Source organism: Amycolatopsis sp. CA-161197, from assembly GCF_050942255.1.
In the GTDB taxonomy this organism is placed as follows: domain Bacteria; phylum Actinomycetota; class Actinomycetes; order Mycobacteriales; family Pseudonocardiaceae; genus Amycolatopsis.
In genome coordinates this window covers 4,320,005-4,549,301 of record NZ_CP192059.1, presented here as the reverse complement: position 1 = coordinate 4,549,301, position 229,297 = coordinate 4,320,005, and the positions used below count along the sequence as shown (strand labels likewise).

Genomic DNA, 229,297 nt, shown 5'->3' with positions numbered 1-229,297 from the left:
GCCTTGCGCGTTGTATTGATACTTCGTTGCGTCCGTGGGAGCAGCCGAGCATCCGGCAGTGCTGGTTCCGCCGGGCAGCGCCCAGCAGATCTGCCCAGTCGCGTCGAAGGCTTGGCTCGACCCGGCCGTGGTAGTCGGGTGGGCAGCCGCGTCGTAGCCGTAGGCCGCAGTCGTCGATCCTGTCGTGGACGATTTCAGCTGCTCGCGCGCGGTGTAGGCGTAGACCTGGGCGCCCCCCGGCAACCCAATGGGCGCCACGGTCAGCGGTTGCCCTGCACCGTCGCGGGTATAGGTCATCGACGCCAGCATCGTCGCCCCGGAAGCCACCTTTAGCGCCGACAGGTCACCGGCTGGGTCGAAGGTGCTCGTTACGACATCGCCGTTGGGGTAGGTCGTCGACGTGAGCTGGTTGGCTGCGTCGTACCCGAAGCCGGTCGACTGGTTGTTCCAGTCGGTGACCGACGTGGGCCGGTCGGACTTGTCGAACGTCTGGGTGACGTTCTTCGCCGTGCTGCCTGGGTAACCGATGCTGATCCGGTTGCCGTTGTCGTCATAGCTGTATGTGATCGTCGCGCCGGCGCCCTGCTGGTGGCTGGTCACCTCGCCGAAGGCGTCGTAGGTCCACGACGACGTGCCGGTGCCGTCCGTCATTGTCGTCTTGCGGCCGTCGGCGTCGTAGGTGTAACGCACCGCCGGGGTAACGCCGTCCGAATAGGACACTGAGGTCGGCTGGCCCGCCGCGTCGTAGCCGAGCGTTGTGGTTCGGCCGCTCGCGTCGGTCGTGCCGACCAGGCGTCCAGTGGGGTCGTAGTGCGACCCGCTGGGGCGGTGGTCGGCGTCGGTGCGGCCATTCTGTCTGCCCTGGCTGTCGTACCCGAAGGTGGTGCGGTTGTTCAGGCCGTCGACGTTCGCCGCGACCGTGCCGTCCGGGTTGTACTCCACGCGCTCCACGGTGTTGTCGGGCAGGGTCGTGGACACGGCCCGGTCGTCTGCGTCGTAGGTCGTCAGCGTCGTGTTGTTGTTTCCGTCGGTGGCCGAGACCGGGTTCCCGTCCGCGTCGAACGACGCCTTCATCTGGTGCCCCATGGGGTCCGTCGTGGACACGACGTGGCCCCAGGCGTCGTAACCGAAGATGGTGCAGCCGGTTGCGGGCGGAGTGCAGCCCGGCGCTACACCCGCCGCCGCGCCATTGGCGTCCACAGTGGACGTCACGCGGCCGGTATTGGTGTCGTAGGCATTGAACGTGCGCCCGTTCATCCGGTCGGTGACTGACAGGACGTCGCCGAACCCGTCGTATACCGTGGTGGTGGTGCCGTTCCTCGGGTCCGTCACCCGGGTGCGGTCACCCGGGTGTGCCGCGTCGTCGTAGTAGGAATTGACCGTGCGCACCGGCGCCGGGCCGAAGTTGCCGGTGGTCGACTCGACGACGTTGTTGGCCCTGGTCGCCGTACTGGAGGTGAGCACACGCTCGCCGGCCGCGCCGACCGGGATGTGCCCATCCTGGTCGTACTGGTTCACCACGGCAACCCCGGCCGGGTCGATGGTCTCGATCAGGTTGCCCGCGTCGTCGTAGGCGTAGTCGGTGGTCAGGCCGAGAGGGTTCGACGCCGACGTGCGGTTGCCGTGGTCGTCGTAGGTAAACGTCCACAGCCCGCCGTCGGGGTCGGTTTGGCCGGTGACGCCGAGGGTCACCGGATCGTAGGTGTAGCTCGACGTGCCAGCGTCGGGCGTGCCGTAGCCCTTCGTCTCCGAGACCAGCAGCCGGTTCTGGTACGTGTCGAGCGTCTGATGCCCGGACGGGTCGGTGCTCAGCGTCTGCCCGGCGGACAACCCACCGTCCGGGCCGTGGACGAACGTCGTCGCGCCGCCATCGGGGTCGGTCTGCTTCGTGACCCGCTCGGCGGAATCGTAGGTCATCGCAGTGACCGCGGCCGCGGGGCCGCCGAAGTCCTTCGGCGTGCGCATGGATGTCATCAGGTGCGTGCCCGGCGCGTAGGTGTACTGCGCGTGGTCGTCGTCCTTGACGGCCGGCGTGCGCGTGGTGCCGACGCCGAGCACGTCCGTGAGGTTGCCCTCGGCGTCGTATCCGTACGTGGCTTGGCGGCCTGCGATGTCCGACAGTCCGGTGATGTGGTTCCCGGTCCACGTCAGGGTGTAGGCCCGGTTCGCGGGGTCGGTGACCTTCGCCAGGTGCCCGGCCCCGTCGTAGGTCAGCGTCGTGCGGTACGTCGGGAACGCCTTGCTACCGGCCAGGTCCGACTCCGTGGTCAGCCGCCCGGTTGCGGCGTCGAAGGTGTAGATACTTGGCCCGCGCCGGGTGTAGACATAGTCGCCGCCGCTCTTCACCAGCGCGGCGTCGAATCGCGGCACGGCCGGCGCGTAGGCGCCGTTCGTGTCCGTGAACTCGACCTGCGAGCCGTCCTCCTGGTGCACGGTTACGTTCCCGTTGGCCGGGTCGGTGGTCGCGCTGAGGTCATAGGAGAAGTCCCAGCCCCAGCCGAACGGGCCGTCCGCCGCCGCCGCGCCGTTGGGTCCGTGCGGATCGGCGATGCTCTCAGCGTAGCTGCGGCTGAACTCCAGCACCTTGCCCCGGCCCGGCGTGGCCAGGTCCGTGAAGGTGTCCCCGAAGTAGCCGGTCGACGTGTCCACGGGGTCACCGGCGGTGCGCGCGCCGCAGCCGCAGTTCACCCATGCCGGGTTGGAGCCCTTGGGCGCGTCTTGGATACCCGGCGGGCCACCGATCGGCTGGCCCGGGGTGCCGCCCTGGGGGACGAACGCGACCGCGTCGAACGCCACGTCGAAGTCGGAGAAGCCAAAGCCGCCCTGGTCGACCGAGCTGCCGTTGTTGGTCAGGGTGACGTTGCCGCCGTTCTCCATGGCGAACGTACCGATCGTGACCCACTGCTCGGAGTTCCATGCCTGGTTCACCCGGATCTTCCACGGTGCGACGCCGCCACCCGGGTTGATGTTGTACACCACGTTCGTGGCTTCCGCGCCGAGACCGGGCAGGTGCAGCTTGACCTTGTAGTACTGCAGCGACGGCAGGTTCGGCGTCCACACCCCGGTATTGATCAGCGCTGGATTCGAGCCGTCCTCGGTGTGGGTGAACAGGACCCGGCCGCCGAGGCCTGTGCCGAGTTGGTGGGTGTCGATCGCGCCGATCGGGTCACCCGCGGAGTTCGTGCCGTAGGAGTAGGTGAACGTGCCGTTGCTCGACCAGTTCGCTGCTCCACAGCCCTGCAGGTTCAACCGCGACGGTTCGTCGTCGACGATGATCGACCCGCTCGGCACCTTAGACGTGTCCTGGCTGCAGGTCGGTGGGTTCTGCGTCGGGTTCGCCGGTTCCGACCCGCCGGAGACCGCGTACGGACTGGTCGCACACGTCGTGGCACAGTTCGGGATCCACGTCACGGGGTTGTGCCACCAGCACTCGAAGTCGTCGAGCATGCAATGGCTCGCACCCGGATTGGAGGAGTTGGTGGCATTGGGATCGCACTGGTTGCCCGTGAGCGAGCACATCGCGGTGAACGGCGCCGGCTGCACCCAGTTCTGCCCACCGTTGTAGGTCGGCTTCGCATACGCCTGACTGCCATAGCGAATCAGCGGGCTCGCGGTCCAGCCCAGCACGCGTTCCTGGTAGGGCCAGCTTGCCGGGTGCGCCGCGTCGGCGTAGGTGTCCTGCAGGTACGGGTCGCGGTTGGGCGGGTAGTCCAGGTTCGCCGGGTTGTTGGTCCAACCCAGACCCCACGTGCCGTGCGGGCTGGTGCAGGACGGGCCGGGGGTGCAACCGGTGGTATTGCCGTTGGCCGCGTTCGGCTGGATGCCCGAGTTGTATGCCCAGGCCGCGAAGTACCAGTTCTCCAGGTAACGCGGGTCGGCGTTGTTGGCGGTAATCCCGGCGGAGTAGAGCTGGTTCCAGGTGCTCTCGAGGATCTGCAGGCCAGCGGCGATGTTCTCCTGGTAGTCGACCGCGACCTTCCACTGGCCGTGCTCGGACAGCGAGTGGTCACCGATATGCATCCCATCGGTGACCTGACTGATCCCGTAGCCGCAGTCGGAAGCGGCATAGTTGATCGAGACGATGTCGCCACCCGCGCCGTAGTAGCTGGCGATCAACGGATCGCCCGCGGTGCCGGCGGGCGCATGCCAGGAAGCCTGCGACCAGTTCGACTCCTGCGCCATGATGCCCTCTGATGCGCCCCGAGTTCTGTGCAGGCTCTGGTCTGCCCCGGGTCTCGTGGAGTCCGGTTGCTGGATTTCATGCCACGACGGTTGCGTTCTCGAACTCTATCGGAGTCAGCCATCCCAGTTGGCTGTGGCGGCGTTGGCGGTTGTGCCAGATCTCGAGGTACTCGAAGATCGCGTTGGCCAGCTCGACCCGGGTGCGCCATCGGTGACGGTCGAGTAGTTCGACTTGCATGCGCGACCAGAAGGACTCCATCATCGCGTTGTCGTAACAGTCGCCGACGCTGCCCATCGATGGCGCGAGCCCGGAGTCCTTCGCGCGCTTGGTGAAGGCCCACGATCCATATTGGACTCCCTGGTCGGAATGGATGATCGTGCCGGACTTCGGTGCCCGGTTGTCGATGGCCATGCCGAGCGCGTTCGTCACCAGGGCCGCGGTCGGTGAGGAATCGATCGACCAGCCCACCACCCGGCGGGAGTAGACATCGAGCACGACCGCGCAGTAGACCTTGCCCTCGTGGGTGCGATGCTCAGTGATGTCTGTGAGCCACTTGCGGTTCGGGCCCGAGGCGGTGAAATCGCGCTTCACCAGATCCTTGGCGATCTCGTCGGGCTGGGCGCGCTTCCACCGCGGCCGTCCCATGGCGCCGGCCAGACGAGCGCGGCGCATCAGCATCTCTACTGCCCCGTGACCGACCAGGATCCCACGCCCCAGCCTCAGCTCGGCGTGCACGCGGCGGGCACCGTAGCGCCCCTGGGAGTTCTGGTGGATCTCGGTGATCAGATCGGTCAGCCAGGCGTGCCGGATCGAGCGGGCTGACGGTGACCGGGATCGCCAGGCGTAGAACCCCGACTCCGACACCCCCAGCACCCGGCACCCGGCACGCGAGCTGGGCCGGCAAACCCTCCTCAGTCATCGCCGCGATCGCGGCGTAGCGGGCTTTTGGGGGCACCGCCTCCTTCTTCAGCAGCTCGGTCGCACGCCGATGCACCGCCAGCTCGGCCTCCAACTCGGCAATCCTCTTCTTCGCGGCGGTCAGCTCGGCCTTCTCCGCGCTGGTCAACCCGGACTCCAGACCCCGGTCGATCCGATCCTGCCGCCGCCAGGCATAGATCGTCTGATCGCTGATCCCCAGATCATCCGCCACATCGGCGACCCTGCGACCAGCCTCGATCAGGTCCAGCACCTTCCGCCGGAACTCCGGCGGATACCCACGACGTCCCATACCACCCTCTCAAGATCAAGTGGCATAAGAATCCAACAATCACACTCTGTCAAACCCGGGGCAGACCACTCTGATCTCAGGGAGGATGCAGAGCATGCCGGCACCGAAGAAGTACAGCGACGAGCTGCGTGAGCGGGCGACGCGGATGGCGTTGGACGCGATCGCGTCCGAAGGGCAGCGGATGCCGGCGATCCGCCGGGTCGCGGGTCAGTTGGACGTTCACCCGGAGGCGTTGCGGACGTGGGTCAAGCGCGCCGAGATCGACGCCGGCACGGCGCCCGGTCGCACCAGCGATGATGCCGCGCGGATCGCTGAGCTGGAGCGCGAGGTGCGTGAGTTGCGGCGGGCGAACGAGATCCTGAAGACGGCCTCGGCGTTTTTCGCCGCCGCGGAGCTCGACCTCAAAATCAAGTAGCGCCTGACGATTCCACGCCTCGGCGGGAGGTTCCGCTCGCGGTGGTTGTCGACTATATCGACGACTACCGCGAGCGAGTTGTCGAGGGGAAGAAGCTCGGGGTCGAGTCGATCTGCGCAGTCTTGAATGCTACGGATGTGCGGATCGCCCCGAGAACGTATTGGGCAGCCAAGAAGCGCACACCGTCGAAACGCTCCGTGCGAGATGGGGAACTGTTCACTGAGATCGAGCGCGTGTTCCGCGAGAATTACGGTGTCTACGGGGCGCGGAAGGTCCATGCCCAACTCAACCTGGAGGGAATCCGGGTGGCTCGCTGCACGGTCGAGCGGCTGATGCGCCAGAAGGGCCTGCAGGGACTACGGCGAGGCAGGCGGCCCAGGACCACCATCGCTGCTGCCTCGCCTTCGCCGGCGGACATGGTCGACCGGCGCTTCACTGCCGACCAGCCGAACCAGCTCTGGGTAGCGGACATCACCTATAGCCGGACGTTTTCGGGGTGGGTGTACGCCGCGTTCGTCATCGATGTGTTCTCAAGAATGGTCGTGGGGTGGCAGGTGTCAACCTCGTTGCACACGAATCTCGCCCTCGACGCACTGGAGATGGGGATCTGGGCCAGAAAACGAGCCGAACAGGACGTGACCGGACTCGTCCATCATTCCGACCGCGGAGCTCAATACCGAGCCATTCGCTATACCGAGCGCTTGGCGGAAGCAGAAGTGGTCGCCTCGGTCGGTTCGCGCGGAGATTCCTACGATAACGCGATGGCCGAGGCATTCAATTCGCTGTTCAAGGGAGAATTGATCCATAACCCTGCTGTCCGTGGCCGCGGTTGGCAATCAGTTCGTGATGTCGAGATCGCCGTCGCCGAATACGTCGACTGGTACAACCATCGCCGTGTCCACGGCGAGCTCGGCCAGCGCACTCCAGCCCAGACCGAAGCCGGCCACCAAGCGTCACGCTATGATCAACCCTTCGAGCCTGCCCGGGCTCGGTGACAGACAACGCTGCACCAGACCCGGGGCGCATCAACCCATCGGCTGCGCGGCGATGTGCCCGGCCGTGATGGATGGCGTGGTGGGGGTGGTCAGCGGCGTCGCGCTGGCGGTGCCCCCTGTTGTAAAGGCGACCACGCCCGTGACGATCGCGCCGAGCAGAACAGCGGCGGCACCCGTGCGGGCCTGGGAGATACGAGACTTCATGATCGGTCCCTTCAGAGATGGCCTCTGAGCTCCGCCCAAGGGCCCCTGTCGCTTTCGGGGACAGCGAAGCAGTCGAGCACCGCCAAGACCGCAAACCTGAACGGAACGGTACCCGTTCCTACTACGGAACGGTCCCCTTCGTACAACGGCGTTGGAGGAACATCGGAGCTGTGATTCTTTGACCGGTGATCCGGCTGGGTCGGGTTGCTGCCAGGCTGACGCTGGCATCGGGGCATGACCCGCATGGGAACTGGCGCCTGCTGGCTGCCTTGTTTTCGAGATGTCTGCTCGGGTGCCGGTGTCGGCCTGGCCCACCCCGTTGGCCTGATTAGCAGCTCGTCCGCCGCGCGTGCGCGGCGTGACTCATCACAGTTCTGCCACGCGGTGACTCCACCCAGGCCGACACCGACCACACGGTCGTCTTCGTCGGAAAGGGAAGAACAACCGCATGACCATGCTGGCAGAACAGGTCGACGGCGTCATCGGCGTCGACACGCGGAATATCCAACGGAATAGCTCGTGACCAGCGCGAATCTGGTTCAGGGCCTGTGCGTTCGCGCCGGCGGCGAGCGGCGCGGATTTCGTCGTCGGCGTGAGCCCGATGTTCGCGAGAAGGAAAAACTCATGGTCCGTCCGAGTGAATCCAGTTCAGTCGTCATAATCTCAATTAAGGGAGAATGTCCGCTTTGCACTAGGTCGAACGGTGCATGGCAGCGTGGCAAACCACGAAAGGGAGCTTGCTAATCGCCGTAGCGGTCCGCGCGATTACGGTGATCCCGGTCATAGTTGCCAGGTGGGTGTGTTCCGGGTGAAATTCTCTGCCGGTGGCTCCGCTGGGGGGTTGCCCGTGGGCGGAGGGCTGGACGATGGCTGCTTCGCGACGCTGGGCACGACGGGACAGCCGGGGCTGGCCGATCGCAAGGCGGAGGCTCGCCGGCCGGGTGATGGCGGTGGAGGTCGCGATCACGCTGGTCGCGTCCACTGGTGGCCAGACGGCTTATGGATCTAGCCTGTCGTCGCTGGCGACGCCGCAGCAGCGTTCATCTCCGGCTGAGGAAGTTGTCCCGCTTCGTATCCCCGGTCACTGCACCCGAGAAAACAGAGGGCATCATGCGGAAAATCTTGATCGTCGGCGGTGGCTACGCGGGCTTTTACGCGGCGTGGAAACTCGAAAAGAAGCTGCGTCGGGGCGAGGCCGAAGTGACGGTGGTGGACCCGCGGCCGTACATGACCTATCAGCCGTTCTTGCCCGAGGTGATGGCCGGGTCGATCGAGGCCCGGCACGCCGCGGTGTCGCTGCGCCGCCACCTCCACCGCACACGCGTCATCACCGGGATGGTCGACGCGATCGACCACAAACGCCGTTCGGTCACGGTCCGGCCCGCCGGCGGTGACACGTTCGAGCTGGGCTACGACCTCGTCGTGGTCACCGCGGGGGCGGTCACCCGCAAGTTCCCGGTGCCGGGCATCGCCGAACAGGCCATCGGTCTCAAGCACGTGGAGGAAGCGGTAGCGATCCGCGACCGGCTGCTGACGTCGTTCGACCGAGCGGCCGTGCTGCCGCCGGGGCCGCGCCGGCAGAAGCTGCTCACCGCCACTTTCGTCGGGGGCGGGTTCTCCGGAGTCGAGGGCTTCGCCGAGCTGCTGTCGCTGGCGGCCGCTTTGCTGAAGCGCTATCCCGAACTGCACCGCGACGAGCTCCGGTTCCACCTCATCGAGGCGTCAGGCCGGATCCTGCCCGAGGTCACCGACTCGCCCGGCCGCTGGGTCGTGCGCTTCCTCCAGCGGCGTGGTGGGCGGGTGCACCTGGACACGCAGATCAAGTCGATGACCGGTGGGCACGTCGTGCTTTCGACCGGCGAGGAGTTCGACTCGGAGCTCATCGTGTGGACGGCCGGCAACGCGGCGAACCCCGTTGTGGACAAGCACACCGACCTGCCGGTGGACGAGCGTGGATTCGTCGTCGCCCGGCCGGACCTGCGGGTCGGTACCGACGCCGAACCGGTGCCCGACGCGTGGGCCGCCGGCGACGACGCCGCGATCGAAGACCTCACCTCGCCGATCCCGGGCACCCGCACGGTGCCCAACGCCCAGCACGCCGTGCGCCAGGGCAAGCTGCTCGCCCGCAACATCGTCGCAACCCTTCGCGGCGGAAAGCCGAAGAACTACCGGCACCACAGCCTCGGCTCCATCGCGGAGCTCGGCATCGGTCACGGGATCTTCCAGTACCGGCGACTCGTGATCAAGGGGCCGCTCGCCTGGCTGATGCACCGTGGCTATCACGTGCTGGCCGTGCCCAGCTGGGAACGCAAGGTCCGAGTACTCGTGATCTGGCTGACCGCCGGGTTGTTCGGCCGGGACATCCTCTCGCTGGCGTCAGTGCAGCACCCTCGCGACGCCTTCGTCGACGGCGGTGAACCCGCCGTTCTGACTCAACCGGACCTCTCCTGAACCACCACCGGAGCTGTCGACACCCAAAACGTGCCCGACAACTCGCCCGGCTCGATGGACTACGGCTGGCTCGGCGAACACCAGCGCTCCTATGAACACACCGGTGGACTGTCCCTGGTCCAGATGGGCGCCCGCCCATACAGCCCCCTGCTCGGCCGTTTCCTCTCCGTCGACCCCGAGGAAGGCGGCTCCGCCAACGACTACGACTACGTCGCCGGCGACCCTGTCAACGGCCTCGACCTCGACGGGCACGGCTGGTTCAGCTCGATCGTCAAGGCCGTCACCCGCGTCGCGGAAGTCGTGTCCTGGGTGCCCGGTCCGATCGGGGCAATCGCCAGTGGTGTCGCCGCTGCCGGCAACGCGATCCAGGAAAACTGGGGACGCGCGGCGATGTACGCGGCCGGAGCGATCACGATGGGGGCGGCCCAGTACATCGGCGCCGCCGTGCGGGTGGCCAAGTATGTGCGCAGGGCGACGTCGGTGGCCAAGAGAAGTGCGTCCAGGGTCACGAAGGGGGTGGCGAAGTTCTTCCGCAACGGCGACAACTACGTGCGGATTGGCAGCCAAACGCCCTTTCCAGGTGGCGCGTTTCCCTCGGTCCGGCTCCTAAAGCACTACAAGAAGCTCGGCAAGCTCGGACGGGCCCTGAACCCGATACACATCCATCTGGAATGGCGCAAGTTTGGCATAGACTTCAATTGGCGTCACAAATCTCATTACAAGAAGTGGTGATTTAATGACATCCGGAGCTGGTCGCCTGCTCCTCGAGTTCCTAAGAGAGCTCCAGGCGACCACCAGGTGGGCAGTGACGGTGGTGAATCCAGATGAGACCGGCGCCCTGTCGAGGTGGCAGCTGAGCGGTTTGAATTGGAAAGCCATTGTGACTGTCGAGCCGCAGCGCTGGCTAGGATTGGAATTCGAGACGCGTAATCCGGTCACAGGAAAGCGCGCCACCTATGACATCGACACCGACTTATACGATATATCGAAGGACGAGAACCGGGAATTCTCGGAGGGGATTGAACGCGATATTATTGAATTTCTTGACAACTTGAGAAAAAGAGTCGTCCTGCGTGGAAATGACGGGAAGAAGTTCGTTCTCGTCTTTCCACTGGAAGGTTCCTACGTCCGCGTCGTCCAGGGTCGATTCGCTACCAGCACATCCACGCACGCTGATCTCGCCGCCGCGCAGCTCGGGGAAGGTGACTACGTTCCGGTGGAATAACGAGGAGGCCTGCTAGTCCGCCGGTGGTTTCGGCCGGATCGGCTACAGGGAGACGTATTCGCGGATCTTGCCGCGGATGTGGGGGCGGTGGTCGCCGATGGCGATGCCCAGGGTCGGGAGCCGCGTGGCGATCTGCAGCTCGGACAGCGGCTTGGTGACCGGCACGTCGGCGTAGCCGCGGTCGTCGGTGTCCCACTTCGCCAGGTCCGCCTCGACGCCGCGGATGCGGGCGACGACGCCGTCGACGACGTAGACGATCGCCTTGAGCCGTGGCCAGCGGGCCGGGGAGATCGGGAACCACTTGCGGTCGGCCTCCAGCTGCACCTTCTCGCCGGCGCCGGTCTCGCCGTAGCGGCGACTGGTGTCAGCATCGATCTTGCGCGTGCGGGTGTCCGCGGAGCTTGTCCAGCATCAGGTCCAGCTCCGGGCGCGAGGACAGCTTCCCGGAGACCTTCTCGACGAACACGTTCCCCCCGGCCACCCCGGCCGCGGCGAGCGCGTCGATCTGGTGATTAGTGCTCTGAGCGCGGGTGGACACCCGGGCGTACCCGAACCGCATGCGATGAGTCTCCAAACTCCCCGATGGCCGTTAGGCGCACGTTGATTTCGATACACAAGATTGCGGCTCGTGCTACCTGGCGACTCCCCCGTCGGGTCAATGAGTGCCGAAAACGATCGTTTTAGAGACCCATGGGCGCAGCTGCTGGATGAGGTTTCCACTCTCGGGAGCAGTCGAGGCGCAAGATGGGGACTTGTCCGCGTGGAGCTGGTGATCGAGATGCCGCGACTGATGTAGGCGGCGACGGTGCCGGGCAGCACGTTTGTGGCGACCAGGCGGTAGGACACATGCCGGAGGGTGGGGTTGGTGGGGCTGGATGCCCCCGCTCCCGCCGCGGCAGCGGGAGTCCGGCGGCAGGAGCAGGAGGCACATGAGCCCGCCCCGCGCTGCCGTGGAGAGGGGGCGCAGCGAGGCGGGGTGGCTTGAGGCCGGCGCGGGGGTCGCCTCTCGGCGAGTGGCGCGACCCGGGGCCGACGACTCGGCGGTCCGGAAGCAGTGGCGGGAGCCCGGGGACACCACCGCACCCACAATGACTTACAACGCTGCCCGGCCCCGGATATTCCACAGTGGACGGGGGAGATGCGCCCGGTGATAGTCATCAGCGGGACGGTGTTATCCGCGCCCCAGATGTAACCCCTCGTGCGCGTTCCGGCTAGGCGGCACGCCGCGGCCCGGCAACCGCTTCCGCGTACACCCGGTCGAGCTGGTGCAGGCGGATGTGCCGGAGCGCTTCGCCGAACGTGCTGGCGTTGTACCAGAACCAGCCACACCCGTCGCACTGGCAGTGCCAGCGGTCGGATTGGCCGCAGTACTTGTTGCTGGCGTGGTGGTGGTTGCTCATGACGTCGCTTCTTCCGGGCTGAACGGGACCCATTCAGTCTGGCGGGCGGACAGTTCCGCGTCGTCACGGCGAGCGGGCATTTCCCGGGCCCGGGTGCCAGGAGCCCGCTCTACCGGCTGGCCGGTATCAGGCGCTGGTGGTCTGCTCCGCGAACGGGAGGGCCGCCTCGATCCTCGTGCCGTCGCGGGCGGGCTGGTCAGGGGCTATTCCGTCGGATATTTCGCGAGATGTCGGGGAACTCGTGGGAGATGCTCGAGCAGTCGGGGCAGACGAACGGCGGGGACGCTGACCTGGGCGGCAAGCGACAGTGACTAGAAGCCCGGCAGTTGGTGCTCGAGGGGGTCGAGCCAGCGGTCGACGGTCACGTCGTAGCGGCCAAGGGTAAGTGAGTGGCGCAGCCGGCGGCACGACGTTCCACGCGCGGCCGTGACGGTCGCGCTGATCAGCCGGCGAGGCCCCGACTCTGCCCGCTGAGCACGGGTGACCAGCCGGAAGATTCAGCGGCGCGGGCGGGTGCTGGTCCGCCGGTACTGGGCCCACGCGTCGATCCCGATCAGCACAGGCTGGCTCACCGCGAGGTTCGCGCGGTGCACCCGCTGCCGCGGCGTCAGGCCGCCGGCGGGCCTCAAGGTCGCGTCGTCCACGAACAGCAATCTACGGGTCGCGCAGGGCAGCGGGCGTCATCGCGTGGCGGGATCCGCACCTTGGTGGGGGCAGCATCCAGCAGACCTGTCCTCAACGGTCGGCTTGGCCCAGTGATTGGCAGTCACGCTCCGCCCTGGCATGTGCAGGCAGTACAGGTTCGCGGCTGCGTCGCTGGTCAGTGGGGTGACGATGGACATGTGCCCGTGCCGTCCCTGCCGTTGCGGCTCGCTGTCGCCGAGCCGGCCGCCGTGCTGCCCGAGGCCGGCCACGGGTACGAACCCAAGCTCGACGGCTGGCGCTGCCTCATCCACGTGCCTGCCGGGGCGGTGCAGTCCCGCACCGGCAGCAGCCTGGTCGACCGGTTCCCCGGGATCCTCGAGGCGGCGGCCACGCTGGGCCGAGTGGTACTCGACGGCGAGATCGTCGCCTACCGCGACGGCCGGCTGGACTTCGCGGCGCTGGGCTACGGGCCGGTGCGGCGCCGCGCCGAGGGCGTCACGGTGGTCTGCGTGGCGTTCGACCTGCTCGGCTGGCGCGGCCGCGACCTCCGACCGTGGCCGTACTCGCGCCGACGGGAACGGCTCGAAGCGGTCTAAGGCACACACGGAAGGTCGTGACGGGTTCAGCGTTTGCCGTGCCCGCTCCGATCAGCAGGCCGCCGAACACTACTGCGGCGCCGATCAGCGCGCGCGTTCTCGCGAATGCTCCCACCACCGAGGGCGCGCACCGCGCCTGACACCGGGTGGACCCGTGTCGCCATCCGGGCACATCACCGCGGCGACACGGGTCGCTCGGTTGGCTGGGTTGAGAGCCCTCAGGCGTTCTCCAGCCTGAAGTCGGGCGGTCGGGTTGAAGTCGCGCAGGAGCTGATTGGCGATCCGTAACCCCGGCGCGATGACCAGCACACGGCGAACTTTGAGTGCGAACGGCGCGAGCGTGATGAGCCCTGACTTGCCGCAGCCAACCGGCAGCACGATGCCCGCTTCGCGATGATTATCGATGTCGTCGAAGTGCTCGACGACGGCGTCGTACGCCTCGGTCTGCGGTTCACGCAAGCGAGCATTACCGTCGATCTTCGGGCTGAGGCGCTGAAAAGCAGGTTCGTCACGCAAATCAGGTTTCTCCTTGGACAGAACAGAGATATGAACGGTTGCTAAATGATTCAATTTTACGAAGACAGCGCCTTCAATTTGGACCGAACTGTCCGTTTCCCGACTGGTGCACCCCGCTTAACTATTCTGGCTCGTACGGCTACGTCGCGCATCGCCTCCTCGGCGTTACGACGCGGTGCCACGACAGCCAGCCTTTGGGCGCCCCTGTGCGCCTACCTCCTGTCCGCCCCGGCACTCGACCTGGAAACCGGCGACATCCCCGTGTCCCAGCAGCCCGCACCCCGACCGGCGAACCCGTCCGCACCATCACCACCACCGGCCACCAATCGCTCGTCGGATGGCCCACCAGCCGCGCCGCGGTCGAGCAGTGCACCTTCTGCATGCTCACCCCGCACGAGATCGCCGCCGGCATGGGCTTCGCCGCCGGGGCCGGCAGACCGCAGATAGCGGCCGCGGGCCGGGCTGCAGAGGACGTCCCAGGCCGCGTCGCCGACCACGTCCTGAACCTGCGAGGCACCCTGCTGTCGCCGGGCAAACCGTGCGCCAGACGAGGTGGCTCTCGACGTTCATCGATGTCCCGCAGTGTCGCAGTTTTCACGTCGCGCCGCGAAGCTTGGCAGGTCACAGCGTGCGCGGCGCTCGCGCGGAGTCGACGCTCGTACTGCGGCCCATGATGAAGCCAACTTCGTTTACCTCACGTTCACGCGAGCGTCGTGTAATGACGGTCTACGCCGACACGGGCTGGAGGCGACAGTGCACGACCACACGATGGAGATAGAGGCGCACCGGGACCCGGGTCCAGAGTGCCCGTCGTGGCCGCGCTGGTGGCGGGACTTCTGGGCCGTATATGCCCTACACGCCTGCTGCGTAGCGTTGTTATCCAGCGGTCATAGCCCTATCCGGCGTGGCAGGTCGCGCCGAGAACAATTCACTGTATTGGAGGAGGAGATGGCTGCATCAGACGCGCTGGCGACCATGTCTGCCAAGGCCAAAGAGGTTGAAGACGAAGCCAAGGAGATTGAAGACAAGATCCACAGCGCAACGACCACTCAACGGGCCACTGCGGAGGAAGACGTCGCCCGGGCCCGGACCTCAGCTGCGGAGCGCAGTCAGGAACTGCGGGAGAAGATCGAGCAGACGAAGACCGACGCCGCTTCACGGTGGCGTGACGTCCAGGAGTCATGGGACAGGCACGTTCAGCAGATCCGCTCCAGCATCGGCGAAAAGCGCCACGAGATGGACGTCAAGCAAGCTGCGAAGCAGGCCGACTTGGCCGAGTCCGATGCCGAGTTCGCGGTTGCCCATGCCATGGCCGCCATCGAGGAGGCGGAGTACACGGTGCTTGAGGCGGTCCTCGCTCGCGACGCCGCCGACAAGCTCAAGGCCGGCGGGTGATGACGACGCGTTGCCCGGTTCGTTCCAGCAGGAAAGCCGCGCACGTCGACCACGGTGCAACAGAAGGCCAAGCTGACGGTGACTCTCGCGAGGCGGCGGGCGAGGCCGGCTCGGTCCCACTCCACGTCGACCGCGCGTAACCATCGTCACCACCGCAGCAAGGCGTAGGCGTAGGCGGACCGACCCCGTGCTGTTGTCCTGCGCAACGAAGTCGAGCGAGAACAGCCGAGTCGGCTCGACCGGTGTGCCGTCGTCGGCAATCACCAGCCACGGCACCACACCCTCGCCAGCAACTACCCGCCCCACTGCGGCAGCTGGAGTGCGTCGACCTCCCGGCGAGCTCTATGACCTGCGACCACGAGCGACCTTCCTCGACGACGTCGCGGAAGGACTACCGCCCAGGATCAGTCTCCGGACGTTGTCGCTGCGGTGTGTTGCACCGTTGTCCGGTCAACAGAGAACGTCACCGGCCGGCCGTGCAAGTGTGGCAGCAAGACCGGGGCGACGCGGGTGTAGTAGTGCACGATTATCTGGACTTAAATCTGACTCGCGGAGGTGTTCGCCTCAAGCCAGGGGACGATCGCGGCAACGAAGCCGTCGGGGTTGGTCATGGGGCGGCCGTTCATGGTGGCGACCAGGTGGCCGACGCCGAACAGGGCGTCCCAGATGCGGGCGCGGCGGTATGTGCTGTCGGGCACGGCGCGGCGGACGTTGTCCCAGCCGTGCCAGGCCATCAGGGCGGACGACGCCGTTCGTCCTTCTGCTCGGGTGAGTCCTCATACGAGGATCTCCATCGGAGGTCGGGTCCACTTCCATGCTGCGTCGCACATCACCGGCTCGACGCCTCGTCGGTGGTGCACGACGCGACCGTCGATCCAGACGATGAGTGCGACCAGGTCGTCGCGCGCAGGGGTCAGACCGATTCGAACGTGCCGGCCGTCGAGGGTGGACTCGTGGTCGGCGGTCACCCACTGGTGGGTGGTCGGGCTCCAAGCCACGTCCCAGGCCGGGTCGCGTTCAAGATCGGCGATCGACCGCGGCGCGCAGACGTTGCCACTCTGACCGGACACCTCCCCATGATCCCTCACGGTCACGGAAATCACGGTTAAGGTCGCCAACCGTCTTTCAGCACCTCACCACGCCGGCCACGGCGAAACCGCTGCGAACCCAGCGACGAAGACCGGCATTACCCCGTGCGGACCTGCTGGTGCCACGCGCGTACAGATTCCGCCGACGGGCAAGATCACCGGCGAGGAGCACCCTGTCCCTCGTGCTGATTGCTCAGGCTCCGACAAGTCGGGCGTGCAGGTGCGCGGCGAGTCGGATCCGCAGCCCCCGCACATCTGCGAGAGCGATCGTGAACGTGTTGACCGGCCGGTACCCGACGAGATCCGATGCGTCCCCGCACGGCCCGCTCACGTAGACGAACCCGTCCTCGGGATCGGTGTGCGGCTCGGCCCACGTCCGCGCAGCACCTCGGCCGGCTCCGCGGTAGGACCGCCAGAACAACGGCGTTTTCATGATCTCCCCGAGGGCCGCGGTGAACCCCGCGACGTCGCGCTCGGGCAAACCGAGCCCGCGCCCGTCCCAGACCCTGGGCAGCGCCTGCACCGGCGCGTGATCCTCGCTCGGAGCCGTGCACACGAACACTGCGACGTGCCCCTCCAACCGGAGGCTCCCCTTCATCCCCGACTCCGGCCCGACCGTTCGTGAGCAATTCTGCGGGAGACAACGGGGCGGCGACAGAGACGAAGGTACTCACCCACAAGCCCGTGGGCTCGTGTCCGCGCGAAATCCACGGCAGGCGGCCGTAGAGGCGAATTGCCGACCGCGAAAACTCGGCGCTTGGTGTCGAGTGAAGTTCTTTAGGACAGTTGGAGGAACGAGGCGCGGACGGTTGAGCAGAAGATCGCGATGCTGCGAGAGCTGTTCGCCGACGCGCCGGAGGTGGGCAGGACGGCGCTGGAGAACGTGCTCAGCAGGCCGGCGTCGGACGCGTCTCGGAAGCCGCCAGGTCCCGCACCACTGAGGGAGCGCGGTGTGCTAGCTGTATTGCCTCGAGAGGTTGCGAACGGTCCGACACGTAGTCGGATGATCTAGTAATCGGGGTCGGTGCTGGTGAACACCAGCACCTGGACCGTGTCGTCGGCCTCGGTTTCCTGGATGAGGGACACCAGATCGCGAACCAGGTCGGGCCCGAGGAGGTTCATGGGCGGGGCCGCGATCCCGGCGAACAGAACGGCGTTTTCCTGGCGGACGGTGAGGGTCTCGAGAATCACCGGGCTTCCTCGGCTGGGGCGGCCCGGCCTCCCGCGCGTCGCGCATCAGGGCCCCGCGGTGACCAGTGACCAGCTCGATCAGCCGCCGCGACGCCGCCGGCGCCTGCACCGGCGTGACCTTCGCGGTGCCGGCCAGTTCCCGCTCCCCCAGCCTGCGCCCGGGATTGTCCGGCTCGGCCCCGGCCACGAGGACCGCGTGCGCCCGCCGGTGGAAGTACGTCTCGCGCAGCACCATCAGCTCCCGCTCGTCCCCCTTCTGCACGATCGCGTCCACGTCGTGTCCAGCGGTCAGGTGCCCGGCCGCCGTCCGCTCGATGTCCATCCGTCAAGCCTGACGCTCACACGCTTGGCCACAAAATTGGACTCCACCGCCACCTTCAAAGACCACCGCGACGACCGGGAAGGGCGAGGCGCGCGCGGCGATCGCCCCGCTCCCCGCGCAGCGGTGGGAGGGACAGCGGGCCCAGTACAGCGCCCTGGTGGGCGTCTCGCCCTCGGCGGGCGAGGCGCTGGAGAGCAGCTGCACGCCGCGCTCGGCGAGCTGGAACCGCTGCTCGCCTCCGGTGACGGGCCGGTCCGGATGACCGACAAAGGCGGGAATCGTCGTCTCCCAAGCTCTCGGCGATGGCCGTGCCCGACGCCGTTGAGCGGCTGCACCTGCAGCTGGTGGACCTGCTGCCACGGCCGCAGCTGACCGAGCTGCTCATCGAGGCCGACCGACGGGCCGCGTGGTCGGCGCGGTCGAAGGGAGAGACACCGAGTCCGACGAGACCGGCCGCCCATTACCGGTGGTGGTCGCGTACTGGACGTCCACCGCCGTTCACGCGGGGTGGACGTCTGGGTCGGCTTGGCGGGATTGGTGGAAATCTCCAGGGCGGCTCGAGGACGATGTCGGGCGGGTACTGGCGGGAAACCATCGAGTCCCCAGCGGCCGAATGGTCGAGGTGCCGGTCGAGCTGCGTCATGCCGGGGAAGGCTGAGCACCGCGCGGGTTTCCGGCCACTGCCTTCGCGTCTGGAAGGTCGAGGCGAGGCGGAGGAAGGCCCCCGGCCGACGGGATCGGACGGGGGCCTTCCGGTAATCGATCAGCTATCAGCCGTCGTTGTCGGCCGAGGGGAGGTAGGAACCCGGGACATCGTTGGGTGCGTAGACCTTCTTCTCACCCGGGTAGGGCTGCTCCCACCCGTGTGCTTCGTACCAGTCGAAGTGGTTCATCTGGGCCGGGTTGGCGGAGTCCGGCACGGCGTTCGGGCCGGTGAGGTGCTGCTGGGACTTCCAGGTGTCCCACTGGGCCGCGACCTGCTGCTTGTCCGCGGGCACCACGGTCGACGGCACGGGCGCGGCCGCCGGGTTCGCGGGCGCCGGCACGTCGGCGCCGCATGAGGGCAGCGTCTTCACACCGGCGGTCAGCGAGGTCCGGTTGGGGACCGCGGTGAACGGCGTGAAGTCGGGCTTCGGGGTGAAGGCCTGACGCATCGGCGACGCTGCGCTGTCCTTCTGGTTCATCGGCTGGATCCCGAGGATCTGCTCGATGGTCCGGATCATCGTGATCTGCGAGTAATAGTGGTTGTCCACCACGGCGTGCTGCGCATACGGGCTGATGATCTGGATCGGCGCGCGGTGGCCGTCGACGTGGTCCGAGCCGGCCTGGGAGTCGTCCTCGACCACGAAGATCGCGGAGTCCTTCCAGTACGGGCTGTGCGAGATCGTGTCGACGATCCTGCCCACGGCGAGGTCGTTGTCGGCGACCTGCGCCGGGCCGCTGGCCGGGCCACCGGTGTGGTCGTTGGAGAGCCAGAACATGTTCAGGTTCGCGGGACCGTTCTTCTGGAAGTCCTGCTGCCAGACCTGCTCCTTGTAGACGTCGGGCACGCTGGTGTCGAACTTCGGGAAGCCGGGCACCGACACCTGGTTCAGCGACGGGATCGCCGAGCCGACCTTGATCGGGTAGGCGCTGGGCTCACCGGTCGCGGCCATGTTCTTGGCGTCGCAGTAGTAGTTCTGCCACGTCCCGCCGGCCGGCTTGGTTTCCAGCGACTGGAACTCGCCGTAGTCCTTGACGGACTGGCCGGCGGCCTGCGCGCCGGTCCAGATGAAGCCGGACTTCTGGTGGCCGAGCACGTCGTCCTCGGTGTCGTAGCTGCGCTCGTACTCACCGGCTGAGGACTCGGTGTACTCGGGGTTGTCGGCCTGCATGAGCCAGTTGTGGCCCTCGGCGGAGTTGGTGCCGATGTCGTAGGTGTTGTCATACAGCCCGAACTGCTCGGCCAGCGCGTGCTGGTTCGGCGTCACGTTCTGGCCGTAGGTGGTGAAGGAGGGGTCGCCATTGCCCTGGGGCAGGTCGCCGTAGACCTGGTCGTAGGTCCGGTTCTCCTTGACGATCAGGAAGACGTGCTTGATCGACGAGGGGTCGCCGAGCTTGACCGGGACCGGCATCGGGGGTGTGTTGCCGGTGCCGTTAGCCGTGGCGACCGAGTTGCCGCGCCAGCCGTTCTGGGTGAACACCGTGCCGGTCTCACCCTTGATCACGTCGTCGCCGGGCAGCGTGAAGTGCGTGAGGCTGGACGTGGTGTCGTGGGTGCCGTGCGCCGGGCCGGCGGAGCGGCGGGCGTCGACGCCGCGGGTGTTGGACACCACGACCTGGTCGCCGACGGTGGTGATCTCGGCCGGGAAGTAGTCCGTCGGCAGCAGGCCGACGTAGCTGACCGGCTCCTGCGCGCTCGTGTACTTGTAGACCGCGACGGCGTTCGCGCGGCCCAGCGTCACCAGCAGGTGACCGTCGCCGGTCAGGGTGACCGCGTCCGGCTCGTAGCCCACCGAGGCCTCGGGCCACGGCTGCGTGGCGATGGTCTGCACGACCTTGTCCTTGGCCGAGTCGATCACCGACACGTCGTCGCTCGCCGTGTTCGTGACGAACACGGCGCCGTTCTTGGCGTACACCGCGCTCGGGTGCAGCCCGACGTCGATGCTCCCCGGCGCCGCGGCCGCGTTCGCGAGGTCGATGACGCTGACCGTGCCACTCGTGGAGGCACCGGTGTCCGGGTTGGCCGGCACCTGGGTGCCGTAGGAGTTGATCGTGATGTCACCGGGCTGCGCCAGTCGCCCGCCCTCATTGCTCACATAGAGCTTCGAGCCGACCTGCACCATGCCACGGGGCGCGATGCCCACGTTCCAGGTCTGCTTGATCGTCCCGGTCGCCGTGTCGATCGCGGCCACCCGGTTCTGGCCGTTGACTGCGACGTAGGCCGTGGTCCCGTCCGCGGAGAAGACCAGGCCCGAGGGCAGCGCCTTCTTCGACCCGTTCGCGGCGATCGCGATGAAGCTCGGCGCGCCGACGGTGCCGTCGGCGTTCACCGGGAAGCGGTCGATGCCGTTGAGCTGCGGCATCCACAGCGACGTGCCGTCCGGGCTGTAGAACGGCCCTTCCTGCCCGACGTTGTTGTTGTTGATCACCAGGTTGGCAGACTTGTCCGTGCCGATCGTCTGCTGCACTGTCCAGCTCTTCAGATCCACGATCGTCAGCGCGATGCCGCCGTCCGTGGTCAGCGCCGCGAGGTGGGCACCGTCCGGGCTGGTAGTGGACGACATGATCTTGCCCTTGGGCACGAGCATCCGGTCGCCGTAGGGGGCCAGGTACTGGTCAGCGGACACGACCTGACCGTTGTCGGTTGTCTCGCCCACCTGGTCGGTGCCGAACAGCTCGGTCTGGGCGAAACCGATCCCCGTTCCGGTGGCGACGAGGCCGATCGCGGACAGTCCGGCCGTGGCCATGCTGACCCATCGGCCGCCGCGGCGGCCGAGAAGCGCAGGCTTCTCGGCACGTCGTCTGAGGCGCGTTACCTGCATTGTCTGGTCGTCCCTTTCGTGGCGGGGAGTGTTCACAAAGGACAAACGCCGAAGACGCCCGGGCGGAAGAACACCCGGATGCGGTCAACACACGCGCTTGCCCTCTCCTTTGCTCGGAGGTGAAGGAGACGCACAGACGCTAATTTCCGCCGGCCGACAACGCCGATACCGGGGATGGCCATCCCGTGAACGCATGGTTTCCACAGGCGCGATTCCGCCGGACGTCGCCAGATTTCTCCCGAATAACCCGAAAAGCGCAAAGTAATCCGACGGCAAACGGACAGTTCACTCGCGCTAACCTGAATTGTGCCACACCCAACATGGCATCGCCGTAAATTCACACCCGCTCGCCGACACGGCCGCCGACGACAAGATCCACACCTCCCACCAATAACACGAGCGATGTTGCGGAGACTCTTCCCCTTGCTTCTACGCAAAGACAGTTCCTGTGGACGAACACCCTGCGCCCCGAGGACGTGCCCGCGGAGTCCGGCTTCGTGGTGTTCGCAAGTTCGGTGCGGCGGCATCGTGATCAGAGACCACCCCCAGCGGTGCGGTGCTGCGCAGCGAGAACGTCGCCGCAACCGACCTCGGATGGGACCAGGCCAAGAACACCACTGTGGCCTGGGGCCAGGCCGTGCGCAGAATGTGGCTGCTGATCACCCAGCCCGGCGTCACCGCCGTCGACGAGCATCCGCTGCCGCGCACCATCCGCCGGCGGGCCGAACGCGAGGGCTATAACCCCCACGCCGTGCGAGTCGTACGGTTCCGCGACCGCGCCGACGCCCCGCAGCGCGGGCACCACACCGAACGCGGCTACCGGGTGCGACCACCAGTCGAGCCCCGAGCACGTCACAACCTGGAAGGAGCACGTTTTCGCGATGCCCTGGCCGCCGTTCGCCGCGAGCACCGCCTTGCCGACACGGGGCAGATCGGCATTGACCGCCGAAGCGGTCACGACTGCTGTGGAGTAGTACTGGAACACTAGTACGGCGTGCTCTGCCAGCAGTTGGGATTGGTCCTGGGTGCGTGTCGCGTCCGGAGCCGTCGCGTCTGTTCGCCATATACACCGAACGCCGAAGGCCCGCGCGTGCACAACGGCCCGGGGCGATCCCGCTGGGCGAGCCACCCGGACGACGCGCCCGAGGCGTAGCGGTCCAAGGTCAAGAAGCAGCGTGAGCGCAGCGAGGGCGAGCGTGCCGGGGTGGCGTACGTGGGCTACGACGAGGACAGGACGACATCGAGGATGGCTGAGAGCGCGGCCAAGTCGGTGATGACACCGCAGGGCAACATCGGTTCCGGTGTCCCTTCTGGATGGTCCTTAGTGGAGCAGAATGCCGAGCGCTCCGGCGGCGGCGACGATGTAGGGTTCGCCGATTTTGAAGCGCCACAACAGTCCGAGGGTGACGAGGGCGATGGCGGCGGTGGGCCAGTCGGTGACGGCTTGGCGGGTGAGGACGACGACGGCACCGGAGAGGGCGCCGGCCGCGGCGGCGGTGGCCCCCGATACGAACGCTTTGACCTGGTTGTTGTCGCGGTGGCGCAGGAACCAGGGGCCAGGGACGATGACGCCGAGGTAGATCGGGATGAAGATCGCGACGGTGGCGATGATCGCGCCGGGCAGGCCGGCAACGATGTAGCCGATGAACCCGGCGGTGATCACGACCGGGCCGGGGGTGATCAGGCCCATCGCGACCGCGTCGAGGAACTGGCCTTGGGTGAGCCAGTGGTGCTGGTCGACGACTCCCTCGCGCAGGAGCGGGACGATGGCCAGCCCGGAACCGAACACGATCGCCCCGGTCTTGAGGAAGAACAGGCCCAGTGACAGCAATGTCCCACCGCCGAGCGCGGCGCCCAGCGCGCCGGAGGGCAGCGCGAACGGGATGAACCGCGACGGGCGTTCATCACTCGCGGGCGGCGGTACGCCGTCGTCGCCCCGTCGTCGGCGCGGCCGGTGCAGGCGGGGGCGGGCGTCGAGCAGGATCATCAGCAGCCCGGCGCCGATGATGACCAGAATCGGTTCGGAGCCGGTGATCGCGGTGAGCGCGAAGACGGCGACGCTGATGGCCCACAGGCGCCAGTCGCGGCGGTCGGTGAGGCGCACGAGTTTGACCGCGGCGATGGTGATGATGGCCATAACCGCGGGTGCGATGCCGTAGAACAGCGCCTGCACCACGGGTGGGCCCCGAGTAGTGGGAGTACAGCGCGCCGACGGCGACTACGAGCACGAAAGAGGGGGCGATGAAGGCCAGTGCGACGGCGAGCGCGCCGAGGCTGCCGCGGCGCAGGTAGCCGACCCACATGGCGACCTGGGCGGCCAGCGGGCCGGGCATGGTCTTGGCCGAGCGCGACGCCGTCGAGGAAGTCCTGGCGGTCGATCCAGGCGCGGCGTTCGACGAGGTCGCGTTGCATGTAGCCGACGGTGGCGATCGGGCCGCCGAACCCGATGGTGCCCAGTCGCAGGAAATACCCCCAGCACGCGCCGCAGGCGCACCGGGTCCGTCTGGCCGTCTGCGGGTGTCGGCGTCGCATCGCTCATCTGCCGACTGTAACCATGGTTGCACTTGTAGGGCGAGGGTGGTGTCGCTGGTTTCAGATGGTGATCACGTTGACGGCCAGGGAGGCGAGAACGGCCAGCGCGCGGGCCTGGCCGTAGCGGCGGACATCGGCGGGTGGGCGCAGGTCGGCGTAGACGGTGAGGAACAGGTAGGTCGCGACGGGGGCGAGCCAGTCGTTGGCGGAAAACCCGGGCAGTCCGTCGCTGTTGAGTGCGGGCATGTTCGCGGAGATCCGCCAGAGGAACACGGATCCTGCGGCGAGCACGCCGACGGCCGCCACGTCGAGCCAGGCCGGGCGGGGCAGCCGCCACGCTGCTGCGGCGTAGGCGAGGACGCCGGTGATCGCCGCGGTGAGGGCGATGTGGGCGGCGCTGAAGATTTCTGCTGTCATGCGGGCCTCACGGTGTTGGGGGGAGCGGGACGAGGCGGTGGGCGTGGTCGAACAGGGCGTGTTCGGCCAGTCGGGCGACGGCCAGGGCGGCGAGCGCGGTGGCGGCGAGCAGCATGTACATCACGACGATCTGGTAGCGGATCGCGGTGAGGGGGTCGACTCCGGCCAGGATCAGCCCGGTCATGGCGCCGGGCAGGGTGATCAGTCCGACCACCTTGGTGGAGTCGATCGCCGGCAGCAGTGCGGTGCGCAGCGCTGAGCGCTGGTGGGGCAGGAAGGCCTCGCGGGCGGGCAGCCCGAGGCAGAGCCGGGCCTCGATCGCCGGCCGGGCCGCGTGGGCGTCTTCGCGCAGCCGGCGCAGGGTAACGCCGGCGGCTTGCATGGCGCCGGAGACGATCATGCCGCCGACCGGGACCACGACGCGGGCCTCGGTGGAGATCACGCCGAGCGCGAGCAGCGCGCCGAGGGTGACCACGCTGCCGGCGGCGACTCCGGCGGTGGCCGCCGTGCGGGCGCGGGGCAGGCCGGCGCCGCGGTGCCCGGCGACCTGCCCGGCGACCAGGATCATGATCGTGACCCAGGCGAACGCGCCGGGCAGCCCGGTGCGGGCGAAGATCACCAGCAGCAGCGCGCCGACCGCGACCAGCTGCACTCCGGCGCGCAGCGAGGCGATGACCAGCTCGCGGGTCAGGTGCAGCCGTTGCCGGTAGGCCACCGCGGCGGCGAGGGCGACCAGCAGCAGCGAGGCGACCACGCCCGTCCAGCTCGGTACGGAGACCCCGGTCATCACCCGGCCTCCAGATACTCGATCTCCTCAGGGCGGCCGTGGGCGACCAGGCGCCCGTGGTCGAGGACCAGCACAGTCTCGGCGATACCGCGCACCACGGCGAGGTCGTGGCTGACCAGCACCACCGTCCCACCCGCGGCGATGTGGCCGCGGGCGGCCTCGACGATCACGCCGCTGCTCACCCCGTCCAGTGCCGAGGTCGGCTCGTCGAGCAGCAGCACCTCGGGCTCGACGGCCAACGCCCGCGCCAGGCACACCCGCTGTGCTTCGCCGCCGGAGAGCGCGCTCGTGCGGCGCTGCGCGAAGCCGGCGGGCAACCCGACCTGCGCCAGCAGGTCCCGAATGGCGTTGTCACTGAGCTCGGGGCGGCCGACGCGCAGGTCGTCGGCGACGAGGTCGGTGAGCAGCACCGGCCGTTGGGCGACCAGCCCGACCCGGCGCCGCAGCGCGAGCACATCGAGCTCGGTGAGCGCGACACCCTCGAGCAGGATCTGGCCGGTGCTGGGGTCCTCCAGCCGGTTGAGCAGCCGCAGCAGGGTGGATTTGCCGGCCCCGCTGGCGCCGACCACGGCCGTGCACGCTCCTGCGGGGAGTCGGGCGTTGATCGTGTCGAGGAGCCGGGCCCGGCCGCGGATCACGGTGACCTGGTCGAGGAGAAAGCCGCGGGGCGTACTCATCCGGATACCGTGATCGGGGAGAGCGCGGCGGGCAAGGTGAGAGTCACGCTGCCGCCGCCGTCGGGATGGTTGGCGGCTGTGGCGTGGCCGCCGTTACGGCGGGCCAGGGCGGCGACGATGGCCAGGCCCAGGCCGGTGCCGCCGCTGGTGCGGGCGTCATCGGCGCGGGTGAACCGGTCGAAGGCGTGGGGCAGGAAGGCGGGGTCGAAGCCGCGGCCGTGGTCACCGACCTCGACGGTCACCGCGTCCTCCGGTCGGCTGGTGGAGGCGGGCTGGACCGTGATCGTGATCGGTGCGCGGCCGTGCTGTGCGGCGTTGTCGATCAGGTTGGCGACCGCGCGGTCGAGGTCATCGGGGTCAGCGCGGACCGCGAGCCCCTGCGCACAGTTCACGATCACCACGTCCTCGCCGAGGGTCGCGCGGTAGCGGGCGAGCAGCGATTCCAGCACCGGGCGCACCTCGTGGGCTTCGGCGTGCCGGCGCGGGGTGCCGGTGTGCTCGGTGCGGGCCAGCAGCAGGAGGTCCTGGGCCAGACGGGACAGGCGCCCGGTTTCCTCCAAGGCCGAGCCCAGCGCGGCGGTCAGCTCCCGCGTGCTGCGGGGTCGGCGCAGCGCGAGTTCGAGTTCGGTGGTCAGCAGGCTCAGCGGGGTCCGCAGCTCGTGGCTGGCGTCGGCGACGAACTGCCGCTCGCGGCGCAGGGCCGTGTGCAGCCGGTCGAGCAGGTCGTTGAACGTGGTCCCCAGGCGGGAGATCTCGTCCCGGGTGGCCGGCACGGGCAGACGCGGCTCCGCGGCGTCGGCGGTGATCGTGGCGGCGCGGGCCCGCATCCGCTCCACTGGACGCAACGCGGCGGCTGCCAGCAGATACGCCCCGGCCGCGGCGGCCAGCAGCACGAGCGGGAACCCGATCAGCAGTTCCTGGCGCAGATCCGCGACCGCGGCGTCCCGGTCGGACAGGGTCACCGCGACCACGGCGATCCGGCTGCCGTCACTGGTCGGGGCGGCGCCGATACGCACCGGCGCGTCCAGCGTCCCGGCCACGACGTGATCCACCAGCAATGGGCCGTTCCGGGCCGACGTCAGCTCCGTCGCGGTGAGCAGCGGCCGGTCCGGGACCTCTGGGGAGGCGGCGACGAGGTGGCCGGTCGGGTCGAGGACCTGTTCGCCGGTGTCGCGGCTGACTCCGGACAGCACCGGCCTTGCGGTGGCGGCGGTCGGCTGCAGGTCGTGCAGCCGGTAGGTCAGCGCCTCGGTGATCGAGGCGTCCAGCGAGGATCGGGTGTGGGCCACGGTCGCGAACCCGACACTGAGCAGCACCAGCGCCATCAGCACGGTGAACGCCGCGGTCAGCCGGATCCGCGCCGGCCAGCGCCGTGGGTTCATGGTCGTGGGTCCGCTCGTCCGCCATCGGTGCGCAGCCGATAGCCCGCTCCGCGCACGGTCTCCAGCGACACCACCCCGAAGGCGCGGTCGATCTTCTCCCGCAACCCGCGCAGGTGGACCTCGACGACGTTGGACCGCGACTCGTAGGCGAGGTCCCAGCACCGCTCCAGCAGCACCTCCCGGGTGAGCACCGTGCCGGGGTGGCGCAGGAACGCTTCCAGGAGCGCGAATTCCTTGGCCGTCACCCGGACCTCGGTATCGCCGCGGAAGCAGCGACGCCCGGCCAGGTCGACCCGCAGGTCCCCCACGGCCAGCTCCGGCGGCCGCAGCGCCGGGCCGCGGCGCCCGAGCGCGCGCAGCCGGGCGAACAACTCGGCCAGGTGAAACGGTTTGGCCAGGTAGTCGTCCGCGCCGCCGTCGAGGCCGTGAATCCGATCGGCCACCGCGGCGCGCGCGGTGAGCATCAGCACCGGCACCCACACCGCGTCGCGGCGCAACCGCCGGCAAACCTCGAATCCCGAGTATCCGGGCAGCATCACATCCAGCACCACCACGTCGTACTGGCGCCCGGCCGCAGCCGCGAACCCGCCGGGCCCGTCGGCCGCCACGTCGACCATGTAGCCCTCCTCGGCCAGGCCCCGGCGCAACAGCCCGGCCATCTTCGGCTCGTCCTCCACTACCAGCACCCGCATCCGCCCATCACCTCCGCTTCGGCGCCCCTCCCGGGCAGGGTCGCACCCCCGGCGGGTGACCACCGCGTCGTCTTCATCGCGGCTTCATCTGCACCCACTACGCATGACCTATGCAACCACGGTTGCACACGATCGAAGAAGGGGTAGAGCGATGAATCGCAGGACGAAGATCGGGATCGGTGTCGCCGCCGGAGTGCTCGTGCTCAGTGGTGGCGCGGTCGGTATCGCCTCCGCGGTCGGCGGCGACGAGGTCACCGGTACAGCGGCCGACCAGGCCCAGGCCGCCGCGGTCCGAACGGTCCCGGGTGGCACGGCCGGTGCGGTTGAGGCACAGAACGAGGGGGGCCACGCCGCCTACGGCGTGCTCGTCACCAAACCCGACCACAGCACTGTCGAGGTCTTCCTCGACCAGGGCTTCCACGTCCTGGGCACGGGATTCCCCGACCGCGACGGTGACGGCGACGAGGGCTGACCCGCGCCCCGCCAACGGACACCACCTGAGGAGGACAACGACATGCCGTTCATCACCGCTGGTGCGGCCCGCCGCGCGGTCGCGCCGCTGACAGCGATGCTGCTGCTCGCGCTCGCTGCCTGCGGCAGCGCCACGACAGCCACTACGGCAGCTGCTCCCGACGCCGAGATCGACAGCGACGCTAGCCACGGGCATAACCAGCCGATTCCCACCACCGAGGCGGACTGGAAACCCGTCACCGACACCCTGGGCCGGACCGGGACGTTCGGCGACAACAACACCGTCTACCGGATTCCGCTGCCGCGCACCGATCTGCACGTCACCTCCTACGGCGTCGCGATCAAACCCGGCCTGTCCCTCGGTGGCTATGCCGCGTTCGCCAAATACCGCGACGGCGTCGTGCTCATGGGCGACCTGGTCGTCACCGAGACGGAGCTGCCGAAGGTCACCGATGCCCTGCAGGCGCACGGGATCGAGCAGACCGCACTGCATAAACACCTGCTGCAGCAGGACCCGCCGGTCTGGTGGACCCACGTCGATGCCATCAGCGGCAATCCCACTGTGCTCGCCCAAGGCATCAAGGCCGCGCTGGACGCCACCGCGATCCCGCCGGCCGCCGCACCCTCCGGTCCGCAGCCGCCGGTCCATCTGGACACGGCCGGTATCGACAAGGCGTTGGGGCGCAAGGGAACCGCGGACGGCGGGATCGACAAGTTCACCATCGCCCGCGCCGAGACCCTCACCGACGACGGCCACGTCCTGCCGCCGACGTTCGGCGTGACCACCGGCATCAACTTCCAACCCGTCGGCGGCGGCAAGGCCGCGATCAACGGCGACTTCGTGATGACCGCACCCGAGGTGCAGAAGGTGATCCAGGCGCTGCGCAAGGGCGGCATCGACCTGGTCGAGGTGCACAACCACAGCTTCACCGAGCAACCCCGGCCGTTCTACATGCACTTCTGGGCCGTCGACGACGGCGTCACCCTTGCCAAGGCACTCCGCCCAGCGCTGGACGCCACCAACCTGCGCCCGGCTACCTGACCGAAGTGGACGGTCGATCCCGCGCTACCCGACGGGCGCTTGCTCCAGGAGCGCGGGACGGCCGTCCGCCCCGGCGGGCACCGGGTAGAAGCTGTGATGTGTGGCCGGGTCGACCGCGACCACGTGCGCGCCATCGGCTAGATGACCCGCCCCGGCCACGTCCAATGTCCGGCCGTGCAGGTCCAGGACGGTGACCGGGCCGCTCTCCGCGGCCACGTACAGCCGACGGGCGGCCTGGTCGTAGGCCAGCACATCCGGATCCTCGCCCACCGGCGCGGTTCCGGTCACCTGCCAGCCGGTCAGGTCCACCGTCAGCAGGGTCGCGTTGCCGTCGCACGCCACGAACCCCAGCCGGTCCGTGGTGTCCAGGGCGAGGCCGTGGTCGTGGTCGCAGCCCGGCAGCGGCACTCGCTTCTCGACGGCGAGGCTCGCCGGGTCGATCACGGCGAGGTCGTCGCGGCCCTGCACGTCCACCAGCATGCGGTCGTTCGCCGGGTCGTAGACGACGTTGCCGACCTCGCCGCCCAACATCACCGTGCCGCGCACCGCCCCGCTCGCGGCGTCGATCACCGTCTCCGACCCACCGGACTCGTTCGTCGTCCAGATCGCACCCCGCCGCGGGTCATACGCCAGCCCGTCGGGATACTCACCCGTCGCCGCCTGAGCCACCACGGCGCCGGTGTCCTCGTCCAGGGCGACCATCCGGTTCGCGCCGGTCGCGGTCGCGAACACCCGGTGCAGCGCGGGCACCACCAGCACCCCATGCACCTGGGACAGGTTCGGAATCGTGCGCACCACCCGGTGGGCGTGGATGTCGACTTCGATGACCTCGCCGGCGCCCAGATGCGCCACGAACAGCAGACCGCGCTCGGCGTCCAGGCTCGCGTAGTCAAACCGCGAGTCGTCGCCCGGTAACGCCACCTCGCCGGCCGCCCGCAACGGCAGCGGCGCCGACGAGGGCAGCCCACCGCCGCCGCGCAGGACCACCACGAGCACCACGACCAGCGCCACCACCACGGCACCCGCAGCCACCAGCAGCCACCGAGACCGCGCGGCCAGCCTCATCGCACTCGCCTCTCCCGCCTAACGTCACCAGATCCGACGCAACCAAGGTTACAGTGCATAGGATGGTGCCCTCGTATGCGGCGAAAAGGGGTGGTCGGGGTGGCCCGAGCGTCTGGACCGGGTATGCCCGGTGAGTGGGTGCTGCTGTCCTACCGGATCCCGCGCGAACCCTCCACACCCCGCATCACGATCTGGCGCAAGCTCAAACGGCTCGGCGTCGCCCAGATCTCCGACGGCCTCATCGCCCTCCCCGCCGACGCCCGCACCCGCGAACACCTGGACTGGATCGCCGACGAAATCCTCGACGCCGGCGGCAGCGCCTCCATCTGGATCGCCCACCCCGGCACCACCACCACCGAACGCGACTTGGCCACCGCCATGGCCACCGCCCGCGCCGCCGAATACGCGAAAGTCACCGCCGAAGCCACCGCCGCGGCCGCGTGTGACGAGCCCGCCCGGCTGTCATTGACCCGCCGGTTGCGCGCGGAATTGCGCCGCATCCACCGCCGCGACTACTTCCCACCCGTCGAACGCGACCAGGCCACCGCCGCCGTCGACGCCCTCGCCCAGCCCATCACCGAGCCGGAGGAGCAACCCTCGTGAAGTGGGCCACCCGCGCCAACATCCACATCGACCGCGCCGCCTGCGCCTGGCTCATCCGCCGCCACATCGACGCGGAAGCCGAGTTCGTCTTCGTCAGCGACCCAGCCGACGTGCCCGCCGACGCCACCCCGTTCGACATGCGCGGCGTCGAACTTGGCCACCACCAAGGCGACTGCAGTTTCGAAACCATCCTGCGCCACTACCACCTCGACGATCCTGTCCTCTGGCGCGTCGCCCAGATCATTCACGAAGCCGACCTCGACGACGAACGCTACGACGCACCCGAAGCCCCCGGCCTCGACGTCGTCCTGCGCGGGCTGTCCATGATCCGCACCGACGACGCGACCTCGCCATCACGGGCCCGGTGTTCGACGGCCTCTACGAATTCCACCGCCGCGCCACCCTCCTCGGCCGCGAACCCGCCTGACGGGCCCGGAACTGACGTGCCGGGAGCCTGGTCCGCGCGGCTACAACTCGCGGGGTTGTTCGACGTGCCGGTCATGACGTGGCGAGGTCGAGGGCGAATCGAACGCCGTTCCCCACGTCGAGGGCCGCTCAATCATGGGAAGCTGCGCCCGGTGGGCAGCGCGGAGGCGCCACCAGCTACTGCCTTCCACCCACTGCTCGGCACTCAGTTTGTCTGCCGGTTGGAGCGCCTCGTCGAAGAACTCGCGAGCGCGGTCGTACTCCTCACCCGTGGCCGTCAAGTGGGGCTGCAACTCGTCGGTAGTGAGCGGGGTAGACAGCTCGACGGCTCGTTCCAGATCGGCCATCTCCCTGATCCCGTCCCGGATCAGGGCCTGGACGTCGCGATTGTCGAGAAACACGCCGACCTCGAATGAGGTCCACGCCCACCGCGCTTCCCTCGCGCGCTCACGCACGGTGGCCAGTCGTTCCTCGGCCTGCTCGAATAGCCCCTCCGCGCCCTGCTGTTCGCTGTCGAGCCCGACGAAACGGTTAACCAGCAAACCGCCGACGATCGCAACCAGGCCAGCGCCGGCGCCAGTGATCGTGGACAGGACCACGGTGGGATCAGACACGCAATCCCGCCTCGAGTCGGTCCGTCTCTCGTGGACGCCGAGCCCGGCGAACGGTTCACGGCTTCGTGGTGCCGTCCTGGCACGCCGCGGCCGCTGCGCTCGCTCACGCGGTCCTTGCGGGTGGCAACGCTCGTCAAAAACGAACTCCGGCGTCACCTCGCCAATCACGGCGTCGCCGCCCGCGTACGTGCACCGTCGATGATGGTCCGGCCATGCGGTGATCGGGTCATGCGGTGATCGGGTGCCTGCCCCACGCGGCGCCGCAGCACGTCGTAGCGGTGGTGAAACCAGGCGCATCGTCCGAGATAGAGCACTCGCGATAGGGCACGAGGATGGTCGACGACGCCGAGATGTGCCAGCGTTCCGGGGACTGACTACCTCGTGGTGCCCGTAGCGTCGCTGCTGCACGCGCTGCAAGCGGCGATGGCCCACGAGGAGGAGGCCAACCGGCGCCTGCACCGCGACACCGGCGAGTAACGAGCGCGTGGTGGGCGGCGACCACCTGGTGTGAGTTCCCAGAGCCCGGTTCCGGACCGGCTGACGCGGCTGCTGGCCGCGTGGCGCCGCGACGTCGAGGCCGAGCCGCTCGCCCCGTCGCTGGCGATCGCGGTGATGCGCCGCCGCGCCACCGCCGGCCCGGCGGTGACCTGCACTGTTCCCGGTCGCCGCTACGGCGTTCGGGTTACGGTCGCCTCCAGCGCTGGGGGCGCACACGGGTCCGCGGAGTGCGGGGAGACCACGATGGCGGACAGTGGGCGAATCGTCCGGGACTACGGCGCAGCCTGGTGACGTTCACGCTCCGACGAGGTGGTCGTGCAGGTGAGCGGCCAGCCGGATCCGTAGTCCCCGCAGGTCCGCCAGGTCCAGCGTGAAGCTCGATACCGGCCGGTACCCGACAACCTCGGAGGGGAGCCCGCAGGGCCCGGTGACGTACACGAATCCGTCGTCGGGGTCGGTGTGGGGTTCGGACCACACCTGCGCCGCGCCACGCCCGGCGCTGCGGTAGGCCTGCCAGAACGCGGGCGTCTTCATGATCTCTTTGAGCGCGGAATTGAGCACGGGGACGTCGTGCGCGGGCACACCGAGGCCATGACCGTCCCAGGCGCGCGGCACGGTGTTGGCCGCCGTGTGGCCCACCTGCAGGGGCGTCCAGGTGAACCTCGCATCGGTTTCACCGACCTCGACCGTCCACCGCCGCAGCTCCCCGGTCACCACCACATGAAACATCCGCCCGCCGCCGTCCTTACCCGGAGAATCCGTCAATCGTAGCCGCGCTGCCATCGGAATCCGACCTTCAACAGCATCTGGGACGGGGCCGAGTCACGACTGCGTGTCCGCGTTTGCGTCGTCGCCACGACCGTAGGCCGCCCCCCGGCGTCACGGTGCTCGACATGCGCCGCGCGGTGTGGCGTTCACGGCATCTGCGCTGCTCGACGCCGTCGTCACGCGGGCTTTCACGCAGGGAGGCTGGGGCAGGCCTGCGGCGTGGGCCGCAGGCCTGTGACGCTGACGGGAGCGATGACCCTGCGGTGCGGGCTCAGCCGATGCCGGTGACCTGCAGGGCGGTGGTCCAGTTGTTCTTGATCGCCGTGCGGGCGGCGGACAGGGTGATGGTGCCGGCGCAGACGGCGTTCTTCAGCTTGGTTTCGGTGCCGTCCTTGGTGTGTGCGGTCTGGGTGCCGGCGTAGGGCTCGGGCCAGAGGTTGCCTGGGTCCTTGGGCGAGCCGCCGAGCTCGAGCGGGATCATGTGGTCTTCTTCGTAGTCGGCGAGGTTGGTGTCGCTGTAGCCGTAGTCGGCGATGCCCTGCACCTTGAGCGCGTTGGTGTAGGACGTGGACGGGCGCACGGTGGCGGTCCAGCCGGACACGCAGATGGTGCTGTGGATGGTGGACTGGGTGACCGCCGAGTAGTAGACGCCCGGGGTGCAGCCGGGGTCGGGCAGCGGCAGGTACGAGCGGGAGCAGGTCGCGGCCTCGGCCACGCCGCCGGTGATGATGATGCCGCCGCCGACGAGCGCGACAGCGGCCCAGACCGCGGTGACCGAGCGAACGAGGACACGCATGCGAAGCCTCCGAAAACGCCGTCCCCGGACCGGGTCGCCGGGGGCGTTGCCATCGCACCCCACCAGCGGGGATCGGAAAAGAACCACCGGCGTGAACACCGTGTGGCAGCACCCGGTCACCGGCACAAACTCCGTCGCTGTCAACAGCCGGACGGCGCACAACGACCGGCGCGAAACTCCCAGCGTGCGCAAACCGGGCCCCCGCGCGCAAGGCGGACTCACCCCGGGCGGGCACGGGTTCGGCGGTCGCGGGCCACGCCTTCGGGTTGAAGCCTCAGCCGCTCAAGGCCCACATTCACGCCGGCCCTCGCGGGCGGCTGGCCACGGTAGGGGTGGGCTGCCGGCAACTCGACGCCACCGCAGAGCGGGCGCCGATGCCCTCCGCGGAGGCTGCTCCTTCGCGGCACCGCAAGCAGCCTGACAAGATCGGTTACCCTGCGCAGCTTGCTTGCTGTACCTCGGCCAGCTTGCCCAGGTAACGCTGCAGGGGCGGTCCGAAGAAGCGGCGGGCGTGGCTCTCCTCGGGCATGTCTTCGACGTAGGCGTGCGCGCCGGCCAGGTTGCTGCGGATGTAGCGGATCATCTCGGTCCCGTGCCAGCCGTTCGGCCAGTAGTCCGCGCCGCGGGTGAGGTCTTCGTCGTGGTCGAGGTAGATGTTGCCCGCCTGGAGCGCCCTGCCGTAGTGCAGTCCGTTGGTGCGGTCGGTGTCGGTTCCGTCGTACCAGGACCAGAAGTCGCTGTAGAGCATCACGACGGTGCCGGACACGGCGTAGGTGTAGCGGTCGAGGTCCTGCTCGGTCCGGATGGTCACTCCCGGACGGCACCAGGCGGACATGCGGGCGGCCATGACGGCGACGGTCTCCAGCGCCCGGGCTTCGATGCCGTCCGGGATCACCGCCGCCCACTCGGCCAGGCGCAGGGTGACCTCGGGCAGGCTTTCGCGGTGCGGGGCGAACACGCGGTCCAGCCGGGGGTCGGTGATCGAGGACTCCAGGGCGCGGGCAACTCCTTGCAGCAGGGCGCTGCGATCCTCCGCGCCGAGTTCGGGGTGGTCCTCGATCTCGTCGATCGCGCGCAGGCACAGGTAGGCCCCCGTGATCGCCTCGTCCAACCCCGCCGGCATGGCCAGGGTCGGTTCGTACCAGGTGGTGGAGTAGCGGCGCAGCATCCGGTGCGCCTCGGTCAGCGTCGGCGCGGTCATGCCGCGTCCCGCACGGGGAGGTGGTCCCACCACCAGGCGATCGCCGCGATGTCCGGTGGTGTCTCGACACCGTCGGGGGCGGTGTCGGTGGTGGTCAGGGGGTCGTCGGCCAGCACGTCCGAGTATCGCGAGGAGTAAAGCTGCCATGGGATGAACGCGCCCTCCATGCGGATCATGGACCGCACGTACGCGCACAGCGCCGGCCCGCCCTCACGCATCAGTTCTCGGGACAACATGTCCATCGCATAGAAGACGCTGCTGATCACTGCGATTGCTTCATTGACGGCGTCCTTGACGCCACAGCCGGCTCGATGGGCCAGCACGGTGACGAGGTTGTGGTGGCCGTCCCGGAAGTCCTTGGCGATGGTGGCGACGTCGTTGCCCCAGCTCGTAGCGAGATGAACGGTCTGAAGGAACGCCTGGACCGATCGACTGTGGAATTCGTGCTCGGGAATTTCCATCCCGGTGGCGAACTCCACTACCGCCGACATTGCGGGCATAATGGACGCGGCTTCGCGCACTGCGGTGTACACCTCCACCGACGGCGGTTGTGTCGCGGCCTCGAGCAGGTGCTCCGAGACGATCGCGGCGAAGTACCTCTGATGGGCCGACCTCAACCGTTGCCGCTGTACGGGTGTTGCCAGTGCCAGTAGTTCCCGGGCGTTCTGCCGGACCATGGCGGTAATCGGGGTGTCGGGCGCAGACGCGTCCGGGTCGTCCCATATGCGCTGACCGCAGGCGGCCATGATCGCGGCCTCCTCGGTGGACGCCGCTTCGAGGATGTCGTCGACAAGGAAGTACACCGGGCCCCACACCACGGTCGGCTTGAGACGCTCCGCGCTCGCCGGAGCCGCCAGGAACGCCATCACCGCAGCCGTGCGTGACCGCACGATCGCATCCACCTGCTCCTGCGGTAGGTCGCTGTATCGGGATAACCACTTCGCGGCTTCCCGGTCGTAATCCTCGTGCCCGATCTCGGAGTGGACGGGAAACGGGAAGTACAACTCCGCCACAGTCACCACCTGCCCACGGAAGACGGGACGCGGACGTCGCACATGATCAGCCTCCTACAGCGCGGACTTCGGCGGGCCTCGACAATGGACAGCAACCGCATTCCCCGGCGAAGTGCCGGCCACCTGAACAAGTGTGGTGCCCGGTCTGACCGGCACGGGACCGCCGAGCAGGTTCATCGGCCCTCCCTGTTCGTGTGACGAAGTGATCACGCCAGAACCAGAGAACCCACCGATCGAGATCCCTGGGGCCGCCGAGGTCACCGGATCGGATGCCGTTGCGGCGAAAAGGCGGTCACGCGGGAAATGCCGCACCGGATCCGCGAGACAATCGCCGGAATCCGTCCAGGACAACTGTGGCCGACTGGAACGCCCTCGCTGAGCCACTCCGCCGCGCCGAAGCCGAACACGGCGTGCTTCAACGCCACCACACCGACTGGGGACCACGCAAACGGCACTGCGCCTCGCTCATCGTCGCCGCGACGATCACCCAAAGCGACTACACCGCGCTGCCGCTATTCAGGAACCGCACGCGCATCCACCCCACCGACGAACCATTCCGCAACCTCGTCTACAAGCTGATCATGTACAGGCCCCGGTGTCCACCACGGCCGCGGGGCGGGATCACCTTCCTCAACCTCGAAGACGAAACCGGCATGGCGAACGTGATCGTCTCGGTCGGGCTGTGGCGAAAATGCCGGAACATGTGGCTCAACAACTCGGCATTGCTCGTGCGCGGGATCGCTCAGGTCGGGCAGGGCACCGTGTCGCTGGTCGCCGACCAGGTCACGCCAGTAGACCTCAAAAGCCTCGCCAGCGGCTCGCGGGATTTCCGGTGACGACGCCGACCCGGCGACGTGTCCAAGGGGCGCGTCGCCCGTGGCGGGGGGTGAAGCCGGCGGCGCGCGATGCGGCTGAGCATTCGGTGATGTGTGCGACCGTGCGCTGATGCATTTGGCCTACGTCAGGCGTTGGGACTAGCCGGGCATACAGGTCGTATCGAGTGGTTGCTGTCACGAAGCAACATTCGGTGGCGATGGATCCCTCGCCGCGTGGCCGGAGTTCCGGGGTGGTCGTTGGCCTGGGGAGATCGGCGGGTTCGGGGGCGCGGTTGAGGCTGCACTCACGTCGTTCGAGGGGAAGAATGATGAGGCATAGATCTGCGTTAGCCGTTACCGCTGTGACGTTGGGGGCGCTGGTGGTCGCTGTACCGCAGGTGGCGTCCGCCGAGGCGCGCACGGTGGCTCCGCCGTCGACGGTGTGGACCCCGCCGGCCACGGTGAACCACACACCCACGGGTGGTCAGCCGCCGACCGCGGCCTGGCTTCCGGGCTACAAGCCGGGTTTCGCCGCGGCGGCGGTGTCGTCGTGCGGGGCGAACGAGACCGGGCTGCTGCCGCAGTACCCGCTGGAGCGGTTCCAGATCTCCGACCGGATGGAAGCGCTGGTCAACACCCACGACGGGAACCTGACCATCACCCAGCGCCAGCTCACGATCAAAGGCACCGGCGAGAACCTGTCGCTGTCGCAGGTCTACAACAACCAGCGCGCCGGTAATGGCAGCTTCGGCACCGGGTGGACACTGAGCCACGGACAGGACATCGGGCTCACCTTCAACGGCAGCGACGTGGTCCTGCACGGCGACTCCGGCTACTGCGCCACCTTCGCCCACCAAGCTGACGGCACCTACACCGAAGCGCCCGGGGTACACGCGGAGCTGTCGAAGGCATCGGACGGCAAGTACAGCCTGATCTTCGACAGCTCCAACGAGCGCTGGACGTTCAGCCCGGCCGGCTGGCTATTGTCGCAGGCCGACCGCAGCGGCAACACCGTCACGCCCCGCTACAACATCGACGGCACCACCGCCTCGATCACCGATTCGCAGGGACGGGTGACGAGCTTCGGCTACACCAACGGGCTGGTCTCGGCGATCACGGACCCGACCGGCACGGCCGCGGCGACCTACACCTACAACACCACCGGTCAGCTGACCGACTTCACCGACCGCTCCGGCGCCTCGATGCACCTGACCTGGTGGCCCTCCGGTGACCTGAACACGATCCAGGACCCGAACGGCAAGACCTACACCTTCACCTACGACACCTCCCACCGCGTGAGCAAGGTCAGCATTCCCCGGCAGGCCGGGGCGGCGGACACCACCTTCGGCTACGGCAGCGGGCAAACCACCGAAACCGACCCGAACTCCCACTCGGTGACGTATCACTACGACACCCAGGGGCGGCAGACCTCGGCGGTCGACGCGCTCGGGCACGAGCAGAAGACCGAGTGGACCACGAACAGTGACGTTCAGACCACGGTCGACGGGCTGAACAACTCGACCACGAACACCTACGATCCGCTCAACAACCTGATCGGCACTCAGCTGCCGACCGGGGCGAAGACGAGCGTGGGTTACACCGACACGACTCACCCGCACCTGCCCACGACGGTGACCGGCCCGGCCCGGGGACAAGATCTCCTGCACCTACGACGAGGCCGGCAACGTCAAGACCATCCACTCCGACGGGCTCAACGCCGATCTGCAGTCCCTGACGTACTTCCAGCCCTCGGGCCTGGTCGACACCAGCACCGACGGCAACGGGCACGTCACCAGCTACGACTACGACAACGTCGGCAACCTCAAAACCGTCACTCCGCCCACGCCGCTGGGCACCACCAGCTACACCTACGACTCGCTCTCGCGGGTCGCGTCGGTCACTGATGGGCGCGGGATCCGCTTGGACTACGGCTACGACAAGCTCGACCGTGTGGTCTCGGTGACCAAGCACAGCAGCAGCGTGGTGCTCGAGGCCGACACCTACGACAACAATGGCAGCCTCACCCGCCGCGAGACCGCGACCGCCGTGCACACGTTCACCTACGACACCGGTGGCCTGCTGCGCACCGACACCCGCAGCGACGGCACCACCCCGACCGAGGTGCTGAGCTACACCTACGACCCGGCGACCAACCTCAAGACCATGACCGACCCGGGCGGCACCACCACGTACGGCTACGACGCCGCGAACCGGCTCACCTCGCTGCTGGATCCGTTCGGGCAGACCACCACGTTCGGCTACGACAACGCCGACCACCGCACCAGCATCACCTGGCCCGGCGCCGGCAGCCAGACCAACGGCTACGACAACTCCGGCCGCCAGACCAGCCTCACGGTCAAAAACAGCGCCGGCACCCAACTGCTGCAGACCACCTACAACTACACCAAGACCGGCGGCGTCGACTCCGACCAGATGCAATCCAAGACCGACGCGTCCGGCACCACGAACTACACCTACGACACCCTGCAGCGGTTGAAGACCGCCGCCGGAAGCAACTACGCCTACGACAACGCCGGCAACATCACCACGCTCGGCTCGGCGACCTTCACCTACAACGCCGCCGACGAACTCGTCAACGACGGCCGCACCCGCAGCTACGACACCGCGGGCAACCTGACCGGTGCGACCAGCCCGACCGAGACCTACAACTACAACGACACCGGCCAGTACACCTCCTCCACCGACGCCGCGGGCAGCAGCTTCACCGCCACCTACGACACCCTCGACCAGACCCAGCCCCGCAGCTTGACGTTCCACACCGCCGGGGCCGGCACCACGGTCGACCAATTCACCACCACCGCCCTCGGGTTGACCCAGGCCGTGCACAACGGGGCCCGCACCAGCATCACCCGCGACCCCCAGGGCACCGTCGTCACCGAGAAAACCCCGACCAGTCGCTACAACCTGGTCACCGACTACCAAGGCAGCGTCGTCGCCCTCGTCTCCACCACCGGCGCCCTCGCGGCCAGCTACCGCTACGACCCCTACGGCGGCAACACCAGCACCGGCACCTCCGCCGGCGACAACCCCTTCCACTATCTCGGCCAGTACCAGTACGGCAGCGACATGCTGCTGGGCTACCGCTGGTACTTCCCCGGCTGGGGCCGCTTCCTCACCCCCGACCCCACCGGCCAAGAAACCAACCACTACGCCTACGCCCACAACGACCCCATCAACGCAAGCGACCCCACCGGTGCATTCAGCTTTGATAATCTCGTGAAGGGGGTGGGCGCCGGAGTCGGGCTAGGAACCGCTCTCGGCGTCGTCGGAGGCGCCATCGTCGGCGGGATTGCCGCAGGGCCTGCTGGAATTCTTGTCGGCGCTGAGCTCGGAGGAAAGGTTGGCGCCATTGTCGGCAGTGGCAGCGGTCTAATCGGAGGTACTATTTACGGTTCGTTAACCTAAGCTGCAGGCGTGTAACTTTCCGCAGCTGGTGACATCGATCCATGTCACCAGCTGCGGAACCGCCAGTTTCGAGGGCAGCTATGAAGAGGTTCCTGGTTCGCCATCCCCTTTTATCCACGGCGATTGACTCACCAGTGCTTTATGTGATATTTTTTTTGATTCTCATGACATTTGCTAGAATCCCGCAAAGCCTAATTTTCTCTGGAGTTGCAACCTTTGTGGTTGTGTTTTTAGTATTTATTGTGAGCGGCGCTTTCACGCAAATCGTAAGAGCTCGAAACAGGTAAGGACGAATCTGCTTTGTAGGATCGAATCGGCGGCGCCAACTCGCCGAGAACAAGCGGGGTCTGGCAAGCCGTCGGACTGCGGGTCTGCCGGGCGGGAACCGCGCTGTGGACCGTGACGAAGCTGAGGAGTTGACCGGCCGGTGGGGCCGTTCGCGGAGGACGGCCCCACCTTCGCTGGCTTGGTGCCAGATGAGCTGGAGCTGTTGGCGGACTATGGGTCTGCCCAGACTTCGGTTGACACCGGAGTTGGCTGTTTCTCAGGCCGCTGCTGCGGTGGTGTAGATGGTCTCAAACTCGACTGGGGTGAGCTTGCCCAGGGCGCGTTGGCGGCGTTTGCGGTGGTACTTTGTCTCGATCCAGGACACGATCGCCAACCGGAGCTCCTCACGCGTGCGCCACCTCCGGGTGTCGAGAACATTCTTTTGCAGCAACGAAAAGAACGATTCCATCGCAGCGTTGTCACCGCAGGCGCCGACCCGCCCCATCGACCCGGTCAGCCCATGCGCGTGCAGGAGGCGCTGGTAGGGCACCGATCGGAATTGGGCGCCGCGGTCGGAGTGGACGACGACATCGCGTGGGTTTCGGAGCGCGATGGCGTTGCGCAGCGCACTGACGGCGAGTGAGGCCCGCATGTGCGAGGCGATGGAGTATCCGACGATCTTGTTGGAGTAGCAGTCCTTGACCGCACACAGATACAGCTTGCCCTCGCCGGTGGGGTGCTCGGTGATATCGGTCAGCCACTTGGTATTCGGTGCGGTGGCGGTGAAGTCCCGGCGGACCAGGTCGTCGTGCACCGGCGGACCCGCCTTGCGGGAACGTCCTTTCTTCTTGGCGTGCAGCGAGAAGATCTGCTGCATCGAGCAGATCCGCCACACCCGGTTCTCCGAGGCGGTGAATCCGCGCCGGGCGAGTTCGTCGGCGATGAACCGGTAGCCGTCGGCCGGGTCATCGGAGTGGATCTCGAGCGCGGCGTTGATCAAATGCGCGTCGTCCCAGTCCCGCTGCGAGACCGGGGACGAACACCACTGGTAGTAGGCCTGCCGGGAGATCCCCAGCACCCTGCACGTCACCGCGACCGGCACCCGCATAGGGGCGCCGGCCGCAGCCAGGTCACGGACGAGCGGGAAGACTATTTTCCCGGCAGATTGCCCTGCGCCAGGTAAGCCGCCGCCTTGCGCAGGACCTCGTTCTCCTGCTCCAGCAACCGGTTCCGCTTCCGCAGTTCCCGCAGCTCAGCGGACTCATCCCGGGTCACGCCGGGCCGGGTGCCGTCCTCGACATCGGCCGCGCGCAGCCAGTTGGCCAGACACGACTCGGAGATCCCGAAATCCTTGGCGACCTGCTTCAACGGGACCTCGCCGCGGCGGGCCACAGCGATCACGTCGTCACGGAACTCACGGGGGTAGGGCTTGGGCACGGTGACATCCTTCCATGCGAGGCCGAAGCCTCACAGGTGAGGTGTCAACCAGACCCTGGGCAGACCCTCAGGCGTCAACCAAACCGTGGGCAGACCCGGGGTTCGCTCTCCAGGTCTGTACTGTCCGCTACGTCGGCCTGTCGGAGTCTTCGGTGGCGGCGGCGTCACTTGATGGCTGCATAACGGGACCGGTCGATGGTCAATGCGACGGCCAGGATCACGACGATTCCCTTCACGATCTCCTGGGTGAAGGAGTCGATACCCATCAGGTCCATTCCGTTGGACAGGATCGCGATCACCACGACACCCAGGAGTGTCCGGTGCGGTCCGCCGAGGCCGCCTGAGAGGGCCGTACCGCCCATGACGACGGCGGCGATCGAATCGAGAAGCATCGCGTCGCCGGCGCCCGGCGAACCGGCCTGGACCTGGCCGGTGATCAGCACGCCGCCGAGGCCGCACAAGGCGCCGGCCAGCACGAAGGCCGCGATCTTGTAGCCACGGACGTTCAGCCCGGACAATGCCGCGACCGGTTCGCCACCACCAATCGCGAACAGGTAGCGCCCGAACGACGTCCGGAAAGCGGTGAACGTCAACACCCCCGTCACGACGAGAACGATGAGGACGATATTGGGGATACCCAGCACCGGACCGGCGTTCACAAGGCCGGTGAGCCCCGTCTCCGAGAAGAGCACGGCGCTGCCTTTCGACAGATGGTCAGCGATACCACCGCAGATCGACAGGCTGCCCAGGGTCACCAGAAAGGACGGAACCCGGAACACCGTGTAGACCGAACCATTGAACAGCCCGATGACGGCACCGACCGCGATCCCAGCCAGGAGGCCACCGGCGACTCCGAGCTTGTCGAGCGTCAACGCCGTGACCAGACCGCTCAGCGTCACGTTCGCCCCCACCGACAGATCGATCGACCCGATCAGGATCACGACCGTCCCCGCGAGCGACACCAGCAGAAGCACCGAGGCCTGGCGCCCGATGTTGCTGAAGTTGTCCAGGGTCAGGAAGTTCGGGCTGGCGATGGTGAACACGACGACGAGCGCTACCACGCTCAGCAGCGGATACAGGAGCGTGGTCGAGCGCAGCTGCGGCAGCCACGCCCGGTTCTCGCTCACGGACGTTGCGGGCACTGTCACACCATCTCCCTGACGATTTCTTCTTCTGACGGTTTGTCCTCGGCGGGCGCGAAGACCGTGGCGCGAACCAGGCCGTCCTTCATCACGAGGACCTTGTTCGACAGGCCGATCACCTCGGCCAGCGTGTCGGAAACCAGCAGGACAGCTCCGCCACGGCCGGTGAAATCCCGGATGAGTGCGTAGAGATCCGCCTTCGCTCCGACATCGAGTCCGCGGCCCGGATCGTCGAGAACGAGCAGCCGCGGCCCCATGGCCAGGCAGCGGGCGAAGACGATCTTCTGCTGGTTCCCGCCCGACAGCTGCCCGATGCGTGCCCGCGGACCGGTCGCCTTCACCCCGAGCCGTTTGATCCACTGGGAGGTGGAGTCCCGGATCTTGCGGACGTTGAGCACCGGCAGCTTGCCGTAGGTGAAGGTTTTCAGCAGCGGCAGGCTGAAATTGGATTCAAGCGTGTGCGCACCGATCACGGCCTGGGTGCTGCGTTCAGCGGGCACGTAGGCGACGCCGGCCCGCATCGCCGAGGACACCGATCCCGGAGGCATCGGCTGCCCTTCGATGGCGATCTCGCCTGCGTCGGTCTTGAGAGCACCCGCGACCGCGCGCGCCAGTTCCGAACGGCCCGAGCCCAGCACACCGGCCAGCCCCACGACTTCTCCTGCGCCGACCTCGAACGTCACGTCCTGGAACGCGCCTTGCTTGCTCAGCCCACGGACGGAGAGGACGGACGTACCGACTTCACGTGACTGCTCGCTTTCCTGGTAGTACTCGGCATCACGCTCCCGGCCGACCATGAGGCGGTGCAAGTTCGCCTCGTCGCTGTCAGCGATCGGCAGCTCGGCGACCTTCTCCCCGTCGCGCAGGACGACGATGTCATCGCAGAGCGCCTGGAGGTCAGAAATCCGGTGCGACACCAGGATGAACGCGCCGCGTGATCGCCAGCCCCTGACGTTGTCGAACAGCAGCTCGGTCTCGACGGCCGAAAGCGCGCTCGTCGGTTCGTCCAGGAGGATGATCGGCGCCGCGTGGTGCGCCGCGGTCGTCGCGAAAGCCTTGGAGATCTCGACCAGCTGGCGCTCCCCGAAGGTCAGCTGTTCGGTGACGACACGCGGATTCACGGACACGCCGAGGTCTTCCAGCACCGCCGCGGCGGCCCGAATCATCCTGGCGCGCTGCCGGACCCCGCCCCACGTGAACCGGTCCTCGGTGCCGAGGAAGACGTTCTCGTACACGGGCAGCGACGGGATGAGCCCCTGCTCTTGGAACACGGTGGCGACCCCGTGCTTCGCGGCTTCCTTGGGATGGCCGAACGCGACCTCGTCGCCTGCGATGACGATGCGGCCCGAGTCGGGCGTCGTCGTTCCGTTGATCACCGACAGGATCGTCGACTTGCCGGCACCGTTTTCGCCGACGAGACCCAGCACCGAGTTCTTCTTAAGCGAGAAGCTGACGTCCCGCAACGCGCGGACGCCGGGGTAGCTCTTGCTGACCTCGTGCAGTTCCAGCGCGAAATCGCCGGTGTGTGCAGCCGGCGCGACCAGGCCGTTCTGGGCATCTGCGCGAGTCATTTCTTGAAAGGTCCGCTCTTGTAATGGCTCGCGTACAGCGCCTTGACTTCTTCGAACTGCCGCTTGAAGTCGGCGCCGGCGTAGACCGTGTTCAGTTCCCGTCCGTTCTTCTCGCGGCCCGCCCACAGCTCATTCGGGTCGATGGGGTTCATCTCTTCCTGGGGATCCCAGTCGTCCGGGTGGATGGTCCGGCTCATCTTGACGACGTCGTACGGGAACTTGCTGCCGTATACCTTGTCGTAGGCCTCCTGGGCGTTTTCCCGCGTGACCAAGGTCGAGCCCTGGAACATCATGCGTTCGGGAAGCGCGGGCTTCCAGCCGTTCATGGCGTCGAACACCGTGACCGCGGAATAGCACGCGAGGTAAGGGGGCACGGCGAGATGGGTCACGACCAGGTTGGACCCCTGAGCGATCTTCTGCAGCGCCTCGGCGTTACCGTCCACACCCGACACCTTGACGTCTTTCATGCCGCGTTCTTCCAGCACGCTCAACACCCCGTTGGCCTCGGCGTCACTCTGGGCGAACACCGCCTTCATCCCCGGGTATTTGCCGGCCAGGTTCAGCATCACGGCGCGGGACTTTTCGCGGTCGAACCCGCCGTCGAGACCGCCGACGATCTCGATTCCCGGCGTTTCTGCGGCGGCCCGCGTGAGGCCTGCGGTGCGCTGGTAGTCCGCCGACGCGCCCTTGAGGCCCGCGATGTGGACGACCTGGCCCTCGTTGCCGATCTGCCGGAACAGTTCCTTCGCGACCTCGTAGGCCGCACGTTCCGACGGCGGGACGACATAGCCGACGACATAATCACCCACGTCGACGGGAGTCAGCCACGGCGCCGACTCCCAGGCGTGCAGCCAATGGATCTTGGCCGCTTGGCACCGTTTGCCCATCGCCGGGATGATCGCCTCACTGACAGGGGCGCCGATCAGCATCTTCCCGCCGGTCGAGGCCACGGTTTCGATCTGGCTCAGCTGCTTGGTGGGATCGCTGCCGTTGACGTAGGAGTTGGCGCTGCATTTCAGCGCATTGACGGCGACCTCATAGCCCCGGTTCCAGCTGTTCCAGTAATCGTTCGTCAGTGGCGGCGTCTGTTGGGTGAGCGTTCCTGAAGTCAGCTTCGCGCCACGAACGGACTCGATCGCCCCGCCAGTCGCGCCGTCGCGGTTGCACGCAGCGAGCAGCGGGGCCGCGGCGATCCCGGCGCCGGCGGCCGTCGCGAGCTTCAGGAAGAACCGGCGCCGCACGGGGCCCATGTGCGCAGCGGTGTCGATCAGCCGCTGCTCGTCGGAAACGTACGCCATCGTCAGCCGCCGATCCTGGTGTAGATGCCGTGGTTGAACTCCGCGACTCGGGTGGTCATGTCTTCGTACGGTTCGTCGTACGGCGACTTCAGACCCCAGCCACGGCTGAGGTTTTCCAGGTAACCGCACCAGTGCCAGCCGACGAACCACGGTTCGCCGAGCACGGTCGCGAGCGAATCGACGTAGTTCTCGCCGCGGGCGCGCTGGTCGGCCAGGCCGTTGTACCGGTGCGGGTTCAGGTCGGTCGGCGCCATGTTGCCAATGTCGGCGATGAGCACCGGTTTGCCGGCCTGCGCCGACCAGGCGGCGAGATCGTCGCGCATCTGGTCGAACGACGCCTGGTCGGTGCCGCAGAAGTACTGGATCGACAACACGTCGACGTGGTCGGCGGCGGCGTGCAGCACGGCGGGCGGGATGCCCTTGTTGCCGTTGTAGCGGTCGCCGAGGACGAGGTGGTTCGGGTCGTAGCGCCGGATCGCTTCGACCACGGTTTTGTAGTACTGGTCCGCGATCTTGTAGAGCAGGTCCTCGTGGGCGGCAGAGCCGGGCACGTCGTCGAGTTCGCCGAAGTGCTTTCCGGTCGAGTGCCGCAACCACGCCGGGATGTCGGTCAGGAAGTACCCGATGAGATTCGGATCTTGCGCCGCGCCGAAGCAGTACTGCCGCGCGAGGTAGTCGCAATGTTCGGCGAACTTGTCGGAGAACACGTCGGGGAAGACCGGGTTGCCGTTCCAGTCCTCGATCGGCGCCACCCGCAGCTGCTGCACGTACGGCATCCCCGCCCCGCGGACTTCGCCACCACTCCAGCCGAGGGAGTGACCGAGGTCGATGGGCACATCCCAGTCGACCCGGCCTTCGGCCCGGCCGGTGACCCACTGCTGCGTCCAGCCCAAGGTGTTGAAGCCCCACTCGCGAAGATCCGGCAGGGCCGCCTCGGCGAGCCACTTCTCCCGCGTGCCGTACCGCTCGCGGTAGACCTCAGCGTTGTGCGGGTACTGCAAATCGGTCTCTTCGAGGTGGTTGAGCCCGACGGAGATGAACCCGTGTCCGCCGGGGGTGATCAGCCACCACCGATCGCCCACCTGTTGGGCCCGGAAGAAGCCGGTCGCTTTCGCTTTGACGTCGGCGGTGGCGCCGGGCGGGGTTGAAGCTGTCATGGTTTCTGACTCCACTCTTGCTGGCTGGAGGGCTGTGACGGGGACCTCGTTGCCGGGCAACCTTGCCCCGCGATGTAGTTCCTGTCAATAGTTTGTTAAGACATATGTAAGTCTAGAGGTGAGCCGACCGGATTCGCCGGACCTGCTCTGACCAGTTTGACCTGTTGTCAGGACAATATATTGACACTCCCGCAACGCTCGGGGACAGTCCACGGGTATTCGTCAGCGACTCATCGTCCGAACAGGAGCACTCCTATGAAGATCATCCAGGTCGGCCTGGGCGCGTGGGGCCAGTCCTGGCTCGACGTCGTCTCCGGTCACGACCGGTGGTCCCTCGCGGCCGTTGTCGACAGCGACCAGGCGGCGCGAGAGCGGGCATCCGCCCGGCACGGCATCCCGGCCCACGAGCGGCTCTTCGAAGCCCTGCGCGCGCACCCGGACGCGGGTGCGGTGCTCGTGCTGGTCCCGCCGGAGGCACACGCGGCCGTCTCGATCGAGGCCATGGCGGCAGGCCGCGACGTCCTGATCGAGAAGCCGCTCGCCGCGTCACTGCCGGACGCCCGCGCGATAGTCGAGACTGCGAACAAGCACTCCCGCATCGCCATGGTGTCGCAGAACTACCGGTTCAAGCGCGCGGCCCGGACGGTCAACCGGCTGATCACGCAGGGCGTGATCGGCGACGTCCAGCAGATCACCATCACCTACCGGAAGAACCCACCCTTCGAGGGGTTCCGGCTCGAGATGCCCGAGCCACTCCTGATCGATCTGGCCATTCACCACTTCGACCTGCTGCGCGGGGTGACCGGTCTGAACTGCCACGAGGTCCGCGCGCGCACCTGGAATCCCAGCTGGTCGCAGTTCAAGGGGAATTCGTCGGCCCTCGTCGAGTTCGACCTCGACAACGGGGCTCGCGCCGTCTACACGGGATTCTGGTCCTCCTACGGCCGGCACACCAGCTGGGACGGCGACTGGACCATCGAGGGTTCCGCGGGCAGCATCACCTGGGCGGACAACGAGGTGACCGTCCGGTTCGCGAACATCTTCGACACGACGTTCCTCCCGGGAGCACTCGAACGCGGCGGCGTGATGCACGTCGACCTCGACCGGCTCGGCGCCGAGGAGCGACCGGCCGTGCTGGACGCGTTCGCAGACGCTGTCACGCACCGCACCACGCCCGAGACCTCGGCCGACGACAACATCCGGAGTCTCGAACTCGTGCTGGCAGCGGTGTCCTCGGCCGGCGACAACGGCGTTCCGATCGACCCGCGGCGGCTCGCGGAGCAGGTGTCGTGAACCGCATCCGCTACGCCTTCAGCCTCGTCGCGTACGGCGACGAACCGGTGGAGACCGGTCTCGAGCGCATCGCCCGCTACGGCTACGACGCCGTCGAGCTCATCGGTGAGTCGGAGAAGTACGACCTCGCCGGCGTGCGGCTCCGATGCGCCGACCTCGGCCTCGACGTCAGTGCGATCTGCAGCATGTGGATCGGCAACGGCCGCGACCTGAGCAGCGCCGACCCGGCCGAACGCCGCTCGGCTGTGGCATACGGTCACGCCGTCACCGACATGGCGGCGACCGTCGGAGCGCCCACCGTCGTGGTGTGCCCGGCCCGCTTGTGGCGCGTGACGCCCTCGGGTCCGACTCACGACGAGCGGGCCTGGGCCGTCGACGGCATCCGTCAGGTCGCGGAGTACGCCGGCGAGCGCGGCGTGCAGGTCACGATCGAACCGTGGAACCGCTACGAAACGCACCTCGTCAACACGGTCGCCGACGCGGCCGGTTTCGCCCGCGAGGTGGGACTGTCCAATGTGGGCGTGCTGCCGGACACCTTCCACATGAACATTGAAGAGACGGGGCAGCTCTCCGAGCGGATCGAGGAGCACTCGTCGTTCGTCAACCACGTCCACTTCTCCGATAGCAACCGGGGCGCGCCCGGCACGGGCCACATCGACTTCGCACCGATCGTGCGGACCTTGCTCGAGATCGGCTACGACGGGTACGTGACCTTCGAGCTGCTGCCTCCCGCGGCCGACCCGTCGCAGTTCGCCACGAAGGACCCGCACCGGCGGTTCCGCGACCCCTACACCCGGACTTCGATCGCCTACCTCAAGGACATCGTCGATGACCTCACCCAGTAACCGATTCGGGATCAGCAGCCTGGCCCTGACGTACCCGTTCTCGATGCGCGACCTCGATCACCTGAAGTGGGCCGCCGACACCGGTTTCGGGGTCTTCGAAGTCTGCGTGTCCGATCCCGGCGCGATCGAGCCGGATGCACTAGAGACGGTCGCACGACAGACCGGCGTCCGGCTCACGGTCTCGGGCGATTTCGGCCCGAGCCGAGACACCGGCCACCCGGACGGGCACGTGCGGGACAACGCCGTTGCCTACATGCGCGAGTGCATCGACATCGCAGTGGCGCTGGGTTCGCCGATCTTCGCCGGGCCGCTGTACTCGGCAGTGGGCAAGGCACGTTGGCTGTCCACCGAGGAGCGCGCCGCCGAGCGCAGCCGATCGGTCGAATCATTGCGCAAGGTCGCCGAGTACGCCGCCGAACAGAACGTGCGGCTCGCGCTCGAGCCGCTGAACCGTTTCGAGACAGACATGGTCAACACCGTGCGCGGCGCGCTGGACTTGCTCGACGCGATCGACGTCCCGGGAACCGGTCTCATGCTGGACACCTTCCACATGAACATCGAGGAGAAGGACCAGGCCGACGCCATCCGGACCGCGGGTGACGCGATCGCCCACTTCCAGGCGTCGGAAAACGACCGCGGAACGCCGGGGACCGGTGCTGTCCCCTGGCACTCGGTGCGCGACGCGCTGTCCGACACCGGTTACGGCGGCGACATCGTCATCGAATCATTCGTCCCCGTGCCCGCCCTCGCCGACGGGGCCTCGATCTGGCGCGATCCGGCGGACAGCATGCGCAGGCTCGCCTCTGAGGGACTGACCTACCTGACCGGTCTGTTCAGCTGACCTGCGCGCTCGTGCGGGCTGGGCGCCGAGTTCACTTCGCGTCCTGCCCGGGCGAGCGCGCCGGCACAATCAGGATGCGTGGGTCCCGCGCGACGAACGGGCCCCTTCCCCGATGTCGGGGATGCTCGCGTCGACGAACGCGTGCCACGACTCGAGGAACACCTCGCCGGCGTCGTCGGAGTGGTCGAGATCGGCCGCAACCGCGGCGCCCGTGCGCAGCATCAGCAACGCCTCGGCGAACCTCCGCGGCCGCGGGTGGCCCAAGGCCGCGAGCGCTTCCGCGGCCAAGTCGACCAGCCAGGCTCGCTGCCCTGCCGCGACGGCACGGGCGGGGTGCGCGACGTCGGGATATTCGGCCGCCGCGTTCACGAACTCGCAGCCACGGAACCCCAGAATCGCGCCGTCTTCCACCAGTGTCTGCGCGATCGCGTCGAGCACCGCCCGCGAGTTGCCGGGCTCGGACTCCGCGGCCGCCTCGATGCGATCACGCGCGCGGTTGGCGCGCCCGCTCAGGTACTCGTGGATGAGCTCGTCCTTCGACGCGAAGTGCCGGTAGAACGTCACGCGCGTGACCGAGGCCTCGGCGACGATGCGCTCCACCCCCACCGCGCGCAGCCCCTCCGCGTAGAACAACCGGTCTGCAGTCTCGACGATCCGCTGCCGGGCGGCGGACCTGCGAGCCGGCTTCGGCGCCGGTCGCGGACCTGCGGGAACTGCATCGATCCGTTCGAAGATCTTCGACATCCCTCTTGCCCTCCGTGTCGTCCTGAGTTAGCGTAGCCGAAACCAGGTAGAACGGTCACCCTACCTCCTACGTTCTACTTCTTTTCTTCATCGGCCGTCCGGCGCGAGCGCCGTGGACGCGAAGAACCACGCCGGGCCGATCCCCCTTGTTCGTCGTGCTTGTAGAGAGGCTTGCCATGATCGACGTGACTGACCACAAAGGACACCCGGTGACCCGCGGCCGGGTCGATGTCAACGGAACCCGGCTCCACTACGTGACCGCCGGTGAGGGCGAGCCGCTCGTGCTGCTGCACGGCGTGCCGAAGAGCTGGTACTACTGGCACCGCGTGATCCCGCTGCTCACCGAGCACTTCACGGTGATCGCGCCGGACATCCGCGGGTTCGGTGACTCGTTCCGGCCGGCCGAGGGCTACGACATGGAGACGATCGCCGACGACATCGCCGAGCTCGTCGAGCACCTCGGCCACCGGCAGTTCGCCGTCGCGGGTGAGGACTGGGGTGCGTGTTTCGCCTACGCGCTGGCGGCGAAGTACCCCGATCGCGTCACGAAGCTCTCGTTCGGCGACTCGCTGCTTCCCGGCCACGGCCTCGAGGACTGGTCGCACCTGACCGCTGAGAACATGCGGGCAGGGCACTTCCTGTGGCACGTCAGCTTTTTCCACGTCCGCGACATTCCCGAAATGCTGATCCAGGGCCGAGAAGAACTGTTCTGGTCGACCTGGATGAAGAACGAGACCTACGATCCCGGTGCCATCACCGACGACTGTGTCCGGGAGTGGACGAGGACTTCGTCGGCGCCCGGCGCGCTGCGCGCGATGTTCGAGGTCTACCGCTCGACCTTCCGGAACATCGAGCTCATGGACCAGTGGTCCGCGCAGCCGCTGACGATTCCGGTGCTGACCGTCGGCGCCCGGTACTTCATCGGGCAGGAAGTCGCCCGGCGCATGGATCCCCTCGCGAAGGACGTCAGCTACGCCGAACTGCACTGCGGCCACAGCATGGCGCTCGAAAAGCCGGCTGAGCTCGCCCGCACGCTCACGACGTTCTTCCTGAACTGACCCGCCCACTTCACCCGCACACGTCAAAGGCGACTGTCGTGATCAGACACCAACATGCCCGCGCGATCTTCGGCGGGCTCGGCGCCGTGCTCCTGCTCGCCGCCTGTTCCCCCGGCCTGCCCCAGTCCACCGCCACCGCGTCGGGCGGCGGCACCTCGATCGAAACCCTGCTCGCACCCGCCGACTCGGTCCGGGTCGACGCCAAGCCGGGACCGCCCGTGGTGGGCCCCATCAACCACACCGCGTTCAGCCTCCCGTACGCGGGTTTCCTGCCGCTGCCCGACGGGCCGGTCGGCGACCCGAACCGCCAGTACACGATCTGCTTCTCCCAGGCGGACTCGGTCGGCAGCTGGGCCGTGGCCCAGCGCGAGAGCGCGATGGTCGAGCAGGCCCGCCACCCGAACCTGAAGGTGCTGTACTACAACACCAACAACGATCCCCTCAAGCAGGTCGCCGACGTCGACAGCTGCCTGGCCCAGCATGTCGACGCGGTGGTGATCTGGCCGCACTCGGTCGAGCCGCTCACGCCCGAGATCGAGAAGGTCGCCCAGTCCGGCACGGTGCTCGTCGGGATGGAGCGCACTGTCGCCACCTCCGACTACAGCTCGTGGATCTACCTCGACAACGTCGCGGCGACGAAGGACCTCGCGCTCGCCGTCGGCAAGAGCATGGGCGGCAAGGGCACGGTCGTCGAGACCGACGGCGCCATCGGCTCGTCGCCCCAGATCCTGCGCCGCGACGGATTCGTCAAGGCGCTGAACGAGGCGTACCCGGAGATCACCGTCGACTTCACCGCGCCCACCGACTACAGCCGGAACCAGGGCTACAAGGTCGCGCTCGACTACCTGCAGGCGCACCCGGGCAAGAAGATCGGCGCCTGGTACTCGCAGTTCTCCGAGATCGGTTACGGCGTGCACCAGGCGCTCGCCGACTACAATCAGGCGTCGTCGGTGCCGCAGTACACAATCGTCGACGGGCGCACAGCCGACCAGGCGGTCGCGGGCGGGACATTCCAGGCGCTCGCGCCCTGGAACCCACTGCACGGCGACCTCGCGATCCGCGCCGCGATCTACCACCTCACGGGCAAGCAGGTGCCGAAGAACCTGCTGCTGCAGCAGCCTCCTCTGGTCACGCGCCAGAACGCGGCAGAGCAGCTCGCCGCGACCTGGGTCGGGTGAAGCGCGTGGAACCACTGCTGTCGCTGCGCGGCATCAGCAAGAGCTACCCGGGTGTGCAGGCGCTGAGCGGCTTCGACCTCGACCTGCACGCCGGCCGCGGCACGTGCCTCGTCGGCGAGAACGGCGCCGGCAAGTCCACCCTCATCAAGGTCATCGCCGGGCTCGTGCACCCCGACGAGGGTGAGCTGCGGTTGCGCGGCGAAGTCGTCCGCCCGCGCACCCCGGCGGAGGCGCAGCGCCTCCGCATCAGCCTCGTACCACAGGAGATCTCGCTCGCCGACGACCGCAGCGTCGCCGAGAACGTGTTCCTCGGCCGGCTGCCGCGCCGGGGCGGGTTCGTGGCGCAACGCCGGCTCGTCCGCGACGCGGGGGCGCTGCTGGAGCGGCTCGGGCTGCCCGCCGTCGACGTGCGGCGGCCGCTCGGTGGCTTCCCGCCCGCGGTCAAGCAGATGGCGATGATCGCGCGTGGTCTCGCGTCGGACGGCGAGATCTTCATCCTCGACGAACCGACGGCGACGCTCACGACCCCCGAGTGCGAGCGCCTGTTCGCCGTCATCGACGAGCTCAAGACCCAGGGTTGTGCCGTGCTCTACGTGAGCCACCGCCTGCCCGAGCTCGCCCGCGTCGCCGAGGACATGACCGTGTTGCGCGACGGGCGCGTGGTCGCCGAGCTGCGCACCGCCGAGGCCACCGAGGCTCAGGTGGTGCAGGCGATGGTGGGCCGGCCGATCGAGCGGTTTTTCGACACCCGCGCCGAACACCGGACCAAGGGCCGGCCGGTGCTGGAGGTCGACGGCCTGTCTCGCCACGGCGCGTTCGAGGACATCGGGTTCACGGTCGCGGCGGGTGAAATCGTCGGCCTCGCCGGGCTCGTCGGCGCCGGCCGCAGTGAGGTCGCGCGGGCCATCGCCGGCGTCGACCGCCACGACACCGGAACCGTCACCGTCGACGGCGCGCCGACCCGGATTCGCACCGCCCGGCAGGCCATCAAGGCCGGGCTGGCCCTGGTGCCCGAAGAACGCAAGACGCAGGCCCTCGTGCTGACGTCGTCGATCTCGCGCAACATCGTGCTCCCCCACCTGCGGGAGCTCGGCCGGTTCGGCTGGTTCCGCGAAAAGCGGCTCACCGCCTACAGCAGCCGCATCGCCAAGGAAGTCAACGTCAAGGCGCCGAGCGTGCACACCCCCGTGGGCGCGCTCAGCGGCGGGAACCAGCAAAAGGTCGTGCTGGGCCGGTGGTTCGCGAGCAACCCCAAGGTGTACCTGCTCGACGAGCCCACGCGCGGCATCGACGTCGGCGCGAAAACCGAGATCTACCACCACATCGGCCGCTTCGCCGAGAACGGCGCCGGAGTCCTGGTGATCTCGTCCGAGCTGCCGGAGCTGCTCGGCATCTGCGACCGGATCCTCGTGATGCGCCACGGCCGGCTCGTCGGCGACGTGCCGTCGGCCGAAGCCACCGAAGAATCTCTCCTCGACCTCGCCCTCGGAGGATCGTCATGACCTCACGCACCACCCTCGCGAAGCCGCCCCCGCTGACCACAGTGGACCCACCGCAGCGCGCTCGGTTGACCCGGCTGCTGGCCGCCAGCGGCATGCTGCCGGCCCTGGTCTTGCTCATCATCGTGGGCTCGGCGCTGTCGCCGAGTTTCCTCACGGCGACCAACTTGTCGAACGTGCTGCGTCTGGGCGCGGTGATCGGGCTGCTCGCCCTCGGGCAGACGCTGGTCATCCTCTCCGGGGGCGGGGGCATCGACCTGTCCATCGCGTCCGTGGCCTCGGCCGCGGCCATCGTCGGCGCGTACTACCAGAGCTACGGGCTCGTGGCGGTGATCGTCGCGTCGCTGGCGGCGGGGGCGTTCTTCGGCCTGCTCAACGGCCTCGGCATCGCGCTGGCCGGGCTGCAGCCGTTCATCGTGACACTCGCGACGATGACGATCGCGCGCGGCATCGCGTTCGACCTCACCAACGCCCAGCCGGTCTACCTGCAGACGCCCGGACTGTCGACGCTGTCGCGCGGCGCGGTGCTCGGGATCCCGGTGCCGATCCTGCTGCTGGCCGTGGTGATCATCGCCGGCCAGGCGGTGCTCAGCCGCACAGTGTACGGGCGCAACCTGTACGCCGTCGGCGGCAACGAGGAAGCCGCGCACGGCGCCGGGATCAACGTGCGCCGCTACCGCATCGGCGTGTACGTGATCAGCGGCCTGCTGTCCGGGCTCGCCGGGCTCATCGGCATGGCCCAGCTCAACACCGCGGACCCCAACTTCGCCAACGGCTACGAGCTCACCGCCATCGCCGCGGTCGTCGTCGGCGGCGCGCTGCTCGCCGGCGGCCGGGGCACGATCCTGGGCACCCTTGTCGGTGTGCTCATCACGGCGCTGGTGTCGAACCTGCTCAACCTGCTCAACGTCAATCCGTGGAGCAACCTCATGGTCACCGGCGTGATCATCCTGGTCGTGGTCGGCCTCAACCGCAGCAAGGATCAACCCGACCGGCTGCGCGCGCTGCTCAAGGCCGCGCCGCTCGTCGCCATGCTCGCCTTCGGCACGTTCTTCCTCTACGGCGTGCTCAAGTGACCGGAGAAACCCGATGAAACTCGGCCTGATGACCGACAGCGTCAGCCACCTCTCGCTCGACGCGACCCTCGACCTGGCCGCCCAACTCGGCCTGGACTACGTCGAGTTCGCGACCGGCAACTGGTCCAGCAGCCCGCACGTGAACCTCGACGTGTTGCTCGAAGACGCCGCCGCCCGCCGCGACCTGCAGCTGAAGCTCGCCGACCGGAAACTGCGGATCAGCGCGCTCACCTGCTCGGGCAACCCCTTGCACCCCGGGCCCGCCGGCGTCGAGCAAGACGCGGTGACGCGCAAGACCATCGAGCTGGCCGCTCTGCTCGACGTCGACCGCGTGGTGCTGATGTCCGGGCTGCCCGGTGGTCCCGGTGACCAGAACCCCAACTGGATCGCCGTGTCCTGGCCACCGGAGGCTACGAAAGTCTTGGCGTGGCAATGGGATTCGGTCGTGCTTCCCTATTGGACGGACCTGGCCGGGTTCGCCGAGCAGCGCGGCATCCACAAGCTCTGCGTGGAGCTGCACGGGCAGCAGGTGGTGTACAACGCACCGACGCTGCTGCGGCTGCGCGAAGCGGTCGGCCCGGTCGTCGGGGCGAACCTCGACCCGAGCCACCTGATGTGGATGGGCGGCGACCCGCTGGCCGCCGTCGAAGCGCTCGGCGACGCGATCTACCACGTGCACGCCAAGGACACGCGCGTCGAACCGACCGCGGCCGTGCGCACGATGCTCGAAACAGTGTCGCTGCTGACCGACGACCCCGGCAGCCGCGCGTGGAACTACGTCACCCTCGGCACCGGGCGCGGTGAGCCGTTCTGGGCCGACTTCGTCGCCGCCCTCGCGAAGACCGGCTACGACGATGTGCTCAGCATCGAGCACGAGGACACCGCCGTCGAGCCCGTGGCCGGGGTGCGCGCGAGCGTCGACCTGTTGCGCCGCGTTACCCGGTCGTGAAAGGAGAATCCGCATGAACCCCCTCGCTCCGCCGAGCCCCGCCCACCCCGTGCCGGACGACAGCTGGCGCGCGACGCCCGGCCTGCGACACGGCCTCGTCCCCGTCGCCGACGGCGTGCGGCTGCACTACGTCACCGCAGGCGAGGGCGAGCCCGTGGTGCTCATCCCCGGCTGGCCCCAGAGCTGGTACGCGTGGCGGCACATGATCCCTCTGCTCGCGCGCGGCGGGCGACGCGTGTACGCGCTGGACCCGCGAGGCTTCGGCGACAGCGACCTGCCCGCCGAAGGCTACGACCTCGACACGGCCGGCCACGACATCCACCTGTTCCTCCAGCAGCTCGGCCTGACCGGCGGCGTGGACATCGTCGGGCACGACGTCGGCTCGTGGATCGCGCACGCCCACGCCGCCAACCATCCGGCCGACGTCCACCGGCTCGTGGTGGCCGACGCCCACATCCCCGGTGTCTCCCCCGCCCCGCCCGCCGACTGGCCGCTCGAGCTCGAGACGGTGCACCGGATCTGGCACTTCTACTTCAACCGGCTGGAAGGCCTGCCGGAGGCGCTGATCCACGGCCGGGAACGGGAGTTCCTGAAGTGGTGGTTCGGGCCGAACAAACTGGCCCGCACGTGGGCCATCGACGCCGAATCCTTCGAGGAGTACCTGCGTGTGTTCACCAAACCCGGCGCCGCCCGGGCGGGACTCATGTACTACCGCGAGGTGTTCAGCCCCCGCGGACGCGCGGCCAGTGCGGTGCGGCGGGAGAAGAAGCTCGACATGCCCATCCTGACGCTGGGTGGCGGCTTCGCCGACCGCGACAACCTGCTGCAGACGATGCGGCAGTTCGCGGGCGACGTGCGCGGGCACGTCTTCGAAGGTGTGGGACACCACCTGCCCGAGGAATGCCCCGAAGAGATGACCGAGAAGATCTTCGAATTCTGGCGCGAACAGCGATAGCAGAAGGACTGCAATGGTGCTCAACATCGGTGTCATCGGCGCCGGCCTCATCGGCCGTGACCACATCCGCCGGGTGACCGACGACCTGCCCGGCGCGCGGGTGTCCGCGGTGGCGGACGTCGACCTCGACCGGGCGAAATCCGTAGCCGCCGGTCTGCCGGCCGCGAAGCCGCTCCCGACCGGGCTCGACGTCATCGCCGACGACGACGTCGACGCGGTGCTCGTGACCTCGTGGGGACCCACCCACGAGGAGTACGTGCTCGCCGCCATCGCCGAAGGCAAGCAAGTCTTCTGCGAGAAACCCCTCGCCACCACCCGCGAGGCGTGCGAGCGGATCATCGACGCCGAGGTGGCCGCCGGGAAGCGGCTGGTGATGGTCGGGTACATGCGCCGGTACGACCCTGCGTACCGGGCGCTGAAAGCCGCGGTGACGGCCGGCGAGATCGGCGCCCCGCTCATGTTCCACTCCGTGCACCGCAATCCCGCGGTGCCACCGCACTACAGCAGCAACATGATCATTAACGACACGTGCGCGCACGACGTCGACATCACCCGGTTCCTGCTGGAATCCGAGGTCGCCGCGGTCCGGGTGCTGACGCCGGCTCGGCGCAACAGGCGGGATCCGGAGCACCTGACCGAAGCGATGCTGGTGCTCGAAATGGCGAACGGGGTCCTCGTCGACGTCGAAGCGTCGATCAACATCGCCTACGGCTACGACATCCGTGGTGAAATCGTCGGCGAAACGGGCACCGTCTCGCTCGGCGAAGCCACCCCGACCGTGCTCAGGCGCGACGGCGGGTACCGCGGCCAGGTCCCCGCGAATTGGCAGGACCGGTTCCGGTCCGCCTACGACGCGGAGTTCCGCGCCTGGATCGCCGCTGCGAGCCGCGGCGAATCCACCGGCCCGAGCACGTGGGACGGCTATGCGACGACGGTGGTCTGCGAAACCGGGCTGGCTGCCTGGCGGACCGGCGACCGCGTCGAAGCGTCCCTCCGCGACAAACCGGGCCTGTACGGCGACCCGGTGACACCCGCGTCTCACGAGTGACCACGACACCCCGCACCCGCGCCGCTGACCACCCGCGGCGCGGGTGCGGGTCACCACTGCCCGGCTGAAAGTCAAGTACTCGAAATGTCCTTACTTACTGACAAAGGGACCGGCTCCTCCTAGACTGCCCCCATGCCGATCGACCTCGACATCACCCTCGACCGCTCCAGCCCGATCCCCCTGTACTTCCAAGTCGCCGAGCAACTCGAATCTGCTGTCACCAGCGGAAAGCTCGCCCCCGGCACGAAGATCAGCGACGAGGTCACGCTGTCGACGGCACTGGGCGTCTCACGCCCGACGATGCGCCAGGCGATCCAGCTGCTCGTGGACAAGGGCATGCTCGTGCGCAAGCGGGGCGTCGGCACCCAGGTCGTGCAAGGCAAGATCAACCGGTCGGTCGAGCTCACCAGCCTCCACGACGACCTCTCGGCCGCCGGAAAACAGCACACCACCACAGTGCTGGACGTGAGCCTCCAGCCGGCCCCCGACCTCGTCGCCGAACACCTCGATCTCAAGCCCGACGCCCAGGTCTGGCACCTGCACCGGCTGCGCTTCGTCGACGACGAGCCGCTCGCCCTCATGCAGAACTACCTTCCCGAGAGCACCGTCGACCTCTCCGCGTTCGACCTCTCCACAACGGGTCTCTACCAGGCTCTGCGCCGCTCGGGCATTCACCTTCGCGTGGCCCGCCAGCACATCGGTGCCCGCCCCGCCACCACGGAAGAAGCACGGCTGCTCAACACCCGCAAGAACGCCGCGATGCTCACCATGTCCCGCACCGCCTACAGCGACGCGGGCACCGCCATCGAATACGGTAGCCACCTGTACCGCGCCGACCTCTACACGTTCGAAATCACACTGGTGGAACGCTGACGACCTCATATGTCCTTATGTCCTGACATGTGATGGTTGACATGCCACTGGTTCTCATCGACCTGCTCGAAGGCCGCACTCCCACCCAGCTGGAGACCCTCGCGGACACGGTCCAGGAGGTGATGGAGCGGGATTTCGCCGCCCCGCCTGGCGACCGCTACCAGATCATCACCCAGCACCGCCCCGGTGAGCTGCGGATCGGAGCCAGCGGCCTGCCTCTGCGCCGCTCCGACGACGTCGTGCTACTCCGCATCGTGCAGCAGGGCCGGTCCGAAGAACAAAAGACGCGCACGTACCGGGCGCTCGCGGAGCGTCTCCAGGACCGGTGCGGGATCGATCCGCAAGACCTTGTGATCACGGTCGTCCAGAACACGAGGGCGGACTGGTCGTTCGGCAACGGCTCCGCCCAGTTCCTCACCGGCGAACTCGCTTGAGAGACGCTGCGGGGGCCGCGGACGGTATCCGCGGCCCCCGCAACGTCTCCGCCTGCGGTCAGGTCGCGTTCGGGAAGTTCAACGCGGCCAGGGACTCTTCGTTCACGTGGGGCCAGCGCTGCGTCACGACCTTCGCCCGCGTGTAAAACCGCACCCCTTCCGGGCCGTGGATGTGGTGATCGCCGAACAGCGAGTCCTTCCAGCCACCGAACGAGTGGAACGCCATCGGCACCGGGATGGGCACGTTGACCCCGATCATGCCCACGGGCACGCGGCGCTGGAACGTCCTGGCCACTTCACCCGAGGACGTGAAGACAGCGGTTCCGTTGCCGTAGGGGTTCGCGGCGATCAAGTCGATGGCCTCGTCGAGGGTCGCCACACGCAGGACCGACAGCACCGGCCCGAAGATCTCGTCGGTGTAGACCTTCATGGCGGGGTGGACGTGGTCGAGCAACGTCGGTCCGACGTAGAAGCCCTCCGGCTTGCCGGCGACGCTGGTGTCGCGGCCGTCGACCACCACCTCAGCGCCCGCGGCGCGGCCTTCGTCGACATAGGACAGAATGCGCTCGCGCGCGGCGGCCGAGATGACCGGGCCCATTTCCGATGCGGGGTCGTCGCCGGGACCGATGCGCACCTGCCGCGTCTTGTCCCGGAGCTTGGCGACCAGTGCGTCGGCGACCGGGCCGACGGCGACGACCGCCGAGATCGCCATGCACCGCTGCCCGGCCGACCCGTAACCGGCGGCAACCAGGTGGTCGGTCACGTAGTCCAGGTCGGCGTCGGGCATCACGACGGCGTGGTTCTTCGCTCCGCCGAGGGCTTGGACGCGTTTGCCGTGGGCGGTGGCGGTTTCGTGGACGTACTTCGCGATCGGGGTGGAACCCACAAACGAAACCGCCGCGACGTCGGGTGACCGGAGCAACGCGTCCACGGCGACCTTGTCACCGTGGACGACGTTGAAGACGCCGTCGGGCAGGCCAGCCTCGCGGTAGAGGCGAGCGACCAGGTCCGACGCGCCTGGCACGCGTTCGCTGGGCTTGAGGACGAACGTGTTTCCACACGCGATCGCGATCGGGTGCATCCACAGAGGCACCATGATCGGGAAGTTGAACGGGGTGATCCCGGCGACGACGCCCAGCGGCTGGCGGAAGGAGAACGAGTCGACGCCACCGGAAACCTGATCATTGAAATCACCCTTGAGGAGCTGGGGGATACCGCACGCGAACTCCACGACCTCCCGCCCGCGGACGACTTCACCACGGGCGTCGTCGATCGTCTTGCCGTGCTCGCGGGAGATCACGCCGGCGAGCTCGAGCTCGTGCTCGACGAGCAACTGCCGGAAAGCGAACATGATCCGCGCCCGGGCGGTGACGGAAGTCTCGCTCCAGCTCTCGAACGCGGTCTTCGCCGCGTGCACCGCTGCCGCGACGTCGGTCTCGTCCGCCAGCCTGACCTGGCGCTCCTGCTCACCCGTCGCCGGGTTGTAGACCGGGCCCAGCCGGTTGCTGTTCGCGGGGCGGGCGGCACCCGCGATCCAGTGCTCGTAGATGTCCATCACTTGCTCCGTTCAGTGGCGGGCGCCAGGTACTGGCGCTGCCGGTGCTTACTGGTCTCGTAGGCGGCTCGTGCGTCCTTTGTGGTCTCCAGCCCGGAGACTTCCGAGACGGGCACGTCCCACCACGCGGCCGACGCGGGCGCTCGGAAGCTCGGGTCGGTCTCGACGTGGACGACGGCCACTCCCCCGCGCTCCTTCGCGTCGCTCACCTGCCGCCGGAATTCCTCGGTGCTGTTCGCCCGCGTCACCCGAGCGCCGAGACTGGCCGCGTTGGCGGCAAGGTCCACGGGCAGCAGGTCACCGTCGAGTCCGGTCGCGGTCCTGGCGCGGTAGCGGGTGCCGAACCGTTGCGAGCCGACGCTTTCCGACAACGCGCCGATGGAGGCGAAGCCGTGGTTCTGCACGATGACGATGATCAGATCCCGGTGTTCCTGGACCGCAGTCACGATCTCCGTGTTCATCATGAGGTAGGAACCGTCACCGACCAGGACGACGACATCGCGGTCCTCGCCGAGATCGTCGACCGCCATAGCGACCCCGAGCCCGCCGGCAATCTCGTATCCCATGCACGAGAACCCGTACTCGACGTGGTAGCCCTTGTGATCGCGCGTACGCCACAGCTTGTGCAGATCGCCGGGCAGCGAACCCGCGGCGCACACAACGACATCGCGCGGCGCCAGCGTTTCGTTCAAAAGTCCGAGCACCCGCGTCTGCGCCAGCGCCGCTCCGGAATCGACTGAGTACGCCTCGTCCACGGTCTGTTCCCACGCCGCCGCCAGCGCTTCGGCGCGGTCCCGCTCGGACTGGGACACCGCCCAGCCACCCACCTCTTCGATGAGGGCTTCGAGCGTTACGCGGGCGTCGCCCACGAGCGCCAGGCCGGACAGCTTCACCGCGTCCACAGTGGCCACGTTGACATTCAGGAACCGCACTCCGGGATCGCTGAACACGGTTCGCGAGGCCGTGGTGAAGTCGCTGAACCGAGTCCCGACCCCGATCACCAGGTCGGCGCCCCCGGCGAGCGCGTTGGCCGCGGTGGTTCCGGTTGCCCCGATCGCGCCGACGGACCTCGGGTGGTCGTACGGCAGCGCCCCTTTACCGGCCTGAGTTTCCGCCACCGGCACCCCGGTAGCTTCGGCGAAGGCGGCGAGTGCCTCGCCGGCACGCGAGTAGATCACGCCGCCACCGGCCACGATCAACGGCCGCCGCGACCGGCGGATCAGTTCCGCCGCCTCGGAAATCCGCGCCTGCTCCGGCAGCGGCCTCGCGACGTGCCACACCCGCCGGGCGAACAGTTCCTCAGGCCAGTCATAGGCCTCCGCCTGCACGTCCTGCGGCAACGCGAGAGTGACCGCGCCCGTCTCCGCGGGATCGGTCAGCACTCGCATCGCGTGCAACAGCGCGGCGGGTAGCTGCTCCGGCCGGTGGATCCGGTCGAAGTACTTCGAGACGGGCCGCAGGCTATCGTTGACCGAGAAATCGCCGTTGGCGGGATCTTCGAGTTCCTGCAGCACGGGATTGGCCACGCGAGTCGCGAACACATCACCTGGCAGCAGCAGCACGGGCAACCGGTTGATCGTCGCCAGCGCGGCACCAGTAACGAGGTTCGTCGAGCCCGGTCCGACGGACGCGGTAACCGCGAACGCGGCCAGCCGATCGCGGTGCCGGGCGTAGGCGACCGCGGCGTGGACCATGGCCTGTTCGTTGCGCCCCTGGTAGTACCGCAGGATGTGCTCGTCGGTGCCGGCGTTCGCCGCGATCTCTCGTTCCAGGAGCGCTTCGCCGATACCGGCGACGTTGCCGTGCCCGAAGATCCCCCAGCACCCCGCGAAGAACGCCGTGGTTTCGCCGTCGCGCTCGACGTACTGCGCCTCCAGAAAGGCGACGACCGCCTGCGCGACGGTCAGCTTGATCGTCCTGGTCATACGGCTCGGTCCCTTCCGAACGGGAGGCGGGGATCGACGGCCTGCCCCGGCCAGGTGGACCGCACCCAGCCGTGGCACGGGTCGTCCTGGACGCGCCAGTCGCGCTCGCCCGGGCCGGCCATCACGTTCAGGTAGTAGAGGTCGTAGCCGGGCGCTGCCATCGAAGGCCCGTGCCAGCCTCGCGGGATGACCACCGTGTCACCACTGCGGACTTCTTCCAGCAGGTCGTCTTCACCGTCGTGCCCGTACACGCGCTGGTACGCGAATCCCGGGCCGCCGGGCCCTGAACCCACCTCGAAGAAGTAGATCTCTTCGAGCTCCGACTCGGTGGCGCTCTCTTCGTCGTGCTTGTGCGGCGGGTAGGACGACCAGTTTCCCGCGGGCGTGAGCACCTCACAGGCGATCAGCCGGTGCGCGTCCAGCACTCCGGGCGTCGCGAAGTTGTGGACCTGCCTGCTCGCCGAACCGGCTCCCCGCAGCTCGACCGGGATATCGGCGGCCGGCACGTAACGCACCGGGAAGATCTCCTCGCAGCGAGCCGTGGCCACCGCGAACCGGCCGCCCCTTTCGCTGCGGACCCGTACCGTCGACCCGAGCGGCGCGTACACGCAATCGCTCGGCCCGTCGAAGACACTCGCGCGTCCCCGGAGCTCGAAACGCTCGTCCGCGACCGTGATCTCCGCGGAACCGGTGAGGGGCAGGACAACCGCTTCACCGCCATCGAGCCGGAATTCGACGTCGTCACCCGCCGCCAGGCTGAGGACTCGCAATCCGGCGAACCGGCACCCGACGTCTTCGGGTTCGAGGTGAATTCCGTCATCGCCCTCGTGGTGAGGAAGGTAGGTGGACATCACATCATCTCCACGATCGCGTCGACTGCGCGCTCGACGTTCCCGCCAGGCGGGTACAACAGAGAACGGCCGATGGCCATCCCGCGAACCTGCGGTGATTTCAGCGCCCGCGACCAGGCCGCAAACTGGCGGCCCTGATCGGCGGACACTTCGCCGCCGAGGAGCACCACCGGCAGTGACGTGGCCGCCAGCACCGGATCCATGTCGTCGATGACCGGCAACTTCAGCCAGGTGTAGGCCGACGTCGACGCGAGTCCCGCAGAAACGGTCGCGGCTCGGACGATCGCCTCGGGGGTCAGCACGTTGACGACCCGGCCGTTCTCGTCGCGACGGGAGATGAAGGGCTCGATCATCGCCATCAGGCCGCGCGCGGCGAGCTCCTCCGTGGCCTGCGCGCAGGCCTGCATCGTCGCGACCGAGCCGGGGTCGGACGGATCGATGCGAAACAGCATCTTCCCGCCTTGGTAACCGCAGCGCGCGATGGCCTCCGCCGTGAACCCGGTGAACCGGTCGTCCATCTCGAACGCGGTGCCGGCCAATCCTCCGCGGTTCATCGAGCCGATCACCACTTTCCCCTCGAGGGCACCCAGCAGCAGCAGGTCCTCGACGACGTCGGCGGTACCCAGAAATCCGTCCACTCCCGGCCGTGCAAGGGCGCGCACGATGCGGTCGAGCAAATCGGCGCGATCCGCCATCGCCAACGGGTCCTGCCCGGCCCGGAGGGCACCCCGTGCCGGGTGGTCGGCGGCGACGATCAGCAACCGTCCCGTCTGGCCGGTCAGGTCCCGCGGCTTCCCGCGGGACTGAGCGAGTTCCGCGATGCGCCCGGGTGAGCCCACTCGGGCCGTGAGGATGACGTCCAGATCGACCGTCATGCGTTTTCCCTTCTGGTCGAGGCCCACAGCGAGTCCACCGTCGACGTGTCCGGCATCGCGTCCGCCGCGGGCAGCTGCGTGGCGACGTAGGCTCCGGCCGCGTTGGCGAAGCTGAGCAGCTTCGGCAGGTCCCAGCCTTCAAGCAACCCGTGGCACAGCGCGCCGCCGAACGCGTCGCCGGCGCCGAGCCCGTTGACCACCTCGACCGGGATCGCCGGCGACACGTGCGACTCCGCACCCCGGACCCCCAGCACTCCTGCCGGCCCCTGCTTGACGATCGCGAGCCCGACCCCCTCGGCTCGCAACGCGGCCGCCGCCTTGCCGGGTTCGGTCTCGCCGACGGCGATCCGGCACTCGTCCCGATTGCCGACCGCCACCGACACGTACCCGAGCGCCGCCCGGATATGGGTGGTCGCGTCCACCGGTGACTTCCAGAAACTCGGCCGGTAATCGAGATCGAGCACCGTGAGCTGATCCGGACGCCGCGCCTGGATCGCCGCCATCGTCGCCGACCGGCTGGGCTCCCGCGCAAGACCGGTGGCGGTGATCCACAAGATGCTCGCCGAGCGGACCGCGTCGAGGTCGAGGTCGTCGGGCGAGAGGCGGAGATCCGGTGCCGGGTCCCGGCCGTAGAAGTAGATCGGAAAGTCATCCGGCGGGAAGATCTCACAAAACGTCACAGGTGTGGCGTAGTGGTCGTCGTCGGTGACGAAGTCATCGCTGACCCCGAACCGGGTCAGCGCACGCCGGGCGAACCGGCCGAACGGATCGCATCCGACCCGGGTGATCACCGCCGTCCGCCGGCCGTGGCGAGCCGCGGCGACCGCGACGTTCGTCGGCGACCCGCCGAGGAACTTCCCGAACGTGGTCACCTCTTCGAGGCCGACACCCACCTGCAGCGGATAGACGTCAACGCCGATGCGACCCATCGTGATCACGTCGAAAGCGGGCTGCGTCACGATGCCGCCCGCGCCGGATCGACGGACCCCGCACGAGCGTGCGCCCGGGCCGTCCCGAATCCGGGTCCGGCCGGCCGGGCAGCCCGCAGTCGTGCATCCCGTCCTGAACCTGTGCCGGCGCCACGGGCGTGTAACACCGCGGCGCTGCGATCGGCCGCCATGCAGTACCTCCGATGGATAGTGAACCGATGTGTGTCGAGTCTCGGGTGCGTGACTCCGCCTGTCAATAGTTTGTCATGACATATTGACTAAGCACGCAGCCGCCCACGTCGAGCATCGGCAGACCACGGGTTCGACGTGGCGAGCACCACGCGGCGCCCGCCGCCTAATTTGGTACCATTCGGTTTAGAAACCAATCGGTACCAAATCGGAGGAGCGAGGATGCCGCTGACAGCGGAACTCACCCAGCAGCTCATCACCGCCGCGCGGGATGAAGCCGCCCGCCGCGAGCTGCCGCCGGTCAACATCTGCGTGGTCGACCGCGCGGCGCACCTGGCGGGCTTCCTGAGGATGGACGGCGCGATCCTCGGGACCATCGACGTCGCGCACCGCAAGGCGCGCACCGCCGCCCTTTTCGAGGCCGACAGCTCGGCGCTGTCGAACGTCGCGCACCCGTCCGGCGCCAGCTACACCGTCGAGCACACCAACGGCGGCCTGGTCACCTTCGGCGGCGGGGTCGTCGTGCGGGACGAGCACCGCCGCGTGATCGGCGCCATCGGCGTGTCCGGTGCGTCGGTCGAAGAGGACGAGCTCATCGCCCAGGCCGCCGTGGCCCGGGCCGCGAAGGGAGGTGATTGACGTGCCTCGTGCCCTCTACGCACTGGCCGCCTCCACGTTCGCGATCGGCACCACCGAGTTCGTGATCGTCGGCCTGATCCCGGGGATGGCGCGCGACCTGCACGTCGGCCTCACTACCGCCGGCCTGCTCGTGAGCGTGTACGCGCTGGCCATCACCCTCGGAGCGCCGCTGTTCACGGCGCTGACCGGGCACTTCGACCGGCGTCGGCTGATCATGGCGCTCATGGCCGTGTTCCTGCTCGGGAACGTGACTGCCGCGTTCGCGCCCAACTTCGAGATCCTGCTCGCCGCGCGGGTCGTGACCGCGGTCGCCCACGGCGTGTTCTTCGGCGCCGGGGCCGCGGTCGCGTCGACGCTCGTGCCGCGCAGCAAGTCGTCCCAGGCCGTCGCGGTCATGATGGGCGGCCTCACCATCGCGATGGTGCTCGGCGTGCCGCTCGGATCGTGGCTCGGCGAAAGCCTGGGCTGGCGCGCGCCGTTCCTCGTCGTCGCGGGGCTCGCACTCGTCGCCCTCGCGGCGCTGCGCGCACTGCTGCCGGCCGAGATCAGTCATACCCCACCGGAGAGCCTGCTCGCGCAGGCACGCCTGCTCACCAACCCGCGGCTGCTGACCATGTACCTGCTGACCGCGATCGGGTGGGGCGCGACGTTCGTCGTGTTCACCTACATCTCGCCGCTGCTGACCGGGATCACGGGCATCAGCACGAGCATGGTGAACGTGGCGCTCGTGGTGTTCGGCATCGCGACCGTGGCAGGCAACATCACCGGCGGCAAGCTCGCCGACCGGCTCGGGACGAAGCCGACGCTGACCTTCGTGCTGATCGGCACGGCGATCGTGCTCGCCGGCCTGGCGTTCACCGCGCACTCGACAGTGGCGGTGTTCGTGAACATCGCGGTGTGGGGCTTCTTCGCCTTCGCCATCAACCCGGTGCTGCAGGCGGGCGTGGTGCAGATCGCCGAGGACGAGGCCCCCGACGCGGTGGGTACCGCCTCCGGCTTCAACATCGCCGCGTTCAACCTCGGCATCTCCGGCGGGTCGTTCCTCGGCGGCGTGCTCGTCCAATCGGCCGGCGTGCTCTCGACGCCGTGGGGCGGGGTCACCATGGCCGTGGTCGCGCTCGGCATCGCCACCGTCGCACTCAAGCGGCGGGCGCACACGAACGCCTTGGCACAGGTCTGACCGGACCCGAATCGGGCCGAGGGCGAATGTCCTCGGCCCGATCAGTCTTCGGAGCCCCACAAGGTGAGCACACTGCGGACCACTCCGCGCAACCACTCCGTCGAGCGGCCGTCGACCGCCTGCACGGCCATGCCCTGGATGATGGTGACGACGAGAGCGACGGTCTCCGCCACGCCCAGACCCGGTGGCAGCGGGCCATCATCCGCCACCTCCGCGAGCCGCTTCTCCAGGGCAGCAGAGATGAGCTCCCGATTCGTGATGAGCTGCTTCTGCACGAGCGCGTTGTCCGGGCCACAGGTCAGCGCACCCGTCGTCTCGAGACAGCCCGGCGGGGTCGCGTCGTCGCCGTGCAGCTCGGCCAGCCCGAGCAGCAACTGCTCGACGATGCGGCGCGGCGTCCGCTCCTGCAGCGCCCGCTCGCGGAACGCGAGGAACTCCTCGTGGTACAGGTCCACCGCGCGGCGGAACAACGTTTCCTTGTTACCGAACGTGCGATACAGGCTCGTCTTCCCCAGCCCGGTCGCGTCCATGAGCACGGCCATCGACGCGCCTTCGTAGCCATAACGCCAGAAAGCGAACATCGCAGCCCGCAACGCCGTGCGCTCGTCGAACAACCGAGGCCGAGCCATGGCTCCTCCCGCACCTATTTGCTACCAAATGGTACCATATTTGTCCAAGGAACACCCCGAATCAACTCTCCTCACGCCACCCGGTCGAGTGACCGGGTGCCGGTGGGGGGCCGGGCTGCGCCGCACCACCCCACCGGCCGACGAGCTCGCTCGCGCAGGAACGTCAGCAGCTCGGCGTTGAACGTTGCGGCGTGGGTGACATTGAGGCCGTGCGGTGCGTCGGCAACAAACACCAGGCGGGCGTCCTTCACCGTCTCCGCCGTGCGCTTGCCGCTGATCTCGAACGGCACGATCGCGCCGGAGTCACCGTGGATCACCAGCGTCGGGATCGTCAAGGCCGTGAGGTCCTCGCGGAAGTCCGTGTTGGTGAACGCGGCAGTGCAGTCCAGCGTGCCCTTTAGGGGGCGCGAACGCGGCGATCGCGGTGTTGTACGCGTGCACCAACGGGCTGACCAGGTCGGTGCGGCCCTCATCGCGAAGAAGTTCGTGACGAACCCTCGACGAACGCCGGGCGGTCGGCGCCGATCCCGTCGTGGAACGACGTGAGCAGTGCGTCGCCAAAGCCACCCTCGGGGTTGCCGTCTTCCTAGTGCAGGAACGGCAGCACGGCCCGGCGAACACGGCCTGGGCGATGCGAGTGGTGCCGTAGCAGCCGACGTAGCGGGCCACCTCGCCGCCGCCCATCGAGAACCCGACGAGCGTGACCTCGGTCAGGTCGAGCGCGGCGAGCAGCTTGTTCAGGTCGTCGGCGAAGGTGTCGTAGTCATAGCCCTCCCACGGCTGCGACGACTGCCCGAAAACGCGGCGGTCGTAGGTGATCACGAGGTAGCCGTCCTCGACGAGCGCGCGCACGTGCGCCTCCCGTGAACGGCCGGCCGGCCGTGGATCAGCACGACCGGGCGCCGTTCCCTTCTCGCACAGGGACGGGGAAGACGAAGGAAACCGGCGGCACCCCCTGCCGCGCCTCGTCCGAGCGAAAGCTGCGACATGCACGGCCTGGCGTTTGGGCACGGACCAGGCTTCAGCTTCGATGATCCCGTCCGGATCGTCGCAGCGACCGCAGGGAGATGATCGCGGTGACCGCAGGAAGCTCCACACCGGCGACTGCCGCGGTGACAGCGCTCGTCACCGACCTGGCCCGGCGGCTGGCGAGCGAAGGCCTGCCCGAGCACGCGGCCGACCTGCGCAACGCGCACCCGACCGCGCCGGTCACGCCGGCAGCACCGAGCGCCGCCCTGCCCGCCCTGCGCCACCTGCCGAAGGCCCTCCGCATCGCGCGGGCGAACGACGTGACCGGACTGGTGCAGGCGCTGACGTCCGCGCGGTGGACGCAGACCAGCACCTACGTGAGCAATCCACCCCACGAACACTTCCTGCCCGGCTACGCGCACTGCACCCTGCTGGGTTCCGCAGCCGCGCTACCCGTCGCCGTAGACCCCGCCGGCCTGCTCACGCTCGGCGTCCTGCTGCTCGGCCCCCACCTGCACTACCCGCCTCACTGGCATCCAGCCGACGAGGTCTACGTACCGCTCACCAGGGCCCGCTGGTCCACCGACGAATCCCCCTACGTCGCACGCGAACCCGGCACAGTCCTGCACCACACCCCCACCCGACCGCACGCCATCCACACCGACGCCATCCCCCTCCTGGCGCTCTACCTCTGGCGCGGCGACCTCCACACACCGGCCCGCCTCATCAACCCACCCGGCTGAACCCGGGTCTGCCCAGACTTCGGTTGACACCGGAGTTGGCTGTTTCTCAGGCCGCTGCTGCGGTGGTGTAGATGGTCTCAAACTCGACTGGGGTGAGCTTGCCCAGGGCGCGTTGGCGGCGTTTGCGGTGGTACTTTGTCTCGATCCAGGACACGATCGCCAACCGGAGCTCCTCACGCGTGCGCCACCTCCGGGTGTCGAGAACATTCTTTTGCAGCAACGAAAAGAACGATTCCATCGCAGCGTTGTCACCGCAGGCGCCGACCCGCCCCATCGACCCGGTCAGCCCATGCGCGTGCAGGAGGCGCTGGTAGGGCACCGATCGGAATTGGGCGCCGCGGTCGGAGTGGACGACGACATCGCGTGGGTTTCGGAGCGCGATGGCGTTGCGCAGCGCACTGACGGCGAGTGAGGCCCGCATGTGCGAGGCGATGGAGTATCCGACGATCTTGTTGGAGTAGCAGTCCTTGACCGCACACAGATACAGCTTGCCCTCGCCGGTGGGGTGCTCGGTGATATCGGTCAGCCACTTGGTATTCGGTGCGGTGGCGGTGAAGTCCCGGCGGACCAGGTCGTCGTGCACCGGCGGACCCGCCTTGCGGGAACGTCCTTTCTTCTTGGCGTGCAGCGAGAAGATCTGCTGCATCGAGCAGATCCGCCACACCCGGTTCTCCGAGGCGGTGAATCCGCGCCGGGCGAGTTCGTCGGCGATGAACCGGTAGCCGTCGGCCGGGTCATCGGAGTGGATCTCGAGCGCGGCGTTGATCAAATGCGCGTCGTCCCAGTCCCGCTGCGAGACCGGGGACGAACACCACTGGTAGTAGGCCTGCCGGGAGATCCCCAGCACCCTGCACGTCACCGCGACCGGCACCCGCATAGGGGCGCCGGCCGCAGCCAGGTCACGGACGAGCGGGAAGACTATTTTCCCGGCAGATTGCCCTGCGCCAGGTAAGCCGCCGCCTTGCGCAGGACCTCGTTCTCCTGCTCCAGCAACCGGTTCCGCTTCCGCAGTTCCCGCAGCTCAGCGGACTCATCCCGGGTCACGCCGGGCCGGGTGCCGTCCTCGACATCGGCCGCGCGCAGCCAGTTGGCCAGACACGACTCGGAGATCCCGAAATCCTTGGCGACCTGCTTCAACGGGACCTCGCCGCGGCGGGCCACAGCGATCACGTCGTCACGGAACTCACGGGGGTAGGGCTTGGGCACGGTGACATCCTTCCATGCGAGGCCGAAGCCTCACAGGTGAGGTGTCAACCAGACCCTGGGCAGACCCGTGAGCCACACGTTCGAACTTCCTGACGCGCGGGCAGCCTTGAAGTTTCAGTCGGATACCCAAGGTAGTTGGGGAGACTATAACGGACTGAGCAACAGTTGTCTTACGTACTGCACCTCTGTACTGTGTGCCGGCGGTACCTGGGCGCCTGAGGGAAAGGCTGCGATACCCTGGGTAAGGAGAACTATGACCGGTGGTCAGTGATCTTTGGCCATGGACTCCGGTGTGTACACGACGCTCCGGTCATCGACAGACGCTTTTGGAGAGAGCTGATGTTTGTACGGAACTCGGAGGCACTCGATGTATTGCTCCGGATGGCTGCTGATTCGAGGGTGTCCTGGCGAGCTGTAGGGATGGTTGGCAGAGCAATATCCGCTGAGGCTGCGTTCACGCAATGGACTGTCGAGACGGGCAAGCCATCGCTTAACGGCGAAGAGTTGGCTGACACTCTGATAGGTTTCGGCGAAGTTGTGGACGAATTGGTGAAGTTGTGGAGTTCCTTGCAGTGTGGCGATGTTTCTCGGGAGAAATTTGAGAGCGACCTGCAGCTGCTGGTGTCGCGGATGGAACAATTTACCTCGAAGTGAACCGGAGAAACGCTGGGGTAGATCACTCTGGGGTAGATCACTCTGGCCGCGGAGCCGATAACTGTGCCGAAATCCGGGCCTGCAATGCTCTGATCGCCGAACATGGAGCCGATTTCGAGGATCAAGTCGGACGCTCGCTGCGGTTAAGTGACATCGAATTTCTGACCGTTCGCACCCGGAACCCGCTTGTCTATCCTGTCAGAGTGTTCTTGTTCGGCGTGGAGTGACGGACCTATCGAGGTGAGAAGGATGCGCGAATCGGAGCTGGAGGAATTTCTTAGCTCGTTTGGCTGGGAGGCGGGTGGAGCACGCCGTGAGGCGGATGCTAGCGTGGCAGACCTGGAGCGTGTCGGCTTCGCCTGTCACGAGGAGGCGAAGAACTTCCTGAGTGAATACTTCGGCCTCAAGATCGACCACCCCCCAGCCCTCTTTATCGTGCGGGAGTGGATCACAAGTTGGACGCGTTTCGATCCGTCTGCCGTGTGTACCACTGGTGATGCGGACGTGGCTCGCCGATGCGAAGGGGTGGCTGGCACCGTTCTGTGCCCGATTGGAGTGGATAGCTTCCATGTGACCGTATACTCGGGAAGCGACGGAGTATTTTATGCCGGGTTCGATTCATCGGTCTATCAATATGGGGAAGATCGCAATGCGATGTTCTCGATGATGAAAGATGGAATTCGACCAATCCCGTTGGGTGAGTGGACGCTTGAGTGAGAAGGACTTGCCAGACGCCTTGAGGAAGTTGCTCGTCAGTTGGAAGGGTGCACTGCGCACCGTCTGCCGCGATGGGATCCAGCACCTTCCGTCGGAACTCCGGCGGATACCCACGACGTCCCATACCACCCTCTCAAGATCAAGTGGCATAAGAATCCAACAAACACACTCTGTCAAACCCGGGGCAGACCATCTCGTTGTCTGTCACCGAGCCCGGGCAGGCTCGAAGGGTTGATCGTAGCGTGACGCTTGGTGGCCGGCTTCGGTCTGGGCTGGAGTGCGCTGGCCGAGCTCGCCGTGGACACGGCGATGGTTGTACCAGTCGACGTATTCGGCGACGGCGATCTCGACATCACGAACTGATTGCCAACCGCGGCCACGGACAGCAGGGTTATGGATCAATTCTCCCTTGAACTGCGAATTGAATGCCTCGGCTATTTGGGTCAAGGGTTCCCAGTCTTCATTGTTGTGGATCGATTACCGGAAGGAGCTTGACTTCGTACCAGATTCGCCGGCTTTCATTGAAAGAGCGCACTTGCGTGGCCTAAATGAAGCGTTATCTGACTTGGGTTTTCGCGTTGTTGAAGTCTTGTTCGATAACGACGCACCTAATGGGGAGCGGCGCCTCCTAGTGGATCTGACGAGCGCACTCGGGGTGACAATGGCTCACGCGGGGAGTTGGCCAGTGTTCAACGATCGCTTGTGGGACGTGTTGACAAGTGAAGACAAAGTGCCGCTTGCAGTAGTCATAACCGGCCTAGATTCAATGACAAAGAAAAACTTACATGGATTTGTAAAAATAGTTCACAACCTTCTTTCGTTAACTGAAGGCGTAGGCCTTCAAAGCGGAGAAGCAAACAGGCAAGTCGAATACTTTTTCGTCGGAGATTGGGGCTAAGTGATGTCTCGTAACTGATGCTGTTGTTGGTGTTGCTGGGTGTTGCGATCAGCCAGCGAGGAGGATGTTGTGCAAGTGTGCGATTCCGGACACCGTGTCGCCCAGCGTGATGGCGGCGCGCCGGTAGTCCCGCAGGATCTTCCAGCACTTCATCCGCGCCAGCGCGTGCTCGACACGGGCCCGGACCTTGCGATGCCCGGCGTTGAGTTCTTCCTTCCATTCCGGAAGATCGGTGCCGTCGCGGGGCTTGCGGTACGGCATGTTCACGTTCGAGTTGCCCTGGTAGCCACCATCGGCCATCACCGGCCGGTCGCTGATTTTCTCCTCGATCCCGCAATCGCGGTAGACGGTGCAGTCGTTGCGGTTGCCAGGCCAGGGATCACCGGTCGCGATGACCAGCCTGGTGTCGGCATCGATGGCGACCTGCACGTTCGCCGAGTACCGGTAGTTCTTCGACGGTGCCGCCAGCCGGTGATCCCGGGTCGGAACCAGGGTGCCGTCCACGATCGCGACAGCATCTACCCGGCGTTTACGCACCGGAGCCAGTGCGAGCAGCGGGCCGATCGTGTCGATCACCCGATGGGCGGCGGAGTGCGAGACCCCGAACAGCGGGCCGATCTGCCGCATGGTCAGGTTTGTCCGCCAGTAGGTCGCGACCAGCAGGACCCGATCGGCCAGGTCCAGCCGCCACTGCCGGCCAGGCCGCCCGTCGGCGATCTCCCCACCACCCCGTTGCGCCACCAGCCGCACCAGCTTCCTGAACTGACCTGGTTCCAGCCCCGTGAACGGGACGATCCATTCCGAACGCGATGCCGAGATCACCTGCACAACTACATGATCAACGATCACTGTGGCCGGGCTTAAACCGGGTTACGAGACATCACTTAGGGGTGTAGTTGAGCATCGAGACGAGGATGCGGCCGGTGCTGGTGCGCATGTCGGCTTCGGTGACGTGGTCCCAGCTGTCGAAGTTGTCGTCGGGGGCGGTCGTGCGGACGTCGAGGATGACGGGGACGGTGGTGCGTCGGGCGGTGCCGATGCCGATGACGCCGTTGCCTCCGGAGATGAGGTCGTTGATGAGGGGCGTGGTCCAGAAGTCCGCCCTCTCGAGGCCGGTGTCGGTGAAGTCGTTGCGAAGATCGTCGCTGGTAAGGCCCAGAAGGCGGTGCCTGCCCAGGATGCGCGCGCCCCCCTCGCGCACACCATTCACGACCTACCCGACGAAACCCAGGTCCACCACATGCCCGAGCAGCCACCCACCAGCACTGACCCCGACAACGGCACCCGGATCGCCTACGCCGAACTCGACGTCTTCGCCGACTACAACAGCTTCTTCGTCCAGGACGAAACCGCCCGGTTCGCCCCCGACGGCTTTATAGAACCAGGACTCCGACACGGTCAGAGCCCGGCAGGCGACCGCGTGCGGCACCTGGTGGGTGGTCCTCTGGTCGGCGATGAACGCGGCCAGGCTCACCGCGTCGCCTCCTTCACCCACCCGACCACGGATCGCTTGAGACCTCCGATGTCGCCAACTTGTCAAGCGGCTAGGGGCTCAACGTGTGTCGGGCGGTGCGGGAAGGCTTTCACGGGGTCATAGGTCTGGCCGGTCTGCAGGCAGTGGTGGAGCTGGCCGAGCATGCGGTTGAACAAGTGCCGCAGCGCGGCGGGGTGCCCATCACCGCGCTCACGGCGACGCAGGTAATGCTCGCGGGCCGGGGACGGTCGCGCGGCTGCGGTGAACGCCCACGAGAATCCCACCGCGGCGAGCCGGTTGTTCTTGGTCCGTCGTCGCACGACACTGCGGGACTTGCCCGAGGCGCGGGTGACCGGCGCCGAGCCGGCGAACGCCTGCAACGCCCGGTCGTCGGCAAACCGGGCACGGTCATCACCGACTTCCGCGAGCACGATCGCGCCGCTGATGTCGGCCAGGCCGGGAAAACTGGTGATGATCGTGTAGTCCGGGTGCTGGCGGAATGCCTCGGTGACCGCGGCAGCGAGTTGCTCGATCGACTGGCACACGGCGTTCAACACGTCCAGCAGCGCCAGGGCTTCGACGCGCAACGCCTGCTCGACCAGCCGGTCGTGGCGCAACTGCGGGACACGCAACGCCGCCACGATCGCGGCGGCTCGGGCCGGGATATTGCGCTGTCGGCCGCCGCGGCGCAGCGCCGTCTCGACTCGCTCGGTCGACGCGCGCTGCGCCTCGGCCGGGCTGGGCGCGAGCGCGAGCACGGCCCGGGCGTCGTTGCTGGCCAGCTGGGTGGTGGACATCCCCGATCCCGCGCCTGAGCCCGGCCCGAACGCGGCCAGAAACCCGGGGTGGTACTCGCGCAGCCGGGCCCGCAGTTCCTGCACCAGCTTGGTGCGTCGCCACACCGCGTCCTGGTGCGCCCGCGCGAGCACGCTGATCGACCGGGCCAGGTCGGTGTCGTCGGGCAGCTGGCGGTGCAGATGCGCGTCGGTGCGCAGGATGTTGGCCAGGGCCATCGCATCGTGGTGGTCGCTCTTCTTTCCTGACATCGAGGTGCGCTCCCGATATCGGGCCACCGCCAGCGGGTTGATCGGATAGACCGCCCTCCCGGCGGCGCGTAACGCGGCTACCAGCAGGCCGCGCGGGGTCTCGATCGCGACCGGGATCGGCTGCTCCGCGCAGTCGCCGGCCTCGGCCAGCATCGCGGTGAACTCCGCGAACCCCTCCGGCGTCTCGTTGATCCGCCGCTTCGCAACCAGCCTGCCCTCCCCGTCCACCAGCGCAACATCGTGATGACCTTCGGCCCAGTCCACGCCGCAGAACACCGACACCGAATCTCCTTACACAGCAAGGGAAATCACCGTCCGGTCCGAGCACCGGTGAGAACGTGCGGCGACCTAATAGCAAGGCTCGAGGGCCTGACCTCCGATAGAGCCGTTCACGATCCCAGCACCCCGCAGGGACGTCGTCGTTCTCAGCAGAGGGCTCACCGGCCCAGCACATCAAGGACGTCACCCTGCAAGCGGCTCGAACCATGACCGAACCCTTGATCACCACACTGCCGAGGACGGGCCAGACACGCCGATACGCGCCGGTCTCAAGCAAAGCCTCAACGGGCTAAGACATCACCAGGCGGCCCGTCCACCGACAAGACCTATTAGGACATCGCGCTCCATCCGCAGCTCGGCGTTCTCCGCCCGAAGCCGGGCCAGTTCAGCCCGCTCGTCGCCGCTCAGGCCTTCACTCTCGCCACGGTTGATCTTGCCCTGCTCGACCCAGTTCGCCAGAGTTCCGGCATGAATCCCCAGGTCAGCAGCTACTTGGGCGATCGGTTTGTTCGTCTCGCGGACAATCCGGACAGCTCCTTCACAGAACTCCCGATCGAACTTCCGCCTCTTCTCGGGCATGACACATGATCCTCATAGGCCATGCCTCCACGATCTTGGGGGAAGCTCATAGCCCGTTGCGGCGTGGGTCTTGCTGCCGTAGTGCAGCGCCCAAATCGGCTCCGCGAAGCCGCGCCTCGGCCAACATGGGCAGGATCAGGGTGGTGCCGATTCCTCCCTCCATGAAACCGTACCGGGCCGCGTCGTGGGGAGGGCAAGGTGTCGAGAGGGGCGAGACGCGCAGGGCGTCGTGCACCTTCACCTGTCGCGCAGGTAGATCGACCCTGCGAACGGCCACCGGCCCACCAGTGCTATCCACGTCGAGCATTTCAGGTCTGCCGAATTCGACACCGATACCGAGCGGATTTTCGACGTCCGCCTGCACCGCAGCGATGAGACGCACAAAGCGCCCCGCAGTCGCGCTGTCCTGGACGTATCGGCCGAAGCCAACGCCACCGTCGGATCCTCCGACTCAGTTCTGACACCGCAGGAAAGAGGGAAATTAATGATGCTGGGCGTCTACCGAGCCGTCGTCCTGGATCTGTGGTCACCGCGTCGCAAGCTCCGCACACGCTGGATCGGCTACAGCCTCTACGCCGAGCTTGCGGTCCGAGTCGACCACACTCCCACCGTCGATCAAAGCCCACCGGCTCACCACGATCGTCGTAGGCTGAAGTGAACGGTGCGCACTACGCCGATTGAGGCGCGGTCGGTCGCTCTGCGCTGGGGCGGCGGTAAAGCAGGGACAACTGCAACGGAGGGCAGCCGATGCATTTCGAGCAGGACATCAAGCCACTGTTTCGCGAGCAGGACCGCGATGCGATGAACTTCGCCTTCGACCTCTGGTCCCTCGACGACGTTTCGGGGCACGCTGACGACATCCTCGGCCGGCTCCAAGCGGGCACAATGCCCTGCGACGGAGCATGGCCCGACGAGCGTATCGCCGTCTTCCGCCACTGGATCGACGCCGGCAAACCCGCGTAGGCACTCCCCAAGCCGGCCCTGTTACCCAACTTCGTGCGCATCCGTGCAACGCGGTGGAACGACGTTGGAGGCCAAGGCCTGGCTGGCGTCGCCGGAGGAACTCTTGACGTTCCGGCGCCTATGACAACGGAGCCGACCCGCCGGCCGTGCACTACAGGGCGGAAGTACCGCGCCGACCTCCTGGCGCGGCCGGCACGCCGGCAAGTTCGAGGTGAAGTGGGCCGACCATGCGGCCGTTGAGGAACGAGTCGAGTGAAGCCTGCTGGCGGACGAGCGCGTCCCTGCGAGCAGAATTTCTAACCGGTGCTAACGACTGGCCGGGTCAAGAGCCGAATACGGTCATGGTGCGGTGCGCGAAGAACCACTCGCCGTCCACGCGCACGACCCGGTCGTCGAACCGGGCAAGTGCGGCGACGCGAGGTGTCTTCTGCCTCGGCGGCTCGACCGACGTCACGACGAGGTAGCTCCAGACGCTCGCGGTGTCGAAGTCGATCTTGGTGATGAGGTGGTTCGCGGTGTAGTGCCGGTTGCCGAGCCGCGCGGGCTCGAAGTCATTCAGCCATTGGGCAAGCGTCTCACGGCCTTTGCCGACGCCCGTGAAATTCTCGAGCTCACCGTCGGGGGTGAAAGTATCGGCGAAGCCCTGCAGGTCGCCAGTGTCGACCGTTTGCCAGTAGCGAGCGGCCAGTTCGAGGATGGCAAGCCGATCTTCGGCGCTCACCTGTCGGCCATCGGGCACACCTCCCAGCGTCGGGCGCCATTGTGGCGGCCGAAACGCCGCGTGGCAAAGCGGTCCCGTTCGCGCCGCTGGTGGAGGCTGGATCGCTGTGCGATGAGTGCGCTGGCCGGTCGACCTGCCCACCGCGACGGCGGGGCCCGCGCCCGTTCACCGGGCGAGTGATCAGTGGGCGATGCCGTCGATGAGTGCGCGGCCGCCCTCGCGGAGCAGGCCGGGGTCCGACGAAGAACCCCAGGGCTCGTGGGCGCCAAGGCTCGTCGTCAGGGGCACCGGCGGCGGCCGGCCGCAACACTTAACCGTCGAGGACTACATGGGCCCGCGCGCAACCACCGCCCGGGCGAACCAGCAGGTCAGCGTACAAAAGCCCGGCCTGCGCCATGGGCAAACCGGGCCTTTTCGCGGTAGCGGGGACAGGATTTGAACCTGCGACCTCTGGGTTATGAGCCCAGCGAGCTACCGAGCTGCTCCACCCCGCGTCGTAGGTCGAGAGGCTACACGGGGTGCGTGCTGGCGGCGGACCCAGTCGTCCAGGTCGGCCACGGATCTCCGGATCCGGCTACATTCGGGCGGAAGGTCCGGGTCGTGGCACGACCGAGCATGGCGTGACGATGGGAAACCGCGCGCCGCTGTTCGACGTCAGGCCATCGTCGCGGTGGCCCTCGCTATCGATCCGCGCGAGCTCGCGGGAAGCTGCTCGCGTCAGGAAGTTGGAGTGCTGACCGTCCACAGCACCTCGAAGAGGTTCGCCTGGGTGCGGGCGTACTCGCGGCTCTCGATCATCATTGCGAAGTTCTCGGTGCGCGAGGACATGATCGCCACCGCTTCTTCACCGATGTAGGTGGTCAGGGTGAAGATGTGCTCGGGTGGGGCGAAGCGGACGTTGCGGATGTCGGCGCCACTGCTGGGCCAGTCCTGGTCGGTTTCGCGTTCCGGTGAGCGCACGACCCGCAGCGGTGTCCCGCGGCGACGGCGGTTGGCGATGTATTCGTCCATCACGGCGGGGCCCGGCACAGCCATCAGGTCGTGCATCGAGAGGATGCCGAGCAACGGGCAGTCCCATTCCAGCGTCTCGAACAGGGCTGCCCGCATGCCGGATTCGCCCTCCAGGTACCGCACCCTGGGGCGGCTGCCCTGGGTGTCGCGCATGGCCCGTAGCTCGGGCACGAGCCCGTCAAGCAGCTGCTTCCGGGTGGCGAGCTCATCGAGCAGCACACCGGGGTCGGCCGCGGTGAGCACGCTGCGGCCGCGGCCGGCGGGCCGTCCGGTCGGGCCGACTTCGGTCATGGTCACCAGTCCGCGGTGAAGAAGGCGCTTCGCGATGTCGTAGCCGTTGGTGCGGCTGAACCCCGCGCGTTCGGCAGCTTCCGCGACGGTCGGGCGGGCCAGCTCGAGCACCGCGAGGTAGAACTGCGCCTCCTTGGGGTCGAGCCCCGCCGACACCAGCTGCTGCCACATATCGCCTCCTCAGTTGTCGAATTTTGACGACATATTATGTCACCTCGCATCTTTTTCGTCGTCTTGACCACGCATATCTGCCCCTCTAGCTTGGAATAAGACCTCCTGTCGCCTTGGGCCTATGATGTCAAACCATCTCGACAGAGTGTCGTCGGAGAAGCCGTGAGTGAGGAAGTCATGCCGGAGTTCCATGTCCAGTACGAGCGCAGTCTGCCGATGCGCAGGCCGGAGGGCTTCTGGCCGCGCGTGCCGCGCTACTCGGTGCGGTGGGGGCACCCCGTGCCGGCGCTGGTCGCGGAGTACTTCGGTTTGCAGGGCGCCGCCCTGCGCGGTGTGCAGGCGCGCGAGTTCACCCGGCTCATGCGGGAGTTCCTGTCGGTGCCCGTCGGTCCCGGTGCGGTCGAGGTCATGGACACCGAGTCCGACGAGACCGGCCGCCCATTGACGGTGGTGGTCGCGTACTGGACGTCGACCGCCGTTCACGCGCGGTGGACGTTCGGGTCGGCGTGGCGGAAGTGGTGGGAATCGCGGGCGCGGCTCGAGGACGGTGTCGGGTACTGGCGGGAAACCGTCATGTCCCCGTACGACCGGCACGAGACCGTCTACTCGCGACCGAACTACCGCGCCGGGTTCGGCCGCACGCCCGGCGCGCAGCTCGTGGAAATCACCACCAACGGCTACTTCGGTGCCGCGCGGGACCGCATCCCTCTTTCCGCGATCGACGACCTCACGTCCCCGGAGGGGCCGAAGGTGCGCCGCGAAGACCACGGTGATCCGCAGGGCCGCCGGGTGGCCACCGTGGTGCCGCACAACTTCGCGATCATGCGTTCCGGCCAGTTCTGGCACGATTCGGAGCCGGCTCAGGCGCAGGACTACGAAGAGTCGCTTCGCCCCAAGCTGGACACCGGCATGGCGTATCTCGCTGATCACGACGATCTCGGGTGCGTTTACCTGAGGCAGCTGACGAACCTCGACGACGACTTCCGGTCGCGTCGTGAGACTTCGGTGCTGTGCGGGTTCCAGGAGTATTCGGGACTGGAGCAGTGGGCGGAGGGGCATCCCACCCACGCGGCGATCTTCGAGCACGCGATCCGGAAGGGCGTGGAGTACGGGTCCAGGCGTGATGTCGTGACCTGGCACGAGTTCTTCATCGTGCCGGGCGGAAACCTCTTTGAGTACGTCAACTGCGCCCGGGGCACGGGCCTGACATCCGTCGAACCGTTCTGGGTGCGGGGGTGACCCCGTTCGCGGGCCAAGGAAGGAACTGGATGAGCAGGGTGAAAGTAGCGGTCGTGCAGGCCGGGACCACGGTGTTCGACTCCGCGGGAGCGGTGACACTGGTCGACCAATGGGCGGAACGGGCCACTGCCGAAGGCGCGCGCCTCTCGGTGTTCCCCGAGGCGTTCGTCGGCGGGTACCCGAAGGGCACCGCCTTCGGTGCGGTGGTGGGAAATCGCACCCCCGAAGGGCGTGACGAGTACCGGCGGTACTTCGAGGCGTCCGTCGAAGTACCGGGGCCGGTCACCGAGCAGCTCGGCAACATCGCGCGGCGGCACGGCATCCATCTGGTGATCGGCGTTATCGAGCGCGGGGGCAACACCCTGTACTGCACCGCTGTGTACTTCGACGAGGTCGGCACTCTGCTCGGGAAGCGCCGCAAGCTGATGCCGACCGCCGCGGAGCGCCTCGTGTGGGGATTCGGCGATGGATCCACGATGGAGGTCTACGACACGGCGATCGGCAAGGTCGGTGCGGTGCTGTGCTGGGAGAACCTGATGCCCGCCGCGCGGATGGCGATGTACCAGCAGGGTGTGCAGCTCTACTGCGCGCCGACGGCCAACGGAACCCCCGCCCACCACGCGACCATGCGTCACATCGCGCAGGAGGGCCGGTGCTTCGTGCTGGTGGCCAACCAGGTCATGCGCGTCAAGGACTTCCCGAACGACCATCCGCGCGTCTTCGGTGACGACCCGGAAACCGTGATCTCCAACGGCGGAAGCGCCATCATCGGGCCGCTCGGCGACGTCTTGGCCGGCCCGTTCTACGACAAGGAGGCTCTACTTGTCGCCGAGGTCGACCTCGACGACATCATCCGTGCGAAGTACGACTTCGACGTGACCGGCCACTACTCACGGCCGGATGTCTTCCAGCTGCGCGTCGATCGCACTCCACGGTCAGCTGTCGCGTTCGGGCACTCTGAATAGCTCCTCGATCGCGCCCTGAAACCCCATATTCCCTTCAAACCAGGAAAGTCGGACATGACCAAGATTGCGATCATCCTCGGCAGCACCCGTCCGGGCCGCAACGGCGAAGCCGTGGCGAAGTGGGCCCTCGACATCGCGAAGCAGCGTGGCACCGCGGAGTACGAGCTCCTCGACCTCCTCGACTACGAGCTCCCGCACCTCGACGAGCCGCTGCCGCCGGCCATGGGCCAGTACGCGCAGGAGCACACCAAGCGCTGGGCCGAGAAGATCGCCGAGTTCGACGGCTACGTCTTCGTGACCGCGGAGTACAACCACGCCATCCCGGGCCCGCTGAAGAACGCCATCGACTTCCTGGGCGCCGAGTGGAACAACAAGGCCGCCGGCTTCGTCGGCTACGGCTCCGTCGGCGCCGTCCGCGCGGTGGAGCAGCTGCGCCTCGTGCTGAGCAACCTGCAGGTCGCCCACGTGACGAGCCAGGTCGCGCTGTCGCTGTTCACCGACTTCGAGAACATGTCGACCTTCAAGCCGGCCGAGATGCACACCGGCTACCTCAACGCCACGCTCGACCAGATCGAGGCGTGGAGCAACGCACTCGCCGGCCTTCGCAACGTATGATCCACCGAGGACGGTTTGCCTTTCACGTTCCGCCTCGCGCCCGCCTCGTAGCCGGTGACGGCGAAAGGAAGCGACGCGATGAACGACAAGGTCGAGAACAACACCCGAGGAGTTCAAGGGCTGAGTCAAGGAAGCCGTCGGCAACGTCACTGACAACGAGCAGTGGCAGGACGAAAGAACAGCCCACCAGGGCGAGAGCAACCTGAAGAGGCCGCTGACAAGGTCAACGACAACGTCTAGACGTGAAGGATTGAGCACAGATCTGGGGATGCTCGGGGCCACATGTGGCCCTGGCTTTCTCTTGTTCGCCGAACTTGGAGGGTGAACAACTACTTTTCCGGCACGGCTGTAACTGATTTCGCCGATCCCGATCCTGCGGAAGCCGGCCAGTCGATCCACTCGCGCGTCGATGCCGGCTCGGGCTCGGGTAATGATCGAGCGGACGGTGGGCCAGGCGATCCGCATGAGCTGCCCGACCGCGGACCTCGATGTCACGGTCGCCAGCCAGGCGACGGTGTCATCGAACACGCGCGTAGGCCCAGCACCATGCCGAGCCCAGGGCACCGCGCTGACCGCGACCCCGTGCTGGCGACTCCGCACCCGGGACGCGTCCGCTTCGACGAACGCCCGCACCGCCCCACATCCGGCGCACGCCACCGCCGCCGGCTCTGCCCGGGTCATAGCGCGGGCAGCGTCGCGAGCACACTCCGCACGGTCACGATCCCGCCGCCCGGACGCGCACCGCGGCCACCAGCACCTGCTCGGTCTCATCGAACTCGACTCGCTCTACGACCGCCGTGCCCACACCCAGCAGCCGACCCCATACCTTGGTCGAGGGCGCGCCGTTCTCCGTCTATCTGATTTCTGTTCCTCGACTGCTCAGAAACCCAGACCCAACAACGACGCGCCCCTCCGCTACCAGGGAAACCACCCACACATCACGACGAGGAGCCATTTTTGAGCCGCCGCGGACTCTGCCTGGAGTCTCGCACCGGACTTTGCGCGCAGCGTCGGGCTCGATGGAATCGCAGTCGATGACCCGAGCGGCTCGGCGACGCCTGGGCCCCGGCGCTGGATGCTGACGCACCGACCGTACTCGTCGTACGCTGCGACCCGGGGGTCCTGCCGATTCCCCCGCACGCGACGTTCCAGCAGCTCAAGTCCATGACCGAGGCAGTGCTAAAGGGCCGGCGCGTGGCACCTCATCGCCCAGCGACTCGAGACGACGGCCCAGGAGCTGCTGCCGTCGAGAACTGAGAGGAGTCCCCTGTGGACACCACTGGCCTGCGCCCGCTGACCACCACAACCGGGCCGTTTGCGTCCGTGCACTTCGACGAATCGCACGACAGCGCGGACGCCGCGAAGCAGCTTCGGCTGCGGCTCAGGGAGATCGAGGCCGCGCTGACCGAGCAGGGCGCCGACGCACCGAGTGTGGCGGCGATCCTTCGCATTGTCGAGGCCGGCGCACCCCCGGTCGGCCGGGCCGGGCGGAGCGTGATCGCCGCGCACGGTGAGGTCGTCGCCGACCGCCGGCTCGCGGCCCCGCCCGCCACCCAGGAGGCCAGGTACTCGGATCTGCCGTACTTCCTGCCCGTGATCACGCACAGCGCGGACGCCCCCGAACACCTCGTGGTACTCGTGGACCGCCTCGGCGCGAACGTCGAGGTGCACCACGCCGACGGCACCACGCGAGAGGAAACGGTTCAGGGCCGTGACGACGAGGTGCACAAGGCGCGCACGGGCGGCGTGGATCACCGGGATCTGCAGAACCGCATCGAGGAGACTGTGCGGCACAACCTCGAGGACGTCGCCGCGCACATCACCAAGACCGTCGAACGCACCGGCGCCCGGCTGGTCGTGCTGGCCGGCGAGGTCCAGTCGCGGACCGAGCTGCGAGACCTGCTGCCGGAAGGGGTCCGCAGGATCACCACCGAGACCGAAGCCGGCGGTCGCGCGCAGGGCGCCGACCGGGCCGAACTCGACGAGCGGATCCACGAGCTGATCGCCGGCTGGCACCTCGTCCAACTGGACGACCTCGCCGCGCGCGTCCGGGCCGAACTCGGTCGTGGGTCCGGCCTCGCCGTCGGCGGGCTGGAGGCCGTCACTGGCGCGCTGGCCGAGGCGAACGTGGCGACCCTGCTGGTCGGCGACCCGGGTAACGCCGAGGTGCTGACCGGCCCCGAACCCGCGCAGGTCGGGGTGACCGAGTCCCGGCTGGCCGCGCTCGGTGTCCCGGACCCCACCCGGCACCGGGCCGACGAGGCCCTGCCGTTCGCCGCGGTGGCCGTGGGGGCCGACGTGGTGGTGATGGACGAGCGGATCGACCTCCCCGACGGGTTCGCCGCTCTGCTGCGCCACCCGTGAGAACCGGGTGGGGCGGGCACTAGTCAATGAGCGACGCCTGCCCGCAGGTGCGCTCGCCGTCAGCAGCAAACCCCTCGACGGCGCGCTGGTTGACGCCCGGGAAGTTCCTGCAGGGGCTGATGCTGGCCGCGCGGGGACGGGCAAGCCTCCCGCGCGAAGACGGTGTGGGTGTGCTCGCTCGCCGACTGAATCCTTTCGGGCGCCCTCGACCTCGATCGCCTCGGCGAACTGCCCGACAACAACGTGATCGCGAAGCTCGACGTGGCGAAGGGCATCGGCGTCTGGGCCGCGGACATGTTCCTGATGTTCCACCTGCACCGCCCCGACGTGCTACCCGTGGGTGGCCTGGAGCCCGCCGCATCGTGGCCACGGCCTGCCGGCGGCGCCCACTCCCGCCGAATTGACGCCACTCGCCGAACCGTGGCGCCCGCCGCGGTCACCGCGTCAAAACACGATGACCTCGGCAGTGACAGCAAACCGCACACCGAGCCGCTGGCCCGCCGCCTTTCCCGAAGACTCGAGGTACTCCCGGGGATCGGTCATCGGCCCCGGCTGGAGCCCGCGCAGGTATTCCACATGAGCTTCAAGAGAGGCGACGCCGTGGTCGAGAAAGTCCGTCGTGTCGATGCCGTGGGTCGCTTCAGGGCTGTTGATGACAACGATCTGGCGCACCTGCCACGGCTGAAGCCCTTCACCGAGCAGTTCACGGAACACCCATCGATTGCCCGCATCGCGCACGCCGTCCAGGACCGCCCGGCCCAGCGCAATGTGGTCGGCCTGATTCGGGGCGCCGGGACCCCAGCGATCGTGGTAGTTGCCGGTCACGACCACGTCGGGTCGATGCCTGCGCACGTTCCGAGCAATGTCGCGACGCAGCGCGAGTCCATATTCCAAGACACCGTCCGTGTGACCAAGGAATTCCACGGTGTCGACGCCGACGACGGCCGCACCCGCGCGCTCTTCAGCCTCACGCAGCGGTCCGACAACATCCGGTTCGATGGCGTCAATGCCCGCTTCGCCGCTCGTCGCCAGGCAGTAGACGACTCGCTTTCCCTGCGACGTCCAACGGGCGACCGCTGAGGCCGTACCGTACTCGAGATCGTCCGGATGCGCGGCGATCGCAAGCGCGGTCGACCACGATTCATCCAGCGGCACAAGCAGTTCGGCCATCCTCGGGTCACCTTTCCCCGTGTCGCCGACAGGCTAGAAACCGGCCCCATTGCCGGTCACGTCTCGCGACAGCCCTCAATGTAAACCTAGTGACGGCGGACCAAAACCCCGCCACCCGCAACTGAAGCGCGAACTGGGTCGCCGAATCCGGACTGTCCCGTGATCGGTGTTTCCGGCGGGTCGCTCAGTAGGTTTCGGCTCCCGGCCAGCGGTCACTGAACGTGATGGCGGAGGCGTTGATCATGGGGTTTCCAGCGCATCGTCCATCGCGCGCGGCCTGCCGCGGGTGGGGTCCCGGATGCGAGTCACAAGATGCAGACACATCACACGCGCGTGTTCACCACGTACAGCCGCTCGAGCCGTGAATCACCAATCACGCGCTCGAAATGCTCGTCAAACCGCTCGAATATCGCCCTGACGCACTCAGTCATTCATTCACCCCAGTCGGCCAACTCCGTGCTGGAGCATACGGCGGAAACGGCCGTGTGCTCAGGGGTTACCGCGCACTCGAGGCGAGTGTCCACAGCGGACATCCCCGTCCGGGGAAGCTCTCCGCCTGCAGAGGCAGTGCGCTCAGGCGAACCGAGATCCGGCACCTCCCGGAGCCCGCCGAGCAGTCGGTCACCGAAACGCACTGCGAAGCGACCACCGTGCCGTCCGTGCGCTGATACTCCTCCAGCGAGATCGCGTCCCGCGCGGTCGGGACGCGATCCAGGCGCAGGCCGTCGGCGGCGGGTTTGAAGGGCACCAATGCTGCTGCATTGTGGTCGAGGACCAGCTCGGGTACGCCATCCGCGAGGCCGGGCCCACTGATGTGCTTGATCGCGCCGCGGTACTCGTCGCCGTCGAGGTAGGGGAAGTCCGAGCCGAGTACCAGTCGATCCGCGCCGAACGCGTCGACCGCGGCACGCAGGGCGGCCGGGTAGTCGTGGCCGACGGTGTCGCACCACATGCGACGTGCGATAGTGCTCGGCGCTTTGAGCCCTCCACCTGGAAGTAGCGGACAGAACTGTCCAGGCGCTGCAACAACATCGGCAACGCGCCGTCCAGGTGTGCGACGATGATCTTCATGTTCGGATAGTGCGCCGGCACGACATGTCGGATTAGTTCGGTGACCACCACGGTGTCCTCGATCGGCGCCCCAATCACCCACGTGAGTCCCGCATCTTCGATCAACGTCGATCCGACGCGGGTGCCAGGTAGCTGCGACGCTGAGCCACCCTGTCGCCACCGCGGCTGAGCGCGCAAGAGATCCGCCAGCCGCCACTTGCTGCCGGCGACCTCAGCAGCAGGTGTCAGGCCTGCGTACCACGGAGGTAAACCGCCGAACCGGCTGACGGTAAAGTGTTCCTCCGGGCGGCGCGTCCGAAAGGGAATGGTGACGCAACCGTGAGCTGTTCAGTGACCGACACAGGGGAGTGCGATGCCTGACCGTCCGATTCTGGTGTTGACCGCCACCGGCGGGCAGGGACGTGCCGTCACCGCTGCGCTTCTGGACCGCGGTGCCGAGGTGCGGGCACTGGTGCGTGATCCCGGCAGCCCAGGCGCGCAGGCTCTGCGCGGGCGTGGCGTCGAGGTGGTCTCCGGGTTGCTGGAGGACGCCGATTCGTTGACCGGCGCCATGCGCGGCGTGATGGGTGTGTTCGCGTTGACCACCCCGTTCGAGTCAGGGCCGGCGGCCGAGGTGGCCCAAGGACGGGCGATTCTCGCCGCCGTGCGCGACGCCGACGTGCCGCACCTCGTGTTCAGTTCGGTCGCCGGTGCCGGTCAGCGGACCGGGGTGCCGCATTTCGACAGCAAGGCGATCGTCGAGTCCGAGGTTCGCACGAGCAGGGTCCCCTACACGATCCTGGGACCCACGTACTTCTTCGACAACGCTCTCGGCGATCAGGAACGGATTCTCGCGGGCTCACTCGACCTCCCGTTGCCGAGTGACCGGCCGCTGCAGCAGCTCGCGCGCTCCGATCACGGCGCGTTCGCCGCCGAGGTGCTCGTGCACCCCGAAAAGTACGTGGGCCGGCGGATCGAGCTGGCCAGCGACGCACCGACACCGATGGAGATGGCGCGCTCGCTGAGCGACGCCGTCGGTCTCGAGGTCCGCCACAACCGGTTTCCCCTCGAGACCATCAGCAACCCGGACATGCACGCGATGTGGGAGTTCCTCAACGGACCGGGCTACCAGGTGGACATCACCGCCCTGCACGCCGGTCACCCGGAGATCGGGTGGACCTCCTTTGCCGCGTGGACTCAGCAGGTTTTCGGGTATGCAGCGTGACCGTCGAGGTGCCTCTCCGATCGTCGACACCGCATCCGCGCTGCGGAATCCGGGCAGCGGAGCCTCGGGTACGCACCGCGGATACGGCGTCGGATCAGGCTTGCTCCGTCGGCTGAGGCGATAGGTCGTACAGGGCCGGCTTGCCGGCGTCGCGGCACCTCGACGCGGTCACCGGTCCCCATGGATTCCAGACCCGCTTGGCAGACGACGTTCTTCCAGGTTGAGCAGGAAGCGTTTGCGGTCGACACTGCCCGCGTATCCGGTGAGGCCGCCGCTCGCGCCGACCACGCGGTGGCACGGCACGACGATGCTGATCGGGTTCCAGCCGTTGGCGTTGCCGACCGCCTGCGCGGCGCCGGGGTCGCCCAGCTCGGCGGCGAGCTCGCCGTACGTGCGCTTCTCGCCGTACGGGATCTTCGTGAGCAGGCCTCACACCTTGCGCTCGAAGCCGGACCCGCGTGGCGCCAGCTCGAGGTCGAACTCCCGGCGTTCGCCCGCGAAGTACTCCCCCAGCTGCCGGATCGCCTCGGCGAAGCCCTCGTCCGAGCGCGGCCCCAGGCTCGCCAGGCGCGGTTCGCGCTTGTGGCCCTCGAAGTAGAGCCCGACGAGCGCCGTGCCGTCCGCGACCAGCGTGGGGTCGCCGACCGGCGACGCCGCGACCGCGTATCGAACGCCCATGCCCTCGTTCCCTTGTCCTTGCGTCGCACCGGGTAGGGGCGCAGGCTCGCCGAAGTGTTAGTTCAGCCCTGCGATTGTTCCCCACCAGCCAGTTGCTGTTAGCGCAGATCGCACTTGCGCCAGGCACTGCGCTGGCCCACGCCGCCTGAGTGCTCACCCTCACCGAGCGGTACCTCGAAGCCACCGCCGTGTTCGACCGTGTGCACGGCTGGGCCGCCATGCGGCAGGCGCGAACTTCGTCGCAGGTGACAGGCGTCGAGACGGTCGGGTGCTCACGCCCGCGTCTTGGCCATCACGGAGGGACGGCATCAGGGGTCTCGCGGGCCAGTCGATGTGCGAGCCGTTTCGCGTAAACGGGGCAGGCTGACGGGTTGCCGGTGGTGACGGCGGCGTAGAGCTGACTTGTTGACCGGACCAAGCGGCGACGCGCCGAGGAGGTCAACACGCCGTGCCGCTGATGCCGTTGTGCGTGCCGGCCGTCGTGACAGCCGCGGGCGCGGCGGCCGCGCTGACCGGCTGGACCCCACGCGACACCGATCGGTCCGCCGCGGTTCGCACCTGGATTCGAGCACGGCGTTTTCCTTGCACCACAACGGCCTTCAGCCCAGCAGTACCCAATCTGATGATCACCTCGAGCCGGCTGACCCCGATCAGGGGCGTTTCCGGGACAGGAGTGATCATCTCGTCACCCGGACAGGGAAGGAGGACGCACCTACTCGGCGGTCCCGGCACGACCGGGCCGGGCGGCACACTTTTCTTGGCCGACGCGGGAACGAGGTCGGCGTCTGTGATCGAGATCCGGGAAAGTTCCGAGCCGCAGGAGGCTGACCATGCACAGTGGTCCGAACCAGTGAGCTCGGCGATCCGGGCCAGTTCTGTCCGCACTCGCCCGGTACGCGCCCGCGGACGTCGGGGTCATCCTCATTTCCGGGACGGCCTTGCCGCTGGACACCGGGTCGACCGGAAAGTGTCCCCTCGCCGGCACAGGTGCGCAACGTGCGATTTCGCCTGGACTAACAGGCCTGCGTCCCCTCACATGAGGTGCACGAAGGCCATCTCGATGTCCCTCCTTGAGCAGTGCCGGACCGGCACCTCGTCACGGCTTGGCCACATCCGGCGGAACGCTCCGGCTCGCTCCGCATCTTCCTCGGGCCGCAGGACATCGCGGCTCTTCGTGCAGCGCTACCGAACGGGGTCGACGAGTCGTCGCATTGCGGAGGGGAGGGTTGAGTCCTCGGGCATCGCGTCCATCAGCGTCTCGTTCGCGTCATCGCACCCCGTTCCGCGTTGATGCCGGGGGGGTCTGCCCAGGGTCTGGTTGACACCTCACCTGTGAGGCTTCGGCCTCGCATGGAAGGATGTCACCGTGCCCAAGCCCTACCCCCGTGAGTTCCGTGACGACGTGATCGCTGTGGCCCGCCGCGGCGAGGTCCCGTTGAAGCAGGTCGCCAAGGATTTCGGGATCTCCGAGTCGTGTCTGGCCAACTGGCTGCGCGCGGCCGATGTCGAGGACGGCACCCGGCCCGGCGTGACCCGGGATGAGTCCGCTGAGCTGCGGGAACTGCGGAAGCGGAACCGGTTGCTGGAGCAGGAGAACGAGGTCCTGCGCAAGGCGGCGGCTTACCTGGCGCAGGGCAATCTGCCGGGAAAATAGTCTTCCCGCTCGTCCGTGACCTGGCTGCGGCCGGCGCCCCTATGCGGGTGCCGGTCGCGGTGACGTGCAGGGTGCTGGGGATCTCCCGGCAGGCCTACTACCAGTGGTGTTCGTCCCCGGTCTCGCAGCGGGACTGGGACGACGCGCATTTGATCAACGCCGCGCCCGAGATCCACTCCGATGACCCGGCCGACGGCTACCGGTTCATCGCCGACGAACTCGCCCGGCGCGGATTCACCGCCTCGGAGAACCGGGTGTGGCGGATCTGCTCGATGCAGCAGATCTTCTCGCTGCACGCCAAGAAGAAAGGACGTTCCCGCAAGGCGGGTCCGCCGGTGCACGACGACCTGGTCCGCCGGGACTTCACCGCCACCGCACCGAATACCAAGTGGCTGACCGATATCACCGAGCACCCCACCGGCGAGGGCAAGCTGTATCTGTGTGCGGTCAAGGACTGCTACTCCAACAAGATCGTCGGATACTCCATCGCCTCGCACATGCGGGCCTCACTCGCCGTCAGTGCGCTGCGCAACGCCATCGCGCTCCGAAACCCACGCGATGTCGTCGTCCACTCCGACCGCGGCGCCCAATTCCGATCGGTGCCCTACCAGCGCCTCCTGCACGCGCATGGGCTGACCGGGTCGATGGGGCGGGTCGGCGCCTGCGGTGACAACGCTGCGATGGAATCGTTCTTTTCGTTGCTGCAAAAGAATGTTCTCGACACCCGGAGGTGGCGCACGCGTGAGGAGCTCCGGTTGGCGATCGTGTCCTGGATCGAGACAAAGTACCACCGCAAACGCCGCCAACGCGCCCTGGGCAAGCTCACCCCAGTCGAGTTTGAGACCATCTACACCACCGCAGCAGCGGCCTGAGAAACAGCCAACTCCGGTGTCAACCGAAGTCTGGGCAGACCCCTGCTACACAGCTCCTACTGTGTAGCAGCATGCTGCTACACGCCAGAACACTAGCGCATAGTGCCGCGCAGTGCCGCAGGGGGCCGGAGAAAATGACACTACTTTTGTCAATACTGGCGGGGCACCAAACGGCTGCGTTCTAAGGGATGTCTCGTAACTGGTGTTGTGGTTGGTGGGGCTGGTGTTGCGGGTCAGTGTGCGAGGTGGATGTTGTGGAGGTGGGCGATGCCGGAGACGGTGTCGTTGAGTGTGCTGGCTGCGCGGTGGTAGTCACGCAGGATCTTCCAGCACTTCATCCGCGCCAGCGCGTGCTCGACACGGGCCCGGATCTTGCGATGGCCGGCGTTGAGGTCGTCCTGCCAATCCGGGAGATCGCTGCCGTCACGCGGTTTACGGTAGGGCATGATCACGACCGGGTTGCCTTGGTAGCCGCCGTCGGCCATCACCGGCCGACCTGCCAGTTCCTGCTCGATCCCGGAGTCGCGGTAGACCGTGCAGTCGTTGCGGTTGCCCGGATGCGGATCGCCGGTCGCGATCACCAACCGGGTGTCCGCGTCGATCGCGACCTGCACGTTCGCCGAATACCGGTAGTTCTTCGACGGCGCCGCCAGCCGATGATCCCGCGTCGGCACCAAGGTGCCGTCAACGATCGCGACCGCGTCGATCCGCCGCTTGCGGACCGGAGCCAGCGCCAGCAGCGGGCCGATCGTGTCGATCACACGGTGCGCCGCGGAATGCGACACCCCGAACAGCGGCCCGATCTGGCGCATCGTCAGGTTCGTCCGCCAGTACGTCGCGACCAGCAACACACGATCAGCCAGATCCCGGCGCCACTGACGACCAGGTCGACCATCGGCGATCTCGTCACCACCACGGTTCGCCACGACCCGCACCAACTTGCGGAACTGACCCGGCTCCAACCCCGTGAACGGGGCAATCCACTCCGACCGCGACGCCGAGATCACCTGCACCACACCATGATCAACCAACACCCCCCACCGACCCACACCGGGTTACGAGACATCCCTTAGGCTCGAACCCTTCACTTCGGCCCTTCCGACGTGTGCCGATCCCTTTTGGGCAGGGCACCAGCTGCCTTGTGGATGTCGGTCAGGCAGTGCGCGTGCGTCCACTCCGACGCGAGACGCTCGGCGAACGCGGGGCGCCAGCGGTCGTGCCAGGTTTGGGCGTCGCGGGGGTTCGAGTGGCGGCCCAGGTGGGCAGCGCGCCAGGTGTAGGTGAGGGTTGCGATCTCCGAGAGCAGACCGGGGTGGTCAAGCCAGCAGTCGGGGATCGCCACAGCGCGGCTTCCGGGCCGGCCGACGTACACCTCGTTGTAGTAGTGGACGAAGTGCGCGAGGGTGAACAACGGGGTCTCGCCATCGTTGGCTGAGTCCTCCGCCGCCGGCGGTGGCGGGAAGGCGAGCCATCGCGCGAGGCGCCCCGTGTCGGCGCCCTCCTGTTTCTCGAGCTTGGAGACGCGCTCGTGGAGGTGTTCGAGAAGGCCGCGATGAGCCTGTGCGGCCGACCACAACCGTTCGATCATCGCGTCGAGCTCAGCGCGAGATCGACGAACACCACTGTCGTCGGAATCCGGCTGGGCCAGTTCAGGGATCTCCTCGTCGTCGCCGTTCATTCCCGCGCCTCGCCAGAACGGGTTGCCGCCAGCGCGTCGGCTCCACGGCCGCCCCGGATGGCAGACACATCGGCTTCCAGCTGTGGCCAATCACGGCGTTTGGTGACGTCGATGGCCCTGCCGAGAACCGGCTTGAGATTGCTGTGAAGGATCAGCACTCGCCGGCGAGCCAACGTCCGAATGTCGCCCGGCCGGTACGTCGGCACGGTCTCGAAGCCGACTGACCCTCGTCCGGCGCCGAGCAAGCCATCGCTGTGGTGCTGGTAGGTGGGGCGCCGGTGGTCGGCTGAGATCGTCGACAGCCACTCGAGCGTCCGGTCGTCCTTCAGTCCTGGGAAAATCGAGAGGGTGAGCGTGTTGTCGATCAGCGTCTGGCGCCCGTTTTCGCCGTAGAGCTCGTCGAGTTGGGCGCGAGACTGCGCGGACCAGTGGATCACCACGCCGCGGCCTGCGGAGTCGGAGATGAACCCGGGCAGGCGCGGAATCGGTGTGCCTTCGTAGATTTCGTCGAGGATGGCAGTCATCGGTGGTACCAGGCGTCGGTGTTCGGTGTTGAGCGCACGTTCCTGCGCCGTGGTGATGATCTGCTCGGCGAACGCGGTCAGCACTGGCCGCGCCTGCGGCGCTTGGTGCTGGCCTGCGATCACGAAGACGCTTCCGTGGGATTCGAGCAAGGAATCGACGTCAAAGGCTTCGTCCGCCGACGGCGTGCAGAGCCAGCGGATGTCGGGGTTCATGAAGGGCTCGATCGCTCGGCGAACGCTCATCCAGACCGCGTCGGACGTCTCGGCAACCATCCCGATCTCCGAGCGCAGGTTGAACGCCAGCTGTGGGTACTTCCGGTGAAGCAGCTGCACCGGTTCTTGGTCCGGTGGTTTGGTGATCGCCCAGTTGACCAGGTCGTCGACTGTGCGTCCGTGAAGTGCGGCGGCGAGCAGGTAGGCCTGGAGCACGATGATCGCGCGGCCGCGGAAGACCTTGTCGTTGCCTCCGACGCCTTCGAGGCCCAGGGCGGAGGTCTCGATCAGGGTCTCGGCCCGGCGCAATGCCACGACGGGCGACCCGCAGCCGGCCACAGGATTCCAGCGGACGTGCCGTGGCCAGGACACGGTCCCGGTCATGTCGAGCAACCACGCTGTGCCACCAATCGGCCGGCGCGAACGTGCGAGAAGTCCCCACTCGGCGAGGTCGTCCTTCGTCGTCGACGCGAGCAGCGCGCCCGGCGCGGCGAGCATCTTGTGGACCAGATCAGTGCGGCTCTTACCCGATCGCGTCGGGGCGATGACTCCGGTGGGATTCTCGAGCGAGGTGAGCAGCCGTTCTCGGTGTGGACCGCGGTGCAGCGGGACGCCGATCGATTCGGCCGGCATGCGCCGGCGGTCCCGTGCGACGAGATCCGGTCGTGTCCAAGAAGCGGTCTTGCGCGCTGCCGACTCCGACAGGTTCGTCCGGATGTCCCGACGGCTGGCGTGACCTGCCTCGGATGGACCGAGCCGCCGCCACGCCGGCACTGATACCCCGGCGGTGAGGCTGACGAGAACCAAGAACAGGGTCGAGAAGTACAGGTAGTAGGCGGCCTCGTGACCGGTGATTCCCTCCGACCACGGGGTAGGCAGGTCTCGGCCCGGCGCCGCCGGATCAGTGACCAGTCGAGCGGCGAACTCAGGCCAACGGCTCAGGGGCGGCCAAGCCCAGCTTCCGGTGCTCAGGCCGGTGGTCAACGCTGCTGCGACGACGAAAGTCGCCGCGAGCACGAGCAGGACTACGACGGCACCGACCACCAGGGCAACGAGCACGACATCGCGGTCGAGACCGGCTGCGGCGGTGTGGGTTCGGGTCACGGAGCGCGGCTCCTCCCAGGCACGGAGGGCGCGGCCCGCGCGGCCGGCGAACGGTCATGCGGGTCAGCTCCCTCCTGGTGTCGGGGAGGGCGTGGTGGGGTCGACGACCCTGCGGATCGCGACGATCCGGCCGGTCCAGGAGGTCAGGGGGCTGAGAATGACGCCGTGTTGCTCGTCGTAGGCGTCGACGACGAGGCCGTGTCCGATGAAGATGCCGACGTGACGGGGAACCGCAGCAGTCCCGAGCGCGCCGGGGATGAAGAGCAGATCGCCTGGCAGTACGTCTCCGCCGTCGGCAATAGCGTGCCCTGCTCGGACTTGGCTGAGGGTGCCCGCCGGGACCGCGACACCGGCCGCGGCCCAGGCGGCCAGAACGAGGCCCGAGCAGTCGTAGGAATCGGGGCCTTTCCCACCCCACTCGTACGGCTTGCCGAGTTGCGCGACGGTGAACGAGACAGCAGCGGCTTCGCGGGCGTCGGCCGGCAGCGTGAACCCCGGTGGGACCGTCTGCGCCCTTTTCCCGGGCGGGAGCGGCAGATCTGAGCTGCCGTGGTCGGGGCAGCCCGGTGTAGCGGCGACCGGTTCCGTGGCGCCGGGCGCCGGGACGGGGTTGTCCGGTCCGGTCCAGAATTTCGCAACGATGTCCGTTGCCTGTTGTTCGCGTGGGGCGTAGCGCTCGGGAAACCCGCTGTTCTGGACGGCTTGCTCGGCTTTCCCGGGCGGCATCGTGGCCCACCCCGGGACGGCGACGAGGTGATCGAGGAAGGCGTTGGTCGCGTAGACGGGGTCGAGGATCTGCGCGCGGGTGCCCCAGCCTTGCGACGGACGCTGCTGGAACACGCCGAGCGAGTCGCGGTCGCCATGGTCGAGGTTGCGCAGTCCGGACTCGACCAACGCGGTCGCGAGGGCGAGTACCGCCGCACGGCGCGGAAGCTGTCGTTGGCGTACAACGTCGACGATCGTGCGGGCGATGTCCATCGAGTCGGCATCCAGCACCTGCCGATCGATCTCTTGTCCCCCTCCGCCCGGCCCACCGTCGATGCATCCCGTGAGGGCGACCGTCGCGCTTGTGCTCTCCGGTGCGAGCACGGTGACGGCGACCGCTGCCGCCGGGAGCCCCACGACAACAACGGCTGACAGCACGACAGCGGCGATACCGTTGAGCCCGGCCATGGGTCAGAGGCCCAATCCCGCGTGCGAACCTTCGTCCTCAGCCGGCGGCTCCTCGAACCAGGACTCACGCAGCTCTTCGTCAGCCCGACGGTGCTCCTCCGACGACATCTCCTCGTCGTCGCTGAGGTGCTGGTCGAAGGTGTCGGCCGGCATGTCCGAGAGTGTCGTGTCGTCGTTCTGCTCGGCCAGAGCGCCGTTCAGAAGACCCTCGAAGATCGGCACAGAGTTGACACCAAAGGAGTAGCCGTCGACGGTGAACGGGCTCACCATCCGTTCGTTGTGGGGCGCAGAGTCCGGCCAGTCCCACTGCAGCGTCAGCTCGTGACCTCCGCTGCTATAGGTCTCGCGCTGGCCCGTTCTGCTCGCCTCGGTCTCGACGAGATCCCACTCTTGAGCGGCCAGCACCGGGTTGATGTCTTCTCGGCTCAAGCCTGTGACGACCCCGGCCGGTCGATAGGACGCACTGATCACGCTTGTGGAGTTCTGCTCACGGCCCGGCCCTCCGGGCAACTCGCGAAGATCGGTGTCAATGACTGAGCCGGATACCCTCGTGTTGTTGAGCATGTCTCCGAGCCCATCGGGAACGTCGGCGTACCCGCGGACTGCGGCGACGATCCGTTCAGGGTCGGTCACGTCCCCGATGTCGCCTCCGAGATCGAGGAGCCGCCGTTCCTCCCCATTGGCGTCGTTGCCGTCGATGACGTGGGCGTAGTAGGTCTGGAGGACGTTGTCCCATCCGACATAGATCTCTCGCTCGATCCCTGCGAACGCGCGGGGTTGCAGCCGGATTCGGCTATCCGCCACGGTGGGCCTCCCGGTTCCGAATCGGACGGGGAGGACGCCGCAGCTGGGCGTTGGTGTCGAACAGACGTTTCTCGAAGCTGGACAGGACCGTCTGGACCAGGTGTGCCGGGTGGTTCTCGATCTTCCAGAGGGCACGCCCGCGACGTTCGTTGACCGGACCGACCAGTCGCTGCCGCTCGGGTGGCGTCAAGCTGATTGCGGCGGCGAGCTCGTCGGCGACGTGAGTGGACTGTCCGAACAGGACACGGGTCGAACAGAGGGCAATGAGGTCCTTGGCGATCGCGACGGCTTGTGAGCCGGACGCGCCAACGGATAACAGGTCCGACAGCTTGTGCAACACCAGGATCTGGATGGTCTGCTCGAGGCGCGAGAGCCGGAGCTCGGCGTCGATTGCGGCCACCGCGCGCGGCCCGAGCCGCAGCTGACGCCAGCTTTCATCACGGACGACGATGCGGAGCTGCCCGTCCGAACGAAGATCGGTCGCAAGTGACGACCAGGCACCCAAACAGGTGAGCGCGATCGCGACGACCCTGTCGCCCCGGGACCGCAACTGCGAGAGATCCATGCTCTGCACCGGCGCGTTCCAGTCGAGCACGATGTTCGTGGGCGCGTCGAAGAGCCCGGCGAGCGGACCGGAGACGAGGTTCCCGAGCGCATCGGTGATCGACCGCAGCTCGTCGAGGAAGTGTCGTCGATCGGCGAACCGGAGATCGCGCCAGAGCTGCGCGTCGGGATCGGCGAGTTCACGGTGGACGTCCGGGACGGTGACGGGACGCAGGCGCGTAGACCCGGCGCTGGCGCCGACGAGCCGGTGCAGGACGACCGCGAGTGCGGCTTCGTCGGTGACGGTGGGTGAGTAACCCTGCGATTCGGCCAATGCGGCCAGCAACTGGCCCCAGCGGGCGAGGACGCCGTCGAGTTCGCTGCGTTGCCTGCTCGCAGGCCAGGAGTCCCAGTGCGCGGCGAGTGGTCCCAGGTCGAGGGCGTTGATCCGCGCCGTGCTGGAGCCGCCGAGCGCGATGGGCGTCGCACCGAGCGCCTTGACCACCGGGGTGTACTCGCCTTTGACGTCGCCGCTGATCAGAGTTCTGACGCCGAAATTGAGCATTCTGAGGATGAAGGCGACGACGGTCGACGACTTCCCTCGCCCCGGTTCCCCGAACAGGGCGACGTTCGGATTGGTGGCGTAGGCGCCGCGGAGCACCCACTCGACCGGATGGCAGTAGAACGCCCCGCCGGAGAGGACGTCGTACCCGATGCGCGCGCCCACCGCCGGAAGCGGGCTCGCGGCGAGCAGCGGGAAGAGGCCCCCGATCTCGTGGGTGCTGGCTTGGTACACCGGGAGCGGAGCCAGGACGGGTGACCAACCACGGCCAAGACGCGCGTGGCCACGACTCGGCGCCGCCGCGCCGTTGATCCTCTCCCGACGACCGGGCTCGGGCGGTGTCCACGGCACGTGGAGTTGGGGGGCGACGCCGAACATGCCGAGCAACTCGGTCGCGCTGCGCTCGTGCGCGCGGCGCGTCACAGCCCGCTCCCGCGAAGTTTCGGCAAACCGATGCCGACGGGAAGAACCGCGGTCACGAATCCGGAGTCCTGAGCGAGGTCCATCCGCAACAGCTCGAACCGGCCGGCGATGTCGTTCTCCATGCGCGCGGCGTGATCCTCGACGTTCCACTCCTCGGGCACCGACACCGCGGCAGCGACCGCGAAACGCACGAGGCCGTGGCCGGCAGCGACCGCGCGCTCTTGCGCGCGGGCTCCGGAGGCAGCGCGGGTGTCGGTCGCGGTCGTGGTGAAGCCTTTGGACCGCTTCCAGTCGGTCATCACGCCGGCACGGAACCTCCCGGCCCGTACCGCGCCACGGGCGCGGCGCGGAGACAGCGCTTCATAGTGGAGGGCCAGCGACCGGCGCTCCCCCGCAGTTCGTACGGCCAGCAAACCGCCCAGCGACCCGAAAACCGTTCCCGTCTCCGGCATCAACACCGCATACGACACCGTCGCGAAGCCGTCGTGGCGGTACACCCGTGCGGTCGGCGACGGTGCGCGTCCCGGCCCCGCAACCGCCCAGGGAACGCCGGCGCGCGCTCCGTGCCCGCGTGCGGCCAGCACCGCGGCCGAGGCCGGGCTGAACCCGGTGCGGATGGCTTCGGCCAGTCCCCCGCCGGACAGCCAGGTCACTCGCTGGGCTCCGAGGCCTCGAAGCTTGTCCTCGAGCCCGTCGAGCACGCGGTAGAGGACCATCGCCCGGCCGTCGACGCCGCCGCCGGCCGCTGCCGCAGGCCGACGGAGCGCGTGTTCCGGCCCCGTGAACGTGACGAACACCTCGTGCCGCACCGAGCCTGCACCCACCGTGCGATCCAGCTCCCGCGCCGCTCGGCGCGCGACGGTCGGCACATCACGAACCTCGTGCGACGCGCACCACGCCGCGTACTCCGCGCCGGTGTCCGGGACCGTGCGAACCAGCAGCGACATCCGGTCGATGAGTTCCCGGTTCGCCAGCGTGCCCAGCAGGCCGCCGAGCCGGTCGGCCAGCCGTTGGCATTGCGCGTCCGACAGCATCCCGACCCCGGTGTGCGAGAGCTTCGCTGTCGCGCCCCACCGGCCGTCGGCCGTGTCGTGGATCAGGCAGATGCGTCCGAGGTCGCGCATCGGCGGCCCGTCGGGAAACCTCAGGCGGGCCAAGGTCCCCGGCAGGTCGGGTTCGGATGGATCGACCGCGTGCCCCGCTGCGGCACGAGATTGCCAACGAGACCATCCGAAGGCGACGCCGACCTGGAACAGGAGAACGTGCGCCAGCCACTGAACGGCGGGTCGCCCCCGCACCGGGATGATCACCAACGCGATCGCTGGGCCGCACCACAGTACCGCCAGCAACGCACTGGCCAAGTCCCCGTTGGACAGAGCCACGACGACCGGGAGGCCGAGACCGACCGTGGCGACCGCCTGGCCCGGTCGAAGGCCCAGAAGCCACCCAGCCCGCTCACGCCGAGCAAGTCCTGTGTAGACACGGGTGCTCACAGCATCTCCTCCGGTCCTGCAGCCGGCCCGGAATCTCCGTCGTCCTCGTGGGAACTGGGCTCCGCTGCCTCGCCGAGGTCGGAGACCTCAGGAGGTTCAGGGAGGTCGACGTTGTCGGCTACTTCGTCAGGCAGAGGTGGTTCGGCGAGCTCCTCACCGTCGTCGACCAACTCCGATGCCTCCGCGTCAAGCGGATCGTCGTCGCCGGACCTCGGCTCATCGTCTTCGGGGATCGGCTCGTCGTCCTCCGAAGCGCTGTCGGCGCCTTGCTCGAACCGATCTACGTTGGCCTGCTCCTGGGTGTTGTTCGCGTCGTCCTCGTCGCCTTCGTCGTCGTTGCCGCGTTGTCTCAGCCAGTCCTTCAGGTTGTCGAGCACATTCGAACCGACTTGGCTCGGCAAGCTGTCCGGTCCGTAGGGATGCGCACCGGCGTCGGCCGCGGCATCGCGGATCGCGTCGCCGGCCTCGGTGTTCGGGTCCACAAAGGCGAACAGCCTGAACAGGACGAACGGTGTCCACAGAGAGATCAGCAGGACCATCGTCCCCGCCACCAACCCGACGAATCCCTGCGCGCCGCCCTCCACCGCAACACCTACCGCGATGACCAGAGCGATCGCGGGCTTCAAGAAGATGAGGGCCAACAGGACCCGGCAGCCCTTCCAAAACCACTTCGAGGTGGCTCGAGCGACCAGACCCGCGGCCAGGAGCGGGATCGTGATCACGACGATGTAGATCGAGGCCTCACGCAGCACCATCTCGAAGCCGAGGCCGAAAGCCGCGGGGAACGTGCCGGCCAACCCGAACAACCCGAGAACCGCGGCTTTCAGGGTGTCCGACGCCGGGTCGGGCAGATTCAGCCCGTGAAGCGCATCGGCGAACTTGTCCGAATGCAGCCCGAACTGCAGGATTGCGGTCGTCAGTTCATCGGCCACGGCAAGGAACGCGGCCACCACGCCCACCGAAACCGCGAGCGTCACTCCGTACTGGATCGGCCCCGAAACAAGCCGCACGAAGCCACGGCCGCCACGCAGCACGGTCACGATGAGCTGCCAGAAGAACAACCCCATCGCCAGAGCCCCGCTCACCCACAGCATGAACGGCCACAGGATCGACACGGGCCCGTCCGTCTTCGAAACAGTGAAGACCGTGAGCTTGTCGATGAACTCCAACACGTTGCGCAGAACGAAAAGCGCACTCGACCAGATCTGCTGCATGATCCAGTCGAAGGCATTGCCGGCGGCAACCGCCAAGCCTCGGCTCGCCGCGTCGCCCGCGGCTTCACCGAGATTCCCCAGCCCCCGCAGCCAGTCGAGCGGATTCATCGGCCGACCCCAGCGAGCAGGCGATAACCGGCGCCAGCGGCCTCAGCGGTGCCCGGCCACGCCGACGCCGCATACGCTGCCCGCGGCCCGTCACTGATCCGCCATCCCGACCCGGCCCACAGCATCGCCTGGCAATCGCCGACGCCCAGCCGCGCCCCGTAGCCGTGAACGTCAGTCGACAGCTCTCCCAGCACGCAGGCGACGACGTACCGTCCTCCGTCTGCTGTGCCCTTGATCAGCCCCTCGGTCACCTCGTAGCGCACCGCCAGCTCGGTACGTACTTCGCCCGCGCTCAGCCCCGCGGCCTGGCGGAATCGGGCGAGCACCGTGTACAGACCAGACTCGGCCACCGGTGGCGCCCCGGACACAGCCAGCTCCGCATACGCACGGGCGTAGGTATCCGGGTCACCACCGTTCACACCGGCCTCGTCGAGAGCAACGAGCTGCGCGAGCGCGCCCTCGGGCGACAGAGGGAACGCTGCAGGAATCCACGGCCCGCCAGTGGCGGACGTCGGCACAATGATCGGCGCGCCTGGGGATTCCGCCAGTGCATGCGGTTGCGCAGCGGACGCAGGTAGCCACACCATCAAGCGCGTTGCCAGCGCTTGCTCGGCTGCGGCGTCCCGGCCGACGCCCGAGGGCGCGATCATCACCGGCGTCGGAGCAGCTGTTGGAGAAGCTGTGCGGTAGTGGTCGACGACCAGCGAGGCGACGATCGCCACGACGGCGATAAACGCCATGGCCGCGACAATCAGACGGGTTCGTGCACGCCGCGCCGCCCGGCCGTCCGCTCCGGCGGTCATTGCGGAGCCTCGGCAAATCCGTTGATGATGGTCCAGCCCAGGCCGTAGAGGAGCGCGCCGCTGATGGCGCACAGCATCATGACCAGGCCGACCTTGCCCGCGCGGTGATGGTCCACCCACCTTCCGCCGGCCCACACGATCAGTCCGACGAAGAATCCGATGAGCAGCGCGATCGCCGCGCCCCACTTGGCGTTTCCGACCAAGTCCAGGATGCGGTCCGCTCCCGGTGGCGGCTTCGGACCCGGGTTGGGAATCTGAGCCAGCCAGAAAGCCACTAGATTCACGAGCATCGCGTCTCCCCGTGCCGTGTCTGGCACGAGCCAGACGGCGAAGCGGGGAGGGCTTCGGACGTGTCGGTGGTGGAGCAGGTCTTCCTTGATCAGCGGGACAGCGGCCGAGCGTTCACCTGAAGCCAACAGTCGATCAGGGGTTGCATGGGCCTGCGTAGTCGATCCGGTGTAACCGCGGCCGTGACTCCGTCAACGGCCGCGCCCGAATCCGAAGGCACGAAGACGGCGGCGGGCATTAGCGCCTGCATTCGTGGGCCGGCGCTCGCGAGGACCCGTCCGGGCCACTTGCGCACGCCGATCACGACGAGTTGTTGAGGCAGCACCACCTGGCCGTGCCGACTCCACTGTTCGAACCGAGCCAGCACCTGCTCCGCATGGACCACGCCGGGAACGCTGGCGCGCACCACCAGCACCGGATGCGTCCCGCTGGGGAACGGCGCCAGCCAAGCACCTGGCCCAAGCGCCGGGTTCACAGCCAAGCGCCACGCGTCCCAGGCGACATCCACAACCGTCAAGCCGACTCGATGCCCCGCCGGCAACCAGAAGGACGGCGACGGAACACCGCTCACTTCCAGTGCGGGCGCCGCAGTCTCGGCTCGAGCGACGAGCGCTTGAGCACGCCAGGAGAACCGCATTCGAGTGGTCGCGCGAGGGCCGGGTTGCGCCGAACCGTCGGACCGTGTTGCTCGAGCCAGGCCGGAACGCGCGGGATCGGCGGTGTCGGCAAGCAGGACGGCGTGGCCCTTGAGCTGCGCCAAGTCCGACAACGCCGCTGCTACCGTCGTCGCGCCCGCTCCCGGCGAAGCGGCAAGGACGGGAACGACGACCCCGAAATCACCCGGCGCTCGAGCCGATCGGGCCCGCATGGGCACTTGACCTGCGAGAATAGGACTCGCCGATGAAGTCACCTCGCTCATCTCCCCACATGCCCGACGCTGTCCGGACTCGCGGTGCGAGCTCGGAGAGCGATCAAACCTTGCCGAGGAGGGCAGTCAATGCGAAAGTTGTATCATCGCGTTGACATCTTCAGGTGAGCGTAGACGCCACACAGAGATTGTCAACCAACCGGCCCGGCGAGGCAAGGAGCACCACTTCGATGGCAGGAAAGCCGGCAACGCCTGCCCAGGTCGACGGCGACACCCCCGTCCCCGAACGCTACGGGCGAGTCCAGGCCGCGCTCGTCGAGTCGCTGCTGGCCCTGCCGACGTTCGCCGAACGCCTTTCCTACCTGCTTGACAGGCAGTCCGACATCTACACGCGCGACGGCACCGTCGTGATCGACCCAGCCGTGATCGAGAGGGACGCCGACCAGCTGGCACGCCACACCCCGTCGAACGCCTTCATCGCCGAATGGGTGCAGTTCCACAGCGGCACCACGTTCTCCCGCAGCGCTATGTCGCAGCTGCGCACCGGCCGCCGACCCACACCTCGCACGGCAATCGCGAACGCACTCGCCGACTTCTGGCGCATCGACCCGCGACTCCTCGACCCCACCGTCCCAGCCGAGCGCTTCGCCGAAGCGACGGCTGCTGACGACACTGACATCACACCGAACGACCTCGACAGCGTCGACAGTCGGACCTGGGAGCTGATGAACGAGATCGGCTTCCAAGGCGTGCGTCCCCGCGAAGTCTCGACCGTGTTCAGCGCGACCACGGAAGAGCAGAAGCTGGCATTCCTCGATGTCCTGGAGGGAATCGCCAAGCACCAGCGCGAGACCAAACCCACGGCTGACTGACGGTCCCGAACAAGGTCACCTCCTAACCAGACGTGCCGCTGTCGACACCAAAGCTCATGCGACGGTCGGTGTTCGAACGAAGCTGAGTAGTCGATCGTGTCGCGACCGTACCCGCCAAGATGGCGCAGACTTCATGCCGAAATGACGCCGCTGCGGGAGATGTTTGTGTCACCTGAACCACTCGCAACAACTCCCGACGCCCGGCTCGGGAGCGCCATGACGGCACTCGCCGTTCGGCATGATCCAGAGCTCCAGCACCACCCGCTCCAATGGGTACGGCGCAACGGCATCATCGTCGGCCACCCAACTCGCTCGATGGCCCCTGCGGAGCGGGCAACCTGGGTCCGTCGTTGGGCCAAAGCGATCGGCCTGCGCCCGTCGCGGGAGCGGGCCTCGCAGGCGCATCCTTTGCGGTTTCGGGGAACCGTGGAGACCCTCAAGGTGGAACTTCACCACGACACGGCTTCAGCTCCCCCTTCGTGGGGCGTGCACGAAGTTCATTCGCGAAGGATTCCTCCGCCTTTCGACAACCTGGTCGAGCAGACCAAGGTGTATCCGGCGCCAGTTCACCGTCCTGAACAGCGCGAACACCGAACCAGGTTCTCCCTCGGCACCCAAAGCGTTCCCCCGTCACACGGGGAGCGGCGCACCACCGATTTCCCACCGCAGCGGGGTCGCTTCTGCGGCGAACTGAAGCTGCCCCCAGGCCACGAGCATTGACTGCTCAGCCAGCGAACCAGGCTGAGCCTGCGCGCCCGTGACGAACTGAAACGTTGAGCTCGAGGTGGGCGTGTTTGCCTTCCACCGAAGCCCGTCCACACTCAGCTCAAGCTAGCTGCTCACAGCCGATGGGCCACGTAATCCTTCGCCGCAGAGCTGAGCCGGTCGGCTCCGGGAAAGGCATCCGTGACGCACCGATAGCTCCACAGACCCGCGACGTAGCAGGCGAAAGCCGATAGGGCCTCGCTCGTTGCGTTCGCCCAGCTCCGGGCACCTTCCGCCCATCGTTCAGCGTCGGCAGGTGCGTGACCTGCAGCAATCAGGCGAATGACCAGGAATGCGACATCCACCCACGCCGCACCGGTGGCAGGCCGACCCCAATCGATCACCCGGGCCGACTCCGCCGAGCCAGAGATCACGAACTGGTGCTCGTGCAGATCAGTGTGCAACAGCGCATCGCCCCGCACGAAGCCCGCGGCGGCTTCGGACCGCTCGGTCATCTCGTCGAGATTCCAGCCCCTGAGGTGTTCGGGCTCGACCTCGGCCAGTTTGACCCACCAATCCGCTGTCGACCACCGATCACTCAGGGCCGGTGCGCTGCGGCCGTCCAGCTCGCCGATACGGGCAACGGTCGCCGCGACCAGGTCCAGGTCGGCGGAACCAGGCGAGAGGTCAGCCGCACGCCCAGCCACGAACTCCGACCCGACGATGAACCAGTCCGGCTCGACGTCCACGGAGAAGCGTGTCGCCGGCGCCAAACCTGCGGTTAGGCCGCCGAAACTTGCTTCGTTGCGAAGCCATCTCATCCGGAGGCTGACACCCTTGACACCCTTGAGAAACACTCTCTCGTGGTCGCTGTCGACCACAAGCGCAAGGTCGCAGTTCATCCCCTGTTCGATATCCCGAACGACGGTGACATCGCCGAGGTGCGCCCGCACTGCGTCCTGGGCCGCGGCGGGCAAAGCATCCCACCCGTATCGTTCGATCACGCGGAGACCGTATCCGGTCGGACCGGGTGATGGTGGCACCCGGTGTTGCCACCGGAGTGTGTGCACCCCTGCTTGCACTGAGAGCACTTCGCAGACACGTCCCAAAGGTCGAGGTCGACTGCGAACCCGGCCTCACGAATAGCCTGCACCGAGCGGTTCACATTCTCCTGGGGCTGCAGATCATTCGGTGTGACGCTCATAGGCGTCGGATCGTGGTGCAGGAAGTAGCCGGCGATCCGCCGACAGAACGCGTCGTACTCCTTGGTGTAGAGGATGAACGCATGCCACCCAATGTCGACCGTGCTGCTCGGGGAGAGGGGCTCGGTCGACCTGGCACACGCTGCCAGGAACGCCAGGGCTTGATCCACGATGCGCGTGGCGTACTCGGCCGTCACGGCTCGCTCACGCACGATTCGGTGCACCAACTGGTCGAACAGTTCTTCGGACACAAGGCCTTGTCCTGTGAAGTCGTCCACGGAGATCGTCATTGCATAGTCCTTCCGTTGTCGATTGTCGAGCTTCAAGGCGAGCCAACCGCTTGACGAGGTGCACTAGGTGCGAACCAGCTCGCTGGCGCGGTGGCGCGCCAGCGCGCTCGCGAACAACTTCCAGGCCGCTAGGTCAAACATCGTGTAGGCGTAGCCATTACGACGGTCGCTGCTCCGCACCCGAGTGATCCACACCGGGTGACCGCTCTCTTCGGTGGTCCTGCCGTAGTCCCCATTCAGGCCCACCGGGCCTGAGAACTCGAACCACTCGTGCACCGTGCTTGCAAGTTCGGCGCGCGTGCACCGTTCCTTCTGCTGCATGACTTCCCCCCTCTGTCCCTCCAATTTCGACACCTGGTGAACGCGCCAGCGTCACCACACCCACGGCTTTCCGGCACGGCTAGGTTCTCTTCACACCCTCATGTCGACGGATGCTCGTCACCGGTCCAAGGCCCCACGGCGGGTGCGTCAGGATCGTTCTCAGGCCATAACCACAAAACCTCGGTCCATGCCTGGCTGGCGATCCAGTCATGGAGCGGACGTGGACGAGGCGTGGCCCACTGCTCGTCGTCCGCGGAATCAGCCTTTGGCTTCGGTGTGGGATTCTTCCGCCAAAAGGCTGAACCGTTCATCTGCTCCGGATTCAGACGAGGCGTTGCCGCCGAACTTGCGCGACAGGTCGAATACCGTGATCATGCCCCTTGGATTTCCGCCAGAGTCGAAGCGTCTCACCTAGCGCCACCTGCACCTTTGCTTGCTCGCCTGCTTGGTAGTTGAGGTAAGACGGTTCACGCACCCACGTCGTCGTACCGCCCGGGAGGCGAGCAGGCGGCAAGGGCACAACCCGGCCGGCCGGAAGCAGCTCGACGCCGACCAGGTCCTTCAGTTCGTCTGCAAGCTCTCGACAGCGCGAGACTACAATCCGGGTTCCGAAGGAGCCCCTGATGACCGGGCTGTCAAGTATGGACCGGATCCGATGCTCGAACGCATACGACAGGCATTCGGACGCCACGTGGATCAGATCGAAGTCTTCACCAGTCCGCGTCAGAATGCTGTACGGCGCAACCGTCCACCACGATCGAACTGCCGGAACGTCTCGGTAGGATCGTCTCGCACGCGAAACTGGCTCCAGGCCAGGCACTTTCTGCGCGTTGTGTCCTACCGTGAACGAGTGTCCATTCCAAACGGAGCCGGGGATCACACTCCAGCCATGCGAGGCGTACTCGATGGCCTGTTCCCTCAGCCGGTTGTGCCGTGGGTCAATGATCGGTCGAGGCATTCCGGTTCAGTGTCCTTGTCCTTCGATCAGACGGGAAGCTGGAACGCGATGAGGCCGGGGGACATGCCGGGGATCATCACCTCGGCCCCATCGCGAGACATTGAGTGACAAACGCCAGGGGCCCAAAGAGCGAGCCCGCCCAGACCTCGTGCGCGATCGACGGGACCCAGTGCGCCGTTCGAAGCTGCGCAAACTCAGCCGGGCAACCAAAACCAGTCGACATCCCGGACAGAGAGGTTTCGGCGAGTCAGTCATCGCAGCGGCAGGGAATTCCGCGGAACACAAACCTCGGTAGATTCCAGTGTGAGACCGCAGGCCTTCGGCCATGGCATCGTCGTCGACCAGGTGATCTTCGGGTCCGCCCGCTGCGGTCACCCGTATCGGCAACGCGAGTGCTGGACTAGTCATCGAGACAACTCCCCTGGGGTGCCGGGGCTGTTGACAGAACTTCGTTAACGACCATCGCCACCTCGCCGTCCACCTGCCAAAACGGCCGCGGCGAATTGCCCGACAGAGCACTTTCGGCCCACCGAGCGCCGCTTGATCGAGTCATCGACTCGACTTTGATCGTTTCGACATGGCCTGCGCCTACCCGCTCGAAGAACAGGAACGAAACCTCCTGCAGCGGCACACGCACGAATCCAGCCTCGACCGCGCGCTGCAGCGCCTCGAGATGCGGTTGTTCCTCGGACGTCGTCGCCGTCTTCTCGTTCACAGGTGATCCACCCCTTCCGCCCGTCGCCCAGCTGGTGAACGGCAACACGGCTCGAGCCTTCAGTCCGGACCAAGTTGACGGTGTCCACCAGGAGGCGGATCGCCTTGGCACAGGACCGCGAACTCGCCGACCCGTCTAAACCATCCACCAAGTTGCCTGCAACAACGAAACCGCAGGTCAGGGGAACAAACCACCCGAGCAAACAGTGATCTTGACGGCAGAACATCCCTGTTCAACCGGGAGAGATTGCACAATACTGGGATCGGCGTATGGTCCGCGCATCCCCGGCAAAGGAGGACGGCCATGTCATCGGCGACGCGCAGCGTTCGCGGCGAGCAGCGGCAATTGTCCGCGCAACTGCGGTCGCAGTCAAAGACATGGGCCGAGGTGGCCCACGCCTTTGCCGAGCGCTACCACACCAACATGCGCACCGCTCTGCGGTTAGCCCACGGGTGGAGCCAGCGCGAAGTGGCTGAGCGCTGGAACGCGCGCTGGCCGGCGGACCCCAAGACGTTCAAGGCGATTTCCTACTGGGAGGTGTGGCCGGCGCCGACTGGGCATGCACCTTCTCTCGACGTACTCAGCCGACTGTCCGAACTGTACGAGTGCCGCGCAGCTGACCTCTTGGCTGACGTCGCAGACTTCCGACCGTCTGACCCCGTCCACGAACAACAACAGCAGCTGGCCGCTTTGCAACGGCCCGCCGACTCGCCTTTGCACGAATTCGTCGAGCAACTCGAATCTGTCGACGTCCATGAGCTCGCCCGCATGGCCACAGCGTGGGTTCACGGGAGCGGCAGCGGGGTCAGCCGTCGCGCCTTGCTCCTCAAGGTCAGTGCGGCGCTGTCGCTCGCATCGGCAGCCTCCGCGGTGACAGACGAACCAGCGACCGAACACTCACCTCAGCTCTCGGCTGCCGGTGATGATTTCGCCGGGATCTGGCACAGCCGCTACGTCTACCCGAGCTCAGGCCGCGGCAAGAACTTCACCGGCGAGCACTACGTGATGCTGCGCCACCAAGGATCGCGGCTCATCGGGCAGAGCGTGCCCCACTCCACCGGTTCTCGGCTGCGGCTCGACCTCGCCATCGACAAGGCCGTGGTCACGGGCACCTGGCGGGAACTGACTTCGCCTACCGGCTACTACCAGGGCGCGGCTTACCACGGCACGCTGCAAATGGTGATCGACCCGGCCGGTCGGCAGATGAAGGGGATGTGGCTCGGCTTCGGCCGCGACTTCTCCATCAACAGCGGGGAGTGGCACCTGACCTGGCGTGACGCCGCCGCGACCAAGCAGACGCAACGGGCGTACTACGACAAGGCGTGAACCAGCATGGCTGCACACCCACACCGCGACTACCTTACGCCAGCCGCCTAGCTCAGAACGGCGACGGCGGTCGTGCCCTGCGCGAACTCCCCGGCGGCTATCCGCTGAAAGAGCCCATACATCATCTTCGCCTCGTACACCCAGTCGAGTAGCACGCCGTGCCGATCCGCAAAGTCAGCGATGAAGGTGTCGAGCTCCGGCTTGCGCTTGGCGTAGCCGCCGAAATGGAAGTCGCAGTCAATCGCCCAGTTTCGTGTCTCGACCCCGAAGGCTTCGAACTGCAACCGGCGGACCTCACCCTCGAGAAACCCGCCGCCCTTCAGCACCGCGAATCCGATAGCCCGGCGGCGGGGGGCGAGAGCCGAGGCGATACCCGCGAGCGTGGCGCCGGTGCCGGCGGCGCAACAGATGACGTCGAAGTCAGTAGTGATCTCGGCCGGCAACTCGGCGCAGCCTCGAACAGCCAGAGCGTTGCTGCCGCCCTCCGGCAAGAGGTAGAAGGGGCCGAACTGCTCACGGAGGTCGGCCAGGACGTCCGGCTCCGCCTTGCGTCGATACGTCGTGCGGTCGAGGTAGCTCAGCACCATCCCTTGATCCCTCGCGTACGCCAAGGATTCATTGAGCGGGCGGTGTTCCTCGCCGCGAACGACGCCGACGGTGCCGAAACCAAAGCGCCTACCGGCCGCCGCAGTGGCACGGAGGTGGTTCGAGTACGCGCCGCCGAACGTCAGCAGCCGACCGTGACCTTCCTCGCGCGCCGCGGCCACGTTGTACTTCAACTTGCGCCACTTGTTGCCCGGGAAGTCAGGGTGAATGAGGTCATCGCGCTTGAGCAGCAAGCGGACGCCGTACGAACCCAGCCGCTCGTCACGCAGCTCAACGAGCGGGGACGGGAGCTTCACCGCGAGCTGATCCGCATCACCACGACTGGTATCCACCCGCCCGAGCATACGAGCCGCCCGCGACGCCACGAGGACTGCTTCACCTATTTCTCGAGGTCCGGCGGCAGTGGCACTCCGGACATGATGGCCTCGGGAGATCAAAAAGGTGCCTTATTTGTCCAGTTTGCACGCATGTCGAGCCCCGAAGCGGTCGAGCAGACCGGTGGCGAAGCAAAACTGGAACCTCGGCTTCGCGCGTCACGATCCGCCGCCAACTCCACCTCCCTGGAGCCGTCGCGAACCCACTCCCCCAGACCCGACCAGGCGCACGACATCAACCGGAGGAACATCTCCGAGAGGCGACGGAGCTCGTTCTCCCAGCAACCCCAGCTAAGTGATGTCTCGTAACCCGGTTTAAGCCCGGCCACAGTGATCGTTGATCATGTAGTTGTGCAGGTGATCTCGGCATCGCGTTCGGAATGGATCGTCCCGTTCACGGGGCTGGAACCAGGTCAGTTCAGGAAGCTGGTGCGGCTGGTGGCGCAACGGGGTGGTGGGGAGATCGCCGACGGGCGGCCTGGCCGGCAGTGGCGGCTGGACCTGGCCGATCGGGTCCTGCTGGTCGCGACCTACTGGCGGACAAACCTGACCATGCGGCAGATCGGCCCGCTGTTCGGGGTCTCGCACTCCGCCGCCCATCGGGTGATCGACACGATCGGCCCGCTGCTCGCACTGGCTCCGGTGCGTAAACGCCGGGTAGATGCTGTCGCGATCGTGGACGGCACCCTGGTTCCGACCCGGGATCACCGGCTGGCGGCACCGTCGAAGAACTACCGGTACTCGGCGAACGTGCAGGTCGCCATCGATGCCGACACCAGGCTGGTCATCGCGACCGGTGATCCCTGGCCTGGCAACCGCAACGACTGCACCGTCTACCGCGATTGCGGGATCGAGGAGAAAATCAGCGACCGGCCGGTGATGGCCGATGGTGGCTACCAGGGCAACTCGAACGTGAACATGCCGTACCGCAAGCCCCGCGACGGCACCGATCTTCCGGAATGGAAGGAAGAACTCAACGCCGGGCATCGCAAGGTCCGGGCCCGTGTCGAGCACGCGCTGGCGCGGATGAAGTGCTGGAAGATCCTGCGGGACTACCGGCGCGCCGCCATCACGCTGGGCGACACGGTGTCCGGAATCGCACACTTGCACAACATCCTCCTCGCTGGCTGATCGCAACACCCAGCAACACCAACAACAGCATCAGTTACGAGACATCACTTAGTACTGCAACGACACTTCGTGATGGCCGCGTCGTCGGTAGTGGCTGGTGCGCGCTCGGGCTTGGCTGGCTCGTCGCCATCGTGACCAGTGCATCGCATGCTGGATTGTGTGCCGGATCGGCGTGGTGACGCGGTTGAGTAGTTTGCGAATCTCGTTGGAGCTGAGAGAAATCAGGCCGGGTGTGGATCCCCTTTTTTCGCGGCGTCTCGAGTGATGACGAGGAATGCCGCCGCTGCCATGGATAGGGTGATATGCCGATACCATGCTTCGTATCGTCGGACCTGGTAGTGATCGAGCCCTGTTTCGTTCTTCGCGGTTTGGAAACTTTCTTCGATCGCCCAGCGACTTCCGGCGACGCGCACCAGTTCGCGGAGGTCGGTGTCGGCGGGACCGAAGCAAATGTAGTAGGCGATCTCGATGGGGTCGCTGACGGAGCGGCGGGCCAGCAGCCAGTGGCCGACTTCTGGTCGGCGCAGGGGGCGGATGTCGACAACGGCCCAGTCGTAGATCCGCTGCCCGTGGGCGCCATCGCCGCAGGACAGACGCTGCCAGGCGGCCGGGTCGACGTCCGCGATGACTGCGCGGGCGCGCCGCTGCCGCAGATCCATGGAAATCACCATCTGGGACTTGGGTACGGCGAGCACATGCGCGATGTCGTGTTCTTCCAGCCAGAGCCGCAGTCGCCCGACCTGCCCGTAGGCCTCGTCGGCGGTGAACCATGCAAACGGGATTCTTGCGGCGAGCGCGCGTTCCACCATCAGTTGTGCCAGTTCGGGTTTGGTCGCGAATCCGACGTCGTCGGGAATGCCGGCTGCGGCGCACCGGTCCCGATCCTCGATCCACTCTTTCGGCAGATACAACTCCCGATCGATCAAAGCCCGTCCCCGATCCGAGGCGTATGCCAAGAACACGCCGATCTGCGAATTCTCGATTCGTCCGGCCGTGCCCGAATACTGGCGTGCCACGCCGGCGGATTTCGTGCCCTTCTTCACGAATCCGGTCTCGTCCGCGATCAACACGCCGCGTTCGGCGTCCGCCAGCACCTCAACCACCGCATTACGCACATCATCACGCATGCCATCGGCGTCCCAGGCGTAGAAGTTCAGCAGCCGCTGCATGCCCTGCGGACCCGTCGCACCGGCCATCTCCGCCAGGGTCCAGCCGTTCTTCCGCTCGACTTCGGCCAGCAGTCCCCGCAGGTAGAACACCATCTGCCGCCGCGGCTCCACCCGGGAAAACCGCGTCGCGAACCGCCCCGCGAACGCAGTGAAACGCGCCGACCAGCCCGTCACCATCTCCAACACGCAAGATCAACTACACGACCGCCGAACCAAAGCCTAACCGACACGCCGGTCAACTCCTAACGAAGTGTCGTTGCAGTATTAGAGCGTATCTCACTTGGCGAGTTTCTTGTAGCAGGTGATGGCTGCGCCGAGGGTGAGGAAGGCGAGGTAGTGGCTGGGTTTGCGTTCGTAGCGGATGGTCAGGCGTCGGTAGCCGGTGAGCCAGGCCATCGTGCGTTCGATCACCCACCGGTGTTTGCCGAGTTTTTCGGCGGATTCGATGCCCTTGCGGGCGATTCGCGGGGTGATCCCGCGGTGGCGGAGCCAGTGGCGCAGGGCGGGGATGTCGTAGGCCTTGTCCGCGTGCAGCTTGGCCGGTTTCCGGCGCCGTGGTCCCCGGCGGGACCGGATTGTCGGCAGCGCGTTGACCAACGGCTTGAGCGCGTGGCTGTCGTGGGTGTTGGCTGCGGAGATCCCGACGGTCAGAGGCAGGCCGGCACGGTCGGACAGCGCGTGGATTTTCGAGCCGGGTTTGCCGCGGTCGACCGGGCTCGGGCCGGTCAGACCGCCCCCCTTTTGGCCCTGACGGATGCTCCGTCCAGGACCGCACGCGACCAGTCGATCATGCCTTTGGCGCCCAGTTCGTCCAGCACCGCCTGGTGCAGTTGCCGCCACAGCCCTGCCTCGGTCCACTCTGTGAACCGGCGATGCGCCGTCGGCACGGTGACCCCGAAGCTGGGCGGCAGATACCGCCAGGCACATCCGCTGGTCAGCACGAACACGATCGCGGTGAACACCGCCCGATCGTCCACGCGCGAAATGCCGCCGCCCTGCGGGCGCGTCTTTCCCGGCGGGATGAGCGGTTCCACCAGTGCCCACAACTCGTCGGGCACCAGCCGCCGCGACAACTCGTCCATCACAGCTGACGATCATGCCCGCACCTCAACCGACAACCAAGTGAGACACGCTGTTAGCCATCCGCCAGCCGCCGCGCCACAGCACTTCGAATGTTGTGTCATGGTGTTGACATCTTTTGGATTCTCGCTACGGTGAGGACACCTGGTCTTCTGGTGTAGTCGCGTCAGGGAGGGCGCGGCTTGCGAGCCAAGAGACCACTGAATCCGGGAGATCACGTGGTGCACCCAAAGCCCACCATCGTCCGTTCGGCCTCGGCGGACAATCGATCGACTTAGCACGCGGCACAGACTTTTCGCTGCTATGTAATACAAAGTTGGTCAGCAACGCCCATCGCAGCGCTCTCGCTGCGATCACATCATCCTAATCTCTTTGCCACGCCGCGTTCCGGCTCGTCCCTGCGCGCTACCGGACTGTCATGACGGTCCGCTTCGTGCGCACAGGTGCGATCGGCGTCCCCGCAACCATCGCAGGCGAGACCTTCTCTCGTCACAAGTCGTTGCGGTGGCATCCGAAGCACAACGGAATCGTTGTTCGCGGGTAGCCGCGGCGTTCTTCGCCCATCGCGTCGCCCGGTCGACGCTGCTCAATTTTTCCCATGTACAGAAGGGACAGTCATGCCTTTGTCGTCTTCCACCACTGCTGTGGTGTCGGCGCTGGTGTTGGCCGCGGCCTCAGCACCAGCCCTACTCGGAACCCACCACGGATCGGACACGGACCGCGCTGTCGTCGCCGGCAGTACTCCTGGCTGGGCCGCCGCCGCTGCCAAGGTCGGTGGCACGGATTCCGGCGCTGTTCGGCACGTTCAGGTCGCACTATCCTTGCGCGACCAGGCTGGCGCCGAGAAGCTCGCAACTTCGCTCGCGACTCCAGAAAGCGCTTCCCAAGGAAGGTTCCTGAGTGCAGAGCAGTTCACCGACCGTTTCGCACCAACGCAGGCGACGGTATCGACAGTGACGGATTGGCTGACACGGGAGGGCCTCACCGTCACCCAGGTCAGCAGCAACAGGCACCTGATCGACGTGCAAGGGACGACTGGTGCGCTTGAGCACGCGTTCGGGACTTCGTTGTCCACGTTCCGTTCCCGGATCGGCGACCGCGTCGAGAACCTCGTCGCACCAGACTCGCCCGTCACCGTGCCGAAGGATCTGAGCTCGACGGTCACGGCGGTTCTCGGCTTGGACGATGGCGCCAAGGCCATCCAGCCCCAGCACGCGACGCCCGCCGCAGCCGACGAGCAACACTGCTCCCGTTGGTGGGGCGACCAGAACAACGCGGATGTTCCTCAGAAGTACCCGGCCGGCGCGCAGTCGAACTCTCTGTGCGGCTACACGGGAACTTCGGCCCGAGCGATGTACGGGCTCGACACCGGCAACAACGGTGCTGGCACGACGATCGGGATCGTCGGCGCGTACAACTCCGACACCGTGGTCCAGGACACCGACCAGGCCGCACCTCAGCTGGGCGTGCCCGCCCTCACGGACGGCCAGTACTCGGCTGTGCTGCCTCAGGGCGACTTCACCGACCAGGACCAGTGCAACACCGCTAGCTGGACCAGCGAGCAGACCCTCGACGTGTCGGCATCTCACACGATGGCCCCGAACGCGAAGATCCGCTACTACGCCGCACCGAGCTGTCTGGGAGGGCTCTACGACGCGGTCAACCAGGCAGTGACCGACAACGTCGCGGATGTGATCAGCCTGTCCTGGGGCAATGCCGACGGCGAACGCAGCCTCTCCCCCGCAGCACTCGACCAGTTCAACTCCGTCGCGCTCCAGGCGGCGATCCAGGGTCAGTCGATCACCGTGTCGAGCGGTGACGCGGGCACCAACGAGACCGTGGCCGGTCAGCCGACAGCCAGCTTCCCCGCCAGCTCGCCGTGGGTCACGGCGGTGGGTGGCACAAGCGTCGGTCTCGACAGCTCGAACAAGCCAGTGGTCCTTGCCGGTTGGGAAGACAGCGGCAACACGCTCTCAGGCGGCCAGTGGGCACCGCAGGCCGACGCCGATGGCCCCTTCGCCGGCGGTGCAGGCGGTGGCACCTCGACTCTGTACGACACGCCTGACTGGCAGAGCGGGGGGGTTCCTTCCGCAGCAGCGAAGGGGCATCGCGCCGTCCCCGACATCGCAGCTCTCGCCGATCCCTACACCGGTTTGCTGGTCGGCCTGACCGAGAACGGCCAGTTCGGACTGTTCTCGTTCGGTGGCACCTCGGTCGCGTCGCCGCTGGTCGCGGGGCTCGCTGCTGACGCTCAGCAGCTGCGGGGTGGCCGCGGTGGGCTGCTCACTCCCGCGCTCTACGCAATGCGTGACGGCATCGCGGACGTCACTGCGCAGCAAGCCGGCGTCTGGACGCCGCAGATGCGCAGCCTGGGCGGTGTCACCGTCCCCAGCGAGCAGGGCAGCTACCTCGTCGACTTCGACGCGCGGCCGCAAGCTCTGCAGAGCGCCCAAGGCTGGGACGACGTGACGGGTGTGGGTACGCCGACTGTCGGCTTCGTCGCCACGCTCGCGCACGAATGAATGCCCGGTGCGGGCCCGCTCGGGGGCGGGCCCGCACCTCCCGCTCGAGTTGGAGGCGCAGTGCTGTCTTTCCTGACGACGACAAAGGCCAGAGCGCTGGTCTGTCTGGCATCCGCTGTTCTGTTCATCGGATCGTTCACGGTCGTGTTCGTCTACTTCGAGCACCATCCAGTGCCGATCAGCGCTGCGGCACCGCAGGCAACCGCCCAGGCGCCGGTGGCCGCGGCGCAAGCTGTCCCTGACCTCGATGCGCTGCCTGACTCGACCACCTACGCCAAGATTCCCGCTGCACCGCCGGACGGGAACCAGCAGGCACAGCCCAGCGGTCTCGTTGCCCATCCGCGCTCGCGGATTCCGGTCTTCGCCGCGCCGGGCGGCCCGGCGATTGCAGCTCTGCCCACCCACGAAGTATCCTCGGACACCTGGGTTCCCGTGGTAGGGCAACAAGCCGGCTGGCTCCAGGTCCTCCTGCCGAGCCGGCCGAACGGTTCGACCGGATGGCTGTCCACACAGGACTCACAAGTCGACACCGCGACCTCACCGTTTCTCATCGAGGTCGACCGTTCCACCTTCCGACTGAACCTCTACGACAACGGCCATCAGACCGCCTCGTGGACCGTCGGCGTGGGCAAACCGTCGGCTCCGACTCCGTCCGGGCGCACGTTCGTCCTGGCCTCCATCCAGGACAGCAAGCAGACCTACAGCCCCGTGATCCTCCCGCTCGGCATCCACTCCACGAGCCACGAGACCTTCGGCGGCGGACCGGGGACAACCGGAATTCACACCTGGCCGACTGCCAACGTGTTCGGCACCGGCTCGAGCGACGGTTGCATCCGCGTCCCGACCGACGCGCTGAAGAAGCTCGCGGCCTCGGTCCCGCTCGGCACCCCGGTTCTCATCCACTGAACAACCAAGGGAGATGACCCATGTCGGCACCTCGACCTCGCGCCAAGCGGACGTTGGCCACCAGCGTCAGCCTCAGCGCTCTCGCCGTCGGCGCGATCAGCGCCGCCGTTCTCGCCCACGCGTTGCCGGTCAACCGAGCGTCGCTGCGGCCGCAACCAGCACATCCACGGCCGGCGGCATCAAGGTCGATGGCGGTGAGCATTTCGGCCCCGCACCCTCGATCGCAAGCAGCGGCACCATTCGCTCCGGAGGCGGGTCTGCCTCGTCACCGTCGGGCGCGGTCGTCGCCAGCGGCATCACCCTGCGCGCGGGCGCCGGGCTGGCTGAAGCGACCGTCGCGAGTGTCCGGGTGGGTGGGACGAGTGTCGGTCCCTTCTCGGCGAAATGCCACAACGGCGTCACCACCATCAGCGCCGCCGCGCGCAGCGCCGGCAACCTCACCGTGTCGCCCGGCGCGTCCGGCGGACCGAGCGGGACGGCCGCGACGATCACCGTGACGACACCAGGCTCGAAGAAGGCGGTCACCGTGCACGTCGCGACCGTGTCCTGCGGCCCCGACTCGCCGCCCACCAACCCGCCGACCACCAGCCGGCCGACGTCGCCATCGACGGGTCGGCCCACCCCGACCAGCCACCGTCCAGCACCCACGGCGGCCCCCGGCCTTCCGGCAGACCACGGTCACCGCCCTGCTCCCCCGGCGACACCGAAGCCCGGCCACCTGCCCGTCACCGGCTGACCGAGCTCAACCCACAGCCACTGCGCACGATCGTGGTCCGTCCCCGCACACCGGGGGCGGGCCACGGCACCGACCTTCGTCCCGGCGATCCCTCCCCGTCGCCAAGCCGACCACGCCTCACCACCAGGGGAGACCATGACCGCAACCACCACCCACCGCGCCGAACCATCCACCGACACTCGCAAGCCGGAACGCGCCGTCCACTTCGTCGGTTCGCTGCCCGAAGAACTCCACCCCGACGACCGCTCCGCGATGCAATGGGTGATCGACCAAGCAAACGGTGCACCTCTCACAGCTCTGCCGTGCGACCGAGAGGCCAACTGGGTCGTGAGCTGGCTCTACAACCTCGCCACGTGCGACGCCTTGGAGCCGTTCCGTGGAGGCGAGGCCACCGGTTACGACGACTACCCGCGTTACCGGGTAGCCCCGGGGAAGCGCCTGGCGCCCGAAGATGTGTCACTGCGCCGCGCGAGTGACACCCGCGCCGCCATGGCGGCGCGGCGAACCGTCCAGTTGGAAGCCGAGCTACCTCCGCTTCAGGTCTCCGTGCCCAACCCGCTGGATCTCGCCTTCTTCTGCTTCGGCCCCTCGGCCTCCTTGCTGATGCACCTGGACACATTCCGCCGGGCGCTCGTGGACGACGTCGACTCGATCCACCAGCAGCACGGCGACGAAGTCGTCTTCCAGCTCGAAACCCCGGCGTCGCTGATCGCCCTCGACAAGACGCCGGAGGTGTTCTCCGGATTGGTCATCCGGTTTCTCGTCGAGCAGATCACCCGGCTGATCACCGAAACCCCGCGCGACGCCCGCTGGATCCTGCACCTCTGCCACGGGGACCTCAACCACGAACCCGCGGTCACACCGCACGACCTCACACCCGCAGTCCGCTTCATCCGCGCGCTCCACCACCGACTCACCCGGCTCGGCGAGAGCATGCCGCAGGTGCACATCCCCATGTGCACCGGAACCAGCGGACCGCCGCCGCACACCGCCTTCTACCGTGCGCTGAGCCGCCTGCCCGCCGACGTACGGCTCATCGCCGGCCTGGTCGACGAGCTCAACCCCCGCGACTCGCGACGGGCCCTCCAGCTCGTCGAGAACGCGCTCGGCCACCCGGTCACCGCCGTCGCCGCCGCCTGCGGACACGGCCGCCGCGACGTCACGCACGCCACGGCGAACGCCGCGCTCGCTCGTGAGCTCGCCCAGTCGTCCCATCGGCAATTCGCGAGCCACCGTCGGCACGAAGGCGACGACCGATGACCGATCCACTTCCCCTGGCGGTCCACTGTCGTCCCAGCGGCGCCGACACCCGGACGGTCCCCGGCGGTGCCCTGGTGACCACCGTGCTGTACGCCCCCACGGTGCCCACGCAGCAACTCGCAGCAGGCCGGATCCTCATCTCGGGCGGCCGGCTCCTCCCGGCCAGGCGCGACCCGATCGCCGAATCGGCACTGATACTGCTGAGCGGCTACGCGGCCGTCCTGTCCGGGCAATCGTTGCGCCCACTGCTACCAGCCCCGGGCGACCTCATCTACGTCCGGCGCGACCTCCCGTACGCGGTGGTCAACCTCAGTTGCAACGCGGCCGTACTGATGCTCGTCGTGACCACGGACCGCCGCTTCGACTCGGCCGCGCAGCCGGAACCTGTGCTCGACGCCGCCGTCGCGGCGCGCGCTGCCCAACTGCGTTCAGAACACCTGGAGCGAATCGCGGAACGTCGCACGACGTCGACGAGGAGAACACGGTGAACAAACGTTCCAGTCGTTCGCCGAGCTTCCGCGCGTTGGCCAGACACAAGCCAGGCCGACGGGTCCTCGCCGCAACACGACGTCGCCGCGTCCCACCTCGCGCCCACCACACGAAAGCCGCCATGCGCAGACACATTCTCACCGCCGCACGCGACCTCCTTCCGGCCATAGGAAGCCCGACGGTCACGCTCGACGAAATCGCTGCATCGGCCGGAATCACCCTCCGCCAGTTGCACACCTACTACACCTCGATCACCGCGATCCAGCACGACCTGCACACCGACGATAAGGAAGCGTGACATGCGGTGGAACGACCTGCACGTCCGCGGTTTCGGCGCCGCCCTCGGCGAGCTGGTCCCCGTCCCCCACACCGCGGACCTCGACCGCCGCAGTGGCCAGAGATCTGTGTCCGTGTCGAGCGGCACCACGGGCATGGACTTCGCGATCCGCGCCGGACGCCAGGCACTCGGCACCCTCGCGCTCGTGGTCGGCGGGCCACTTCCCGTGCCGGAAGCACACTTGCATGCAGCCATTTGGCGCGGCAGCCGCGGCATCGACTTCTGGTCCCGCGCCAGCTACGTCCGGGCGCGCCTCGGCCTGTCCGCTGGGCCCGGAATCTCCACCGAGATCAACGCGATGAGCAACAGCCTCGTCGGCGGGATCGACCTCTCCGCAAGGATCCTGGCCGGCAGCTCCGACATCGACCACGTCCTGCTCACCGGCGGCGAAACGTTCGGCTCGCCGGCGTTCGACCATCTCAGCGCCGACCACGGCATCGCCTACGGTGACGGCGGTTCCGCCCTCATCCTCAGCCGCCACGGCGGATTCGCCCGTGTGCTGGCCACCGCGTCCTACATCGACCCCACGCTTGAACAGCTGCACCGCGGATCCAGCCGCTTCCTCCCCGCTGGCACGACCGAGGTCGGCATCGAGCACATCCGCGAACGCAAAACCCAGTACCTGCAAGCCGTCGGGAGAAGATCCGTCCACACGCGGAACTCCCGCGGCATCCGTGACGTGATGAATCGCGTCCTGGCCGAAACCGGACTGGCCCCGGTCGATCTTGCGTGGGTGCTGCTGCCCCACTACGGCCACCACCAGCTCGAGACCCAATGCCTGCACCCCCTCGGCATCTCGGACACCATCACTCTCAAGCGCGCCGGCGACCAATGGGGTCACATCGGGCCCAACGACCAGGTCATCGGCCTGACCCACCTGTTGGCCAGAAGAGCCGTTTCACCAGGCGACCACATCGCTCTCATCGGCATTGGGATCGGCATGACGTGGACCGCGGCCATCCTGCGCATCGAACGGACACCGAACCAGCTCCAGAGTCTCGCTCCGCCCCTGCTATTTCCGTGGACGCCCGGGAGCGTTGGCCAGCGCGTGTGAGTCCAGCCGAGGCGCTGTTCCACAAGTCAGCCGTGCAACCGAGTTCAGACCGTAGGATCGTCATGCCCGACGTAACCACGCGCCCGATCGTGGAGCAGCATCGCGAACCACCAGCGCTGTTCCCCGAACCGCCCCAGACAGCCACTGCGCCCGTCAGAGAGCAACTCGCTGTTGACCGCCTGTTGTTCGAGCCCCCGTTCATACTCATCGGCGGTGACAACGACGCGCGATACGTGACCGCAAGCCTTTCCCAGGCGCTGACTCTGCTGATCCGCACACGAGACTTCGTCTCCGTGGTGGGCACGCTGAGACGGCCGTGGACCGCAGTCGACATCGACCCTGCCGACACGGGGCAGGAAGCAGAAGCCGGCGTCGCGATCGCTGACGACCTCACTTCGTGGGCAGACCGTATGGGCCTCCCCTGGCTTCAACGTGCGTCCGGGCGCCCGGGCCACTTCCACGTGATCATCAAGACGCCGAACGGCTCCGAACAATTCCTGAGAGAAGTCGCAACGCGCGTCTCGCACCACCACGGCGTATCGGTCACCGTTCGGCGCACGCTTCGGCTCACCTGCGCACCGCACCGCCACGGATTGCCCAGCCCGGTCCTCGCCAAAACCCTCATCCCCACAGACCTTCCAGCTCCTCGCCGAGACCTGAATCGCCGCGGCGGCGCCAGAACGTTTCGCCAGAAGCGTGCAAACGCCGGAAGCCGGTCCGAACGCGAATTCGGTGACGCCCTCGCCCTTGCTCGTGCAGGCGTTACCACCGCCGCCGCGTGGGTGTGCGCCGACCGGAACGGCTCCAAGGCTCGCCAGATCGGCCAACGCGCCTGGCGCCGATGGTTCTGGGCTCCGGCAACGACGATCGTCGCCGCCGAGCAAGGCGTGAGCGAGAGCATTGCGTGGCGGACGTTCACCGACGCCTCCCCCGCGCAGGCACGTCACCTCGGGCTGGACTCCTGGCGCCGCCTGCGATGGCGTCCTGCACTGGACGCAGCCGTTCAGGACCGGCCTCGACGCCGACGTGTGTCGAGAGCACCCGCGCGAGAGGCCAGTGAGTGCAGCGGGGTGCCCAGCGCTGGATTCGACGCCGTTCGCCTAGCCCTCGAACGCGCGCTCACCCGCTTGGAAACAGCGACACTCGGAGTTCGGCCACACAGTATGCGCGCGGCACTCGAAACCTTGGCCGAAGCCATCGCCTACCGCCACGGATCAATCTCGGTCCGAGCCTGGGCAGAACGCTCACATCTTGACCCGAAGACGGTGCGCCGCTCCCGCGACGCCGCCGAACGACTCGGTCTGATCCGCCGCAAACACAGCTACCGCGGCGGCCCCTCGGACTGCGACGCGTGGGATCTCGGCGAACAACTCCGTACGACCATGAGGTATCCGCAGGCAAGTTCCTCCACTCCGTACACCCCCACACGCGGACGAGCCAATCGACGGCGGCTCCAACTGTGCCACGCCCGCGAGCGCAGTACCTGGAACGCGCACCTCGCGCGACAACGGGCCACACGCCAAGCAACCCGGATCACTGCGCAACCCACGACGACTGAACGACCTCTGGTTCGGACACCACGGCGACCTTCCCACCATTGCTACTTGCACCGCGGGAAGAATTTCGGGAACCTGGGATCAGGTTCCGTCGCTGGCTGGGGCCGCCCTCCCACGGTGGTAGGCCCGGTGTTGGATATGACCTCTTCGCGCGCTCCGCAAGCCCAGCGTTCTGGTGACAAGATCGTGGCGTCGCTACTTCTGCCCGTTCGGGCTTCTGCCAGACCCGAAGCCGCCCCGTTACCGGTAATCGATCTGGCCGAGGCAGTGGAGGCCAGTTCGGTGAAGCTGAGTCTGGTTCGTGTCGACAGCGGTGGTGTGGTGGCGGCTCGGACCGCTCTAGGCCAGCTTGGCTGGTGTGGCGGGCAGTCGGTGAACTTCGCGGTCTCGTCGGGTTTGATCGTCGCGAGCCGCCAGGTGCGGACGGCCGGGATCCGTCTCTCGTCGAGGTTGAGCCTCTTTTTGCCGGCGCGGATGCGGCAGCGCTGCCGCATCCGCGCCGGCGAACAGGTTCTTCTCGGCACATTGATCGATCACGACCTGTTGGTCGTCTACCCGCAGCACGTCATGCACGAGATGCTGGCGGGCTACCACGCGTCGATGTCGGACAGTCCGAAACGCTGATCAGAGCAGTGATCGAACGGGCGCAGCGCTAGTTGCGCCCGCTCGATCAGTTCACCCAGTCTCGGTGGCGAGGGGATGTGGTTCGCCGGTGAGGGCGGCCAGGGCCGCGGCGACTTCGGTGATGTCGGCTTTGACGTAGGTGGTTGTGGTGAGGTCGCTGCCGGTGTCGGCGTGGCCGGCGAACGCGCGCGCAACGCCCATGCCGAAGTTGCGTTCCACCCAGGTCAGCGTGGTGTGCCGAAGCCAATGTGCGCTGACCTGCAGAGCGTGCGCCCAGGTCAGCTCCTTCTGCACGCGGCCGAAGATGTAGTCGTAGCGGCGGCAGGTGATGGGCTTTCCGTTGGCGTAGCGCAGCAATCGCCCGTTCGGGTCGCCTGAACCCCGTTCCTCGTCGTGGGCGATCAGGTGGCGCATCAACGTCGGCGAGACAGGCTGCCAACGTTCGGTTTCGCCCTTCTCCCGCAGCAGCACCGTGCACTGGTCGCGGTCCAGATCACGCGGGCGCAGCCCGACCGCACCGCCGCGACGGCACGCGGTCTCCTCGTGCAGGCGGCAAATCAGCGAGTCGAGCTCCGGATCATCGCCCGTGCTCGCGACCACGTCGTTGAGCTCGGCCAGTTGCTTGTGGGCCAGGGCTCGGCGGGTGGAGGCGTTGCGGCGTGGCTTGGTGACCCGGCGGGCCGGGTTGCGATGCTGATCGAGGCGCCCGTCGTTCTCCAGGTGCCGGTAGAGACAGCGCACCGCCGCGACGAAGTTCTCGGCAGCGTTGCGTCCGCCGCGCGAGTTCCTCCGCACGAGCGCGGTGCTGCGCGCCACCTCCGACAGTGCTTTGATCTCGCTGGCGGTGATCGTGTCCATGGCCCGATCACCCCACGCGGCCTCGGCCTTGTTCCAGTACGACCCGTACGACGCCGCCGTACTCGGCGAGACCAAGCCGGCCACCACCGGGATCCACTCGCGGATCGTCGGCATCGGGCGCTCGTCCTTCCCCACGGTCGCCGAGCCCGGCTCTTGCCGGCCGGCGCTGATGAGGTCGGCGGGGTCGACGCCGAGGCGGGACAGCAGCAGCCGGGCCGCTTCCAGGTCCTGCGGTGTCGCGGGGGTGGTCATGATGCCTCCTCGGCGGTGGCGAGGGTGGTGTGGAAGGTGCGGAGCATCGTTTGCACGGCGGTTTCCGGATGGACGACGAGGACGTCCTGGACGGGGTCAGCGACCAGCAGCAGACGGCTGCCCGCCAGAGCTCCGCAGCCACGTCGGACGGCAGCCGGGAGCGTGACGTAAGGCTTGCGGGGCATGACGAACACCCCATCCGCGCGGCGGCGGATCACGACCGAGGTCCCGACGAGCGTGATCAGCAGACGGTCGCCCGCGCTCCAGCCCAGCACGGCGACGGCGCCGCGATCCTGAAGCCGACCGCCACCATCCATGAGTGCGATCGACAACCGCGGACCATCCGCAGCGCCGAGATCACGTAACGGGGGAAGCGCCATCGGGACAGGAAGTACCGCCGCTGCAGCGGACGGCGCGGCGACCCGGCCTGGCAAGGCGAGAGACGACACGAGGCCGGTCATGACACACCTCCCCGACGGCGAGCACGAGGGGAGGGCGCGTTCGCGATCAGAGTAGCCGAAGCCACCTGACGCGGAACGCGAGAAAGACCCGCCGTAGCGGGCCTGTTACTCTGTGGTCTGGGAGATCTCCCATGAATATGTGTCCGAGGACGATCTTGCTCGCTAACCACAACGCTCATGCTGCGCTGATCAAGCGCGTTCCTGCGGGCAAACCACATCATGTCTAACGCGACCGCGAGCATGTTCATCTTCGGTCATCTCATCGGGATGGCGTAGTCATGGCTGCACAGCCGCTGAACTTCCGCGCCCAGCACCTGACTCTGAGCACCGGCTGGCCTGGTGGCGCGCCCGCCAACCCAGCGAGCAACGCCGCTACAACTCGCGCCCGGCCAGGTCGCTTCAAGACGGGGCGGCAACCTCCAGCCCGGGCCCCGGCGTGCCCAGCCGCCACGGCGAGTGACTGTCCTCCAGCCACCGCCGGCCCCTGACGGTCTCACCACTGCGTCCCACTACCGTCATCGAGCCCTCCGCTCGACGGTAAGATCACCGCTCGTACACCGGGAGGCGTGATCGCCGGAGCGTCTGCCGAGGGCCGAGGGGAGGCACGATGCCCGAGGGGTACGGATCGCTCAGCCCGTCATTCGAGCGGATGCTTAAGATGGCGTTCGCGCAACTGGCGCCCGGCCCCGTGACGGTGCTGACCACCAGCTCGGAAGAAGGCCAGCTCTCCTTCGAACTGTGCTCGGAGTGGAGGTCGGTTCTGGAACCGGCCTGGCAGGACCCCAGCTCGGGCGTTGCACGCCTCCTGAAGCAGGGCCCGCTTCTCCTCATACCGCCATGGCAACGCCGCACCGGCGCCCGGACGTCGCGTCGGGATGTATCCCTTTACGTGTACGACGATGTTCTTCGTGCATGCCGTCCCGCTGACGCCACCAGCGGCATGGCGGTCCTGACCCCCGCCGAACTTTGGGTCTCGGAATCGCCGCGTGCAACAAAGCTGCGCAGCACGCTGGCCGAGCACTGGGACATCCTGGCCGTCATCTATGGCACGGGTGTGATTCCTCAGATCCATCAGGCTTTCGTCGTGGCTGCCTGCTTCCTGAAGGCAAAGCAAGAACACCGGCCTCCGATGAAGATCTTCCGGATGCCGCGCGGGGACCACGCGTCTGCCGAGAAGGACTTCCAGACCCTGCTCAAGCGCGGAGGAGGCAGTACCCAGCACGGCTACGTCATCCGTGACGTCCCGCCTGCTACAGAGAGCCTCGACTTTGACCGTCACCATCCGGACGTCGTATCGCAGCAATCCGACCTGGCGTGCTTCGGCAGCCTCACCACGCTGGATGAGCTGTACGAGACCGTCCCTCGCATCCACATGGCGGAACACTCGCACTGGATCAGCTCTGAGGAGCAGCCCGGCGCCGTCCGGCTCCTAGGAGGCCGTGATGTACGGCGCGACGGCTCCATCGCGCTGCCCGCCGACGACAGCTACTGGGTCAAGGCTCCGCCGGAATACCTCCTGCGACCAGGAGACCTCCTCCTCCGCGAGATCCACGGACCGCATGATCCGCCAGGCCTGATCGTTGCCGAGATAGACAAGCAGGACCTCCCCGCCGCGCCCTCCCACACGACAATCGCCCTACGCCCTCGTGCCGCCACCACGCCGCAGCAGATCAGACTGACCGTCCAGTTCCTGCGCACACCGCTGGCCGACCGACTGGTCGGCAGATCCAGCCTTCACATCACGGCAAAGCGGCTACAAGAATTACCCGTACCGCAGCCGGACGGAGTCCTGACTACTGCGCTCGACGATCTTGATGCCGCCCGGCACCGCCTTGAGACCTGGGCCAAAGAAGCAGAAACACTTCTGGAGTCCGCGTTCACATACAAAACAGCGGTTCAGGCCCGGGAAAGGATCATCGACCAGGGCCGTGGGTTGCGTTTGCGTGTGGAGGCCGCAACACTGCTCGACAACCTGGGGCACACCGTGCGCACGCGCTTCCCCCTCCCCATCGCCTACCGATGGCGTGAAACCGAAGCTCGCATGAGCGCCGGCGATCAACGGGCGGCCTACAACGCCGTGCTGGACACCGCCGAAATTTTGCTCTGCTACCTGGCGCTGCTCACCTTGGCGCTCACCTGGGAAGCCGGGATCCCGCTGGGCTCCACCGCGGCGATTAAGGAGAAACTCACCAGTGGGCGCAGCGGCCCGGGCCTCGGTGACTGGGCCGCCGTGATGCAGGAGGCAGCCACAAGCCGCAAACTCCGCGAACTGCCACACCAGCACCCCATCCACAGCATCCGTTCCCTGCTGGCTGACCAAGACGCCGCCGACGCACGCCAGCGATTGAGCGACCGTCGCAACGACGATGCCCACCTCCGTCGTCTCGATCCCATCGATCTCCCGCCCGCTGTTACAGAGGCCTTCGCTGACCTGACCCTGCTCGTTGAACGATCCCGGTTTCTTACCGACTTCCCGCTGTGGCACGTCACCGAGACCCGCTGGGACAGCCTCGCCAGAACGGCCGACGTCCGCTACCGCGAGCTGACGGGGGACCATCCTGTTGTGCCGACCAAGGCTGCCACTTCGTTGAGACACGACCTGGAACCCGGCAGCCTCTACCTGCGGGACTCCACACATGAGCTGCACCTGCTGCGCCCGTTCCTGACGGGCGAGGTTTGCCCGGTTTGCCGCGCATGGTCGACCTACCACGCCGATCTCGTCCCCAAGGGCGGTGTGCAGTTGAAGAGCCTTGAACACGGGCATGTGCTACACCAGCCCGAAGACATGTCAACGGCGTTGGCCGTCGTCGGTCTGCTCTGACGTGCGGCTGTCGCCTTCAGCCGCAATTTGAATGATTACCCCCGGTCTGCGCCAGCCCGGCATCGCGCACCACGCCGCCCCGCCTTGCTTTCTGCAGGCTCATTCGGCGGACACCCACTCGTCGTCGGAGCGGCCGCCTGCTCGACGCCGAATGTCTGACCGTCGCCTGCCACGACGACAATGTCACGGCTCGAGCCGAGCTGTTGGCTCTTTGATTTGCCGGCGTTGTCGGCGTACTCCCGTCGCGACGGCGCCGTGCGTTCGCCGTTCTACCTGGCCCCCATCATGCAAATGCCAGCGTGCACAGCACACACCTCTGAATGAGCGTTGACCCCGATGTCTACGCCGCGACCGAATCCCTGTTGTCGGCGTGGGCCCAGCCCAGGTTCTGCGCACGTTCGACATCGGCATCTCACCGAGGTCGACACGTCACCGACACCGTCGCTCAGGCCCGCGCGTGGATTCGCGACCAACCAGCAGGTCGTGAATCACGATACGCCCGCCTGACGTCTGGTGCGGGGATCACAGCGTCGATCACGGCGCGCGACGACGGCTACGGTTCACTGGCGTGCAGGCCGCCGACCTTCCGTGGGTTCGGACCTGTGAGGCCCTGGCTCAGACGGCCTTGCCGCCCGTCTGCGGGCGCTGCCCGCACCCACAGTTCAGTGGATCGACGAGCCGCAGGCCCAGCTCGCCCGGCCCGTCCCCCTTCCCCGGCCGCGCCGACTCGACGCTGCTGTCGGACACCTCGACCAGGACGTCTTCGTCCCGCACGTCCAGCGCGAGGCTCCGCCCCGGCCCGCCATGCATCAGCGCGTTCGAGGTGAGCTCGTCGAGCACGAGCGCCGAGTCTGCGAGCCAATCCGGGTCGCACTCGGCCACCGAGCAGACCTACGCGGACCAGGTCCAGGGCATCCGGGGCCCGGTCAGCGCCAGTTCGCACCGCACGGCGGGTTCGACCACCCCAACGGCACGGAAGCGTCGTAGGACTGGACGCGGGGCCCCTTTCGCCAGCTCTCGCTCGGCTCTCACAGGTGGGCACCGCATGCGCGCCAGCGGCACGGCTCCCGGAAGGCTCAAGCACACCTTCTGGTTGAACTTGGCGGATGCGTAGCCAGCTGCGCTGGCGTCCCAGAGTAGGCCCGGTCGCGGGGGCGCCTGAGTTGGCCGGACCTTAATTGGCGGGTCGCGTAGTTCGCCGACTTGATGGGCTTGCCGACCTCCCGCGCCTGCGCACCGAGGCCGGCTGGCACGCACACGCACGCCAACTGTGGCTTCGGCGCCTCCACGGTGACCTTCCGCATCCGCGGAACGCTCGCAGCCACGGGCACGACCGTCTTGGCTGACGCCATTTACAGCTGCAAAGTCCAGTCCTCGCTCCCCGGCCGGGCGTGCCGACTTGGCGGCGAAGCGCCCGGCCCTGCGCTCGAGGCGGTGGACTCAGGTTGGGCTCGGAGGCGGCGACAAGCGCCGCGCCATCTCACGGAGGAACTCTGAAGGTCCTTCATCTCGCCAGTAGCCGTTCCTGGTCTGATACCCCGGACCGGTGATCAGGTGTAGCCCCGCTTCAGCGCGAGTCAAGGCTACATAGAAGGTTCTCCGCTGCTCGTCCAGTTCCTTCGCGTTGGGGCTTCGCCAGCCGCCCGCGCTGCGCACGCTGTGCGGAATGATCCCCTGAAGCAGTCCCGGCAGGATCACCGTGTCGAACTCGCGCCCCTTGGCAGAGTGGTACGTGGTGAGGAGGATCTTGCCAATCACCTGCACACCCTGTGCAAGGTCCTGCAGTAGAAGATTCTTCGACTGACATAGGTCCACGAGATCGCCGAGACTCGTGCCGTTGTCTTGCTCAGGATGAGTTCCGGCGACTTCATCGAGGGCCAAATCGCTCCGCAACCGCTGCACCCACTCAGAGGCCGGCGCGTCAGCCGGGTACGCCGGCTGCGGATCGAGGCACGCCTGCAGCGACCTCGGCAGGAGCAGCCGAGACGTGCTGCGAGGGACGTTTGCCTCGGTACGCAGCGTGGTAAGCGCACGAGCGAGGGTAGCGATCGACGGCGCGTCCGTCCGGCGCAACATGTCCCGGCGTTGCGCGGCGTCGGCCGCGGCGTGGATCTGATAGTTCGCGACGGCGCGGCTGGCACAGCGCTGGATGAAGCGTGACAGGCTCCCCGGCGGCAGCTTGTCGTCACGTTCATGCAGGAAGGTCATCTGGCGGCGGGTCAGTTCGTCTTGCAGAGCTTCCAGCAGAGGGCCACGCTGGGGATAGAGAACAGCGATCCGTTCGGGGGCGACCTGCCTCTGCACTGCCTGCTGGGCGTAGTCGCAAGCCAGACTCGCGTGATCGTCGAGCCCTCCTGTGACCTGGTCGAGTTTGACGATTCCGGGAGGTGCCCCCTCGCGAGCGCGTCGTCTCCGAGGCGTGCTGAGGGCAGCTTCGGCGACGGTGATGATCTGCTGTCCGCTGCGATAGTTGACTTCGAGTTCGATGTCGTCGAAGTCGTCCCGAGCGGCCAAGGCAGTCAGGTACTTTGCATCGGCGCCGGCGAAGGCATACACGGACTGGTCCGTGTCTCCGACGGCGAAGACGGTGATGCCCGCCAGGTCACGCAACGCCAGGACCAGTTTGTGAAGGACTCCGCCGAGATCCTGGTATTCATCCACGATGAGGTGAGGGAAGCGAGCGCGCAACAGATCCCGGACAGGTTCGTTCTCTCGGACGGTGGCCAGGGCTCGCGTCACCATAGCTTCGAAGTCGATCTGTCCCCGGACCACGAGCTGCGCCTCGTAGAGGCGAGCTGCCTGTACCTCTCGCGAGTCGAACGAGGTCAATGGTTCGCCGCAGGCGAGCGCGCGGCGAACCAGAGTGTTCTCGTTCATCCGTTCTCGGGCGGGCATTTCAGTGATGCCGACCTGATCGAAGCAGTCCTGAAGGAGCAGCCTGGTTGCTGTGCCATTGAGGACTTGTCCTGCCTGAGGCGCCGGTTGTCCGGTGAGCAGCGGGAAGGCGCGCAGAATCTCATTCAGGCAGAAACCGTGAACGGTGGAGCACCTGATCCGTCCCTCGGCGTGCACGCCGCTGCGCAGAACGCGATGGCGAATTTCATCGGCCGCTACGTTGGTGTAGGTAATACAGGCGACGCCGCGGAAGGCGGAGATCTGTGTCTGCAGCACGTAGGCGATACGTGCAACGAGCGTGCGGGTCTTCCCGCTGCCCGGCCCAGCTCGCAGAACAACGTTGCCGGGGCTCAGGACGGCAGCACGCTGTTTGGGGTGCAGATGGTCAAGCTCCGCAAGCAAAGGGTCGCTGATCAACATGATCAGCCGCCGACGTTGTCGGAAACACGCGATCCGGTGGCGTACAGTCCCGTTTCGCGAACCACACCGGAGATGTGGTCCAGCGCCAACAGCAGGTAGGCAGCAGCGCCCGAGGCGCGCAAGGCATTGGCGTCTATCGGTCTGGCATCACCGGCGGTGCCTGCCGCGGCACGAATCCGGGCGGCGACATCGATACGCTCGATGTGCGCGGCGAGCCTCTGCGCGAAACGTCCCTTGCCCAGTTCGGAGATGCGCTTCAGCATGGCCTTCCGTGCCTCGGCATCAGCTGTCGCCTTCCGTGCGTCGCGGACACCACGACGCACGTCCTCGAGGGCGGCAGCGTTGGTGCTCAGCTCCTGAAAGGCCTTCACGATCTCATCACCGAACAGCGGGCACAGATCGGCTTCGAGCGTCTGACCGCCGACGTACACACCAACACCCGCCAGCTCGGTTGTGAGGAGACCGCGAGACTGCTGGTAGTCGGCCGCCTCAGCCTGAGGCAAGCTTCCAATCTGGCTCAACAGCGCCGTCGTCTTCGCCTGATCGGAGTGGAGGTTCGCACCCCGTTTGAGGCCCGCTTCCCGGTGGCCCCGCTTGTCGGGGGCGGCGTCACCGTCTGTGACGATCACATGCGGAGTCTCGATCCCCTTCGACCCGAGGAGAGCGCGGTAAGGCTTGAAGTCGGTCCCGTGGACGCTCGCGACGACAACTCCGTACGCGTCAAGGTCGAAGCCCGCCGCTGCGGCCAGGGCAGGCAAGATGTACAGCTCGGCTAGTCCTTCGACCAGAATGACAGCGGAGCCGAAGAGAATTTCCGCCCGGCTCACGTCGAGGTAGCGCTCCAGGTCGGCCGCATCGTCATCAGTGACGGGTAGCGCCGCCGTCGTGGATCCGACAGTGCCGTTTTTCGAATCACGCAGAACGATAAAGGACCGAACTGGGGTCACCGCAGCGATATGCGGGCTGTGCGTAGTGAGGATGAGGGAGGGGCCGGTCCGCAGCAGATAGCCGAAGAGGTGACGTTGGAGGCTGACGTGAAGATGTGCCTCAGGTTCTTCGACCGCCACCAACGTGGCGACGAACTGCTCGTCCACGCGCTGCTGACTGAGGACTTCCAGCAGCAGACCGAGGTAGATGACGTTGGCGCTGCCCAGGCTGACATCAGAGATACTCCTGCGACGCGCGGCGTCGAAATACAGGCGGACGGCGCGGATCAACTCATCTGGCTTGGACGAAGCGAAGCCGAGTGTGGGTTGCACCGCCAATCGGGGCCCGAACATCGCGCCGAGGCGGTCCACGAGGTGGTTCTCGAGCTTGGCGACGTTCTTGTCCTGAGTAAGTTGGTTGACCGCGGTGGCTATCGCTGTTGCCGTGGCCTCCAGGTTGGCCTGGTCCAAGGGCAAGCGCTCAAGCAGGTCCCGTAACGGGCTACGCCGCCAGCTCCGCAGGTCGCCCTCGGCGTCGCGCAGCGCCGGCAAGACACGCAGAGCTACTTCGCGCCGGATTCTTCGCACATCGCTGGCCTCATTGTCGCCTGCGAACACGACGAACTCATAATCTTGAGCGGTCAGCGGTCGGCCGGTGGACCGTAGGGCGGAGTTGGACATCGTGGCGTCCGCGCGCGGAGCGAAACGGTAGGTGAGCCGCGCAGTGTAAGGGCTGTAGTCCACGGCGGCGCCGGACAGGACACTCTTGGCGTCGTCATCGGCGTCGTAGCCCTGCAACTCCAATTTGATTGTCACTTGTGCGCCGCCGGCAAGGCCCTTCGGGTGTCCCTCCCAGATGTCCTCGTCGCGGAGCATGCGACGCGAGTCCGGCAAGGAGGGGTCGATCACCAGACGGATCGCTTCGAGCAGGTTTGACTTTCCCACCCCGTTCTCTCCCACGATCACAGCGTGAGAAGGAAAGTCGGCGAGAACGAGGTGCCGGAAGTTGCGGAAGTTGCGGATCTCGATCCGCGAAATATGCAAACCCATACTCCCTCTCTCCGCTCCCCTAGCACCGCTGTGCCTCGGAGGCGTTCCTGATCACTGCGACGGACGGAAGATCGCGCGTGGCTAGCTGCTCGCTACGCCGCGGTCACGATCGTGACCGCACCGCAATCGATTGGGATGCCTATGACGTGACGCGAAGGTACAAGGTGCAGCATCGGACGGTCAGAACGCGAGCCGAATAGCTCGCGGATCCTGTGCGGCGACCACGCCAGATCAGCAGCTAGCTGTTGCGGGTCGCGCCTCCATCGGCGGGCACACGATACCGTTGCTTCGAACGTATGCTCGAAGCCGTAAGAGTGGTGCGCTCGAACTCAAGGGGCCGTGACGCCGCGCAACGCCGTGATCTCAGCACCGAGCAGGTCATCGTCGCTACCCTCGATCAGCGATCGGAAGCCGCACGACGCGAAGAACTTCACGCGTCCCTCCCACGGCGTCGACTGGTCGACCATCAGCGCAACGTGTGTGCATCCCCTCGACAACATGCCAGCCGCGAACTCTCGGACGAGCAGGCGGCCAACCCCGCGACCCTGCGCATCAGGCACGACCGCAACCTTGTCCAACATGGCCTGTGGAACCGGCAGCAACTCGAACGGGCCGAAACGCTCGTTGAAGCCGTGCCTGACCATGTGGCCCTGCGCGACTCCCACAACCGCGTCGCAGTCGAAGGCGAAGACGATCGGATCTTTTGCCACGTACCGCCGGTACATCGGGTCGATCTGCATCTCGGCCGCCTCCAGGATGTGTTGGAAGTCGTCTTGCCACGCGACGGACCCGTCGCTCGGGTCGACCCACCGGGTTGTCAGCACTGAGGTGACTTCCTCAATACTCGGCCGCTCGGTTGGCGGCGGTCCGGTTGAATCTACTGCCTGACCTGAGGGTAGGGGCGCCGAAATAACCACGGCGTGGGCCCCCAAAACTGCGCGGGTGGCGTTCCGCGAAAACCCACGTTTCGCCAACTCAGTGCAGACGGCCAGACAGCTGTGCGCCGCGACCGACGACCAGTCGACCCGTACGGCCTCCGCGGAGGCAGCTGCCACCGTACCCTAGGGGACGTCTCGTAACTGATGTTGTGGTTGGTGGGGCGGGTGTTGCGGGGCAGTCAGTGAGGAGGATGTTGTGGAGATGGGCGATGCCGGAGACGGTGTCGTTGAGGGTGCTGGCGGCGCGGCGGTAGTCGCGCAGGATCTTCCAGCACTTCATCCGCACCAGCGTTTGTTCGACGCGGGCACGGATCTTGCGGTGGCCGGCGTTGAGGTATTCCTGCCAGTCCGGCAGATCGCTGCCGTCACGGGTTTGCGGTAGGGCATGATCACCTCGGAGTTGCATGATCGACCAACACCCCCAACCGACCCACACCGGGTTACGAGACATCGCTTAGGCAGTTCTCCGCCAGTTGGTCGGCCGCCGGCGCGGCTGGCGCTTGCTAGCGAGGCCGGCGCGTGGGTGCGGCGCTTGTACAGGCCTCAAGCAAGGCGCGTGGCCTCGGCGAAGTTTCAGGAACCGCTCAACTTGTGGAACATCTGCTGTGTTTCCGGGTCGGTGGAGTACAGGATCGTGCCGACCATGCCGCGGGTGAGCAGGACTTTGTACGTGTGCTTGATCAGCTGTTCGAACTCGCCGGGCTTCGCGCGCGCGACGACGCTGTCCTTGCTCGCGGCGGGGTCGGCGACCCAGCGGTCGGTGCGCCAGACCAGGTCGGGGCCGAAGATGACGCCGTTCCAGTCGTATTCGAAGCCCTGTGCGGTGTAGATGCAGCCGACCTGGCCGAACCCGGCCGGATCGGTGGCCCACAACTGCGAGGGGGGCGCACCGTCGGCTCCGCGGTCGCCCTTGACGTTCCAGGGGCGTTGCCAATCCCCGATGACGACATCGTCGACCAGGCTGGCGCCGGTGCGGGCGTCGCTCCACTTCCAGCAGAAGCCGGCGGTCATGCGTGCGCCGAAGCCGTCGGCGAGCTTCGCGGCGAGCTGAGTTTCGAGATCGGCAGGGCTGCCGGCCACGCTGACCTGGAACCGATCGTCACCTGGCCACCGAGCCGGTGCTGCCGCATCGTCGGCCAGGCCGAGCAGGTTCACGACCCATTGCTCGTACGCGCGGCTGCCCCCGCAGCGGAATTGGCCGTTGAGGTCGATCGAGCGAACGAGCAGGCCCTTCTCTTCGGCCTTCGCGGCGATTTCCGCATAGGAGCCCAGTTCCCCAGGGCGGACGACCTGGTGTTCGTCCAGAAGGAATACCGGTACGCGGGCAGCGTCGAGGAGCTCCTCGACCTGCGGTTTCGTGCTGCGCTTCGCGGCCGGGGTGTAGCGGTTGTTGGATGTTTCGCGGATGCGGTGGGCTTCGTCGCAGATGAGGACGTCGAGTCCGTTGCGGTCGGCTTGAGCGAAGCTGTTGAAGTACTGGAAGAGCTTCTGGACCCGGGTGGCGCCCTTGCCGGCGGTTTTACGCAGGGTGGTGGTAAACGACTTCGACCCGGTCGCGTGGATCGCGCTGTGCCCGTTTCGGTAGAGCTCGCCCAACAACTCGAGCGCGATGACGCTCTTGCCCGAGCCGGGTCCGCCGTTGATGACGATCACTTCTTTGGCATCGGCTTCGCGGGCATTTCGGACTGCGCGCAGGACCATCAGGTACGCGACTCGCTGTTCGTCCAAGAGGACGAAGTTTCGCTGGTGCTTGATCTCATCAGCGGCAACGGCCATCAGCTGCCGGCTCGGCGCGACCCGGCTGCCGGCCAGGTCTTCGGCGGCCTGGACACCGGATTTGGCGGCCAGCCGGGTGCTCAAGAGGGCCCGCATCGCAGAGCAGTTCGAACCAGTGAACAGGTGCCCGTACTGGCGGGGTGGAAGTTCCAGCAGCGAGGCGACTCCGGCGTCGTCCGCGTTGTGCAGGTAGGCGACCCCGACGAGATCGTCGGTGCGATCGTGCAGGACTCGCGTGAAATCGGCGAGGTATTCGCAGTATTGCTCGACCTGGGACACCGGATGCAACAACGGGCGCTTGACACTCGGCACGGTGCACAGTCGCGGCTCGTCCGGGTCGGCCGCCGCGGTGCTCCACTGCTTGAGTTCCACGACCACGTACGAGGACCGGCCGCTCTCCGGATGGACTCCGGCGAGGACCACGTCGGCGCGCAGGCTGGACAACGGCAACTGGTACTCAATGAGCATCTCGACGTCGCCGAGGCCGCATTCGACCAGCTCTTGCGCGAGCACAGGCAGGCTCATCCGCCAGGACCGCTGCTCCGACTCGGAGGGCCGGAACCCGTACTTGATCGCGAACTGGGTAGTCAGCTGGTCGGCCAGAGTTCCGCCGACGGCGAGCTGCTGGATGCTCTGCGCGGACCGGGAGAGCAGGAACGAAGACAGAGAAACACTCCTATACATGGGTGGCGTGTCCGCGGGCAAGCCCGTGGAAGCCAGTCGACTGTATGCGGATCATGCTATCGGATGTCAAACGCCGTGTTGCCGCCGACGCGCCGGAGGTCGGCTAGACGAGGGTGCGGAAGGAGCCCTCGGCTTCGTAGATCACTTTCACCTGGTGCGAGTGCAGCACGTCAACGATGCTCGGTGCCGGACACGCCGGGAGCAGGCACGCCAGCGTGGCGTCGGGCGCGAGATGATGGCGGTAGTCGAGGAGCTGGCCGAGTGCCATGCGGACGCTTTCTCGCGTGTTGGATGCCTTCGCTTCGATAAGGGTGTTCGTCTCGGAATCGAACAAGTCGCACACGAGCCGTTCGCCGGTGGGCAACAGCGCGCTGAGACAGTACAGGGCCCGACCGACGAATTCCGTGTACCGCTTCACGAGCTTCGCTTCGGGGAAGTCGACCACGCGAGTCCCGGAGTGGTCGGCCGCGGTCGTTTTCTCCGGGATGCTCCCTACCGGGCGTGACGTCACCACGGTTTCGGTTGGTGCGGCGATACTGCTGCGGCCCCGGCGGTCCGCTGGCGGTTCGACCACTGCCCACTCGGCGGGCTCGAGCAGAGTCGGATTCGCCGCGTGGGTCATGCGAATGATCCGTGCGTTGGCGAAGGCCGGGTCCGAGGTCAGTTCTTGCTTCGTGAGCGGGTGATCGAACAGGAAGCGGTCGAAGCGCACGTCGACAACGTGGCGCAGGGCCGGCCGCTGGGCCCAGTATTCGTCGAAGTCCTCAGTTTGGTAAGGCTCTGATGTGACAGTGCCGAGGGCATGGACTCCCGCGTGCGCGCCGGAGATCCACAGGGCGAATCGGTCCCCGGTGCGTAGGTCGTTGAGGTGCTGGGCGACAGACCAGGTGGTCACGCGCTCCTCCCGGTTTTCCCACCAGGACCACACATCCCACTTCTTCGGGTTGCACTGCAAGACCCAGTGCCTTGGCTGGCGGGTCTCGCGAGTTGTGACCAGGTCGTCGGCCAGAGCATGCCTCTCGGCGGAAACCAGCGTGATGCCGCGCAACGGTGCTCTCATGCCCAGCGGTTTCAGCACCTGGTCAGCAGGAATCGGCCGTTCGAACTCGCGGACTTCGCCGAGCGCCATGACGTGTTCCCACGTGGCACCCTCGTCGTCGGTGCCCCACACCGACTCCGCCAGCGCGCGATTGCGGAAGAGGCCGACAATGGTGGCCTCAGCGAAGAACGCCATGTCCGCGTAGAACAGCACTCGGTCGCCGACCGCGCGGTCGCGCAGCGCGACCGCCTTGGCGTTACCGGTCCAGTTCGTCGGGGTGGAGCCCCAGAGCTTGGCCACGCCGTCCGGGTACAGCGCCTCGAGCGCTCCTCGGCTAGCGCCAAGGGCATCGGCGTGATCAGCGATGCGCACGCCGCGCCGCACGGAGCGCTCGAAGTTGACTGGGCCGTTGACCTGGGCGGTGCCGCGGGGCTGCAGCACCAACTGCCTCTCACTCATGAGAGGCACGATAGTGAGAGGCACCGACAAAGAAGGGCGTGATCAGGAAGCGGAGACGGCCCGAATCACTTGGCTCGCCATGAGCACATGGCACAGCCGACAGCCGCGTTGAAGTTGGCCCAGAACAGCGGGATCCGTTCACCTGCGGGTTCAGCCCCGTCGTTCGCTGAGCCAGGCGATGTGCCCACCTGGCGGAGTGAAAACCAGGCACCGTCCGGTTTATGCTGGTCAGTCAGCTGAGGGAGGTCCGTACGTGTCGACGCTCGTTCGGTACGCACCACACTGTGGCGAAGAACGACTTCTTGATCTCGCGAAACTAAACGCCGCGGATTTCGTACTGATCTCCTCATTGCACGGGCAAATCGACCGTAAAGATCGGATTCTGCTGTGCCAGCAGGCCTTGGATCGAGAGAGGCGAAACGGTACCGGCGACGACGGTGCTGCGATGTACATCAAGAAGATCCGCGATCGCTACTGGGCCGTGCACTTCCCCGGAAGTGACTGCGTCGCCGAGCACGCGGTCGAACATGAGTCCGACGAGCACCGCTACCAGAAGGACTATTGGCAACGCGCCGCAGAGGATGCGGGCTTCAACGTCACGCAGGAGCGCAGCACCGGGCATGGCACGATCCTCGACGTCGCCATCGAAGGCCCCCGCCCTACCGGCATCGAGGTTCAGCGCTCGTCGATTCAAACCAGGTCGGTGAAGACCCGAACGACGAAGTCGTTCCGCGCGGGGTGGCTGCCGGTGTGGTTCCTTGATTCCGACCGCCGGTCGCCGTGGTTCTTCGAGGTTCCGACAGTCGGCAGCAACCCGCGCCCGTGGAGTTCGATGCCGCCGCGGCGTGCCGCCACCGCGATCGGCCCTCGTCGATTGGTCGCGATGCGCTGCACGATCGCCAACATGGACACATGCCCTGCCGCTGCCGGAAAGAAGCCGAAACGACCATGCGAGCAGTTCCATCCCATCGCGGAGCCCTGGGGAGGGCTGACTGTCGACGACGTCGCCGGCATGGTCCCTGCCCGGGAGATCGTCCCGATCCGCGATCTGAGGGGCGACGTCCGTCTCATCCCACACGCCGATCTTGAGCTGTTCCGTGAACTCACCGGGACGCTCGGCGAGTACGAACCCGATACCCGGGCCCGGCGAGGCAGCCGCGCGCCGCGTACGACCGCGTGCGCCAATCCGCACACCTCGCCGGCTCCGGCCGCCGAGGCGAAGGTGTGCTCGAAATGCAGTCGTTCGCAAGCCGGTCCGGGCGGAGTTCTGTGCGCGCGGTGCTACGACGCGATCGCCGGTCTGCCAGCGCGAGTGTCGTACGACCTTGCCAAACCACTTCGGAAGTGATCCCGGAACGCCATCGCGGTCCCGTCGATGAAGCACCGCTTTTCGGGCCCATGAGCCGAACTCACGCGACTACAGCTCATAGTCGGCTGCAGGCGTCTTTGGTTGGCGCGTCGTACCACTCTGGTAGATATGGATCATGCTCTACGGGGGACGGGTCGAGGCGATCCATGCCGAACTGACGGCTTCGACAGCCGAATTCGTAACACGAATCGCTGACGAGTTCGAGAAGGTGTCTGGAGCACCGCCCTCGCCGTCGGAAAAGCGGAGCTGGGAACGCAGCTGGCTGCCGTTGCTTGAGGCCCTCGTCGCGGCTGGGCTCGGCGGTTTGTGGATGTCGTTGGAGTTCGGGCTGCCGCGCACCGGCGAGCGGGTGGATGCTCTACTGCTCGGCATGCGGCCAGACGGCGTGCTGGTGACGGTCGTCGTGGAGCTTAAGCAGTGGACGAAAGCCGATGTCGTGGTCGGCGACGGGCTGTGGGTCCATGCGGGCGACCGGGTCGTCGCGCATCCTTCCTGGCAGGTCGCAGGGTACGAGCACTACCTCCGGGAATGGATGGACCCGGGGCCGCGCGAGTTCGAGGTTCGCGGGGCGGTGGTGCTGCACGACGCGCCCACGGGGCTGGTCGCCGAGCTCGTGCAAGCCGTTGCGGGCATGGCGAGCTGTAGGACAGTGTCGCTGCTCGGGCAGGACGACCTTCGGAGAACGAAAGACGAGCTGGCGAAGCGCCTTAGCTGCGCGGATCTCGCTCCGCCTACGGAGGCCGAGATCAAGTGGTTCCTGGCGCTGCCGCACCGTCCGTCCGCCTCGCTGTTCGACGAACTGCAGCGCGTGCTCGCTGTCGACTCTCGCTTCCGGCTCATCGGACGCCAACAGGACGCGTATGCCGCACTGCTGGAGGCGATCAGTGACGCCGCCCGCCGGGGCACCCGTCGCGTGGTCACCGTGCGGGGCGGCCCCGGCACCGGGAAGACGGTGATCGCGGCGCGGCTACTCGCCGAGATACCTGGCTACGTGCGCCCGAGCGGCATCGACTGCACCACGCAGTTCCTGACGCCGACCAAGACTCTGCGCAGCCAGCTCATTCGCGCCGCGGCGGGGCACACCGGGAAGGGACTGTTCAGCTTCGTCGAATCCTGGAAACCACGTGCTGGGGGCATGGAAGTAGTCATCGTCGACGAAGCCCAACGGATCAACATGGCTCGGCACAACTTGAAGAGAGTCATGCAGAAAGCCGCGGTGACGGTGGTGTTCTTCGACGAGCGGCAGGTAATCCGTCCGACGGAGGGCTTCACCGTCGCCGAGTTGCGCAGCTTCGCCGACTCCGCTGGCGTCACGCCGGCACCGGTCGAGGTCGACCTCCAGGCGCAGTTCCGATGCGGCGGGTCACAGCGTTACCAAAACTGGCTGGGATCGGTGTTGAGCCAGAGCAACGCTGAGGTGCGCTGGCCGATCGACGCTGACTACGACTTCGGGGTAGCGGAAGACCCAGAGGCCCTGCAGGCCTGGCTCGACAAGCACAATGCCAGCGGTCACCGCGCGCGAATGACCGCCGGGTTCTGCTGGGAGTGGACCAAGACGACATCGTCGCAACCGCTGGTGGACGACGTGAAGATCACCTGGACGGACGAGCGGGGCGTAAACCGCGAGTGGAGGCGGCCCTGGAACGCCGCGACGCAGGTCCTCGACTCCAGACGTCGGCCGATCGCGCCCGAAAGCGTCTACTGGGCCACCGACGACGGTGGCGAAGGCCAGGTCGGCTGCATCTACACCGCGCAAGCCATGGAATACGAGTACGGCGGAGTCATCATGGGTCGCGACCTGGTCTGGCGCGACGGCGGCTGGGCGGCTATTCCGGACAAGAACGTAGACCCGGCGTTCAAGAAAGCCGGCCTCACTCCGGAGCAGTACCTGCCGCTGGCGCTGAACATCTACTGGGTGCTGATGACGAGGGCCAGCCGTGGCTGCCGGGTCTACTCGGTGGACGAGCAGACTCAACAGCATCTTCGGACCCTGATTCCCGCGCGGGCCAGCTGAACGACGATGTTGCTCCTGGACTGGGCAGTACGTACCGGAAAATGTGGTGTCCCCTCAATGTCGACGTGAAGCTCTCCGCCAGCGGGCTCGCGCAGAAAGTTGCGCGGCATGCGCACGTCGGCCGGATGCCGTCGGTAGTCGCGGCGTCAACGCCCGACAGCGCAGTTGACCACCCAGCGCATCCGCGGACGATCTTGCACACTCTCTACACGCCTGCAACTCTCCGGTTGACCTGCAGGTTCTCACTAGTTGGAACACGAAGCCCCATCACGGCCATGGGGCAATTGAGTGTCCGAATCCACACGCTTTCAACCAGATTCGTCCGGAACGTTCGGTGGCTTATTGGAGCGCTGGGCCTCTCTGAATTAGCGGAAACGGCATCGGTTCGGGGTATGGTCTTGTCCATGTCGACGACCCACAGCTGCGCGGCCTGCCCGAGGGCACTGGGCCTGTGGTCTCGTTACTGCCCGTGTGACCTCATCGACGCCTGCTACGTCTCAGCCGGCGGCCTCCCGAAGCAACCCTCGCGGGGAGCCTGAGCTAGACCGGACGGCTCCCCGCCTGACTTCGGGAGCTGTTGATGCCTGCTCTTGTCTCATGCCTGCTGCTGGAGACCAGCAACGCTGCGTCTTGGACTGCAGTGTTTGTTGCCTGCCTCATCGGCCTGTTCGCCTGCTGCCTCGCAATCGCGATGTGCGTCGCATTGTTCCACCGTCGGAAGGCGAACCGGGACGCAGCGTACGACGTGTTCTGCGCGCTGCTCAACGTGTTCACCCGGCGGCGGCGATGAAGGGCCGCCGCGGGCGTCCGAGGCTGTGCCCCGATCACGTCTTGGCCCGCGTCATTCAGTTGCGTAGTCGCGGTGCCAGGTATATCGACATCTGCGCGTCCCTCAACGCTGAAGGCATACCCACCCCCGGTGGAGGTGCGCAATGGTACCCATCGCACCTCAGCAGACTCCTACGCACCCGCCATGCACGTGAGTTCAAAATCTCGGCTACTACCGCGCCTACTCATTGACCGCTTCAAGACCATCGAACCACGAACCCAGATCGCGGTCACGGCAAAGATCTCACCCGCGACCGCGCGGATGATCATCAGAGCGCAGCGTCACGAATGTCCAGACGCATGCCCGGTGCCCACGGAAGCGCGTTCGCGGCAGCATGACCAGCCACCAGAGGACCGATCAGGGGAGCCCTCCGCGAATGAGATCAACACACAAATCCGACAAGGACCGCCTACGGAAGACGCGACCCGGCCATTAACCGGGGCTGTCGATCGCGACTGCGGTTCGTGTCCCCAGGGACTTGAACCCCCACTGTGCCCGAGGACGATCTTGCATCGCTAACCACACGCCTCCACCTGGCGACGTGAGCCGTCGTGTTGTCGCGGTGATGTCTAAGCCGCGTTCGGCTGACCATCCCGGGCGGCTCTCAACCGTCAGGCTGGTGACCTGCACTTTCCCGCCACTATTGGTCCATAAGAGTTCCACTCGAGGTCAGGTGTCGCCAGGTGGGAACCCCCCGGGAACGTTAAGGGCCGCTCACTCGCGCGATAGCGGCTTGACGACCTACTTCGGCTGCGAGAGGGTCAGCCGTTTGGCGAGCCAGCGCGTTAATCTGCCCGTATTGTTCTCAGCGGCAATAAGCTCACCAGTCGGGAGCATCGCGCACATGCAGTCGCGAGCAATTAGATGCAACTGCTTATTCCGAGTCGCCACCAATCCAGTATTCAGAAGACCTTCAAGAAAGTCATCCGGGTCAGCACCGTGCCCTTGGAGCCAATCCAGGAGCTTCGGGTCGTCCATTCGTACAATAGCTCCACTACAAAGGCGCTGAAGAATGACAAATTCTTGCATGTTGACGAATGCAGGACTCCAATATTTCGTCACAGGCACAGAATTTAGATCTTTCGTGGAGGATTTGAGAAATCTAACATTCCAGCCATGCCGACTCCCCTTGGCGAACAGCAAACCGCGTGCCACTTCCAATTCGAGGTCCTCGCCCCACAACCCTGGAATATCAAATATCTCATCAAGGCGAGTCCAGATGAACTCAAGTAGAATGAGTAACGGGTTTACGGGCGTCGAGAGATAGAAAGGCCACTCGCCGTTGACAACGCCAGCGGAGTACGGTCGCCCATTGGCTTTAAATAGCGCGTAAGCGCCAGAAATTATCAGCTGAGGGAGACTGCCTGGACCAAATCCCTTAACCCCCAAATTATCCTTGAGGATCTTCACGAGCGCTTCACGGAAAGCGGTCTCGCTCTTGAATCCGTGGAACCCGAGCACGATTCGAATAATAGATATCTGCTCCATGACCAGAGTGTGAAATATCATCTGGTCTTCGACCGAGAGACCGTCAATATCCTCATGACCAGACGCAGCATGACGAGTTGTCTCAGCGAACGCCGTGAGGGCTGGACTAATGTCCACACGCCCGTTCGAGGAATCTTCGGGAGATCCATATTCGAGTTTCTTCACCAACCTAAGCTGGTCAAGAGCATCAGTCATCTCGGCACGATGCAAAGTCTTCTTAACCTCGATAACCGCGATTATGTCATTTACGTTCCACACGAAAGAATCTGTGTAGGGAATTTGCTCACCATCACCTCTCACGAGCATACAATCCAACTGACCCGAAAGGTTACCAACTCCGTCCGTTGCGAATCCGGTGACAATCTTAATGCCTAAGCCATCTGGTATCGCGCGCCCAAGGAGATCAGACGAAAGTCCCTCATACATATCACCGATGGTGGGTGCATGGCTAATATCGCTCGCATCGAGCTCCGGGAGTACCTGCTGCATGATGCCCGACAGCAGCTCGGCAACAGTGCGAATCACGGCCTGGATCCCTTCCCACTCGATCGATTGATTCCAGGATAGCTGACGGCTGGGCCGTTACTCGGTAGAAGAGGACACTCCCGATCCGGCCGAAACTGATCGGCGACGACATCATCGAAGGGGGCGCCGATGCCATGGGCAAGCGCAGACAGCAGCGTGGTGCGACGTTCGCGGACGTCGCCACTGTCTTGAGCAATGACGCCACCGAAGCTGCCAACCGCGACGTTGCCTGCCCGGCTAGAGGAACCCTGACATGACACTTATTTGTCGATGGAAGAACTGTTCAGGTGGGGCAGCTTGAGCTGTACTATGCCAACCCGAGCGCTTCCTTCGCCATCAGTGTCAGAACATGGCTCCCTGTGCCAAGCGGTAGTGCAACAGCTTCGTGAGCGAGAGCCACTGGGATCACTGCGTTCGGGTACATGCGCGTCTGCACGCGATCAAGCGCCTCCAACGTCGCGCGCAAAGTCGGGTATTGCACGGGGTTGGCGTGCCAGTCCGGTGGCGTGGCTACGCTCTTGCTGTCGTTATGCGGGGTGCCGCCTGGAATGCGCGGGACAGTGACGACGAGCATTCGTCCAGTCGAAGTCCTGTAGAAGAAGCGCCTTCCGTAGAATTCATCCTGGCCGTACCACTTTTCGGGATCTTTGGCCCGAATGCGGGTCTGGATGTACTGGTTGTCCAAACCCATAAGGTGGCGTTCAGGAATCACGTCCGCTATAGCATTCGCATGCTCAACAAAGGTGCCACTTTTTTCGACACCGACTACGAGTGGCGGGAGGTGTCCCTGCTGATTGAGGTTCGCGTTCAGCTTTTCCCAGTAGGCGAGCCAGTCGCGTTTGAGTGGGGCTGTGGTGCCGTGAAGGGCAAGGGGGCCATCCTGGATGAACAGTGTGGTGGCCAGCGCACCCGGGGCGTTGACATAGAGCCAGTCGAGGTATCCGAGCGACAGGAATCGTTCGGCCGCGTTCATGACACGGGTGAATGGAACCATATTTGATCCGGTTTCCGCGAACTCGTCATGCGTCCGGAGAACATCCGTGATGTACAACTCGGTGGAACAACTCGGGCATTTCGAACCATCGCGGGCCACAGTAAGATTCTTGGCCACGCAGCCCGGGCAGCGGCCTATCGTGATCGCTGCCGCGGGCGTACCTGGCGCCCCGCGCATGGTCAGCAGCGCGTCGTGCAATGAATAGATTTGACCCGACTCATTAAATCCGTTCGCGCGGAACATCGAATCGAGTTCGAGCCGCCACGTGTCTACCCCGGTCAGGCCCGGCCTGGTGACCATGCTGCCGGGAAGTACAGACACGATCGACCGAGCGTCCATCGCCTGTCGCAACTTTCTAGGATCGACCAGGCCGTCGTCGTCGCAGCTGAAGAACTTCTCGAGGTCCACCAGTGCGCCACCGACTTTCAAATAGCCGACGGTGACAGAGGGGTATTCTTCCCGTGCCGCGACCTCCACGTCTGAACCATCGAAGGCGAAGGCGAACTTCGGCTCGGGACGCCCGGCCTCTTCTGTGAGATCTTCAAGCGGGATGATTCGCTTCTCGATCTCGCTGGCGTCTGCCGTGAGCGCGGGGATGGTCCAGCGGCTGAGGGCCTGCTGGACAGCGGGATCCGATGCCGACGCGACGTGCCCGAGCCGTGGCGAGAACTGCTGCTCGTACGGCATCAGGGAGTCACCAGCCGACCTTGGTCATCAACTTCTGGGAGGCCGGCCGCCATCCGCGCCCGATTGATCATCGCGTGGTCGAATTTGGCAATCTGTGTGGGAACGATGTACTTACCAGAAAAGGTCTTCATCCGCACGTAGCCTCGGTCTTCGGCTGAACGGATGTCCTGCGCGAAGATGGCGTAGTCGTAGTAGTGGCTCAGTTCGCGCGTCTCGACGTCAGAGTTGAGATGAGCAACAATCCAGTTCGACGTGTTCGAGAGAATTCGCTGATCTACGCTGCTAACCTCCTGTGTCGCGTAGATCAACCCGATTTCGTATTTGGCGGCCTCTTTCGCCAGTCGGACCCAGGGGTCGTCGCGGACAGTGCTTTTGCCAGCCTTTTGGCGGTCGAACAGATTATGTGCTTCTTCGACCATGATCTGAATAGGGATCGGTTGCTGGTTTTTACGGAATCGGTCGTTTGCTTTGTCGAGCAGCCGGAACACCAGACGTTCCGACATCGCGGTCGAGACGTCTTGACTACCCACCGACAAATCGACAATCACAAGGCGGCCTGCCGTCAGGTCAGACCATACAAGATCGGCGAGGTCGCCGGTGGCCGTCGGATCGTGGAAATCTGCGAGCTGGCGTATCTTGTTGATTACAACTTTGCCCACTGACTCATCGAAGACTGTGCGAATAGCCGTGAATGGCGCGCAGTTCCGCCACGACTTGAGGTCAATTCCCTTGTAGCGCGCCTGATCGAGGGTTCCCTCGTCTTCTTCCTTGGTGCGGTCAGCGATCCATTTGACAATGTGCCTGGCGCGGTCCGGCGTGTCAGTCTTGCAGGTGCCAGTCCTGGCATCTGTCACCGTGAGAGCGTCTGGCACGTCGGCTAGCAGCATCTCGCGAAGCGGCTTAGCCATCCTGAAGGTGACAGAGAACCCGTGCGCCACGCCGCTGCGGAAATTGGCTTTGGAGAGCGTGCCGTAAAAAGCTAGACGGCCGCGCTGCGCATCGCCGACAGCTTCCCAGTACTCCTTTTCTCCCGCTTGACCGGAGGGAAAGTCGTCCCGGTCGGGATCGAGAATCTTGGCCGTCTTGAATGCGTTGGCGTATCCCGTGTTGTACTCTGCCAAGGCGTCGACCACTGATCCCCAGGCCATGTCGAGGAGCCTGGTATTGTAGAAGTTGATCGCTAGGGGATGTTCCTGGGGATCGTTCAGATTGGGGCTCATGGTGTAGATCTTCACCAGGTCGGTTCCCAAGCCGAGCAGTCGCAGCCCCGTTTTGTCTTGCTGGTTGATGCTAGCGTATTCGCCTTGCGGGTCAAATATGAGTTGGCCGATTCGTTGCTGTGTTTTGGCGGCATGCTCGAACACTGCCGTGGCGATAGTCTTGTTCGTGTTTGACTTTCCAGCTCTGGTCATGCCGAATACGGCGGTTTTGCGAGAGATAAAGTCGGTGACCCGAACGTTGACCGGGCACTTGTCGTAGCCCTGCTCGGTGGCGCGACGGCGAGTGGCTGAGTATCGGACGTCCCCTAGTGGAATGAGGTCTGGCCGCTTGTTATCAGCGACCTCGTCGGCGCTGCGCTGAGGGTAGGAGGCGATGTACGAGAGCGCAGCGGGGCTAGGTGCGTAGACGAAGTACCGGCTGGCAGAGTACACCGTGTCGATGTCCGCTCCCCATTGGACAAAGGGCCTGCCTGACACCGTGTCTGGATAGAAGGTGCCGAGAACGTCGCAGCGGAATGCGGAGTACTGCATGTTCTTCTGTGTGAGCCGGTCGGAAATCGCTTCGGAGGCCGGCGGCTCACCCTTTTCGTAGGCGTCGCGCATCGCTTCCATGCGGATGGCGACCAAGTCAAGCTGGTTGGGCAAGTCGGCGACGCTGCGGACACGAAGCAGGATGACCTCGTCCTCGTCAAGCGGCATCGCTATCGGCTCCATGGGCCGCTGCGGTCCGGCGGCCAGTAAAAAGCAGTTCTTCGGTATGCCCCCAGCCCGGCGTTTGTCTATGTCGTTGGTTACGACGATGGCACTGTCGTAGTCCAGGTTGTAGATCCCGCCGACTAGCACTGCGTCTGTGAGCAGTGGAGTGAGAGGGCTACTGCTGGCTGCGATCTTGGACGCCAGTCCGACCTGTCCTGCCACCGTCATCGTCCGCTCTCCTTGTCCGTGCGTTTGCGTTGCCGGCTTGGCGTCAGTGGAGCCTCGAGCTGGTGGGGCACATCTGGGTAGTTGGTCACCAGCAGCTCCGTTTTTGATTGGCGCGTTGCGGAGCCTGCAGCGGTGTAGCGGTAGTCGACTGTGCGGAGCGCGTAGCCGGGCTGACCCGAGTACAAGGAGCGGATCACGGGACTGTCGTCGTAGGACAGCAGCCACCGGAACCCGTCCATTGCGGTGAGCGCTTCGGCCAGGGCCTCGTGTTCATTGCTTTCGAATGACCATTCGTACAGCTCAGGAGCCTTCTCCACGTACGGCGGGTCGAGGTACGCGACGATCTCGTTGGGCGTGAGTCCGCCGAAGCGCGCCGCTCGCGCGAGACTAGTTCGCCAGTCGCAGTGCCACACGTCCACTAGTCGGCCGGAGTTCGCGAGGTCACCTACGGCGCGGATACGGCGCTCGAGTCCCTCGACTCCGTAGCGGCAGTCGATCTTGTACGCCGAGGTTTGGGCGCGGCCGCCGATCGGGCCGGCTTTGCCGTGCAGGATGCCCGAGAACGTTGTGCGATTGAGGAACAGGCACTTCAGCGCTCGCTCGCGCCGGCTAGCAGGGTTCGCCATCCGCCACCAGTCCCAGCGCTTGAGCGTGACCTCTTCCTCCTTCATGGAGTTGATCAGCCATGTCGTGTCGAATGCGGCGACGTACCAGAAGGCGGCGACCAATGGGTCGGCATCAGCCAAGATGATGTGATCGACAACCCCGGTGCCCGCGAGCCGCAGCGCGGAGGTTGCGCCCCCGCAGAACGGTTCGACCAGCAGCCGGGGTGGTGGAACGTTCGTGTTGATGATGGTTCGAAGGGCGTGGAACAGTTGCCGCTTTGCCCCTGGATACCGCAACGGGCTTACGACCGATTGAGCGAACAGCTGCGCGTCGTCCAGCTCATATTTGGGCTTGTCGAGGACAGTTTCGGCTGGCCACGGCCTATGCCGCACAGTCTTTCGCTCACCAGCCAGCGGTCTCACCCTCCCGAAGTTCCCCCGACCCACATCGGCCGCTCGTATGGATCAGTTACAGACCGTACCGCTCTTGGTGTCGATGCAACGCCGAGCCTGAAGATTACACGGACGAGCTGCTTGCTCAGGGTCGCAGCGCCGCATCGTGTCGCGCCTTGTCGCATCGCACTTCGTGGCTGCAGCTGGCGCGGACGGTCAGGGGTGGACGCCTGCGGCACGGGCCTTCACCTCGCGGCGGGGAAAGCTCCCGTCGGCCGGCTGCGGTCGGTAGGGTGATCACTCGGTTCAACGACGATAGGAACGTGTGGTGCCACTGCGTGATGAGAACCCGGACGGGCATAACTGGGGTCGCGAGATTGATCGGACGATCTTGCACGGCCTGGCCGCGGGGATGCGGGGCGACTCCACTCCACCCGCGCTGGCGTGGGAGACTGTCGTGCAGCGATTGTGGGAGGACCCGTTCCGGTGTGCGAACTTGGAGTGCTGCGAAGCGCTCGGTCGTGATCATGTCACGTTGATCACCACGGCCCACGTGCGGAGATTTTGCTCTGTGGAGTGCATCGCGCCTGGTCAGCGAGCACACCACGCCGCACTTAGCGAGCACGCGCGCATGCGTAGCCACCTGATGCTCGAGGCGGCGGAGCATGGCGAGGAACCGACGGAAGAGCATTTCCGGTCCCTTGACGAGCAGGCCACCGTGTGGCAACGCGCCCTGTCGCTTCATCGCCACCGCTGTGCCCCTGAGCCGGTCCCTTCCGAGCAGGAGCGTGCGCGTGACGAAGACGGGTTGAGCGATGCTGCTCGACGCTGCGATCGGTGTATGGACGATGCTCGCCAGGGCAGAGGCTTCAGCATTCAGTAGTTGAGTCGCGGGTGAGTCGTCAACCTGCGTTCCACGCTTCACTGGCGAACACCGAGCTGCACGCGATGGCTGGAAGTGGGGCCGCGTCTCGAAACCTGGCATGGACGGGTCGGCGGGGTTCGAGTGCGCGTGCCGTCGACGAGCTGGCGACTAAGGTGGCTGACCGCGTGTTCACAAGGCGCGGTCTGCTCATTCGTGACCGCATGGGGACGTCACCGGTGCGTGAAGGAACCCGTCCACGCCTTGACGCGCGTCATCACTGCTGCCGGATCGGGCGCGGTGGCGTAGACGACGAACTCGCGGTAGCGGGCGTCTTCGATGTGCAGCGGCGGCAAGGGGTGTTCGCGAAGGCGGACTACGAGGTAGCCGGCGGCGAGCAGGTCAAGCGACTTGGCGGTGTCGATGTCGGCCTTGTCGGCGTGCCAGTAGGAGCCGTCGTACTCGATGGCGATCACCCGGCCGTCGCCCAGGTCAGCGGTGATGTCGACGAGCCAGCGGGCGCGCCGGACGAAGGCATCGCTGGTAACGGGCTGGCCGGAGGCAGCGTTGCCGAACACCGCCTGGGCTTCGGTGTGGTGTTGTATTTCGATCTGCGACTTGCCTGTTTCCCTGCACTGCGGGCAGGCCGAGCCCGACGCGCGTGACGCGAGCGTTGCTTGCCATGTGTGCCCCGGGTTGGTCGAGCAGATCCACGTCGGCGTGAAGGATGTTTGCCCGCTGGGACGGACTTGCCAGGCCGTAAGGGGGTTTCCTGGTGCCCATTCGGCGGCAATCTCGGGATAGTGGAACGCAAGCGAGTCGAGGATGGTCCGGCACCGCGGGCACCGCAGCCGCTGGCCAGCGTCCCGGACGGCGGGAGTTTCCTGCCACTCGTAGCCGCAGTCCGGGTCACGCCACCACAGGTTCCTGCGCGAGTTCGGGGACACCGTGGCCAGGCCGATTTTCCCGTTCTTCTCGGGATGCCACTGCGCGGCGAGCTCGCGGTTGATCCGGTACGCGGCTGGATCGGCTTGCGCTTCGTCTCGCTGCTGCTGCCGAGTCTGGTTCCCCCGGCACACGGGACATCCGGAGGCCAGATAGGTCAGTGGGCTGACTCTCGGGTGGTGGCCGTGAGGGCAACGGAACTTGCGCAGTCGCCCACTGCCTGCGACGGTGACGGTGACGGGGTCGTCTTCGTCGTCCCACGCATCCAGCAGTTCTGGAACTTCCGTGATCGGAGTGTTCTGGTAGCGGGCGTACTGCGCTTTCCATTCGGCGCTGCGCTTGGCTTCGCAGTCCGGGCAGCGCGCTCCGGTGACCATGTCCCGGATCCGGCTGGTGAACTTCAGCTGGCAGTCGGTGCAGCGCCAGTGCGCGGTGCGGGTCGCGCGGAGAGTGGCGGTGTCCCACACGGACTGGTCGTTGCGGTCGTGGTCCCACCACGCGAGCACCGGCAGCCCAGAGTCTTTGAGTAGGTCCTTGGTCCTGGGCCCGGACACGTTGCGCGTCTGCCGCTCTCGCCGGGGATTGCGTTGACAAGAGCAGCCAAACCCGATGTCGCCCAGGCGCTCGGCTGAGATCCGCTCGCAGTAGACGCACTGCACCCGGTGCGGATCACCCGACAGCGAAGGGCTGGTGAGCGGCTCGAGATAGCGGTAGCCGTGGTCGTGCGCGTGCTGGCGCGCGTTGTCGTACCCGCCGGGTTCCGGCAGACCGCCCATGCCTTGCAAAGCACGGGACGAATCGGCCCAGCCGCGCCAGAAGCACGCCCGGCAGGTTGCTTCACCGTTTCGGTTTTTCTCGAGGATGTATTCGAGCCGGTAATGGGCCACGCATCCGCAGGTGAGGCACCGGGTGAGTCGCCACGCAGTGGGCGCGGTGAAGGGCTCGAGCGGCTCCAGGCCGCCGCGGCGCAGGATCTCGGTGATGTGCGGGTCGCACCACGCGGGCTTAGACCGTGTCGTAAATGCGGCTGCCCGCGAGCAGTCTACTGCTGAGCACACCTGAGATGCCACTGTCACGAGACGATCGTGCCATAAGGCTGCCTGCCTGTCAGGGGCCCCTGGATCGGGTGCAAGGCTGTGACCAGAGAAGACATGCGTCGTGGAGAGCTTCGGCCGAAACCCGTGTACGCAGACCGGTGAGCGAATGGCCCGGCGGGCCCGATCCCCCTCTTCGACAAAAGCAGCCGGGCCGCATCGAGTTCGCCCGCTCAGCAGGCATCGACGACACCGCCAACAGAGTTTTGGTCGTCGAGGACCAAACGCTCCAGCGACTGCAGGGAATTCTCACTGGCTCGCCCCGACGCCACCCCGCACGCGATGAGGTAATTTGAGTCTCCGAGACGATCTTGCTTGTTAATCAGACGCCTTCAGCTGCCGGGCAAGTAGTCAGCGGCGCGAACCTCTAGTCGAATAATTCGCTGGAGGGAATCTCTGTCTTCTTCGCATGAGTTAGCGTGTCCTGCGCATGGACAATCTGGACGAGCTCGCGCAGCAGCTTCAGCAGCAGCAACGCGCCATGAATCAGGAATGCCAACCCCAGTTCAAAGAACCACGGCGCGACTTGCTTGCCGGAAGTTACCTGGATCATCGCCGCTAGGACACCGAGCATCGTCGCGGCGAACGGCTCGGCTACCACGGCCATCCATGCGAATTGCAGGGTTTCGCCTGACTTGAACCGGAACCGTTGAATACGGTCGACCTCGGACCCGATGGTGAACACGATCACAACCCCGGCGAAGCCAGCCACGATCGCCGCTGCTGCCGCCGCCCCAAGATAGAGAGTGACGGCCGTTCCCGTGTTGGCGTCAATCGCCAAGCTCTTGTACGGGTTCAGCGAACCCCAGAAGACGGTCGACACGGCGTGTGCGGCGACGACGACCGTGAGCCCGAATGCGACGAGCGCCGAATGGTCCACCAAGGCATCGATCACTGCCCGCCGCTTCTTGGCGAGCCACGACGGGTTATCGAATAACGTTGACGCAGGCGAGCCCACAAATGCCTCCCAGAGTGCTAGCGCTCGACTGCGCCACGCGCACCCGTGCTACCTCAGTTACTGAACTCCTTGCGAAACGACTCGACCGCCAGGTTCATACCCGTCATCACCGCAAACTCGGACGGTCGTTCGCTGCGGTGAATGTCGAACTTCTCTATTGCGGTAAACTGCTCTTTGAGCAGGTCGTACTTCTTCCGCTTAAAGCTGTCTCCGTCAGGCAGCACGAGATTTACCTCAGCCTTACTCACGAAGTCTTCGCGGACCCACCGCGCCCCGTTAAGCAACACCGACTTGGTATCGTCGCGTCCGGTGCGGTGACTGAGCGTCCACCCCAACTCGATGTCAGTTTCGGACGACACCGCTTTGGCCGCCCGCGCGGCCTCACCGATATGGCCGCCACCTACTTCGGGGATCTCCGAACCTTGTGAGACGGTCACCCGAAGTACCGTGGCTCCCTCCGCTTCGGCAAGCCGCTGAGACACCGTTGAGTTGATCACCGGCGCGAGCATGTAGGTGATTGATGGGCTATCCGGCTTGTGCACCGCGGTGAACCACGACTCCAGCGCTGTCACCCGCGGCGACGCCGCCGACATGGTCAACACCGCGACCTGGTTCGATCCGCCGAACGGCACGATGTACGTCGGATCAATCAAAACCATGTTCTGGTCCTGCGGTTTCAGGTCTCCGACAACACCGGTGTCACTCAGCCCGTCGGGCCACTCGGCGCGCTCCCGCACGCCTGCGACGTAGAAATAGCGTTGTGCCGGCCGCTGAGCTCGCCGACTCTCGCCGTGCACGTAACGTCCCCTGATCTGAACCTGACGCTGGCGCGGCGTCAGGTTCTCAACATGGTCGGCCATCTTCTGCCAGAAGTCGTTACTCACCGTTAAAACCTCGTCATTGCTGCCGCTCGACCTCACCACACGGAGTTCGTAAAAACGCACGGTCTTCCTCATCATCGCGACGCCAGACCCTCCCACGCTGCCGATAGTGAACGGGGCAGGCTACCAGCGCACCTCCACTACCGAGGGTCACCCGCCAGTGCGGCCTGCCCCGACACCCAGTGCTATCGAGACGGCATGGCGGACGTGAAACCCCGCCGACACTGAACCTAGACATGATCAACATCTTCCCACGATTCGAACATACGATCGATTCATGACAAGACCATAGCGGCCAGGACTGACAAGAACCGCCTCCCGCGGACGACTTCAACCCAACGGCGGCGCGAACCCCTGCCGGGCGCGTTCGCCTCAAACATCGGCTTGTCCCAGCAAGCGCGGCAGCCGCACCGTTTATCCGGTTGCGTTAGCAAAAGCGCGGGTCCGACGCGGCCTGGTCATGCGCACGACCAGGCCGGCGCGCCAGGCCTCACCCCGTCGCGGCTTCCGACTCCCAGGCTGGGGCCGACAGGCAGCACGCGTCGCACAGTTTGAGCACTCCGCCGTGAGTGATCGGTTACTGTGACAGACGGAGTTGCCATCGGATGGGCGGTTCCGACGTGTGTCAAACGAGGGGTGCATCATGGCGCAAGAGGCGCCTGCGCCAGGCAGCTGGCTGGCAGGGCTGGACTTCAATATCACCGACGTTTTCGGCGCAGGGGCCGCCGCAGGGTCCGCGATGGGCGGTGCAGCAGGCGCCAGCGGGGCCGGCACGTTGAGTGGGCAAGGGTTCACGCTCAACCACGACGAAGCGATGACCATGCTGAACACGGCGCGTGAGATTCGGGACGACCTGTGGAACCTGATTCCCAAGGCTGAGCGCCTCACCTCGCTGAAGCCCCCAGCCGACGAGCCTGCCAGCAAGGGCTACAACGCGCTCCTCGCCAGCAACGCGGGAAAGCCTGGAGCGTTCGACTACGGGCTGGGGCACATCAAGCTCGAACACCAGTATGTCGTCGAGTTGATCGGCCGGCTTGAAGTGCCTTGCACCTGACGCGCTCGAGCGATCAGAGCGCCACTGGTGACGTTAAGACGGCCGCAGGTAACGGAGGAGTTCTGGGATGACGGCGCGATCAGCTCTTGCGATCTTCGGCGTCGCGCTGGCAGCTGGGCTCACCGCCTGCAGCTCCGGAAACTCCCCATCCGCACCGAGCTCGTCAGCGAGTGCCCCGTCGAGCACTTCGCAGGCGTTGCCACATAGCGGCGCGCCCAAGGTGCCGAACCCAGTCGCGTCGTCGGTCCTCGACAACCAGCCGTGCCAGAGTGGCCTGACCGCGGCACAGCTGACCGACCTTCTGGGTGAGGCCCCGCAGGGCTCACCCGACACGACCGCCGGACTTGGGCCGAGTTGCAACTGGACCAACAGCGAAAAGGGCTCGCACGTCGACGTGGCGTACGACTCTGAATCACACGAGGGCTTGAGTGGCTGGTACGAAAACACGAAGCCGAAGGCTGTGGTGTGGCGCGAACTACCTACTATTCAGGAGTTCCCCGCGGTCGCGCACGTCACCTCAGCCGGTGACCCCAGCACTTTCTGCCAGATCAGTATCGGCATCAACGATGAGACGACCGTCGACGTGTCGGTCGGTCTCGGCCCTGCGAAAAAGGGCACCGATCCGTGTCAGGCGGCCACGATCGCGGCAGGCATGGTCGTCACGAACCTGAAGCAGAAGGCCGGCTCGTAATGGGCTTCTTCGATTGGGTCGGCGACACCGCCCAGGCGGTCGGGCACGGCCTGGAGGATGCAGCCGACTGGACGGGTGACCGGTTCAGCGACGTTGGCAACTGGTTCGGCGACCTGTACCACGGGAGCCTCGGCGATCAGACCGTGCCAGCGTCGGACCTGGTCCAGAAGGTCATGGCCAGCAAAGGTGCGCCTGACTGGCACAACGGCAGTTCTGATGCAGCTGACCTCGCCTCGGAGCACGGCCAGATCAGTGGACGCGTGCAGCAGCTGAGTTCCAATCTGGAGTCGGTGTGGACCGGCGGCGGAGCGGATGCGGCGCAGGCTCGGATCAGACCGCTCGCGGACGTATCTCAATCGGCGTCGGAGACGTTCACGTCCAATTCGCAGAACGTCAGCGACCTGGCGCACGGGTTCGACGAGATGAAGCAGTCGCTGCAGCCGATGCCGCCGACTCCGCCGCACAAGAACTTTTTCGACGAGGCGGCCTGGTGGCAGACCGACACCGAGAAACAGATCCAGGACTACAACAACGTCGGGCAGCAGAACCTCCAGAAGTACCAGGGGTATGCGACGCATGCGCAGGCCAGCGGTCAGGGGCTGAAGATCGATTACGGCCAGCTTGCCGCGTTCGACGGCGGCAAGGTCACGATCGGCTCGGGCCAGTCTGCCACCAGCAAGCAGGCCGATGTTGGCGGCCGCAGCAGGACTGGCAGTGGGCCGGGCAACGGCGGGTCGTCGCCGACATTCACACCGGGACCAGGTTCGACGGTCCCGGTAACCAACGGGCCTGGCGCGACCACGCCCGTTGGTTTCCAGCCCGGCAGCGGGCCGGGTGACGGGACGACGACCTCGGGGTGGACTCCGCCGTCCACGAATCCGACCGGCCCGAGCTGGAGTCCGTCGTCGTTGCCGCCTGGTGGCGGCAGCAGCGGCGGCAACTCGTGGTCACCGGGTGGCGTCAGTGGGTTCGGCCCGACCAGCGGGTTTGGTGGTGGCGGTTTCGGTGGTGAATCGGGCGGCGTGAGCGGTGGTGGCCGCGCGGGCGGCTCTGCCGGCCGGCTGGGCGCCGGTCCGGGAGCCGGTGCAGGTGCTGAGGAATCGGTGGGGCGTGGAGGAGCCGGTGCAGGCGCGCGCGGTGTCGCCGGCGCTCGGGGTTCGTCCGGGATGGGCGGCATAGGTGGTGCCGGTAAGGGCGGCAAAGGCGACGAGGACAAGGAGCACCAGCGCAAATACGTGCTGGAGGACGACTCCGCATTCGACATCGTCGACGACGAGGACGGCCGGCTGCGTGACCCGTGGTCCGGGCTCCCGCCGACTCCGCCGACAATCGGCGGTTGAGACACGACGATGACGATCATCGACAAGCCGGTCCGGATGCCGCGATCGGCGTTCTTTGTCGCGTGGAAGCTGGCCGAGCTGGGCGATCTCCCAGCTGTGGTCGACCCGGACGACAGTTACTCGACAGCTGAGTTCGCCAAGGAACTCACCAGGCGCTCGTTGTCCCGGTTCACCGCACTGCGCCTGGCCACAGATGACGGTCGGCTCACCCCGGAGTTCCGCGCAACGCTCAGACTATTGGCCGTGCCGAAGCGGGAGTTCTACTCGTGGACCGCGTTCGGAACCCACCCGGATGACAATGGCGCCGTCTTCGTGGCCACGGCCGGCCCGGACGCGGTGCGGCTGATCACCGACAACCGGTCGATCCAGCTCGACCCGATCCGGCCGCGTGGCATGGCGGCCAGCCTGGTGGACACCTTGCCGGGGTGCGCGCCCGCCCGCATCGAGCAGCTGAGGGTGCCGACCGCCTACCTCGAAGGCACGGACGCTGATCCGATGTCGGAACTGTCCGGAGTGGCCGACGAGATGCGGTACCTGATGCGCGCCGAGCGCGTAGCGGTGCACAAGCTCTACGCGGCGATCCGCGACGGGGACGGCGACCGAGCCCGCAGCACCCCGTTGACCGTGTACGACCTGGCCCACAAGGGCCGAGTCCTGGCTTTCACCAGCGACACGAACGACGGTGAGTTGGAGGCCAACATGTGCGCGGGCAGCCGTACCAACCTGATCGACGCGCTCAACCTCACCTACGACGGCCTCGCCGTAGCCCGGTAAAGCCGGTATCCGGCCGGCGCAGTCAACCTGCGCCGGCCGGACCGGCTCGGCCGTCCCGCTCGGATGGTCGCGAGGGGAGCGACGCCGGAACAGCCAAGACTTAACGCCCGTCACCGGGCCGTAGTGGTGGTCGTCCCTCCCTGGCCATCCGGTCCGCGTCAGGCGTCACGGCCGTCACACGGCCTGTGACAGCAACGAATGCCAGTTGACCTGCGAGAACGCCTGCGTGACGGCTGTGACAGCTCGGTTGGGGTCCCGTCACAACCGTCACCAGCAGCCGTCTTCGGACGATTCAGCGCATCGGGCCACACCCGTCACAGCACACCGAATCGGCGGAGCGCGCCGGGCAGAAACGAGTTCGGCGGCTGCGTTCGCGACTGACCGGAGTGCCGTCACGTGCTCGGTCAGCCGATCGAGTCCGAGCGGCGTCAAACGGAGCACCAGGCTAGCTCTCTCGAACCGGGTCTCCACGTATCCGGCGGCGCGCAGGGTCACCACGTGTGGCGCGAGGCTCCGGCCGCCCACGCCCAGAGCCGTCCCGATCACGCCAGCCCTGCGCCAGCGCATATCGACCAGCTGGCACAGTACGAACAGACGGACCGGCAGGAGCAGCAGCGGGTCCAGCTCGCGCTGAAACGCCTGCGCGATCGGCGGGCTCCACGTCATCGCTCGATCGCCTGCCGGTCGGCGTCGCCCGGGGTGGGTGCGAGGCGGAGGCAGGTCACGCACGGCATCCCGACCGGACGTTCCAACAACTCAAGCTCGCTCCGGCCGAACATCGCGCCGCAATACGCGGTCAGCCGTTCAGGCGCCAGGCCCTTTGCCGGGAGCGGGAAGACGTGCACGACGCGGCGGGATTCGCCGACCGTGCCGGGCATCGGGCGCGCTATGAAGACCGTCATCGGGTCGACCGCCGGTAATGGTGGTCGGCGGGAACGGGCGCGCTCGGGGTACTGCCCGTTCCCGCCGACGTGGTGTTCCGGCTGTCCTGCTCGGGAATGAGCCGCACGCGTTGAGGCGGGCGCGGCGGCAGGACGGCCGGAGTCTGGAGAAGACCGAAGACGCGACGCCAGCACGACGGCTTGCGATGGGACGCGGGTTCGGGCGACGGCGTGACCGTGCGGAGCCAGACCAGCGACTTGCAGGTAGCGCACGGCCGGCCAGGAGGCGTCAGGCAGGAGTGAAAGAGCACATTGCGGCCGCAGAGCGTGTGGTAGCGGCCTTCCTGACGCGCGATGCCATCGGCCAGAGCGTCGTCGGTGACGGCGTGGTCCAGGTTGTCGGCCACGCAGCGGTGCCAGGTCACGTACAAGCGCGAGCTGTGTTCGTCGCTGGTCACATCCGCCCCCTGGTCTTTGGATCTGTTGAAATCATCCAATCCTGCGAGGCGGGCATGGCCCAGAGCGGAAACGTTGATGTTTCGCAGCGGGGATGTGGCACTCGAAGTCATTACCTGCGATAACGCCTGCTAGTCTGTGATCGGCGTCAACCGGGGTGAGGTAGTCGAATGGTCAGTGTTCGTCGGCGCAAGGAGCTTGTTTCAGCGCGCAAAGCGGCCGGGCTGACTCAGGAGAACCTTGCCGAGGTGATGTGCGTCGACCGCTCAACGGTCATCCGGTGGGAAGCCGGCGATTACGCGCCCCTGCCGTACCAGTGGCCGAAGCTGGCCAAGGTTCTCGGCCGAAGCGCGGACGAGCTGCGTGAGCTGATCGGCCCGTGTCCGCTGAATGGGACGGCGGAGCTTGGCTCGGCGCTTGAGCCTGCGTTCGGCTGGCTGGACCGGCACGCCGGCTGGTCTCCCGGCACTGCACGCGGACGCGTGGCAACCGCCGCGTCGGTGAAGCCGCATTTCGACGCGCCGGCTGGTCGGACTCGTGTTGCTGCCGCCTTGGCGAACTACTACAGCGACTCCGTTCCCGGGCATGTGCTGTATGCCGCGCGCTGCGGACAGGTTGAGGTCGCGACCAGTGTCCTGACCCGGCCGGACTGGCTGGATCTTGCTTGCCCGTTGACGGCCGAGAACGACCGGATTGTGCTGTCTGTCAACGAGAATGCCGCGCGTGAGCTGGTCGACGAAAACGTTGCGGTTCAGCGGCTGGCCGAAGCTGCGGCTGACGACGTGCGCATCGCGGACGTGCCGCTGTATCGGCTCACGGACGTGCAAATCCGACCGGGAATGGTCGGCGGCGACGTCCAGGTGGCGCCGTTCGTCGAGTACGCCCTGAGCGTGGATCTTCTCGAACGGGAGCTATACGACCGCCGGGCGGTGCAGCGGCGTCGGATGCCGCTCCGGGATCGGTACTTGCCGGATCTTCCGGCGGTGCTCGACCTTCCGGGACGGCTTTGCGCTGGTGGCGTGCTCGCGTTGACGGCGATCGCACGGCCCGCCGATCCGTTCCGCGGTGAAGCGGACTACCTCCTGTTGGTGCAGGAGCGCTCGCGGCACGTGGTGAACGCGGCTCGCAGGCTGGCCGTCATCCCGAAGAGCTTTCACGGGCCGCTCGCCGATCAACGCGCTGACGCGCGGATCGGCGCGACGCTGCGCCGCGAGCTGGAAGAAGAGCTGTTCGGCAGGGGCGACGTCGACCGGACAACCGGCGTCCAGCGGGCCGCCGATCCCATGCACCCGGCCCGGCTCTCGGCGCCGATGCGGTGGTTGACCGACCAGCCCGGCCGGTTGCGGATGGAGTGCACCGGGTTCGGGTTCAACCTGGTCAGCGGGAACTACGAGTTCGCCGGCCTGGTCGTGATCGAAGATGAGGAGTTCTGGCCGCGGTTCGGCGGTGACGTCGAAGCGAACTGGGAGGCCGCCGGGCTGCGGCAGTACTCGACGCTCGACGGAGACCTGATCACCGAACTGATCGGTGACGAAACCTGGAGTAATGAGGGATTGTTCGCATTTCTCCAGGGCCTGCGTCGACTCTCCGAGATCGGCGGTGAGCGGGTGAGGATTCCCGCAGTCGAATTAGGTCGCTGACGGCCAGCGGACCGTCAAGACAACGGAATCTGCCAACGCTTCCCAGGAATGGTCGATTCCCGGGCCCCACATGAGGTAATCGCCCGGCCGGTTCATAACTTTGCTACCGCCGGTGACTTCCACTCGAAACTCGCCTGAGACAAGCATCACCAGCGTGGTTCGCTGGTCGTCGGACGTCCACTCGGGACGCTTGTCGCCCGCAGGATGGTTGGCCCACTTGACTTCCACGTCCTCGGACGCTCGGACGCCCTGCGACGGATCGATGAAGTGGCCGACCAGCCAGCCGCGTGTGTCCGCCGCGTCTTCGTTGGCGTTGCCGGCGGTCCAACCGTCAGTCACTGGCTGATCTCCCATTCGATCGCGGGTAGTTTCACGCGCTCTCCGCCGATTTCCGCAAGGCGCCTGAGCCCTTGCGACATGGCGAACAATCCTTCGTTGCTCCACGCTACATCACCCAGCAACTCGGTGACGAGCTCGTCGTCGGTAGTCGAATACTGACGAAGAGTCGCGGATTCCCAGTTTGCTTCGACCACTCCCCCGTACCGTGCCCAAAACTCTTCGTCGTCGATGACGATCAGGCTGGCGAACTCGTAGTTTCCGCTGACGAGGTTCAGGCCGAACCCTGTGCACTCCATCCGCAGCCGGCCGGGCTGCGCCATGAGCCAGCTCATCGGCTCGGTGAGCTTGGTTGGGTGCAGTGGGTCGGCCGCCAGCATGTCGCCCAGGGTGTTGTCGATGTCGGGCCGGCCGAACAGCTCTTCCTCCATCTCACGGCGGAGTGTCATGCCCACCTGCGCGTCGCGGCGGACGTCGGTCAGCGGCTGGTGGAAGCCCTTCGGTATCACTGCGAGCCGGCGCGCCGCGTTCAGCACGTTGCCGGACCGCTCTTGGACCAGCAGCAAGTAGTCCGATTCTCCGCGGTACGGGTCGGCGGGCCGGGCGATCGCCGTCAGCGCGAGGACGCCGCCCGCGCAAAGCCGTTCGCCGACGTCGAGCACCGAGCGGAGGTCCGGCAGGTAACGGTCCCTGAGTGGCATGGCTGTCGAGCCCGCGGCCACCGCGTCGACCAGTTCACCTTCGAGAAGGTCGGCCGTCAGCGCGTAGTGCACGAACTGGGAAACGCCGAACGTGCCGCGAAGCTGGTGTTCACGGATGTCCGTGCTCGTGAGCCGGTAGATCGGGCTGTCCGTGAGCCGGGTGTTCATGGACAGCGTCTCGGCGAGTCTCTGAACAGCGCGGTCGGCGGCGCGGTCGTCCAGGCCGAGGTCGGCTTCCGGCTGTGCGCTCGGCACCCGGAGCCGGTCATACGGCGGACGAAGCTCGCAATCCAGGTCAAGCCAGCCTGCGCAGGTCAGAACGCTGGTGTTCATGGCGAGATCACCACATTGCGCCGTGTACAGGCCGTGGTCGTCGAGCCGGCTGCCGTAGTAAGTGGTCAGCGCGGCGGCGACGTCACGTTGGCTGACCCAACCACGCCGAGTCCCGCGGTCTTGAAGCTCTTGGACGGCGATGCGGGCGAGGCGATCGGCGACGGCGCGACGCGCCGTGCCCGGCGTCCAGTGCGCGTGACGGTCGAGCCACTCCAGTGCGGCGCCGATGTGAGGGTCGGCGTCCAGGCGTTCATCAGCCTCGCTCGACGCGGCCGGCGAGGCGCTGGCCGCTGCGTCGCCGGTCAGCTCGCCGAACCGGTCGCGCTCGGCGTCCGACGCCTGCGCCAACGCCGTGTCCAAGACCTGTTGCATGTCGGACTGCGGTCGAAGATCCGGTTTCTTGTGCCACGATCCGACCGTGCGCGCGCTGATTCCCAGGCGTTCGGCGAAGCGCTCTTGACTCAGCCGTAATGCCGCCTGCAATGCCGTCGCCGTCCGTCCCGTCCATCCCCCGGCCGGATTCATTGCGCTCCCGAATGTCGGTGATCTGCGGTGGTTGTGCGGTGATGCTGCGGTGCTTGTGCATGGGTTGCGAGGCCGTTCCAGCCTTGAATTGAAGGCATGGAAAAGACCTCGCTAACGCTTCGGCCGGATGTGCTCGACCACGGTCGCCAGGCTTGTTTGAACGTCTTCGAGCCGGTCTGTGATCTCGGCCAGCCGCTGTTCAAGCGCGTCCAATCGGGACGCGAGCTCGTTGCCGTCGTCGGCCGGCTCGTCCGGGTGCGGCGGCGTGCGGTTCTGCAGCACGGCCAGCAGATGCCGCGGATGCCAGCCCAACGTCGTCGACAGCGCTTCGAGCGTCCGGGCGCTGCGGCGCCGCTCGACAACGTGGTGCTGAAGCTCGCGCACCGTCGCTTGCGACACGTGCGACCGCTCGGCCAGCTCGCGTTGCCGCCAGCCCAGTTCCCGCACGCGCATGTCGATCGCCTTCGCGACCGCCGCCCAGTCCTCCGTCACGTATTCCTCCGCGCTCCGCCTCAGCGCCGAGATTAGCGGCTTTTCAACAGTTCATTAGCGCCGCGGGTGCGTGTTGCCGCGGCGCGCGGACAAACACGTCCGCATGACAGCTGAAATAAACAACATAGTATTGAAATCAACGGAATGGTTCTCTCATGAACACCAAAACGACCTTTCACACCATTCCCGAGTCCGCGTGGATTCTCGGCGTCTCCCGCAACACGGTCAGTCGGGCGATCCGGACCGGCGCCCTACGCGCCACCCGATGCCGGACCGGCCTGCGCGTCTCCTCCGCCGAGCTGGCCAGGGCGCTTCAGGACGGAGGTGCGGCATGGACGACCTGCAGCTGATCGGCATCGCGTGGCGGCTGGATCGCTTGCGATGGGTGCCCACCGATGTCCTGACCAACATCGTGACCAGCGATGGAGCCTGCATGACCCCGGCGGCGGGCGGGCCGCCGGACGCTCGTGACGATCGGGAGTTCGCCAAGCGCTTGTGCGGTGGCTGCCCGGTCCAGGACGAGTGTCTTGAACTGGAGCTCCGGACGGCCGGCGCCGAGACGGTCGGCGTCTGGGGCGCGATGACCGACGATGACCGGCGCGCGCTGCACCCGCACTGGCTGCGGCGCGGCGAGCGGATCGATCGGGGTGCGCGATGAACGGACTGACCGTGACACCCACGCAGATCCTCGCCGGAGTCGGCGTGCTGCTCGTGCTGTTCTGGGTCTGGCGGGCCGGCGCCCGCCGGGCGAAGGCTGCCACTGAAGCCGCTCGGAGCGGGGCGCGGCTCGTGTCGCTGGTCGGGCGGGTGCTGTTCAACGGCGGCTTGATCGTCGCCGTCCAGTGGGTGGTGATCGCGCACCCGGGTAGCCGGTGGCTGCTGGTCGCCGTGCTCGGCCTGCCGGCACTGTTTGCGTCGTACGCGCTGACTCGCGCCATGACCGTGACCACCGTCGACACGCGGAAGCGGAGTGGTCGGCGATGAACCGTGCTCAACGGCTCGCGCAGGACGCGGCCGAAGCCGCAGAGGTGCGCGCCTACCAGACCGATCCGGACGTCGTTGCGCTGCGGATCGAGCGGGTCCGGCGGCAGGTCGACTGGATGTGCTGGACCGGGATCGTGCTCGGACTGGCGTTCACGATGACCAACGTCCAGGGCTTCGCGTCTGCCGGAACACGGCCGGGCACGCTGCCGTGGCTGGCGGCGTGGGTACTGGACCCGACCGTCTCACTGGTCCTGCTCGCGATCCTGCGCGCGGAGCAAGTGACCGCGCGATACCAGGTCCGGACGGGTCCGTGGGTGCGGCGGGCGAAGTGGTTCACGCTCGCCGCCACGTATGTCATGAACACCTGGACATCGTTCGCGGCCGGGGAGCCCGCGTCGATCGTCCTGCACTCGGTGCCGCCGCTGGTCGTGTTCGTCGCGGTCGAAGCGATCACCGATCTGCGGGACAAGCTCACGGACGCCGTGCTCGTGGCTGCTGAACGGCGTCCTGTTCACGAGGAACCCGTGAACGCTGGTAGGCGCGTCCTGTTCGGCGACTACCTCGCGATCGCTCGGGAGAGCTGGACTCCGGACGTCGAGATCACGCCGGCGTGGGTGCGGCGGGCGACCGGCTGTTCGCGCGGGCTATCGCCGCGGCTGGCGCGGGCGCTGCGCACGGAGGTGGCCCATGGCTGACTCATTGCCGGTCAAAGCCGATCCCGTGCTCGACGGCGAGCTGGTCGACGACACGTTGCCGCAGCCACGTCGGCGTGAGCGACGTCGGAACCGACTCGTGCTGTGGTGGTCGCACTCGCCACGGGTGCCGTTGTGGCTCAAGAACAAGCCGCAGGCGGTCCAGGCGTTCAAGGATGCGGTGGTGTGACTGGTGCTGTCGCCGTTGCGGTTCCTCGGTGCGGTTGTGCGCGGCGTCGTCGTCGGTGCGCGGTGGTGGCGCAGGTGGGTAACCGTGCGGGATTACCGGACGGCCGCCGAGGAGTCGGAGAAGCTGGCGGACAAGTTCATCGAAATCCGGGCGCTGACGTTGTTCCGGTGGAAGGTTAGCGGCGCCATCACGGTCGTTGTCGCCATTGCGGTGGCCGTCGTCGATCTGGTGTATGGGGACGATCCACTGTGGATCGCCGGGGCGGCAGCGTCGGTAGCGCTCGCGGTTCTCGGACGCAGGAAGGACGGCAGTCCCGGGCGTAAGCCGGCGCTCGCCGGGCCACGGACGCTCACGTGGACGATGGACCCACAGGTCCTGGTGGACGCGTTCCGGGACGCGAAGCTGATCGGCAAGGACGAGATGTTGCGGCTCGTCGAGCGCGCGACGCGCGTCGGTGACGGCTGGGCAGTCACCGTCGACCTTCCTGCCACGCGCAAGGCGGCCGACGTAGTGAAGAACCGGGACGCACTCGCGTCGGCGCTCGCGGTCGATGAAGTCCAGCTGATCGTCGAGCGGGTGCGCGGCAACGGCGGGCACGCCGGTCGCGTGGCGATGTGGGTGGCTGATGAAGACCCGTACGCATCACCGCCGTTGCGGACGCCGCTGCTCGGCGTGACGCAGTGGGACGCATGGCGGCCGATTCCATTCGGACGAGATGCGCGGGATCGGCGGATCGACCTTCCGCTGGTGTGGACGTCACTGCTCGTCGGCGCGATTCCGCGGCAGGGCAAGACGTTTTCCGCCCGGCTCGCCGCGGCCGGGCTCATTCTGGACGCGTGGGTCCGGCTGTACGTGGCGGACTTCAAAGCCGGGAAGGACTGGGACGCGGCCGGTTTGGTAGCTCACCGGTTCATGTCGGGCGACGAACCCGAACACGTGCTGGCCTTGGTGGATTGGCTGATCGAACTGATCGGCGAGGTTCAGACGCGGTTCCGGCGGATGCGCGACCTGGACGACCTCACGTGTCCGGAGTCGAAGGTCACGCCGGAGATGTCCCGGGACAAGGCGTTGGACATGCCGATCACGGCGATCTTCATCGATGAGGTTCAGGTTCCCTTGGAGGACCGCACACCCGTTGACGTGCAAGGAAAGAAGCTTCCCGTGGGTGAGTACGTCGGCGAGCTGCTGACATGGCTGGCGAAGAAGGGACCGGCCGCGGGGATCGTGCTCGTCCTCGCGACGCAGCGGCCGGACTCGAAGACGATCCCGTCCGGGCTGCGCGCGGTGCTCGGCTCCCGGTTCGCCTTGCGGGTGATGGACTGGCGCGACTCGAACATCGTGCTCGGCGAACAGATGAACACGCGAGGGTTCGACTCCTCGCGTCTGCTGCCCTCGCACAAGGGCGTCGGCATCCTGCGGCCGGACGGCGACACCGCGGCCGGCGCCGACGTGCTGGCCATGACGGTCCGGACCTACTACATGCCGAACGAGGACTGGCGGACCATCTGCGAGCAAGGCCGTGCGCTGCGCGAAGCGGCCGGGACCCTGACCGGACACGCAGCAGGGCAGGACACCATGCCAGTGCTCGACCACGCCGCGGCAGTGAAGGCAATCAGTGCAGGTCAGCCCGTTGACGCGGTTGAGCTGCCCTCGCTGCTCTCGTCGATCGTCGACTACCTGGGCGACGATCTCAGCGAGGACGGCCGGGACTTCGTACCGACGGCCGAACTGCTCGACGCGCTGGAGATGGACCGGCGGACGTTCGCCCAGGAGATGACTGACCTGGGATGCCGGCCGACCCGGGACCGGGTGATTGGCGACGACGGCGAGGTTAGGCAGGTGCGCGGATACCTGACGGCTGAAATCAGGAGTGCCATCAGCCGCGCGGCCACTGGCGACGAGCCGGACGTGGAGGAAGATCAGCCATGAGTGCCGATCACTCCGAGGACCGACCGATCCGAGTTATCCTACCTGCGGGATTGCCAAGCCTAACGCCTGCTGTCGCGCGCGGCTTGCTGGCCATCCTGATCGAGCTTACCGAGGTGCCGGTGCTGGATGGACCGGCGGAGGAGGTGGACCGTGACTGCTGAAATCAGCAGTGACCCGTGGTCGACGCTTGACGACATCCTTGGCCTGGAAGCCGCCGACCCCGTCGACGACGGGATCGGCGAGCTGGCGGTCTACGGCCGGTGCTCGACCGAGGACAACCAAGACCCGGAGACTTCCCGCGGCTGGCAGTTCGGGAACGCGCGAAAGTTCGTCGAGCCGCTCGGCGGCCGGATCGTCGCCGAGTTCTTCGACATCGGGCAGTCACGTTCGGTGCCCTGGGACCGGCGGACCGAAGCCGCGCGGCTGCTCGCCGAGCTGAAGAACCCGCGACGGACGTGGAATGCCGTAGTGGTCGGCGAGGGAACCCGGTGTTGGTTCGGCAACCAGTTCTCGCTGATCGCGCCACGGTTCGCTGCGTACGGGGCGGACTTGTGGGTGCCGGAACTCGGCGGGAAGTTCGACGCGCGGAACCCGTCGCACAAGATGCTCATGAGCGTGCTTGGCGGGATGAGCGAATCGGAGCGCCAGCACGTCCAAGCGCGCGTTCGCGCAGCGATGGACGCTCAGGTCGTGAACGAGGGTCGTCACCAGGGCGGCCGGGCGCCGTACGGGTACGTCGTGGTCGATGGCGGGCCGCACCCGAACCCGCGGAAGGCCGCAGAGGGGTTCCGGCTACGCGTGTTGGCGATCGACGATGAGGCGGCCGGCGTCGTCCGGCGGATCTTTGCCGAGTACCTGGAAGGTGTGGGCGACCGCGCGATCGCGAAGGGCTTAAATCAAGACGGAGTGCCGTGCCCTTCGGAACGTCGGCGTGACCAGAACCGCCACCGGCTCGCCGATGGCTGGCAAGGAAGCACCGTTCGATCCATTTTGGAGAATCCGCGCTACACCGGGTACGCGATCTTCGGGCGCTGGACCAAGCACGAAACCTTGCTGAACCCGGACGATGTGAGCGCGGGCCACGTCGTGCGGTTCCGCCGCGCGGAGCCAGAACGCGTCGTTCGATCGCGCCGGCCCGCACATCCAGAAATTGTCTCGGTGGAGACGTTCACGCAGGCACAGCTGGTACGCCGATCACGCGCGGCCGGCGGAATGCGCGGCATCGCGAAGCTCGATCGAGAACGCGGCGCCACCAAGCACACCTATCTACTGAAAGGGTTGGTGCGCTGCGAGATCTGCACAAGGAAGATGCAGGGCGCGGTGATTCGGAAAGGCGTCTACTACCGGTGCATCGCGCGGACGCTGGCTCCGGGGTCGGCGGCGCTCGCCGACCACCCGAAGACGGTGAACCTTCGCGAGGACGTCGTGACTCCGCCGATCAACGCTTGGCTGTGTCAGGTGTTCGATCCAGCCAACCGGGACGAGACCGTGGCCGCATTGGCCGGCACACAGGACAGCCAGCCGAGTACAGGCCGGGAGGCCGTCGAGAAGCGGCTAAAGGACGCGGAAGCGCGGTTGCGCAGGCATCAGGCCGCGATCGAGGCCGGGGTGGACCCGGCGGCACTGGTCGACGCGATGAACATCGCTCAGGCCGAGCGACAAGCCGCGAAGGAAGAGCTTCAGCACCTGCCAGAAGCGCAGACGCTCGACGTGGCTGAGGTGTACGCCATGCTCGACTCGCTCGGCGACGTTGCCCGACACCTGAATTCGCGGAACCCGGACCGGATCATCCAGGTCTACCGTGACCTGGGCCTGCAAGTCGTCTACGACAACAAAAAAGAGGCGGTCGCGGTGACCGCCTCTCCCCGTGTGGTTAACGTGTGTGTCCGAGGGGGGACTTGAACCCCCACGCCCGTTAAGGGCACTAGCACCTCAAGCTAGCGCGTCTGCCATTCCGCCACTCGGACTTGCTGATGAAGAGAGTATACGACCCCTGGAGGGCTGTTTTCAGGGGGGTGTCACCTGATGTTCAAGGGGCGGATGGGATGATCATGTGTTTTGCCCACGACGGTGGCGGTTTAGCGTATTGCCAGGTCAGTGCACCTTTTAGAGAGCCTGTGGGCGACTCAGCCGGCTCGTGCACCGCGTGATGCTGACGTCCCGAGCGGGTTTCTAAGACGATCTACTCGGCGCTGGGGTCTTCCCGAAGACACATTCGGTTTGAGACCTCCCGGCGAGGGCTCCCGGGTGAGGGCAGCGTGCCGGGTGGAGATTCGATCCCGGTGTGGGCGTCAAAGGTCTCCACTAACCGGGAGTAGCCGTTGTTGCAAGGGAAGGGGAACGGCCTGCCAGGGTCGCGTCGACTCGGTTGGCGCCCTTCTAGCTGCACCCGCGGTCTTTCAGCGTCGACCTCCATCGCAACGTTTGAGCAGGTCAGACCAGGGGTCATCAACTGCTGGGACCTCCCCGGCAGCTGCCTGACTCTGCCGGAAAGTTCCCGCTTCCCTGTGTCACTCAGCGTCGCGGGCGGCGAGCGCCTGAGTGACGTCGTCACCACGGATGACCATCAAGCCGTGCGACTTGGCACAGCGGACGCTGTGCTCGGCCAGGGTGCCGGCGAGCCGGCTGGGGTCCACCGTCGTATTCGGCGGCGTTGTGGTCGGCGGGCCGCCGGGGCACCTTCGGCGTACGCACCCGCGGCTCGCCACGCGGGACTGGGCGACGTCGGCAAGGTGATCGATCGAGGCTGCTCGGCAGCGGCGATCTCTTTGCGGTCTTCGGCTGCCGGCTCCGCCGCGTGCATGACGACTGGTGATACCTGGTCGATCCCATCTTCGAACGGTGTTTTGAAGGTGCGGATCAGCTCGAGCGCGGCGTCCGTGACACCGACGGCGACGCAGGTTCCGCGGTTGACGTCCGGGCGCAGTTCCGTGGCGTGGATGCCGGCCCGGTGCTTCCCGGAGCCGAGCGACCCGTCGTTGGCGATCTGGTCGGCGTGGCTGGCCTACCGAACTCGCCGCCTTCGAGACTGCGGGGCGGATAGCCCAGGCAGGTAAGAGGTTCCGGGCTTCTCGTTCGGAAGTCGCGGGAACCAGAGTGCTCCTAACTGGTCTCAGGCTGAGGCCAGGAGCAGGTTCACGTCTTCGCGGTCGTCGGGTCTCGGAGCAGTCCGGCGCGGTCGCGGATCGTTTCGAGGGCTGTTGCGGCGTGGGACGAGAACGGGTCTGCAGGGTCGCTGGTGTTGATCCATTCGCGGAGGCCGGCACTGAAGGCCAGGATCAGCATCTCGGCGGCGAGGCGTGCGGTCAGCTCGTCGACGCCGCGGTCTGCGAGCGCGTCGGCTGCCGCGGTCGTGGTCCGTGCGATCTTCAGCAACCCGCGCTCTTGCACGTCCATGTTCGCGTCGGCAATCCGGCGCCGCGCGATGGCCCTGGGGCGCTGGTCGGCTGTCATCCTCGCGTCCGCTGCGTGCAAGGCGGCCAGGAGACAGGTGGGCACGTCGGCTTCCGCGGGTGCGGAGCGGATCGCGTCGGAGAACAGGATGGCGAGCTCGTCCTCTCGACCGAAGAGGATCTCGCGCTTGTCGGCGAAGTGCCGGAAGAACGTCGCGCGATTCAGGCCCGCGCGCTCGGCGATCTGCGCCACCGTCGTGTTCTCGTATCCCTGAGCCGAGAACAGCTCGAGCGCGGCATCCTCCAGTCGCTCACGCGCATCCGGCGCCCATCGGCTCATGCTCACACGATAGACGATGCGACAGCATCGCATCACGCCATTGACGCGACTGTGTCGCATCAACTAGCTTCGATGCGACACAGTCGCATCACTTGCAGGGAGCATCACATGCGCATCTTCGTCACCGGCGCCTCCGGCTGGATCGGATCCTCAGTCGTCCCCGAACTCATCGGCGCCGGCCACGAGGTCGTCGGCCTCGCCCGTTCCGACACCGCCGCTGCCGCGATCGAGCAGTTGGGCGCCGAAGCCCGCCGTGGCGGCCTCGACGACCTGGGCATCCTCCGAGATGCGGCGGAAGAGAGTGACGGCGTCATCCACCTCGCCTACGCCCACGAACTCGGGCAGATCGGCGGCGCCCCGGCCGATGCCGCCGCCATCGACACGTTCACGAGCGCGCTCGAGGGCACCGACAAGCCGCTGCTCGTCACCGGCGCGACCATCACCGTGCCGGGTCGAGCCGCCACCGAGCACGACGAACTGGTGCCAGAGGGGCCCATCGCCGCGCGCATCAAGAACATGCGGGCCGCGCTCGCCGCCGCCGATCGCGGAGTCCGCGTGAGCCTTGTGATGATCCCGCGATCCGCACATGGCAAGGGCGAGCAACACGGCTTCATCCCCCAGCTCACCGCCCGGGCGAGGACAACCGGCTTCTCGGCGTATGTGGGCGACGGGATGAACCGCTGGCCCGCCGTGCACGTCAGGGACGCAGCGACGCTGTACCGGCTCGCGATCGAGAAGGCGCCCGCAGGATCGGTCCTGCACGCCGTGGGCGACGAGGGAGTCGCCTTCCGCGACATCGCCGAAGCGATCGCGCGCGGAGTCGGCGTGCCCGCGCAGTCCCGCCCCGCAGAGGAGTTCGGCATGCCCCTCGGAGCACTCCTGGGCACCGACATGCCCGCCTCGAGCACGATCACCCGGCAACTGCTCGGATGGACACCGACGCACCCCGGCCTCATCGACGACATCGAAGAGGGGCATTACTTCGCCTGACGACCCGCAACCGGAGGAGCCGAGGGGCTGGCGCCCCTCCGCACCAGCGCCACGACTTGCCCCTCAGGTGTGCCAGGAAAGCACTGCTGGAACTCCGTCACCGCCAACTGCTGTCCCATGTCCGGCGACCTTCCCGGCTGGGTCCGCACGCTGCTGGGCATGACGATCGTTGTCACGGTAGCTGCAGGTCAACGGGGAATTGCAGGTGTGTAGACAGCGTGCAAGATCGTCCTCGGACAATCACCGTAACTCCATAAGCGCGGATCGAGCTCGGTCTCGATCCGCGCTTGTCGTTTTCCGGCGTAGTCGCCGAGTCGACGGTCGCTCGTGCTTGCGCTGCATCCGGCGGCCGCAGACTCCACGGTGCAAGAGGCCGCTGAGTGGGTCGCGCCAGTAGACAAGTTTCATGGCGGGTCAGACCAGCGGGATCCTCGAAGGAATCGGGGCCGGACCGATTCCTTTCCAGACCCGGCCGAGTCCAACCACCCATGACGACGCACTCTTCGCGGCGCCTGGTGCTCAGCACCCTGGTGTCGCTCAACGGCGTGATCAGCGAACCCTTGGCGTGGGCCGGGCCCTACTTCGGCCCGGGCAGCGCGGCGGCTTCGCTGGCGGCGCTGCGCGGCTGCTCGGCGATGCTGATGGGCCGGCGGACCTACGACATCTTCTCCCGCCAGTGGCCGGACACCCCCGGCGACTACGCCGCCCACCTCAACGCCATGCCGAAGTACGTGTTCTCCTCGACCCTGCGAGACCCACACTGGACCAACACCACCGTGCTCGACACCGAGGTCGCCCGCACCGTCGCCGCGATGAAGCGGGAGCCGGGCGGGGATTTGATCGTCTACGGCCACGGCCGGTTCGGTCATACGCTCACCGCGGCCGGGCTGGTCGACGAGCTGGCGGTGACCGTCGTGCCCGTGACCGTCCCCGGCGGCGCCTCGTTTTCCCACCCCGGCGACGCGCCGAGCAGCTGGGAGGTGCTCAGCGCGGGCCCGGGCGCCGATCCGGAGCTGGTCTCCTTGCGCTACCGGCCACGACGAGGATGACGGACATGCCGGAGACATGGGACGGTCTCGAGGAGTACCGGCCGGAGCTGGTCGCGTTGTGCTACCGGATGACGGGTTCGGTGCACGAGGCCGAGGACCTGGCGCAGGAGACCTACCTGCGAGCGTGGCGCAACCGGGCCTCCTTCGAAGAACGCGCGTCAGTGCGCACCTGGCTGTACCGGATCGCCACGAATGTGTGCCTCACGGCGTTGCAAGGGCGGGGCCGCCGGGTGCTGCCGGCCGGGCTCGGCTCCCCGGGTGAAGATCCGGACGTCCCGCTGGTCGCGGCCGAGGTCCTCTGGGTCACGCCGTGGCTCGGCGACCCGGCCCACGTGGCCGAACGACGCAGGATGCTGCGGCTCGCCCTGGTCGCCAGCGCGCAGTATCTGCCGCCGCGGCAACGCGCGGCGTTCCTGTTGCGCGAAGTACTGGCCATGCCGGCCACCGAGATCGCCCAGGTGCTCGACACGAGCGTGCCCGCGGTCAAGAGTGCCCTCCAACGTGCACGCGCCCGGCTCGACGAACTGACGCCGGCGCCGGAGAACTTCGCCGAGCCGGGCTCCCCCGCGGCGCGCGACGTCCTGAACTCCTACATCGCCGCCTTCGAAACCGCCGACGTCGCGGCTCTGACCCGCCTGCTGCGCGACGACGCGACCCTAGAGGTGATCCCGTCCGGGTTGTCCCTGTCCGGGAAACGCTCATGCGTTCCGTTCCTGGCCGAGCACGTGCTCACGGCGCCCGGGCTGTACCGGATGTTCCCGACCGTCGCGAACGACCAGCCGGCCGCCGTGGCCTACCACCGGGAGCGGGCCGACGCGCCATTCCGGCCCTTCGGGCTGGCCGTGCTGACCACGGACACTACGCACCTGGCGTCGATCACGACCTTCCTCGACCCGGACCTGGTCGGCGCGGCGGGCTTTCCCGACGACCCCGACCGGGTGCACTTACCGCGCGAAGACAGTTGCGCCGCACGGGACAGCAGTCATCCGGCGGCGTCGGCGCGGTAACCGCCGGGCGTGGTCGCGTGCTCCCGCCGGAAGGCCTTGGCGAAGGCGAACGGAGAGCTGTATCCGGTGGCGGCCGCGACTTGCGCCAGCGTCTTGTCGGTGGTGCGCAACAGCCGAGCTGCGGTGGCCATCCGCCAGCGCGTGAGGTACGTCAACGGCGGTTCGCCCACCACGGAGGCGAACCGCCGGGCGAACGCCGCGCGCGAAAGCCCGGCGACCCCGGCGAGCTGCTCCACCGTCCACGCTCGGCCGGGCTCGGCGTGCATGGCCGCCAGCACCCGGGACGTCACCTCGTCGGTCAACGCGGCCGACCAGCTCGTTGCGGTGTCTTCGGAGCCGGACATCCACGCGCGGAGCAGATACACCAGCAGAGCGTCCACAAGCGACGGTGCCACGGCCGCGGCCCCGGGCGGCGCCTCGTGCAGCTCGGCGCCGAGCAGGTCCACCATCGCCCGCAGACCCGGATCACGTCCGGGCGCGGCGGGCAGGTGGACAACCTCCGGCAGATCCCGCAGCAGCGGATGAGGACGGCGGCGCACCAGCTTGTACGCGCCGCACACGATCGTCGACCGAGCCCCGGACCCGGGCAGCGCGAACCGCCCGAACGATCCGCCCGGCGTGTCACGGACCGGCGCGAACGGAGTGAGGTCCACACCCGGTGTGGAGACGATCGCGTGCGGAGTACCCCGGCCGAGCAGCACCACATCACCGGGCCCCAGCTGAACCTCGGCGAACGCGGCCCCGTCCAGCGGAACCAGCTGACAACTGCCTTGCAGCACAACGTGGAACGCGGCACCGAGGACCTGGTCGAAGCGCAGTCCCCACGGCGCGTGGACCTCGGTGAGAGCGGCGACCGGCCGGCCCGCTCGCATCGCCGTCAGGATGTCGGCCAGCACGTCCATGCCGAGCAGTCTACGTGTCCACGTCCGCGAGACGCTGAGACAAACAATGGCGACGATCAACCATTTTCCGTCTCTTTGACCCGCCATAGCCTGGCGCCAGAGTTCATTGACCGCGAACTGGAGATGACCATGAAGACGGTATGGGTAGAAGGTGCCACGGGTAAGGCGGGCAAGCGTGTGACAGCTGCGCTCGCCGCAGCGGGCGTTTCGGTGCGAGCAGCGACCCGGCATCCGGACGCACCCACAGAGAACGTCACCCCGGTCCTGTTCGACTGGGCCGACGAGTCCACGTGGGCGGATTCGGTCGCCGGCGCCGACGCCCTGTTCCTCAAAGGACTCGACGTGCTCGACGACGCGGCCTCGTTGTTCGCACGGCTCATCGCCGCCGCCCCGCAGGCGGACCACGTGGTCCTCATGTCCGCTTTCGGGGTCGACAAAGCACCCGCGGCCGCTCCGCGGGCGCGAGTCGAACAGGTGGTGCGGGAGTCGGGCCGGAACTGGACCATCCTGCGCCCCAACTGGCTCATGCAGAATTTCGACGAGGACGACGCGGTGTACGCCAGGGCGATCCGCGACGACAACGAGCTCTACGCCGGAAGCGGAAGCCACCGCGCCGGCTTCGTCGACACCCGCGACGTCGCCGACGCGGCCGTCGCGGCCCTGACGACCGACGGCCACCACGGCCACAGCTACGACCTCACCGGCCCCGAAACCCTGACGTTCGCGAAGGTGGCCGACACGCTGTCCAGCGCGTCGGGGCGGACCATCCGCCACATCGACGCCGACCTCGAGACGCACCGGGCGCATTTCGCCCGCTCGGGACGTCCGAACGCGTGGGTCGACCACATGATGGATCTGTTCGTCTTCGTGCGCGCCGACTTGTTCGACGCCGTCACCGACGATGTGCAGCGGCTGACCGGCCACGCTCCGCGCTCTCTGGATGAGTACGCGCGGGAGATCTTCACGTCGACGTCTCCTGCGCCCTCGACGTCCATCGCCTGACCGGCACAGGTGTGCCCGGCAGGCGCGCGATCAACGCGGGCTTGCCGGGCGTGTCGTGGCAGGAGAAATTCGCTGTGGTGTGTTGCCGACGATGTGCGAACGCGTCGCCCCCGTCCCGCGGCCACCGCTACACCTTTAATGATTCTTTACTTTCTCGAACGGCGAAGCCATACTGACCGTGAGGGGAGTACTTCCGCAGGGGCTGCCCGGTCAATACGGACATCCCGGTGATGTCCTCGGGAGCCCGCCCAGGTCGGTGACACGGGGTGTCGGCGGCACTGGGTGAAGGAGACCTCGAACCCGCGCCGGCGTGCGCTCGTTCGAGGAGGTCCTGTGCCCGCGGAAGTTGTTGTGGCGGCTCCGACAGAGTCCGTCGGGTCGCTTTGGCTGTGGTTGATCAGCATCGCGGTCCTGGTTGTGCTTCTGGTCGCCGACTTCATGGTGACGCGGCGTCCGCACGAGGTGTCGATGCGCGAGGCCGTCGGCTGGTCGGTGTTCTACCTGGCGCTGCCGGTGGTGTTCGGGGGCTGGCTGTGGGTCGCGTACGGGAGCGGCCAGGCGGTGGAGTTCCTGACCGGCTTCGTCGTCGAGAAGTCCCTGTCGGTGGACAATCTGTTCGTGTTCATGCTGCTGCTGGCCGCGTTCGCGGTTCCGCCGGCGTTGCAGCAGCGGGTGTTGCTCTACGGCATCGTCGGCGCACTCGTGCTGCGCGGGGCGTTCATCGCGGCCGGCGCCGCACTGCTGGCGGCGGGAACCTGGGCGTTCCTCGTGTTCGGGCTGGTCCTGTTCCTCTCGGCGGTGAAGATCCTGCACCAGGCACTCACCGACGCCGATGCCGAGCCGGACCCCGCACGGATGCGGTCGGTGCGGCTACTGCGCAGGTTCATCCCGATCACCGACGACTACCAGGGAGCCAGGTTGACCGTGCGCGAGCACGGGAAACGGGTGTTCACCCCGCTGGTGGTCGTGGTGGTGGCGGTGTTCACCACCGACGTCGTGTTCGCGATCGACTCGGTGCCCGCGGTCTACGGCATCACCGAAGACCCCTACCTGGTCTTCGCCACCAACGCCTTCGCGCTACTCGGCTTGCGCGCCCTGTACTTCGTGCTGCACACCGCGCTGGCGAAACTCCGCCACCTCAACGACGGCCTGGCCGTCATCCTCGCGTTCATCGGGGTGAAACTCGTGCTGCACTGGGCCCACGGTGTCTGGCCCGCCGTGCCGCAGATCCCCACCCCGATCTCGCTGGGGGTCATCGTGCTCGTCCTGGCCACCGTCACCACCACCAGCCTCCTGCCCCGCCGCACACCTGAGCCCGCTGACCACCGACGGGACTGAGCCATGGCAACCGAACTGCTCGTCAACGCCCTGCTCGAACTCTTCCTCACCCTGCTCGTCCTCGCCGCACTGGTGATCACCTGTGCGGCATTGACCCCACCACGCGGCCCAGGCTCCTGAACCCGGCGATCCACGCGGCGAAGCTGCGGGCAGCGGGCGTGCCGACGGTGCGCTGTAGCGGCATCACGCCGTCGAAGGACCCAGTCGAGGTCAAACTCGCGTCAGGCTGGCGACGTCCCCTCGTCTGGCAGCGGGACCGTGGAGCCTCATGAATATGCCGCCCACTTCGCGAATGTCTTCGTCGGGGCTGATCAGTGCGCGGTCGACTAACATGCGGAGCGGTTCCCATGTTTGTACGTGTGCGAGCATCTCCGCATAACAGCGGTAGAGATCGTACGGGGCGATGTCGGTGTCTGCTTCGTCCAGCAGCCGAGGCAGGAGCGCTTCAAGCCGGGGTGACAATTGTTTTCGAGAGATCCACATCAGTGAGTCTCTGACCTCGTGCGCGAGACCGAGGTCGGTTGCCAACCACATGATCTCCGGGAGCAATTCGAGAGCGTCGTCGGGAACGTAGCGCAGATAGGCCAATGCAGTTCCGCGATCACTGCCGCGGAGTTCACGTTGCAGCACGCGTAGCCGTTCTTGGCCGGGCCGCGCGCCTCAAATGATCTTGGGCGCGTGACTGCGCCACGCCGGCGGTGGCCAGTTCCGTCCAGAGAGTTTCGATGTCAGGTTCCATCTGACGTCACCTGATCTTCCCCCATTGCTCCCATCCCAGGTAGGCAAACTGCTCGGCAAACGCGTCGAAGGGTACATCGCAGGTCGGGTAGCGTTTCGGCCGTTACTCACCCGGAAGTAGCAGTCACTCGCCGAGCCAGCCGGGACGGACCAGTCCGGTCTCGTAGGCGAGCACGACAAGTCCCGCGCGGTCGCGGACCGAGAGTTTGCCCATGATGCGGGAGACGTGGGTTTTCGCGGTCAGCGGGCTGACGAGCAGGCGGGCGGCGATGTCCGCATTGGACAGTCCCGCGCCGGCGAGGGTGAGGACTTGGCGTTCCCGCTCGGTCAGGGCGGCGATGGCCGCCGCGGCTGCCGGAGCCGGCTTCGTGCGCGCGGCGTATTCGGCGATCAGCCGGCGGGTGACGCCGGGGGCGAGCAGGGCGTCCCCGGCCGCGGCGGCGCGGACGCCCCGCGCGAGCTCGTCGGGTTCGCTGTTCTTTACCAGGAATCCGGCCGCACCCCGGCGCAGCGCTTCGAACACGTACTCGTCGAGGTCGAACGTGGTGAGCATGACGACGCGGGTCGCGCCGCACGCCGGGTCGGCGGCGATCCGCGCGGTCGCGGCCAGTCCGTCGAGGCCGGGCATGCGGATGTCCATCAGGACGACGTCGGGCCGCAGCGCCCGCACGAGGGCGAGGGCGGTTTCGCCGTCGCCGGCTTCGCCCACCACGACGAGGTCCGGGCGGGTCTCCAGAAGCACTCGGATACCGGCGCGCACCAGTGCCTGGTCGTCGGCGAGGACGACCCGGATCGGGCCGGGAGCGGTCACGAGGCGCCGCCGATCGGCAGGACGGCGGCCACCCGGTAACCGCCGCCGGGTACCGGCCCGGTCGTGAGCAGGCCGCCGAACGCGGTGGCGCGATCCCGCATCCCGGGCAGGCCGTTGCCGCCTCCGGCGGTCCGGCTGCCGGGACGTCCGCGACCGTCGTCGGTCACGGTCAGCTCCAACCGTCCTTCCGTGCAGGCCACGCGAAGCCCGAGAGTCGAGCCCGCGCCGGCGTGCCGGATCGCGTTGGTGACCGCTTCTTGCGCGATGCGGTATGCGGCCTGGTCGACCGGCGTAGGCAGGACCGGCAGCGGGCCCGCGGTGTCAGCCGTGACGCGCAGCCCCGCCGCGCGCGCTCCCTCGAGCAGTTCGGCAAGGTCGCCGGGCTGGGAAAGCCGAGGGCTCGGACGGTGCGGAGCGGCCCCGGCGCCGGGCGAGCGCAGTGCGTCCAGTGCCGCGCGCAGCTCCCCGAGCGCGGAGTTGCCTGCGTCCTTGATCGCCGTCAGCGCCTGCTCGACGGCTCGCGGATCGCGCGGGAGCAGAGTGAGCCCAGCGTTGGCCTGAACCGTGATCAGGGCCAGCTGATGAGCGAGGACGTCGTGCAGATCGCGCGCGATCCGCAGGCGTTCGTCCCCGGCGCGGCGCAATTCCTGCTCCTGACGCGTCCGCGCCGCACCTGCCAGTTCGGCCTCCCGGGCGCGGCGCGCCTGCCGCCGCACCCGGACGAGTTCCGCGGCAGCGGCCAGCACGAGGAACCACGCCGCCAAGCCGCCCCCCGACGCCACGCTCGGCGGGTCCCAGCCCGGCACCGGAACGAACACGGCCAGCACATACCCGGCGAAGAGAACCGCGTAGGCGACCGGTCTGCTGCCGAGCACCACCGCAGCCGCGAACGTGACGATCAGCGGCAGGAACACCGGCGCGGGGGCCACGCCCGACGCCAGATCCGCTACGTACGCGGCGAATCCGATCACCACTGCGCGCGTCGGCCGCACCCGCGACCACGCCACAGCCGCACCGGCCGCCGCGGCCGTCACGCACCCGACGGCCCACGGCCCGCTCTGAAACGCGGCCGCCACTCCCGCCGCGGCCGCGGCGAAGGCCAAGCCGAGCAACGGGTTAACACCGCCCGGCAGACGGCGGTGCCCGGCGATTCCACGGCGAAGTGCCACCCGGCCATCGTCCGCGCGTCGCCGCGCTGACGCGTCAGCCTGGAAGCGCAAGTCCCGCTACGCCCGTGGACGTACTCCCGGAGGAGCAGCCGGAGATACGCCTGAGACGCGACGCGGACCAGCCACGGATCACCGCATGATGCCCGCCATGACCACTTTTCGAAGGATGTTCCGCGCCGGGCTCGCGGCAACCGCGGCCGCAGCGCTGCTCGCCTGCCTGCCCGGCTCGGCCTCGGGCGAGACGGCCGGCCCCGATCTGGTGCAGGTCCACGACGGACAGCTGCGCGGCGTCGTCACCGGTGACCACCGGACGTTCGCCGGGATTCCGTACGCCGCACCGCCGGTGGGCAACCGGCGATGGCGTGTCCCCGCACCAGTCCCGCGCTGGCACGGGATCCGGGCGGCCACCGCGCCGGGCAACCGCTGCCCGCAACCCGGATCCGATCCGGCAGGCGGGCCGACAGTCATCGGCGACGAGGACTGCCTGTTTCTGAACGTCACGACGCCCGTCATGTCCGGGAACCCACGCCTGCCCGTCCTCGTCTGGCTTCCCGGCGGCGGATTCGTCAACGGCGCGGGCAGCGACTACGACCCGTCCCGGCTGGCCGTCAGCGGCGACGTCGTGGTCGTCACCGTCAACTACCGGCTCGGCGCGCTGGGATTCCTCGACGAGCCCGCACTCGACGACGCCTGGGCCGGCAATTACGGGCTCGCCGACCAGCAAGCCGCGTTGCGCTGGGTCCGGGAGAACATCCAGGCCTTCGGCGGTGACGCCCGCAACGTCACGCTCGCCGGCCAGTCCGCGGGCGCGTTCAGCGTCTGCGCCCAGCTCGCCGCACCGGCAGCACACGGGCTGTTCGACAAGGCCATCGTGCAGAGCGGACCGTGCGGCAACAGCTTCGTGTCGCAGCCGGACGCGCAACGACGCGGTGAGCGCACCGCGGCGAGCCTCGGCTGCACCGCACCCGCCGACGTCGCCGCCTGCCTGCGCGCCATTCCGGCGGCCGACCTGGTCGGGCTGGACACCGACGTCGCCTTCCGTGCGACCAACGGGCTCCGCGACATGCCCTGGAGCCCCGTGGCCGGCAGCCCGGCACTCCCCCGGCAGCCGCTCGACGCACTCCGCGACGGCTCCGCCGCGGGCATTCCGATCATCCAAGGCACCAACCGCGACGAGATGCGCCCGTTCGTCGCGCTCGACAACGACGCCCACGGAACACCCGTGACCGCCGCCGGCTACGCGGCCGCGCTGCGGGAGATCTTCGGCCCCGACACCGACCGGGTGCTCGCGGAGTACCCGGCCGACCGGTTCCCGACGCCCGGAATCGCGCTGGCCACCGTGCTGACCGACCGGGGAGCGAAGCTCGGCGCGTGCCCGGCGGCCCTCGCCGATCGGGCAGCCGCCCGGTACGCGCCCGTCTACGCCTACGAATTCGCGCAGGACGACGGACAGTTCATCCTGAACTTCCCCATGGGCGCCGCGCACGGCGCCGAACTGCCCTACCTGTTCGACGGGACTTTCGCCGGACCGCCCGCCACCCCGCCGAACGCCGGGCAAATCTCCTTGTCCCACCAGCTGATCGGGTACTGGGCCGCCTTCGCCAGAACCGGCGATCCCAACACCGACGGCACCCCGCGGTGGCCGCGCTACCAGCCGAGCACCATGCCGTCCTTCACCGCAGCCGGCACCGAGCAGATCGACTTCGCGACCGAGCACCACTGCGCGTTCTGGCAGACCGTCCGCCGGTAGCGCTCGGACCATCCGAGGAGCTCTGCCGCTCGGGATCCCGGCATCGATCTCCTGCGGCGTGCTTCCGGCAACCCGGAGACGTCTTTCAGAACACCGGCAACCGCCCACCGGAACCAAGTGGTCGCCATCTCGATGCGGAGTGCAAGAATCCTCCGCCTGAGACGAAGGATCGACACTGCGGGCTGCGACGTCGGCCTGCCTGCCGCGGGCTGAGGGGACGATGTGGGATCTGCTGCACGCATGGCGTGAATGGTTCGCCGGCCACGACACCACGCAGCTGCGGGTGTTCGGGATCGCGGTCCTGTGGTGGGGGCGGCTCGGGAAGACACTCGAGTTCGTGGGCGGTCTCACGGTCGTCATCGATCTGCTGGGCCGCACGAAAATGGCGGCATTCCACGCCATCCTGCGGACCAGGCGTACCCAGTTGATCTCGAGGTTGCGACGCTGGCTCACTCCCCGCCGGAAATCCCCCGTGCGACCGGTGAGGTCGACGCCCCTCCGTCCGCCTGGGCTTCAGGCGTTCCACCGCGCCGGCGCCGTTGCCGCGGCGGTGCTCCTCTTCATGCGGTATCTCGACGGCAGCGATGATCCCCTCGCATCGACGGTGGTCGCGCTGCTGTGCCTTTCGTTCGCCGCCTTCCTGGCCGGTATCGGGCTCGGCGAGGCCGGCTACCTGATCACCTTGGTGCTGCTCACAGCGCTGGTCGCGGCGACGCTCCACCTGCTCGGGCCCCGCGAAAGCCCGGCCGTCACCAGGATGGAGGCGTTCCACGCCACACTGCGAGACTGCCGCGCTCAGTTGCACGCCCGCTGGCAAGGCGCCCGCACACCCGGCGAGGAACCCCCGGCGCCGCAACCAGACCCGCCGCGAGGCGACACTCCGGCCTTCCGGGCGTTCGTCATCGCGGGCACAGTCGTGATGGGCCTGTTCCTCTTCGTGTCAGCGCACTACCAATACGCCCCGCCCAACGACCCCATGCCCCTACCCGTCCTCGTGGCGCTGATAGCGATCCTCTCCCCCACCATCGGCGGTGTCGTCCTGGGTGGCGGCGGATACCTGCTCAGCCTGCTGGTACTCGAAGGCCTGGTGGTGACCACTCTTGGGCACCTCCGAACCCGCGCCGGCCTGGAGTCCCGGCTGAAATGGATCGGCCTGGGTGTCTTCGTCGTCGGCTTCTCGATGGACCTGCTCTCCTCGTGACCACCCACCGTCGCCACCATCTGGCACAACCAGGCGGCTATGGATGCGCTGAGGTTGACGAGCGGGGCCGGGGAGGGCCTATGCCGGTTTGCCGGCGTCGATCCAGTCGCGGAAAACGGCGACACGCTCGGCCGGCCATGCTCCGTCGCAGGGCATTGTGCCGGCCTCGAGCCGGCCGAGGATGGCGTCGGCGTGGGTGGAAACATCGTCGAGGGACCAGAGATCGAAGGCGAAGTTCATCGCGTCGCGGTCGCTCTCGCGAAACAGTGGCTTGATGTGATCCTCGAAATGCATGGGCTCGCTCTCCGTTGTGGTTGCGCCTGCGGCGCCTGGACGGTCAGGTCCCCCGCTGAGCTCGGCGGTCTTTCCGCTGGGCGAGCTCGGCCTCATCCACCACGACCAGCATCGGCTTACCGGGTTCGCACAGCATCGTGACGGTGAACCGCAGCGGGACGTCCTCGCGGTTGTTGCCGTCCTGATAATGGATGACATCGCCGCCCGGCTCCCAGAACGCCTCTCCGGCGGGCACCACCCGCTCCGGTTCGCCTTCCACCTCCAGCACCATCTCGCCGTCCAGTACGTAGCCGAACGCCGGCCCGGGATGCCGGTGCGGCGGCGCACCAGGATCGCCGGGTGGATACTCGACGACCACGGTCATCGCGTGGGCCCCCGCCGGGATGAACGGCGGGTCCGCCTCCTGCAGCGTGGTGAACGCCGTCTGCCACGCGGTCGATCGCTGCTTCTGCCCGGCCGGATCTGTGTTCGTCATGTGAATCTCCTCCGCGTTGGATGGGCGGTCGAGTGGCGGCGTTGCTTCCCGGTCCGGCCGGGCCCTGGCCGACCCTTCTTCTCCCGGGCCCGCAGCCCAGCGTCCCGCACCCCCGCTCGGCGCTGAAGGGTCTTTCTTTCACCGTGGCCGCCGTCGCCGACGGCGACGTGCATGCGGGGCTGGTATCCGTCAATGAATCCGTGCACACCTCGGCACCTTTGCCTCAGGTCGGCTTCAACCGGACGATGAGAAGCGGTGACCAACACGAACAACGCCACGACGGCAAGCAAGCCCCCGGAAACGCCCAGGAGGCACCCGCCATGACTTCTCCCGACTTTCCCTACCCGCAAGAGGGATTGCTGCTCACACACTTCCTCACCGTCTCCGACGTGGCCCGATCCAGGGTCTTTTACGCCGACATCTTCGGAGGACAGGTGGTGCTGGAAGAAAACCCGTGCATCGTCAAGGTCGCCAACAGCTGGATCATCATGAACCCCGGCGGCGGCCCCACACCGGACAAACCCGACATCGTCCTGCGTCCCCCCGAGGCCACCGACCCGGTCTCGACGTTCCTCAACGTGCGCGTGGCCGACATCGCCACCTTCTACGCCAACGCGCGCAGCAAGGGCGCGGAATTCCTCACCGAGCCGCTCGACCGCAAAGCCGAGATCCGGTGCTACCTGCGCGACCCCGACGGCTACCTCATCGAGATCGGCCAAGCCACCGGCATGGTGAAAGGCATCTTTGCCGATCCATCCCCAGGCTCGAAGTAACAAGACACCCGATGAACGCCGCGAGGACGACCAGACTCGAAGCGATCCCGGGCAAGGTCAGAACTCGTAGTCCCAGTCGACTTCCCACAGCAGGACCGAGCCGTCCGAGGTGCCGGTGACCACGTGGTGGCCGCTGGGGGTCATGGCCGCCGAGGCGACGTAGGTCAGCTGGGCCTGGTGCAGGCAGCGGCCCTCGACCAGGTCCCACCAGCGCAAAGTCCGGTCCTCGCCACCCGACAGGGCGTGGCGGCCGTCAGCGGCGATGGCGACCGCGTTGAGCTGGGCGGTGTGCCGTGCCGGTAGCTGCCGGACCTCGCCGGTGGGCAGGTTCCAGGCGAAGACCGCGCCGGTGGTGCTGCCGGACACGGCGTGCCGGCCGTCCGGGGTGACCGCGACCGCGCTCACGCCACCACTGTCCGGAGTGGACGTGCGGAGGCACTCACCGGTGGCCAGATCCCAGTAGCGCAGCGTGTGGTCGGCGCCGCCGGACAGGGCGTGCCGGCCGTCGGCGGTGACGGCCAGCGCGTTCACGTGTGCTTCGTGGCCGGACAAAGTGCGCACGGCCTGGCCGGCGCGCAGGTCCCACAAGCGCACCAACCGGCCGGTGCCCGCGGACACGGCCCGGCGGCCGTCGGGCGTGATGGCGACGGCGAAGGTCATCACGTCGGCATCGAGCGGCAGCGCGGCCAGGAGCTTCCCGCGGTTGAGGTCCCACCAGTGCACTTTCTCGTTGCCGACGGACACGGCGTGCCGGCCGTCCGGGGTCGCCGCGGCGCTGAACGCGAAGCCGTCGCCGGCGTCGAGGGTGTGCAGGCACTGGCCGGTGGTCAGGTCCCACCAGCGCAGCAGTGTGTCCGCGGTCGAGCTCAACGCACGCCGTCCGTTCGCGGTGATGGCCACGGCCTTCGTGAGGTGGGCCGGGGTCGCCAGCCGCCGGATCTGGCGACTGGCGATCACCGTGGTGCGCCGTCCGCCGTGGCCGGACCGGCGCCACAGCTCACCCAGCTCCGGATCGTTCTCGAATCCGGCGACAGCCCGGGCCGCCCGCAGTTCCCGCGCCGCGGCGGGTGCGTCGCCCCGGTCGAGCAAGGCCCGCGCCGCCTCGATCCGGCTGTGGAACCGCTCGGCCTGGGCACCGAGGTCCACAGTGGAGCGTGGACGGCTGTACCGCCACGGCGCCGGACGGCCGGGGGCGAGGTCCCACCAGCGCACGGTCTGGTCGAAGCCACCGGACAGCGCGGTCCGGCCGTCGGCGCTCACCCGCAGCGAGTTGAGCGGGCCGCCGACGGCGGCGGTCCAGAGGCAGCGGCCGGTGGCCAGCTCCCACCAGGTCAGCTCGCCGTCCCCGTTGCCGACGACCACGGTGCGTCCGTCCGGGGCGACAGCGACCGCGAAGATGGCGGTGGACACCATGTCCAGCACGCGGTGGTGGTAGCTGAGCACCCGCAGGCACCGGCCGGTGGCCAGGTCCCAGTACCGCACCGCGCCGTCGTGGCCGGCCGAGAGGAACCGGGTGCCGCCGGGCAGCGGCGCGAGTGCGTAGACGGCGCCGCGGTGGCCGGTGAACTCGCGCAGCTGATCGCCGGTCTCCAGGTCCCAGCAGCGCACGGTGCCGTCCTCACCCGCCGACAGGACCAGCGCTTCGGACAGCACCGCGATCCGGTTGATCCCGCCCTCGTGCCCGCCCAGGGTGTGCAGGCAGCGGCCGGTGGCGAGGTCCCAGCACCACAGGGTGCCCGTGGCGTCGCCTGCGAAGGCTCGACGTCCGTCCTCGGACAGCGTGACGGACCGGAACGGCACGCCGTCCTGGCCGGTGAAGGTGCGCAGAGCGGTGCCCTCGACCAGGTCCCACCAGCGCACGGTGCCATCCATGGCACCGGACAGGGCACACGCGCCGTCCGTGGACAAGGCCACCGCACCGACCAGTCCGATATGGCCGGTCAGGGTCCGCAGGCACTGGCCGGTCTCCAGGTTCCACCAGCGGACGGTCCGGTCCTCACCGCCGGAGACGGCGTGCCGGCCATCGGCGGCGAAGGCCGGCGGGCAGGTCTTGCCCTCCTGCGGGGGCAGGACCAGCGTCCGCTGCCGTACCGGTACGGCAGCGGCCACGGCCGCCCGCGCGGCGGCCACTTCCTCGTCACCGGGCGTGGCCTCGGCTGCTTCGGCGAGCTGGGCCTCGGCCTGCACGAGGTCACGGCGTTCCCAGTGGACCGCGCCGAGCGCGTAGGCCAAGCTCGCCCGTCGCGGGTCGGCTTCGGGCAGCGAAAATCGGAACCGCTCCAGCTCCTCCACCAGCTGCACGTCGGTCAGCCCGCCCTCGTGCCACTGTCCGAGCTTGCTGTTGACGGTGGCGTCGAGGTGCTGGGGGTCGGCTTCCAGGGCTTGGTCCCAGAACTGCCGGGCCTGGTCGGTCCGGCCGAGGTCCAGCAGGGACAGTGCCTTGTTGTTGAACCCGTCGGCCCGCACGGCTATCGAACTGGTGGCCGTGCGCGGGAAGGAACGTCCGATGTGGACTTGATACGCGTCGGCCAGCCGATCGGCCAGCGCGCCGAGGTCCGACGGGCGCGCGGCCGGGTCGGCGGTGAAACACTCCCTCAGCAGGGTGGCGACCTCGGGTGGCATCGCCGCGCGGCCCGGCGCGGTCCCGCGCGCGAGGTATTCATCCAGCGCCGCCGCGGCGAACGCGCCGAGCGTCCAGGTCACCCCGCCGGTGAACAGCTCCAGCACGGTCACCGCCCAGGACCACACGTCAGCGGCCCGTCCGGCGCGCTCACCGCGGTACTGCTCCGGCGACGCGTACGCGGGAGTCAAACCACGGTGGGTGACCAGGATCGACTCGGGCTCCGCCACGTCGTCCGCTCCGGAGGACCGCTGCTGAGCCCTGGCCAGCCCGAAGTCGGTGACCTTGAGCAGCCCGTCTGCGGTGAGCAAAGCGTTGCCGGGCTTGACATCCTGGTGCACCACCCCGGCCTCGTGCGCGGCCCGCAGGCCCCAGGCCAGCTGGATCGCGACGTCGAGGATGTCCGGCAGTTCCCGAAGCCGCCCGGCGGCCAGCGCCTCCGCGACCGTGCCGCCGGGCACGAACTCGGCGAAGATCCGCGGCACCCCGCCGAGCACACGCACGTAGTGGCAGGTGCACAGGTGCGGATGCGGCGGGAGGCCGACCCACACCTCGGCCTCGTCGACGAACGCCTGGACGCCGGACAGCCACAGCCGCCGCAGCGGGCTCTTCACCGCGAGGTCCAGCCCCCAGCCCAGGTGCCGCACCCGGTGCACCACACCCATGCCGCCCGCGCCGAGCTTCTCCTCGACCCGGTACGTGCCGAGCACGGTCTCCCCGACGCCCCAGGAGGCCTCGCCGGGCGGCCGCTCGTCGGGGCCGACCAGCGTCGACCGGGCCTGCACGCCCTCGTCTCGCGGCGGGTTTTTCCTTCGCCACCAAGGCATCCTCGGCTCACCTCATCCGCGGGGCTCGTGGTCCCAGTCGATCGCCCAGACGAGCACCGTCCCGTCGCGGCTGCCGGTCACCGCGGACCAGCCGTCCGAGGCGACGGCAGCCGCGCAGACCTCGTCCTCGTGCCCGGTGAGCACGCGCAGGCACCGCCCGGACCGCACCTCCAGCCAGCGCAGCGTCCGATCCGCGCCCGCGGTGAGCGCGTGCTCGCCGTCGCCGATGAGGGACAGGGCGAGCATCGGCCCCTCATGTCCGGCCTGCGCGTTGATCCAGCGGCCCGAAGGCAGCTCCCACCGCTGCAGATTCCCACAGTCCTCACCGGACAGTGCGGTACCGCCGTCCGCGGTCACCGCCACCGCCCGTGAGCCGCATTTGTGACTGCGCAAGGTTTCCACGCACTCGCCGGTGCCGATGTCCCACCACTGCACGGTGGCGTCCACGCTGCCGGACAGGGCGTGCCGCCCGTCGGCGGCCAGCACGATCGAATTCACCGGGGCGGTGTGTCCGGAAAGGACTCGCAGGCACTCCCCCGTCCGCGGGTCCCACCAGCGCAGCGTGTGGTCGGCGCCGGCCGACATCACGTGGCCCGAGGCGGCCACCGCGACCGCGGTCACCTCGTCGGCGTGCCCGGACAGCACCCGCAGCGCGACGCCCGTGGCCGGATCCCAGACCCGGACGGTGTGATCGGCGCTCGCCGAAACCGCTGTCCTGCCGTCGGGTGCGAAGGCGATCGAGGTGACCGTCTCGGCGTGGCCGTGCAGTTCCCGCAGGCGCTCCCCCGTTTCGAGGTCCCAGTGGCGCAGCCCGTAGTCCCAGCCCGCGGTGAGCACCCGGCGGCCGTCCGGCGCGAGCGCCAGCGCGGTGAGCCCGGCCGGGTCTTCGATCGTGCGGACGCGGCGGAAGTCCAGGAACGCGGTCCGCCGGCCGGACCGGCCCGCTTCGCGCCACAGGTCCAGCACCTCCGGATGCCGCGCGTAGCCGGGGATGGCCCGCACCTCGCGCAGCCGCCTGGTCGCGGCCGGGGCCGCGCCGTTGGCCAGCAGGTAGCGCACCTGGCTCAGCTCGGATCGGGTTTCCCTCGCCCTCGACGCGAGTTCGAGCGCCCCGCCGGTCGGGCTGAAACTCCACGGGGCGACCACGGATCCGGCCTGGTCCCAGAGACCCGGAGCTTGCGGTCGGCGGCGGTGGAGACGACCCGGCGGCCGTCCGCGGACGAGTCCACCCCGAGGACGAGGTACTCGTGGTCGATCGTGCGCAGGCAGCGTCCGGCCGGCAGGTCCCAGCAGCGGACCGTGCGGTCCATGCTGCCGCTGACGCCCCGCCGTCCGTCGGCCGAGAGGCCCACCGAGGCGATCGTGTTGTGGTGACCGGTGAGCGTGTGCAGGCATTCGCCGGTGCGCAGGTCCCACCAGCGGACCTCCCGTTCGCCATCGGAAGACAGCGCGTACCGGGCGTCCGGCGTGACGGCCACCGAGTAGACGTCGCCGGTGTGGCCGGCAAGCGTGCGCACGCCGCGGCCGGACCGGACGTCCCAGCACTGCAGGAAACCATGGTTGCCGGCCACTGCGGCGAACCGGCCGTCCGGGGTCAGGGCGACCGAGATGAGGCCGACCTACTCCTGGGTGAGCGTGCCCGTCTGCTGTCCGGTGGTCAGGTCCCAGGTCAGGACCAGGCCGTCCTCGGCGCACGAGACCACCGTCCGTCCGTCGGCGCTGACCGCGACCCCGCGCACGCGCTGCCGGTGTCCGTTGAGGACATACAGGCACCGGCCGGTGGCCAGTTCCCAGCAGCGCACCGTGGTGTCGGCCGAGCCGGACAGCGCGAGCCGGCCGTCCGGGGTCACCGCGACCGCCCAGACCTCGTCGGTGTGCCCGGTGAACGTGACGACCTCGCTGCCGTTGAGGTCCCACCAGCGCACTCCACCGTCATCCGCGCCCCAGACGGTGTGGCGCCCGTCCGGGGTCAGCGCCACGGCGTACAGCCAGCCGGCCGGGGTACGGGCGGTCTGCGGCGGGTCGGCTTCCGGACCGGGCCGGGGCACGCCACGCTCGGCATCGGCCAGCCCGGCGAGCCGCGTGACCTGGTCTTTCTGGAGGCTTGCCTGTCCCGCGGCCTGCAGGCGGCGCATCATCTCGTCGTCAGGGATGCGGGCCGAGCGCCATTGCTGGAGGCCGAGGTTGAAGGTCGAGTCCGGATGCCTCGGGTCGTCGCGCAGGGCCCGTTCCCAGTACTGCTCCGCCTCCGCGTGCTCGCCCGCCAGGGCCAGGGAGACCGCGCGGTTGTTCCAGTCGTTCGCGAGCGGCTGCACGGATTCGGGGGCTTCACGGGGGTAGGCGGTGCCGGTCCGCTCGGCGTAGAGGGCGATGAGCCGGTCCGCGAACTCCCGGGCGGACGACGGGTTCCCGGCGAACGATTCGGGCGGGTCTTCGAGCAGTTCCCGCACGACGGATGCCAGTGCACGGAGGTCTTCGTCCTGGGTGGCGGGTCGGAGACCGAACCCGCCGAGCCGCACGACACCGTCCTCGGCGAGCACGGCGTTGGCCGCGGTGACTTCGCCGTGGGCCAGGCCGGCCTCGTGCACGGCCTGCAGGGCCCAGGCGAGTTGGACGCCGGCGTCGAGGACCTCGCCGGCGGTGTCGAGCTGTCCGTTCTGTGCGGCTTTCGCCAGGTCCTCGCCGGGCAGGTCCTCGGCGACGACCTACGGATGGCCGTCGACGATGTCGAGGTGGAAGCAGGTGCGCAGGTTGGGGTGCGGTGGCAGGTCGAGCCAACCGCGGATGCGGGCCAGCAGGATGGCGGTTTCGGCTTCCCGATCGGCGGCGGGGCCGGCCGCCAGAACGTCGGCCGGGGTGTGTCCGGATCCAGGTGCGACGTCCGGTCCGGCGTCGGCAGGCCGAACCCCGCCGCGGTCCGGCTGGGTGTTCCCCCGGCTCTTGCGGCCGAACAGCCGCCAGTCCCTGGACAACCCGGTCCTCCCCACCCTCGACAGCCGGCGCGGCCCGCTTCGCCGCGGCCCGGGAACGAGACTGCCATGCCGGCCCGGGACCGGTCCCGCCCCGGCTTCACTTGCTGACCCCCGCCTCAGCGGAGCCCCGCCCAACAACACTGGCGCGAGACGTGACCTCCGCCGTGCAACGGATTGAGCGCTGCGCTCCGTCTCCCCATCACCGGCGGCCCAGGGCTGATACCGACGGCGCCGGCGACGAGCCAGCTCGCACGAACCCGACGGAGGGCGGAAAGCATGAACGTTCCCACAGCTGACGGCACGGTCCGCATGCTGCTGCTCGCCGCCGACGCCGACGAGCCCGGCACCGTCCAGCTCGACACCGTCATCCCCTACCACCTGGGCGCCGATGGCATCGTCTACTGGAACGCACCCTGCGAATCCGGGTTGACGTTCGTGCTCCTCAACCTCGACCCCACCAGCCTGCCCAGCGGCGTTGTCCACCAGCGTCCCGACGGCTCCGAAGTGCTGCGCACGATCGACGGCTACCGCCTGGAGGTCGACACCGGAAACGGAGTGGCGGTCTTCGCACCGAACGGGCAGCGTCGATCGATGACCGGCATTTTCCTCGTCAAGCCCTAGCCGCCGCTCGAAGGGGTCCGTCGACGTCGAGTAATAGCAACGGCCGGCTCATGGAACCCCTGGGTTCGCTCTCTCGATTTACTGCGTCGCCGCAGCGTATCCGGCTCTTCACAGACGGGGGTGTAGTTGCGGCCTGAAGCCGCCGGTCTCGAGCAGGGACCTGGCGATGTAGTTGGTGAGTTGCGGAGGCCGAGAACGGAAGCAGCCGGGACGCCGGCTCACTACTGTGAATTTGTATGACCGACACCGAGATCGGGATCACCGCAGACCTGGTCCGCGACCTGCTGCAGGAGCAACATCCGGACCTTGCGGGGCTGGCCATCCGTGAGGTGGCGGGCGGCTGGGGCAACCAAATGTGGCGCCTCGGGGACGAGCTGGCGGTGCGCATGCAGCGCATGAACCCCACCCCGGAGCTCCAGCTCAAGGAGCGGCGGTGGCTACCGGTGTTGGCGCCGCGCCTGCCGCTCCCGGTGCCGACCCCGGTGCGGTTCGGCGAGCCGTCCGAGCGCTTCCCCAAGCACTGGACCGTGATGACGTGGGTTCCCGGCGAGCCGCTGGACCACGGCACGATCAGCCGCGGCGCCCACGCGGCCGACACGCTGGCGGGCTTCCTCCAGGCGCTCCATGTGGAGGCGCCTGCTGAGGCGCCGATCGCCACGGACCGCGGAGCCCATCCCAGGAATTGCACGGGCGGCTTCGAGAACTTCCTCCGGGCCGTTGCCCCCGACGACATCGCTGCCGACGTCCGGGCCGCCTGGGACGACGCCGTTGCGGCCCAGGCGTGGGAGGGCCCGCCGGTGTGGGTGCACGGGGACCTCCATCCCGCGAACGTCGTCGGCTCGGACGGAACGCTCGCGGGCATCGTCGACTTCGGTGACATGTTCGCCGGCGACCCGGCGTGGGATCTCGCTGCCGTATGGGTGCTGCTACCCGAGGGCACGGCCGCACAGTTCTTCGACACGTACGCGCACGCAGACGAGGCAACGATCCGGCGCGCCCGCGGGCTGGCCGCTATGAAGAGCCTCTTCCTGATGCTCATGGGGAAGAACGGAGATCAGGGTCTCCCCGGCGGCAAGCCTCACTGGGGACCTCTGGGCCGGGCGGCACTTGATCGTGTTCTGAAGGGTGTTTGATGCACGCTTCTTCGGACTTCTCTGAAGTTGCAGCAAACATGATCTTGATCGAGCTATAACTGCAAGGTAGACGCTGTGCTGGGCTCCGGTGATGCGTCTTGAGGAGCCCGTGCGGAGCGTCTGCCGGTTGGCTGGGTTGGATGATCGCCCGGCGCAGTCGGTGGACGGGCCACCGGCGCGTCAGCCGGCCACGGATGAACCCCGCTCCGCTGGGCCGCGGTGTGGCGTAGCCGGTGGTCCAGTTCCCACAGGGCGGTGCGGTTGGAATCCCACCGCACGGCCGCCGCTGCGTCGGCCAGGGTGAACCACGCGAACTCCGTGTGCTCATGCGACAACGTCACCTCGGTGTCCTCGGCACGGACACCGAACGCGTACTCCGGGATCACCAGCACGTCCGAGCCCCACGTGAACTCACCCGTCACGTCGACGACAGGGATCGTGGCGCGCGCGTCCAACGGGACGAACTCGCGGTCGCCGACCAGCCCGGCCTCCTCGGCGGATTCCCGCCGAGCGGCCTGCACCGGGGACTCGCCCGCCTCGCCACCGCCGGCGACACCCTGCCAATAGCCGACATCGGCCCGTCGGAACAAGGCGTACTCCGGGCCCTGCGCGGTATGCCGGTACGGCAACACCAGGACCTGAAACGCGGCCCGACCATCCGCAGAGTCGCTCACCCCGCCAGCGTAAGAGGCGCGCGGCCGATCGCCGAACCGGCAGACGGCACGGGAGGATCTCGGTGGCGGGGTGGATCGCCATCATCATCGCCGTCGATGCGGGCCTTGCCGATCCGTCCGATCACGACGACCCAGCTGCCACGGTTCCTCTGTGGCGCCCACATCAACTCCGACGGCCGAGTGACCGGTCTCGACGGCCGCCACCACCGTCGCGCAGGGCGTGCGCAGGGACGGCGAGCAGGCGACGGAGCTGTTCCCGCCACGAGAACGCCCTGACCACGGCTCCTCCGGCGACCTCTCTTGAAGCGCGTGCACAGAATGATGCGGAGAACGCAACAGATTTCCCTGATCAGTGCGTTGCGTATTTCAATCGCGGGCGCCAGTGTCGATGCGTGCGGACTTTCAGGGACTCGGCGGCCTCTCTCGGTGCCGCACGGTCGGCGGTCGAACCCGTCGGCGAGTCCGGCTGATTGATCGCCGGCCACGGCGGAACCCGGCCGGTGGCGAGTGTGCTCTGTGGATCGACGAACGCGGGTGTCCGGGATGCCCGCGGGGTTCCGTCGTGCCCGGAGCCGTGGATTCCGGCGGTTCGCGAGCGCCGCCGGTGAAGGACACCCAGGAGGATCAGTGACGATCGATCATCACCCATGCGCGGAGGCGCGCCACCGCCGGTTCGACGGGATCCTGTCATGAGGCCGGCCGGACGAGCCGCAGTCGTGACGGGGGCGGCGCAGGGAATCGGGCTCGCGATCGCGACGCGGCTGATTGCCGACGGCGCCGCGGTTCTGCTCACCGATGTGACGGAGACGCCGCGCAGCAGGCCGCCAAAACGCTGAGCGAGCAAGGCGGTACCGCGGAGGCGTTGCAGGTCGACGTGACCGACGAGGCTCAGGTGCGCGCCCTGCTCCCCCGCGCCGAGGAGCTGCTCGCGCGACCGGTGGACATCGCGGTGGTCAACGCCGGGCGGCAGACGTTCAACGAGCTGCTGGACGTCACCAAGCAGGAGTGGGACGCGGTCTTCGACGTCAACGCCTGGGGCGCGTTCCTCACGGCCCGGGAAGCCGGACGGCATCTGCGCTCGGCGGGCCGGGGCGGCAGCATCGTGGTCATCGCGTCGCGCTCGGCGCGGCTCGGGACGCCGCATTCGCCGCACTACGCCGCGTCGAAGGCGGCGGCGCTGAACATCATGAAGTCCTGTGCGCTCGAGTTCGCGCCGGACGTGCGGGTCAACGCGATCGCGCCGGGGATGATCGACACGCAGCTGTGGGCGCGGGCCGATGCCTTCGAGTCCGAATTGGACGGTAGCGCGGCGGGAACCGCGCGGGCCGCCAGGATCCGGCAGATCCCGGCCGGCCGGCCCGGCAGCCCCGCCGACATCGCCTCGGTCGTGTCGTTCCTCGCCTCCGACGACGCGGGTTACCTCACCGGCGAGTGCCTCCACGTGTCCGGCGGCGACTACATGCTCTGACCGCCCACCCGACCACCGAAGAAACGGAGCTGACGGAAAGTTGACGAACACAGCCCCACCAAGCCTCACCGGCAGCGAGCAGCGAGGAGCGGCCTGATGTCCCACGATTCGCTGGTGCTGAGCCAAGGGTCCTTTTTGGACATTTCCACCCCCGAGTTCCTGAAGGTCTGCGCGGACTCCGGCATGGCCGCGAGCGTGTGGGACATTCCGGTCCACCACGACGGCGTCGACGTGGTCGCGAAGGCCGCCGAAGACCTCGGCGTCGAGGTCTTCAGCCTCTGCCGGCTGGGCTACTTCACCGAGGACGACCACGACGACGCGCGGTGGCGGTCGAACCTGGCGGTGCTCGACACGGCCGCACGGCTGGGCGTCGAGGCGGTCGTCGTCGTGGTCGGCGGTGTGACGACCACCTTCGCCGAGGCCGAAAGCCGCATCCGGGCGGGGCTCGCACGGATCCTCCCGGAGGCCCAGGCCCGCGGGGTGCGGCTGGCGATCGAGCCGTTCCACCCGATGCTGGTCGCGGAGCGCTCGTCCGTCTCCCGGCTCGCCCAGGCGACGGCGCTGGCCGAGGAGTTCGCCTCCGAGTGGCTGGGCATCACCCTCGACGTCTACCACGTGTGGTGGGACCCGGATCTGACCGAGTCCGTTCGCGCGGCCGCCCCCCACCTCATGGCGGTCGACCTGTCCGACTGGCTGGTCCCGACGACGAACCTCCTGCGCGGGCGCGGCCGCCCCGGTGACGGGGTGATCGACCTGCCGGGTTTCGTGCGGCTGGTCGACAGCGTCGGCTACACCGGCCGCTGGCAGGTCGAGGTCCTCAGCGACGAGCCGCGGCCGGGTTCCGATCTCGACTACGCCCTGGACCTGCGGGAGCGGACGGCACGCCTGCTCACGACCGCACGGTGACCCGCGGCCACCACGCATCCCTCATCAACCACTCCCCCCGGAAGGCAGTTCGCATGGCCGACTCGATCACCCTCAAGCTCCCGCGTCCGGACGGCACGGCGGAGCAGCACACGATGGGCCCCGCCCGCGAGTTCCCCGCGCCGGCCGCCCCGTTCGCCCAGCGTGACGTCTTCGCGGCGCCGCACGTCGTCGCCGCTGCGCTCGGCGAGTACACGCCGGGGGTCGAGCCCCCGGTCGACTGGGACGCCACGATCGCGTTCCGCCGCCACCTGTGGCGCTACGGCATCGGCGTGGCCGAGGCGATGGACACCTCCGAGCGCGGCCCGGGTGGCTTGACCTGGGCGCAGACCAAGGACCTGATCCGCCGCTCCAGCGAGGCCGCCACCGAGGCCGGCGGCGAGATCGTCTGCGGCGCGGGCACCGATCAGCTCGACGTCACCTCGCCGACGCTGGACGACATCGCCGACGCCTACCTCGAACAGCTCGACTTCATCCAGGGCCTCGGCCGTGGCGCGGTCCTGCGGGCCAGCCACGTGCTCGCCCACGTTGCGACGGGTCCCCAGGACTACGCCTACGTCTACGACCGGGTGCTGGAACGCGTCGAGACCCCCGCGCTGGTCCATTGGATCGGCGAGGTGTTCGACCCGGCTCTGCGGGGCTACTGGGGACACACCGACGTGGACGAGGCGCTCAAGGCGGTCGTCACGCTGGCCGAACGCCACGCGGAGCGGCTGCGCGGGTTCAAGTTCTCCCTGCTGGACGTGGCACGCGAGGAACGGCTGCGCCGCGAGCTGCCCGACGGGGTCGTGGTCTTCACCGGCGACGACCACGACTACCCGAAGCTGATCCGCGGCGACGGCGAGCACCACAGCCACGCGCTGCTCGGGGTCCTCGACCCGCTCGCCCCGATTGCCTCCGTCGCGTTCCAGAAGCTGGACGCGGGCGACGCCGACGGGTTCACCGCGGACATGGAGGCCACGCTCACCCTCGCGCGCCGCCTGTTCGAGCACCCCGCCGGGGAGTACAAGACCGGCGTCGTGTTCCTGGCCTACCTCTCCGGGCACCAGGACCACTTCCGGATGGTCACCGGCCGGGAAGGCATGCGGTCGGTGAACCACCTCACCGACGTCTTCCGGCAGGCCGACGCCCTGGGCCTGCTGCCCGATCCGGCGCTGGCCGCCGAGCGCATGCGAGCGGTGCTGACCGTCGCCGGGTGGGACGCGGCGCGCTGACCGCGGCGTACCGACACCGACCACGAACCCGAATCGGAGAGCCGCGAAGGAGCGACTTTGTCCACAGAATCAGCGATCACGTACGACCTCGTCGTCGTGGGTGGCGGCGGCGCGGGCCTGGCCGCCGCCACCCAGGCGGCCGAGATGGGCGCGAGCGTCGCGCTCCTGGAGAAGAACCCCGAACTGGGCGGGACCACGAGCCGGTCGATCGGCTCGTTCTCCGCCAACGGCACCCGGCTGCAGCGCAAAGCCGGCGTGGCCGACGCGCCGAGCGAGCACTTCGAGGACATGGCGAAGTTCGCCGGTCCGCTCGTGGAGCGCGACAACCTCGCGTTGCGGCGGGTGTACGTCGACAACTCCGCGGACACCCTGCACTGGGTCCAGGACCACGGCGTCGCGCTCTTCGGCCCCATGCCCGAACCGCCGCATCGCAGCCCGCGCATGCACAACGTCCTGCCGAACTCCTCGGCCTACATCTACTGGTTCGAGCGAGCCGCGCGGAAAGCGGGCGTGCGCATCCTCACGAACACGGCGGCGCGCCACCTCGTCGTGGAGGAAGGCCGTGTCGTCGGGGTCCAGACCGAGACCACGAGCGGTGCCCGGCGCGTCATCCGGGCCCGGCGCGGAGTCGTGCTGGCCGCGGGCGACTTCAGCTCGAGCGTGGAGATCAAGACCAGTCAGTTCGCCACGGCCCGGGCGGCGCGGGTCGAGGGCATCAATCCGACCAGCACCGGTGACGGGCTGCGGCTCGGGATGGAGGTCGGCGGCCGCATCCTCAACGGCGACCTCGCGGTCGGCCCCGAGATGCGGTTCGTGGCTCCGCCGCGCAAGCTGCTGCTGCAGAAGCTGCCGCCGTGGCGGATCCTGACCACGATCATGCTGCTGGCGCTGCGGTGGCTGCCGGACGCGATCCAGCGGCCGTTCATCATGTCGTTCGCCACCTCCTACCTCGCGCCGTCGCCGAACGTCTTCAAGCAGGGCGCGATCCTGGTCAACGCCGACGGCGAGCGGTTCACCGACGAAAGCGCGAGCCCGGAGCTGGAGCTGCCGGACCAGCCCGGCGGCGAGGGCTACCTGGTGATGGACGAGGCCACGGCCACCCAGTTCAAGAAGTGGCCCAACTTCATCTCGACCGCGCCCGGTGTCGCGTATGCCTACATCGACGACTACCGCCGCAACCGGCGCGACATCTTCCACAGCGCTCGGACGGTGGCGGACCTGGCGGCCAAGATCGGCGCCGATCCGCGCAAGCTCGCCCTCTCGCTCGGGCAGTCCGCCGGCGGCGAGCAGAACTTCGTGGCGCTCGGGCCGCTCAAGAGCTGGATCGTGCTCACCGAGGGCGGGTTGGCGATCGACACGGACATGCGCGTCCTCGACCAGCAGGACGACCCGGTCCCGGGGTTGTTCGCGGCCGGGTCCAACGGACAGGGCGGGCTGCTGCTGGAAGGCCACGGCAACCACGTCGGCTGGGCGTTCATCTCCGGCCGCATCGCGGCCAAACGCGCCCTGTGGTCGGCGACGAAAGACGAGGAGTGACCCCGTGAGCACCTCCACCGAGCCCCGCCGCGGCACCCCGAAGCTCGCCGACCAGCTCGACGGCCACCGGATCCTGGTCACCGGCGCCGCCGGGGACATCGGGTCCGTCGTCGCGCGCACGGCCGCGGCCCGCGGCGCCGAAGTGCTGCTGATGGATCTCGACTCGCCCGCGCTGTCCGGGCTGTCCGCCGAGCTCGGCTCGGCCGCAGCCGCCGCCAACCTGCTGGACACCCCGGCGACGTGCGCGGCGATCGAGACCCTCGCGGACGGCAAGCCCATCACCGGGCTGGTCAACGTCGCCGGGGCCCACAACCGCGAAGCCGCGCTGGAGTTGTCCGCCGACGACTGGGACCGGGTCCTGGCCGTCAACGCGCGAAGCACCTTCGTGGTCACGCAGGCCGTGGCGCGGACGATGGCCGCCACCGGTGGCGGCGCGGTCGTGAACTTCGCCTCGATCGCGGCGTGGCAGCCGCGGGTCAACCTCGCCCACTACTCCGCGGCCAAGGCGGCGATCGTCGGTCTCACGTACTCGCTGGCGCTCGAGCTGGCCGAGCACGGGATCAGGGTCAACGCCGTGGCCCCGGGCGTGATCTCGACCCGGTTGACGGCCCCGACGCTGGAGGAGCCGGTGTCCCGGGCGGAGCGGCTCGGCAAGATCCCGCTCGGCCGGTTCGGCCGGCCCGAGGATGTGGCCGAAGCCGTGTGCTACCTGCTGTCCGACAGCGCGTCCTTCGTCAGCGGCCACGTGCTGACGGTGGACGGCGCCCAGTCGGTGGTCTGATTCCACCCGGCTGACGCCGCGCACCGGAAAGGCCGGCCGGACGGGGAAACCCCCGTCCGGCCGGCCTTTCCCCGTGCCCGGTCGCGCTGTCGCGGCGCGGCGACGATGACATGCTGACCGGGGACAGGCCCGGACCGGGCACGCCCCGGCTCGGTTCCCGGTGCCGGACACCCGGGGCGACCTGCGAGCGGAGTACGAAGGACCATGGCCGTCGACGACGTCACCCTGCACCAGATCCGCGTGTTCCGCGAGGTGGCCAGGACACGCAGCTACACCAGCGCCGCTCGTCACATGAACCTGTCGCAGTCGACGCTGAGCCGTTCGGTTTCGCAGCTCGAGCGCACGCTGGGGGTGACGCTGCTGCAGCGGGACACGCGCAACGTCGTCGTCACCGCGGAAGGGGAGGAGTTCCTCAAGGTCGCCGACCAGCTCATCGACACGCTGTCGGTGGGGCTCGAGCGCTTCGACCGCTACGCCAAAGCGCAGCTGGGCACGCTGGCGCTCGCCACCCTCGCGTCGTTCGCGGCGGCGGTCCTGCCGAGGCTGCTGAGCGCGTTCTTCAGCGGCAACGAGGCACTCGACTTCCACCTCGTCGACGGCGGGAACGACGACGTGCTGCGTCACCTGGAACAAGGCACGGTCGAGGTGGCGATCACCGCCGACGTCGAGGTGCCGCAGGGACTCTGGGTCACGCCGGTGCTGGAGGAGAAGTTCTACGGCGTCGCCCCGGACGACCACCCGTGGGCCGACCGGGACGCGGTCACCTGGAGCGATTTCGACGCCGAGCGGTACGTGGCCGCGCGGCAAGGCACCAGCATCCGGGCCATCACCGATCAGGCGCTCGCCGACGCGGGAGCGGAAGTCCGCCTGCGGTTCGAGGTCGCCAACATCGCCACGCTCGGCGGACTGGTTCGCGCCGGGTTCGGCGTGTCCGCCCTGCCGGCGCTGGAGTTCATGGGCTACCGGCTCGACGATCTGACGCGGGTGCCGATCGTCGGGCCGGGCCCACATCGGGTGCTGGCCGTTATCTCGCGGCCCTACACCGAGCTGTCACCGACCGCCCGCCGTTTCCGGAAGGTCGCTGCTCAGGAACTGCGGAGAATGAGCCTGCCCACCGGGATCAGCGTGCTCGCCGCCGAGCCGTGAGCCTTGCGCCACGTTCAGCCGGCGCATCGTCAGCAGCGTGGCGATGCCGATCAGGCTGACCCCGAGCACGAAGAAGTACGGCGAGCGCAGGTTGCCCGTGGAGCTGACCAGCCAGGTGCAGATGTAGGGCGCCGTTCCGCCCGCGATGACCACCGACACGTTGGTCACGAGAGCGGTGCCGGTGTAGCGGACCTCCGGCCCGAAGAGCTGGGGCGTGAGGGTGTAGTTGCCCGCCTGCGCCGTCGCCATGTTGACCGCGACGACGAAGTAGCCGACGCCCGCGAGGAAGAGGTTGTTGAAGTCCATGATCACCAGCGCCGGGTACGTCACGATCGCGTAGGTGGCCAGGCCGATGATCGTCACGTTCACCGAGCCGATCCGGTCGACCAGCCGGCCCGCCAGCGGTGTCATCAGCACGCCGAAGAGGGTGCCGCCCGCGGTGATCCAGTAGACCGGTGTCTTCGCGTAGTGCAGGCTGGTGATGAGGTAGATCGACAGGAAGGTCGCGCCGACGTACGCGGTGCCCTGGACGCCGATGCCGAGCAGGATGCCCTTGATGAGCGGGCCGGGGTACGACCGGAACGCGGAGACCAGGGGGAACCCGTGCCGGGGGCTCTTGTCGTCGTCGATGCGGGGCAGGAAGCGCCGGGCGAGGAAGCAGACGATGGTCAGGGGAAGCCCGGCCCAGAACGGGATGCGCCAGGCCCACTCGTTCATCGCGCTGGTCGTCACCAGCCCCGACACCAGGCCGACGGCGGCGGAGGCGATGGCGAACCCGCCGTTGGTGCCGACGGGCACGAACGACGCGTACCAGCCCTTTTTGCCCGGCGGTGCCGCTTCGGTGATGACCGTGGCCGCGCCGCCGACCTCACCTCCTGCGAAGAAGCCCTGCGCGATCCGGACGATCAGCAGGAGGATCGGCGCCAGCACACCGACGCTGGCGTAGGTCGGGAGGAACCCGATGGCCGTGTTGGCCAGGCCGATGCCGACCACGGTGACCAGCAGCGCCGGCCGCCGCCCGAACTTGTCGCCGAAGGCGCCGAAGAAGATCCCGCCGATGGGGCGGATGACGTAGGACAGCGCGAACACGGCCAAAGTGGACAGCAGCGCCGCCGTCGGGTCGCTCCCGGGGAAGAACAGCGGCGCGATGATGGCCGCGACGTACCCGTAGAGGGCCCAGTCGTAGTATTCGATCAGCGTGCCGAGGCTGCCCGCCAGCACGATCTTCCGGATGCTTCTCGCGTCTCCCTGCGACGCTGCAGGACTGTGAGCGCTCATCTTCCTACTTTCTCTGGTTCGACGGTGATGGCTACGGACAACTCAGGACCACTGGGGCCCGTTTCCCCCGCGCTCTCGATCCGATTCGGATCCGATCACCCCCGCGTTCTTCAGCGCCGCGATGCGCTCCTCGGCCAGGCCGGCCGCCGTGAAGACTTCTTCGTTGTGCTCGCCGATCTTCGGCGGGACCGCGCGCAACCGGGCCGGGGTGTCGGAAAGGGTGATCGGCATGCCGATCCACTTGACCCGGCCCACCCCGTCGACGTCGCCTTCGATCACCAGCTCGTTGTGCACGACCTGAGGATCGGTGAACAGGTCGTCGTAGTCGTTCACCGGGGCGACGAGGACGTCCTCGGCTTCGAAGCGCGCCATGATCTCTTCGCGCGGGAACTTGGCGACGGCTTCGGCGAGCAGCTGCCAGGTCTCGCGAGTGTGTTCGAGTAGTCCTTCGACGGTCTGGAAGCGCGGGTCGTTGACGTCCTTTTCGGACAGTCCACACGCGCGGGCGGCGCGCTGCCACGGGTGATCGACGAAGTACTCGCCGATCAGGGTGAACCACAGGCCGTCCGCCGCCTCGTAGTAACCGTAGAGCGCGGTGTTGCCCGGGTGCGCCACACCGGCGGTGGGCCTCGGGAACCGCCGTCCGGTGTTCAGGTAGGTCGCGGCTTCCTGCAGGTGGCTCGTGATCGCGGCGTTGAGCAGGTTGGAGTCGACGACCTGGCCGCGGCCGGTGCGTTCCCGCGCGGCGAGGGCGATCATCATCCCCTGGGCGAACTGCATGGACGCGAGGTAGTCGATCATGAACGTGCCGGTCGGCACCGGGCCCGTGTCCTGGGTGCCGGTGAGCGCCATCAGCCCGCTGACCGCTTGCGCGGCCAGGTCCTGGCCGCGGCGGTGCGCGTAGGGCCCCGACAGGCCGTAGCCCGTCGCGTAGGCGACGATGATCCGCGGGTTGACCGCGGACAGCTGCTCCCAGCCCAGGCCCAGGCGGTCCATGACCCCCGGCCGGAAGTTGCTGGCGACGATGTCGGCGTCCCGTGCGAGGCCGAGGATCAGCTCGCGCCCGGCGTCGCTCTTCACGTCGACGGTGATGCTCTTCTTGTTGCGGTTGGTGGCGGACCAGTGCGGGCTGAACCCGGCGGCCAGCAGCGGCTGCTGGTTGCGGCCGATCTCGCCCACGTCGATGCGCTCGATCTTGATGACCTCGGCCCCGAAGTCCGCGAGGACCTGGGTGGCCGAGGGGCCTTGTTCCAGCTGGGTGAAGTCGAGGATCCGGATTCCCTCGAAGGCGTCTGTCACGGTTCCCCTTCGGTTTCGGTGCGGGCGGGTGTGCGGGCGGTGGTGCGGATCAGGTCATCAAGTCGCCGCCGCACACCTTCAGGCACTCGCCGGTGATGTAGGAGGCGTCCGGTGAGGCCAGGAAGGTGATCGCGGCCGCGACTTCCTCGGGACGGCCGAGCCGGCCCAGGGGGTTGTCCTTGATCCGGCGTTCGAGCGCGACGCCGGCGTCCTGCCCGGTCAGCCGGCCGATCTCGGCGTCGGCGTGGTCCGACATGCCGGTGGCGATGCGGCCGGGGGCGACGGCGTTGACGCGGATGCCCCGCGGCGCGAGCTCGGCGGCGAACGACTTGGTCAGGCTCGCGACGGCGGCCTTGGACGCCGCGTAGTGCGCCGACAGCGCGTTGGGCAGGAACCCCTGGATCGACGCCAGGGCGACGATGGCGCTGCCTTCGCCCAGGCACCGCGCGGCGAGCTGGAGGGTCAGCAGCGTGCCGCGCCCGTTGACCTCCAGTACGCGGTCCCAATCGTGCGAGTCCAGCTGCGAAGCCGGGCCGAACAGCTGGATGCCGGCGTTGGCGACCACGACGTCGAGGTGTCCCGCGCGGTCGGTCGCGGTGGCCATCGCCTCCGCGGACGTCACGTCCAGGGGGAACGCCTCGGCTCGGCCGCCGTCCGCGCGGATGCCCTGCGCGGCCGCCGAGGCCAGGTCTGCGTCGATGTCGGCGATGAGCACGTCGGCACCGAAGCTCGCGAAGCGACGGGCGGTGGCCAGCCCGATGCCACGGCCGGCGCCCGTGACGAGCACCCGGCGGCCGGCGAAAAGAGTCCCGTTCATTCGGCCGGCCCCCAGTGCGCGACACCGGTTTCACGGTGCCGCCGGTTCTCGATCCCGACGACCCCGGTTTCCTGAAGCCGGGCGACTTCGGTGGAGGTGAAGCCGAGGCCGGCCAGGACTTGCTCGTTGTCCTGCCCGACGGTCGGCGGGGCGTTTCGCACCCGAGCGGGGGTGGCGCTGAGCTTCACGGGCGGCCCGACCAGCTTCACGGTGCCGGCGTGCGGGTGCTCGGCGGTGACGACCAGCTCGTTGTGGAGGACTTGCGGGTCTTCGAACAGGTGCGGGTAGTCGTTGACCGGGGCGGCGAGGAGGTCCTGCTCCTCCAGCGCTTTCAGGGCCTGGTCGAGCGACAGGCCGTCGAAGGCGTGCTGGAGCAGCGCGTGGGTTTCCTCGACGTGCTCGGCCAGCCCGCGCGTTGTGGCGAAGCGGGGGTCGTCGCGGTGTTCGGTGAGTCCGAGCGCGTCGCAGACCCGTTGCCACGGCTGGTCCACGAAGTACTCGCCCACGAGCACGAGCCACCGGTCGTCGGCGGTGCGGTATCGCGCGTACAGGGCGGTCGAGTGGCTGTGTGCAATGCCTTCTGCCGGGCGTGGGTACTCCCGCCCGGTGTTCAGGTAGGTCGTGGCCTCCTGCAGGTGCAGCGCCACCGCGGAGTTGAGCAGGCACGAGTCCACGACCTGCCCCTCCCCCGTGCGCTCCCGTGCGGCCAGCGCGAGCATGATGCCCTGGGCGAAATGCATCGCGGCGACGTAGTCGATGGCGTACGTGCCGGCCGCGGTGGGTGAGTCTGCGGATCCGGTCAGGGCCAGGACCCCGCCCATGGCCTGCGCGGCCAGGTCCTGCCCGCGACGCTCGGCGTAGGGGCCGGAGCGCCCGTAACCCGAGGCGTACGCGCAGATGATCCGCGGGTTGATCGCGCGCAGGTCCTCGTAGCCGAGGCCGAGCCGCTCCATGACCCCGGGCCGGAAGTTGCTGGCGACCACGTCCGCCGTTTTGACCAGGCGTTCGAGGACGTCACGCGCTCCCGGGGCCTTGAGGTCGAGGCTGAGGCTGAGCTTGTTGCGGTTGTTGGCGGCCCAGTGCGGGCTCATGCCGTTGACCCGCGGGCTGTGGTCGCGGCCGATCTCGCCGATGTCGTGGCGCTCGATCTTGATGACCTCGGCGCCGAAGTCCGCGAGCACCTGCGTTCCCGACGGTCCCTGCTCCAGCTGGGTGAAATCGAGAACGCGCACGCCCTCGTACACCTCACGCAGTCCTGCGCCGCCGCTCATCGCGCGGGTTCCACGGCCTGGTGCTCCGTCGAAAGCAGCGCATCCTCCGGTTCGGCGTGCAGGAGGATCGCCTTGCGCCCACTTTGGACGACCTGGCCGTGCTGGTTGACCAGCTCCACGGCGAAGGTGACCACGCCCTGGTCGGGGCGCTTGGTCCGGCGGCGCAGCTCGTCCACCACGAAGCGGACGTGGATGGTGTCCCCGAACCGGATCGGGGCCTTGAACGACCAGTCCGAGATTCCCAGGAACGCGATGGCGGTCCCGAACAGCAGGCCACCGCCCAGCATCAGCCCGTGCGCCATGGACAGGCCCAGCAAACCGTGGGCGATCCGTTCGCCGAACTCGGTTTTCTCGGCGTAGGCCCGGCTCACGTGGACTTCGGAGTAGTCGCCGGTCGTGCCGGCGAAGGTGACGACGTCGCCTTCGGTGATGGTCCGGGTCGCCGATTCGAACTCCTGGCCGACGTAGAGCTGGCTCCAGGTGAGACCACGTGCTGCCACGGTGTTTCCTTTCCTCGCGCCCTGGGGGTTGCCGTGACGCTAAGGCGAGGTGACGGCGGGCATCAATTCATCTGCCGCCTTCATCTGTTGAGTCTTGTGCGGCCACTGTTGCCAACGTCGCAAGAATTCCCTCGAACCAGTGCGTTGCATGCCTGGATGTCACCGGTCAGAGTCGAGTCACCCGAAGCACTTCTGGAGAAGGACGGCGATGGCGACTCTTCGTTCCCGGACCACCACCCACGGCCGCAACGCGGCGGGCGCGCGCTCGCTCTGGCGCGCGACCGGGATGACCGACAGCGACTTCGGCAAGCCGATCGTCGCGATCGCCAACTCCTACACCCAGTTCGTGCCCGGCCACGTCCACCTCAAGGACCTCGGCGAGATCGTCGCCGAGGCCGTGAAGGAAGCCGGTGGCATCGCACGCGAGTTCCACACGATCGCCGTCGACGACGGCATCGCGATGGGCCACTCGGGCATGCTCTACTCGCTGCCCTCACGCGAGATCATCGCGGACTCCGTGGAATACATGGTCAACGCGCACCAGGCCGACGCCCTCGTCTGCATCTCCAACTGCGACAAGATCACACCCGGCATGCTCAACGCCGCCATGCGCCTGAACATCCCCACCGTGTTCGTCTCCGGCGGACCGATGGAAGCCGGCAAGGCCGTGGTCGTTGGCGGCGTCGCCCAGGCCCCGACCGACCTCCTGACGGCAATCGCCGCGTCGGCCTCGAAGGACGTGGACGACAACGCGCTCACGGCCGTCGAAGAGGTCGCGTGCCCGACGTGTGGTTCGTGCTCGGGCATGTTCACCGCGAACTCCATGAACTGCCTCACCGAAGCTTTGGGACTGTCGCTGCCCGGCAACGGTTCCACGCTGGCCACCCATCGTGCCCGTCGAGAGCTTTTCCAGGAGGCCGGCCGCACGGTGATGGCGCTGTGCAAGCGCTGGTACGGCGAGGACGACGCCTCCGCGCTGCCGCGCTCGATCGCCACCCGCGAGGCCTTCGAGAACGCGATGGCGCTGGACATGGCCATGGGCGGCTCGACCAACACCGTGCTGCACATCCTCGCCGCCGCCCAGGAAGGCGAGGTCGACTTCACCATCAGCGACATCGACGCCATCGGCCGCCGCGTGCCCTGCCTGTCAAAGGTCGCACCGAACTCCGACTACCACATGGAAGACGTCCACCGCGCCGGCGGCATCCCCGCCATCCTCGGCGAGCTCTGGCGGGCCGGGCTGCTCCGCGAGAACGTGCACACGGTCCACGCCGCGTCGCTGTCGGACTGGCTGTCCACTTGGGACATTCGCGCCACCTCGCCGTCGGCCGCGGCCGTCGAGCTCTACCACGCGGCGCCGGGCGGTGTCCGCACCACACAAGCGTTCTCCACGGACAACCGCTGGTCCTCACTCGACACCGACGCCACCGGCGGCTGCATCCGCGACCTCGAGCACGCGTACACGAAGGACGGTGGCCTCGCGGTGCTGCGCGGCAACCTCGCCCAGAACGGCGCCATCATCAAAACCGCGGGCGTTCCCGAAGGTGTGTTTCATTTCGAAGGCCCCGCGCTGGTCGTCGAAAGCCAGGAGGAGGCGGTGTCGGTCATCCTCACCAAGACGATCAAACCCGGCGACGTGCTGGTCGTCCGGTACGAGGGCCCCTCCGGCGGCCCCGGGATGCAGGAAATGCTCCACCCCACGGCGTTCCTCAAAGGCACCGGCCTCGGCGCCCGGTGCGCGCTGGTCACCGACGGCCGCTTCTCCGGCGCCTCCAGCGGAATCTCCGTGGGACACGTCGCGCCCGAAGCCGCCGCGGCCGGCACCATCGGCCTCGTCGAAAACGGCGACCGGATCATCATCGACGTCCGCGAGCGCCGCCTCGAACTCGACGTCCCCGCCGAAGTCCTGGCCGAACGCCGCGCCAAGATGGACGCATCGGAGCGACCGTGGACTCCTCAGGATCGCGACCGTCCGGTCTCGAACGCCCTGCACGCCTACGCCGCCATGGCAACCTCCGCCGACACCGGCGCGGTGCGCCGCATCCCCAGCCCCGCGCGGTCACGCTCCGCCGAGGCGCACTCCCCGGCACGGCAACCCTGATCACCGACGGCCGCGCCGCAGGACCGTTACTCCGCGGCCGCCGGTACCTCGGTGGACGAGCGGCGGCGTCTGGACCGCGACCGGCTCGCCCAGTAGACCCACCCGAAGATCATCAAGAAATCGACGAGTCCGATCACGAGGCCGACGATGAAGTCGACCTCATCGGGTCGATGCAGGTCCACTGCCGCTGCGGGGTCGGCGATTACTTCGACAACCGAGCCTGGCTTGTCGCCGTTCACGGCCACGATGCCGTGCTGCCCGTCGGGCGTGACGACGGCCAGGGCGTTGCGCGTGTACCTGCTCGGTGGCGTGAACTGTTCGGCGGTCCAGTGGTCGGTGTAGCCGGTTGCGGTCGCCCGCACGTGCACGCCGCGCGTCTCCAAGATCAGCCCGTCGACGGCGGCGAGTCCGGCCATGAAGATCATCACGATGTGTATGCCGGCGACGAAGACGCTCAGCAGGATGAACACCCCGTCACGGGCGAGGATCGCCGGGATCACGAGGATCAAGGCGGCGCTGATCCAGATCAGCAGAGTGCCGCCGCTACGGTGGAACACGTCCAGCACGACACCGAGCCAGGTCACCGCGGCCAGCACCAGCGTGGCCAGCACCGTGCGCACCCAGATCATGGGCGAATGGTAACGGCGAGTGAACCGGGACGCCCGGCGTTTCGCCCGGTCGGGTTCGCGTGGATCTCGGGCGATTCGATCCGGTTGTCCCGTTCAGCGGGTTGGGGGCCTGCGGGAATATCGCCACCGTCGCCACGGTTCGAGCCGTCATGGGCGTTGCGGCGGGATGTGTCGGTCCGGGAGCGGGGCCGTGATGTCCGAGCGCCACGCGCCTTTCAGGGTGGGGCTGGTCGTCCCGTTGCAGGGGCCGGCGGGGATCTACGGGGCGTCCTGCGTGCTGTGTGCCCGGCTGGCGGTCGAGGAGATCAACAGTGCGGGCGGGGTCCTCGCTCGTCCGGTGCAGCTGCGGATCGTCGACGGCGGGGCGGAGGTGGATCGGGTCGCGTCCGATGTGGATCGGCTGATCAGCGCCGGACAGATGGACGCCGTGGTGGGTTGGCATCTCTCCGCGGTGCGCCAGCGGCTGGCTCCCCGGATACGCGGGCGGGTTCCGTATGTCTACACCGCACTCTATGAAGGCGGTGAGTCGACGCCCGGGGTGTTCGCGATCGGTGAGACCCCCGAAATCCAGCTGCTTCCCGCCCTGACCTGGATGGCCGACGAGATCGGCGTGCGGCGATGGTTCGTGATCGGCAACGACTACGCCTGGCCGCACCGCTCCACGGCACTCACCCGGCAGTTCCTCCACGACCAGGACAAGGTGCGGATCGACGGCGCCGCGTTCGTGGACCTCGGTACGTCGGCCTTCGACGCCGTCCTGCGGCAGATCGAGCGCAGTGCCTGCGACGGGGTGCTGATGTTCCTGGTCGGGCACGACGCGGTCGAGTTCAATCGGCAGTTCGCCCGACGCGGCCTGCACGACCAATGCGCCCGGTTCTCCACACTCATGGACGAGAACATGCTTCAGGCGATAGGTGCCTCGTCGGCGCAGGACATTTTTGTCGCCTCAGGTTACTTCGAAACGTTGCCCACGGCCGAGAGCCTCCAGTTCGGAGCCCGGTACGTCCGCCGGTTCGGTCCCGAGGCTCCGGTGCTCAACGCGCCCGGCGAATCCTGCTACGAAGGACTGTGGATGCTGGCCGAGCTGGTGAACCGAACCGGCTCCGGCGACGTCGACCAGTTGCACGCGACCGCCGAGCATTCCCGCTACCGCGGCCCCCGCGGGAACATCCTGGTCGATCCTCAACGGACCGAGCAGACGGTGTATCTGGCGACCGCGGACCACACGGGCTTCGACATCCTGGCCAGCATCTGACGATCCGCGCCCGACATCCGTGGCCTCAGCGTGGGTCGATCGGCGTGCAGGTACCGGCCCGGGCCTCGATCACGGCCGCAGCATCCAGAATGCCCTCTTCGTCGAAGCGTCTTCCCAGGAGCTGGACGCCGGTGGGCAGGCCCTCGACGACGCCGGTCGGCACCGAAACCGCGGGGAATCCGAGGAGGGGGATCGCCACCATCGAGGACTGTGCGGCCATCACGCGTCGCATGCTGTCGACGCTCGCGATGTCGGTGTCGTGCTCGAACGCCTGCTCGGCCGAGACGGGGAGGAGAACCGTCGGATACCGCTCGAGGAACTCGGCGAGCGCGCGGACGAGCGTGCCCCGCCTCGCGTAGCCGTTCATGTAGTCGGTGAGGCTGGGCTGCTGTCCCCACCAGGCAGCGGCGCCGGCGTACAAGCCGGCGGCGGCCTTCTTCATCCCCTCATCACCGACCTCCTCGACCAGGGGCATGATCTGCCGGAACTCTTCCATGCACAGCAGGTACCAGAGCCGGTAGGCCTCGGCCAGAACGGGCAGCTCGGTCTCCTCGACGACGTAGCCCGCGTCACGAAGCCAGTCGGCGGCCCTGTCGAGCGCGCTGTTGACAGCCGCCGTCGGAGTCGCGACGCCGTGATCACGGATCAGCGCGACGCGCAACGGATTCGCCGTCGGCGGCGCCACCGGGGCACCCGGAACGTGGAAGGGATCACGGGGGTCCGCGCCGGCAAGGCCACGCAGTGCCAGGCGGACGTCGTCGACCGTCCGCGCCAGTGGCCCCTGCACCAGCATCGACTGCATCGAGAGAGCGGCATCCGCGTCGGGGGGACCGTAGAGACCGGCCACCTTCCCCACCGTGGGGCGCAATCCGACCACGCCGCACACGTACGCCGGATACCGGATGGAACCACCGACGTCGTTGCCGTGGGCGACGGGAACCATGCCGGACGCGACCGCGGAACCCGCGCCGCCACTCGATCCGCCGGGCGTGTGTGCGCTGCTCCACGGGTTCAGGGTGCGTCCGTGCAGATCGTTGTCCGTGAACCAGCGAAAGGAGAAGGCCGGGGTGTTGCTGCGTCCGACGAAGATCGCCCCGGCGCGTCGGAGGTTGGCCACGTGCGGGCTGTCGACGGTCGCGAGGTTGTCCCGGAATGCCACGACCCCGTCGGTGGTGGCGTGCCCGGCCTGGTCGGAGTTGACCTTGATGGCCACGGGGACGCCGTGGAGGGGGCCGAGCTCGTCTCCGGCGACGGTGCGACGGTCGGCCTCGTCCGCGGCATCGAGTGCCTCGGCGTGGCTCACCTCGACCAGCGCGTTCAGCTCGGGATTGACCGCGCCGATCCGGTCCAGGCAGCTCTGCACCGCCTCGCGGGCCGAGATCTGTCGCGTGGCAATCCCGTGGGCAATCCGGCCGGCGGACCAGCGCCAGAGATCGGCGGTGTCGCCGTCCGCAGTTGCCGGGGTCGTCGCGGTCATCGGGGTCCTCCGTCTGCCGGTCCGGGCTTTGCGGGGATCGCTTCCCGGAACTCTGATCGGCGACGCTAGGGCGGTCGTGGCGGGGCCGGTATCGGTCGGCTGACCGAACTTCGCGCCTGCTGCCGGCCCGCGCTCTCGGCGGCCCGGTCCGGCGACTCGAACACCGTCTCGACCGCCGTAGGCCGTGTAGCCTGCCCCGACAACGGAGGACGTTCGCGATGAAGCGGAGGAGGTTCGCGATGAGCGAGCACTATCCGGAGACGGACACGTCCCCCGCCAGGCTTCTGGACGATTTCCTCGATCCACTGCGCGTGCAGGTCCCCTACACCGGCGCGATGATCACCGTTTATGACGTGATCAAGCATCGACACGCCGCAGTCGTGAATCGCGGATACGCTCCGGAACTGGTGTCCTACGTCGTGAGCGATTTTCTCGCCCCCAGCCCGACCTTCCAGATCGTGGCCGCCAATCCCGGGGAGATCTTCCACTGGGACACCCTGGCCGGGTTCCGGCACAGCGAAATCGCCGCGGAGTTCCTCGTACCGGCCGGATTCCGGCAAGGAGCCTCGATGGTCCTCGACGGCGGGCCCGGGAGGATTCTCGGTTCGTTCCATCTCAGCCTCGACGAATCAGTGGTGACACCCGCGAACCTCGCGGCACTGGGAATGGCCCGTCGTACGCTCGTCCCGCTCACCGCAGCCCATCGGATGCGGCTCGCCACTTCCCTCTCCCCGCGCGAACTCGACGTTCTCGCCCTCATCTGCGCCGGAATGAACAACAACGAGATCGCCGCCGAATTGTGGGTGAGCCGCCGGACCATCGCCACCCACGTCGAACGCATTCTCCGCAAGCTCGGCGCCACCAACCGCGTGCAGGCCTCCGTCCGTGCGGTCCGGCTGGGTCTGGTCGCCTCCGAACCGCAGCCCCGTACCGGCTGAAGCGCCGTAGGGCGACCGGGCGCGGCATGTAGCTCGGTGCCGATGAGTATCGTCTCAATGATTGAGAATCACCTTCAGGCTACGTGAGCCGCGGCCGCATCCTCGTCGTACAGCCGATGACGAGCGAGGTGCATCGATGATGGCGGCTTCCCCGGCCACGACGGTCGAACTGGTGGTGGCGGACAAGCGCGACGTGGCCGCCGGCGTCACCGAGCTGACGTTGCGGCACCCGCGCGATCGGCGACTACCCGACTGGGCACCGGGCGCGCACATCGATCTCGTGCTGCCGAACGGCATCACCCGCCAGTACTCCCTGTGCGGGGATCGCTGGGACGCCTGCAGCTATCGGGTCGGGGTGCTGCGTGAGCCGCGGAGCCGGGGCGGCTCGTCGTATGTGCACGATCGGTTGCGCACGGGTGACCGGGTAGCGGTCGGCGGGCCCCGGAACAACTTCCGGCTCGTTCCGGCCCCGCGATACCTGTTCGTCGCGGGCGGGATCGGCATCACGCCGTTGCTGCCGATGGTTCACCAGGCGGAGCTGCTCGGGGCGGACTGGCGGCTGCTCTACGGCGGCCGGTCGCGCACCACCATGGGGTTCGTGGACGAGCTCGTCCCGTACGGCGACAAGGTCACCGTGGTGCCACAGGACGAGCAAGGCTTGCTCGACTTGCCGGCGTGGCTGCCGGAAGCCGGTTCGCAGGCGAAGGTCTACTGCTGTGGCCCGGAACCGTTGCTGGCCGCCGTCGAGCGCTCGTGTGCGAGCTACCCGGCCGGACAGCTGCGCACCGAGCGTTTCGTCCCCAAGGAGCAGCCGGCCCCGGTGCGGGACGAACCGTTCGACGTCGAGCTGCGCAGGTCGGGCAAGACCGTGCAGGTGTCACCGGGACAGACGGTGTTGCAGGCCATCAACGACGTCGGAATCCAGCTGCTGTCGTCCTGCCGGCAAGGCACTTGCGGCACGTGCGCGACGACCGTGCTGGCCGGGCTGCCGGATCACCGCGACTCCCTGCTGGACGACGACGAGCGCGCGGCGGGCGACTGCATGTTCGTGTGCGTGTCCCGCTCGTGTTCCGACCGGCTTGTCCTGGACCTGTGATCGCTCACCCGGAGGAAGCCATGACCACCACACTGACCCCCTCGGACCTGCCGACCTCGGCGGTGGATCCCTTCTCGCACGAGGTGCTGGAGGATCCGACCGGATTTCAGGCGGAACTGCGCGATGCCGGGCCGCTGGTCCACCTCAGCCGCTACGACGTGTTCGCAATGGGCCGGTACGAGCAGGTGCACGCGGCGCTGATCGACTGGCAGAGCTTCCAGTCCGGCGCGGGTGTCGGCCTGAGCAACTTCCGGTTCGAGAAGCCGTGGCGCCCGCCGAGCCTGCTGCTCGAGGCCGATCCACCCCGGCACGACGCACCCCGTGCGGTGCTGTCGAAGATCCTCGGGCCACTCGCGCTGCGCAAACTGCGCGAGCACTGGATGGCCGATGCCGACCGGCTCGTCGCGCAGGTGCTGGCCGAGACGGAGTTCGACGCGGCACGAGACCTCGCCGCGGCGTTCCCGCTTCGGGTGTTCCCGGACGCGGTGGGTATTCCCCAGGAGGGCAGGGAGAACCTCCTGCCCTACGGCGATCACCTGTTCAACGCCTTCGGGCCGCCCAACGATCTGGTCGAACAGGGCAACGGGCGGGTCGCCGAGCTGTCCGGCTGGGTCAACGCGCAGTGCGCGAGGGACGTGCTGGCCCCGACCGGGTTCGGTGCCGACATCTGGGCCGCCGCCGACCGCGGCGACATCACCTTCGAGCAGGCCCCGCTCGTCGTGCGCAGCCTGCTCTCCGCAGGGGTGGACACGACGGTGCACGGCCTGGCCGCCGTCCTCTACGCCTTCGCGACGCACCCCGATCAATGGCAGCGGCTGCGCCGGGAACCGACGCTGGCGCGGGTCGCGTTCGACGAGGCCGTGCGGTGGGAATCGCCGGTGCAAACCTTTTTCCGCACCGCCACCACCGACATCGAGATCGGCGGGAAAACGGTGCCGGACGGTCGCAAGATCTTGATGTTCCTCGGCGCGGCCAACCGCGATCCCCGCCGCTGGGAGAATCCGGACGCCTTCGACCTGTCGCGCGACCCGTCGGCGCACGTCGGATTCGGCATGGGACTGCACCAGTGCGTGGGCCAGCACATCGCGCGGCTGGAAGCCGAGGCTCTGCTCGTGGCGCTGGCGCGGCGGGTGGAGACCATCGAGTTGGCCGGCGCGACGAGACGCCACCACAACAACACGTTGCGCGCGTGGGAATCGCTGCCGGTCCGGGTACGGCCCGCACGGTGAGCTGAGCCGACGTGACCTGGCCGGGGCGACGAGGACGCCGCTCCGGCCAGGTGGTGCGTCAGCGCGTGACCTGGGGTTGCTTCGCAGCGGGTACGGCGGCGACGGCGTCGGCGAGCTCCTCGATGCGCGAGGCGAAGGGCGAGTGGGCCGAGTCGAGTTCCACGACGTGGTCGGCCTGCTGCGCCATGCCGCGCTGGGCTTCGAGCGGAATCGCGCCGTCCTGGTTGCACACCACGTAGGTGCTGGGGATGGTGTGCCAGCCGGACGCCAGTTGCGGCTGCTGGAACGACGCGGTGGTCTGCGCGCCGAGACGTGCCGACCACTGCGTGGCCAGCTCTTCGTCGACGTCACCGTAGAACGCGGTTCGCGCGTCGTTCACGGTGATCAGGCCCGCTTCGTCATCGACGTCCCACCACGGCGGAATTGCGCCACCGAGCACACCCGTGAGGGACTGGCCGGTGTCCAGCATGAAGGCACAGACGTACACCAATCGCGTGACGTGGGCCAGGCCCGCGGTGGCCTCGGACGTCGGGATGCCTGCGTAGGAGTGCGCCACCACCACTGTCGGCTCGGTCGATCCCCGCACCGCCGCGCGCACCGCGCCGGCATCATCGCGCAGGTCGCCGGCTCCCTTGGTGCTGGGCAGTTCGACCGTCACCGGGTCGAACCCGCGGGCGCGCAGCGCGGGCAGGATCGGCTCCCACGCCCACGCGCCGTGCCATGCGCCAGGAACCAGTACCAACCGCTGTGCCATAACTCCTCCTTGAGTCTTGGACGGCGCGGAAGCACACGCGGGCCGCACGTCGCGGCGGCCGAGATCACCGTGTCCTCCCCCGGAATCGGGTGTCTCCGAGGATGCGGATTGCCTGCGTTCAGGAGAAGGACGTTCTCAATGATTGATACTACGGATGCGAACTGTCGGCGCTCGGTCCGTTCAGCGCGCGGGTGATGCCTCGCGCGGCGGTGCGCAGGACGGGGACGACCGCGTTGGCTTGCCTGTTGTTCGGGACGATCGCCGAGAGGGCGGCCACGACGGTGCCGTCGTGGCTGATCGGCACGGCTGTCCCGGTCGCGTCGGGATGAAGGTGTCCGTTGGTGATGACGTAGCCGTCTCTGCGGATGCCGGCCAGCACGGTCCGCAGGCGCCCCGGCCGGGTGATCGTGTGGGTGGTGAACTGCTTCAGCGCTCCGGTCAGGACTCGTTCCTGCAGTTCGCCCGGCGCGAATGCGAGCAGCACCAGGCCGGACGAGGAAGCGTGCACCGGGAGCCGCCCGGCGATCTGGGTGAAGTTGATGACGCCGCCCCGCGCCGAGAGCCGCTCGATGAACAGCACCTCGGTGCCGTCGAGCACACCGAGCTGCACGTGGTGCCCGACGATGTCGTGGACATCTTCCAGGAACGGCATCGCGGCTTCCCGCAGCGACAGCGTGGGCGATGCGCGCTGGGCCAGTTCCCACATCCTGATGCCGATCTGCACCCGGCCGTCGGGGGTTCTGACGAGCAGGCCGTGCTCGACCAGCTCGGCGACCAGCCGCGACGCCGTGGCGACGTGCAGCCCGGCGCGGCGCGCGATGTCCGTGATCGTCACCGCACGCTGCGCCGCGGTGAAGACATCGAAGATCCGCACGGCCCGCGCCAGAACCGACTCACCCGTGCTGACACGAGGCATTGCGCCAGTCTCGCACAGGGACGGCGAAGACGAAGGAAACCGGCGGCACCCCCTGCCGCGCCTCGTCCGAGCGAAAGCTGCGACATGCACGGCCTGGCGTTTGGGCACGGACCAGGCTTCAGCTTCGATGATCCCGTCCGGATCGTCGCAGCGACCGCAGGGAGATGATCGCGGTGACCGCAGGAAGCTCCACACCGGCGACTGCCGCGGTGACAGCGCTCGTCACCGACCTGGCCCGGCGGCTGGCGAGCGAAGGCCTGCCCGAGCACGCGGCCGACCTGCGCAACGCGCACCCGACCGCGCCGGTCACGCCGGCAGCACCGAGCGCCGCCCTGCCCGCCCTGCGCCACCTGCCGAAGGCCCTCCGCATCGCGCGGGCGAACGACGTGACCGGACTGGTGCAGGCGCTGACGTCCGCGCGGTGGACGCAGACCAGCACCTACGTGAGCAATCCACCCCACGAACACTTCCTGCCCGGCTACGCGCACTGCACCCTGCTGGGTTCCGCAGCCGCGCTACCCGTCGCCGTAGACCCCGCCGGCCTGCTCACGCTCGGCGTCCTGCTGCTCGGCCCCCACCTGCACTACCCGCCTCACTGGCATCCAGCCGACGAGGTCTACGTACCGCTCACCAGGGCCCGCTGGTCCACCGACGAATCCCCCTACGTCGCACGCGAACCCGGCACAGTCCTGCACCACACCCCCACCCGACCGCACGCCATCCACACCGACGCCATCCCCCTCCTGGCGCTCTACCTCTGGCGCGGCGACCTCCACACACCGGCCCGCCTCATCAACCCACCCGGCTGAACCCCGGCATCAACGCGGAACGGGGTGCGATGACGCGAACGAGACGCTGATGGAGGCGATGCCCGAGGGCTCAACCCTCCCCTCCGCAGTGCGACAGCTCGTCGACCCCGTTCGGTAGCGCTGCTCAAGGAGGGACGGCGAGGTGGGTTTCCTGCACCGGAGCTGAGCGGACGCCAGGCCTGTTAATCCAGGCGAAATCGCACGTTGCTGACCTGTGCCGGCGAGGGGACACTTGACCGTGGAAGATCCACACGGCTCAGCAACACAGCATGGGGAGGTGCGTCGCGTGGCGCCGGCCGATGGCGGTGGGTCGCGGCGTACCGTCATCCGGCGGAAGCTGGCGGCCCCGGTTCTCGGTGATCGTCTGGTCCGGCGGGAGCGGGTGACCGCCCGCGTCCGCGCGCTGCTCGAGCGGGCGAACGTGCTGACCGTGTATGCGGCAGCGGGGTCGGGCAAGACCACGGCTGTTGCCCTGGCGTTGCGGGACCTCGACCGGCCGGTGGCGTGGCTGTCGCTCGACGGTACGGAATCGGCTGCGGGACGCTTTTTGTTGTACCTCGAGGCGGCGGTCACGCCGCACGCCCCCGAGGCGAGTGGCGCGGCGACCGACGCGCTTGCCGCCGGGATCCTGGTCGGTGAGGCGGCGGGGCTGCTCGCCGAGAGCTTGCACGGCACCGGAATCGTGCTCGTCTGCGACAACGCCGAGCGGGTCTGCGGCAGTGACGAGGCGCTCGCCGTGCTGTCCGCACTCGCCCGGTACGCGCCCGCGGACGTCGGGGTCATCCTCATTTCCCGGACGGCCTTGCCGCTGGACACCGGTTCGACCGGAGAACTGGGCCGGATCGCCGAGCTCACTGGTTCGGACCTCGCCTTCGATCTCGACGAGGCCGCGGAAGCGTTGCGCCTGGCCGGGCGATCGGCGTCGGACGCGGCTGAGGCCATTCGCGTCACCGGCGGGTGGGTGGCGGGAATCCTCTTCGCCGATGGGACCCTCGCCGACGCGCCGCACCGGCTTCGTGACTACCTCTCCACGCACGTCCTGTCCGGACTGTCCGAACAGGAGCGCCGGTTCCTGGTGTACACCAGCCTGCTGGACGAGGTGACCGTCGACGACGCGCTCGCGCTCCGGCTCGAAGACGCACCCCGGATCATGGCGGCGCTGCGCCACCGTCACCTTCCGGCGACCTGGCCCGACGACCGGACGTTGATCGTCAGCCCCCAGCTGCGCGACCACCTGCGCGAACTCCTTGCCGAGCAGGAACCTGGCGAGCTGAAGCGGGTCCGCCTGCGGCACGCGCGGCTGCTGGTTCGCCGCGGCGAGCAGGAGGAGGCCGTGGACGCGCTGCTCGGCGTCGGTGCGGTCGACGAGGCGTGGGTACTGGCGGCCGAACTGCTGCCGCGGCTGATCGAGCGGATGGACTTCAGGCCTGCGGCGCGGTGGCTCGACGAACTGCAGGCCTCCGAGCGTCCGCTCAGCCCTGCGATCGGCGGGATCGTGCTGCGCGTCGCCTTCGCCCTCGAACAGGCCGGGCGGGCGGTCGAGCTCTACGACCGGCACGGCCGGGGCTGGATCACCGAACTGGCGGCCGACGGCTCGGGGGAAGCCCTGGTCCTGCTGGTGTGGTGTTTGTGGCACGCGGGCCGCATCGCCGATGCCGGGCAAGTAGCCGAGGTGATGTCACCGGGGCGAGCCAGGGACATCGCCTTGACCGTGCTCGCACTGAGCCGCGACGAACCCCCTCCCCCGTTCCCGGCGTTCGCGACCACCCCGTCGGGACCGCTGGACGGGATGCTGATGCGGCTGGCCTTCATGCGCGGGCGGCTGGCCGGCCTGGACGACCCCGGAACACACGGCCCGTGGCGCAGCGTTCTCGGTGCGCCGTGGGTCATCGCCGGCCTCCGCGCGACGGGGCGGATCGAACAGGCGATGGCGCGCTACGAGGCGCACCGCGAAGCACCTCAGCCCCTGTGGCTGCACGCGCTCGACGCCGTGGAGCTCATGATCGACCTCGGGCGCGCCGAGGACGCGTGGCAGGCCCTGCAGCGCGGCCACGAACTCGTGGCGGCGACCGGATCCCAGATCTACCGGGTGCTGCTGCACCTGATGGAGGCGAAGTTGTGCCTGCGCCTTCATCACGATCCGGAAGCCGCGCATCGCGCGCTGGACGAGGCGGAGACGAGCGGCTCACACCGGCACGCGTTCACCCGCGAGCTGGCCTTGCTCTGGCGAGGGCTCGCGTTCCTGCTGCGCCACCGTGACACCGAGGCCAGCGACGTGCTGCAACGGAGTCTGCGGAGCATGCGCGCCGCAGACCGCATGCTCGAGATCCCGACTGTGGCGTGTTACCTGGCCGAAGTCCAGTGGCGGATGGGCGCGGAGGATGCCTCCGACGAGTCGGCGGCACTGGCGATCGGTATTGCGGAGGAACGGGGTTCGGTGCATCTGCTGCTCAACGCACTGGCGGACGTACCGGCCGTGGCCGTACGCGGCGCGGACACCGAATCGGACCGGCTGTCGCACTGGCACGAGCTGACCGCGTCGCTCGCGAACGGGCGCCGGATCACCGCGGCCGGCCGGGCGCCGAGGCTGGTGCTCGAGGATCTGGGTGAGCCGGAGCTGCGGGTGGACGGCTCGCCGGTGACGCCCCGGCTGCGCAAGAGCATCGAGCTGCTCGCCTACCTCCTGGCCAGCCCCGGCCACGAGGCCAGCCGTCAGGAACTGCTCGGCGCACTGTTCGACTCGAACAACGAAGCGGCCGGGCGCAGCTACTTGCGGCAGGCGCTGTATCGCCTGCGTGAGGTGGTGCCGGACGAACTGTCGCCCGTCGTGCAGGAAGACCGGTTCCGCCTCCCCGGTCCCGACTTGGTCAGCAGCAGCGCGGCCGAAGTCCTGGAGGCGTTCGCGCAGGCCGACCACCAGAACGGGGAAGCCCGGCTGGACACGTTGACCGCGGCGCTGGCCCGGACCGAGCGAGGCAGATACCTCGGCGACCTGTCCGGGGCGTGGGCGGACGCGCGCCGCGCCGAACTCGACGAGCTCGTCCTGCGGGCCCGGCTGGACGTCGCCCGGGTCGCGTTCCGGCTCGGCCGGTATCGGGAGGCGGTCGCCAACGCGGACACAGTGCTGCGCCTCGATCCGTACCGCGAGCAGGCCTGGCTGCTGCGGATCACGCTGGCCCAGGCCAGCGGCAACGACGACGACGTGCTCGCGCTGTACCAACGTTATGTGGCGACCATGCGAGAGCTGGCCGTCCCGCCGTCGGCGGAGGTGCACCGCCTGGTCACCCGGCTGCGGAGCTGACGCACCGATTTCGCGGGCGATAACGGGCCCGGTGGCACGCTGGTTTTCGGCCGACGTCACCCGCGTGCTCCCCTGGAGGTAGCAATGGACAGCGTGAAGCATCTTGCCGTTCCTGCTGATACGGAGAATGGGGTTTTCCGTTTCCGCCAGGCCATTTCCCGGTTCAGCACGGGGGTGGCCGTGATCACCACCCGCACCGCGGACGGGCCCGCCGGGATGACCGCGAGCGCGGTGGCCTCACTGTCGATGGACCCGCTGCAGCTGCTCGTGTGCATCGGCTCGAATCTTCCGACCTGCAAGGCGATCACCGAGTCCGGCAATTTCGCCGTCAACGTCCTCGGCGAAGACCACGAACACATCGCGAAGCACTTCGCGACCCGCCGCAAGGACAAATTCGCCGGCATGAAGCTGCGGACGGACAGTGACGTCCCGGTTCTGACCGACGCGATCGCGCACTTCGTCTGCTCCGTCGCGGATACCCTGCCGGGCGGCGACCACACGATCGTGGTGGGCGACGTGCTGAAGTGCGATCATGTCCCGGGCACGAACCCCCTGGTGTACTTCGCCAGCGCTTTCGGCAGTCTCGCCGGCCCGGCCACCCCCAACGGGACGGCCGGGAGCTGGCACTTCGCGTCGGCGATGTGACCGCACCCCGAACGCGGTCGGCCGTCGTCGTCCGGACCCGGCTGCGGCCACCTCCCCCGCACCCGGACGACGTGCGCCGCGCGCGGCTGCTGGCCCGGCTGGACGCGGTCAGCGAACCGGTGATCCTGGTGGCCGCGCCTCGCGGCGCCGGGAAAACCGTGCTGCTGGCCCAGTGGGTCGCCTCCCGGCGGTGCGCCTGGGTGAGCCTGAGCAGCCATGACGACACCCCGGCGGGCGTGTGGTCCGCGGTGCTCGAATCGGTACGGCCCTACTGCCCCGACGTCCCGGCTCCCCCGGCGGCACTGCTCGACGACGAGCCGACCCTGTTCACCGAGATCATCCCCGAGCTGCTCAACGCTCTGGCTTCGACCGGGTCCTTGGCGCTCGTGCTCGACGGGTTGGACGTCGTCGAGCACCCGGTGACCCGGGCCGCGCTGGACGAGTTCGTCCGCCGGGCTCCCGACACAGTCCGGGTCCTGCTGGCCACCGCGCGCCCGCCGAGTGGGCCGATCGCCTCGCTTCGCGCGGCCGGTCGCCTCGCCGAGTTCACCGAAGAGGACTTGCGGCTCGACCTGGCCGAGACCCGGCAACTGCTGTCGGCCACGGCCGGCCGCCCGGTCGACCGCGCGGAAGCGGCCGCGCTGCGGCACGGGTACGCGGGCTGGGCGACCGGTCTGCGGCTGGCCGGCATGGCCCTGCGGAACCAGCCGCCCGGCGCAGCCCTGCCCCATCCCGTGCCCTCGGTCGAGGACTTCTTCCGCGCCGAGGTGCTCGAACGCGTCACCTCGCGCCAACGCCGGCTCCTGCTGTACAGCAGCGTGCTGGCGGAGCTGACGCCCGAACGTTGTGCGAAAGTGACGGCGCTGCCCGCTGCCGGCGAGACGCTGAACGCGCTGGCCGAGTCCTCGCTGCTGCTGCGGCGCACCGGGGCGGGTCTGCGATGCCACCCGGTGCTGCGGCTCGTGCTGAGCTCCGTGCTGACGGCGGAACAACCCGATGCCGTCGCAGCTCTGCACGCCCGCGCGGTAACACGCCTAAGGCAGGAGGGCGATCCCGACGCCGCCTACGAGCACGCCCGTATGGCGGGGCTGCCCGACGTCGCTGTCCGGACAGCACTCGAGACGTGGCCGGCGGCGCACCCGCGGACCCTGCTCGCACGCCTCGACGAGGCGCCGACGATGCCCGCCGAGGCGCACGCGATTGCCGCGGCGGCGGAGCTGGCCTGCGGGCGCCCCGCCCGCGCGGCGACCCGGCTCGCCGGGCCGGACGATGGCCCGGCGCTTGCCGTGCGGGCGTGGCTGGCCCTGCAACGCGGCGATCTGGCCACCGCGCAGTGCGCCGCCACGCGGGTGATCACCGCCCACCGACCGGCGGGAGCCCGGCCCTGGTGGTTGCTCATGGCTCACGCCGCGCTCGGCACCGCTGGGGTGTGGGAGGGTCGGGCAGCCGGGGTCGTCGACCAGCTCGCCGTGACGGCTCGTGACGCGGACGGGCTCGGCTATCGGGATGTCTCGGTGCGGGCACTGGACGCGCGCACCGCCGGGTTGCTGCTCACCGGCGACACCACAGCCGCGCTCGCCTCGGCCACGCAAGCGGCCGCTCTGCACGAACTCGATCCGACGCAGTGTGCGGCTCCCGTCGTCGCGGTGGCGTGCCTGGCGGCCGCGGACCGCGGCAGGACTGCGCCCCCTACGGCGGCTTTTGTACCCGCCGCTCCCCATGCGGAGGCCTTCTCGGCTCTCCTCCACGCGCACTCGACGTCCACTTCCGGGGACGCTCGGCACCGGCGGCGAGCCCACGCACAGGCGCGCGCCGCGCTCGCCGGCCTCGGGTACGGCCCAGTGCTGGCCGCCTTGTTCGAGGAGCAATGGCCTTGCGGGGTCCCGGATCTCCGCCCGGCCGTGCTGTCCGATCGGGAACGCGCCGTGCTGCGTGCCCTGTCCGGGCCGCTGACCCTGCGCGAGATCGCCGCCGAACTGCACGTCTCGCACAACACCGTGAAAACCCACGTCCGGTCGGTGTTCCGCAAGCTGGGTGCCCACGATCGCGCCGATGCCGTCAGCCGGGGAGCCGCAGCCGGTTCGGCCACCGGTCACGCCACGCCCACCGGCGGGGCGTGACCGGCGCCGGCCTCACCGAGCCGATGACAGCGCGGCTCACTCCCCGGCTTGGTGGCGGCCCGAAACGGCCGGGTGGTGGGCACCGGCCGTCCCGAGCCGCGGTCTGGCGGTCAGTGGGCGCGCGCGTCCTGCCGGCGGGCGTAGCCGGCTTGCCCGGTGTACTCCGTCCTCCCGTCGTCCTTCGCGGTTGCCGGCTCGATCCCGGCGATCTTCCGCGCGAGGTCGGTCAGGGGGCCCGACGGTGCCATCTCGGCGCGGTTCATGGTCAGCATGCGCACCGCCAGCAACGGGGTTCCGTTGAAGTTCTCGAACACGCTGATCCGATCGCCCCAGTCCGACAGGTACAGGTCCCGGATGACCCGGCTGATCTTGAGCCGGTCGTGTGGCCGCCCGATCGGACCCGTCTGCAACGGCTCGAGCCACCGGCGCAGCTCCGGCTGGTTCCACTGCTTCTCGGTGAAAAAGATCAGTGATGCGCGTCCCGCCAGATCGACCAGTTCGTTGACCATCCGGGGCACGTTCTCCAGGTAGTAGGCCCGGCCGAAGTCGAACAGCAGCACACTCGGCTTGTACAGCCCGCCCGGTGTGGTGAACCCGTCTTCCTCACAGGCCAGCACGTGGGCGCGCAGCGTTTGGTGGAAGCCCACGAGCTGAGCCAGCCGAGCCTGAACCGGCGGCAGCTGATAGGTCCCCACGTGCTCGGTGATCAGCAGGGCCAGGCCGACCATCACCTCGGCGCGGATGGTCTGGCGCACGAGCGCCTGGTAGTGCAGCCAGTCGAACACTCGCTGCGGGTAGAGCGAAGCGTGCTTCGGGTTGCCGATGTGAAAGACCTGGTTCCACGGGATGAACACGTCGTCGAAGAGGATCGTCGTGTCCAGCTCGTCGCCCTTGGCGGCCAGCGGGTGCTCTTCGTACTGGCCTTCCTTCACGGTGCTTTCCCGGCAGACCAGGGTGACGCCGGGAGTGTTCGCCCGGACCGCGCCGAAGATGACCTGTTCGCTGGTGATCCCCGGCCGGAAGAACACCCCGATGTGGATGAAGTCGGCGAACGCTGCACCCGTCGCGATGGCCTTCACACCGCGCACGACGATGCCGTCCTCGCGGGTCTCCACGATCCGCAGCGCCGGCGACTCGGCCTGGGCCGACTCACGCGACCGGTCCGTCTGCGGGTCGACGAACGCCGGAGCGGCGTTGAGGTCCCCGTCGACCATCAGGTCCCAGAACTCCTCGATTCCGACGGTCAGGTCACGCCCGCCGGTGCCCTGCGACTGCTCACTCCACGGGGCGGGATCGTCCTTGTAGGTGTGCAGCACGTAGTTGTTGACGTCCGGCGTCCTCGGCACGGCGCCGCCGTCGAGCTCGCGGATCACCGTCTCCAGATAACGGCGCTTGCGCTTCAGCTCGTCCTTCGTCGTGTGACGGAACCAGGTCATCGAACGACGCTCACCGTCGTCGTCGACGAAGGTCATGACATCGCGCAGGTCGTCGCGGTGGTGCAGGTCGTAGAAGTCCGCGATGCGCTTCGCGTAGTCCCGCGTCTTCGGATGAGTGGCCACGTTGTCGACCTTTTCGTCCCCGACCCACACCACCCGGCCGTCGTCCAGTGCGTCCAGGTATTCCTTGCCGGTTCGCAGCACAGATCGCTCCTTCCGCTCGTGGGCGCTCCTCGTGCGCCGGTATCCACCGTGCAGCGGAAGGGGGTGAGACAACCTGAGCTCGCGGGGTGAATCCGAGGTAACACCGGATTTCGCCGCGGCTAACGCACCTCCGCCTACCTTTCCAGCACAAGTGCGAGGAGGAAAAATGCTGGACCCGGACGAAAAAAGCATTACCGAAGCGGTGCTGCAGACACTGGCGGACACGCCCGACGCGCGAATCCGCACAGTGCTGTCCAGCCTGGTGCGGCATCTGCACGACTTCGTCCGGGACGTGGACCTCACCGAGGCGGAATGGGCGCACGCCATCGATTTCCTGACCCGCACCGGCCGGAAGTCGAACGACACCCGGCAGGAGTTCATCCTGCTCTCCGACGTGCTCGGGGTGACCACGCTCGTCGACACGGTCAACCACCGACGGAGCACCGGCACGACCGAAAACAGCGTCCAGGGCCCCTTCTACCGCCAGGTACGGCCCGAGTTCGCCGACGGCGCCGACATCTCCAACGGGCTGCCCGGCACACCACTGCTGTTCCACGCCACCGTGGTCGACACCACCGGCGCCCCGGTGCCCGGGGCCGAATTCGACGTGTGGCACGCCGACAGCCACGGCCACTACGACTCCGACGTGCCCGGCCTGGACGCCGCCGCGATGCGCGGCCTGTTCCGCACCGGCACGGACGGGACGGTCACGATCCGCAGCATCGCGCCGGCCCCCTACCCGATTCCGGACGACGGGCCGGTCGGCGAGCTGATGCACGCCACCGGGCGGCCGGTCATGCGTCCCGGGCACATCCACGTCCGGATCGCGGCACCAGGCTTCTCGACCGTGACGACGATGCTGTTCCGCGACGACGACCCGTACCTCACCGACGACCCGGTGTTCGGCACCAAGCAGTCGCTGCTGTACCGGCGGGACCTCCGAGAGGGACCGGACGGGCCGTACGATCTCGTCGAACACACCTTCGTGCTGGACGAACCGCGCTGAGACCCTCAGGTGAGAACACGGGTGGGTCAGCGGAACCGGAGCGCGCGGGCGGCATCGGCGGCGTCCGCGAGACTCGCTTTGTTGTTGATCATCCTGCGCAGCCGCAGGAAGGCCTTCGGGGAGTTGACCGACAGGACGCCGGTGAGCGTGCCGCTCTCGCCGGTGAGGACGAGGAACTCGGGTTGCGGGCCGTCGAGGTCGACGACCGGCACTCGCTCCCGGCCCGGCCGTCCGGCGAACTGGATCGACGTGTCGTACTGGTCGGACCAGAAGTACGGGACCGAGGCGAACGGTTTCCGGTCCTCGGGCGCCGCGAGCAGGTTCCGGGCCGCCGCGGCCCCCTGCTCGGTCGCGTTGGACCAGTGCTCGACCCGCATGCGCGTGCCGAAGAGCGGGTTGTCCCAGCGCGCGAGGTCGCCGGCGGCGTAGACGCCCGGCGGCCCGGCGGCCAGATACGCGTCGCACGCGACACCGTCGTTCGCGTCGAGGCCGCTGCCGGCGAGCCAGTCCGTGGCCGGCGTCGCACCGATGCCGACCAGAACCGCGTCGGCGTCGAGGACGGTGCCGTCGCTGAGTTCGACGCCCCCGACCCGTGCGGCGCCGAGAACCCGGCTGATCGTCTGCCCCAGGCGGAACTTCACGCCGTGCGCGCGGTGCAGGTCCGCCAGCGCGGTACCGATCCGGTCGCCGAGCGCGGCCTGCATCGGGACGGGCCAAGGCTCGACCACGGTGACGTCCGCGCCCAGGGCCCGGGCGGCCGCCGCCACCTCCATGCCGATGAACCCCGCGCCCGCCACGACCAGGTGGCCACCGCCGAGCAGAGTCTGCCGCAGCGCCCGGCTGTCCTCGTCGGTCCGCAACGTGTGCAGCCCCGGCCGCGCCGTCTCGCCGCGCAGTGATCGGGCCGTGCAGCCGGTCGCGAGGATCAGCCCGTCGTAGGGCAGGTCGAGGCCGGCGTCGGTCGTCACGATCCCGCGCGACACATCGAGTGCGGTCGCGTGCACGCCGAGGTGCACTTCGGCCTGTAACGCTGCGAGCTCTTCGCTGCTGCGCAACGCCGCGCGGTCCAGCGGCCACTCGCCGGTGAGGACCTGTTTGGACAGTGGCGGCCGGTCGTAGGGCGCTCGCCGCTCGGCGCTCACCAGCGTCAGCGAGCCGTCGTACCCGGCCGCACGCAGCTCCTCCGCGGCGTGCAGGCCGGCCAGCGAGCCGCCCACGATCACGACGCGGCGCGGTGTCGGCGAGCGGTCGGTCATGGTCTCTCCCGTCTTCGGTGGGTGGGGAACGCCGACGGCGGTGCGCGCCGGAACCGGACGCGCACCGCCGTCGGCGGCGTGGAGGGTCAGGACTGCTCGATGCCGATCTCCCGCACCGCGGCGGCGACCGCTTCACGGACCGCGGCCCGCGTTTCGGCCGGATCGAGCGCAGCGACCGAAGTGGACAGTGGCGCCGAGGCGTCGACGACCGCGTCGGTCACCGCCGGCAGGGCCTCATTCACCCAACCCGAGATCAGCCCGAAGTTGTCCGCCGCGCCTTCGATCGCCGTGCGGGCGAGCGCGACGGACCAGCGGACGCTGCGCTCCGAATCCTGCTGCAAGTGGCGGTGCATCATGGCCGTGAGCCCGTCGCCGTGCGCTTCGGCGGCTTCGGCGAGCCGCACGTTGAACACGGCGTCGACCGCCGGCTTGACCACGAAGTTCAGCGACACGAACGCCTTGCCCCAGTCCTTTTCCACCAGCTGCAGCTCGAGCACCTTGCGCAGCGGTTGCCAGGACGCTTCACGCTCCCAGCGGACCCGGTCGTCGCCGAACCCGAGCTCGGGGTGGTGGAGCTGCAGCTGCCTGGTCTGGTAGGCGATGCGCTGGATGCGGCGCAGCTCGTCCCCGCCCTGGAACGCGACCGCGTTGCTGATGTAGCTCGACGGCGCCATCGACATCACGTAGGTCGCCGCCATGAGCAGGGCGTGGCCGACGTAGCGGAAGGGGGTGTACCCGGACCGCAGTGCGCCCAGCCACGGTTGCGGCAGCGCCGCGTAGGCCGCGCGGTCCTCGTGGTCGTCGATGAGGCCGTCGACGTAGTTCTCCGCCTCGTCCTGCATCTTCACGTAGGTGCGGTACACCAGCATGTCCGGATCGCGGAAGCGGTTCCAGTCCGGGCAGGTGAAGGGCGAGTCGTTGCGGTTCTCGATGTACCACCGGTTCCACACGTGGTCCGGCGCCATCTCCCACGGCGGCTGGCCCGGCTTGTAGTGCCAGTGCAGGTCGTGCGACACGAACTCGTACTCGGTCGGGACCTTGCGATCCGTGTACCGGCTCCACGTCCGGCGGCGCCGGGTTCCCGGCGTCACGTCACTCGTCATCGTGCTCCTCCTTCGACCGGAGCCGGGCGTCCGGCGCTCTGCCCGGTGCGCCAGACGATCTCGTCGGTGGTCGTGGTGATGTGGCCGGCGAAGAACGCCATGTGCGGCTCGACGTCCCCGATCCGCAGCGGCCGGCCGGCGAGCTCGCTGAGGGTCCGGCGGGTCAGCCGGCAGATGCCGGGCGTGTGGATGCGGATGAACGATCCCTGGTCCCGGACCAGCACGTCGGCTCCGGGGTTGTCCTGGGCGATGGCGTCGGCGACCAGCTCCGCCATCTCCCCGGCCTGCATGATCGGCCCGACCAGCGCCGCACCTTCGGGTGGCGCGGGGTCGCGGGTCGTGTCGGTCTGGGTCATCGGTGACACACCTTTCCTGGTTCGGCGGCCGGCACCCGGACGAAGACCTCGCCGGCCCGGATCTCCACCGGGTACTCCCTGAGCCTGGTGTTCGCCGGGTTGATGCCCGCGCCGTCGGTGGCGTCGAACTCCCACAGGTGGGCGGGGCAGGTGATCACGCCGGCGTCGAAATCGGCGTCTTCGAGCGTGTTCTCCTGGTGCGGGCACATTCCTTGGTAAGCGCGAATTCGTCCGTCCACATTGACCAGCAGGACGGGGGTGCCTCCGGGCAGCTGCCAGTACGACATCTCCCCCGCCCAGAGGTCTTCTTCGGCGCCCGTCGAATGCCAGCTCTCGGCCGGCTT

Annotated in this window: 211 protein-coding genes, 2 tRNA genes and 7 pseudogenes (2 of these 220 cut by a window edge); 93 read left to right on the top strand and 127 right to left on the bottom strand. The window is 67.7% G+C overall.

The genetic code is table 11. The features are described 5' to 3' along the window. Together ACQPXB_RS21775 and ACQPXB_RS21770 are read right to left on the bottom strand one after the other, a co-directional pair. Positions 1-4,182 carry the 5' portion of an RHS repeat-associated core domain-containing protein gene (locus ACQPXB_RS21775; protein WP_432855159.1) on the bottom strand. The gene continues 942 nt to the left of window position 1, outside the view, so the window shows 4,182 of its 5,124 coding nt (coding positions 1-4,182); the start codon lies at positions 4,180-4,182; its stop codon lies beyond the left edge, outside the window. A gap of 76 nt (positions 4,183-4,258) precedes the next feature. Beyond that, a pseudogene (locus ACQPXB_RS21770) lies at positions 4,259-5,411 on the bottom strand (IS3 family transposase). Positions 5,412-5,505: 94 nt separating this feature from the next. Here ACQPXB_RS21770 and ACQPXB_RS21765 point away from each other — a divergent pair. After that, positions 5,506-6,821, top strand: a protein-coding gene (locus ACQPXB_RS21765; RefSeq protein ID WP_432855156.1) for an IS3 family transposase whose coding sequence is annotated in 2 segments (ribosomal slippage) — positions 5,506-5,800 and positions 5,800-6,821 — 1,317 coding nt in all. Because the reading frame shifts where the segments join, the coding sequence is not laid out codon by codon here. 30 nt (positions 6,822-6,851) lie between these two features. On the opposite strand, the gene ACQPXB_RS21760 is transcribed toward ACQPXB_RS21765, so the two are convergent. Continuing rightward, positions 6,852-7,025 (bottom strand): hypothetical protein, encoded by a 174-nt coding sequence (locus tag ACQPXB_RS21760; protein ID WP_432855153.1) that lies wholly within the window; start codon positions 7,023-7,025, stop codon positions 6,852-6,854. A gap of 1,110 nt (positions 7,026-8,135) precedes the next feature. On the opposite strand from ACQPXB_RS21760, the gene ACQPXB_RS21755 reads away from it, so the two are divergent. The 3 genes from ACQPXB_RS21755 to ACQPXB_RS21745 all read left to right on the top strand — a co-directional run bounded on the left by ACQPXB_RS21755 (position 8,136) and on the right by ACQPXB_RS21745 (position 10,701). Next, on the top strand, positions 8,136-9,476 hold the full coding sequence (locus ACQPXB_RS21755) for an NAD(P)/FAD-dependent oxidoreductase (protein ID WP_432855150.1): 1,341 nt from the start codon (positions 8,136-8,138) through the stop codon (positions 9,474-9,476). A gap of 30 nt (positions 9,477-9,506) precedes the next feature. Continuing rightward, entirely contained in the window at positions 9,507-10,208 is a 702-nt protein-coding gene (locus ACQPXB_RS21750) for an RHS repeat-associated core domain-containing protein (protein ID WP_432855147.1), read from the top strand. Positions 10,209-10,281: 73 nt separating this feature from the next. Beyond that, on the top strand, positions 10,282-10,701 hold the full coding sequence (locus tag ACQPXB_RS21745; RefSeq protein WP_432855144.1) for a hypothetical protein: 420 nt from the start codon (positions 10,282-10,284) through the stop codon (positions 10,699-10,701). A gap of 42 nt (positions 10,702-10,743) precedes the next feature. On the opposite strand, the gene ACQPXB_RS21740 is transcribed toward ACQPXB_RS21745, so the two are convergent. From ACQPXB_RS21740 to ACQPXB_RS21725, 4 genes are all read right to left on the bottom strand, one after another. After that, positions 10,744-11,025 (bottom strand): hypothetical protein, encoded by a 282-nt coding sequence (locus tag ACQPXB_RS21740; protein ID WP_432855141.1) that lies wholly within the window; start codon positions 11,023-11,025, stop codon positions 10,744-10,746. A 40-nt stretch (positions 11,026-11,065) separates the two neighbouring features. Beyond that, the gene (locus tag ACQPXB_RS21735; protein ID WP_432855138.1) at positions 11,066-11,260 is read right to left on the bottom strand and encodes a recombinase family protein; all 195 of its coding nucleotides are present in this window, start codon (positions 11,258-11,260) and stop codon (positions 11,066-11,068) included. Between the two features lie 652 nt (positions 11,261-11,912). Next, a complete protein-coding gene (locus tag ACQPXB_RS21730) occupies positions 11,913-12,101 on the bottom strand; it encodes a hypothetical protein (protein ID WP_432855136.1) in 189 nt (62 codons plus the stop codon). 497 nt (positions 12,102-12,598) lie between these two features. Next, a complete protein-coding gene (locus tag ACQPXB_RS21725; RefSeq protein WP_432855134.1) occupies positions 12,599-12,745 on the bottom strand; it encodes a hypothetical protein in 147 nt (48 codons plus the stop codon). A 198-nt stretch (positions 12,746-12,943) separates the two neighbouring features. Here ACQPXB_RS21725 and ACQPXB_RS21720 point away from each other — a divergent pair, with 198 nt between their 5' ends. Further along, positions 12,944-13,342, top strand: coding sequence for a hypothetical protein (locus tag ACQPXB_RS21720; RefSeq protein ID WP_432855131.1), 399 nt, complete (start codon positions 12,944-12,946; stop codon positions 13,340-13,342). An 84-nt stretch (positions 13,343-13,426) separates the two neighbouring features. Here ACQPXB_RS21720 and ACQPXB_RS21715 read toward each other — a convergent pair whose 3' ends face one another. Beyond that, entirely contained in the window at positions 13,427-13,858 is a 432-nt protein-coding gene (locus ACQPXB_RS21715; protein WP_432855128.1) for a DEAD/DEAH box helicase family protein, read from the bottom strand. 948 nt (positions 13,859-14,806) lie between these two features. Here ACQPXB_RS21715 and ACQPXB_RS21710 point away from each other — a divergent pair. After that, positions 14,807-15,253, top strand: a complete 447-nt coding sequence (locus tag ACQPXB_RS21710; RefSeq protein WP_432855125.1) for a hypothetical protein — start codon at positions 14,807-14,809, stop codon at positions 15,251-15,253. Between the two features lie 536 nt (positions 15,254-15,789). Here the strand turns inward: ACQPXB_RS21710 and ACQPXB_RS21705 are convergent. From ACQPXB_RS21705 to ACQPXB_RS21685, 5 genes are all read right to left on the bottom strand, one after another. After that, a complete protein-coding gene (locus ACQPXB_RS21705; protein WP_432855122.1) occupies positions 15,790-15,987 on the bottom strand; it encodes a hypothetical protein in 198 nt (65 codons plus the stop codon). Positions 15,988-16,029: 42 nt separating this feature from the next. Further along, positions 16,030-16,347 (bottom strand): hypothetical protein, encoded by a 318-nt coding sequence (locus ACQPXB_RS21700; protein ID WP_432855119.1) that lies wholly within the window; start codon positions 16,345-16,347, stop codon positions 16,030-16,032. Positions 16,348-16,534: 187 nt separating this feature from the next. Next, positions 16,535-16,939 carry a hypothetical protein gene (locus ACQPXB_RS21695; RefSeq protein ID WP_432855116.1) on the bottom strand — a complete coding sequence of 135 codons (405 nt, stop codon included), beginning with the start codon at positions 16,937-16,939 and terminating at the stop codon, positions 16,535-16,537. A 410-nt stretch (positions 16,940-17,349) separates the two neighbouring features. Further along, positions 17,350-17,532, bottom strand: a complete 183-nt coding sequence (locus ACQPXB_RS21690; RefSeq protein ID WP_432850612.1) for a hypothetical protein — start codon at positions 17,530-17,532, stop codon at positions 17,350-17,352. Between the two features lie 1,092 nt (positions 17,533-18,624). After that, positions 18,625-21,303 (bottom strand): bifunctional YncE family protein/alkaline phosphatase family protein, encoded by a 2,679-nt coding sequence (locus ACQPXB_RS21685; RefSeq protein WP_432850610.1) that lies wholly within the window; start codon positions 21,301-21,303, stop codon positions 18,625-18,627. A 631-nt stretch (positions 21,304-21,934) separates the two neighbouring features. Here ACQPXB_RS21685 and ACQPXB_RS21680 point away from each other — a divergent pair. Continuing rightward, on the top strand, positions 21,935-22,366 hold the full coding sequence (locus tag ACQPXB_RS21680) for a hypothetical protein (RefSeq protein ID WP_432850608.1): 432 nt from the start codon (positions 21,935-21,937) through the stop codon (positions 22,364-22,366). A gap of 333 nt (positions 22,367-22,699) precedes the next feature. Here ACQPXB_RS21680 and chrA read toward each other — a convergent pair whose 3' ends face one another. The 8 genes and pseudogenes from chrA to ACQPXB_RS21640 form a co-directional block, all read right to left on the bottom strand. Continuing rightward, positions 22,700-23,554 (bottom strand): chromate efflux transporter, encoded by an 855-nt coding sequence (chrA, locus tag ACQPXB_RS21675; protein WP_432850606.1) that lies wholly within the window; start codon positions 23,552-23,554, stop codon positions 22,700-22,702. A 25-nt stretch (positions 23,555-23,579) separates the two neighbouring features. Continuing rightward, positions 23,580-23,711: pseudogene (locus ACQPXB_RS21670) on the bottom strand (chromate transporter); the annotation flags it as partial. Between the two features lie 22 nt (positions 23,712-23,733). Next, positions 23,734-23,910 (bottom strand): annotated as a pseudogene (locus ACQPXB_RS21665) (chromate transporter); the annotation flags it as partial. Between the two features lie 60 nt (positions 23,911-23,970). After that, complete coding sequence (locus ACQPXB_RS21660) at positions 23,971-24,327, bottom strand: hypothetical protein (RefSeq protein ID WP_432850604.1); 357 nt, start codon at positions 24,325-24,327, stop codon at positions 23,971-23,973. A 7-nt stretch (positions 24,328-24,334) separates the two neighbouring features. Beyond that, positions 24,335-25,114 (bottom strand): ABC transporter permease, encoded by a 780-nt coding sequence (locus tag ACQPXB_RS21655; protein ID WP_432850602.1) that lies wholly within the window; start codon positions 25,112-25,114, stop codon positions 24,335-24,337. Then, positions 25,114-25,791 (bottom strand): ABC transporter ATP-binding protein, encoded by a 678-nt coding sequence (locus ACQPXB_RS21650; protein ID WP_432850600.1) that lies wholly within the window; start codon positions 25,789-25,791, stop codon positions 25,114-25,116. The genes ACQPXB_RS21655 and ACQPXB_RS21650 overlap by 1 nt, the downstream gene beginning before the upstream one ends. Beyond that, positions 25,788-27,173 (bottom strand): sensor histidine kinase, encoded by a 1,386-nt coding sequence (locus ACQPXB_RS21645; RefSeq protein ID WP_432850598.1) that lies wholly within the window; start codon positions 27,171-27,173, stop codon positions 25,788-25,790. The genes ACQPXB_RS21650 and ACQPXB_RS21645 overlap by 4 nt, the downstream gene beginning before the upstream one ends. Then, complete coding sequence (locus tag ACQPXB_RS21640) at positions 27,170-27,865, bottom strand: response regulator transcription factor (protein ID WP_432850596.1); 696 nt, start codon at positions 27,863-27,865, stop codon at positions 27,170-27,172. Before ACQPXB_RS21640 ends, ACQPXB_RS21645 begins: the two co-directional genes overlap by 4 nt. 151 nt (positions 27,866-28,016) lie before the next feature. On the opposite strand from ACQPXB_RS21640, the gene ACQPXB_RS21635 reads away from it, so the two are divergent. Further along, complete coding sequence (locus ACQPXB_RS21635; protein WP_432850594.1) at positions 28,017-28,337, top strand: PepSY domain-containing protein; 321 nt, start codon at positions 28,017-28,019, stop codon at positions 28,335-28,337. Positions 28,338-28,379: 42 nt separating this feature from the next. Further along, on the top strand, positions 28,380-29,378 hold the full coding sequence (locus tag ACQPXB_RS21630; RefSeq protein WP_432850592.1) for a DUF1259 domain-containing protein: 999 nt from the start codon (positions 28,380-28,382) through the stop codon (positions 29,376-29,378). 24 nt (positions 29,379-29,402) lie between these two features. Here the strand turns inward: ACQPXB_RS21630 and ACQPXB_RS21625 are convergent, their stop codons facing one another. Beyond that, complete coding sequence (locus ACQPXB_RS21625; protein WP_432850590.1) at positions 29,403-30,443, bottom strand: YncE family protein; 1,041 nt, start codon at positions 30,441-30,443, stop codon at positions 29,403-29,405. 123 nt (positions 30,444-30,566) lie between these two features. Here ACQPXB_RS21625 and ACQPXB_RS21620 point away from each other — a divergent pair, with 123 nt between their 5' ends. From ACQPXB_RS21620 to ACQPXB_RS21610, 3 genes are all read left to right on the top strand, one after another. Next, positions 30,567-31,046 carry a Chromate resistance protein ChrB gene (locus tag ACQPXB_RS21620; protein ID WP_432850588.1) on the top strand — a complete coding sequence of 160 codons (480 nt, stop codon included), beginning with the start codon at positions 30,567-30,569 and terminating at the stop codon, positions 31,044-31,046. Then, the gene (locus ACQPXB_RS21615; RefSeq protein ID WP_432850586.1) at positions 31,043-31,888 is read left to right on the top strand and encodes a chromate resistance protein ChrB domain-containing protein; all 846 of its coding nucleotides are present in this window, start codon (positions 31,043-31,045) and stop codon (positions 31,886-31,888) included. Before ACQPXB_RS21620 ends, ACQPXB_RS21615 begins: the two co-directional genes overlap by 4 nt. 705 nt (positions 31,889-32,593) lie before the next feature. Continuing rightward, entirely contained in the window at positions 32,594-32,875 is a 282-nt protein-coding gene (locus tag ACQPXB_RS21610; protein ID WP_432850584.1) for a hypothetical protein, read from the top strand. Positions 32,876-32,878: 3 nt separating this feature from the next. Here the strand turns inward: ACQPXB_RS21610 and ACQPXB_RS21605 are convergent, their stop codons facing one another. The 4 genes from ACQPXB_RS21605 to ACQPXB_RS21590 all read right to left on the bottom strand — a co-directional run bounded on the left by ACQPXB_RS21605 (position 32,879) and on the right by ACQPXB_RS21590 (position 36,362). Continuing rightward, on the bottom strand, positions 32,879-33,298 hold the full coding sequence (locus ACQPXB_RS21605) for a hypothetical protein (RefSeq protein WP_432850582.1): 420 nt from the start codon (positions 33,296-33,298) through the stop codon (positions 32,879-32,881). Positions 33,299-33,623: 325 nt separating this feature from the next. Next, positions 33,624-34,148 (bottom strand): hypothetical protein, encoded by a 525-nt coding sequence (locus tag ACQPXB_RS21600; RefSeq protein ID WP_432850580.1) that lies wholly within the window; start codon positions 34,146-34,148, stop codon positions 33,624-33,626. 430 nt (positions 34,149-34,578) lie between these two features. Further along, a complete protein-coding gene (locus ACQPXB_RS21595) occupies positions 34,579-35,349 on the bottom strand; it encodes a squalene/phytoene synthase family protein (protein WP_432850578.1) in 771 nt (256 codons plus the stop codon). Beyond that, positions 35,346-36,362, bottom strand: coding sequence for a terpene synthase family protein (locus tag ACQPXB_RS21590; protein ID WP_432855113.1), 1,017 nt, complete (start codon positions 36,360-36,362; stop codon positions 35,346-35,348). Before ACQPXB_RS21590 ends, ACQPXB_RS21595 begins: the two co-directional genes overlap by 4 nt. Before the next feature lie 353 nt (positions 36,363-36,715). Here ACQPXB_RS21590 and ACQPXB_RS21585 point away from each other — a divergent pair, with 353 nt between their 5' ends. The 3 genes from ACQPXB_RS21585 to ACQPXB_RS21575 all read left to right on the top strand — a co-directional run bounded on the left by ACQPXB_RS21585 (position 36,716) and on the right by ACQPXB_RS21575 (position 40,603). After that, positions 36,716-37,198: an OB-fold nucleic acid binding domain-containing protein gene (locus ACQPXB_RS21585; RefSeq protein WP_432855110.1), complete on the top strand. Its 483-nt coding sequence runs from the start codon at positions 36,716-36,718 to the stop codon at positions 37,196-37,198. A gap of 347 nt (positions 37,199-37,545) precedes the next feature. After that, a complete protein-coding gene (locus ACQPXB_RS21580) occupies positions 37,546-39,081 on the top strand; it encodes a DUF6531 domain-containing protein (protein WP_432855107.1) in 1,536 nt (511 codons plus the stop codon). 16 nt (positions 39,082-39,097) lie between these two features. Further along, complete coding sequence (locus ACQPXB_RS21575) at positions 39,098-40,603, top strand: RHS repeat-associated core domain-containing protein (RefSeq protein ID WP_432855104.1); 1,506 nt, start codon at positions 39,098-39,100, stop codon at positions 40,601-40,603. Positions 40,604-41,147: 544 nt separating this feature from the next. On the opposite strand, the gene ACQPXB_RS21570 is transcribed toward ACQPXB_RS21575, so the two are convergent. The 5 genes from ACQPXB_RS21570 to ACQPXB_RS21550 all read right to left on the bottom strand — a co-directional run bounded on the left by ACQPXB_RS21570 (position 41,148) and on the right by ACQPXB_RS21550 (position 47,475). Further along, positions 41,148-42,307, bottom strand: a protein-coding gene (locus ACQPXB_RS21570) for an IS3 family transposase (protein WP_432848885.1) whose coding sequence is annotated in 2 segments (ribosomal slippage) — positions 41,148-42,026 and positions 42,029-42,307 — 1,158 coding nt in all. Because the reading frame shifts where the segments join, the coding sequence is not laid out codon by codon here. A gap of 164 nt (positions 42,308-42,471) precedes the next feature. Beyond that, on the bottom strand, positions 42,472-43,434 hold the full coding sequence (locus ACQPXB_RS21565; RefSeq protein ID WP_432855101.1) for an ABC transporter permease: 963 nt from the start codon (positions 43,432-43,434) through the stop codon (positions 42,472-42,474). Positions 43,435-43,451: 17 nt separating this feature from the next. Then, entirely contained in the window at positions 43,452-45,020 is a 1,569-nt protein-coding gene (locus ACQPXB_RS21560; protein ID WP_432856734.1) for a sugar ABC transporter ATP-binding protein, read from the bottom strand. After that, positions 45,017-46,318, bottom strand: a complete 1,302-nt coding sequence (locus ACQPXB_RS21555) for a sugar ABC transporter substrate-binding protein (RefSeq protein WP_432855098.1) — start codon at positions 46,316-46,318, stop codon at positions 45,017-45,019. The genes ACQPXB_RS21560 and ACQPXB_RS21555 overlap by 4 nt, the downstream gene beginning before the upstream one ends. 2 nt (positions 46,319-46,320) lie before the next feature. Further along, the gene (locus tag ACQPXB_RS21550; RefSeq protein WP_432855095.1) at positions 46,321-47,475 is read right to left on the bottom strand and encodes an agarase; all 1,155 of its coding nucleotides are present in this window, start codon (positions 47,473-47,475) and stop codon (positions 46,321-46,323) included. Between the two features lie 255 nt (positions 47,476-47,730). On the opposite strand from ACQPXB_RS21550, the gene ACQPXB_RS21545 reads away from it, so the two are divergent. From ACQPXB_RS21545 to ACQPXB_RS21535, 3 genes are read left to right on the top strand one after another with little or no spacing between them, the layout of a single operon-like run. Next, entirely contained in the window at positions 47,731-48,768 is a 1,038-nt protein-coding gene (locus ACQPXB_RS21545; RefSeq protein ID WP_432855092.1) for a Gfo/Idh/MocA family protein, read from the top strand. Continuing rightward, positions 48,765-49,613 (top strand): TIM barrel protein, encoded by an 849-nt coding sequence (locus tag ACQPXB_RS21540; protein ID WP_432855089.1) that lies wholly within the window; start codon positions 48,765-48,767, stop codon positions 49,611-49,613. The genes ACQPXB_RS21545 and ACQPXB_RS21540 overlap by 4 nt, the downstream gene beginning before the upstream one ends. Positions 49,614-49,656: 43 nt before the next feature. Further along, complete coding sequence (locus tag ACQPXB_RS21535; RefSeq protein ID WP_432855086.1) at positions 49,657-50,454, top strand: sugar phosphate isomerase/epimerase family protein; 798 nt, start codon at positions 49,657-49,659, stop codon at positions 50,452-50,454. 69 nt (positions 50,455-50,523) lie between these two features. On the opposite strand, the gene ACQPXB_RS21530 is transcribed toward ACQPXB_RS21535, so the two are convergent. After that, positions 50,524-51,108: a TetR/AcrR family transcriptional regulator gene (locus tag ACQPXB_RS21530; protein WP_432856731.1), complete on the bottom strand. Its 585-nt coding sequence runs from the start codon at positions 51,106-51,108 to the stop codon at positions 50,524-50,526. Between the two features lie 266 nt (positions 51,109-51,374). Between ACQPXB_RS21530 and ACQPXB_RS21525 the strand changes: the two genes are divergently transcribed. From ACQPXB_RS21525 to ACQPXB_RS21485, 9 genes are all read left to right on the top strand, one after another. Next, a complete protein-coding gene (locus ACQPXB_RS21525; RefSeq protein WP_432855083.1) occupies positions 51,375-52,256 on the top strand; it encodes an alpha/beta fold hydrolase in 882 nt (293 codons plus the stop codon). 38 nt (positions 52,257-52,294) lie between these two features. Then, positions 52,295-53,434: a substrate-binding domain-containing protein gene (locus ACQPXB_RS21520; protein ID WP_432855080.1), complete on the top strand. Its 1,140-nt coding sequence runs from the start codon at positions 52,295-52,297 to the stop codon at positions 53,432-53,434. Positions 53,435-53,439: 5 nt separating this feature from the next. Then, complete coding sequence (locus ACQPXB_RS21515) at positions 53,440-54,936, top strand: sugar ABC transporter ATP-binding protein (protein ID WP_432855077.1); 1,497 nt, start codon at positions 53,440-53,442, stop codon at positions 54,934-54,936. Continuing rightward, positions 54,933-56,009 (top strand): ABC transporter permease, encoded by a 1,077-nt coding sequence (locus tag ACQPXB_RS21510; protein WP_432855074.1) that lies wholly within the window; start codon positions 54,933-54,935, stop codon positions 56,007-56,009. The genes ACQPXB_RS21515 and ACQPXB_RS21510 overlap by 4 nt, the downstream gene beginning before the upstream one ends. Positions 56,010-56,037: 28 nt before the next feature. Further along, complete coding sequence (locus ACQPXB_RS21505) at positions 56,038-56,958, top strand: sugar phosphate isomerase/epimerase family protein (RefSeq protein ID WP_432855071.1); 921 nt, start codon at positions 56,038-56,040, stop codon at positions 56,956-56,958. Positions 56,959-56,971: 13 nt separating this feature from the next. Beyond that, a complete protein-coding gene (locus tag ACQPXB_RS21500) occupies positions 56,972-57,913 on the top strand; it encodes an alpha/beta fold hydrolase (RefSeq protein WP_432855065.1) in 942 nt (313 codons plus the stop codon). 13 nt (positions 57,914-57,926) lie between these two features. After that, entirely contained in the window at positions 57,927-58,961 is a 1,035-nt protein-coding gene (locus ACQPXB_RS21495) for a Gfo/Idh/MocA family oxidoreductase (RefSeq protein ID WP_432855062.1), read from the top strand. Between the two features lie 132 nt (positions 58,962-59,093). Further along, a complete protein-coding gene (locus ACQPXB_RS21490) occupies positions 59,094-59,834 on the top strand; it encodes a GntR family transcriptional regulator (RefSeq protein WP_432855059.1) in 741 nt (246 codons plus the stop codon). A 41-nt stretch (positions 59,835-59,875) separates the two neighbouring features. Then, a complete protein-coding gene (locus ACQPXB_RS21485; RefSeq protein WP_432855056.1) occupies positions 59,876-60,268 on the top strand; it encodes a tautomerase family protein in 393 nt (130 codons plus the stop codon). A 58-nt stretch (positions 60,269-60,326) separates the two neighbouring features. Here the strand turns inward: ACQPXB_RS21485 and ACQPXB_RS21480 are convergent, their stop codons facing one another. From ACQPXB_RS21480 to iolC, 5 genes are read right to left on the bottom strand one after another with little or no spacing between them, the layout of a single operon-like run. Then, complete coding sequence (locus ACQPXB_RS21480; RefSeq protein WP_432855053.1) at positions 60,327-61,823, bottom strand: CoA-acylating methylmalonate-semialdehyde dehydrogenase; 1,497 nt, start codon at positions 61,821-61,823, stop codon at positions 60,327-60,329. Continuing rightward, positions 61,823-63,748: a 3D-(3,5/4)-trihydroxycyclohexane-1,2-dione acylhydrolase (decyclizing) gene (gene iolD, locus ACQPXB_RS21475; protein WP_432855050.1), complete on the bottom strand. Its 1,926-nt coding sequence runs from the start codon at positions 63,746-63,748 to the stop codon at positions 61,823-61,825. Before iolD ends, ACQPXB_RS21480 begins: the two co-directional genes overlap by 1 nt. Next, positions 63,745-64,599 (bottom strand): 5-deoxy-glucuronate isomerase, encoded by an 855-nt coding sequence (gene iolB, locus ACQPXB_RS21470; RefSeq protein WP_432855047.1) that lies wholly within the window; start codon positions 64,597-64,599, stop codon positions 63,745-63,747. The genes iolD and iolB overlap by 4 nt, the downstream gene beginning before the upstream one ends. Next, positions 64,599-65,474 (bottom strand): Cgl0159 family (beta/alpha)8-fold protein, encoded by an 876-nt coding sequence (locus ACQPXB_RS21465; RefSeq protein ID WP_432856728.1) that lies wholly within the window; start codon positions 65,472-65,474, stop codon positions 64,599-64,601. The genes iolB and ACQPXB_RS21465 overlap by 1 nt, the downstream gene beginning before the upstream one ends. Then, positions 65,471-66,433: a 5-dehydro-2-deoxygluconokinase gene (gene iolC, locus ACQPXB_RS21460; protein WP_432855045.1), complete on the bottom strand. Its 963-nt coding sequence runs from the start codon at positions 66,431-66,433 to the stop codon at positions 65,471-65,473. The genes ACQPXB_RS21465 and iolC overlap by 4 nt, the downstream gene beginning before the upstream one ends. Before the next feature lie 381 nt (positions 66,434-66,814). On the opposite strand from iolC, the gene ACQPXB_RS21455 reads away from it, so the two are divergent. Continuing rightward, on the top strand, positions 66,815-67,231 hold the full coding sequence (locus ACQPXB_RS21455) for a GlcG/HbpS family heme-binding protein (RefSeq protein ID WP_432855042.1): 417 nt from the start codon (positions 66,815-66,817) through the stop codon (positions 67,229-67,231). 1 nt (position 67,232) lies between these two features. After that, positions 67,233-68,411, top strand: a complete 1,179-nt coding sequence (locus tag ACQPXB_RS21450; protein ID WP_432855039.1) for an MFS transporter — start codon at positions 67,233-67,235, stop codon at positions 68,409-68,411. Between the two features lie 41 nt (positions 68,412-68,452). On the opposite strand, the gene ACQPXB_RS21445 is transcribed toward ACQPXB_RS21450, so the two are convergent. From ACQPXB_RS21445 to ACQPXB_RS21435, 3 genes are all read right to left on the bottom strand, one after another. After that, on the bottom strand, positions 68,453-69,040 hold the full coding sequence (locus ACQPXB_RS21445) for a TetR/AcrR family transcriptional regulator (RefSeq protein WP_432855036.1): 588 nt from the start codon (positions 69,038-69,040) through the stop codon (positions 68,453-68,455). 71 nt (positions 69,041-69,111) lie between these two features. Continuing rightward, complete coding sequence (locus ACQPXB_RS21440) at positions 69,112-69,375, bottom strand: alpha/beta fold hydrolase (protein WP_432855033.1); 264 nt, start codon at positions 69,373-69,375, stop codon at positions 69,112-69,114. Continuing rightward, a complete protein-coding gene (locus tag ACQPXB_RS21435; RefSeq protein ID WP_432855030.1) occupies positions 69,344-69,892 on the bottom strand; it encodes an alpha/beta fold hydrolase in 549 nt (182 codons plus the stop codon). Before ACQPXB_RS21435 ends, ACQPXB_RS21440 begins: the two co-directional genes overlap by 32 nt. A gap of 224 nt (positions 69,893-70,116) precedes the next feature. Here ACQPXB_RS21435 and ACQPXB_RS21430 point away from each other — a divergent pair, with 224 nt between their 5' ends. Continuing rightward, positions 70,117-70,752 (top strand): dimethylsulfonioproprionate lyase family protein, encoded by a 636-nt coding sequence (locus ACQPXB_RS21430; RefSeq protein WP_432854676.1) that lies wholly within the window; start codon positions 70,117-70,119, stop codon positions 70,750-70,752. A 46-nt stretch (positions 70,753-70,798) separates the two neighbouring features. Here ACQPXB_RS21430 and ACQPXB_RS21425 read toward each other — a convergent pair. Next, positions 70,799-71,958, bottom strand: a protein-coding gene (locus ACQPXB_RS21425) for an IS3 family transposase (protein ID WP_432848885.1) whose coding sequence is annotated in 2 segments (ribosomal slippage) — positions 70,799-71,677 and positions 71,680-71,958 — 1,158 coding nt in all. Because the reading frame shifts where the segments join, the coding sequence is not laid out codon by codon here. Positions 71,959-72,339: 381 nt separating this feature from the next. Here ACQPXB_RS21425 and ACQPXB_RS21420 point away from each other — a divergent pair. Together ACQPXB_RS21420 and ACQPXB_RS21415 are read left to right on the top strand one after the other, a co-directional pair. Then, positions 72,340-72,612, top strand: a complete 273-nt coding sequence (locus ACQPXB_RS21420) for a hypothetical protein (protein ID WP_432855027.1) — start codon at positions 72,340-72,342, stop codon at positions 72,610-72,612. A 249-nt stretch (positions 72,613-72,861) separates the two neighbouring features. Beyond that, positions 72,862-73,329: an SUKH-3 domain-containing protein gene (locus tag ACQPXB_RS21415; protein ID WP_432855024.1), complete on the top strand. Its 468-nt coding sequence runs from the start codon at positions 72,862-72,864 to the stop codon at positions 73,327-73,329. 204 nt (positions 73,330-73,533) lie between these two features. On the opposite strand, the gene ACQPXB_RS21410 is transcribed toward ACQPXB_RS21415, so the two are convergent. The 7 genes from ACQPXB_RS21410 to ACQPXB_RS21380 form a co-directional block, all read right to left on the bottom strand. Then, on the bottom strand, positions 73,534-73,731 hold the full coding sequence (locus ACQPXB_RS21410; RefSeq protein WP_432856725.1) for an integrase core domain-containing protein: 198 nt from the start codon (positions 73,729-73,731) through the stop codon (positions 73,534-73,536). A 544-nt stretch (positions 73,732-74,275) separates the two neighbouring features. Next, positions 74,276-75,055 (bottom strand): transposase family protein, encoded by a 780-nt coding sequence (locus tag ACQPXB_RS21405; RefSeq protein ID WP_432854918.1) that lies wholly within the window; start codon positions 75,053-75,055, stop codon positions 74,276-74,278. Between the two features lie 52 nt (positions 75,056-75,107). Next, on the bottom strand, positions 75,108-75,428 hold the full coding sequence (locus tag ACQPXB_RS21400) for a hypothetical protein (RefSeq protein WP_432855021.1): 321 nt from the start codon (positions 75,426-75,428) through the stop codon (positions 75,108-75,110). A 12-nt stretch (positions 75,429-75,440) separates the two neighbouring features. Beyond that, positions 75,441-75,701 carry a hypothetical protein gene (locus ACQPXB_RS21395; RefSeq protein ID WP_432855018.1) on the bottom strand — a complete coding sequence of 87 codons (261 nt, stop codon included), beginning with the start codon at positions 75,699-75,701 and terminating at the stop codon, positions 75,441-75,443. A 62-nt stretch (positions 75,702-75,763) separates the two neighbouring features. Further along, entirely contained in the window at positions 75,764-77,029 is a 1,266-nt protein-coding gene (locus tag ACQPXB_RS21390; RefSeq protein ID WP_432844952.1) for an IS110 family transposase, read from the bottom strand. Positions 77,030-77,323: 294 nt separating this feature from the next. Then, a complete protein-coding gene (locus ACQPXB_RS21385) occupies positions 77,324-77,605 on the bottom strand; it encodes a transposase (RefSeq protein ID WP_432855015.1) in 282 nt (93 codons plus the stop codon). Between the two features lie 46 nt (positions 77,606-77,651). Next, positions 77,652-77,969, bottom strand: coding sequence for a hypothetical protein (locus ACQPXB_RS21380; protein WP_432855012.1), 318 nt, complete (start codon positions 77,967-77,969; stop codon positions 77,652-77,654). A 383-nt stretch (positions 77,970-78,352) separates the two neighbouring features. On the opposite strand from ACQPXB_RS21380, the gene ACQPXB_RS21375 reads away from it, so the two are divergent. Further along, entirely contained in the window at positions 78,353-78,568 is a 216-nt protein-coding gene (locus tag ACQPXB_RS21375) for a hypothetical protein (protein WP_432855009.1), read from the top strand. A 322-nt stretch (positions 78,569-78,890) separates the two neighbouring features. Here the strand turns inward: ACQPXB_RS21375 and ACQPXB_RS21370 are convergent, their stop codons facing one another. From ACQPXB_RS21370 to ACQPXB_RS21360, 3 genes are all read right to left on the bottom strand, one after another. Next, complete coding sequence (locus ACQPXB_RS21370) at positions 78,891-79,289, bottom strand: nuclear transport factor 2 family protein (protein ID WP_432855007.1); 399 nt, start codon at positions 79,287-79,289, stop codon at positions 78,891-78,893. 420 nt (positions 79,290-79,709) lie between these two features. Continuing rightward, a tRNA-Met gene (locus tag ACQPXB_RS21365) sits at positions 79,710-79,783 on the bottom strand. A gap of 223 nt (positions 79,784-80,006) precedes the next feature. Beyond that, entirely contained in the window at positions 80,007-80,762 is a 756-nt protein-coding gene (locus ACQPXB_RS21360) for a TrmB family transcriptional regulator (protein ID WP_432855004.1), read from the bottom strand. A gap of 162 nt (positions 80,763-80,924) precedes the next feature. Between ACQPXB_RS21360 and ACQPXB_RS21355 the strand changes: the two genes are divergently transcribed. Genes ACQPXB_RS21355 through ACQPXB_RS21345 form a run of 3 tightly spaced genes read left to right on the top strand, consistent with a single transcriptional unit; the run spans position 80,925 to position 83,581 of the window. Next, positions 80,925-82,001 carry a phenylacetaldoxime dehydratase family protein gene (locus ACQPXB_RS21355; RefSeq protein WP_432855001.1) on the top strand — a complete coding sequence of 359 codons (1,077 nt, stop codon included), beginning with the start codon at positions 80,925-80,927 and terminating at the stop codon, positions 81,999-82,001. A gap of 29 nt (positions 82,002-82,030) precedes the next feature. Then, positions 82,031-82,966, top strand: a complete 936-nt coding sequence (locus ACQPXB_RS21350) for a carbon-nitrogen hydrolase family protein (protein ID WP_432854999.1) — start codon at positions 82,031-82,033, stop codon at positions 82,964-82,966. 54 nt (positions 82,967-83,020) lie between these two features. After that, complete coding sequence (locus ACQPXB_RS21345; RefSeq protein WP_432854996.1) at positions 83,021-83,581, top strand: NADPH-dependent FMN reductase; 561 nt, start codon at positions 83,021-83,023, stop codon at positions 83,579-83,581. Between the two features lie 342 nt (positions 83,582-83,923). Here ACQPXB_RS21345 and ACQPXB_RS21340 read toward each other — a convergent pair. Beyond that, positions 83,924-84,395 (bottom strand): annotated as a pseudogene (locus ACQPXB_RS21340) (helix-turn-helix domain-containing protein); the annotation flags it as partial. Between the two features lie 455 nt (positions 84,396-84,850). Here ACQPXB_RS21340 and ACQPXB_RS21335 point away from each other — a divergent pair. Further along, complete coding sequence (locus ACQPXB_RS21335) at positions 84,851-85,945, top strand: Vms1/Ankzf1 family peptidyl-tRNA hydrolase (protein ID WP_432854993.1); 1,095 nt, start codon at positions 84,851-84,853, stop codon at positions 85,943-85,945. A gap of 444 nt (positions 85,946-86,389) precedes the next feature. On the opposite strand, the gene ACQPXB_RS21330 is transcribed toward ACQPXB_RS21335, so the two are convergent. The 3 genes and pseudogenes from ACQPXB_RS21330 to ACQPXB_RS21320 form a co-directional block, all read right to left on the bottom strand. Continuing rightward, positions 86,390-87,115, bottom strand: coding sequence for a PIG-L deacetylase family protein (locus tag ACQPXB_RS21330; protein ID WP_432854990.1), 726 nt, complete (start codon positions 87,113-87,115; stop codon positions 86,390-86,392). Between the two features lie 184 nt (positions 87,116-87,299). Beyond that, positions 87,300-87,448 (bottom strand): annotated as a pseudogene (locus ACQPXB_RS21325) (IS256 family transposase); the annotation flags it as partial. A gap of 163 nt (positions 87,449-87,611) precedes the next feature. Further along, a complete protein-coding gene (locus ACQPXB_RS21320) occupies positions 87,612-88,067 on the bottom strand; it encodes an amidohydrolase family protein (protein ID WP_432854987.1) in 456 nt (151 codons plus the stop codon). A 471-nt stretch (positions 88,068-88,538) separates the two neighbouring features. On the opposite strand from ACQPXB_RS21320, the gene ACQPXB_RS21315 reads away from it, so the two are divergent. Beyond that, positions 88,539-89,390: an NmrA/HSCARG family protein gene (locus ACQPXB_RS21315; RefSeq protein ID WP_432854984.1), complete on the top strand. Its 852-nt coding sequence runs from the start codon at positions 88,539-88,541 to the stop codon at positions 89,388-89,390. A 168-nt stretch (positions 89,391-89,558) separates the two neighbouring features. On the opposite strand, the gene ACQPXB_RS21310 is transcribed toward ACQPXB_RS21315, so the two are convergent. Together ACQPXB_RS21310 and ACQPXB_RS21305 are read right to left on the bottom strand one after the other, a co-directional pair. After that, on the bottom strand, positions 89,559-89,804 hold the full coding sequence (locus ACQPXB_RS21310; RefSeq protein ID WP_432856722.1) for a methylated-DNA--[protein]-cysteine S-methyltransferase: 246 nt from the start codon (positions 89,802-89,804) through the stop codon (positions 89,559-89,561). A 15-nt stretch (positions 89,805-89,819) separates the two neighbouring features. Further along, positions 89,820-90,068: a methylated-DNA--[protein]-cysteine S-methyltransferase gene (locus ACQPXB_RS21305; RefSeq protein WP_432854981.1), complete on the bottom strand. Its 249-nt coding sequence runs from the start codon at positions 90,066-90,068 to the stop codon at positions 89,820-89,822. Between the two features lie 1,366 nt (positions 90,069-91,434). On the opposite strand from ACQPXB_RS21305, the gene ACQPXB_RS21300 reads away from it, so the two are divergent. Next, a protein-coding gene (locus ACQPXB_RS21300; RefSeq protein ID WP_432854978.1) for an IS3 family transposase occupies positions 91,435-92,594 on the top strand; the annotation gives its coding sequence in 2 pieces (ribosomal slippage) (positions 91,435-91,713 and positions 91,716-92,594; 1,158 coding nt in all). Between the two features lie 233 nt (positions 92,595-92,827). On the opposite strand, the gene ACQPXB_RS21295 is transcribed toward ACQPXB_RS21300, so the two are convergent. The 11 genes from ACQPXB_RS21295 to ACQPXB_RS21245 form a co-directional block, all read right to left on the bottom strand. Continuing rightward, complete coding sequence (locus ACQPXB_RS21295) at positions 92,828-93,607, bottom strand: transposase family protein (RefSeq protein WP_432854975.1); 780 nt, start codon at positions 93,605-93,607, stop codon at positions 92,828-92,830. 71 nt (positions 93,608-93,678) lie between these two features. Then, a complete protein-coding gene (locus ACQPXB_RS21290; RefSeq protein ID WP_432854972.1) occupies positions 93,679-94,272 on the bottom strand; it encodes a hypothetical protein in 594 nt (197 codons plus the stop codon). After that, the gene (locus ACQPXB_RS21285) at positions 94,269-96,113 is read right to left on the bottom strand and encodes a type IV secretory system conjugative DNA transfer family protein (protein WP_432854969.1); all 1,845 of its coding nucleotides are present in this window, start codon (positions 96,111-96,113) and stop codon (positions 94,269-94,271) included. Before ACQPXB_RS21285 ends, ACQPXB_RS21290 begins: the two co-directional genes overlap by 4 nt. 63 nt (positions 96,114-96,176) lie before the next feature. Beyond that, positions 96,177-97,286 (bottom strand): C40 family peptidase, encoded by a 1,110-nt coding sequence (locus ACQPXB_RS21280; RefSeq protein WP_432854966.1) that lies wholly within the window; start codon positions 97,284-97,286, stop codon positions 96,177-96,179. Between the two features lie 3 nt (positions 97,287-97,289). After that, positions 97,290-98,090, bottom strand: a complete 801-nt coding sequence (locus ACQPXB_RS21275) for a hypothetical protein (protein WP_432854963.1) — start codon at positions 98,088-98,090, stop codon at positions 97,290-97,292. Beyond that, the gene (locus ACQPXB_RS21270) at positions 98,080-99,618 is read right to left on the bottom strand and encodes an ATP-binding protein (RefSeq protein WP_432854960.1); all 1,539 of its coding nucleotides are present in this window, start codon (positions 99,616-99,618) and stop codon (positions 98,080-98,082) included. Before ACQPXB_RS21270 ends, ACQPXB_RS21275 begins: the two co-directional genes overlap by 11 nt. Continuing rightward, positions 99,615-101,111 (bottom strand): SCO6880 family protein, encoded by a 1,497-nt coding sequence (locus ACQPXB_RS21265; protein ID WP_432854957.1) that lies wholly within the window; start codon positions 101,109-101,111, stop codon positions 99,615-99,617. The genes ACQPXB_RS21270 and ACQPXB_RS21265 overlap by 4 nt, the downstream gene beginning before the upstream one ends. Next, positions 101,108-102,433 carry a hypothetical protein gene (locus tag ACQPXB_RS21260; protein ID WP_432854954.1) on the bottom strand — a complete coding sequence of 442 codons (1,326 nt, stop codon included), beginning with the start codon at positions 102,431-102,433 and terminating at the stop codon, positions 101,108-101,110. The genes ACQPXB_RS21265 and ACQPXB_RS21260 overlap by 4 nt, the downstream gene beginning before the upstream one ends. After that, positions 102,430-103,236 (bottom strand): hypothetical protein, encoded by an 807-nt coding sequence (locus ACQPXB_RS21255; RefSeq protein WP_432854951.1) that lies wholly within the window; start codon positions 103,234-103,236, stop codon positions 102,430-102,432. Before ACQPXB_RS21255 ends, ACQPXB_RS21260 begins: the two co-directional genes overlap by 4 nt. Then, positions 103,233-103,526 carry a hypothetical protein gene (locus ACQPXB_RS21250; protein WP_432854948.1) on the bottom strand — a complete coding sequence of 98 codons (294 nt, stop codon included), beginning with the start codon at positions 103,524-103,526 and terminating at the stop codon, positions 103,233-103,235. Before ACQPXB_RS21250 ends, ACQPXB_RS21255 begins: the two co-directional genes overlap by 4 nt. An 89-nt stretch (positions 103,527-103,615) precedes the next feature. Continuing rightward, positions 103,616-104,284, bottom strand: a complete 669-nt coding sequence (locus tag ACQPXB_RS21245) for a hypothetical protein (protein WP_432854945.1) — start codon at positions 104,282-104,284, stop codon at positions 103,616-103,618. Between the two features lie 272 nt (positions 104,285-104,556). On the opposite strand from ACQPXB_RS21245, the gene ACQPXB_RS21240 reads away from it, so the two are divergent. Together ACQPXB_RS21240 and ACQPXB_RS21235 are read left to right on the top strand one after the other, a co-directional pair. Next, positions 104,557-105,264 (top strand): hypothetical protein, encoded by a 708-nt coding sequence (locus ACQPXB_RS21240; protein WP_432854942.1) that lies wholly within the window; start codon positions 104,557-104,559, stop codon positions 105,262-105,264. A 216-nt stretch (positions 105,265-105,480) separates the two neighbouring features. Beyond that, positions 105,481-105,984, top strand: coding sequence for a hypothetical protein (locus ACQPXB_RS21235; protein ID WP_432854939.1), 504 nt, complete (start codon positions 105,481-105,483; stop codon positions 105,982-105,984). A gap of 119 nt (positions 105,985-106,103) precedes the next feature. Here ACQPXB_RS21235 and ACQPXB_RS21230 read toward each other — a convergent pair whose 3' ends face one another. From ACQPXB_RS21230 to ACQPXB_RS21215, 4 genes are all read right to left on the bottom strand, one after another. Next, positions 106,104-106,973, bottom strand: coding sequence for a hypothetical protein (locus ACQPXB_RS21230; protein WP_432854936.1), 870 nt, complete (start codon positions 106,971-106,973; stop codon positions 106,104-106,106). After that, positions 106,970-107,461, bottom strand: a complete 492-nt coding sequence (locus tag ACQPXB_RS21225; RefSeq protein WP_432854933.1) for a glycine-rich domain-containing protein — start codon at positions 107,459-107,461, stop codon at positions 106,970-106,972. The genes ACQPXB_RS21230 and ACQPXB_RS21225 overlap by 4 nt, the downstream gene beginning before the upstream one ends. A 63-nt stretch (positions 107,462-107,524) precedes the next feature. Further along, positions 107,525-107,782: a hypothetical protein gene (locus ACQPXB_RS21220; protein ID WP_432854930.1), complete on the bottom strand. Its 258-nt coding sequence runs from the start codon at positions 107,780-107,782 to the stop codon at positions 107,525-107,527. Between the two features lie 1,358 nt (positions 107,783-109,140). After that, positions 109,141-109,455, bottom strand: a complete 315-nt coding sequence (locus ACQPXB_RS21215) for a hypothetical protein (RefSeq protein WP_432854927.1) — start codon at positions 109,453-109,455, stop codon at positions 109,141-109,143. Between the two features lie 303 nt (positions 109,456-109,758). On the opposite strand from ACQPXB_RS21215, the gene ACQPXB_RS21210 reads away from it, so the two are divergent. Then, the gene (locus ACQPXB_RS21210) at positions 109,759-110,781 is read left to right on the top strand and encodes a helix-turn-helix domain-containing protein (RefSeq protein ID WP_432854924.1); all 1,023 of its coding nucleotides are present in this window, start codon (positions 109,759-109,761) and stop codon (positions 110,779-110,781) included. 47 nt (positions 110,782-110,828) lie between these two features. Here the strand turns inward: ACQPXB_RS21210 and ACQPXB_RS21205 are convergent, their stop codons facing one another. Then, positions 110,829-111,719: a 1-aminocyclopropane-1-carboxylate deaminase/D-cysteine desulfhydrase gene (locus tag ACQPXB_RS21205; RefSeq protein ID WP_432854921.1), complete on the bottom strand. Its 891-nt coding sequence runs from the start codon at positions 111,717-111,719 to the stop codon at positions 110,829-110,831. Between the two features lie 393 nt (positions 111,720-112,112). Between ACQPXB_RS21205 and ACQPXB_RS21200 the strand changes: the two genes are divergently transcribed. After that, on the top strand, positions 112,113-112,892 hold the full coding sequence (locus ACQPXB_RS21200; RefSeq protein ID WP_432854918.1) for a transposase family protein: 780 nt from the start codon (positions 112,113-112,115) through the stop codon (positions 112,890-112,892). Positions 112,893-113,113: 221 nt separating this feature from the next. On the opposite strand, the gene ACQPXB_RS21195 is transcribed toward ACQPXB_RS21200, so the two are convergent. Both ACQPXB_RS21195 and ACQPXB_RS21190 read right to left on the bottom strand, forming a co-directional pair. Then, the gene (locus tag ACQPXB_RS21195; RefSeq protein WP_432856719.1) at positions 113,114-114,238 is read right to left on the bottom strand and encodes an IS701 family transposase; all 1,125 of its coding nucleotides are present in this window, start codon (positions 114,236-114,238) and stop codon (positions 113,114-113,116) included. A gap of 99 nt (positions 114,239-114,337) precedes the next feature. Next, positions 114,338-115,143, bottom strand: a protein-coding gene (locus tag ACQPXB_RS21190; protein ID WP_432854916.1) for an IS5 family transposase whose coding sequence is annotated in 2 segments (ribosomal slippage) — positions 114,338-114,804 and positions 114,804-115,143 — 807 coding nt in all. Because the reading frame shifts where the segments join, the coding sequence is not laid out codon by codon here. 645 nt (positions 115,144-115,788) lie between these two features. On the opposite strand from ACQPXB_RS21190, the gene ACQPXB_RS21185 reads away from it, so the two are divergent. Both ACQPXB_RS21185 and ACQPXB_RS21180 read left to right on the top strand, forming a co-directional pair. Continuing rightward, the gene (locus ACQPXB_RS21185) at positions 115,789-117,663 is read left to right on the top strand and encodes a S53 family peptidase (protein WP_432854914.1); all 1,875 of its coding nucleotides are present in this window, start codon (positions 115,789-115,791) and stop codon (positions 117,661-117,663) included. 60 nt (positions 117,664-117,723) lie between these two features. Then, the gene (locus tag ACQPXB_RS21180; RefSeq protein ID WP_432854911.1) at positions 117,724-118,569 is read left to right on the top strand and encodes a L,D-transpeptidase; all 846 of its coding nucleotides are present in this window, start codon (positions 117,724-117,726) and stop codon (positions 118,567-118,569) included. Between the two features lie 129 nt (positions 118,570-118,698). Here the strand turns inward: ACQPXB_RS21180 and ACQPXB_RS21175 are convergent, their stop codons facing one another. After that, positions 118,699-119,190 (bottom strand): hypothetical protein, encoded by a 492-nt coding sequence (locus ACQPXB_RS21175; protein ID WP_432854908.1) that lies wholly within the window; start codon positions 119,188-119,190, stop codon positions 118,699-118,701. Positions 119,191-119,440: 250 nt separating this feature from the next. Between ACQPXB_RS21175 and ACQPXB_RS21170 the strand changes: the two genes are divergently transcribed. The 5 genes from ACQPXB_RS21170 (at position 119,441) to ACQPXB_RS21150 (ending at position 124,625) form a co-directional block, all read left to right on the top strand. Then, the gene (locus tag ACQPXB_RS21170; protein ID WP_432854905.1) at positions 119,441-120,565 is read left to right on the top strand and encodes a hypothetical protein; all 1,125 of its coding nucleotides are present in this window, start codon (positions 119,441-119,443) and stop codon (positions 120,563-120,565) included. Positions 120,566-120,639: 74 nt separating this feature from the next. Next, positions 120,640-121,053 carry a hypothetical protein gene (locus ACQPXB_RS21165; RefSeq protein ID WP_432854902.1) on the top strand — a complete coding sequence of 138 codons (414 nt, stop codon included), beginning with the start codon at positions 120,640-120,642 and terminating at the stop codon, positions 121,051-121,053. After that, on the top strand, positions 121,050-121,352 hold the full coding sequence (locus ACQPXB_RS21160) for a hypothetical protein (protein ID WP_432854899.1): 303 nt from the start codon (positions 121,050-121,052) through the stop codon (positions 121,350-121,352). Before ACQPXB_RS21165 ends, ACQPXB_RS21160 begins: the two co-directional genes overlap by 4 nt. Before the next feature lie 112 nt (positions 121,353-121,464). Further along, positions 121,465-122,445 (top strand): 3-oxoacyl-[acyl-carrier-protein] synthase III C-terminal domain-containing protein, encoded by a 981-nt coding sequence (locus ACQPXB_RS21155; protein ID WP_432854896.1) that lies wholly within the window; start codon positions 121,465-121,467, stop codon positions 122,443-122,445. A 62-nt stretch (positions 122,446-122,507) separates the two neighbouring features. Continuing rightward, entirely contained in the window at positions 122,508-124,625 is a 2,118-nt protein-coding gene (locus ACQPXB_RS21150; RefSeq protein ID WP_432854893.1) for a hypothetical protein, read from the top strand. 51 nt (positions 124,626-124,676) lie between these two features. Here the strand turns inward: ACQPXB_RS21150 and ACQPXB_RS21145 are convergent, their stop codons facing one another. After that, the gene (locus ACQPXB_RS21145) at positions 124,677-125,735 is read right to left on the bottom strand and encodes a tyrosine-type recombinase/integrase (RefSeq protein ID WP_432854890.1); all 1,059 of its coding nucleotides are present in this window, start codon (positions 125,733-125,735) and stop codon (positions 124,677-124,679) included. Continuing rightward, a complete protein-coding gene (locus ACQPXB_RS21140) occupies positions 125,732-126,196 on the bottom strand; it encodes a hypothetical protein (RefSeq protein WP_432854887.1) in 465 nt (154 codons plus the stop codon). Before ACQPXB_RS21140 ends, ACQPXB_RS21145 begins: the two co-directional genes overlap by 4 nt. 607 nt (positions 126,197-126,803) lie before the next feature. Between ACQPXB_RS21140 and ACQPXB_RS21135 the strand changes: the two genes are divergently transcribed. Continuing rightward, positions 126,804-129,017, top strand: coding sequence for a hypothetical protein (locus ACQPXB_RS21135; RefSeq protein ID WP_432854884.1), 2,214 nt, complete (start codon positions 126,804-126,806; stop codon positions 129,015-129,017). 615 nt (positions 129,018-129,632) lie between these two features. Here ACQPXB_RS21135 and ACQPXB_RS21130 read toward each other — a convergent pair. The 7 genes and pseudogenes from ACQPXB_RS21130 to ACQPXB_RS21100 all read right to left on the bottom strand — a co-directional run bounded on the left by ACQPXB_RS21130 (position 129,633) and on the right by ACQPXB_RS21100 (position 139,204). Beyond that, a complete protein-coding gene (locus ACQPXB_RS21130; RefSeq protein ID WP_432854881.1) occupies positions 129,633-129,899 on the bottom strand; it encodes a hypothetical protein in 267 nt (88 codons plus the stop codon). Between the two features lie 558 nt (positions 129,900-130,457). Further along, positions 130,458-132,332 (bottom strand): ATP-dependent helicase, encoded by a 1,875-nt coding sequence (locus ACQPXB_RS21125; RefSeq protein ID WP_432854878.1) that lies wholly within the window; start codon positions 132,330-132,332, stop codon positions 130,458-130,460. Positions 132,333-132,334: 2 nt separating this feature from the next. Beyond that, positions 132,335-134,308 (bottom strand): AAA family ATPase, encoded by a 1,974-nt coding sequence (locus ACQPXB_RS21120; RefSeq protein WP_432854875.1) that lies wholly within the window; start codon positions 134,306-134,308, stop codon positions 132,335-132,337. 329 nt (positions 134,309-134,637) lie between these two features. Next, on the bottom strand, positions 134,638-135,132 hold the full coding sequence (locus ACQPXB_RS21115) for a GNAT family N-acetyltransferase (RefSeq protein ID WP_432854872.1): 495 nt from the start codon (positions 135,130-135,132) through the stop codon (positions 134,638-134,640). Positions 135,133-135,427: 295 nt separating this feature from the next. Beyond that, a pseudogene (locus tag ACQPXB_RS21110) lies at positions 135,428-135,648 on the bottom strand (transposase family protein); the annotation flags it as partial. A gap of 171 nt (positions 135,649-135,819) precedes the next feature. After that, complete coding sequence (locus ACQPXB_RS21105) at positions 135,820-137,706, bottom strand: DNA/RNA helicase domain-containing protein (RefSeq protein WP_432854869.1); 1,887 nt, start codon at positions 137,704-137,706, stop codon at positions 135,820-135,822. A 103-nt stretch (positions 137,707-137,809) separates the two neighbouring features. Further along, the gene (locus tag ACQPXB_RS21100; RefSeq protein WP_432854866.1) at positions 137,810-139,204 is read right to left on the bottom strand and encodes an EVE domain-containing protein; all 1,395 of its coding nucleotides are present in this window, start codon (positions 139,202-139,204) and stop codon (positions 137,810-137,812) included. Positions 139,205-139,457: 253 nt separating this feature from the next. Here ACQPXB_RS21100 and ACQPXB_RS21095 point away from each other — a divergent pair, with 253 nt between their 5' ends. The 4 genes from ACQPXB_RS21095 to ACQPXB_RS21080 all read left to right on the top strand — a co-directional run bounded on the left by ACQPXB_RS21095 (position 139,458) and on the right by ACQPXB_RS21080 (position 143,607). Next, positions 139,458-140,552 carry a hypothetical protein gene (locus tag ACQPXB_RS21095; protein ID WP_432854863.1) on the top strand — a complete coding sequence of 365 codons (1,095 nt, stop codon included), beginning with the start codon at positions 139,458-139,460 and terminating at the stop codon, positions 140,550-140,552. A gap of 136 nt (positions 140,553-140,688) precedes the next feature. Further along, positions 140,689-142,587 carry a DNA/RNA helicase domain-containing protein gene (locus ACQPXB_RS21090; protein ID WP_432854860.1) on the top strand — a complete coding sequence of 633 codons (1,899 nt, stop codon included), beginning with the start codon at positions 140,689-140,691 and terminating at the stop codon, positions 142,585-142,587. 580 nt (positions 142,588-143,167) lie between these two features. Next, positions 143,168-143,377, top strand: a complete 210-nt coding sequence (locus tag ACQPXB_RS21085; protein WP_432854858.1) for a hypothetical protein — start codon at positions 143,168-143,170, stop codon at positions 143,375-143,377. After that, the gene (locus ACQPXB_RS21080) at positions 143,374-143,607 is read left to right on the top strand and encodes a recombinase family protein (protein WP_432854856.1); all 234 of its coding nucleotides are present in this window, start codon (positions 143,374-143,376) and stop codon (positions 143,605-143,607) included. Before ACQPXB_RS21085 ends, ACQPXB_RS21080 begins: the two co-directional genes overlap by 4 nt. A gap of 550 nt (positions 143,608-144,157) precedes the next feature. Here the strand turns inward: ACQPXB_RS21080 and ACQPXB_RS21075 are convergent. From ACQPXB_RS21075 to ACQPXB_RS21045, 7 genes are all read right to left on the bottom strand, one after another. Further along, the gene (locus ACQPXB_RS21075) at positions 144,158-145,429 is read right to left on the bottom strand and encodes a DUF6602 domain-containing protein (protein WP_432854854.1); all 1,272 of its coding nucleotides are present in this window, start codon (positions 145,427-145,429) and stop codon (positions 144,158-144,160) included. Between the two features lie 307 nt (positions 145,430-145,736). Further along, a complete protein-coding gene (locus tag ACQPXB_RS21070) occupies positions 145,737-147,110 on the bottom strand; it encodes a hypothetical protein (RefSeq protein WP_432854852.1) in 1,374 nt (457 codons plus the stop codon). Continuing rightward, entirely contained in the window at positions 147,110-149,254 is a 2,145-nt protein-coding gene (locus ACQPXB_RS21065; protein ID WP_432854849.1) for an ATP-binding protein, read from the bottom strand. Before ACQPXB_RS21065 ends, ACQPXB_RS21070 begins: the two co-directional genes overlap by 1 nt. After that, positions 149,251-150,282 (bottom strand): DNA adenine methylase, encoded by a 1,032-nt coding sequence (locus ACQPXB_RS21060; protein ID WP_432854846.1) that lies wholly within the window; start codon positions 150,280-150,282, stop codon positions 149,251-149,253. The genes ACQPXB_RS21065 and ACQPXB_RS21060 overlap by 4 nt, the downstream gene beginning before the upstream one ends. A gap of 1,065 nt (positions 150,283-151,347) precedes the next feature. After that, positions 151,348-152,946, bottom strand: coding sequence for a zinc-ribbon domain-containing protein (locus ACQPXB_RS21055; RefSeq protein ID WP_432854843.1), 1,599 nt, complete (start codon positions 152,944-152,946; stop codon positions 151,348-151,350). A gap of 574 nt (positions 152,947-153,520) precedes the next feature. After that, positions 153,521-154,048 (bottom strand): hypothetical protein, encoded by a 528-nt coding sequence (locus ACQPXB_RS21050; protein WP_432854840.1) that lies wholly within the window; start codon positions 154,046-154,048, stop codon positions 153,521-153,523. 116 nt (positions 154,049-154,164) lie between these two features. Then, positions 154,165-154,995 carry a hypothetical protein gene (locus tag ACQPXB_RS21045; protein ID WP_432854837.1) on the bottom strand — a complete coding sequence of 277 codons (831 nt, stop codon included), beginning with the start codon at positions 154,993-154,995 and terminating at the stop codon, positions 154,165-154,167. A 640-nt stretch (positions 154,996-155,635) separates the two neighbouring features. Here ACQPXB_RS21045 and ACQPXB_RS21040 point away from each other — a divergent pair. The 4 genes from ACQPXB_RS21040 (at position 155,636) to ACQPXB_RS21025 (ending at position 158,851) form a co-directional block, all read left to right on the top strand. After that, on the top strand, positions 155,636-156,046 hold the full coding sequence (locus ACQPXB_RS21040; protein WP_432854834.1) for a hypothetical protein: 411 nt from the start codon (positions 155,636-155,638) through the stop codon (positions 156,044-156,046). 67 nt (positions 156,047-156,113) lie between these two features. Then, positions 156,114-156,737 carry a DUF3558 domain-containing protein gene (locus tag ACQPXB_RS21035; RefSeq protein WP_432854831.1) on the top strand — a complete coding sequence of 208 codons (624 nt, stop codon included), beginning with the start codon at positions 156,114-156,116 and terminating at the stop codon, positions 156,735-156,737. Further along, a complete protein-coding gene (locus ACQPXB_RS21030; protein ID WP_432854828.1) occupies positions 156,737-158,077 on the top strand; it encodes a hypothetical protein in 1,341 nt (446 codons plus the stop codon). Before ACQPXB_RS21035 ends, ACQPXB_RS21030 begins: the two co-directional genes overlap by 1 nt. 9 nt (positions 158,078-158,086) lie before the next feature. Continuing rightward, positions 158,087-158,851, top strand: coding sequence for an ESX secretion-associated protein EspG (locus ACQPXB_RS21025; RefSeq protein ID WP_432854825.1), 765 nt, complete (start codon positions 158,087-158,089; stop codon positions 158,849-158,851). A gap of 267 nt (positions 158,852-159,118) precedes the next feature. Here the strand turns inward: ACQPXB_RS21025 and ACQPXB_RS21020 are convergent, their stop codons facing one another. The 3 genes from ACQPXB_RS21020 to ACQPXB_RS21010 are packed head-to-tail and all read right to left on the bottom strand — an operon-like array spanning position 159,119 to position 160,190. After that, on the bottom strand, positions 159,119-159,517 hold the full coding sequence (locus tag ACQPXB_RS21020) for a MarR family transcriptional regulator (protein WP_432854822.1): 399 nt from the start codon (positions 159,515-159,517) through the stop codon (positions 159,119-159,121). Further along, on the bottom strand, positions 159,514-159,729 hold the full coding sequence (locus tag ACQPXB_RS21015) for a hypothetical protein (protein WP_432854819.1): 216 nt from the start codon (positions 159,727-159,729) through the stop codon (positions 159,514-159,516). Before ACQPXB_RS21015 ends, ACQPXB_RS21020 begins: the two co-directional genes overlap by 4 nt. A gap of 20 nt (positions 159,730-159,749) precedes the next feature. Continuing rightward, positions 159,750-160,190 carry a hypothetical protein gene (locus tag ACQPXB_RS21010; RefSeq protein WP_432854816.1) on the bottom strand — a complete coding sequence of 147 codons (441 nt, stop codon included), beginning with the start codon at positions 160,188-160,190 and terminating at the stop codon, positions 159,750-159,752. A 168-nt stretch (positions 160,191-160,358) separates the two neighbouring features. Between ACQPXB_RS21010 and ACQPXB_RS21005 the strand changes: the two genes are divergently transcribed. Next, entirely contained in the window at positions 160,359-161,828 is a 1,470-nt protein-coding gene (locus ACQPXB_RS21005; RefSeq protein WP_432854813.1) for a helix-turn-helix transcriptional regulator, read from the top strand. On the opposite strand, the gene ACQPXB_RS21000 is transcribed toward ACQPXB_RS21005, so the two are convergent. The 3 genes from ACQPXB_RS21000 to ACQPXB_RS20990 form a co-directional block, all read right to left on the bottom strand. Then, positions 161,817-162,167, bottom strand: a complete 351-nt coding sequence (locus tag ACQPXB_RS21000; RefSeq protein ID WP_432854810.1) for a cupin domain-containing protein — start codon at positions 162,165-162,167, stop codon at positions 161,817-161,819. The two genes, ACQPXB_RS21005 and ACQPXB_RS21000, sit on opposite strands and share 12 nt — an antisense overlap. Then, on the bottom strand, positions 162,164-163,723 hold the full coding sequence (locus tag ACQPXB_RS20995; RefSeq protein WP_432854807.1) for a transcriptional regulator: 1,560 nt from the start codon (positions 163,721-163,723) through the stop codon (positions 162,164-162,166). The genes ACQPXB_RS21000 and ACQPXB_RS20995 overlap by 4 nt, the downstream gene beginning before the upstream one ends. A gap of 111 nt (positions 163,724-163,834) precedes the next feature. Continuing rightward, the gene (locus ACQPXB_RS20990) at positions 163,835-164,215 is read right to left on the bottom strand and encodes a helix-turn-helix domain-containing protein (protein WP_184778382.1); all 381 of its coding nucleotides are present in this window, start codon (positions 164,213-164,215) and stop codon (positions 163,835-163,837) included. Between the two features lie 155 nt (positions 164,216-164,370). Between ACQPXB_RS20990 and ACQPXB_RS20985 the strand changes: the two genes are divergently transcribed. The 7 genes from ACQPXB_RS20985 (at position 164,371) to ACQPXB_RS20955 (ending at position 169,912) form a co-directional block, all read left to right on the top strand. Continuing rightward, entirely contained in the window at positions 164,371-164,565 is a 195-nt protein-coding gene (locus tag ACQPXB_RS20985; RefSeq protein WP_432854804.1) for a helix-turn-helix domain-containing protein, read from the top strand. Beyond that, positions 164,547-164,873, top strand: coding sequence for a WhiB family transcriptional regulator (locus tag ACQPXB_RS20980; RefSeq protein ID WP_395887853.1), 327 nt, complete (start codon positions 164,547-164,549; stop codon positions 164,871-164,873). Before ACQPXB_RS20985 ends, ACQPXB_RS20980 begins: the two co-directional genes overlap by 19 nt. Beyond that, the gene (locus ACQPXB_RS20975) at positions 164,870-165,199 is read left to right on the top strand and encodes a hypothetical protein (RefSeq protein WP_395887854.1); all 330 of its coding nucleotides are present in this window, start codon (positions 164,870-164,872) and stop codon (positions 165,197-165,199) included. Before ACQPXB_RS20980 ends, ACQPXB_RS20975 begins: the two co-directional genes overlap by 4 nt. Further along, positions 165,196-165,894, top strand: coding sequence for a hypothetical protein (locus tag ACQPXB_RS20970; protein WP_432854799.1), 699 nt, complete (start codon positions 165,196-165,198; stop codon positions 165,892-165,894). Before ACQPXB_RS20975 ends, ACQPXB_RS20970 begins: the two co-directional genes overlap by 4 nt. Further along, on the top strand, positions 165,887-166,081 hold the full coding sequence (locus tag ACQPXB_RS20965) for a hypothetical protein (protein WP_432854796.1): 195 nt from the start codon (positions 165,887-165,889) through the stop codon (positions 166,079-166,081). Before ACQPXB_RS20970 ends, ACQPXB_RS20965 begins: the two co-directional genes overlap by 8 nt. A gap of 3 nt (positions 166,082-166,084) precedes the next feature. Continuing rightward, entirely contained in the window at positions 166,085-168,010 is a 1,926-nt protein-coding gene (locus ACQPXB_RS20960) for a cell division protein FtsK (RefSeq protein ID WP_432854793.1), read from the top strand. A 150-nt stretch (positions 168,011-168,160) separates the two neighbouring features. Next, the gene (locus tag ACQPXB_RS20955; protein ID WP_432854790.1) at positions 168,161-169,912 is read left to right on the top strand and encodes a recombinase family protein; all 1,752 of its coding nucleotides are present in this window, start codon (positions 168,161-168,163) and stop codon (positions 169,910-169,912) included. Here ACQPXB_RS20955 and ACQPXB_RS20950 read toward each other — a convergent pair. The 3 genes from ACQPXB_RS20950 to ACQPXB_RS20940 form a co-directional block, all read right to left on the bottom strand. Beyond that, positions 169,894-169,977 (bottom strand) — tRNA-Leu (locus tag ACQPXB_RS20950). The two genes, ACQPXB_RS20955 and ACQPXB_RS20950, sit on opposite strands and share 19 nt — an antisense overlap. A gap of 543 nt (positions 169,978-170,520) precedes the next feature. Further along, positions 170,521-170,646, bottom strand: a complete 126-nt coding sequence (locus ACQPXB_RS20945) for a hypothetical protein (RefSeq protein ID WP_432854787.1) — start codon at positions 170,644-170,646, stop codon at positions 170,521-170,523. A gap of 499 nt (positions 170,647-171,145) precedes the next feature. Continuing rightward, a complete protein-coding gene (locus ACQPXB_RS20940; protein WP_432854785.1) occupies positions 171,146-171,742 on the bottom strand; it encodes a helix-turn-helix domain-containing protein in 597 nt (198 codons plus the stop codon). A gap of 108 nt (positions 171,743-171,850) precedes the next feature. On the opposite strand from ACQPXB_RS20940, the gene ACQPXB_RS20935 reads away from it, so the two are divergent. The 3 genes from ACQPXB_RS20935 to ACQPXB_RS20925 all read left to right on the top strand — a co-directional run bounded on the left by ACQPXB_RS20935 (position 171,851) and on the right by ACQPXB_RS20925 (position 174,788). Beyond that, on the top strand, positions 171,851-172,732 hold the full coding sequence (locus ACQPXB_RS20935; protein WP_432854782.1) for an SDR family oxidoreductase: 882 nt from the start codon (positions 171,851-171,853) through the stop codon (positions 172,730-172,732). Between the two features lie 488 nt (positions 172,733-173,220). Then, a complete protein-coding gene (locus ACQPXB_RS20930) occupies positions 173,221-173,781 on the top strand; it encodes a dihydrofolate reductase family protein (RefSeq protein ID WP_432854779.1) in 561 nt (186 codons plus the stop codon). A gap of 5 nt (positions 173,782-173,786) precedes the next feature. After that, positions 173,787-174,788 (top strand): RNA polymerase subunit sigma-70, encoded by a 1,002-nt coding sequence (locus tag ACQPXB_RS20925; RefSeq protein ID WP_432854776.1) that lies wholly within the window; start codon positions 173,787-173,789, stop codon positions 174,786-174,788. On the opposite strand, the gene ACQPXB_RS20920 is transcribed toward ACQPXB_RS20925, so the two are convergent. After that, on the bottom strand, positions 174,764-175,690 hold the full coding sequence (locus tag ACQPXB_RS20920; RefSeq protein ID WP_432854774.1) for an AraC family transcriptional regulator: 927 nt from the start codon (positions 175,688-175,690) through the stop codon (positions 174,764-174,766). The genes ACQPXB_RS20925 and ACQPXB_RS20920 overlap by 25 nt on opposite strands. 123 nt (positions 175,691-175,813) lie before the next feature. Between ACQPXB_RS20920 and ACQPXB_RS20915 the strand changes: the two genes are divergently transcribed. After that, a complete protein-coding gene (locus tag ACQPXB_RS20915; RefSeq protein ID WP_432854772.1) occupies positions 175,814-176,692 on the top strand; it encodes an NAD(P)H-binding protein in 879 nt (292 codons plus the stop codon). Between the two features lie 333 nt (positions 176,693-177,025). Then, complete coding sequence (locus tag ACQPXB_RS20910; protein WP_432854769.1) at positions 177,026-178,030, top strand: TerC/Alx family metal homeostasis membrane protein; 1,005 nt, start codon at positions 177,026-177,028, stop codon at positions 178,028-178,030. A 210-nt stretch (positions 178,031-178,240) separates the two neighbouring features. Here the strand turns inward: ACQPXB_RS20910 and ACQPXB_RS20905 are convergent, their stop codons facing one another. The 3 genes from ACQPXB_RS20905 to ACQPXB_RS20895 form a co-directional block, all read right to left on the bottom strand. After that, positions 178,241-178,660, bottom strand: coding sequence for a hypothetical protein (locus ACQPXB_RS20905; protein WP_432854766.1), 420 nt, complete (start codon positions 178,658-178,660; stop codon positions 178,241-178,243). Positions 178,661-178,892: 232 nt separating this feature from the next. Continuing rightward, positions 178,893-179,579: a response regulator gene (locus ACQPXB_RS20900; protein WP_432854763.1), complete on the bottom strand. Its 687-nt coding sequence runs from the start codon at positions 179,577-179,579 to the stop codon at positions 178,893-178,895. Next, entirely contained in the window at positions 179,576-180,748 is a 1,173-nt protein-coding gene (locus tag ACQPXB_RS20895; RefSeq protein WP_432854760.1) for a sensor histidine kinase, read from the bottom strand. The genes ACQPXB_RS20900 and ACQPXB_RS20895 overlap by 4 nt, the downstream gene beginning before the upstream one ends. A gap of 148 nt (positions 180,749-180,896) precedes the next feature. On the opposite strand from ACQPXB_RS20895, the gene ACQPXB_RS20890 reads away from it, so the two are divergent. Next, complete coding sequence (locus ACQPXB_RS20890) at positions 180,897-182,498, top strand: carboxylesterase/lipase family protein (RefSeq protein ID WP_432854757.1); 1,602 nt, start codon at positions 180,897-180,899, stop codon at positions 182,496-182,498. A 220-nt stretch (positions 182,499-182,718) separates the two neighbouring features. Continuing rightward, entirely contained in the window at positions 182,719-183,699 is a 981-nt protein-coding gene (locus tag ACQPXB_RS20885) for a hypothetical protein (RefSeq protein WP_432854754.1), read from the top strand. A 78-nt stretch (positions 183,700-183,777) separates the two neighbouring features. Here the strand turns inward: ACQPXB_RS20885 and ACQPXB_RS20880 are convergent, their stop codons facing one another. Both ACQPXB_RS20880 and ACQPXB_RS20875 read right to left on the bottom strand, forming a co-directional pair. Next, positions 183,778-183,993 carry a hypothetical protein gene (locus ACQPXB_RS20880; protein ID WP_366581890.1) on the bottom strand — a complete coding sequence of 72 codons (216 nt, stop codon included), beginning with the start codon at positions 183,991-183,993 and terminating at the stop codon, positions 183,778-183,780. Positions 183,994-184,036: 43 nt separating this feature from the next. After that, positions 184,037-184,468 (bottom strand): cupin domain-containing protein, encoded by a 432-nt coding sequence (locus ACQPXB_RS20875; protein WP_432854751.1) that lies wholly within the window; start codon positions 184,466-184,468, stop codon positions 184,037-184,039. A gap of 143 nt (positions 184,469-184,611) precedes the next feature. Here ACQPXB_RS20875 and ACQPXB_RS20870 point away from each other — a divergent pair, with 143 nt between their 5' ends. Then, complete coding sequence (locus ACQPXB_RS20870; protein WP_432854748.1) at positions 184,612-185,241, top strand: VOC family protein; 630 nt, start codon at positions 184,612-184,614, stop codon at positions 185,239-185,241. A 57-nt stretch (positions 185,242-185,298) separates the two neighbouring features. Here ACQPXB_RS20870 and ACQPXB_RS20865 read toward each other — a convergent pair whose 3' ends face one another. The 5 genes from ACQPXB_RS20865 to ACQPXB_RS20845 all read right to left on the bottom strand — a co-directional run bounded on the left by ACQPXB_RS20865 (position 185,299) and on the right by ACQPXB_RS20845 (position 191,660). Next, positions 185,299-188,688 (bottom strand): protein kinase domain-containing protein, encoded by a 3,390-nt coding sequence (locus tag ACQPXB_RS20865; RefSeq protein WP_432854745.1) that lies wholly within the window; start codon positions 188,686-188,688, stop codon positions 185,299-185,301. A gap of 12 nt (positions 188,689-188,700) precedes the next feature. Further along, positions 188,701-189,747, bottom strand: a complete 1,047-nt coding sequence (locus ACQPXB_RS20860) for a WD40 repeat domain-containing protein (RefSeq protein ID WP_432854742.1) — start codon at positions 189,745-189,747, stop codon at positions 188,701-188,703. Between the two features lie 5 nt (positions 189,748-189,752). Beyond that, entirely contained in the window at positions 189,753-190,259 is a 507-nt protein-coding gene (locus tag ACQPXB_RS20855) for a WD40 repeat domain-containing protein (RefSeq protein ID WP_432854739.1), read from the bottom strand. Positions 190,260-190,307: 48 nt separating this feature from the next. Then, the gene (locus tag ACQPXB_RS20850; RefSeq protein ID WP_432854736.1) at positions 190,308-191,276 is read right to left on the bottom strand and encodes a hypothetical protein; all 969 of its coding nucleotides are present in this window, start codon (positions 191,274-191,276) and stop codon (positions 190,308-190,310) included. Positions 191,277-191,393: 117 nt separating this feature from the next. Beyond that, a complete protein-coding gene (locus ACQPXB_RS20845) occupies positions 191,394-191,660 on the bottom strand; it encodes a hypothetical protein (RefSeq protein WP_432854733.1) in 267 nt (88 codons plus the stop codon). Between the two features lie 276 nt (positions 191,661-191,936). On the opposite strand from ACQPXB_RS20845, the gene ACQPXB_RS20840 reads away from it, so the two are divergent. Both ACQPXB_RS20840 and ACQPXB_RS20835 read left to right on the top strand, forming a co-directional pair. Further along, on the top strand, positions 191,937-192,281 hold the full coding sequence (locus tag ACQPXB_RS20840; RefSeq protein WP_432854730.1) for a hypothetical protein: 345 nt from the start codon (positions 191,937-191,939) through the stop codon (positions 192,279-192,281). A 236-nt stretch (positions 192,282-192,517) separates the two neighbouring features. Continuing rightward, the gene (locus tag ACQPXB_RS20835; protein WP_432854727.1) at positions 192,518-193,414 is read left to right on the top strand and encodes an aminoglycoside phosphotransferase family protein; all 897 of its coding nucleotides are present in this window, start codon (positions 192,518-192,520) and stop codon (positions 193,412-193,414) included. Between the two features lie 53 nt (positions 193,415-193,467). Here the strand turns inward: ACQPXB_RS20835 and ACQPXB_RS20830 are convergent, their stop codons facing one another. Then, a complete protein-coding gene (locus tag ACQPXB_RS20830; protein ID WP_432854724.1) occupies positions 193,468-194,088 on the bottom strand; it encodes an NUDIX hydrolase in 621 nt (206 codons plus the stop codon). Positions 194,089-194,735: 647 nt separating this feature from the next. Here ACQPXB_RS20830 and ACQPXB_RS20825 point away from each other — a divergent pair. The 6 genes and pseudogenes from ACQPXB_RS20825 (at position 194,736) to ACQPXB_RS20800 (ending at position 201,157) form a co-directional block, all read left to right on the top strand. Next, positions 194,736-195,556, top strand: a pseudogene (locus tag ACQPXB_RS20825) (SDR family NAD(P)-dependent oxidoreductase). Positions 195,557-195,652: 96 nt separating this feature from the next. Next, positions 195,653-196,462 carry a sugar phosphate isomerase/epimerase family protein gene (locus tag ACQPXB_RS20820; RefSeq protein ID WP_432854721.1) on the top strand — a complete coding sequence of 270 codons (810 nt, stop codon included), beginning with the start codon at positions 195,653-195,655 and terminating at the stop codon, positions 196,460-196,462. A 53-nt stretch (positions 196,463-196,515) separates the two neighbouring features. Beyond that, positions 196,516-197,694, top strand: a complete 1,179-nt coding sequence (locus ACQPXB_RS20815; protein ID WP_432854718.1) for a DUF993 family protein — start codon at positions 196,516-196,518, stop codon at positions 197,692-197,694. 57 nt (positions 197,695-197,751) lie between these two features. Further along, a complete protein-coding gene (locus ACQPXB_RS20810; protein WP_432854715.1) occupies positions 197,752-199,230 on the top strand; it encodes an FAD-dependent oxidoreductase in 1,479 nt (492 codons plus the stop codon). Positions 199,231-199,234: 4 nt separating this feature from the next. Further along, the gene (locus ACQPXB_RS20805) at positions 199,235-200,011 is read left to right on the top strand and encodes an SDR family NAD(P)-dependent oxidoreductase (RefSeq protein WP_366581878.1); all 777 of its coding nucleotides are present in this window, start codon (positions 199,235-199,237) and stop codon (positions 200,009-200,011) included. A gap of 204 nt (positions 200,012-200,215) precedes the next feature. Then, the gene (locus ACQPXB_RS20800) at positions 200,216-201,157 is read left to right on the top strand and encodes a LysR family transcriptional regulator (RefSeq protein ID WP_366581877.1); all 942 of its coding nucleotides are present in this window, start codon (positions 200,216-200,218) and stop codon (positions 201,155-201,157) included. On the opposite strand, the gene ACQPXB_RS20795 is transcribed toward ACQPXB_RS20800, so the two are convergent. From ACQPXB_RS20795 to ACQPXB_RS20775, 5 genes are read right to left on the bottom strand one after another with little or no spacing between them, the layout of a single operon-like run. Next, positions 201,062-202,435, bottom strand: a complete 1,374-nt coding sequence (locus ACQPXB_RS20795) for an MFS transporter (protein WP_432854710.1) — start codon at positions 202,433-202,435, stop codon at positions 201,062-201,064. The two genes, ACQPXB_RS20800 and ACQPXB_RS20795, sit on opposite strands and share 96 nt — an antisense overlap. A gap of 42 nt (positions 202,436-202,477) precedes the next feature. Beyond that, positions 202,478-203,734: a CaiB/BaiF CoA transferase family protein gene (locus tag ACQPXB_RS20790; protein WP_366581875.1), complete on the bottom strand. Its 1,257-nt coding sequence runs from the start codon at positions 203,732-203,734 to the stop codon at positions 202,478-202,480. Positions 203,735-203,783: 49 nt separating this feature from the next. Further along, entirely contained in the window at positions 203,784-204,551 is a 768-nt protein-coding gene (locus tag ACQPXB_RS20785; RefSeq protein WP_432854706.1) for an SDR family NAD(P)-dependent oxidoreductase, read from the bottom strand. After that, a complete protein-coding gene (locus ACQPXB_RS20780) occupies positions 204,548-205,822 on the bottom strand; it encodes a CaiB/BaiF CoA transferase family protein (RefSeq protein ID WP_432854703.1) in 1,275 nt (424 codons plus the stop codon). The genes ACQPXB_RS20785 and ACQPXB_RS20780 overlap by 4 nt, the downstream gene beginning before the upstream one ends. Then, positions 205,819-206,322, bottom strand: a complete 504-nt coding sequence (locus ACQPXB_RS20775) for a MaoC/PaaZ C-terminal domain-containing protein (protein ID WP_386955663.1) — start codon at positions 206,320-206,322, stop codon at positions 205,819-205,821. The genes ACQPXB_RS20780 and ACQPXB_RS20775 overlap by 4 nt, the downstream gene beginning before the upstream one ends. A 208-nt stretch (positions 206,323-206,530) precedes the next feature. On the opposite strand from ACQPXB_RS20775, the gene ilvD reads away from it, so the two are divergent. Beyond that, positions 206,531-208,423, top strand: coding sequence for a dihydroxy-acid dehydratase (gene ilvD / locus ACQPXB_RS20770; RefSeq protein ID WP_432854700.1), 1,893 nt, complete (start codon positions 206,531-206,533; stop codon positions 208,421-208,423). A 26-nt stretch (positions 208,424-208,449) separates the two neighbouring features. Here the strand turns inward: ilvD and ACQPXB_RS20765 are convergent, their stop codons facing one another. Continuing rightward, positions 208,450-209,052 carry a hypothetical protein gene (locus ACQPXB_RS20765; RefSeq protein ID WP_432854698.1) on the bottom strand — a complete coding sequence of 201 codons (603 nt, stop codon included), beginning with the start codon at positions 209,050-209,052 and terminating at the stop codon, positions 208,450-208,452. A gap of 193 nt (positions 209,053-209,245) precedes the next feature. On the opposite strand from ACQPXB_RS20765, the gene ACQPXB_RS20760 reads away from it, so the two are divergent. Then, positions 209,246-210,307 (top strand): substrate-binding domain-containing protein, encoded by a 1,062-nt coding sequence (locus tag ACQPXB_RS20760; RefSeq protein WP_432854695.1) that lies wholly within the window; start codon positions 209,246-209,248, stop codon positions 210,305-210,307. 25 nt (positions 210,308-210,332) lie between these two features. Here the strand turns inward: ACQPXB_RS20760 and ACQPXB_RS20755 are convergent, their stop codons facing one another. Beyond that, complete coding sequence (locus ACQPXB_RS20755) at positions 210,333-211,784, bottom strand: amidase family protein (RefSeq protein WP_432854692.1); 1,452 nt, start codon at positions 211,782-211,784, stop codon at positions 210,333-210,335. 239 nt (positions 211,785-212,023) lie between these two features. On the opposite strand from ACQPXB_RS20755, the gene ACQPXB_RS20750 reads away from it, so the two are divergent. From ACQPXB_RS20750 to ACQPXB_RS20740, 3 genes are all read left to right on the top strand, one after another. Beyond that, positions 212,024-212,722, top strand: a complete 699-nt coding sequence (locus tag ACQPXB_RS20750; protein ID WP_432854689.1) for a response regulator transcription factor — start codon at positions 212,024-212,026, stop codon at positions 212,720-212,722. 136 nt (positions 212,723-212,858) lie between these two features. After that, on the top strand, positions 212,859-213,818 hold the full coding sequence (locus ACQPXB_RS20745; RefSeq protein WP_432854686.1) for a PDR/VanB family oxidoreductase: 960 nt from the start codon (positions 212,859-212,861) through the stop codon (positions 213,816-213,818). Between the two features lie 20 nt (positions 213,819-213,838). Continuing rightward, on the top strand, positions 213,839-215,047 hold the full coding sequence (locus ACQPXB_RS20740) for a cytochrome P450 (protein ID WP_386955657.1): 1,209 nt from the start codon (positions 213,839-213,841) through the stop codon (positions 215,045-215,047). A 58-nt stretch (positions 215,048-215,105) separates the two neighbouring features. Here ACQPXB_RS20740 and ACQPXB_RS20735 read toward each other — a convergent pair whose 3' ends face one another. Then, positions 215,106-215,801 (bottom strand): alpha/beta hydrolase, encoded by a 696-nt coding sequence (locus ACQPXB_RS20735; RefSeq protein ID WP_432854682.1) that lies wholly within the window; start codon positions 215,799-215,801, stop codon positions 215,106-215,108. Positions 215,802-215,949: 148 nt separating this feature from the next. Then, entirely contained in the window at positions 215,950-216,717 is a 768-nt protein-coding gene (locus tag ACQPXB_RS20730; RefSeq protein WP_432854679.1) for an IclR family transcriptional regulator, read from the bottom strand. A gap of 173 nt (positions 216,718-216,890) precedes the next feature. On the opposite strand from ACQPXB_RS20730, the gene ACQPXB_RS20725 reads away from it, so the two are divergent. The 4 genes from ACQPXB_RS20725 to ACQPXB_RS20710 all read left to right on the top strand — a co-directional run bounded on the left by ACQPXB_RS20725 (position 216,891) and on the right by ACQPXB_RS20710 (position 223,592). After that, positions 216,891-217,526, top strand: coding sequence for a dimethylsulfonioproprionate lyase family protein (locus ACQPXB_RS20725; RefSeq protein WP_432854676.1), 636 nt, complete (start codon positions 216,891-216,893; stop codon positions 217,524-217,526). 382 nt (positions 217,527-217,908) lie between these two features. Further along, complete coding sequence (locus ACQPXB_RS20720) at positions 217,909-220,827, top strand: BTAD domain-containing putative transcriptional regulator (RefSeq protein WP_432854673.1); 2,919 nt, start codon at positions 217,909-217,911, stop codon at positions 220,825-220,827. 84 nt (positions 220,828-220,911) lie between these two features. Then, entirely contained in the window at positions 220,912-221,472 is a 561-nt protein-coding gene (locus tag ACQPXB_RS20715; protein WP_432854670.1) for a flavin reductase family protein, read from the top strand. Beyond that, positions 221,469-223,592, top strand: a complete 2,124-nt coding sequence (locus tag ACQPXB_RS20710; RefSeq protein ID WP_432854667.1) for a LuxR C-terminal-related transcriptional regulator — start codon at positions 221,469-221,471, stop codon at positions 223,590-223,592. Before ACQPXB_RS20715 ends, ACQPXB_RS20710 begins: the two co-directional genes overlap by 4 nt. A gap of 110 nt (positions 223,593-223,702) precedes the next feature. Here the strand turns inward: ACQPXB_RS20710 and ACQPXB_RS20705 are convergent, their stop codons facing one another. Continuing rightward, positions 223,703-225,232, bottom strand: a complete 1,530-nt coding sequence (locus ACQPXB_RS20705; RefSeq protein ID WP_432854664.1) for a 4-hydroxyphenylacetate 3-hydroxylase family protein — start codon at positions 225,230-225,232, stop codon at positions 223,703-223,705. 166 nt (positions 225,233-225,398) lie between these two features. On the opposite strand from ACQPXB_RS20705, the gene ACQPXB_RS20700 reads away from it, so the two are divergent. Further along, complete coding sequence (locus ACQPXB_RS20700) at positions 225,399-226,238, top strand: dioxygenase (RefSeq protein ID WP_432854661.1); 840 nt, start codon at positions 225,399-225,401, stop codon at positions 226,236-226,238. 26 nt (positions 226,239-226,264) lie between these two features. Here ACQPXB_RS20700 and ACQPXB_RS20695 read toward each other — a convergent pair whose 3' ends face one another. The 4 genes from ACQPXB_RS20695 to ACQPXB_RS20680 form a co-directional block, all read right to left on the bottom strand. Continuing rightward, positions 226,265-227,494 (bottom strand): NAD(P)/FAD-dependent oxidoreductase, encoded by a 1,230-nt coding sequence (locus ACQPXB_RS20695; RefSeq protein ID WP_432854658.1) that lies wholly within the window; start codon positions 227,492-227,494, stop codon positions 226,265-226,267. 86 nt (positions 227,495-227,580) lie between these two features. Next, positions 227,581-228,597, bottom strand: a complete 1,017-nt coding sequence (locus tag ACQPXB_RS20690) for a hypothetical protein (RefSeq protein WP_432854655.1) — start codon at positions 228,595-228,597, stop codon at positions 227,581-227,583. Further along, positions 228,594-228,953, bottom strand: coding sequence for an MmoB/DmpM family protein (locus ACQPXB_RS20685; protein WP_366581855.1), 360 nt, complete (start codon positions 228,951-228,953; stop codon positions 228,594-228,596). The genes ACQPXB_RS20690 and ACQPXB_RS20685 overlap by 4 nt, the downstream gene beginning before the upstream one ends. Beyond that, a protein-coding gene (locus ACQPXB_RS20680; protein WP_366581854.1) for a Rieske 2Fe-2S domain-containing protein crosses the window boundary here: on the bottom strand, positions 228,950-229,297 show its 3' portion. 15 nt of this gene lie beyond the right edge of the window; 348 of the gene's 363 nt are visible here — the last part of the coding sequence; its start codon lies off the right edge, out of view; its stop codon occupies positions 228,950-228,952. The genes ACQPXB_RS20685 and ACQPXB_RS20680 overlap by 4 nt, the downstream gene beginning before the upstream one ends.

Coding starts and splice junctions, on each gene's coding strand:
- ACQPXB_RS21015 (WP_432854819.1), bottom strand. CDS start 159,729: ATGCCCGGCACGGTCGGCGAATCCCGCCGCGTCGTGCACGTCTTCCCG.
- ACQPXB_RS20880 (WP_366581890.1), bottom strand. CDS start 183,993: ATGCATTTCGAGGATCACATCAAGCCACTGTTTCGCGAGAGCGACCGC.
- ACQPXB_RS21500 (WP_432855065.1), top strand. CDS start 56,972: ATGAACCCCCTCGCTCCGCCGAGCCCCGCCCACCCCGTGCCGGACGAC.
- ACQPXB_RS21375 (WP_432855009.1), top strand. CDS start 78,353: ATGCATTTCGAGCAGGACATCAAGCCACTGTTTCGCGAGCAGGACCGC.
- ACQPXB_RS20920 (WP_432854774.1), bottom strand. CDS start 175,690: ATGGACGTGCTGGCCGACATCCTGACGGCGATGCGAGCGGGCCGGCCG.
- ACQPXB_RS20980 (WP_395887853.1), top strand. CDS start 164,547: ATGGACGACCTGCAGCTGATCGGCATCGCGTGGCGGCTGGATCGCTTG.
- ACQPXB_RS21420 (WP_432855027.1), top strand. CDS start 72,340: ATGGCTGCTGATTCGAGGGTGTCCTGGCGAGCTGTAGGGATGGTTGGC.
- ACQPXB_RS21070 (WP_432854852.1), bottom strand. CDS start 147,110: ATGCCGTACGAGCAGCAGTTCTCGCCACGGCTCGGGCACGTCGCGTCG.
- ACQPXB_RS21085 (WP_432854858.1), top strand. CDS start 143,168: ATGCCTGCTCTTGTCTCATGCCTGCTGCTGGAGACCAGCAACGCTGCG.
- ACQPXB_RS21645 (WP_432850598.1), bottom strand. CDS start 27,173: ATGAACCCACGGCGCTGGCCGGCGCGGATCCGGCTGACCGCGGCGTTC.
- ACQPXB_RS21080 (WP_432854856.1), top strand. CDS start 143,374: ATGAAGGGCCGCCGCGGGCGTCCGAGGCTGTGCCCCGATCACGTCTTG.
- ACQPXB_RS21090 (WP_432854860.1), top strand. CDS start 140,689: ATGCTCTACGGGGGACGGGTCGAGGCGATCCATGCCGAACTGACGGCT.
- ACQPXB_RS20820 (WP_432854721.1), top strand. CDS start 195,653: ATGTCCCACGATTCGCTGGTGCTGAGCCAAGGGTCCTTTTTGGACATT.
- ACQPXB_RS21495 (WP_432855062.1), top strand. CDS start 57,927: ATGGTGCTCAACATCGGTGTCATCGGCGCCGGCCTCATCGGCCGTGAC.
- ACQPXB_RS20875 (WP_432854751.1), bottom strand. CDS start 184,468: ATGACGAACACAGATCCGGCCGGGCAGAAGCAGCGATCGACCGCGTGG.
- ACQPXB_RS20970 (WP_432854799.1), top strand. CDS start 165,196: ATGAACCGTGCTCAACGGCTCGCGCAGGACGCGGCCGAAGCCGCAGAG.
- ACQPXB_RS21195 (WP_432856719.1), bottom strand. CDS start 114,238: ATGGTGACGGGCTGGTCGGCGCGTTTCACTGCGTTCGCGGGGCGGTTC.
- ACQPXB_RS20715 (WP_432854670.1), top strand. CDS start 220,912: ATGGACAGCGTGAAGCATCTTGCCGTTCCTGCTGATACGGAGAATGGG.
- ACQPXB_RS21415 (WP_432855024.1), top strand. CDS start 72,862: ATGCGCGAATCGGAGCTGGAGGAATTTCTTAGCTCGTTTGGCTGGGAG.
- ACQPXB_RS21660 (WP_432850604.1), bottom strand. CDS start 24,327: ATGACAGCAGAAATCTTCAGCGCCGCCCACATCGCCCTCACCGCGGCG.
- ACQPXB_RS21485 (WP_432855056.1), top strand. CDS start 59,876: ATGCCACTGGTTCTCATCGACCTGCTCGAAGGCCGCACTCCCACCCAG.
- ACQPXB_RS21510 (WP_432855074.1), top strand. CDS start 54,933: ATGACCTCACGCACCACCCTCGCGAAGCCGCCCCCGCTGACCACAGTG.
- ACQPXB_RS21140 (WP_432854887.1), bottom strand. CDS start 126,196: ATGACCGGCCTCGTGTCGTCTCTCGCCTTGCCAGGCCGGGTCGCCGCG.
- ACQPXB_RS21225 (WP_432854933.1), bottom strand. CDS start 107,461: ATGACGATCTCCGTGGACGACTTCACAGGACAAGGCCTTGTGTCCGAA.
- ACQPXB_RS21595 (WP_432850578.1), bottom strand. CDS start 35,349: ATGACCGCGCCGACGCTGACCGAGGCGCACCGGATGCTGCGCCGCTAC.
- ACQPXB_RS21145 (WP_432854890.1), bottom strand. CDS start 125,735: ATGACCACCCCCGCGACACCGCAGGACCTGGAAGCGGCCCGGCTGCTG.
- ACQPXB_RS21150 (WP_432854893.1), top strand. CDS start 122,508: ATGCCCGACGTAACCACGCGCCCGATCGTGGAGCAGCATCGCGAACCA.
- ACQPXB_RS21290 (WP_432854972.1), bottom strand. CDS start 94,272: ATGAACGGCGACGACGAGGAGATCCCTGAACTGGCCCAGCCGGATTCC.
- ACQPXB_RS21030 (WP_432854828.1), top strand. CDS start 156,737: ATGGGCTTCTTCGATTGGGTCGGCGACACCGCCCAGGCGGTCGGGCAC.
- ACQPXB_RS20785 (WP_432854706.1), bottom strand. CDS start 204,551: ATGAACGGGACTCTTTTCGCCGGCCGCCGGGTGCTCGTCACGGGCGCC.
- ACQPXB_RS21125 (WP_432854878.1), bottom strand. CDS start 132,332: ATGTTGATCAGCGACCCTTTGCTTGCGGAGCTTGACCATCTGCACCCC.
- ACQPXB_RS21255 (WP_432854951.1), bottom strand. CDS start 103,236: ATGACCGCCGGAGCGGACGGCCGGGCGGCGCGGCGTGCACGAACCCGT.
- ACQPXB_RS21685 (WP_432850610.1), bottom strand. CDS start 21,303: ATGGCCACGGCCGGACTGTCCGCGATCGGCCTCGTCGCCACCGGAACG.
- ACQPXB_RS21480 (WP_432855053.1), bottom strand. CDS start 61,823: ATGGACATCTACGAGCACTGGATCGCGGGTGCCGCCCGCCCCGCGAAC.
- ACQPXB_RS20985 (WP_432854804.1), top strand. CDS start 164,371: ATGAACACCAAAACGACCTTTCACACCATTCCCGAGTCCGCGTGGATT.
- ACQPXB_RS21105 (WP_432854869.1), bottom strand. CDS start 137,706: ATGTATAGGAGTGTTTCTCTGTCTTCGTTCCTGCTCTCCCGGTCCGCG.
- ACQPXB_RS20700 (WP_432854661.1), top strand. CDS start 225,399: ATGCTGGACCCGGACGAAAAAAGCATTACCGAAGCGGTGCTGCAGACA.
- ACQPXB_RS21550 (WP_432855095.1), bottom strand. CDS start 47,475: ATGACAGCTTCAACCCCGCCCGGCGCCACCGCCGACGTCAAAGCGAAA.
- ACQPXB_RS20925 (WP_432854776.1), top strand. CDS start 173,787: ATGCCGGAGACATGGGACGGTCTCGAGGAGTACCGGCCGGAGCTGGTC.
- ACQPXB_RS21065 (WP_432854849.1), bottom strand. CDS start 149,254: ATGACGGTGGCAGGACAGGTCGGACTGGCGTCCAAGATCGCAGCCAGC.
- ACQPXB_RS21445 (WP_432855036.1), bottom strand. CDS start 69,040: ATGGCTCGGCCTCGGTTGTTCGACGAGCGCACGGCGTTGCGGGCTGCG.
- ACQPXB_RS21710 (WP_432855125.1), top strand. CDS start 14,807: ATGGCTGCATCAGACGCGCTGGCGACCATGTCTGCCAAGGCCAAAGAG.
- ACQPXB_RS21620 (WP_432850588.1), top strand. CDS start 30,567: ATGCCCGGTGAGTGGGTGCTGCTGTCCTACCGGATCCCGCGCGAACCC.
- ACQPXB_RS20940 (WP_432854785.1), bottom strand. CDS start 171,742: ATGAGCCGATGGGCGCCGGATGCGCGTGAGCGACTGGAGGATGCCGCG.
- ACQPXB_RS20735 (WP_432854682.1), bottom strand. CDS start 215,801: ATGGCACAGCGGTTGGTACTGGTTCCTGGCGCATGGCACGGCGCGTGG.
- ACQPXB_RS20840 (WP_432854730.1), top strand. CDS start 191,937: ATGAACGTTCCCACAGCTGACGGCACGGTCCGCATGCTGCTGCTCGCC.
- ACQPXB_RS21330 (WP_432854990.1), bottom strand. CDS start 87,115: ATGGCCGAACTGCTTGTGCCGCTGGATGAATCGTGGTCGACCGCGCTT.
- ACQPXB_RS20935 (WP_432854782.1), top strand. CDS start 171,851: ATGCGCATCTTCGTCACCGGCGCCTCCGGCTGGATCGGATCCTCAGTC.
- ACQPXB_RS21360 (WP_432855004.1), bottom strand. CDS start 80,762: ATGTGGCAGCAGCTGGTGTCGGCGGGGCTCGACCCCAAGGAGGCGCAG.
- iolB (WP_432855047.1), bottom strand. CDS start 64,599: ATGTCCACCTACCTTCCTCACCACGAGGGCGATGACGGAATTCACCTC.
- ACQPXB_RS20760 (WP_432854695.1), top strand. CDS start 209,246: ATGTCCGAGCGCCACGCGCCTTTCAGGGTGGGGCTGGTCGTCCCGTTG.
- ACQPXB_RS21535 (WP_432855086.1), top strand. CDS start 49,657: ATGCGCGACCTCGATCACCTGAAGTGGGCCGCCGACACCGGTTTCGGG.
- ACQPXB_RS21315 (WP_432854984.1), top strand. CDS start 88,539: ATGCCTGACCGTCCGATTCTGGTGTTGACCGCCACCGGCGGGCAGGGA.
- ACQPXB_RS20695 (WP_432854658.1), bottom strand. CDS start 227,494: ATGACCGACCGCTCGCCGACACCGCGCCGCGTCGTGATCGTGGGCGGC.
- ACQPXB_RS21320 (WP_432854987.1), bottom strand. CDS start 88,067: ATGTGGTGCGACACCGTCGGCCACGACTACCCGGCCGCCCTGCGTGCC.
- ACQPXB_RS21350 (WP_432854999.1), top strand. CDS start 82,031: ATGAGCAGGGTGAAAGTAGCGGTCGTGCAGGCCGGGACCACGGTGTTC.
- ACQPXB_RS21760 (WP_432855153.1), bottom strand. CDS start 7,025: ATGAAGTCTCGTATCTCCCAGGCCCGCACGGGTGCCGCCGCTGTTCTG.
- ACQPXB_RS20690 (WP_432854655.1), bottom strand. CDS start 228,597: ATGACGAGTGACGTGACGCCGGGAACCCGGCGCCGCCGGACGTGGAGC.
- ACQPXB_RS21695 (WP_432855116.1), bottom strand. CDS start 16,939: ATGAAGGGGAGCCTCCGGTTGGAGGGGCACGTCGCAGTGTTCGTGTGC.
- ACQPXB_RS21555 (WP_432855098.1), bottom strand. CDS start 46,318: ATGGCGTACGTTTCCGACGAGCAGCGGCTGATCGACACCGCTGCGCAC.
- ACQPXB_RS20740 (WP_386955657.1), top strand. CDS start 213,839: ATGACCACCACACTGACCCCCTCGGACCTGCCGACCTCGGCGGTGGAT.
- ACQPXB_RS21640 (WP_432850596.1), bottom strand. CDS start 27,865: ATGCGGGTGCTGGTAGTGGAGGACGAGCCGAAGATGGCCGGGCTGTTG.
- ACQPXB_RS21020 (WP_432854822.1), bottom strand. CDS start 159,517: ATGACGTGGAGCCCGCCGATCGCGCAGGCGTTTCAGCGCGAGCTGGAC.
- ACQPXB_RS21385 (WP_432855015.1), bottom strand. CDS start 77,605: ATGCCCGAGAAGAGGCGGAAGTTCGATCGGGAGTTCTGTGAAGGAGCT.
- ACQPXB_RS20685 (WP_366581855.1), bottom strand. CDS start 228,953: ATGACCCAGACCGACACGACCCGCGACCCCGCGCCACCCGAAGGTGCG.
- ACQPXB_RS20890 (WP_432854757.1), top strand. CDS start 180,897: ATGACCACTTTTCGAAGGATGTTCCGCGCCGGGCTCGCGGCAACCGCG.
- ACQPXB_RS21345 (WP_432854996.1), top strand. CDS start 83,021: ATGACCAAGATTGCGATCATCCTCGGCAGCACCCGTCCGGGCCGCAAC.
- ACQPXB_RS20915 (WP_432854772.1), top strand. CDS start 175,814: ATGACCATGAAGACGGTATGGGTAGAAGGTGCCACGGGTAAGGCGGGC.
- ACQPXB_RS21705 (WP_432855122.1), bottom strand. CDS start 15,987: ATGGCCTGGCACGGCTGGGACAACGTCCGCCGCGCCGTGCCCGACAGC.
- ACQPXB_RS20745 (WP_432854686.1), top strand. CDS start 212,859: ATGATGGCGGCTTCCCCGGCCACGACGGTCGAACTGGTGGTGGCGGAC.
- ACQPXB_RS21755 (WP_432855150.1), top strand. CDS start 8,136: ATGCGGAAAATCTTGATCGTCGGCGGTGGCTACGCGGGCTTTTACGCG.
- ACQPXB_RS21170 (WP_432854905.1), top strand. CDS start 119,441: ATGACCGCAACCACCACCCACCGCGCCGAACCATCCACCGACACTCGC.
- ACQPXB_RS21005 (WP_432854813.1), top strand. CDS start 160,359: ATGGTCAGTGTTCGTCGGCGCAAGGAGCTTGTTTCAGCGCGCAAAGCG.
- ACQPXB_RS21120 (WP_432854875.1), bottom strand. CDS start 134,308: ATGGGTTTGCATATTTCGCGGATCGAGATCCGCAACTTCCGCAACTTC.
- ACQPXB_RS21490 (WP_432855059.1), top strand. CDS start 59,094: ATGCCGATCGACCTCGACATCACCCTCGACCGCTCCAGCCCGATCCCC.
- ACQPXB_RS20750 (WP_432854689.1), top strand. CDS start 212,024: ATGAGCGAGCACTATCCGGAGACGGACACGTCCCCCGCCAGGCTTCTG.
- ACQPXB_RS20835 (WP_432854727.1), top strand. CDS start 192,518: ATGACCGACACCGAGATCGGGATCACCGCAGACCTGGTCCGCGACCTG.
- ACQPXB_RS21250 (WP_432854948.1), bottom strand. CDS start 103,526: ATGCTCGTGAATCTAGTGGCTTTCTGGCTGGCTCAGATTCCCAACCCG.
- ACQPXB_RS21465 (WP_432856728.1), bottom strand. CDS start 65,474: ATGACGGTCGATCTGGACGTCATCCTCACGGCCCGAGTGGGCTCACCC.
- ACQPXB_RS20800 (WP_366581877.1), top strand. CDS start 200,216: ATGGCCGTCGACGACGTCACCCTGCACCAGATCCGCGTGTTCCGCGAG.
- ACQPXB_RS20765 (WP_432854698.1), bottom strand. CDS start 209,052: ATGATCTGGGTGCGCACGGTGCTGGCCACGCTGGTGCTGGCCGCGGTG.
- ACQPXB_RS21455 (WP_432855042.1), top strand. CDS start 66,815: ATGCCGCTGACAGCGGAACTCACCCAGCAGCTCATCACCGCCGCGCGG.
- iolD (WP_432855050.1), bottom strand. CDS start 63,748: ATGACCAGGACGATCAAGCTGACCGTCGCGCAGGCGGTCGTCGCCTTT.
- ACQPXB_RS21630 (WP_432850592.1), top strand. CDS start 28,380: ATGCCGTTCATCACCGCTGGTGCGGCCCGCCGCGCGGTCGCGCCGCTG.
- ACQPXB_RS21650 (WP_432850600.1), bottom strand. CDS start 25,791: ATGAGTACGCCCCGCGGCTTTCTCCTCGACCAGGTCACCGTGATCCGC.
- ilvD (WP_432854700.1), top strand. CDS start 206,531: ATGGCGACTCTTCGTTCCCGGACCACCACCCACGGCCGCAACGCGGCG.
- ACQPXB_RS21040 (WP_432854834.1), top strand. CDS start 155,636: ATGGCGCAAGAGGCGCCTGCGCCAGGCAGCTGGCTGGCAGGGCTGGAC.
- ACQPXB_RS21235 (WP_432854939.1), top strand. CDS start 105,481: ATGACGGCACTCGCCGTTCGGCATGATCCAGAGCTCCAGCACCACCCG.
- ACQPXB_RS21635 (WP_432850594.1), top strand. CDS start 28,017: ATGAATCGCAGGACGAAGATCGGGATCGGTGTCGCCGCCGGAGTGCTC.
- ACQPXB_RS21600 (WP_432850580.1), bottom strand. CDS start 34,148: ATGCGTGTCCTCGTTCGCTCGGTCACCGCGGTCTGGGCCGCTGTCGCG.
- ACQPXB_RS21280 (WP_432854966.1), bottom strand. CDS start 97,286: ATGGCCGGGCTCAACGGTATCGCCGCTGTCGTGCTGTCAGCCGTTGTT.
- ACQPXB_RS21625 (WP_432850590.1), bottom strand. CDS start 30,443: ATGAGGCTGGCCGCGCGGTCTCGGTGGCTGCTGGTGGCTGCGGGTGCC.
- ACQPXB_RS20815 (WP_432854718.1), top strand. CDS start 196,516: ATGGCCGACTCGATCACCCTCAAGCTCCCGCGTCCGGACGGCACGGCG.
- ACQPXB_RS21525 (WP_432855083.1), top strand. CDS start 51,375: ATGATCGACGTGACTGACCACAAAGGACACCCGGTGACCCGCGGCCGG.
- ACQPXB_RS21210 (WP_432854924.1), top strand. CDS start 109,759: ATGTCATCGGCGACGCGCAGCGTTCGCGGCGAGCAGCGGCAATTGTCC.
- ACQPXB_RS21505 (WP_432855071.1), top strand. CDS start 56,038: ATGACCGACAGCGTCAGCCACCTCTCGCTCGACGCGACCCTCGACCTG.
- ACQPXB_RS21730 (WP_432855136.1), bottom strand. CDS start 12,101: ATGAGCAACCACCACCACGCCAGCAACAAGTACTGCGGCCAATCCGAC.
- ACQPXB_RS20885 (WP_432854754.1), top strand. CDS start 182,719: ATGTGGGATCTGCTGCACGCATGGCGTGAATGGTTCGCCGGCCACGAC.
- ACQPXB_RS21260 (WP_432854954.1), bottom strand. CDS start 102,433: ATGAATCCGCTCGACTGGCTGCGGGGGCTGGGGAATCTCGGTGAAGCC.
- ACQPXB_RS21220 (WP_432854930.1), bottom strand. CDS start 107,782: ATGCAGCAGAAGGAACGGTGCACGCGCGCCGAACTTGCAAGCACGGTG.
- ACQPXB_RS21035 (WP_432854831.1), top strand. CDS start 156,114: ATGACGGCGCGATCAGCTCTTGCGATCTTCGGCGTCGCGCTGGCAGCT.
- ACQPXB_RS20965 (WP_432854796.1), top strand. CDS start 165,887: ATGGCTGACTCATTGCCGGTCAAAGCCGATCCCGTGCTCGACGGCGAG.
- ACQPXB_RS20780 (WP_432854703.1), bottom strand. CDS start 205,822: ATGAGCGGCGGCGCAGGACTGCGTGAGGTGTACGAGGGCGTGCGCGTT.
- ACQPXB_RS20930 (WP_432854779.1), top strand. CDS start 173,221: ATGACGACGCACTCTTCGCGGCGCCTGGTGCTCAGCACCCTGGTGTCG.
- ACQPXB_RS20730 (WP_432854679.1), bottom strand. CDS start 216,717: ATGCCTCGTGTCAGCACGGGTGAGTCGGTTCTGGCGCGGGCCGTGCGG.
- ACQPXB_RS21135 (WP_432854884.1), top strand. CDS start 126,804: ATGCCCGAGGGGTACGGATCGCTCAGCCCGTCATTCGAGCGGATGCTT.
- ACQPXB_RS21560 (WP_432856734.1), bottom strand. CDS start 45,020: ATGACTCGCGCAGATGCCCAGAACGGCCTGGTCGCGCCGGCTGCACAC.
- ACQPXB_RS20795 (WP_432854710.1), bottom strand. CDS start 202,435: ATGAGCGCTCACAGTCCTGCAGCGTCGCAGGGAGACGCGAGAAGCATC.
- ACQPXB_RS20995 (WP_432854807.1), bottom strand. CDS start 163,723: ATGAATCCGGCCGGGGGATGGACGGGACGGACGGCGACGGCATTGCAG.
- ACQPXB_RS20865 (WP_432854745.1), bottom strand. CDS start 188,688: ATGCCTTGGTGGCGAAGGAAAAACCCGCCGCGAGACGAGGGCGTGCAG.
- ACQPXB_RS21545 (WP_432855092.1), top strand. CDS start 47,731: ATGAAGATCATCCAGGTCGGCCTGGGCGCGTGGGGCCAGTCCTGGCTC.
- ACQPXB_RS20755 (WP_432854692.1), bottom strand. CDS start 211,784: ATGACCGCGACGACCCCGGCAACTGCGGACGGCGACACCGCCGATCTC.
- ACQPXB_RS21100 (WP_432854866.1), bottom strand. CDS start 139,204: ATGAGTGAGAGGCAGTTGGTGCTGCAGCCCCGCGGCACCGCCCAGGTC.
- ACQPXB_RS21025 (WP_432854825.1), top strand. CDS start 158,087: ATGACGATCATCGACAAGCCGGTCCGGATGCCGCGATCGGCGTTCTTT.
- ACQPXB_RS21735 (WP_432855138.1), bottom strand. CDS start 11,260: ATGCGGTTCGGGTACGCCCGGGTGTCCACCCGCGCTCAGAGCACTAAT.
- ACQPXB_RS21305 (WP_432854981.1), bottom strand. CDS start 90,068: ATGGGCGTTCGATACGCGGTCGCGGCGTCGCCGGTCGGCGACCCCACG.
- ACQPXB_RS21655 (WP_432850602.1), bottom strand. CDS start 25,114: ATGACCGGGGTCTCCGTACCGAGCTGGACGGGCGTGGTCGCCTCGCTG.
- ACQPXB_RS20975 (WP_395887854.1), top strand. CDS start 164,870: ATGAACGGACTGACCGTGACACCCACGCAGATCCTCGCCGGAGTCGGC.